The sequence below is a fragment of the Nocardioides sp. QY071 genome (assembly GCF_029961765.1).
Lineage (GTDB): Bacteria > Actinomycetota > Actinomycetes > Propionibacteriales > Nocardioidaceae > Nocardioides.
Genome location: NZ_CP124681.1, coordinates 1,587,063 through 1,809,506 on the forward strand (window position 1 = coordinate 1,587,063; position 222,444 = coordinate 1,809,506).

The window sequence follows — 222,444 nt, forward strand, 5'->3', positions numbered from 1 at the left end:
CGCCGCCGGTGCGCAGCGCCTGCACGGCGTTGGGGTACGTCGGCGACTCCATCAGCACCCGGTCCCGCGGGCCCGCCAGCGCGCTGCCGATCACCGCGGTCGCCGCAAGCGCACCCGGGGTGACGATGATCTGCTCGGGTGCGGTCGGCAGCCCGCGGGCGTCGTACGTCGCCGCGACGGCGGCCTGCAGGTCGGGCATCCCGGCGGGGAAGTAGCCGTGTCCGCCCAGGTGCGCGGGCAGGTCGGCCGCCGCGTCGGCGTACACCGCCGCGATGCCCGGGGGAGCGGTCGCCGCCGCGCAGACCAGGTCGATGACGCCGTTGCCGACGTCGCTGGGCCACAGCGCCCGGTCGAGTGCGCGGGTGCGGCCGCCGGGCAGCCGGGTGAAGGTGCCCGCACCCTGCCGCGCCTCGGCGTACTGCGAGTCGCGCAGCACCGCATAGGCCCGGGTCACCGTCGTCCGGGAGACCCCGAGCGCGTCGGTCAGGTCGCGCTCGCTCGGCAGCCGGGTGCCGTAGCCGATCCGGCCGTCGCCGATCAGCTCGCGCAGCGCGTCGGCCAGTCCGACGTACGCCGGCGACCGGTCGAAGCCCTCGACGAGCGAGGCCAGGCGCGTGGCTGACAGCGAAGTGGACTGCTCCATGCACTGCTCCGTGGTTCGTGTTGGTTCTGCACAGTACAGGCCATTCGTGCGTGATTGGCTATTTCAGAACAGTCCAATCCCCCTCACGCTGGTGTCATGTCGATCGCCGCCCCTGCCCCTCGGGCCGCCGTCCAGCTCGCCGACCTCGGCCCCGTCGCCCAGCTCCGCGCGGGACGGCTGCCGCGCCGCCTCGTCCAGCTGTACGTCGGGCTGTACCTCTACGGCGTCAGCCTGGCCCTCATGGTGCTCGGCGACATCGGCCTGGCGCCGTGGGACGTGCTGCACTCCGGATTCATCCGCCACGTCCCGATCACGCTGGGCCAGGCCGTCGTGCTGTTCAGCTTCGTGGTCCTCGTGCTGTGGATCCCGCTGCGCGAGAAGCCCGGCCTCGGCACCATCTCCAACGCGATCGTGGTCGGCCTGTCCGCCGACCTCACACTGGCGATGTTCGACGCCCCCGACAACCTCGCAGTCCGGATCGCCTTCATGGTCGGCGGCATCGTCCTGTGTGGCCTCGCCACCGCCCTCTACATCGGCGCCCAGCTGGGCCGCGGCCCCCGCGACGGCCTGATGACCGGCCTGCACCGCCGTACCGGACTCTCGATCCGGCTGGTCCGCACCTGCATCGAGGTCGCCGTGGTCCTGATCGGCCTGGTCCTCGGCGGCACCCTCGGTCTCGGCACGGTCGCGTACGCGCTCACCATCGGGCCGATCGCGCAGTGGATGATGCCGTGGTTCCTGGTGGAGCTGGACTCCTGACCCGCAGCCGCGGCGCCCGGGAAGTCGGTGGGATCCCTGAACCGGACCCTGATTTGCCCGCCTGACCCTGCATGAGGAGAGGGTTCGCTGGATAGGCTCGGGCCATGACCACCGACGGTTCCCAGGCCGCTGCCCCCGAGCCCGCCCCGCTCGCCCCTCCCGAGCCGGCCATCACGCTGACGGCACCGGAGGCGCCGGCTCCGGTCGTGGAGACCCAGGCGCCCAAGATGGCGCCGCAGGTCGAGGCGGCGATGGTGCCCGAGCTCGACGCGAAGGTCGACAACTTCCTGGCCTCGCTCGCGGCGGCCAAGGCGGGCAGCCCGGAGTTCGCGGCGCAGGCCGAGAACGTGCGCACGATGGGCGACGCCGACATCCGCAAGGCGGCCGAGACGTCCAACCGGATGCTCGACAAGCCGGTCACCGCGCTCAAGTCGGGCGGCATCGCGCAGGGCTCGACGGTCGGCAAGACGCTCCTCGAGTTGCGCCGCACGGTCGAGGACCTCGACCCCGGTCAGGCGACCGGCGTGAAGAAGTGGTGGGACAAGCTGCCCTTCAACGACAAGATCGAGGACTACTTCCGCAAGTACCAGTCCTCGCAGAGCCAGCTCAACGGCATCCTCCACTCGCTGCGCAGCGGGCAGGACGAGCTGACCCGCGACAACGTCGCGCTCAACCTGGAGAAGACCAACCTCTGGGGCGTGATGGGCCGGCTCAACCAGTACATCTACGTCGCCGAGAAGCTCGACGCGAAGCTGTCGGCCAAGATCGCCGAGCTCGAGCTGAGCGACCCCGAGACGGCCAAGACCCTGTCGCAGGACGTCCTGTTCTACGTCCGCCAGAAGCACCAGGACCTGCTGACCCAGCTGGCGGTGTCGATCCAGGCGTACCTCGCCATCGACATCATCATCAAGAACAACATCGAGCTGATCAAGGGCGTCGACCGGGCGACCACGACGACCATCTCCGCCCTGCGTACGGCGGTCATCGTCGCCCAGGCGCTGAGCAACCAGAAGCTGGTCCTCGACCAGATCACGGCGCTCAACACCACTACGTCCGCGATGATCCAGCGCACCTCGGAGATGCTCAAGGAGAACTCCGCCGCGATCCAGGAGCAGGCCGCGTCCTCGACCATCGGCATCGAGCAGCTGCAGGCCGCGTTCGCCAACATCTACGCGACGATGGACTCGATCGACGAGTTCAAGCTCAAGGCGCTCGACAATATGTCGACCACGATCGGCGTGCTCGAGAACGAGGTGCAGAAGTCGAAGGCCTACCTCGACCGCGTCCAGCAGCACGACGCCCGCAACGCGGCCGGCACGCTGGACATCGGCTGAGCTGACAGCACAGGGGACAGGACAGTTTTCGGGTGGGGCTGAAGTCGTGGTGGCGGCGGTCTCGGAGTGCTGCGCAGGAGCCGGCGTACGTCGTACCGCCGGCGCCGACCGAGCAGGACATCCGTGCCGCGCTCAACCAGGTGTACGCGATGCTCACCGACAACAACGCGCCGCCGGTGGTCATCTCGCGGGTGCAGCGGATCGCGCGCACGATCAACCAGACGCTGCCGCGGCTCAGCCAGCTCGGCCTGGGCAGCGAGGAGTCCTACTCGGTGGTGGCGACGGCGACCGACTACCTCCCTGAGGCGCTGCAGTCCTACCTCCGGCTGCCGCGTGATTGGGCCGACACCCGGCCGATCGACGGGCCGAAGACGGCGCTGCTGATCCTCATCGAGGCGCTCGAGCTGCTCGGGGTCACGATGGACCAGATCCTCGACGCCGCCAACCGCGCCGACGCGCAGGCGCTGATCGCCCACAGCCGCTTCCTCGACGCCAAGTTCGGCCACTCCTCCTCGGGCGGCCCCGACCTCACGCTGGGAACCCCATGACGACGCTCACCGAAGCCCTCGACGCCCTCGTCGCCGCGGCCCGCACCGCCGGGCTCGACGAGGCCGCCGCCCGTGCCGAGGGCGAGGCCGTCGCCGCCACCGTCTCCGAGCGCTCCCGTGGCGCCTTCGTCGACTGGTGCGCGCAGACCGGGCGTGAGCGCTCGGCCGAGGAGCACATGCTCGCGGCCAAGCGGGGCAACCGGTTCCGCGCCGGCCCGACGCCGCTGATGTCCCAGCTGCTGCTGGAGAAGTCCGCCGCGTCGGCCGACTACGCCGGCGCGCTCGCCGACGTCGCGCTGGCCGGCTCCGCGCTCGGCGAGCCCGGTCCCGATGCGGTCGGCGCCGCCACCACGGTCACCACCGCGCAGATGGGCGGCGGTTTCGAGGCTCGGTCGCTGGGCGACCTCGCACCTCAACCACCGCGGGGCGCCTTCGACCTTCCCACGCGCCAGCCGGTGCCCGGGCTCGGCGACCAGATGCTCGACCAGGTACGCCGCGTCGGCGAGCAGGTGCGCCGCCAGCTCGGCGCGCTCAACGAGGCGACCCCGACGGCGTCCACCGACGCGCCCGTGGTGCCGTCCGCGGACGGCGTACAGACCCAGACGGCGGAGCCGGAGCAGCCCGTCGAGAAGCCGGCCGAGGACCCCGAGCCCACCAAGAGCGTCGAGGAGCTGCTCACCGAGCTCGACGGGCTGATCGGCCTGGCCAACGTCAAGGGCGAGATCCACCGCCAGGCCGCCGTGCTCCGCGTCGAGGGCCTGCGCAAGAAGGCCGGGCTGGAGAGCCCGACGATCACCCGCCACCTCGTCTTCAACGGCAACCCCGGCACCGGCAAGACCACGGTCGCGCGCCTGGTCGCCGGCATCTACCGCGCACTCGGCCTGCTCACCAAGGGCCAGTTGGTCGAGGTGGACCGATCCGAGCTGGTGGCCGGCTATCTCGGCCAGACCGCCGCGAAGACCGCCGAGGTCGTGAAGTCGGCCGAGGGCGGCGTGCTGTTCATCGACGAGGCGTACTCCCTCTCCGGTGACCAGTACGGCAAGGAGGCGATCGACACCCTGGTCAAGGAGATGGAGGACAAGCGCGAGGACCTCGTGGTCATCGTCGCCGGGTACCCGCTCCCGATGGCGATCTTCATCTCCGAGAACCCGGGCCTGGAGAGCCGGTTCCGGACCACGATCGACTTCTCCGACTACACCGACGACGAGCTGGTCGCGATCTTCGCGTCGATGGTCGAAGGTGCCGACTACGACGCCGGCGAGCCGGTGCTGGCGCGGTTGCGCGAGATCCTCGGCGGCACCGAGCGCGGGCCGTCGTTCGGCAACGCGCGGTTCGTGCGCAACCTGATGGAGGCCGCGATCGGCCGCCACGCCTGGCGTCTGCGCGACATCGCGGCCCCCACCCTGGAGCAGCTGCGCGCCCTCGAGCCCGAGGACCTCGTAGTCGACCCCAACGACGAGAACGACGTCGCCGCGCCCACCGACGGTGCGGTGGCCGCGCCAGCGGACGCTCCGCCCGCCGAGCCGGTCGACCCGTTCGGTGACGACGCCACGGTCGCCCGGAAGCCGAAGGACCCCCAGGCCGAGACCCCCGAGGAGGAGTCGTGAGCCAGACCGCCACCCCCGCGGCCGCCCCGCCACCCCCCGCCGCCGCACCCGCGCCCGCCGCGGCGGCACCCGCACCCGCGGCCCAGCCCGCGTCGTCGTACGTCGACACGCCGGCGTTGCTCAACCGCTGGCAGCTGATCGGCATGAGCGTGGCCATCGTCTTCGGCATCGTCAGCGCGCTCGTGCAGTTCGTGGGCTGGCAGTCCGACGGTCGCGCGGCCGGCGACACCGAGCAGCTGCTGCGGGTCCAGGAGGTCAAGACCTCGCTGCTGCGCGCCGACGCGCTCGCGACCAACGCCTTCCTCAAGGGCGGCCTGGAGGACCCGGCCCAGCGCAAGGAGTACGACGCCGCGATCGACGGTGTCCTCAAGGACATCGCCGACGCGGCCGAGGCCCAGCCCGCCGACCGCAAGGCCCTCGCCGCGCTCAATGTCGAGGTGACCGAGTACGCCACGGGGGTCGCGCAGGGACGCGACAACAACCGGCAGAACTTCCCGATCGGCGCGGAGTACCTCAGCACGTCCAGCGTCGAGCTGCGCGCCAGCGCACTGCCGATCCTCGACGAGCTGATCAAGGCCAACCAGCAGCGCGCCGAGGACGCCATGAACGGGCAGCACCCGATCTGGCTGTTCCTCTTCGGCGTCGTGATCCTGGGGGCGCTGGTGTGGCTCAACCGGGAGCTGGCCAAGCACTTCCGGCGGCGGATCAACAAGGGGCTCGCGATCGCGGCCGTCATCGTGCTGGCGGTCACCTTGGTCACGGTGGCCGGTGCCTGGATCCGGGACAGCTCCAACGACAGCCTGCGCGACGGCGAGTTCGCGACGGCGGTCCACGAGGCCAACGCCCGCACCGCCGGCAACGACGCGAAGGCCAACGAGAGCCTGCGGCTGATCAAGCGCGGCTCCGGTGCGACCTACGAGGACAACTGGAAGACCTCGGCCGAGGCGGTCGACGCGTCGGACACCGGGGCGGCCGGTGACTGGGACGCCTACACGAAGGTGCACGACGAGATCGTGAAGCTCGACAACGACGGCGAGTGGGAGCAGGCGCGCACGAAGGCGATCGAGGAGAGCGGCAAGGCCTTCCAACCCTTCGACGACGCCACCCGCGCCGCGGTCGAGAAGAACGGCGCCGTGGCGACCGACGACCTGCGCAGCGGCCGCTGGTTCGCCCTGCTCATGAGCGGGCTGACGCTGCTCCTCGGTGTCGCGGCCGCGCTGTCGGTCGCGCGAGGTATCGGCGAGCGACGAAGGGAGTTCTCATGACCAGGGTCCGAGTCCTGGCGGTCGCGCTGACCGCGACGGCGGCACTGCTCGCGGGCTGCGGGTACGACGCCACGCCGCTGCCGAAGCCGAAGGGCGACGCGGGGTCCTCGCCGGCACCGGCCGCGACCCCGGTCGAGTGCACGAACCCCACCCAGTCCTACGACCCGAGCAACGACAAGGCGGCCGCGGTCAAGCAGCTGACCAACAAGGGGCGCCTGGTCGTCGGCGTGTCCGGTGACACCTACAAGATGGGCTTCACCGACCCGACCGACGGCCAGCTCAAGGGCTTCGACATCGCCTTCGCCCAGGCCATCGCCAAGGCGCTCGACGTCACCCTCGACCTCCGGGTGATCTCGGCGGCGCAGCGCATCGACATGCTGAAGAACGGCGAGATCGACATGGTCGCGCGCAACATGACGGTCAACTGCGACCGCTGGGCGCAGGTCGGCTTCTCGGCCGTCTACTACAACGCGACCCAGAAGGTGCTGGTCGGCAGCGACGAGGCCGAGAAGTACACCGGTCCGGCCAGCCTGGCCGGAAAGCGGGTGTGTGCTCCGACCGCGACGACCAGCGTCGCCAACATCAAGAAGATCGAGCCCGACGTGATCCCGGTCGAGGCGGCCAACCACACGGGCTGCCTGATCAAGTTCCAGAACAGCGAGGTCGACGCGATCACCGGCGACGACACCGTGCTCGCCGGGCTCGCTGCGCAGGATCCCTACACCGCGGTGCCGCAGCAGGAGAAGCTGACCGACGAGCCGTACGGCCTGGCGTTCAACAAGGACGACGTGGCGCTGGTCCGCTTCGTCAACTCGGTGCTCGACCAGATGCGCGCCGACGGTCGCTGGACCGGGATCTACGACGAGTGGCTCAAGCCGACCCTCAAGGTTGCCGCCACGCCGCCCGCCCCCGTCTACGGCCGGTGAGCGTGCAGACCACCATGACCACCACGGCACCCACCGCCCCCGGCAGGCTCGGGGACGCGCTGGACCCTGCCGCGATTCAGGCCTACCTGGGCGAGCTCGACACCTGGCTGCGCGTACGACGCTCCGAGCTCGGCGAGCTCGACCAGGCCGCCCTGGCGGTGGGACGCGGGGGAGAGCTGGCGGGCGACATGTCGCTGGCGCTGGCGCTGTGGAAGGCGATCTCCGACCGCTACCAGCTGGTCTTCGCGACCTGGGACGGCGGCCGGGTCCTGCAGCAGGAGCGGGAGCGGATCTCGGCCCTGATCTGGGGCCGGCTCGACGGTGCGACCGAGCTGCCAGGCGGGCTGGCGGTGTCGCTGCCCGAGGCCGGGCGGCTGTGTGACGCGCTGACCGGCCAGCTGCGCAGCAGGCTGGCGCTGGTGCCGGGCGCCGACGCGCAGGCCGCGCGGATCCGCGAGCTGCGAGCGCAGCTGGAGCGGATCCGCGACCAGGTCGGGCTGGAGCCTGCGCTGACCCGCGACGTCGCGGTCAACCGGCTGGCCGAGCTGATGTCGCGGCTCGAGGGCATCACCGCGAAGGCCGAGCGCGGCGGCGACGCCGGCGGCATGCTCGGTCCGCTCGAGGTCGAGGCGACCACCTTCGAGCGCGACCTGATCGTCGGCAACGCCCGGCGCCGCGACGCCCGCGACCAGGTGATCTCCGCGCGCGAGCTGCGCGCCGACCTGGAGGCGCGTGAGGCGGCGCTGCACAAGCTCGCCGAGACCTGTGTGGCGACCGTCGACCCCGCGCCGCGGTACGCCGTCCCCGACGTCGGCCTGCTCGGCCCGGTGCCGGTGACCCCCGACGCGATCGGCCCCTACCTCGAGCGCCTCGACCGGGTCTCGCAGGCGCTCGAGATCGCCCAGCACGCCTACGCCGCGGCGCTCGAGGAGCACACCCAGCTCGCCGCGCTGCTCGACGCGTACGTCGCCAAGGCGCGCGCGTCCGCGGTCGCCGAGCACCCCGACCTCGTCGCGAGCGAGAAGTCCGCCCGCGACCTCCTCGAGCGCCGGCCGACCCCGATGGCGGTCGCGAAGCAGCTCGTCACGACGTACCAGACCTGGCTGACCAAGGAGACGACGCCATGAGCGCAGGTGCCTGCACCCAACCCGGCTGCACGGGCAGCATCGTCGACGGCTACTGCGACGTGTGCGGCATGCCCGGCGACGGCGGCACGTCGACTCCCGCCGCGGCGCCCGCCGCCGCCTCGCCGATCGGCGACTCCGGCACGGTCAAGGCCCCCATCGCCGCGGCCGTCGCGGGCAACCCGGCCAGCGTGGCCGCCTCGACCTGCCAGCAGCCCGGCTGCACGGGCACGATCCTCGACGGCTACTGCGACGTCTGCGGCACCCCGGCCGTTCCCGGTGCGAAGGTCGCCGAGGCGACGGCGATGGCCGAGTCCCAGCCCCTCTCGGGACGCGAGGGCACCTCCGCCACCGCCGCCAGCCGGGTCCAGTCCGCGGCGATCGGCTCCAAGCGCGCCGGCGCGACGGGCAGCACGTCCACGCGGCGTACCCGCACCGGCTCGCAGCGGATGCGGGCGGCCCGGATCGGCGCCGGCCTCACCGTCGTGCCTCCCGCGCCGCCGGTCGACGCCGCCAAGGCGATCATGGCCAACCCGCAGGTGCCCGAGGACAAGCGCAGCTGCGCCAAGTGCGGCAACGCCGTCGGTCGCAGCATCGACGGCCAGCCCGGGCGCAGCGAGGGGTTCTGCCCCAACTGCGGCCAGCAGTTCTCGTTCACGCCGAAGCTGAAGCAGGGCGACCTCGTTGCCGGGCAGTACGAGGTCGCGGGCGCGCTCGCCCACGGCGGCCTCGGCTGGATCTACCTCGCCCGCGACCGCAACGTCTCCAACCGGTGGGTCGTGCTCAAGGGCCTGCTCAACTCCGGCGACCCCGACGCGCTCGCCGCGGCGATCGCCGAGCAGCAGTTCCTCGCGCAGGTCGAGCACCCGCTGATCGTCGAGATCTACAACTTCGTCACGCACGAGGGCGCCGGCTACATCGTGATGGAGTACGTCGGCGGCAAGTCGCTCAAGCAGATCCTCAAGCAGCGGATGGTCGCCAACAACGGCGCCTACGACCCGCTGCCGGTCGACCAGGCCCTGGCCTACATCCTCGAGCTGCTGCCGGCGTTCCAGTACCTCCACGACCTCGGCCTGGTCTACTGCGACTTCAAGCCCGACAACATGATCCAGGTCGGCGACGCGATGAAGCTGATCGACCTAGGCGGCGTGCGGCGCATCGACGACGAGGAGTCGGCGATCTACGGCACGGTCGGCTACCAGGCGCCCGAGGTGGCCGAGGTCGGCCCTTCGGTGGCCTCCGACATCTACACGATCGGCCGCACCCTGGTCGTGCTGTGCATGGAGTTCCGCGGCTACCAGGGCACCTACCTGCACAGCCTGCCGCCGGTCGACGCGACGCCGCTGTTCCAGGAGTACGACTCGCTCTACCAGCTGATCGCCAAGTGCTGCGCTCCCGACCCGGCCGACCGGTTCGCCTCCGTCGACGAGATGCGTACCCAGGTCCTCGGCGTGCTGCGCGAGGTCGTGGCCCGCAAGCGGCAGGGTACGGCGACCACGTCGGCCGCCTCCGTGCTCTTCGAGTCGCCCGCGACCGCTCGTCCGATCACCGAGTGGAGCCAGCTGCCCGACCTGCGCACCGACACCACCGACCCGCAGTACGGCTGGCTGAGCACGATCGGCGACGACGACCCCAAGCAGCGGCTCAAGGACCTCGAGTCCGCGCCCGAGGACACCGCCGAGGTGTGGCTGGCCAGGGCCCACGCGGCGCTCGCGCTCGGCGACCCGGTGCTGGCCAGGAACCACGCACAGAGGCTGCTCACCGACGACCCGTGGGAGTGGCGGGCGCTGTGGATCGAGGGCCTCGCCTCGGTCCAGGCCGGCGACTGGGAGACGGCGAAGGCGTCGTTCAACGCCGTCTACCAGCAGGTTCCCGGCGAGCTCGCCCCCAAGCTGGCGCTCGCGTTCGCCTGCGAGCGCGGCGGGCTGCCGGAGGTGGCCGAGGGCCTCTACCTGGTGTGCGCCTCGACCGACGCCGCCTACGTCCCGCCGGCCGCGTTCGGCATGGCCCGGGTCCGGGCCGGTCGCCACGACGTCGCCGGCGCCGTGGCCGCACTCGACCTGGTGCCGACGACCAGCCGGGGCTACACCGAGAGCCGGCAGCAGCGGGCCGAGGTGCTGCTGTCGGGCAGTGCGCAGGACATCACCGTGCTCGACCAGGCGATGCGCACCATCGACTCCTCGAGCGTCGACCAGGCGACCCGGCAGCGGTTCACGGTGCGGATCCTCAACGAGGCGCTGCCCGTGATCTCGGCCGGCAAGGTGCCGGCCGGTGCCCGGATCGGTGCCGTCGAGGCGACCGAGGCCGGTGTGCGTGACGGGATCGAGAACGCGCTGCGGCTGCTCGCGCGCGACGCCGTCGACCTCAAGGAGCGGGTCACCCTGGTCAACCAGGCCAACGCCGTCCGGAACTGGAGCCTCACGTGAACTGCCCCTCCTGCCAGGCCGCGATCGCGCCGGGCGCCCGCTTCTGCGAGAACTGCGGCGCCCAGGTCGGGGCGCCTGCCGCCGCTCCCGTGCCGGCCGCGGCGGCCGCCGCGGACCACCCGCTCGGCGACGCCCCGATCAGCGCGCCCACTCGCAAGCCCGCCTCGGCCCTGCCCGACCCGCCGGCCCCGGCCGGACGTCGGCCCTGCACCGAGTGCGGGGGAGAGGTCGGCCCCGACCTCTACTGCCTCGAGTGCGGCACCAAGGCACCCAGCGAGCGCGACCACTTCCAGGAGCAGCCCGCGCCCTGGGTCGCCGGCGTGTGCGACAAGGCGATCGGCAAGAACCGCAACGAGGACGCGATGGCGCTGCTCGCCGGCGCTCAGCCCGGTGGTCAGCCCGGCTCCCGCGCCGTGCTGATCGTGATGGACGGCGTCTCCAACTCGATCGACTCCGACGTCGCGTCCCTGGCCGGGGCGCGAGCGGCCCGCGAGGTGCTGCGGATGCCGCTGCCGGCGGGGATGGGGACCCCGGAGAGCCGCGACGCCGCCGTACGCAAGGTCTTCACCGACGCCGCGGCCGCCGCCAACACCGCGATCGTCGCCGTCACCGACCCCGACTCGCCCAACCCGGCGTCGGCGACCTTCACGACCGCGGTCCTCGAGGGCCGGCGGATCACCTGGGCCAACATCGGCGACTCGCGCTCCTACTGGCTGCCCGACGAGGGCACCCCCGTCCAACTCACCGTCGACGACTCCGTCGCCCAGGCCCAGATCGCGTCCGGCGTGGCCCGCGAGATCGCCGAGACCGGGCCGCAGGCGCACGCGATCACCAAGTGGCTGGGGCGCGACTCCGAGGACCAGAAGCCCACCATCGGCGCGCTCGACGTCGACCGGAGCGGCTGGCTGCTCACCTGCTCCGACGGGCTGTGGAACTACGCCTCCGAGCCGGAGGCGCTGGCCGCGCAGGTCCGCGCCGCCGCCACCAGCGACCCGCTCGCCCTCGCCCTCGCGCTGGTCGCGTTCGCGAACGGCGCCGGCGGGCACGACAACATCACCGCCGCCCTGGCCCGGGTCGAGATTCCGGGCCTCGGGCACAATGACCAGACGCCGACCCCAGGAGGAGAGCCGAGCGATGGCTGAGTTCAGCGCCGCCGTCTACCAGAACGAGTTCCTGCCCGACGGCGGGACCGACGTCAACGCGATCGTCACGATCACCTGCAAGGGCGCCGGCACCGCCGGCCAGTCCGGCGCGGGCAGCGCGGGCGAGATCATCATCGTCGACACGTCCGGCTCGATGGGCCCGGCGACAATGGCCGCCGCCAAGGAGGGCGCCCAGGCCGCGCTCGCCGAGATCGTCGACGGCACCTACTTCGCCGTGATCGCCGGCGCCGACCGCGCGATGCTCGCCTACCCCCAGGTCTCCAGCGGCCCCGGCATGGTGCAGATGGACGCCCGCACCCGCCAGGAGGCGTCCTCGGCCATCGACCGCTTCGTCGGCAGCGGCGGTACGGCGATCAGCACCTGGCTCGACCTCGCCGGCCAGCTCTTCTCCTCGGTCAGCGCGGTCACCCAGCGCCACGTCCTGCTGCTCACCGACGGCGAGAACCGCGAGCGCCCGGGCCGCCTCGACGAGGCGATCAACCGCGCGACCGGCTACTTCCAGGCCGACTGCCGCGGTGCCGGCACCGACTGGCAGGTCGCCGAGATCCGGCGGATCGCGCAGGCCCTGCTCGGCACCGTCGACATCATCCCGAGCCCGGCCCAGATGAAGGCGCAGTTCGAGGAGATCATGCGCAACGCCATGGCCCGCGGTGTCGCCGACGCGTCGCTGCGGGTGTGGACGCCGCAGGGTGCCGAGGTCCTCTTCGTGCGCCAGGTCTCGCCGACGGTCGAGGACCTGAGCAGCCGTCGTACGCCGGTCAACCCCCTCACCGGTGACTACCCGACCGGTGCGTGGGCCGACGAGTCGCGTGACTACCACGTCGCCGTCCGGGTGCCGGCCAAGGCGATCGGCCAGGAGCAGCTCGCCGCCCGGGTCCAGCTCGCGCTCGGCAGCGACGTCGTCGCGCAGGGCCTGGTGAAGGCGACCTGGTCCAACAACTCCGAGCTCACCACCCGGATCGACCAGCAGGTCGCCCACTACACCGGTCAGGCCGAGCTCGCGCAGGCGATCCAGGAGGGCCTCGCGGCCAAGGCCGCCGGCGACGAGGCGACCGCGACCACCAAGCTCGGCCGCGCCGTCCAGCTCGCTGCCGAGACCGGCAACGACGAGGCCACCTCCAAGCTGCGCAAGGTCGTCGACGTCGACAACGAGGAGACGGGCACGGTCCGGCTCAAGCGGGCGGTCGAGAAGGCCGACGAGATGGCCCTCGACACCGCCTCGACCAAGACCACGCGGATCCGCAAGGAGCCCACGGCATGAGCACCTGCCCGTCCGGGCACGAGTCGGCCTCGGACGACTACTGCGACGTCTGCGGCCTGCCGATCCCGGCGGGCGGCGGTACGCCGTCCCCGGACGGGTCAGGGGCGACGCCCGCTGTCGCAGAGCCGGCCGCCCCGGCCGCCCCGGCCGCACCGCCCGCTCCGGCCGCTCCCACGACGGCCGAGTGCCCGAACTGCCAGGCGGCCAACCCGCCGAACGCGCTGTTCTGCGAGGCCTGCGGCTACGACTTCACCACCGGCTCGATGCCGCGCCCGGTCACGCCGTCGGTGCTCGACCTCGGGGCTCCCGCCTCGGCCGCCTCACCCGCCGGTGCAGACGATGCCGGCACGGCCGAGGCCAAGAGGTCCGCCGCTGCCACCCCGCCGGACGCCTCGATCGCCCCGCCGCTCGCCGACGCATGGGTGGCCGAGGTCTGGATCGACCCGGACTGGTACGCCGACCAGGAGTCGAGCGACCCGCTGCCGTCCGCGGGCGTGCCGACCGTCGTACCGCTCCGGACGACGTCGATCCTCGTCGGCCGCACCTCCCGCAGCCGCGGAATCCACCCCGACATCGACCTCGCCGCCGACAACGGCATCAGCCGGCGCCACTGCCAGCTCACCACCGACGGAACCCGCTGGTGGGTCGAGGACCTCGGCTCGTCCAACGGCACCTATCTCGGCTCGGCCGTCGGCCCGTTGCCGAAGGATCCGGTGCCGGCGGGGGAGAAGCGTGAGATCGCGCCGGACGCGCGGGTCTACCTCGGCGCCTGGACCCGGATCGTCATCCGGCGGGCGCAGCCCGGCGAGGTGTGAGTCTCCGCGGCGTGGTGTCCTCGTCGTACCCGGCATCTGGGTCGCGGTCGAGTCCGAATCGCGACCCGAATGCCGGGTACGACGCGTCGTCATCGACGAGGGTGTCTGCGACACTGCGTCCATGGCGATCAGGGACCAGGTCATCCTCATCACCGGCGGCGCCCGCGGCATCGGGCTCGAGACCGCCAAGGCGCTGGCGGCCAAGGGGGCCCGGCTGGCCCTGACCGACCTCGACGCCCCGGCGCTGGCCGAGGCGGTCGCGGCGATCGGTGCGGACCGGTGCGAGGGGATCGTGGCCGACGTGTGCGACCTGCCGGCGATGGAGGCGGCGGTCGCGACCACGCTGGAGCGCTTCGGGCGGCTCGACACCGTGCTCGCCAACGCGGGCATCGCCAGCTACGGCTCGGTGATGGCGATCGACCCGGCTGCGTTCCAGCGCACCGTCGACATCAACATCGTCGGCGTCTTCAACACCGCCCGGGCCGCGGTGCCGGCGCTCGCGGAGAGCAAGGGCTACCTGCTGGTGGTCTCGTCGCTGGCCGCCTTCGCGGCGGCACCCGGCCTGGCGGCGTACAACGCCAGCAAGGCAGGCGTCGAGCACTTCGCCAACGCGCTGCGCCTCGAGGTGGCCCACCAGGGGATCGCGGTCGGCTCGGCGCACATGTCGTGGATCGACACCCCGCTGGTGCAGGACGCGAAGAGCGACCTGCCGACCTTCCAGGAGCTGCTGAGCAAGCTGCCTGTGCCGCTCAACCGGACCACCGGTGTCGAGGCCTGCGTGAAGGCGTTCGTGAAGGGCGTCGAGAAGCGGTCGCGCCACGTCTACTGCCCGGGCTGGGTCCGCGGTGCCGGCCTGAACCGCAACGTCATCAACTCCGCGGCCGGCAACCGTCCGATCCTCAAGCTGGTCCCGGACCTGCTGCCGCGCATGGACGCCGAGGTGCGCGCGCTCGGTCGCTCGACCAGCGCCCGCAACATCGCCAACGACGAGCGGAAGGCGAACGGCTGAAGGTCAGCGCCGCGTCGCGATGAGCGCGGACGCGTCCGGGGCGACCATCACCTCGACCGTGGTGAACCGCTCGTCGGTGAGCCACTCCTCGCGCAGCGTGTCGACCCGGCCGCCGGTGATCGGCGGCCACATCTCGCAGGGGAAGAAGTCGTCGAGCACGACGATGCCGCCGGGCTCGACCAGGTCGGCGATCTTGTCGACCCCGACGGCCGACCGGTCGCCCGAGTCGAGGAAGAGCAGCGAGAACGGGCCCTTGTCCATCAGCGTGGACCAGTCGGCCTCGAGGACGTCGACCAGCGGGTCCTCGTCGAAGATCTCGATGGCCGCGGCCGCGAGCTTCGGGTCGAGCTCGGCGGTGAGGATCCGCGCCTTGTCGTTGCGTACGCCGGAGCGCAGCCAGGCGGTGCCGACACCGCAGCCCGTGCCGAACTCGGCCATGGTGCCCTCGCGGGTCGCAGCCAGCGCGGCGAGCAGCCGGCCGGTCTCGTTGCGGCAGAACGACACGTAGCCCGCGCGCCGGGACACGTCGAACGCGCGGTGGACCACGTCAGGAAGCTCGGGGGGCGCGCTCATGCCTTGAGTCTCGCCCGTGCGATCAAGGGGCGGGACGCGGATCTCGGATCGTGGTCGCGCCGAAGACCCGTTCCGAGGTCGTCACACCCGCACCTTCCGTCACGCCGGTCAGGGAACTCATGCGCCGGTCAGGTGTTGCAACCCCTGACAAGCGCATGGATCCCGGACATCCGGGGATTCATGCAGCTCGCCGCCCGCATGCTGGACGAAACCGGGACAGCGGCCGCCCGGCTCCTCTACAGTCGTCCCATCATGCGGAGCGCTCTTCTCGTAATCGTGCGCCGCGGCGAGGCCTGAGAGAGGCCACCTCGCCGCGGTGACTGCGGCGTTCCCGATACCGCGTCGGGCTTCTCGATCCAACCGAAGAAGTCCTGGCGCATCTCCGATCCGCACCGCGGCGGGCCCACCGGCCGGCAACGCGCGATCCGCACCCCCGTCGTAGTCGAGCTCCCGTGAGACCCACGAGCTGACGCCCACCCGCCGCGGTGGGAGAGGCACAGGACTGCAGTCGTCCAGCACGTCCTCAGCACCTACCAGCTCTCACGGAGACCCAGCGATGTTCACCACCTCGACCCGCCCCGGCGCCCAGTACCGCGACTCCCGCGAGTGGGGACCGGCCAAGCACGACCCGGAGCACCCCTACCACCTGGCCCAGCTCGACACCCCGGCCGCGGGGACTGACCTGCGAGACGGTGACGCCGGGCTCCCCGACGACAACTAGGTTTTTCCCCATGACCGACTCCTCTGCTGCAGCCCCCGTCACCACCGGCCAGGTCGCCCTCGGCGTCATCCCCGGTGACGGGATCGGCCCCGAGGTGACCGCCGAGGCCCTCAAGGTCCTCGAGGTCGCGGCGCCGGCCGACCTGAAGTTCGCGCAGACGCAGTACGACCTCGGTGCCGAGCGCTACCTGCGCACCGGCGAGGTGCTGCCCGACAGCGTGCTCGAGGAGATCCGCAACCAGGACGCCCTGCTGCTGGGCGCGGTCGGCGGCAAGCCCAACGACCCGAACCTGCCCCCGGGCATCCTCGAGCGCGGCCTGCTGCTCAAGCTGCGCTTCGAGCTCGACCACTACGTCAACCTGCGCCCCTCGCGCATCTACCCGGGCTCGGTCTCGCCGCTGTCCGAGGAGGTGCTGGCCAAGGGCGAGGTCGACTTCGTGGTCGTCCGCGAGGGCACCGAGGGCCCCTACACCGGCAACGGCGGCGCCCTGCGTGTCGGCACCCCGGCCGAGGTCGCCACCGAGGTCTCGGTCAACACGGCGTACGGCGTCGAGCGGGTCGTCCGCGACGCCTTCGAGCGCGCCCGCAAGCGCCCCCGCAAGAAGCTCACCTTGGTCCACAAGACCAACGTGCTCGTCCACGCGGGCCAGGTGTGGTGGCGCCTGTTCCAGCAGGTGGCGCAGGAGTACCCCGACGTCACGACCGACTACAGCCACATCGACGCGGTGATGATCTACCTGACGACCGACCCGCAGCGCTTCGACGTCATCGTCACCGACAACCTGTTCGGCGACATCGTCACCGACCTCGCCGCTGCCATCAGCGGTGGCATCGGCCTCGCGGCCTCCGGCAACGTGAACCCGGACCGTACCGCGCCGTCCATGTTCGAGCCCGTGCACGGCTCGGCCCCCGACATCGCGGGTCAGCTCATCGCCGACCCGACGGCTGCGATCCTGTCCGGTGCGCTCCTGCTCGACCACCTCGGCCACCCCGCCGCCGCGGCGAAGGTCGAGGCCGCGGTGCTCGCCGACCTCGAGGCCCGGGTGCCGGGCCAGCAGCGTCGTACGCCCGAGGTGGGCGACGCGATCGCCGCGCGAGTAGCCGGCTGAGCCCGCGTCAGGGGAGTTCCCCTGGACGCGGGCAGACGGCCCACTCCCGACCCGCGTTAACGAGGACTAACCTGATGACCATGCAGATCACCACCACGCTCTCTGCGAACCCGACCGACGACGCCCGTCTGGCGGAGATCCTGGCCAACCCGGGCTTCGGGGTGCACTTCTCCGACCACATGTTCACCGTCGAGTGGACCCCGGAGCAGGGCTGGTACGACGCCCGCATCACGCCGTACGGCCCGATCACGCTCGACCCCGCGGCCGCGGTCCTGCACTACGCGCAGGAGACCTTCGAGGGGATGAAGGCCTACCGCCACGACGACGACTCGCTGTGGCTGTTCCGCCCCGAGGCCAACGCGGAGCGGATGAAGCGCTCCAGCCACCGCCTGGCGCTGCCGGTGCTCGAGGTGCCCGACTTCCTCCAGGCCGTGGAGGAGCTGGTGAAGGTCGACGAGCGGTTCGTCCCGGGCAACCCCGACGGTGGCGAGAAGAGCCTCTACCTGCGCCCGTTCATGTTCGCCTCGGAGCAGTTCCTCGGCGTCCGCCCGGCCCAGCACGTCACCTTCATGGTGATCGCGAGCCCGGCCGGCGCCTACTTCAAGGGCGGCATCAAGCCGGTCACGCTGTGGCTGACCGAGGAGTACACCCGAGCCGGCCGCGGCGGCATGGGCGCGGCCAAGACCGGCGGCAACTACGCCTCGTCGCTGGTCGCGCAGCAGGAGGCCTACGCCCAGGGCTGCGACCAGGTCGTCTTCCTCGACGCCCAGGAGGGCAAGTACGTCGAGGAGCTCGGCGGGATGAACATGTACTTCGTCTTCGACGACGGCTCGATCGTCACCCCGGAGACCGGCACCATCCTCGAGGGCATCACCCGCTCCTCGATCATCGAGCTCGCCGGCAAGATGGGCCACCAGGTCACCGAGCGGAAGTTCGGCATCGACGAGTGGCGCGAGGGCATCGCGAGCGGCCGGATCACCGAGGTCTTCGCCTGCGGCACCGCCGCCGTGGTCACCCCCGTCGGCTCGCTGAAGTACGCCGGTGGCGAGACCCCGGCGCCCGCCAGCCAGGACCTCACCATGCGGATCCGCGAGGCGCTCGTCGGCGTCCAGCTCGGGCGCGCCGAGGACACCTTCGGCTGGATGCGCCGCGTCGACTGACCCCGGTTGGGTGGGTGAGAGTGAGCCAGAGATCACTCCTACCCACCCGACTCGTCCGGTTTCGTCGAGGACGCGCGGTGGCACGGTCGGTCCGTGCGTGATCGACTCGGCTCCATCGCCCTGGTGGCCTTCGTCCTCTTGTTCATGATCGGTGGTCCCGCGCTGATCGTCTGGGGCGCGGTCGCCGTCGACCGGCATGACACCCTGGTGCGCGGGGGGCAGCGCGCGGAGGGCACCGTCGTCGAGTTCGTCGATGCGCACAAGGCCTCCAAGCGCAAGGTCGAGGTGGAGTTCGCGGCGCCCGACGGCAGCACCCACCGCGCCCGCGGCCTCGCCGGCCCCGACCAGTCACCGGAGGTCGGCTCGACCCTGCCCGTGGCCTACGACGAAGAGGACCCCGGCCGCAATGCCGTCGTCGGGTACGACGACACCGGCAGCTCGCTGCTCGGCATGGGCGTGATCCTCACCGGCGTCTTCTGGGGGCTGCCGCTGCTCGTCCTCCTGGTCCGGCTGCCCGCCCGGCGTCGGCGCCGCCGCGAGGAGGCTCGAGCGGCGGCTGGCTGATACTGGACCCATGGCGCACCCGATCATGTTCTCCGACGACGACCCGGGCCTCGCCGAGCTGCGGGCGATCTGCCGAGTGCTGCCGGACGCGGTCGAGTTCGTCAGCCACGGCCGGCCGAGCTTCAAGGCGGGGGAGAAGGGCAAGGTCTTCGCGACCTTCGGCGCCGGGCTGAGGACGGGGCCGGGCACGCACCGGCGCATCGACAGCGCGCTGAGCGTGAAGGTCCCGCTGGAGGAGCTGCCCGCCCTCGACGAGGACGACCGCTTCTTCGTGCCGATGTACGCCGGCTCGGCTCCCTGGCGGGCGATCGACCTCGCCCGCCCGGAGGTCGACTGGTCCGAGATCACCGAGCTCGTCGACGCGTCGTACCGTGCCGTCGCGCCCAAGCGCCTCGTGGACGAGCTGGACGCCCGTGACGAGGCGTAGCGACCGATCGCGCCCGCTGCTGGTGCGGCTGGTCCTCGCCGTCGGTCGGCTGGTCAAGCGCATCGTCGTGACCGTCGTCGAGATCCTCTCCTCCTGACGCAGCACGGGTCGGTGTGCCCGGGCCTGAACCGCGGCGCCGCTGGGTAGCCTCGGGGTGTGACCCTCCGCCCGGACAGCAGCGCGCCCACGCGCGTGGGCCGCTACGCGCTGCTCACCAAGCTCGGCGAGGGCGGGATGGGCATCGTCCACCTCGCCCAGGGCCCCGACGGGCAGCGGGTCGCGCTCAAGGTGCTGCGCCCGCAGGTCGTCGGCGACCAGGAGGCGCGCAACCGGCTGGCGCGGGAGGTCGGCTCGCTGACCCGGGTGCGCAGCCCGTGGGTCGCGGAGATGATCGACGCCGACCCCTGGGCCGAGGTGCCCTATGTCGTCACCCGCTACGTCCCCGGCTTCTCCTTGCACGAGCACGTCGCCACCGAGGGCCCGGTCACCGGCCGTGACCTGCTTTGGCTCGCCGGCTGCCTCGCCGAGGGACTCGCCGCGGTCCACGCCGCGGGCGTGCTGCACCGCGACGTGAAGCCGGGCAACGTGCTCATGGAGGGCCGCACCCCGATCCTCATCGACTTCGGCCTGGCCCGCGTCACTGACGACGTCCGGCTCACCCAGACCGGCTGGCTGCTCGGCACACCCGGCTACCTCGCGCCCGAGATCCTGTACGGCGACGAGGCGACCCCCGCCGCCGACGTGCACGCGTGGGCGGCGACCGTGGCGTACGCCGCGAGCGGGCGGGCGCCGTACGGGCGCGGTCCGGCGATGGCTGTCATGGACCGCACCCGCCGCGGCCAGCACGACCTGTCCGGCATCGAGAGCCCGCTGGCCGAGGTGCTGGCCGCCGCCCTCGACCCCGAGCCGCTCGAGCGTCCGCTGCTCGAGGAGCTGCTCGCCTGGCTGCGCCCGCTCAGCACCCGTCCCGAGCTGTCGCCCGCGCCGGTGCCGGGCGGCCTGTTCACGGCGTCGGGCCCCGTGCCCGACGACCTCACGCTGCCACTGGCCCTCGCCGCGCAGGCCGGTGCGCCGGTCGCGCCCGGTCCGGTCACGCCACCGACGGTGCCCGAGCCGGAGGCGCCCGGCACCCAGGTGCTGCCGACCGCCGTCGAGCCACCCGCCCCGCCGGTACCGCCCGCCCCGCCGACCACGGCCGGTCCGACCGCGCCGGCGCTCCCGCCGGCCCCGCCGCCGGCGGCGGCGATGGCGCTGGCGCGGATGGAGGAGCAGTTCGACCAGGCGTGGGATCTCGAGCAGGCGTTCGTCGCGCAGCCGAGGCCGCCGCTCGCCGTGCGACTGCGCCGCTGGGTGGCCGTGGGCCTGGGCGCGGTCGCGCTCGGAGCCGGGTTCGCCGCGGCGCCGTGGGTCGCCACCGGCGTCGTCGTGCTCGCCGTGTGGCTGCTGCGGGCCGGGTCGCTGGCGGCCTCGGCGGTCGCCAGCCGTCGTACCGTCCGCGGCGTGAAGTGGTACGACGGCCTGCGTTGGGTCACCACGAGCCCGTGGCACCTCGTCCGCGCCACGACCGGCACCGTGGTGCTGGTGGCGTGGAGCGCCGGGCTGGGGATCGCGGCCGGGCTACTGGGCTACGCGCTCGCGCTCGACGTCCCGACCACGCTGCTGGCGGGCGGCACGACCCTCGGTGTCGCGCTGTGGTCGGGGCCGGGCAGCAGCCGGTTCCGCTCGCCCGTCTCCCGGGTGCTCGACCCGCTCGCCCGCCGGCCGGTGCCGTGGCTGCTCGCCTGCGCGGTGCTGCTCGCGGTCGCCGCCGGGCTGGGCGTGCTCGTCGTCGGCAACGGCGTCGCGTGGTTCCCGTGGGCCACCGGTCCCTTCGGCCTCTGAGCCTTGGACTCCGAGCCGGCGGACCGGGCGTCCGTGGCACACTGACCTCGTGAGCACCATCACCGTGACGATCCTTGGATTGAGGAGGTCGCGCAGCGACCGTCTCGAAATCATTAGTTAGCGCGTCCGACGCCCCGTCGGACGCGCCAGCCTCTCGTTGTCGGGAGGCTTTTGTTTTGCCCAGGTGACACCCAGCGAGAGAACCCCGATGACCCAGCAGCTCGACCTCCACGGCTCGTTCCACGTCTACGACACCACCCTGCGCGACGGTATGCAGCAGGAGGGGCTCAACCCCACGGTGGCCGACAAGCTCGCCATCGCGCGGCACCTGGACGGGCTCGGCGTCGGGTACATCGAGGGTGGCTGGCCGGGCGCCAACCCGAAGGACACCGAGTTCTTCCGCCGGGCGGCGCTCGAGCTGGACCTCGAGCACGCCCGCCTCGCGGCCTTCGGCTCGACCCGCCGCGCCGGCCTGCTCGCGGCCGACGACCCGCAGGTCGCCGCGCTGCGTGACAGTGGTGCAGGCGTTGTCACACTGGTCGCCAAGTCGCACGTCGGCCACGTCGAGAAGGCGCTGCGGACCACGCTCGAGGAGAACCTCGCGATGATCCGCGACACCGTCTCCCACCTGCGGGCCGAGGGCCAGCAGGTGTTCCTCGACGCCGAGCACTTCTTCGACGGCTACCGGCTCGACCGGGCCTACGCGCTCGAGGTGCTGCGCACGGCGTACGACGCCGGTGCGGAGGTGGTCGCCCTATGCGACACCAACGGCGGCATGCTGCCGGGCTGGGTCTCCGACGTCGTGCACGACGTGCTCGAGACGACCCAGGTCCGGGTCGGCATCCACTGCCACAACGACACCGGCCTCGCCGTCGCCAACACGCTGGCGGCCGTCGAGGCGGGCGCCACCCACGTCCAGGGCTGCATCAACGGCTACGGCGAGCGCACCGGCAACGCCGACCTCGTCAACGTCGTCGCCAACCTCGAGCTCAAGCTCGACCAGCAGGTGCTGCCGCCGGGCCTGCTCACCGAGGCCACCCGGATCGCGCACGCCGTCGCCGAGGTGACCAACGTGCCGCCCGCCGCGCGCCAGCCGTACGTCGGTGCCTCGGCCTTCGCCCACAAGGCCGGCCTGCACGCCAGCGCGATCAAGGTCGACCCCGACCTCTACCAGCACATGGACCCGGCCGGCGTCGGCAACGACATGCGCCTGCTCGTCTCCGACATGGCCGGCCGCGCGACCATCGAGCTCAAGGGCAAGGAGCTCGGCTTCGACCTCTCCGACAACCCCGAGCTGGTCACCCGGGTGACCAACCGGGTCAAGGAGCTCGAGCTGAGCGGCTACACCTTCGAGGCCGCCGACGCGTCCTTCGAGCTGCTCCTCGCCGAGGAGGTGGACGGCCACCGGCCGTCGTACTTCGACGTCGAGAGCTGGCGCGTGATCACCGAGACGCTCACCCACGCCGCGCCGGGCGAGGAGGCCGTGTCCGAGGCGACCGTGAAGCTCACCGCGGCCGGCGTGCGCTACGTCGTGACGGGGGAGGGCAACGGCCCGGTCAACGCGCTCGACCAGGCGCTGCGCTCGGCGATCGAGCAGGCGTACCCGGAGATCGCGAAGTTCGAGCTGATCGACTTCAAGGTCCGCATCCTCGACCAGGGGCACGGCACCGACGCCATCACCCGCGTGCTCATCGAGACCACCGACGGGGCGTCCTCGTGGGTGACCGTCGGCGTCGGCGCGAACGTGATCGAGGCGTCGTGGGAGGCGCTCGCGGACAGCCTCACCTACGGGCTGCTGCGGCACCACCAGGACTGAGCACGACCGCGGGCGATGAGTCCCGCGCGCCCGGCCGGTCCCTCCTGCATGGACATCCTCGTGAGCGGACTGGGCCTGGTGGAGTCGCCGCGGTGGCACGACGGCCGGATCTGGTTCAGCGACTGGACCCACGGCCGGATCATCGCGGTCGACGAGCACGACTGCGTGGAGGTGGTCGTCGAGCACACGTCGCTCCCGCTGTGCTTCGACTTCCTGCCCGACGGGCGCCTGGTCCTGGTCTCCAACCAGGCGAACGCGCTGCTCGTGCGAGAGCCTGACGGCACCCTGGCGCCGTACGCCGACCTGGCCGGGCTGTCGGCGTACGGCCACAACGACATCGTGGTCGACCGGCTCGGCCGGGCCTACGTCAACAGCTGCGCCTTCGACTTCGCCGTCGGGCCGCCGGCTGGTGACCGTGCGCCCGGCTTCGTGGCGCTCGTGCTGCCCGACGGCACGGCCCGCGTGGTCGCCGACGACCTCGCCTTCCCGAACGGGATGGCCGTCACCGCCGACGGGAGCACCCTGGTCGTCGCGGACTCGTACCGCTCGCAGCTGGTGGCCTTCGACATCGCCGCCGACGGCGCACTGTCGGGCCGCCGGGTCTGGGCCGACCTCGGTACCGACAACCCCGACGGCATCTGCCTCGACGCCGAGGGCGCCGTCTGGTACGCCGACGTCCCGCACCAGCACTGCGTCCGCGTCGCCGAGGGCGGCGAGGTGCTGCGCACCGTCGAGCTGGACCGCGGCGGCTTCGCCTGCGCGATCGACGGCGACACCCTCTACGTCGTCGCCGCGCACTGGCCCGGTCCGGCGGAGCTCCCGACCTTCCGGGACTGGGACGGTCAGCTGCTGCGGGTGTCGCTGGGCTGAGCGACGACCCGCGCCACCAGGTCGTTCCAGCCGGCGACCACCTGCGCCTCGCTCATCCCGCCCGCGTCGATCTGCTGGCGCAGCACCGGCACGGCCAGTGGCGCGACGAGGGCGGTCGAGAGGTAGCCGAGGTCGCCTCGGACCCCGAGCTGGGAGAGCAGCATGCGCACGTGCAGCGACACGAACCCGAGCACGGCGTAGTTCTCGCCCCACGTGCTCCCCGCCGCCTCGATCAGGGCGGCCTGCTCGCGGTGGTGGCGCAGCCGGGACGCGCCGAACGCCAGCAGCCGCTCCATCGGCGGCGCCCCCGGACCCAACGGCGGCGGACCGCTGATCACGCTGGCCTGCCACTCCTCCTCGCGGTGGTTGAGCAGCGAGGCCATCAGCCCCTCGCGGCTCCCGAACCGCCGGAACACCGTGCCCTTGCCGACGCCCGCCCGCGCCGCGACCGCCTCGGTCGTGAGGTCGTCGACCCCGCAGGTCTCGATCAGCTCGGCTGCGGCCTGCAGCAGCGCCTCCCGGTTGCGGGCGGCGTCGCGGCGCACGACGGGCGCGCTGGTCAGCACGGGGAGGTCCTTGGGCATGGTGAGGCCACCCTAGATCGGGTCGCCGACAGCCGCTTACGATCCGGCCATGAGCGACCTCGCCGCCTGGGACCGGCTCGTGGACCTGCTGACCGACGACCCACGGGTCGCGCCGGAGGTGCGGCTCGCGCTGACCGACGCCGACGCCTATCTCGAGCGGCACGCCGAGCAGCTCGCGGACCGCGGCATCGACGAGGCGGGGGACGTGGAGGCGGTGCTGGCCCTGGTCGACGCGCTGGCCGCGGTCGGCGACCTGGCCCGTGTCGACTGGAAGGAGCCGTCGGAGTACCTGCTGGAGGTGGTGGGAGCGCTGCCGAGGGTGCGTGCCACCGGGATCGCGATCGACGGCGTGCTGCACCACGACGAAGTGTGCCCGGTGGTGGCGGCGGCGAACCGGCTGCTCGCACCGGCGGGTGTCGTCGTGGTCGTCGTCGAGGAGGGGACCGACGACTGCCCGCTGGTTGCGCTGCCGGTCGATCGCCACGCGGCAGTGGTGGCGGCAGGCGAGGCGGTCGACGTGTGGGTGAGGAAACCCGACTGAAGAAACTTCTCTCACCCCGGGAATGGAAGCGGACCACGGTCCGTTTAGACCTCCATGACTGACACCCAGAGCACCCGCGTCGCCGTCCTCGTCGGATCCCTGCGGGCCGACTCCCTCAACCGCAAGCTCGCCGAGATCCTGCGCGACGAGGCGCCCGCCGGCGTCACGCTGGACATCGTCGAGGGTCTCGACCAGGTCCCGTTCTACAACGAGGACCTCGACGGCGCGACCGCGCCGGCCGCCGCCGTCGCGCTGCGCGAGCGCGTCGCCTCCGCCGACCGCGTCCTGGCCGTCACCCCCGAGTACAACGGCACCATGCCGGCCGTCCTCAACAACGCCATCGACTGGATCTCGCGCCCCTACGGCGCCGGCGCCATGGTCGGCAAGCCGTTCGGCGTCATCGGCGCCACCCCCACGCCGTACGGCGGCAAGTGGGCCCACGGCGACACCGCCCGCTCCGCCGGCATCGCCGGTGCGATCGTGGTCGAGGACGTCACCGTCTCGCAGCCGGCCGTCGACGTCGACCCGACCACCGACCCCGAGGTCCGCGCCAAGCTGCTCGCCGCGCTCGGCACCCTGGTCGAGTTCGCCCCGGAGGTGAGCGCGGCCTGACCCCGCCCTCGCCCGACGCCGCTGCCGCACGCCCTCTGCGTGCGGCAGCGGCGTTTTGGCGAGCCGTCTTAGCAGTAACAGCGTGTGACAACAAGAGTTGATCTTCTGGTGACGCTTTGGCTGGATGGGACCGGCGGGAGGGCTCGGACCCCGTCGCATCCCCCCACCCCCTGCTCCCAGGAGAGAACATGACGCTGCTCCCGTGCCGTCGCTCCCGTGCCCGCCTCGCCGCCCTGGTCGCGGCGGTCGCCCTCCCCGCCGCCGCGCTGGTCCCGACCGCCCCGGTGGCCCACGCCGCCGACGAGCCGCACCCGTTCGAGGTCTTCCGCAACTGCCCCGCAGCGCAGATGCTGGCCGAGGCCGACGACGCCTCGACGTCCTGCGTGACCGCCGTGGTCACGGGTGGCACCTTCGTGATCGGCAACGGCACCGTCCCCGTGACCGCGCAGTCGGTGCTCTCGCTCGGCATCGCGAGCGTCGGCGCGGGGGAGAAGACCTTCGGCACGCCCGGCAAGGTCTTCACCTCCGGCCCGATGCAGGTCCCCGGAGGGCTGCTCGGCGTGCCCGGCCTCGAGCGGCTGCTGCCCGGTCTCACCGACGTGACCGCGACCGTCGAGCTCGCCACGACCGAGCTCCCGCAGATCGACATCCTGGCCTCGATCTACGGCGGCGAGGTGGTCGCCCTGCCCGTGAAGATCCGGCTCAAGAACGCCCTGCTCGGCACAAACTGCTACATCGGCTCCAATGCGAACCCGATCGTGCTGCACCTGGCCATGGAGAAGGCCGGGTCCTTCGAGTTCGTGCCGGTCGGCGAGGCCGGCAGCCTGATCCACGCCCGTGGGGGTGTCGTCGTCGACAGGTCCTTCGCCGTCCCGGCGGCCACCGGGTGCGGGGTGGGCGGGCTCCTCAACGGGGTCGTCAACTCCCGCCAGGGCCTGCCGTCGCCGGCCGGCAAGAACAGTGCGGTCCTCGACCAGGACGCCTACCTGGGCGGGCCGGCCTCCCAGGTCCTGGCCTTCCAGCAGGGCTGAGCACGATGGGTAGGGTCGGGTCGTGGCCGAACTCCACGACCTGACCGCCCTCGAGCAGGGGGCGCTGATCCGCTCCGGCGAGATCAGCCCCGTCGAGCTCACCGAGCACTACCTCGAACGCGCCGCGCGACTCCCGCAGGAGTACGTCGACGGCGCGTTCGTGCTCCGCGACCCGGATGCCGCGCGGCGCCGGGCCCGGGAGGTCGCCGCGGTCGGACCGGTCGGGGACGGCGCGTCCCCGCTGGCCGGCGTACCGACGGCGATCAAGGACCTCAACCTCACCCGCGGCGTACCGACCGCCTTCGGGTCGCCGGTGTTCGCGGGCTACGTCCCTGAGCTGTCCGACAGCGTGGCCCTGGCGATCGAGGACGCCGGGATGGTCAGCCTCGGGAAGACGAGCACGCCCGAGTTCGGATCGCCCTGCTACACCGAGCCAGAGGGCCGTCCGCCGGCCGTCACGCCGTGGGACACCACCCGGATGGCCGGCGGCTCCTCGGGTGGCGCGGCCTCGGCGGTGGCCGCCGGGCTGGTGCCCGTCGCCCAGGGCTCCGACGGCGGGGGCTCGATCCGCATCCCCGCCTCGTGCTGCGGCCTGGTCGGGCTCAAGCCCAGCCGTGGCCGGGTCAGCGGCTTCCCGATGTACGGCGACCCGATCGGGCTCGCCGTCTCCGGCCCGATCGCCCGCACGGTCGCGGATGCCGCCGCGCTGCTCGACGTGCTCGCGGGCCGTCGCGCGGGCGACCCCACGTGGGCGCCGGCTCCGGGCGGCACCTTCCTCGAGGCCGCCGGGCGCGAGCCCGGCCGGTTGCGGATCGCGCGCTTCGACCGGCCGGTCATCGCGGACGTCGAGGTGCACCCCGAGGTCCAGCAGGCGTACGACGACGCGTCGCGCCTGCTCGCCTCCCTCGGCCACGTGATCGAGGACGTGCAGGTGCCGCTGCCGCCTGAGGCCGTCGGCGTCTTCGAGACCTGCTGGGCGGTGCTCACCGCGCTGTCGACCGTCCCGCTCGAGCCGGCCCAGCGGGCGCAGGTCCGGCCGCTGACCCGGTGGCTGGGCGAGCGTGGCGAGGCGGTGTCGGGCCCGGAGTTCGGCCTGGCGATCGGGGCGATGCGCCGCCATGCCGCCGACGCGCTGGTCGCGCTGGCGCCGTACGACATCGTGCTCACGCCGACCCTCGCCAGCCCGCCGCTCCCGGTCGGCGCGATCCGCGACGACGCCGACCCGGCGGCCGACTTCGAGGCGCAGAAGCGCTTCACGCCGTGGACCTCCGCGTGGAACGTCACCGGCATGCCGGCCATCTCGCTGCCGCTGCACCAGACACCCGACGGACTCCCGGTCGGCGTCATGCTCGCCGCCCGGCCCGCCGAGGAGGAGCTGCTCCTCTCGCTGGCCGCACAGGTCGAGGCCGCGGCTCCGTGGAAGGACCGTCACCCACCCCTGTGGTGAGGCTGTGCTGAGGCTCAGCCGAACCAGGTCGACACCTGCTCCCGGAACCCGCCGGGAGCAAGGGATCCAGCGCCGTCGGGGATGACGGCGAGGACGGGTACGCCGGTCACCCGGGGCAGGTCCGTGCGGTTGCACGTCTCGGCGAGCCCGGGCTCGGACGGCCAGGCGCCGATCACCAGGCCCGCCGGCTCGACGCCGCGCGAGCGCAGCGCCGCGACGGTGAGCTCGGTGTGGTTGAGCGTGCCGAGCCCGGCCCGGGCGACGACGACCACCTCGGCGCCGAGCGCGACGGCGAGGTCGAGCAGGGTGCCCCCGTCGAGGTCGAGCCGGACCAGCAGCCCGCCGGCGCCCTCGACGATCACGACGTCGTACGACGCCGCGAGGTCGCGGATCCGCGCGGCGTGCTCGGCGACCGTCGGCAGGCTCTCGCCCTGGCGGCGCGCGGCGGTGTCGGGGGCCAGCGGCTCGTCGAGCGCGGCCAGCTGGACGGCCTCGCAGCCCGCGAGGGTGCGCACGGTGTCGACGTCGGGGACGTCCGGGTCGGCGCCGCCGACGCCGGTCTGCACCGGCTTGACGACGAGCACCCGCCCGGGCGTGGTCGCGGCGAGGGCCGCGGTGGCGACGGTCTTCCCGACCCCGGTGTCGGTGCCCGTCACCACGACGACCCGGGTCACTGGTGCTCCTTCACGAGCTCGACGAGGACCGCGACCGCGCGGTCCCATCGGTCCGCGGGAACCCCGGCCGTGACGGTGATCCGCAGCCGGGAGATGCCGTCGGGCACCGACGGCGGGCGGAAGCAGCCCACCCGCAACCCGGACTCGAGCGCGGCGGCCTGGGCGGCGACGGCGGCCTGTGGCGAGGACATCGGCACCGACAGGACGGCGCCGGCGGGGGCCACGACGCCGAGGGTGTCGGCGAGCGCAGAGACCCGCGTCCGCACGGTCGCGCCCAGCTCGGGGCGCGCCCGGATCGCCCGCAGTGCGGCCAACGCCCCCGCGGTCGGGGCCGGGGCGAGGCCGGTGTCGAAGATGAACGGCCGGGCCCGGTTGACCAGGTGCTCGCGCAGCGCGGGGGAGCCGAGGACCGCCCCGCCCTGGGCGCCGAGCGACTTCGACAAGGTGGCGGTGACGACGACGTGCGGGCGTCCGGCGAGGCCGAGCGTGGCCACGAGCCCCGGCCCGTGGACCCCGACGGCGTGCGCCTCGTCGACGACCAGGAGGGCGTCGTACTGCTCGCAGAGGGCGCTCAGCTCGACCAGCGGCGCCGCGTCGCCGAGCACGGAGTAGACCGACTCGACGAGCACCATCGCCCGCTCTCCGGCTTCCGCTGCAGCGGTGAGACCGGCCCGGACGGCGTCGACGTCGCTGTGCGGTACGACGCTCAGCCGGGACCGCGAGAGCCGGACCCCGTCGATGAGCGAGGCATGGACGTGGGCGTCCGAGAGCACCCGGGTCGTGCGGTCAGCGAGTGCCGCCACGACGGCCAGGTTGGCGTGGTAGCCGGTCGAGAACACCAGGGCCGCGGGCTGCCCGAGGTAGTCGGCGAGCTCCCGCTCCAGCTCCTCGTGCAGCGCGAAGGTGCCGGTGACCAGGCGCGAGGCGCTGGCGCTGGATCCCCACGTCCATGCGGCGTCCGCGGCCGCCCGCCGTACGTCGGGGTCCCGGGCCAGGCCGAGGTAGTCGTTGCCGGCCAGGTCGATCGTGCTGTCGTCGGCCGCCCGCGCCCGCAGGCGCCGGGTGAGGCCGGCGGCCTCGCGCTCCTCGGCCTGCGCCGCGAGCCAGCTCTCCCAGCTGCTCGGGTCCCGGGTCATCCTGCCTTCACCGCCTCCGCGATGCCGCTGACGATCCGGTCGATCGCGTCCGGTCCGGCGACGTACGGCGGCATCGCGTACACCAGGTCGCGGAACGGTCGCAGCCACACGCCCGCGGCGAGCGCCGCGTCGGTCGCGGCGACCACGTCGACGGGGTGGTCGAGCTGGACGACGCCGACGGCGCCGATCGTGCGGACGTCGACGACGCCCGGGAGCGAGCGCAGGGGAGCGAGCCCGGTCGTGAGCCGCTCGCCGATCGCGGTGACCGTCGCCGCCCAGTCCGAGGAGAGCAGCAGGTCGATCGACGCGCTCGCGACCGCGCAGGCCAGCGGGTTGCCCATGAACGTCGGGCCGTGCATGACGACGCCCGCCTCGCTGCCGGAGATCCCGCGGGCGACCGCGTCGGTGGTGAGGACGGCGGCGAGGGTGAGGTACCCGCCGGTCAGCGCTTTGCCCAAGCACAGCACGTCGGGGGTCACCAGCTCGCTGACGAACAGGTGGCCGGTGCGGCCGAAGCCGGTGGCGATCTCGTCGAACACCAGCAGCAGGCCGTGCTCGTCGGCGACCTCGCGCAGCACCCGCAGGCACTCCACCGGGTAGGGCCACATGCCACCCGCACCCTGCAGCAGCGGCTCCACGATGATGCCGGCGAGCTCGCGCGCGTGGCGGGCGGCGAGGTCGCGCACCGCGTCGGCCCAGTGGGCGATCGCGGCCGGAGCGGCGTCGTACGACGGCGGCCGGGGCGCGAAGACCTGCTCCGGCAGCAGCCCCGCCCACAGCGAGTGCATCCCGCCGACCGGGTCGGTGACGCTCATGCAGTCGAAGGTGTCACCGTGGTAGCCACCGAGGACGGTGAGCATCCGGGTGCGCCCAGAGGGGTGATCAGTGCGGCCGGCACCGCGCTGGTACTGCAGCACCATCTTCATCGCGACCTCGACGCTCACCGAGCCCGAGTCGGCCAGGAAGACCCGCTCCAGCGGCTCGGGGGTGATCTCGACGAGGCGCCGGCCCAGCTCCACCGCGGGCTCGTGGGTGAGGCCGCCGAACATGACGTGACTGAACCGACCGGCCTGCTCGGCGACGGCGGCGTCGAGCACGGGGTGCCGGTAGCCGTGGATCGCCGACCACCACGACGACATCGCGTCGACCACCCAGCGGCCGTCGACCTCGAGCTCGCAGCCGCGGGCGGCCGTGACCAGCCGGACCGGGGTCGGCTCGGTCATCGACGTGTAGGGGTGCCAGAGGTGCTCGCGGTCGAAGGCGAGCAGGTCGACGGCCTCGGAGACGGTCATCGCTCAGGCGTTGGCCGGGACCTCGGTGCCCGCACCACGGGTGCGGATCTGCGGCCCGCAGGCACCGCCGGACGCACACCCGCCGCACGCGTCGCCGCAGCCGTGCGCCGCGACCGGGCGGTCGTGGGCCGCGATCAGCTCGTCGAACGCGTCGGCGTCGAGGCCGAGGATCGTGAAGCCGTTGTCGCGCAGCATCTCCAGGTCGGCCTTGGCGTCCTGGCCCTCGGAGGTGAGGTAGTCGCCGAGGAAGATCGAGTTCGCGACCTGCAGCGCCGTGGCCTGCAGGGTGCGCAGGTGCATCTCGCGCCCGCCGGCGATGCGGATCTCCTTGTCGGGGCACACGAAGCGCGCCATGGCCAGGATCTTCACGCAGCGGAGGGGGGAGAGCTCCCAGGTGTTCTCGTACGGCGTTCCGTCGAACGGCATCAGGAAGTTCACCGGGATCGAGTCGGTGTCCAGTGCCTTCAACGCGAACAGCGCCTCGACCAGCTGCTCGTCGGTCTCGCCGAGACCCGCGATCAGGCCCGAGCACGGTGACAGGCCGGCGTCCTTGGCCTTGCCGATGGTGTCCACGCGGTCGTCGTACGTGTGCGTCTGGACGATGTTGTCGTGGTGCGACTCGGCGGTGTTGATGTTGTGGTTGTAGGCGTCGACGCCCGCCGCCTTCAGCCGCGCGGCCTGCCCGTCCTTGAGCAGGCCGAGGCAGGCGCAGACCTCGACGCCGTCGTACTCGTCCTTGAGGGCCTCGGTCATCTCGACGACCTTGTCGATGTCGCGCTCGGACGGACCGCGGCCCGAGGACACCATGCAGACCCGGGTCGCGCCGCCGCGCAGCCCGGCGCCGGCCTGCTTGAGGGTCTCCTCCTTGGAGAGCCAGGAGTACTTGAGGATCGGCGCCTCCGAGCCCATCGCCTGCGAGCAGTAGTTGCAGTTCTCGGGGCACAGGCCGGACTTGAGGTTGACCAGGTAGTTGACCTTGACCGTGTTGCCGAAGTGCGCGCGCCGCAGCCGCCCGCCGGCGGCCACGACGTCCATCAGGTTGCTGTCGGGCGCCTGGAGTACGGCGAGCGCGTCGGCCTCGGTGGCCGCGCCCCCGCCGAGGATGCGGGTGGCGAGCTCGTCGAAGTTGGTGGTCATGGTGCTCCTCGTGCGGTCCTGGGTGCCGAACTGAACGGTGTTCAGGTTGCTCAGGATAGCCGGGATCCGCGGCTTTGTGGAGAGGCGACCAAGCTGGCCGGTCGAGATCACTCGTCGCCGAGGCCGCGCGCGTGCAGCGCGTCCCCGGTGGCCCGGGCGTGCGCGACGACGCGGATCACGAGCGGCGTGAGATAGGCGCGAGGGTTCCGTTCGAGTCCCCGCGCCCGCGCGGCGTCGCGGGTCTCGCCGGCGATGGCGAGGGTGAGCGGGATGCCGCGGATCATCAGCGAGAACGCGAGCGCGACCAGCTCCGGGTTGACCCCGAAGCGGCGGAACGGCCCCAGCCAGCGGGTGATCGCATCGACCATCCGCTCGACGGAGGTGGTCGTGGTGAACACGGTCGCGAGCAGCAGGAGTGCCACCAGGGCGCCCACGACGACGAAGGCGTGCTCGGCACCCCTCTGCCAGGTCTGGTACGCCGCCAGCAGGGTCATCGCGACCACGACGCCACGCAGCGCGCGCACCGCCCGGCCCAGCCGGACGCCGGCGACCACGCAGCACAGCGCCGCCAGCACGAGCAGCCCGGCCGTCGTCGGGACACCCCGGAACGCCACCGCGACCACGCTGAGCACCAGCAGGCCGAGCAGCTTCGCGCCGACCGGCAGCCGGTGGAAGACGGACCTGCCCGGCTGGTAGTCGCCGAGCGGGCCGGCGGTCACCCGGCGCTCGCGCGGTAGTGGGCGACGACCTCGGCGGGCGCACCGTCCGCGACGACGGTGCCGTCCTCGACCAGCAGCGCCCGGTCGCAGTGCAGCGCCAGGTCGAGGTCGTGGGTCGCGAGCACCAGCTGCTGCGGGAGGCCGAACAGCAGGTCGCCGATCAGCCGGGCGTTGCGCAGGTCGAGCAGCGTGGTCGGCTCGTCGGCGACCAGGATCGCGGGGTCGGTGGCGAGCACGCCGGCCAGCGCGAGCAGCTGCCGCTGGCCGCCGGAGAGGGTGTGCACACTGCGGTCGGCCAGCTCCTCGAGCCCGTACGACGCCAGCACCGCCCGCGCGGCTACGGCCCGCTCCTCGCGCCCGCGCACCTGGTGGCGCAACGACAGCGCGACGTCCTCCACGACGGTCGGCATGACCAGCTGGGCGCTGGGGTCGGTGAACACGAACCCGACCCGGCGTCGCACCTCCCGGCCCTTCTTCGCGACATCGAGCCCGTCGACGGTGACGCGGCCGGAGGTGGGCTCGACCAGTCCGTTGACCAGCCGGGCGAGGGTCGACTTGCCCGAGCCGTTGGGGCCGATCAGCGCGATCCGCTGCTCGGTGAGGTCGAGCGAGGTCTCCCGCACGACGGTGACCTCGGGGACCGGTCCTCCGGGCGTCGCGGCCCGGACCACGACCCGGTCGAGCTCGACCCGGCTCACGCCGCGGAGGTCTCCTCGACCTCGGCGGGGCGCCTGCGGGCGGCGAGGTCGGGGAACGCCTTGTGCACGGCGGTCGCGACCAGCGCCATCACGACGTTCTTGGCGATGTCGCCGGGGAAGTAGGCGGCGTCGAAGCTGAACGCCTCCTTGAGGCTGAGGTCCGCACGCCAGGCGAGGTTGAGCGGCCCGAGGGTGTGCACGACGAGGAAGCTGCTGAGCAGGCCGCAGGTGAACACGAACGCGAACTGCGTGGCGTTGTTGCGGTTGCGGTAGACGAGGAAGCCGCACAGCGCGGCCGCGATCGGGAACGCGACGAGGTAGCCGGCGGTCACGCCGCTGTAGTGCGAGATGCCGGACGCGCCGCCGGAGTAGATCGGCAGCACCAGGCCGGCGACCAGGTAGAGCACCACGCACAGGAATCCGCGCACCGGCCCGAGGACGGCGCCCGCGAGCAGCACGCCGAAGGTCTGCAGCGAGTACGGCACGCCGATGCCGGTCTTGATGTCCGGCAGGATGGCACACACCGCGATGAGCGCGGCGAAGCCGGCGATCAGGGCGACGTCGGTGGTGGGGGTACGGCGATTCATCGGGTCACTCTCGGTTCCGGGGGAGCGCGGCAGCGCGCAGTTGAACGGTGTTCAGGTTAGGCTGGCGCTCGCACCCGGGTCAACGCGGCCCGGGGGACGAGACGAGGAGAGCCAGGGTGCGCTACCGGAGGGACGACGTGGTCGCGCGCGCGATCGAGGTGCTCGACGCCCACGGCCTCGACGCGCTCTCCATGCGGCGCCTCGCCGGCGACCTCGGCGTCCAGCCCGGCGCGCTCTACCACCACTTCACCAACAAGGACGCGCTGCTGGCGGCGATCGCCGACGAGATCCTGCGCCGCGGCCGCCGCCCCGCCGAGATCATGGCCTGGGACGCCGAGGTCCAGCTGCTCTGCCTCGGCCTGCGCGACGCGATGCGCCGCCACCGCGACGGCGCGGTCCTCATCGCCCGGGTCAACCGCGCCGACGCCGAGGGCCTGGAGCGGCCGCTGCGCGCGGCGCTGGAGCGCGCCGGGGCCGACACCGGCCTCGCCCGGATCGCAGCCCGCACCCTGCTCCGGTACGTCCTGTCCCACGAGGACGACTCCGACTCCGACTTCGCCCTCGGCCTGGAGCTCGTGCTCGACGGCCTGCGCCGGCGGCTCAGCCCGTCCGCGTGAAGGTGATGCTCGCGGGCGTCTGAGGGCCCCGGTCGAGGGCGTCCTTGCTGCAGCCCCAGCAGTTCTGCTGGACGACGACGCGTCGGCCGTCGACGTCGAGGATCCACCAGTGGCCGGTGTAGGGGGCGGGGCCGCTGACGGCGGTGTCGGGGTTGCCGGGGAGCTGGATGGCGCTGCCGTCGCACTTGGTGTCGTCGTAGCCGGCGGGGATGCGGGCTTCGAGGTAGGTGCCGTGTGCGCCGCCGAGGTCGACGGGTTGCGGGGGCGAGACCTGGTAGGCCGGCAGTGTGGTGAGGGCTTGGACGAGGTCGTCGACCGTGGGTCCGGTGGGGACGATGGTCTGGTCGGTGCAGGGGTCGCGGGGGACGCCGTACTGGTCGCCGGCGAGCTCGGTCTTGAGGATGAAGCTGTCGGTGGCGAGGAAGAGGCCGTCGTCGTGGGCGGAGGTGTCGGTGGGGAGGTCGACGTCGAAGGCGAGGGAGTCGTCGAGCGGGATGCGGTAGCGGCCTGCTGCGAGGCTAACGGGGTTCTCGTCCGGCCCGTGTGGCGGCAGCGGGAGCACGCCCGCCGGCAGGTCGGAGGGCGAGGTCGGCGGTGCCTTCGCCGGCTGGATGGCACCGCCGTGGTCATCGACGGTCGACACGACGATGCCTCCGCCGACGAGGAGGAGTGCGGTCACCGCGCCGACCGCGATCCCGGTGCGGCGCTGTCGTCGGCGCGCGGTGCTCACCAACGAGTCGAAGTCGGGCGGCACCACACGCTGCGCGAGGTCTCGGAGCGGTTCCCAGTCAGCCATGGCTCGGCTCCTCCTTGTCCGTCAACAGCACACCGAGCCGCTGTCGTCCTCTGCCCAGTCGTGACTTCACGGTGCCCTCCGGAACCTGCAGCTGCTCGGCGATCTCCGCCACCGAGAGGTCGGCGAGGTGGTGCAGCACCACCACCTCGCGCTGGGCCGGGTCCAGGAGCGCGAGCGCACTGACCAGTGCGACGTGCTCAGGACCGACCGCGACCGCCGGCTCGGGGCCGCGGTCCAGGGCCTGGTGTCGGCGTACCACCGCGAGGTGGCGCCAGCCGCGGTGCAGCCGGCGTAGTGCGACGGTACGGATCCATGCTTCGGGGTTGTCGACCGAGCGCAGCGTCCTGCGCTTGCGGATCGCGGTGATGAACGCGTCCTGCACGGCGTCCTCCGCGTCGGTGAGATCACCGCAGATCGCGTACATCTGGACGACGAGCCGGCGGTACGACGCGGCGTACAGCGCGTCGATGTCCTCCGCCTGCTCCGTACCGTCCATCAGCGCCTCCACCATCTCGCTCAACCGTCCCGCATCACGGGGCCGGTGTGAAGGTGATGCTCTGCGGCGCCTCGGGGGCGCGGGCGAACTCCTTCTTGCTGCAGCCCCAGCAGTTCTGCTGGACGACGACGCGTCGGCCGTCGACGTCGAGGATCCACCAGTGGCCGGTGTAGGGGGCGGGGCCGCTGACGGCGGTGTCGGGGTTGCCGGGGAGCTGGATGGCGCTGCCGTCGCACTTGGTGTCGTCGTAGCCGGCGGGGATGCGGGCTTCGAGGTAGGTGCCGTGCGCGCCGCCGAGGTCGACGGGTTGCGGGGGCGAGACCTGGTAGGCCGGCAGTGTGGTGAGGGCTTGGACGAGGTCGTCGACCGTGGGTCCGGTGGGGACGATGGTCTGGTCGGTGCAGGGGTCGCGGGGGACGCCGTACTGGTCGCCGGCGAGCTCGGTCTTGAGGATGAAGCTGTCGGTGGCGAGGAAGAGGCCGTCGTCGTGGGCGGAGGTGTCGGTGGGGAGGTCGACGTCGAAGGCGAGGGAGTCGTCGAGCGGGATGCGGTAGCGGCCTGCTGCGAGACTCACGGAGTCCTCGCCCGGCCCGCGCGCGGGGAGCGCGAGGATCCCCTCCGGAAGGTCGGCGGCAGGAGCCGAGGATCGATCGGCGGCCACGGACGGACCATCCTGCTGGGTCGCCTCCGCGGGCTCGTCGTCGGAGCAGCCGGCGGCCAGCGGCAGGAGAGCCGCGGCGAGGGCCACGCGGGCCGCGATCGTTCGTGATGACATCGAGGTCTCCTCGGTGGAAGGTGGCGGACGCCGAGTCGCCCCTGATGCACCCACGAGGTCCGAGTCCGCCACCGGGTTCCCGGCGCGCGCGGGTCTTTGCCCGGCCGTCGTCGTACGCCGCTCGTTATCGTGGCCGTAACGACGAGGAGGCAGAGTGGACGACATGGCACCGAAGACCCAGAAGCCCGTGACGGTCGTGCTCTTCGGCGCGACGGGAGACCTCGCCCGCCGCAAGCTGCTGCCGGGGATGCTGCACCTGTTCGAGACCGGGCTGCTGCCCCAGCTGCAGATCATCGGTACGTCGCTCGACGAGCACACCACCGAGTCCTTCGTGCAGTTCGTGCACGAGGCGGTCCAGGAGTTCTCCGGCGACGACGGCGACATGGCGGCCTGGCCGGAGTTCGCGAAGCTGCTGCACTGGGCCCCCGGCAGCGAGGGGCCGGCGGGCCTGCGTGCCGCGGTCGAGAAGGCCGAGTCCGAGTGGTCGGGGGACCGGGTCCGGCTGCACTACCTGAGCGTCCCGCCGAAGGCCGCGCTGTCGGTGGTGAAGACCCTCGACGACGCCGGCCTGGCCGAGGGCAGCCGGATCATCATGGAGAAGCCGTTCGGGGTCGACCTCGCCTCGGCGAAGGCGCTCAACGCCGAGCTGCACAAGACCTTCGACGAGTCGCAGATCTACCGGATCGACCACTTCCTCGGGAAGGAGGCCGCGCAGAACATCCTCGCCTTCCGCTTCGCCAACGGCCTGTTCGAGCCGATCTGGCACCGCAACAACATCGACCACGTGCAGATCGACGTGCCCGAGGAGCTCGGGCTCGAGCAGCGCGCCAACTTCTACGAGTCCACCGGCGCCTACAAGGACATGGTGGTCACCCACCTGTTCCAGGTCCTCGCGTTCACCGCGATGGAGCCGCCCACGTCGCTGCACCCCGACGCGATCCGCGAGGAGAAGAACAAGGTCTTCCGCTCGATGATGCCGATCGACCCGGCGAACGTCGTACGCGGTCAGTACCAGGGCTACCGTGACATCGAGGGCGTGGCGCCCGAGTCGGAGACCGAGACCTTCATCGCGCTCAAGTGCTTCGTCGACAACTGGCGCTGGGCCGGCGTCCCGTTCTACCTGCGCACCGGCAAGCGGATGGCCGAGGGTGCCCGGATCATCTCGATCGCGTTCAAGGAGCCGCCGCGCTCGATGTTCCCGAAGAACTCCGGCGTCGGCGACCACGGCCCCGACCACCTGACCTTCGACCTGGCCGACAAGGCCAAGATGTCGCTGTCCTTCTACGGAAAGCGGCCCGGTCCGGGCATGAAGCTCGACAAGCTCTCGATGCAGTTCGCGATGGGCGACACCACCTGGGCCGGCTCCGTGCTCGAGGCCTACGAGCGGCTGATCTACGACGCCGCGCGCGGCGACCAGACCCTGTTCACCTCCGCCGAGGGCATCGAGCGGCTGTGGGAGGTCTCCGAGCCGCTGCTCGAGAATCCGCCCGTCGTCCGGCCCTACCGGCAGGGCAGCTGGGGCCCGAACCAGATCCACCAGCTGGTGGCGCCGTACGCCTGGCGGCTGCCGTTCGAGCGGCAGTGGCGCAACCCCAACGCCATGGGCGGCTGACCCGGCTAGCGCACGACCACGTCGCTGTAGCCGACCGGCCCGCCGAGCAGGTCGCGCCGGGAGACCGGCGTGCGGCCGTCGACGTCGCTCACCCCGAGCTCGCTCGCCAGCTCGGCACCGATCAGCGCCCGCCCGGTCTTCTCCCGCTTGACTCCGGCCGGGCCGCCGGCGAGCGCCGCGATCACCCGCCCGGTCAGCTCAGGGTGCTCCATGATCGGCAGCGAGGCGGCGTACAGGTCCGGGTCGGCGTCGACGACCCGCATCGTCCGCTCGGTGCGCAGCAGCCCCGGCCACAGGGCCACGACGCTGACCCCGGTGTCGGCCAGGTCGACGGCCATGTCGTGGGTCATCTTGTCGACGCCCGCCTTCACCGCGCCGTACGCCGGACCGTGCAGGTAGCAGACCGCGCCGAAGCCGGAGATGTTGACGACCAGCGGTGCCCGCTGCGCCGACTCCAGCAGCAGGGGAGTGGCGTGCCAGGTCGTCGTGTACGTCGAGCGCAGCCCGACGTCGAACATCATCACCGCGTCGAGCGGCTTCTCCCAGAACCCGCCGCCCGCGGTGACCTCGTCGGGTACGGCGAACGCGTTGTTGACCAGCAGGTCCAGGTGTCCCTGCTCGCGCCGTACCTGCTCGACGAGGGCCGCGACCGCCCCGTCGTCGCGGTGGTCGCACGCCACCGCCACCCCGGTCCCACCGCGCTCGGTGACCTGCTCGGCGGTCTCGCCGATGGTGCCGCCGAGGTCGTGTGACCCGGGTGCGACGCTGCGGCCGGTGACGTAGACGGTGTAGCCGGCCTCGCCCAGGGCGAGGGCGATCCCCTTGCCCAGCCCACGGCTGGCTCCGGTGACGACGGCGACGCGGCGGTCCTGCTGCTGTGGCACTGCTGGGCTCCTAGATGACACCGGCACGGCGCAGCGAGGCTACCCGGTCCTCGGCGTACCCGAGCTCGGCGAGCACCGCTTCGGTGTCCGCGCCGACCTCGGGCGCGCGCCGGGGCGGGCGGCGCTGCTCGCCGACGACGTTGACCGGTGTCGGCAGCAGGTCGGCGCCGTGCTCGGCCGCGGGCCACCAGGGCATGCGGTGCGCGAACTGGGGGTCGCGGCCGATCCCGGCGGCGTCGTTGACCGGCGCGATGGGGCAGTCGATCGCCAGCCCGAGCTCGACCCAGTCCGCGGTGGTCCGGGTCGCGAAGAGTGCGCGCAGCTCGGCACGCAGGTCCCGGTCGCCGGTCGCGTGGTCGCCGTACTGCTGGCCCTCGCGTCCCTCGAAGAGATCGAGCCGGTCGCAGGCGACGCAGAAGTTGCGCCAGAACTCCTGCTCGGACGCCTGGAAGAGGACGTGCCCGTCGGCGGAGCGGTAGTACTGGTAGCGCACCGCCTCCTCCATGCCGCCCGGACCCGGCCGCCGCCGGGCCCCACCGTCGGCCGGGTTGCCGGTCACCTCGGGCTCCGGCCGCTCGTAGGCCCGGTGCCCCTCGATCGGCAGCCAGTTGCTGAAGGCGGCCGCGTCGCTCTGGGAGATGTCGAGGTGGCACCCGACGCCGGTACGACGGGCGCGGAGCACGGCGGACACCGCCGCGAGCGCTCCCCACAGCGGGCCGACCTTGGTCCCGGTGCCCGTGTGCTCGGGGATGTAGGTGAACCCCTGCTCGTCGACGGCCGGCGCGGCGAGGCCGGCCCACGCGTCGAAGCCGACGCCGTGCGACGGCAGGTCGCGGTAGGGCCCGTCGATGCCGAACCCGGACAGCGAGCAGAGCACGATCGCCGGGTTGACCCCGCGAAGCCGGTCGAAGCCGAGGCCGCGGCGCTCCAGGGCGCCGGGCCGCATGCCCTCGACCACGATGTCGGCCCCGGCGACGAGGTCGAGGAACACCTCGGGGCCGCCCGGCGAGCGCAGGTCGAGGCGGATCGACCGCTTGCCGCGGTTGACGTGCCAGTGCAGCAGCGAGCTCCCCTCGACGATCGGCCAGCCGAGCCGGCGGATGTAGTCGCCGCCCGGGGGTTCGACCTTGATGACCTCGGCGCCGAGGTCGCCGAGGGTCATGCCCAGGGCGCCGGGCTCCAGCAGCGTGCACTCGACGACGCGGATGCCGTCGAGCAGGGGTGGGTGGGTCACGGAGGATTCCTCTCGAGGGTCAGGGCTGGCGGCCGGTGCGCAGGGGCGACTTCGGAGCGGCGCACAGCAGGGTGCGTCGGTCGGACAGGACGAGGCCGGCGGTGCGCTCGCGCCACCGGTCGACGGCGGGATCGTGGTCGAGGAGCTCCTCGACCTGCGCCCAGTGGTCCCAGTCCGGGACCGACCACACGACGATCACCTCGCTGTCGGAGACCATCGCGGTCCGGTAGGCGCCGGTGAGCCGGAGTCCCGCGGCGAGCGCTGTGTCCAGCCATTGGTCGGCCAGGAGCGAGAGGTACTCGCGCGCTGATCCCCGTGCTACCGCCACCACCTCGTGGAGGTGGCAGGCGGCGGGCGGCAGGTCCGCGCACAGTGCCTCGATGCTCGGGCTGTAGTCGGCCGGCAGCAGGATGCGGTCGCGCCCGCCGGAGCGGAGCTCGGCGGCCGCGGACCACCACCTGGCCAGCGTGGGGTCCTGGAGCGAGTCGTGCGAGAGCTCGTGGGCGAAGTTGGCCGCGAGTCCCTTCCAGCCGTCCAGCTCCCACATGTTGACGACGCTCGGCCAGCGGCCGGTGCTGCCGACCGTCGCCCAGACCCCGAAGCAGCGCATCCCGCGCTCGGCGCGCGCGGCGGCGTCCCAGCCCGACGTCATGTGCTCCATGTAGTCGGCGCGGCGGGCCCCGATGATGTCGATCTCCTCGTGGATGTAGATCGCGCTCACCGGGCGGCTACTTGGCGAGGTTGGCGTCGATGACCTCGTCCTCGGTGAGCGGGTCGGAGTAGACCAGCACGCCGTCCTGCCGGGCGTAGGTCGCCTGGTAGCGGTCGGTGAGGCCGTCCGGGTAGGCCAGGTCGGGCGGGAAGACGAGCTCGGGCAGCTTGTCGAGCTGGTCGTCGGAGATCTCGAGCTGCTTCACCAGCGCGGCGCGGACCTCGGGGTCGTCGTGGTAGGCGCCCTGGAGGTGATCGGCGACGACGCTGCGCATGCCGGCCAGGAGGCGCTTGCCCTTGTCCCGGTCCTTCTCCAGCAGGTTGGGGCCGAAGAGCACCGCGCCCATGGTGATGTCCTCCGGCTGGCCGAACGCGAAGGCGAGGTCGGCGGACTTCTCCGCCTCGAGCCACACCGGGTCGGAGAGCCAGCCGGCCTTGACCGCGCCGCTCTCGAGGGCGACGAGGATGTCCGTGGCACCCATCGTCTGGAACTCCACGTCACTCGCGGAGATGCCGCTGCGCTCGAGCTCCTCCTCCAGCACCATCGAGACCGGCGCACCGGCGCCGACGGCGGTCGCGACGGTCTGGCCGCGCAGCTTCGCGGGGTCGAAGGTGCCGTTCGGTGCGAGGTCCTTGCTGACCCACAGGCCGGATCGGCTGTTCGGCGGCGGGAACATGCCGGGTGCCACGATCTTGATGGGCGAGCCGCCGGACACCGCGTTGAAGAAGGCCGCGCTCGGCGCGCTGAACACGGCGTCCACCTCGCCGGTGGCGAGCAGGACCATCGCGTCGCTGGGTGCGGCGGTGACGATCTCGACGTCGATGTCCTGGTCGGCATAGCTTCCGAGCTCCATGCCGACCAACAGCGGCGCGAAGGCCTCGAGCTTGGCGGAGATGGCGACCTTGACGGTCTTCTTGTCGGCGGCGTCGTCCGACGAGCCGCAGGCGGCGAGCAGGACGCTGCCGAGGAGCCCGGCGAGGAGCAGGGCGAGCTTTCGGGTCAACACGTGGGTTCCTTTGCTGGGGTCGTGGTGGGGTGGCGCGGTCACCGGCGGTTCGCCGGCTGCGCCCAGGGGAGGAGCCGCCGTCCTAGGGCGGTCACCAAGGTCGTGCAGAGCAACCCGAGAAGAGCGATGACGCAGATGCCGACGTACATCGGCCGGGCCTGGAAGAGCGACCAGCTGTGCCAGATCCGGAAGCCGACGCCGCTGTTGCCCTGGACGAACTCGGCGCCGACGATGACGAGGATGGCGACGCCCACCGAGAGCCGCAGGGCGACGAACAGCTGCGGGAGGAAGGCCGGCCACAGCACGTGGCGGAACATGTCCCAGCGGCTCGCGCCGAAGGCGCGGGCCGCCTCGCGGTAGCCCTCCGGGATGGCGGTCACGCCGGCCATGCAGGTGATCCACGTGGGGAAGAAGACGGACAGCGCGACCAGCAGGACGAGGGGCGTCTCGCCGAGCCCGAAGATCAGCAGGAGCAGTGGCAGGAGCGCGAGCTTCGGCACGGTGTAGAGCGCCGAGAGGAACGGGTCGAGCGCCGCGCGGACGAGTCCGGACAGCCCGAGCGCGAGGCCGGCCCCGGCACCGGCCGCAGAACCGGCGACGAACCCGACCACCACGCGGCGCAGGGTCGCGCCGAGGTCGTCGAGCAGCACGCCACTGCGGATCATCTCGCCGGCGGTCGACAGGATCATCGTCGGTGCGGGGAAGAAGCGCACCGGGATGGCGTCCGTGCGCGCCGCGACCTCCCAGGCGACGAGCACGACCATCGGCGTCAGTACGGCGAGCGACCGCTCCAGCCGCCGGCGCCGGCGGGCCGTCCGGACCGGGTCGATCTCCGCGGCCGTCGGCCGGACCGCCACCGTGGCGCTCACGAGGCCCTCCCGCCCTCGAAGGTGCGGGAGACCTCGTCGCGCAGGAGTGACCAGAGCTGCTGCTCCAGGGCCGCGAACGCGGGCTCGCCCCGGGTCTCGGCCGAGCGCGGCCGGTCGAGCGGCACGGGGAGATCGGCGAGGATCCGGCCCGGACGGGCGGACATGACGACGACACGGTCGCCGAGCAGGATGGCCTCCTCCAGGCTGTGGGTCACGAAGACGACCGTGCGCCGGTCGCTCTGCCACAGCGCGAGGAGCTCCTCCTGGAGCACGGTGCGCAGCTGGGCGTCGAGCGCCGCGAACGGCTCGTCGAGCAGGAGCACCTCGGGCTCGACGGCGAGCGCCCGGGCGATGGAGACGCGCTGGCGCATGCCGCCCGAGAGGGTCGCCGGGAAGGCGTCGGCGAAGTCGGCCAGGCCCAGGCGGGACAGCCACGTGTCGACGGTCCGGGTCGCCTGGGCACGCGGCACGCCCGCGACGTCGAGGCCGAACCGGACGTTGGCCCGCACCGACTTCCACGGGAAGATCCCGTAGTCCTGGAACACCATCGCCGTCGGCGTGCGGCCGGTGGCCTCGTGGTGGACCAGGACCTCGCCCTCACTGGGTCGGTGGAGCCCGGCCATCATCCGCAGCAGGGTCGACTTGCCGCAGCCGGACGGCCCGACCAGGCAGACGAACTCGCCCTGGCGCACCGTGAGGTCGACGCCGTCGAGGGCGACGACGGCGTCACGGGTGCCGTACCTCTTGCCGACGCCGCGCACCTCGATAGCGGCGGTGCCCGTCGTGGCGGGCTCGGTGGTGGGGGACAAGGTGGCTCCTGGGATGTTCATGCGACGGCTCCGGCGTTCTGGTGCTGGTCGGGGATCGAGGCGAGTGCGTCGACGGCGACGACGCGCTCGGGCAGGACGATGAGCGGATTGATGTCGAGCTCGGTGACGACCCCGTCGGCGGCCAGGCGCTGCACGGCCATGACGACGTCGACGAGCGGCTCCAGGTCGACCGGCGGTGAGCCGCGGAACCCGGTGAGCAGGGCCGATCCGGTGAGGTTCGCGATCATCCGGTGCACCTCGGACCGGTCGAAAGGCGGAACCCGGAAGGACACGTCGCGGTAGATCTCCACCGCCACCCCGCCGACGCCGAGCATCACGGTCGGACCGAACACCGGGTCGGGAGCGATGCCGACGACCATCTCGACGCCGCCGTCGACCTGCTCACTGACCAGGACGCCGGCGAGCTCGCTGTCAGGGAGATCCGCGACGATCCGCTCGAAGTCGGCGACGACGGCGCGTCCCGCCACGGCATCGGTGATCCCGAGCCGGACCAGCCCGAGGTCGGACTTGTGGGCGAGCCCGTCGACCACCGCCTTGAGCACGACGGCGCCGCCGTGGCGCTCGATCGCCCGGGCCACCTCGTCGGCGTCCGCGCACAGCACGTCGCGCGAGACCGGTACGCCGTGCTCGGCGAGCAGGCTCTTCGCGTCGAGCTCGGTGAGCTGGCGCCCGGCAGCGGCGTCGGTCCGCGGCGGGTCGGGGACCTCGGGCAGCTCGTGTGCCCGTTGCCGGAACTCGAGGTGGTCGGCGAGCGCGCGGATCGCGGCGACGCAGTTGCCGAACGTGCGGAAGACGGGGAGCCGGGAGCCGAGCAGCACCCGGCGGTAGGCGTCCTCGGTGCCGGAGGGGGATCCCCAGATGACGCAGATCGGCTTGTCGGTCGTCTCGGCGACGGCGACCAGGTCGGCGACGAGCGTGTCGCTCATCGGCGGGAAGGCGCCGGTGATGGGGACGACCAGGATGCCGACGGCGGGGTCGGCCAGGATCGTCTCGAGGATGCGCCGGCCGCGCCAGTCGCCCACCGGGTGGCCACCGTTGTCGACGGGGTTGCTCACCCGCAGGTAGTCGGGGATCCACTGGCGCAGCGTGGTGACGGTCTCCGGGCTGAGCTCGGGGAGCTCGAGCCCGGCCGCGCCGAGCAGGTCGGCCATGTGGGCACTCGTCCCGCCGCTGATCGCGTAGACGCAGACGCCCGCGTGCGGCGGGTCGCCGGCCCGGGCGAAGAGGGCCGCGGTGTCGAGGAGCTCGTCGAGCCCGTCGACCCTGGCGACGCCGTACTGGCGCAGCACGGCCGACGCAACGTCGTCCGCGCCGGCCAGGTGCCCGGTGTGCGACATCGCCCAGGAGCGACCGAGCTCGGTCCGGCCCACCTTGACCGCGACCAGCGGGACGCCGCGGCGGGCGGCGGCGCGGGCGGCCCGCCGGAACGCCGTCCCGTCGGCGAAGCCCTCGAGGTAGAGCGCGATCGCGCCGGTGTCCTCCTCGTGTGCGAAGTAGTCGACGAAGTGTGCGGCGTTCAGGTCGGCCTCGTTGCCGGTCGGCGCCCAGTGGCTGAACCGGATGCCCAGCTCCTGCCCCTGGAAGACGGGGCGGCCCTGGTGGCCGCTCTGGGTGATGAGCGCGATCGGCCGCCCGGGCAGGTCGGTGCGGAACTCCTCGAAGAGGTTCATGTTGGTGTTCGGCCCGAGCGCGCGGACGCCGGCCGCCCGCAGCGAGCGGACCAGCTCGGCCTGCCGCTGCTCGCCGGCCGGGCCGGTCTCGGCGTACCCGGCCGCGAAGAGGACCACGAAGCCCACCCCCTTCGCGGCGATGCCGGGCAGCACCGAGTCGACGTCGCCGATGAGCACGATCGCGACGTCGACCTTGCCGGGGACGTCCTCGACGCTGCGGTAGGCGGTCATGCCGTCGATGACCTCGCGGCGGGGGTGGACGGGCACCGCCTCGGCGCCGACGCGCGCGGCCCACGCGGCGACCCGGCGCCAGTTGAGGGTCGTCGGCCGCCCCTCGGCGTTCGAGGCCCCGATCACCGCCACCCGCTCGGGTCGGAACAGGGCGTCGAGGTCGACGCTCGCGCGGTCGATGTGGTCCATCCAACACTCCTTGGGCGAAGCAAATGCTTGGTTCGGGGGGAGTGTCAGGTTTTACTAACGATCGTTAGTCTGTCAAGGCCTAGGATGCGGAGTCCCATGAACGACGACACGACACGACGGCGCGGCCGGCCGCGCGGCAGGCCGGGGACGAACCCGGCCGAGCGGATCCTCGACGCCGCCGCGGAGTCCTTCGCGACCCACGGCCTGCGCGGCGCCTCGATGCGCACGATCGCCGATGCCGCCGGCATGCGGGCGCCGTCGATCTACAACCACTTCGCGAGCAAGGACGAGCTGCTGATCGCCGTCGGCAAGCGCTACTTCGCGGCGCTCGTCCCAGAGCTGCAGGCCGCCTCACACAAGCCCGGCACCGGCGTCGCCCGCCTCGAGAACCTGATCCGGGCCGCCACCGCGGTCGCCACGGAGCACCCCTTCGACCACCTCACGATGGTCCGCGAGCTCATGCAGGTGCGGCGCGAGCCCGGCGCGGAGTCCCTGGTCGCCGACGGCCAGCGCTGCATCGCGATCTGGCACATGGTCATCCGCCGCGGCCAGGGCGACGGGTCGCTGCGCGCCGACATCTCACCGGCCGGCATGACCTGGCTCATCTTCACCGCCATCACCGGTCTCGCGGACCCGGGCCGGCGGGCCGACATCCTGGGCGATCCCACGACGCGCAACGTCGACACACTGTGTGCGGTCCTGATCGACGGGGCGCGACCGGTCAGTCGATGACGCCGGCCTCCCGCGCCAGCCGTACGGCGTGGACGCGGTTGGTCGCGTGCAGCTTGCGCATCGCGTTCTTGAGGTACGACTTCACGGTGCTCTCGACGATCCCGAGTGAGTCCGCGACCTCGCGGTTGCTCTGGCCGAGCGCGACGTGGGCGAGCACGTCGACCTCACGGGCGGCCAGGCCCGTCGGCACCTCGTCGCCCGTACGACGAGCAGCAGGCCCCGCGGGGGATCGGCCGTGGTCCACGCGGCTGCGGACCTCCTCGAGGCGGGCGCGCAGGGCCTCGTCCTGGACCAGCGAGGCGAGGTCGGCGAGCTCGTCGGAGATGTCGCGCAGGTCGGCGCGGGTCAGCGCCACGTCGGGGGTGGTGCGCTGGGCGACGGGTTCGAGCCCGGCGAGCCGGCGCCGGACCTCGTCGTCGACCGCGAGCTCGCGCTCGACGCGGCGCACGAGTGGCAGGAAGGCGTCGTACCAGACGTCGCCGAGGTGGACCTGGGTCCGGTGGCCGATGTAGACGACCATCCGCGGCGCCCGGTCGACCATGATCGGCAGCGCCGTGACCGTCTCCAGCTCCTCGGCCCGCACCGGGACGTCGTACTGGTGGGTGATGCCGCGGGCGTCGTAGTAGTTGGTGACCGACGCGGGCCGGCCCAGCAGGAGTGCCTTGCCGCCCAGGCCGTAGCCGGAGCGGACCCGCAGGCCCCGCAGCGAGCCGGTCTTGGCGCCGTGGAGCGCGGTGACGTGGATCGCCGCGCCGCCGGTCGTGACCGGTCCGCCGAAGGCCATGTCGCCACGCCCGGCGGCGTGGAACTCCGCCACGGTGCGCGCGAGGTCGAGGGCCATGTCTCCACGGTAGGTGACTGCGGTCACAGGCGGCAACGACAGCACCCTCCTTGGGGGGTAGTACCTCCTTCGAGGGGTTCGGGGGCGGTGTGGCCCGGCTCACACTCCCGGCGATCGACCGAACCCGAGGAGTGGAATCCATGTCCGAACGACCGACCCCGATGCGACGGGTGGCCTTCGCGAGCTGCGCGGGCACGACCATCGAGTTCTACGACTTCTTCATCTACGGCACCGCCGCCGCGCTGGTGTTCCCGACGGTGTTCTTCCCGGCGCTGGGGGACTCCGCCGCGAGCGTGGCCTCCTTCGCCACCTTCGCCGTCGCGTTCATCGCCCGGCCGCTGGGCGCGATCGGCTTCGGGCACTTCGGTGACCGGCTCGGCCGCAAGAGGACGCTGATCAGCACGCTGCTGCTCATGGGCGCGGCCACCGTGGCGATCGGCCTGCTGCCGGGCGCCGCGAGCATCGGCGTCGCCGCGCCGATCCTGCTGGTCGCCCTGCGGTTCCTGCAGGGCCTGGCCGTCGGCGGCGAGTGGGCGGGCGCGACGCTGCTGGCGGCGGAGTACGCGCCGGCGCACAAGCGCGGCCTGTACGGCGCCTTCCCGCAGATGGGCCCCGCCCTCGCGTTCGCGCTGTCCAGCGGCACCTTCCTCCTCGTCAACCGCGTGGTCGGCGACGCCAGCCCGGCCTTCCTCGACTGGGGCTGGCGGCTGCCGTTCATCGCGAGCTCGCTGCTCGTGGCCGTCGGCCTCTACGTGCGGCTGAAGGTCGAGGAGACCCCGATGTTCCAGGAGAACGCCCGCACCCGCGCCTCGACCCAGGGCCCGCTCGCCTCGGCGCTGCGCCACCAGTGGAAGGAGATCCTCCTCGGTGGCGGCTCGCTCGCCATGCTGTTCGCGTTCTTCTACGTCGGCACGGCCTTCCTGACCTCGTACGGCGCTACGACGCTCGGCCTGTCCCGGCCGACCGTGCTCACCATCGGTGTCGCCGCCGCCTTCGTGTTCGGCTCGATCACGCTGCTCTCGGCCGTCTTCAGCGACCGGATCGGCCGCAAGAAGGTGGTCCTCGGCTCCTGCCTCGTCGCGATCCCGTGGGGCTTCGCGCTGTTCCCGATCCTCGACCACGGCACCACCGCGGCCTTCGCGATCGGCCTGTTCGGCACGCTCGCCATCTTCGCGATCTCCTACGGCCCGGCCGGCGCGATGCTGCCCGAGATGTTCCGCACCGAGTACCGCTACACGGGCGCCGGCATGGCCTACAACCTCGCCGGCGTGATCGGCGGCGGCACGGCGCCGTACCTCGCCTCCGACTTCGCGGAGGCGGGCAACACCTCGGCGATCGGCTGGATGCTCGCGGTCTTCGCCCTCGGCAGCGTGGTGTGCGTGCTGCTCATGCCGGAGACCCGGCACCGGGCGATGACCCGTCAGGACGCCGAGGCCGAGATCCTCGCGCCGGTGAACGTGTAGTCGTCCAGCGGGAAGCGGGTGGCCTCGCGTGCTGCGCTCAACGTCGACGTCGGGCGCAGCAGCACCGCCTCGCCATGCTGGTTGAAGTAGTAGCTGCGGGCGGTGGCGCAGCTGCCGGCGTTGAACACGGAGTTGTCGAGGAGGCCGGTCATCCGGTCCAGGAACCGGTCGTTGGCCTCCTCGGTGACCTCCACGACGTCGGCGCTGCGCTTCCGCATCGCCCGCAGCACCCGCCCCAGGTGGGCCATCTGCGTCTCGATCGTCGTGAAGTACGACAGCCCGGAGTAGGAGTAGGGGCTGTTGAGCGAGAAGAAGTTCGGGAACCTCGGGATCGTGATGCCCTCGTAGGCGCAGAACCGGTTGGCCCGCCACCAGGCGCCGAGGTCGCGGCCCTCGCGCCCGACGATCCGGATCGCCGGGAAGTTCACGTCCCACAGGTTGAATCCCGTGGCGAGCACGAGGACGTCGAGGTCGACCCGGTTGCCGTCGGCGGTGACGATGCCGCCCGCGTCGACGTGGTCGATGCTCGTCGTCTCGAGGTCGACGTGCGGCTTGGTGAACGTCGGGTAGTAGGTGTTGGAGAACGTCGGCCGCTTGCAGCCGAAGTCGTAGTCGGGAGTGAGCTTGGCCCGCAGCTCCGGGTCCTTCACCTGCCGCCTGAGATGGGCCTCGCAGACCCGCTTGCCGGCGGCGTTGGCCCAGGGCAGGTCGCGGAAGTGCAGCACGCCGGCGACCATCATCACCTCGAGGATCGACGTACCGACCAGGCGCGTGACCCTCTGCGTGAGCGGCACCTTCGCGAACGCGCCGCGCACGATGCCCGGCACCGGGCCGTCCATCTTCGGGCTGACGTAGATCGGCGTGCGCTGGTAGACGGTGAGGTGGTCGGCGACCTTCGCGAGCTCGGGGATCAGCTGGACGGCGGTCGCGCCGGTCCCGATGATGCCGACCCGCTTGCCGGTGAGCTCGACGTCGTCGTCCCACCGCGTCGTGTGCATGACGGTGCCCGCGAAGTCCGCCACGCCGGGGATGTCCGGCAGCCTGGGCTGGGAGAGGAAGCCGGTCGCGGTCAGCAGGAAGCGGCCGCGGACCACCTCGCCGCCGGCGATCGTCACCTCCCACGCGGAGGACTCCTCGTCCCAGCGGGCGTCCTCGACGACGGTGCCGAAGCGCATGTGGTGGCGCAGGTCGTACTTGTCGGCGACGTGCAGCGCGTACCTCTTGAGCTCCGGCCCGGGCGCGAACAGCCGCGACCAGTGCGGGTTCGGCTCGAAGGAGTAGGAGTACGTCGAGCTCGGGATGTCGACCGCGAGGCCGGGGTAGCGGTTGACGTGCCAGGTGCCGCCGAGGTCGTCCTCGCGCTCGAGGATCACCAGGTCGTCGTACCCCTGGCGCTTCAGCTCGATGGCGGCGCCCATGCCGCCGAAGCCCGCGCCGACGATGACCGCGTCGTGGAGGGTGCTCATCGGGTGGTCCTCTCGGTGGCGGCGTCGTTGAGACGCGCGGTGTAGCCGGCTCGCTCGGTGGTGTCGGTGTGCAGCGCCCGGTCGTCGCGGACGACCCTGCGGACGCGATCGAGCACGCCGGTGGGGATCAGGGTGGTCGTGGCGGCCAGCGCGCCGACGTACCGGGGCACGGCGATCTCGGCCTCGCGGCCGCGGACCGAGCCGACCACGGCATCGGCGATCCGCTGCGGGGTGACCTTGGGGATCGGCCTCATGTCGAGGCCGGAGGCGAGGTCGGTGTCGACCGCGGACGGCAGGACGGCGGTGAGGGTGACGCCGTGGGGCGCCATCTCCAGCCGGGTCGCGGCGGTCAGCCCGACGACCGCGAACTTGCTGGCGTTGTAGACCGCGAGCCCCGGGATCGGGAACTTGCCCGCGAGCGAGGCCACGTTGACGACGTGGCCGCGGCGGCGCTCGACCATGCCGGGCAGCACCCGGCGCATGCCGTGCAGCACGCCGTGGACGTTGACCTCCATCATCAGCCGGTCCAGCGCGGGATCCATGTCCAGGAACGCGCCGTTCGGCATCACGCCGGCGTTGTTGACCAGCACGTCGACCGGGCCGTGCTCGGCCTCGGCAGCCGTCACGAAGGCGTCGTACGACGACCGGTCGGCCACGTCGAGGTGGTGGGCGCTCGCGCCGACCTCGTCGGCGGTCGCCTTCGCGAGGTCGAGGTCGAGGTCGCCGAGGGAGACCTCGGACCCGCGGGCGAGGAAGGCCTCGACGGTGGCGCGGCCGATGCCGCGGGCGCCGCCGGTGACGACGACGTGCGCGCCGGCCAGGTCGATCGGGGTGGGGCGGGTCATCGGCGGACCTCCTGCTGGGAGACGAGGGTGCGGGCGGTGCGGGCGGCGGTCTCGCGGACCCGGGGGAGGCGGGAGCCGGCCATGAAGTTGGGGCCCATCGCCTCGAGGTCGGCGGCGGTGGGCTCGATGCGGAGGACCCGGGCGCCGGCGGCGCGCAGCAGTGCGACCTCGCGGTCGACGCGGCCGGTCATCGGCCGGCGCAGCAGCCGCTCGGCGCGGGTCAGGCCGCGGGCGGGAGCTCCGCCACGGCTGGACATCGGGGCCACGACGACCACCTCGTCGATGCTGCCGTCCTGCACGTGGGGGAGCAGCAGGTCGGCGGAGGTGGGGGAGACGGCGCCGCCGTCGAGGAAGGAGCGGTCGCCGACCCGGACCGGCGGGAACCAGCCCGGGATCGCCCACGAGGCCGCGATCGCCTGTCCCAGTGCGGCCTTCGGCGCATCCGGGTGTCCGAAGGCGACCCGCTCGCCGGTGCGTACGTCGGCCGCGACCAGCCAGGTGCGCGGGTGCTCGACCCACCGGGTGCCGGGCGCGGCCAGCCGCTCGCCCAGGTCGAGGAGCCACTGCGGGTCGCCGCCGCCGCGGGGCAGCAGCCCGGCCAGGCCGGCCAGCAGGTCCGCACGTCCGCTCAGCGCGGCCCGGGTCAGGCCGAGTCCCGGCAGTCCCGGCCGGGGGAGCAGCGGCAGCGCGGGCGGCGGGTCGCCGCCGTCGTCCTGCAGGGCGGCGGCGGACATCCCGGCGCCGAGGCGGGCGACGAGCTCGGCACCGGCCGACGTACCGACGAGGACGTCGGCGGCCCTCGGGTCCCAGCCCTGTCGTTCCAGCTCGGCGAGCACGGCGGCGGTCCAGGCATAGCCCAGCGTGCCGCCGCATCCGATGACCAGTGCGCGCCCCATGCGACCACCTCAGAACCACAAACGGAATGGAATGTCAGTTTCGGAACGTATCGTCAGATCTGGGCGATTGCAATAGGCTCAGCACCATGACGGCGACCACGGAGGGGCTCTCGCGGCTGGAGCGGCGCAAGGCCGAGACCCGGCGCGAGATCATCGAAGCCGCCTTCACCTGCTTCGCCGAGCAGGGCTACCACGCCACCGGGATCGCCGACATCGCCGCGCGACTGGGCATCGGGCACGGCACCTTCTACCGCTACTTCGAGAACAAGCGGGACATCGTCGAGCACGTCATCGACGACCTGATCGGCCGGATCGTGGAGGCGCTCGGCGCCGAGAACGCGCCGGACGCGGTGAGCACGCTGGAGGACTACCGCGCCCAGACCGCGCGGATCGGCACCGCGCTCGCGCAGATCTTCAGCGAGGACCCGCGGGTGGCCCAGCTGCTGCTGTCGGCGGCCGGCATCGACGACGCCATGCGGGAGCGGATGCTCGACCTGTTCGCGATGACCACGCCGCTCACCGCGGCCTACCTCGAGCACGGCGTCCGGCTCGGCTACCTGCGCGCGGACCTCGACGTCGAGCCGACCGCGCAGTCGATCAACGGCATGATCCTCGGCTCGGTGCTGGTCGGCATGCGCGACCCCGCGCCCGCGCAGCAGGAACGACTCAGCGCCGCGATCCGCGCCGTGATGTACGACGGGATCGCGGCGCGCTGAGTTGAGCGCACCCCCTACGAATTGGTCGTCATCTCGGCAGATCTGCGACCAATTCGTAGGGGGTGCGGGGCAGGGCCGGCGGCGAAGCCCGGCATGAGAGCGCGCTACTGAGCGACGGCGAGCAGTCGCTCGCACTCCTCGACCAGCCGCGCCCGCAACGGCGCACCCCGCTCGCTGAACCCGCGCTGCGCCTCGACGTACGCCGCCTTTCCCTCGGCCGTCTCGATCCGCACCGGCTCGAAGCCCAGGTCCGCGAGGTCGTACGGCGCCGCGCGCATGTCCAGCACCCGGATGTCCCAGGCGAGCTCGAAGCAGTCGGCCACCAGGTCGGAGCACACCAACGGGGAGAGCCGGAAGGCGTGCTTGTAGAGGTCCATCAACACTAGGATTGCAGGCATCTAGTGGAAGGTGCCGCGGTGAAGGTCTCGCTCTATGTCCGACTCTCGGAGGACGCGCATGGCAACGAGCTCGGTGTCGAGCGCCAGATCAATGAGTGCCGAGAGTACGCCGAGACTCGTGGATGGTCGGTGGGCGAGGTCTTCATCGACAACGACCTCTCGGCGACCACTGGCGTCGAGCGGCCGGAGTTCGAGAGGTTGCTGGCGAGCCAGCCGGAGTCGATCCTGTGCTGGCACCTCGACCGCCTGCTTCGTGTCTCGAGCGATCTGGAACGTGTCATCGCGCTGAACGTCAACGTCTTCTCGAAGGAGGCTGGCTGGTTCGACCTCAGCACACCGGCTGGCCGTGCCGTCGCCAGAACGGTCACCGCTTGGAGCACCTACGAGGGTGAGCAGAAGGCGGCTCGACAGAAGGCCGCTCACCGGCAGCGTGTCGACGCTGGCGGAATGACCGCGACCGGCAGGCCGTGGTGGCCGACCAGGCCGCTCGGCTTCAACCTCGATGGCACCCATCACGACGAGGAAGCACCGGCTCTTCGAGAGGTCTACGACCACATCCTCCGAGGGGGCACGCTCGCAGGATCGGTTCGCTACTTGGACGAACTCGGCATCGTCACTCAGCGAAGTCTTGACCTCGACGCCAAGGCAGCAGCGGAGGAAGGTCGAGAGCCGGTCGGGAGGCCCTGGCGGGCTTCCAGTCTTCGCCCGGTACTCCTCAACGCTCGCAATGCCGGCATCTACGTCTACAACGGCGAGGAGATTGGTGAAGCGGCTTGGGAGCCGATCGTCACGGAGGAGGTGTTCCGGGCCGTCGTACGGATCGTGACCAATCCGGCCAGGAGGCTCAATGGCGAGGCCTCGGGTGGCTTCGGGCACCGGACCAACCTGCTGACCGGACTTGCGTCCTGCTCGCTCTGCGGCCACACCGTGCGTGCAGCGTGGCGGCGAAATGCTGCGGGGGAGCGGGCGTACAAGGTCTACCAGTGCGGCGGATGCAAGAAGGTAACGCTGCGAGCGGAATGGGCCGACTCAGTCGTCACCCGCGAAGTGATCGAACGCGTGGAGCAATGGCAGGACGAACTCCCCAAGCCGGACCAGGCACCGATCGATGTAGCCAGCCTGCACACTCAGTTGAAGGCACTCGACGCGAGCAAGCAGGAACTCGCAGAGGACCGCGCTCTTGGGTTGATCGACCGCGAACAACTCCGACTTGGTACCGCTCGTGCAAACGAGGAGATCGCCAAGATCACGGACCAACTGGCCGAGCACGGCACGGGTGACGATGGGCCACTGTTCTGGGACCCGGACACCCTGTGGCAGTGGACGGGCGACGAGGCGGGGGAGGGGTACGACGTGGAGAGATTGACGCCGATCATCAAGCGCGTCTGCAGGTCGATCGTTCTCACCGGGCCCGGAAAGGGCCGAAAAGACTTGCTGTACGGCCAGCATCTGGTGATCGAGTTCCACGAACCGACCTAGGGTCGGTAGATGCGAGTGTCACCACGTTCGCACGCTTCACCGGACGTTGTGCGAGGTGCTCGGCAAGGATGACGGTGTGAGGGTTGATCTGTTCGACATCAGTTCTGGTGGGTATGGCGGAATCCGACCGCGGACGGACTGGCGGTCGTGACGACGACGCTGCGGCTGGGTTTGGGCTACCTGCGGTCAGACATGCAGCCGGGAGTGGACGTCTCGCTGATCTGGGTTCACGACTTCACCTTGGAGCAGCACCAAGAGTTCGAACAGCACCTCAAGACGATCAAAGAAGCGTCGCGGCGCCCGATGCTGGAGATCGTGGAGGTCGCATCAGCGACCCTCGCGGCAGCCCTTGATCGGTTCGCAGATGACCGGAAATCCGCGGTCGCTGCCAAGCGGTCGGTCGAGCTTGATCAGGAAGCGAGGATTGCCGCATTCGCAACCGTGAATGCCGCCTACGCGTTCCAGGAACATGCTAAGGCTACGGCCATCCGAGCGGGCGGAGAACGACTGTGGAACGAGGTAAACGCCGTCTTCGCCAACGTGTATCACGAGAACGTCTGCTACTTGGTCGCATACAAACTGAGGCAACTCTTCGTTCACGACGCGATCGGGGCTGTCCGGGTGAATAGTCAATCCAAGCGCGAAGCGGACGGCGTCGTGGATTCTGTCGACTGCTATGTCGATCGCTCATACCTCAAAGCGAGGCTGACCGGGCGTGCTGGGCAGTGGGTGATCGATCGTGAGGCCGATCTGAGCGTCGCTGATCTGATGGGAGGGACGCTTGCGGGGATGGAGGAAGTGTTTCGCCGTACGCGCGCGATGCTCTTTCCTGAACTGACCGAGTCGCTGGCGTTCTTCGACCCGTGGCGACCCGAGCTGCTCAACGCGGAGTATGCGCTGTGTCTCACTCGCGTCACGCTCACTGACAGCGGAGAGATCGGCCCAATGAAGTTCAAGCAGGTGCGTCCAGACGACCTGCTGAACGCCGGCATGGCGCCACTTACGGCACAGGAGTTGGCATCATCCTCTGAGTTGGCGCTGAACCGTATCTGCAGGGCAGCAGACGGAGCTCTTGACGAGGAATCCTAGATCCGGCGGCTGACCGCCAGCAGATGCCGACGTAACCGCCAAGACCAATGGGCGTGGAGAGATTCTGGCTACGTAGGTGATTCAGTTTGGTTGCGAATGGGCTCTGATCGTCCACCGTCGGGGCGAATGGCAACGTCCAGTTGCCTACAGACGTGCCTTTGGACGGTCTAGCCGTCCCGACGCTCAGCCGCTCGTTGACGAGCCTGCAGGCGCGAAAGACTCCCGCTCATGCGGTCCTGCTCAGAGCCAGCCAGGCCGGCCTCATCGGCATCCCATCCGACGTACTCGGCCAGGAGACGACGCACCACGTCGCTTCGGGTCTCCCCGTTGGCTTCAGCTACCTCGGCAACGCGATCCCAGAGCGCGTCTGAGACGCGGATGCCTTTGACCTTCGTGGAGCCTCGGTCGGTGTTCCTCGGTGCTGCCATAGGTGCATCTTCTCGCGTGGCGAGTGCCGAGCGCGTCACGCCAGCCCTTTCATGAGGTCGAGCAAGGCGAGCTTGTACCTGAACTCGTCCTCATGGCTGATCGGCTCGTTGTCCTCGTGCGCCGGATAGAGACCGTGCGCCACACTTCCGTTAGGCAGGTAGCCGATCTCGACAGGAAGATCCCATTCGTCGGCGTAGAACGTCCATCCGTCGGCGATTAGTCGCCGAGTGATGCTGTCCCAGTCGGCAGCGTGCAGACCATCACCACCACCGAGCGTGATGTCGGTGGACGGGTCAGGGGTGACCAACACTCCTGCACCGCGAAGCGCGTCGAGCACCGCCACGTGTGCTCCGCTCTCGATCCGCACCGGCTGAGTCATGTCTTCGTCCCTCTCATTCGCAATGAGAACAGCGTCTCTTGCCGTTCTTGTACCTGCCACGGGCTCGCACCGTGGCGCCTGCTTGTCAGGCTTCTCAGATTGGCCGCTGTGGTGGGTGTGACCGATCCCAGGTCTCAATGGTCCCCGGCCTGTCACACCCACCACAGAGCGTCATACGGCGCCTACGGCGCCTGTTTAGGCAGTCAGGAGCTCACAGAGCGAGTCGAGCCAGACGAGCAGCGCGCCACGGTCGTCAGGGTGCTTGATCTCCCTGCGGATCTCGTCGGCGAGCTCGTCTGTGTCGAACGGTCGGCCGCGGCTGAGCGCCGTGATGTTCGAGCACGAACCGTCGTACCAGTGCCACCAACTCGCAATGGTGCGAGCGCTCTGGTCAGAGATCGGGTCTCCCGTCTCTGCCGAGCTCCATACGTCGTCGCACGTTTCTTCGCTCGTGCCGAGCCTGTAGGTACTGACGTGCGCATACATGTCAGGCGACCTCTCGCTCAAAGTGATGCACGGCAGCGGCACGGAGTCGGCCCGAGGGCGAGAGCGGATCAGGTCCAAACCGCTCAATCTTGAAGAGTCCGAGCGTGCTCGTCTTCGTCGTCACCATCACGAAGTCGGCGGTTGCGGTCGGCGTGAAGCTCCCGCTACGAGCAGATCGGCCTGTGCTCCGTTTGCGCTGCCCAGGCGGCCTACGGCCACCAACACGGCTTCGCGGTCGTCCGCCGGCCTTGCTTCGACTGCGCTTCGATCCTCGCCCGCCTGCCGAAGGAAGAGCATGGTTGCTGGCGCTCAATGTCGGTCGGCAGCCGAGCCGCCGTAGAGCGCGTGAAGGCAGGCCTGACAGTGAGCCGGACCGAGACTCCCGCCAACGGTCACACCTACCTCAGCGGCCCGTCTAGGGGCATTCTGGAGGCCGCATGACCGGCGCGACTCTCGTTGGCATGCTCGTCCACCACGGCATAGAGCCGGCCAAGGCCATACGCCTAGTGAATCTCATTGCAGAAATGGAATCGAGCACCGACTCCCGGCTCGTTACCGACCATCTGCTGTCAACGGTCGATGCACTTGTTAAGAGCGGGGTGCCCCGGTACGACGTATTTGCCGCGCTTCTCTGTCATCCCAGCGCCCACGACACAGCACAACAGCGCTACCGCGCCATTGGCGCGAAGACCCTCAAAGAGATGGAGCGCACACCATGAGTGGCCCCATGCCCAACCGCTCCGGAGAACTCACCCCAGCCGCCGAGCGTCAGCGCAAGTCGCGAGGCACCACCGCCGTTCGCGGTAAGTCGAACCCGGCCACGATCCCCGACCCGGACCCCGACTGGTGCCACGCGGCAAGGCTCATGTGGGACTCTGCCTGCGAGAGCGGAGGAGCCGCCTTCTACGAGTCCAGCGACTACGCGACCCTCTGGCTTCTCTGCGACCAGATCGACTACCTCTATCGGACCAACAAGGACGGCGAGGCCAAGCCACGCTCACCAGAGATGTTCAAGGCCGTTCTCACCGGCCTCGGCAACCTGCTCGTCTCCGAAGGAGACCGACGCAAACTCCACATTGAGCTCGAGAAGGCCCCCGACGACAACCCGGACTTCCTCAACGACCTGAACGAACTGCTCGACAACTGAGCAGGCGGAAGCCAGCCCCTCCCCGCTTCCAGCACCTTGGAAGTCGGTGAGGGGCTCTTTTCTGCTTTTGCAGGCATTCCCCGGTTTGCGTCGGCAGTTGGTCGTAGCCTCCGGAACATGGCTGAGGAGACCTGGCACGCAGCACGCCTGATCCCCACCTCAGGGATCTCGGGAGCAGAAGAGCAGGAGCGACGAGCGACTTCCGCGTTCCTTGCTGTGCTCACAGCAGTGAAGGAGTTCGGCCGCGCCGTCCTCGGGCCGCTCGGAGCACCGGCAGGCAACGTGGAGACCTACATCGAGGTCCCTTTCAAACTGGGCGAGAAGGACTGGCGACCTGATGGGCTCATCCGGGTATCACGCGGATCGAAGAGTTGGGTCGCGCTCGTAGAGGTCAAGACCGGCAAGAACTCGCTGGCGACTGAGCAGTTGGAGGCCTATCTCGACATTGCTCGGGAGCAGGGCTTCGACGCGGTCGTCACGATCTCCAACGAGATCCCACCGAGCGCTGACCAACACCCGACCCACGTCGACAAGCGGAAGCTCCGCAAAATCGCCCTGTGCCACCTGTCGTGGGCCGACGTACTCAGCACAGCCGTGCTCCAGAAGGAGCACCGTGGAGTGTCCGACCCCGACCAGGCTTGGATTCTCGGCGAGCTGATCCGCTACCTGGAGCACCCGAAGTCGGGAGCGCTGGAGTTCGACGACATGGGATCCGATTGGGTCGGCGTACGCGAGGCCGTCAGCGCAGGCACTCTGCGCGCCACCGACAAGACGATCGCCGATGTGGTCGCCCGCTTCGACGCCCTTCTTCGTTACGCGTCACTGCACCTAGGCCGGCGACTCGGAACGGACGTGACCTTGCAGTTGAACCGCAAGGAGCGAGCGGAGCCAGCGCTCCGAGCGCAGGCACTACGAGCACTGCTCGTGGACACCGGCACGCTGAGCGGAAGCATCCGCATCCCCGACACTGTTGCCGACATCAAGATCACCGCCGACCTGCGGTCGAGCAAGGTCACCTGCGAGCTCGTCGTGGATGCTCCGAAGACTGGCCGCCCGACGACCCGGGTCAACTGGCTCGCACGGCAGTTGAAGGATGCCCCCGGCTCGCTCAGGATCGAAGCCTCGGCGCTCAACCAGCGCGGGCCAGGCGCCGCTGAACTGCTCAGCGTCGTCAGAGAGGACCCGGCCCTGCTCGTGTCCGACCCCACTAGGGAGTTGCGTTCCTTCACGGTCGCGCAGAGCGTTTCGATGGGCACCAAGCGCGGCCGCGGCCGCGGGGCATTCATCGACTCCGTCATCGACGCTGTGGACAACTTCTACGAGACAGTCGTTCAGAACATCAAGGCATGGTCTGCCGCTCCTCCCAAGTTCCGCGAAGAGGTCGAGCCTCCCAGGGAGGAGCGCTCGGCCTTGTCTTCGACGGCGCTCTCCTCACAGGACGGCGCTGAGCCTGTCGAGCGACCCGCCCCGACCGTTGTTGAGGAACGGAAGGTCGGAGATGGCGACGCGTCCGAGCGTCCGGACGATGAGGCCGACTCGTTCTCCGACGATGCTGTCGACCCGGCTCCGCCCCCCGAAGTTGCCGACACCACCGAATCGAGCGTTGCAGTCGATCGGGAGGACGAGCCGACGCCCTTCGCTCCAGTCAGGATCTACTCGATGCCTGTCTCCGAAGACTCCTGACGGACCGATTCACCGTGAATCGCCTGTGGTGGGCGACGAGCCATGAACCGTCACAAGTCCCCGTGCTGTGGTGGCCGGGGACACGCGAACCCCTCCTGGAACGTATGCCGGGAGGGGTTCGTGCTTCGCGGTTGCGATCCGGCTCAGTTCCTGACGCTGAGCAGGCGCTCGCACTCTTCGATGAGCCGCTGACGGATGGGCGCGCCTCGCTCTGCGAACATGCGTTGAGCCTCGGCGTACTCCCGCTTACCCTCCGGAGTTTCAATCCGGATGGGTGACCATTCCTCGCCGCCGAGGTCCAGGCCGGACAGGTCATACGGTGCTGCCTGCATGTCCATGACCCTGATGTCCCAAGCGAGTTCGAAGGCGTCGGCAACGAGGTCGGACGAGATCATCGGAGACAACCTGACTGCAACCTTGCCGTAGAGGTCCATGCCGGCGTGCAGACAGCCGGGCTGCTCGAAGTCGGGGCGGTCGTCGCGGCCCGGGACGAGCGTGTTCAGCGGGCGGGCCGGGGGAGTGAAGAAGCGGTAGGCGTCGAAGTGCGAGCACGCGATCCGGTGGCCCTCGACGACCTCGTCGGTGCCGGCGGGACCGAGGCGGAGCGGCCAGTCGGCGTGCCGGGTCTCGTCCTCGGTGAGGCGGTAGACCATGGCCCACTCGTGCAGGCCGAAGCAGCCGAAGTGCGGGGCGCGGCCGGCGGTGGCGGTGAGCAGCGCGTGAATCGAGGCGACGAGGGGCCGCTGCGCGATGACGTACGACGAAGCGACGCTCACGCCGCCCGCGACCGCGTCGTACCCCTTGAGTCCCTCCAGCCCGGACCCCGGCGGCGCGACCACCCCGAAGCCCGGGTGCCAGCGGCGCAGCTGGGCGGGCCGGTAGGAGTAGTAGGTGAAGAGGAAGTCGAAGACCGGGTGCTTCACCGCCGCCCCGCGGCGGGCGAGGTGCGGGGCGACGTAGCGATCGATGCGGGCGGCGTGGTCCGCAGCCCGCCGACGCCATTCCTCCGCATTCACGACGACCAAGCGTAGGTCGATAGGCTCACCGGGTGCGCATCGTCAGATTCACGACAGGCGAGGAGCCGTCGTACGGCGTCCTGACCGGCGACCTCGACGAGTACGGCCAGCCCGGGGACGACGCGGTGATCGTCGGTCTCGTCGGCGACCCGCTGTACCAGGGGATCAAGCTGCTCGAGAAGGAGTACCGGCTCGAGGACGTGCGCCTCCTGGCGCCGGTCCTGCCGCGCAGCAAGGTCGTCGGGATCGGCCGCAACTACGCGGCCCACGCGGCCGAGCTCGGCAACGACGTGCCTTCGGAGCCCTTGATGTTCCTCAAGCCGAACACCAGTGTGATCGGCCCGGGCGACGCGATCCTCTACCCGCGCCAGACCCAGGACCTGCACTACGAGGGCGAGCTCGCCGTGGTCATCGGCCGCATCTGCCGCGACGTGCCGGCCGACCAGGCCACGGACGTCATCCACGGCTACACGCTCGCCAACGACGTGACCGCCCGCGACCTGCAGCGCTCCGACGGGCAGTTCACCCGCGCCAAGGGCTTCGACACGTTCTGCCCGCTGGGGCCGTGGATCGAGACCGACCTCGACCCCCACGACTTCAGCGAGGGGCGGCGGGTCCAGACCTTCCTCAACGGCGACGTCGTCCAGGACGGTACGACGGCCGACATGGTCTTCGACGTGCCTGCGCTGATCGCCCACGTCTCCAGCGTGATGACCCTGCTGCCCGGCGACGTCATCCTCACCGGCACCCCCGAGGGTGTCGGGCCCATGCAGGTCGGCGACGAGGTGGAGATCTCGATCGACGGCCTCGGAACCCTCACGAACAAGGTGGAAGCACGATCATGAGCAACGTACGAGTCCGGATGGCGCCGTCCCCGACGGGCAGCCCCCACGTCGGCATGATCCGCACCGCCCTGTTCAACTGGGCGTTCGCGCGCCACCACGGCGGCACCTTCGTGTTCCGCATCGAGGACACCGACAAGGAGCGCAGCACCGACGAGTCGCTCGACTCGATCCTCGACCTGATGCGCTGGCTGGGCCTCGACTGGGACGAGGGCCCGGGCGTGGGCGGCCCGTTCGCGCCGTACAAGCAGAGCGAGCGCGGCGACCTGTACGCCGACGCGCTGGCCCGGCTCAAGGACAGCAGCTTCACCTACGACTGCTACTGCACCAACGAGGAGGCCGCCGCGCGCCGCAAGGCCGCCGGCTCCAAGGTGCAGGGGTACGACGGCTTCTGCCGCGAGCTGAGCGCCGAGCAGGTGGCGGCGTTCGAGGCCGAGGGCCGCAATCCGGTCGTGCGCTTCCGGATGCCCGACGGCTCGATCACGTGGAAGGACCTGGTCCGCGGCGAGGTCACCTTCGAGACGGAGTTCGTGCCGGACTTCGCGCTGTGTCGCGCCAACGGCGACCCGCTCTACACGCTGGTCAACCCGGTCGACGACGCGCTGATGGAGATCACCCACGTGCTCCGCGGCGAGGACCTCCTGTCGAGCACCCCGCGCCAGATCGCCCTCTACGAGGCGCTCAAGGAGGTCGGCATCGCCAAGGCGACGCCGGAGTTCGGCCACCTGCCCTATGTCATGGGCGAGGGCAACAAGAAGCTCTCCAAGCGCGACCCCGAGGCGCACGCGCTGGCCTATCGCGACCAGGGCTACCTGCCCGAGGGGCTGCTCAACTACCTCGCCCTGCTGGGCTGGGCGATCGCGGCCGACCGCGACATCTTCAGCCTCGAGGAGATGGTCGAGGCGTTCGACATCACTGACGTCGTCGCCAACCCGGCGCGCTTCGACCTGAAGAAGTGCGACGCCATCAACACCGCCCACATGCGGCTGCTGTCGACCGACGAGATCACCCACCGGGTGCTGCCGTTCCTCAAGCGCGACGGTGTCGTCAGCGACCCGGTCACCGACGCCGACGCCCAGCTGCTCGAGCTCGCGATGCCGTTGGTCGCCGAGCGGATCAACAAGCTCGCCGAGGCCAGCTCGATGCTGGGCTTCCTCTTCGTCTCCGAGGACGCCTTCGAGGTCGACCCCGACGACGCGGCCAAGCAGATCGGGGAGGCCGGCATCCCGGTCCTGCAGGCGTCGTACGACGCCCTCACGGCGCTCCCGACCTGGTCGACCGACGCGATCCAGACCGCCCTGCAGGGCGCCCTGGTCGACGGGCTCGGCCTCAAGCCGCGCAACGCGTTCGGCCCGGTCCGCGTCGCCGTCACCGGCCGCCGGATCTCGCCGCCGCTCTTCGAGTCGATGGAGCTCCTCGGCCGCGACCGCAGCCTCGGGCGGTTGCAGCGTGCCCTCGGCTGACCCAGCCGGACTGAGGTACGACGAGCTCCAGCGGCGCGGTCCGGCGGGCGCCTGGCGCCCGCTGGCGGGGATCCCGCTGCTGCTGGTGATCTTCTTCGCCGGCCAGCTCGTACTGAGCATCGTGGTCACGCTGGTGCTCGTCGCCGGTGGGGACAGCTCCAGCGAGGCCGTCGACAAGCTCTCGGGCGACGTGGTGACGCCGTCCTTCCTGGCGCTGGTCAACCTGGGCTGGGCCGCCGCGATCCCCGCGGTCTGGCTGGTCGCCCGGCTGCTGCACGGGCAGACCCCGGGCTGGGTCACCTCGGTGGCGGGCGCCCTGCGCTGGCGCTGGTTCGCGGTCTGCCTCGGCCTCGCCGTGCTCGCTCTCGGCCTCACCCTGGTCGCGTCCGGCGTACTGCCCGACCAGGGTGCCGGCTCGCTCGACACCAGCGGCGGTGCGAACCCGTGGACCTCGACCGTGCGCGACTTCCTGCTGGTGATCGTGCTGCTGACGCCCTTGCAGGCCGCGGGGGAGGAGTACGTGTTCCGCGGCTACCTCGCGCAGGCCTTCGGCGGGCTCGCCGCCCGCGCGGGGTCACGCGGCGGCGCGGCGGTCGCGGTCGTCGTACCCGCGCTCTTGTTCGCGCTCGCCCACGGCCTCGGCCAGGACGTGCCGATCTTCTTCGACCGGTTCGCGTTCGGCCTGGTCGCGGGGCTGCTCGTCATCCTCACCGGCGGTCTCGAGGCGGGCATCGCGATGCACGTGCTCAACAACTTCCTGGCCTTCGGGCTGGCGCTCGCGTTCAGCGACATGACCGAGGCGCTCAACCCCACCGGTGGCAGCTGGTGGTCGATCCCGGTGACCCTCGTCCAGTCCGTCGGCTACCTGCTGCTGGCCGTCTGGGCGGCCCGCCGGCTCGGGGTCCAGGCCCGCACCGGGACGTCGGGAGGCGGGGCCATTTTGGAGGCCGAGCCGGCCGACGGGTAAGGTAGGTCTCCGGTTCGCCGGCCTCGGCCGGGGATCGAAACCATGGGATATGGTGTAATTGGCAACACAGCTGATTCTGGTTCAGTCGTTCTAGGTTCGAGTCCTAGTATCCCAGCGAGGCTCTCGCGAGAGACAGGTCACGCAGTCACGATTTGGCTGGTCAGGCCAAGAATCGCTAGAGTTCACGCCGTTGTCACGGAGCGATCCGGACAGCAAATGCCCCCGTTGTGTAGCGGCCTAGCACGCCTGCCTCTCACGTAGGTAGCGCCGGTTCGAATCCGGTCGGGGGTACAGCTTCGGGCCCGGTCCACCAGGACCGGGCCCGACTGCATTTCTGCGAGGATGCCGCGGTGAGCTACGACATCACGCTGGCCGCCCGGGCGCCCGGCCAGGACTGGGACGACGTCCTCGACGCGCTCGAGCAGTCCGCGCTCGACGACGACGTGCTCCCGGCCGAGCGCCGGGCCGAGCTGGTCGCCGTACTGGACCGGATCGAGGGGCGCCTCGACGGCCTGCTCGGCGGTTGGAGCCGGTTCACGCCGACCGATGACGGCACCCTGGCCGGCGAGCTCAGCTCCGCCGAGGGTGGGGTCCAGGTCAGCCTGCACGACGACAGCGCGTTCGTGACCTACCCCTACTGGGAGCAGCAGGACCCCGCGGCCTTCCACGCCGCGGTCGCCGAGGTCGTGCGGGTCGTCGCCGACCAGACCGGGTACGACGCCTACGACCCCCAGCGGGGCGACAGCTTCGACGGCACCTTCGACGACGGCTCCGGGCTCGACGTCGTCCGGCGGATCAACGCCGGCGAGGACCTGGTGGCGGCGTCGCCGGCGAGCGAGGACCTGCCGCCCAGGACCGGTCGGGCGATCGCGATCGGCTTCGTCGTGGCCGTGGTGATCCTCGTGCTGGTCCTGCTCGTGAGCTGACTCAGTCGCCCTTGGCCGCGGCCTTCTTGGCCGCCCGCGTCTTCGGCGGCGTCGGCTCGGTGCCGACGATCGCGAAGACCGGCGCGGTCACCTTCTCCAGCGCCGCGACCGCCTCCGCATGCCGCTCGGCGAGCTTGGCCACGACGCCGGCGAGCTCGGCCTGTGCCTCGGCGAGCGTGTGGACCGTGTCGGCGAGCTCGCGCTGGCGGACGATGAAGTCCTGCAGCGGCTGCGCGGTCGAGCTCGCCAAGCTGGTGACGGCGCCGGCCATCCCGGCCACGGCGCCCGCGAGGTCGCCGACCTGACGGGCGAGCTCGTCGGGCTGCGTGACACCTGTGACCGCGGTGTCACGCACGCCCTTGAGGACGTCGGAGGTGAGCCTGAGGGCGATCTGCTGGGACTTGATCAGCAGGTCGAGGGGATTGATCGGAGCGTCCGCCATGGGAGCAGCGTGGCAGAACCGGCCCGCCCAGGGGCACCGTCATGTCCGATTTCCGCGAGAGACTGTCGGTGGCGGGCGGCAGGATGGACGACATGGAGAGCACAGTGACCACGCCGGAGCAGCTCGACTTCGAGCGCTGCTACACGGCCGTGCAGTCGCGCGACCGCCGGTTCGACGGTGTCTTCTACACCGCGGTCCGCTCGACCGGCATCTACTGCCGGCCGTCCTGCCCGGCCCGCACGCCCGCGTCCCGCAACGTCTCGTTCCACCGCACCGCCGCGGCCGCGCAGGCTGCGGGCTACCGCGCCTGCAAGCGCTGCCTGCCCGACGCGACACCCGGGAGCCCGGACTGGGACGTCGCGGCCACCGTCGCCGGCCGGGCGATGCGGCTGATCGCCGACGGCGTCGTCGACCGCGACGGCGTCGAGGGGCTGGCGGCGCGCCTCGGGTACACCTCGCGTCACCTCTCCCGACTGCTGACCAGCGAGCTCGGCGCCGGACCCCTCGCGCTCGCGCGCACCCAGCGCGCCCAGACCGCCCGCGCGCTGGTCGAGAGCACGACGCTGAGCCTCGCCGACGTCGCCTTCGCCGCGGGCTTCTCGAGCGTGCGTCAGTTCAACGAGACGATGCTCGAGGTGTACGACGCCACGCCGAGCCACTTGCGCGGCCGGCGATCGCCCGCCGGCGGCCAGGTCCCGGGCGCCATCGACCTGCGGATCGCCGTGCGTACACCGTTCCGCGGCTCCGCACTGCTCCGGTTCCTCGCCGACCGGTCAGTGCCCGGCGTCGAGGTCGCCGAGGTGCGCGAGGACGGCAGCGGCAGCTACGCCCGCACGCTCGACCTGCCCCACGGGCCCGGCGTGGCGCGGGTCGAGCTCGCCGACCTCGACGGTGCCGGGTCGTCGTACCTGCCGCTGCGGCTGGTCCTCGACGATCTGCGCGACACGACGGCCGCGCTGGCGAGGATGCGGGCGCTGCTGGACGCCGATGCCGACCCGGTGGCCGTCGATGCCCATCTGGCCGACGATCCCGTGCTGGCGCCGCTGGTCGCCGCCCGTCCCGGTCTGCGTGTGCCGGGCCATGTCGACGGAGCCGAGGTCGCGGTGCGCGCGGTCCTGGGCCAGCAGGTCACCGTCGTCGCCGCCCGCACCGCCGCCGCCCGCCTCGTCGCCGCCCACGGACGCCCGGTCGAGGCCGGGATCCCCGGACTGACGCACCTGTTCCCCGACGCGGCCACGGTGGCGGCGCTCCCACCCGAGGAGTTCCGGATGCCCCGTGCCCGCGGGCGTGCGCTCGTCGGGCTGTGCGGGGCGATCGCGTCGGGCGAGGTCGTGCTCGACCGCGGCCCGGACCGCGGCGACGTACGCCGCACGCTCCTCGCGCTTCCCGGCATCGGCCCCTGGACGGCTGACTACATCGCCCTGCGCGCACTCGGCCACCCCGACGTGTGGCTGCCGACCGACGTGGGCGTGCGCAACGCGCTCGCCCGCCAGCCCGCCGCCGACACCGACATCACCCCCGAGGGATGGGCGCCCTGGCGCTCCTACGCCCTCCTGCACCTGTGGACCTCGCTGGAAGGATGAGCACTGCCATGTGGACCGTCATCGAATCGCCCATCGGCCCCCTGCGCCTCGTCGAACAGGGTGGCGCGATCACCGCGATCGAGTTCTCGCCGTTCCGCGACGGCGTCCGCCCCCTCGGCGCCGAGGGTGCCGACCACCCGGTGCTGGTGGCCGCCGCGCGGCAGCTCGACGAGTACTTCGCCGGCGACCGCACCGAGTTCGACCTGCCACTCGCGCCCGCGGGCAGCGCGTGGCAGCGCTCCGTGTGGGCACAGCTGCTCGGCATCGGGTACGGCGAGACCGCGTCGTACGGTGAGATCGCGGCACGTCTCGGCAAGACCAATGCCGCCTCCCGTGCCGTCGGCACCGCCAACGGAGCGAACCCGATCCCGATCGTGATCCCGTGCCACCGGGTGATCGGCGCCAACGGGACCCTCACGGGTTACGCCGGGGGACTGGAGCGCAAGCAGCTCCTGCTCGACCTCGAGCGCGACGAGGATGCCGCCCTGTTCTAGCGGGAGCGGCGCGCCAGTTTCACCGGCCGGCCGGTGAAACTGGTGCTTGGACGAGGAAGCTTCCTCGTCCAGGCGCGAGTTTCGTCGTCCTGGCCGATGCTCCTGGGGCTGGAGTTACTCCGCCGCAGCGCGCCGCAGCGACTCGGACAGCCGCTCGGCGGCGGCGAGCACCGCAGGTGCGTGCATCCGGCCGGGCTGGCGGGACAGGCGCTCGAGCGGTCCGGAGACCGACACGGCCGCGATCACCTTGCCACCGGGGGAGCGGACGGGGGCGGACACCGAGGCCACGCCCTGCTCGCGCTCGCCGACCGACTGCGCCCAGCCACGGCGGCGGATCGCGGACAGCTCGGCCGCCGAGAACGCGGAGTTCTGCAGGCCGCGGTGGATGCGCTCCGGGTCGTCCCAAGCGAGCAGTACCTGCGCGGCGGAGCCGGCGCGCATGGTCAGCTGGGAGCCGATCGGAATGGTGTCGCGCAGGCCGGAGGGGCGCTCGGCGGCGGCGACGCACACACGGTGGTCGCCCTGGCGCCGCCACAGCTGGGCGGACTCGCCGGTGATGTCGCGCAGTCGCGCGAGGACGGGGCCGGCGGTGGCGAGCAGCCGGTCCTCACCGGCTGCCGCGGAGAGCTCCGCGAGGCGCGGGCCGAGCACGAAGCGGCCCTGCATGTCGCGAGCCACGAGGCGGTGGTGCTCGAGGGCGACCGCCAGTCGGTGAGCCGTCGGCCGGGCCAGGCCCGTGCCTGCCACCAGACCCGCCAGGGTGGCCGGGCCGGACTCCAGTGCGGTGAGCACCAGGGCCGCCTTGTCGAGAACGCCGACGCCGCTCGAGTTGTCCATATGGCAATACTGCCGTCTCGGATCCTGGGATGCAAGAGTAGGCTGGATCACGGTCGACAGCACAGGCGCGTCGACGACCCGAACGAGGAGGAGCGAGTCATGGGCAAGACCCTGGCGGAGAAGGTGTGGGACGAGCACGTCGTCCGATCGACCCCGGGGGAGCCGGACCTCCTCTACATCGATCTCCACCTCATCCACGAGGTCACCAGTCCGCAGGCCTTCGACGGCCTGCGCCTGGCCGGGCGCAAGGTGCGCCGCCCCGACCTGACCCTGGCGACCGAGGACCACAACGTCCCGACGCTCGACTGGGACAAGCCGATCGCCGACCCGGTGAGCAAGACCCAGGTCGACACCCTGCGCAAGAACGCCGAGGAGTTCGGCGTCCGGCTGCACCCGCTCGGCGACGTCGAGCAGGGCATCGTCCACGTCGTCGGCCCGCAGCTCGGCCTGACCCAGCCCGGAATGACGATCGTGTGCGGTGACTCGCACACCAGCACCCATGGGGCTTTCGGTGCCATCGCCTTCGGCATCGGTACGTCGGAGGTCGAGCACGTGCTCGCCACCCAGACCCTGCCGCAGGCCAAGCCGAGGACCATGGCCGTGACGGTCAACGGCAGCCTCGCCGAGGGCGTCACCGCCAAGGACCTGATCCTCTACCTGATCACGCAGACCGGCACCGGTGGCGGCCAGGGCTACATCGTCGAGTACCGCGGCGACGCCATCGAGGCGCTCTCGATGGAGGGCCGGATGACGGTCTGCAACATGTCCATCGAGTGGGGCGCCAAGGCCGGCATGATCGCGCCGGACGAGACGACCTTCGCCTACATCGAGGGCAAGGCCGAGGCGCCGAAGGGCGCGGAGTGGGACGCCGCCGTCGCGCACTGGAGGACGCTGGTCACCGACGCCGACGCGACCTTCGACAAGGAGATCGTGATCGACGCGGCCGACGTCACGCCGTTCGTCACCTGGGGCACGAACCCCGGCCAGGGCGCACCCCTGGGGGCGAACGTCCCGTCGCCGGAGGACTTCGAGGACCCTTCGGACAAGCTCGCCGCCGAGAAGGCGCTGGAGTACATGGGCCTCGAGGCCGGCCAGCCCCTGCGCTCGGTCAAGGTCGACACCGTCTTCGTCGGCTCCTGCACCAACGGCCGGATCGAGGACCTGCGCCTGGCCGCCGACATCATCAAGGGCCACAAGGTCGCCGAGGGCACCCGCCTGCTCGTCGTGCCGGGCTCGGTGCGCGTACGCAACCAGGCCATGGAGGAGGGCCTCGACAAGGTCTTCATCGAGGCCGGTGCCGAGTGGCGTGGTGCCGGATGCTCGATGTGCCTGGGCATGAACCCCGACACGCTGAAGCCCCAGGAGCGCTCCGCCTCCACGTCCAACCGCAACTTCGAGGGCCGGCAGGGCAAGGGCGGACGCACGCACCTGGTGTCCGTCCCCGTTGCTGCCGCCACCGCCGTCAAGGGCACGCTGGCCTCGCCGGCCGACCTGTCCGCCGAGCTGGTCTGAGAAGGAGACAGCGACATGGAGAAGTTCACCTCCCACACCGGTACGGCGCTCCCGCTGCGCCGCAGCAACGTCGACACCGACCAGATCATCCCGGCGGTCTACCTCAAGCGCGTGACCCGCACCGGCTTCGAGGACGGCCTGTTCGCCGCCTGGCGCAACGACCCGGAGTTCGTGGCCAACAAGCCCGAGTACCAGGGCGTCACGATCCTCGTCGCCGGTCCCGACTTCGGCACCGGGTCGTCGCGCGAGCACGCCGTCTGGGCGCTCATGGACTACGGCTTCAAGGTCGTCCTCTCGAGCCGCTTCGCCGACATCTTCCGCGGCAACTCGGGCAAGGCCGGACTGCTGTCCGTCCCCGTCGAGCAGGACGTCATCGAGCAGCTGTGGGCGGCGATCGAGGCCGACCCGACCACGCAGATCACCGTCGACCTCGAGTCCCGCACGGTCACCTGCGGCGACCTCGTCGCGCCGTTCGACATCGACGACTACACGCGCCACCGCCTGCTCAACGGACTCGACGACATCGGCATCACGCTGGGCAACGAGGCCGACATCGCGGCGTACGAGAGTGGCCGACCGAGCTGGAAGCCGGTCACCCAGCACGCCTGAGAACACGCTGAAAACCGCTCTACGACGGGCCGATCCGCGACTTTCGCGGGTCGGCCCGTCGGCTTTCCCGCATTCGTCGCGATGGCCGCCGAGGGGCGCTCAGGGGCGAAATAGGGCCCGAAACAGCCGAAATAGCGCTGAAATCGCGAAAAAAGACGTACCAACTTCGGCGTGGTGATTGTGAGTGTGCCTACTAGTGCCTAGCGTTCCCATGAAAGGACGGCTGGGCGAGGGCTCGGCCGCATCAGCTCAAGGGACGCCCAGCGCGGCGTTTCGGAAGGACAGGTAGTGAACAAGTCTCAGTTGATCGACGCGCTGGCCGACCGCTTCGAAGGAAGCCGCAAGGACGCGGCCCACGCCCTCGACGCGGTTCTCGACACGATCACCCGTCAGGTCGCCAAGGGCGAGAAGGTCGCCATCACCGGCTTCGGCTCGTTCGAGAAGGCCGTCCGCAACGCCCGTTGGGTCCGCAACCCGCAGACCGGCGAGCGCGTGAAGACCAAGAAGAAGGCCGTTCCGAAGTTCAGCGCCGGCGCTGACCTGAAGAACGTCGTCTCCGGTGCCAAGAAGCTGGCCCCGCTGCCGAAGCCGGCCAAGAAGGCCGCTGCTCCGGCCAAGAAGGCCGCGACCGCCGCGGTCAAGAAGGCCGCTGCGCCGGCCAAGAAGGCCGCCGCCACCGCGAAGAAGGCGGCTCCGGCCAAGAAGGCGGCTCCGGCGAAGAAGGCGCCTGCCAAGAAGGCTCCGGCCGCGAAGAAGGCGGCTCCGGCCAAGAAGGCCCCCGCCAAGAAGGCTCCCGCCGCGAAGAAGGCGGCTCCGGCCAAGAAGGCCCCGGCCAAGAAGGCCCCGGCCAAGAAGGCTCCCGCCAAGAAGACCGCGAAGAAGGCCTGACGCCTCCTTCCCGATCACCCCGAACGGGCCGTACTCCTCACGGAGTGCGGCCCGTTCGTCGTCTCAGGACCCCCGTGGGAGCAGGCCGATCGCGCGCAGCACCGCGGCCGAGGAGTCCCCGACCCCGAGCGCGATCGCGCCGGCCAGGCTGTCGACGTCGTCGACGTCGCGGCGCAGGGACGCCAGCTCGCCGGCCAGCGCCCGCGCTCCGGAAGCCGCATGGGCAGCGGCCGATCCCGCTCCGAAGCGCGGCTCGAAGTCGTCGTACGCCGCGCAGTAGAGCGTGGTTCCGGTCGCGTCGGCGTCGCGGACGAAGCACGGCCCGGGGTCGGACGCCGCATCGGCGAGCGCCGCCGCGAGATCGGCAGCGAGGAGTGATGGCAGGTCGCCGCACAGCGCGACCGGCCGCAGGTCGGGGCGCCGGTCGTGCAGGTGGGCAGCCGCGTGCCGCAACGCCGCATTGAGGCCGCCGCCCGGATCGGGGCAGGTGGCCGCGCCCCGTGCGGCGAGCGTGGCGGCGAAAGCGGCGTCGTCACTGACGACCAGCACTCCGGCCACGCCGTCGGTGCTCAGGCACGCGTCGACCACGTCGGTCGCGAAGGCCGCCGCCAGCCGCGCCCGGTCGGCGTCGCGCAGGGCCGAGAGCCGGGACTTCCCGGTGCCCGGGGACTTCACCGGAAGCAGCACGGCGAAGGAGCCCGGACGGGTGAACACCCCTGAATCCTGACAGGTGGGTCGTGCCCGGCCGTGGCCGGTGTCACTGACCGGTAACCTGCATTCTCGTGAGCGTGCGGAAGCTGCAGGAGAAGCGGGGCTGGGCCTTCAACATCGCCGTACCCATCATCAAGCCCACGCTCCTGGCCACCACGCGGCGCCGGTGGATCGGCGGCGAGAACATCCCCGAGAGCGGCGGATTCATCATCGCGCTCAACCACATCTCCCACGTCGACCCGCTCACTGCCGCGCACCTCGTCTACGACCACGGCTACAAGCCGCGCTACCTCGCCAAGTCCGGCCTGTTCGACAACAAGGCGCTCGGCTTCTTCCTGCGCAGCGCCGGCCAGATCCCCGTGCGGCGCGAGACGAAGGACGCCGTCGGTGCGTACGCCGCGGCGGTCGACGCCGTGCGCGACGGCCAGTGCGTCGTGATCTACCCCGAGGCCACGATCACGCGCGACCCCGACATGTGGCCGATGAAGGGGAAGTCCGGCGCCGCGCGGATCGCCCTCGAGACCGGCTGCCCGGTCATCCCGGTCGGGCAGTGGGGCGCCCACGAGATCCTGGCGCCGTACACCAAGCGTCCCCATCTCGTCCCTCGTCACGAGGTCGTGATGCGCGTCGGAGCGCCCGTCGTGCTCGACGACCTGCGCGCGAAGGAGCGCACCAGCGCGGTCGTCAACGAGGCGACAGCCCGCATCATGGCGGCGATCACCCACGAGCTGGAGCTGGTGCGCGGCGAGACCGCGCCGCCCGAGCGCTACGACATGGCCGTGCACGGCGACAGGTTCAAGAAGAACAAGAAGGCGGCGAGCTGATGGGCAACAAGATCGCGGTGCTCGGCGCCGGCTCCTGGGGGACGGCGTTCTCGATCGTGCTGGCCGACGCCGGCAACGACGTGTGCATCTGGGCCCGCCGCGAGGAGGTCGCGGCCTCCATCAACGAGCGCCACGAGAACGTCGACTACCTCTCCGGCATCGAGCTGCCGCGGCGGATCACCGCGACCCACGACCCCGAGCAGGCGCTCGCCGGTGCCGATGTCGTCGTGCTCGCCGTACCCTCGCAGTCGCTGCGCGACAACCTGCCGACCTTCCTCCCGTACGTCGAGGACGACGCCGTCCTCGTCTCCTTGATGAAGGGCGTCGAGCTCGGCACCCTCAAGCGGATGTCGGAGGTGATCGCGGAGGTCGGCGACATCGGCGCCAGCCGGATCGCCGTCGTCAGCGGACCCAACCTGGCCCGCGAGATCGCCCGCCGCGAGCCCGCCGCGTCCGTCGTCGCCTGCGCCGACGAGGACGTCGCGACCATGCTCCAGAACCGGCTCCACTCGCCGGCGTTCCGGCCCTACACCAGCGTCGACGTCCTCGGCTGCGAGTACGGCGGCGCCTACAAGAACGTCGTCGCCCTCTGCGTCGGCATGGCCGTCGGCCAGGGCTTCGGCGACAACACCACCGCCTCGCTCATCACCCGTGGCCTCGCCGAGACCGCCCGCCTCGCGATGAACCTCGGCGCCAACCCGCTCACCCTGATGGGCCTCGCCGGCCTCGGCGACCTCGTCGCCACCTGCTCCTCGCCGCTCTCGCGCAACCGCACCTTCGGCGAGAAGCTCGGCCAGGGCATGAGCGTCGAGGAGATCTACGCCTCGACCCGCCAGGTCGCCGAGGGCGCCAAGTCCTGCTCCTCGCTGCGCGCGCTCGCCGCGCGCTCAGGTGTCGACGCCCCGATCGTGGACGCGGTCGACGAGGTGGTGCAGGGGCGGCTCACCACGTCGCAGCTGATGGACGCGTTCATCTCTCGTGACACCAAGGCTGAGTTGTCCTGACTGGTCGGGTTGTCTCGGCCCGATGCGCTGCGTGATGGACTCACGGTGTTTGTTTGGCGCTCGCTTCGCTCGCGCATGTCGCGCCGCCTGCCAACGCCGTTTCTTCCTCCCCCGCTCGCTCGTTCCTCGCTCGCTCCTCCGTCCAGAAACGGCGGGCGGCGCGACGGGCTCGGCTGAACGTCGTGCACATGCGAGTCTCATTCAGCTGAATCCCGTCGGGCGCCCCGCGTGATCTGGACTGATATGTAGGTCTTTCCTGTCAAGTGGCAGGGTGAAGCGCCGCCACGGCTGGTTGTCGTGGCGGCGCTTCTGTTCTGGCCTGGGGGTGCCGGTTCGTTTTGAGCGGGTCTGTCGACGCACGTGGTCAGACTGATATGCGCGGGTTGGTTACCGCAGGGCCGCGATTCGGCGGGAGCGCTGCGCTGGTGTCTGAGGTCGAGCGTCACGAACACGGCACGAACAAGGTCGTTGGCCGGTGCGTGGCTCACAGTCCAGGCGCGGGTCGGCTCCAGCACGTTGCTGTCGACGAGTCGGCGGTCCGGGCCAGAAGCTTCAGGGGCCGGGCGTCAGTCGGGCAGTTCAATCGGGCAGGGTGGCCAGGGACCAGCACCAGCCGGCCAGCTCACGCGCGATCGCGGTGCTCGCCACGGTGTGCTTCTTCTTCCGGGCGCTCATCGTGACCCAGCGCTGGTGAAGCCGCTGGTTCCCGGCATGGGCACGCGCACGGGCCGCTGCGGGGGCTTGGTCCCAGCGGGCCTGGAGGGTCTTGCCCACCAGATAGCGACGCTGGTGATGCCAGGCCGCCTCGACCAGCAGCCGTCGGACGTGGGTGTTGCCGGCCTTGGTGATGCTCCCTTGGCGGCGCGACTGGCCGCTGGAGTGCTCGGACGGCACCAGTCCGAGGTAGGCGCCGATGCTGGCACCGGTGAACCGTTCCCAGTCACCGATCTCGACCGCGAGCGCGAACGCGGTCAACGTCGAGACACCGCGCAGGCACCACAGCTTGCGCACGATCGGTGTGAACTCGGACTCGGTAGCCATCGCGGTGATGGTCGCGTCGAGCCGGTCGCGGCGAGCCACCGCGAACGCGACCGCTTCCAGATCGGCCTCATAGGCCGCACGAGTGCCGGCCTGGTGGGGCAGGTCGAACCGGATCCGGCGCAGCCACGCCTCGTGAACGCCGGTCCACGCCCGCCCGCCGTAGTAGACGTGCCCGTGGCGCAGCAGCAGCTTGGACACCCGGTGCCTGGCCCGGAGCAGGTCGACACGAACGTCTTCGCGTGCCCGGACCAGGTCACGCGCGGCCTCTTGGGTCACCGTCGGCACCCGCACGCTGGTGATCTGTCCGACCCGCAACAACTGGGCCAGCAACAACGCGTCCTTGGCGTCGGTCTTGACCCGATCGCCCGAAGGGCGGGTCAGCTTCGAAGGAGCCGCGACCTCGCAGCGGATCCCGGCCGCGGTCAACGCCCGGTACAGCCCGAACCCGGTCGGGCCGGCCTCGTAGGTGGCTGCGACCGGACCAGGCAGGGTCCGCAACCACTTGATGACTTCCTCCTGGGCTGGCACGAGGGTCGTCTTGAACACCTCGCCCGTCACCGAGTCCAGACCGGTCGCCACGACCGACCGTGCGTGCACATCGAGCCCAACACTCGTACGCTCAACAATCACCGGGGCCTCCTTACGACTGTGGATAGGCCGAGCAGGCGGCCCCTGCTCGGTAACCCACGAACATGCGCAAGAGAGGCCCCGGCCCGCAACCACCTCAAACCGAGGCAGTCACCTCATACGGTCTGAGCGGAGCGAGCGACCGAGCGCCAGCGAGGAAGCGAGCGCAGCGAGGGAAGATCACGCGTCAAAAGGGCGCCCGACATGCGCGAGCGAAGCGAGCGCCAAACCAACACCGTGAGTCGCTCACGAAGCGCATCGGCCCGAGCCCCCGCGTGACCTCACGCGTTAATGCGGTCCAGCGCCTGCTTCAGGTCGGCCCACAGGTCCTCGACGTCCTCGATCCCGACGGACAGGCGCACCAGCCCCTCGGGGATCGTCGCCGGCTCGAGCTTCCACCGGCGCCGGCGCTCGAAGGTCGACTCGACGCCACCGAGGGAGGTGGTGTGCACCCACAGCGAGGTGGCGCGGACCAGGAAGTCTCCAGCGTCGGCGCCACCGGCCAGCACGGGTGCGACGATCGCGCCGAAGCCCGGGTAGCGGACCTCCTCGACGGACGGGTGGTCGGCGAGGCGGCGGGCCAGCTCTGCGGCGTTGGCGGCGGCCCGCTCCAGGCGGACGTGGAGGGTGCGCAGGCCGCGCAGGGCGAGCCAGGCCTCGAACGGACCCGGTACGGCGCCCGCCAGGTCCCGGCGGCCCTTGAGAGCGCCGTACACCTCGTCGTCGGTCCCTTCGGACGGCACGACGATCGCGCCCATGAGCACGTCGCTGTGCCCGGCGATGTACTTCGTCGCCGAGTGCACGACGATGTCCGCGCCGAGGGACAGCGGCTGCTGGAGCAGGGGAGTGGCGAAGGTGTTGTCGACGACGACGCGGATGCCGAGCTCGTGGGCGGCCGCGGACAGCGCGGGGATGTCGGCGATCTCCAGGGCGGGGTTGGTGGGGGACTCCAGCCAGAGCAGGCCACAGTCCTCGTCGGCCTCCATCGCGGCGATCACGGCGGCGGTGTCGGTGATGTCGACCAGGGTCGCCTTCAGTCGGCCCCGGGACTCGGCGTCGGCGAGCGCGGTCACCGAGCCGTTGTAGGCGTGCCGCGGCGCGATGACGCTGCTGCCGATGCCGACCAGGTCGAGGATCGTGGTCACCGCGGCCATGCCCGACGAGAACGCCAGTGCCCGGCCGCCCTCCAGCGCGCCGAGAGCGTCCTCGAACGCCGCCCAGGTGGGGTTGCCGTACCGGCCGTACTCCAGGTCGCCGGTCGCGCCGTACGTCGACGTCATCGTGATCGGCACGTTCATCGGCTCGTCAGGCTCGTGCGGTGGACGGCCCGCCGTGACGGCGACTGTCGCGGGGTGGAGCTGGCGGGGCGGGCGGGGTGCGGACTCGGGGCCGGACATGTCCCAAAGGTAGGGTCATCGCCGATGAGCTCTCCCACCGGCCGCCGTGTCCGCGTCGCTGTCGTCTTCGGCGGCCGCTCCAGTGAGCACGCCATCTCGTGCGTGACCGCCGGCAGCGTGCTGCAGGCCATCGACCGCGAGAAGTACGACGTCGTCCCCATCGGCATCGCGACCGACGGGCGCTGGGTGCTGGAGGCCGACGACCCGCAGCGGCACCGGATCACCGGCCCCGGCCAGCTGCCGTCGGTCGACGGCGACCGCGCGGCCGTCGCGCTCGCCCCCACCAGCGACGGCACCGGGCTCGTCGTCAGCGAGCCGGCCGAGACGCCGCGGGCCCTCGGCGACGTCGATGTCGTCTTCCCGCTGCTACACGGCCCGTGGGGCGAGGACGGCACCATCCAGGGCCTGTTCGAGATGTCCGACGTCCGCTACGTCGGCTCCGGCGTACTCGCGTCCGCGGTCAGCATGGACAAGGCGTTCATGAAGGTCGTGCTCAAGGACGCCGGCCTGCCGGTGATGCCCAGCGTGACGGTGACCGCCCGCGAGTGGAAGGCCGACCCGCAGGCGGTCCGCGACCGCGTCGAGGCGCTCGGGTACCCGCTGTTCGTGAAGCCCGCCCGCGGCGGCTCCAGCATCGGCATCGCCAAGGCGCACAAGCCGGACGAGATCGACGCGGCGCTCGACGGTGCCCTCGAGCACGACCCGAAGGTCCTCGTCGAGGTCTCCGCCGAGGGCGCCCGCGAGATCGAGTGCGGCGTCCTGGAGGCCCTCGACGGCGGCGTCGAGACCAGCCTGCCCGCGGAGATCCGGATCACCGGCGAGCACGAGTTCTACGACTTCGAGGCCAAGTACCTCCCCGAGGAGCACACCGAGCTCGACGTCCCCGCGATCCTGCCCGAGGGGGTCGAGGAGCGGATGCGGGCGATGGCCGCGGCCGCGTTCACCGCGGTCGGCTGCGAGGGCCTCGCGCGCGTCGACTTCTTCCTGATGCCCGACGGCTCGCTGGTCGTCAACGAGCTCAACACGATGCCCGGCTTCACGCCGCTGTCGATGTTCCCGCAGATGTGGGCCGCGACCGGGGTGTCGTACGGCGAGCTGGTCGACCGACTGCTCACGCTGGCCCTGCAGCGCGACACCGGCCTGCGCTAGACACCGCCCACGGGCTGCCCTAGTTGCAGTCGTCGACCAGCGTCAGGTGCTTCTTGATCAGCGGCGCCAGCACCGCCATCGCGGCCGGCCCGGCATTCGGCCGGTAGCGCGCGGGGATGCTCACCTCGACCCGTGGCCGGTAGCCGGCGGCGGTCAGGGTGAGGTCGAGGTCCTGGTCGTCGTACTGCTCGTCGGGGATGTAGTAGCCCACGCCGTCGGCCGACTCGCAGGACGCGGTCAGGTCGAAGCCCTTCGGCTTCCCGACACCGCAGCGGACCACGATCGCCGGATCGCCGTACGCCGCCGCGGGGGCGTCGGCCGGCTCGATGTCGACGCGCTCCTCGTCGTAGAGGGTCGCGGGCAGCTCAGCGGCGAACGCGTCGCAGGCGGCCCGGTCCGCATCGGACAGCGTGGGTACGTCGACCCGCACCGGCCCGCCGCACCCGGCCACCAGCACGGCGAGGGGCAGGGCGAGTCCCGCGAGCCTCAGATGTGGACGACGGGGCACGTGAGCGTGCGGGTGATGCCCTCGAGGTTCTGCACCTTGGACACCACGAGCTTGCCCAGCTCGTCGACGTTGCGGGCCTCGGCGCGCACGATCACGTCGTACGGACCGGTGACGTCCTCGGCCAGCGTGACGCCGGCGATCCCGCCGACCTCGCGGGCGACCTCGGCCGCCTTGCCGACGTCGGTCTGGATCAGGATGTAGGCCTGCACCGTCATGGGGTCACGCTCCCGCCGGATTGGTGTGGTGGAACGCCTCAACCTACCGCGCGCCCCCGGCGGAACAGAACTCGCGAGCCGAGGAACCTACCCGTGGGTACGTCTGGTGGGATGGGGGCATGGCTGACGCGCTCGACCCGGACACGACGCTGGCGGACCTCGGGGAGTTCGGGCTGATCGCCCGGATCGGCGAGCTGGTCGCCGCCACCGCGCCCGGTGAGGACGTGCTGCTGGGTCCGGGGGACGATGCAGCCGTGCTCCGGGTCCGCAAGGGCCACGTCGTCGTGTCGACCGACGTACTGGTCGAGGGGCGGCACTTCCGGCGCGACTGGGTCGACGCGTACGACGTCGGGCGCCGGGCCGCCGCGCAGAACCTCTCCGATATCAACGCCATGGGCGGCCGGGCCCAGTGGCTCACCGTCGGCCTGGCCGCACCCGCGGACCTGCCGGCCCAGTGGGCACTGGACTTCACCCGCGGCTTCGCCGAGGAGTGCGCCCTCGTGGGCGCCGGGCTCGTGGGCGGCGACGTCACCCGCGCCGACCAGGTCGTCGTCTCGGTCACCGCCCTCGGCGCCTGCACGGTCTCTCCGGTGCTGCGCTCCGGCGCGGCGCCCGGTGACGTGCTCGCGCTGTGCGGGCGCCAGGGCTGGTCGGCCGGCGGCCTCGCCGTCCTGGGGCGCGGGTTCCGCTCGCCGCGGGTGCTCGTCGAGGCCTACCGCCGCCCCGAGCCGCCGTACGACGCCGGGCCGGTCGCCGCGCAGGCCGGCGCGACCGCGATGATCGACGTGTCCGACGGCCTGCTCGCCGAGGCGCGCCACCTCGCCGACGACTCCGGCGTCAGCATCGATGTCGAGACCGCCGCCTTCGACGTACCTGAGCCGCTGCTCGCCGTCGGCCAGGCGACCGGCGCCGACCCGCTGCAGTTCATCCTCGGCGGGGGAGAGGACCACCCCCTGCTCGCGACCTTCCCGCCCGACGTCGCCCTGCCCGACGGCTGGACCCGGATCGGGTCGGTCAGCGCCCGCGGCGACCTCCCGGTCACCGTCGACGGTGGTGCCTACGACGGCCCGACCGGCTGGACCCACTTCTGAGCGACCCGGCGCGAAGTGGCTCCTGAATCACGCCGACCCGGCAGAAAGTAGCGTCCGCGTCACCCCGACCCGGCGCGAAGTGGCTCCCGGATCGCGTCGACCCGGCAGAAAGTGGCCGACAGCGCCGGTGCGCCCCGCCACTTTCTGCCGGGTCAGCGCAATCTGCGCACCACTTCGCGCCGGGTCAGCGCAATTCGGGTGGCACTTCGCGCCGGGTCGGCCAAAAACACATCGGCCCGCCGCAGATCGCGGCGGGCCGATGGGGAAAGAGCTCAGGTCAGCGGGAGACCTTGCCGGCCTTCAGGCAGCCGGTGCACACGTTCATGCGCTTGGGGGTGCCGTTGACGACCGCGCGGACGCGCTGGATGTTGGGGTTGAAGCGGCGCTTGGTGATCTTGCGCGACCACGGCCGGTTGTTGCCGAAGCTCGGCTTCTTGTCGCAGATGTCGCACACGGCGGCCATGGTTGTCACTCCTGGATCGCGGATCTAAGGTTCACGGGCAGCCCGCGCGCTCAGAAGGCGCTTCGGGCAACCGGAAGAGAATAGCCGACACGGTCGCACCGGCCGAAATCGGCGAGGTTCCTCCCCGCCCGGCTAGGGTGACCCCGATGGACGAGCGGACGGCGCCCGGGGAGGGGCGGAGCGGGATTGCGCTCTCGTCCGTGGTCCGGTTCGTCGACATCGCGGTGGACGCCCTGGCGGTTGCGCGCGAGGAGGTCGACGCCCTCAACGTCTACCCGGTGCCCGACGGCGACACCGGCACGAACATGTACCTCACCGTCGTCGCCGCCCGCGACGCGATCCGCACGGCCCTCGGCGAGCACGCCGACCACCCGGACGACGCGACCGACGCGGACGGGCCGCTCGCTGCTCTGGCCCGCGGCGCGCTCCTCGGCGCCCGCGGCAACTCGGGGGTGATCCTCAGCGAGATGCTCGGTGCGGCCGCCCGCCGGATCGCCGCGGCCGACCCCGGCGAGCGCAACGCCGTGGTGATGTCCGAGGCGCTGCAGGAGGCGTCGACCGCGAGCTATGCCGCGGTGGGGGAGCCGGTCGAGGGCACGATGCTGACCGTGATGCGCGCCGCCGCCGACGCAGGTACGACGGCCGCCACCGACCCCGGCGCCCGCAGCAGCGACGTGCTCACCGCCGCGGCGGCCGCCGCCCGTGAGGCGCTCGGCCACACGCCGGAGCAGCTCGACGTCCTCGCGCAGGCCGGCGTGGTCGACGCGGGCGGGCGCGGGGTGTCGGTGATCCTCGACGCCGCCGAGACCGTGCTGACCGGGCGCCGCCCGATCGCCGTGACCGCGCCCCTCGGCAGCCACGTCATCCCGGTGCCCCACGTCGAGCACGCGGGCGACGAGCTGAGCGCGGACGGCCCGGCGTACGAGGTGATGTACCTCCTCGACACCGGCGACGACCTGGCCCCGCGGCTGCGCGAGCGCCTCGGCGAGCTCGGCGACTCGGTCGTCGTGGTCGGGCGCGACGGGCTGTGGAACGTGCACGTCCACACCGACGACGTCGGCGCCACGATCGAGGCCGGGATGGAGATCGGGCGTCCGCACCGGATCCGGGTCACCCACTTCGCCGAGCAGATCGCCGCCCAGACCGAGCCCCACCAGGAGCACCCGGCCCCGCTCGTCGGTCGGCGGGTGGTCGCGGTCGCGGCGGGCCCGGGCCTGGCGAAGCTCTTCGAGGAGGCGGGCGCGGAGGTGGTCCGCGGTGGACCCGGACGGCGTCCCTCGACCGGCGAGCTGCTCGAGGCGATCACGGCCTGCGGCGCCCGTGAGGTCGTCGTCCTGCCCAACGACGAGCCGACCATCCGCGCGGCCCTGGCCGCCGCGAGCACCGCCGAGGCCGACCACGGCGCCCACGGCCTGCGGGTCGCGGTGATCCCGACCCACACGCAGGTGCAGGGTCTCGCCGCGGTGGCGGTGCACGAGCCGGGCCGCGCCTTCGACCAGGACGTCACCGAGATGACCGCGACCGCCCGTCACGTGCGCCACGGCGCGGTGACCATCGCCGCCCGCCAGGCGATGACGATGGCCGGACCCTGCGAGCCCGGCGACGCGCTCGGCGTCATCGCCGGCGACTTCGCCGTGGTCGGCGACGAGCTCGGCGCGGTCGCGCTCATCGTCCTGGCCCACCTGCTGGCCGCCGGCGGCGAGCTGGTCACGATCGTCAGCGGCGTCGACGGCGAGGGCCTGGCCGAGCGCGCGACCGCCTGGGTCGAGGAGTTCCACCCCCATGTCGACGTCGTGGTGTACGACGGTGGCCAGGAGCGCTACCCGCTCCTGATGTCCGTCGAATGAGAGAGCAGCATCCGTGGCGATCACCCTCGACTCCCCGCTGACCGCCGTCCTCGGCGCGGCGACACCGGCCAAGCGCAAGCGGTTCGCCGAAGGACTCGGCCTGCAGACGGTCGGCGACCTGATGCGCCACTTCCCGCGGCGCTACCTCGAGACCGGGTCGCTGACCCGGATCGACAACCTGCGGATCGGCCAGCTGCTCTGCGTCGTCGGCGAGATCGCCGAGTGCGAGATCAAGAACTACCGCGACCGCCGCACCGGCCGCACGGCGTACCGCGTCGAGGCGGTGCTGCGCACCGGCGGCCCGCCCCTGAAGATGACCTTCTTCGCCAAGAACCAGGGCACCGCCGGCTGGCAGGCGCGCCGCGTCGCCGTCGGCAACCGCGGCGTCTTCCTCGGCAAGGCCGACCGGTTCCGCGACCAGTGGCAGCTGGTCAACCCGGCGATGACGATCTTCGGGATGGGCGACGAGGCCGAGGGGGAGGGCGACGGCGTCGAGGACGTGCTCGACTTCGGTCCGCTGTTCCCGATCTACCCGCTCACCAAGGGCGTCGAGACCTGGGACATCGCCCGCGCCGTCACCTTCGCCCGCCAGGTGCTCGAACCCGTGGCCGAGCTGCTGCCCGACGCCCTGCGCGAGGAGTACGACGTCCTCGGGATCCAGCAGGCCTACGACTGGGTGCACCAGCCCGACGACAGGGACCAGGTCGCGCAGGCACACCACCGGTTCCGGTTCGAGGAGGCGCTGGTCACCCAGCTGGTCCTCGGACGACGTCGGCGGGCTCGTCGGGCCGAGGGCGCGACCGCGCGGACCGGGGGAGTGAGCGAGGTCCTCGCGGCCTTCGACGCCCGGCTGCCGTTCGAGCTCACCGCCGGCCAGGCGTCGGTGGGCAAGGAGATCGAGCACGACCTGGCCCAGCCGCACCCGATGAACCGGCTGCTCCAAGGTGAGGTCGGCTCCGGCAAGACCCTGGTCGCGCTGCGGGCGATGCTCCGCGTCGTCGACTCCGGCGGCCAGGCCGCACTGCTCGCGCCGACCGAGGTGCTCGCCCAGCAGCACTACCGCTCCATCGCCGCGATGCTCGGCGACCTCGGGGAGGGCGGCACCATCTTCGGCTCGGGGGAGGGCACTCGCGTCGAGCTGCTCACCGGCTCGATGACCAAGACCCAGCGCACCGGCCCGCTGTCCCGGATCGCCAGTGGCGAGGCGGGCATCGTGATCGGCACCCATGCCCTGCTCCAGGACCAGGTGATGTTCGCCGACCTCGGTCTGGTCGTGGTCGACGAGCAGCACCGCTTCGGCGTCGAGCAGCGCGCCGCGCTCACCGACAAGGCCGCTGCGCCGCCGCACCTGCTCGTGATGACCGCGACGCCCATCCCGCGCACCGTCGCGATGACGGTCTTCGGCGACCTCGAGACCTCGACGTTGACCGAGCTGCCCGCCGGCCGGGCCCCGATCCAGACCAATGTCGTCCCGCTCGCCGAGCAGCCGGGCTGGATCGGCCGGGTGTGGGAGCGGGTGCGCGAGGAGGTGGGCAAGGGGCACCAGGTCTACGTCGTGTGCCCCCGCATCGCCGGCGACGAGCACGAGGCCGGCCAGGTCGACGCGGTCGACGTCCGTGATGAGGACGCGCCGGTCGAGGAGGCCCCGCGCCCTCCCGCCGCGGCCGTCGAGGAGGTGGTGGGCCGGCTCGCCCAGGGGCCACTGTCCGGCATCCGGGTGACCGGGCTGCACGGCCGGCTCCCCGCCGACGAGAAGGACGCCACCATGCGCGCCTTCGCCGCCGGTGAGGTCGACGTCCTGGTCTCCACGACCGTGATCGAGGTCGGCGTCGACGTCGCCAACGCGACCACGATGGTGATCCTCGACGCCGACCGGTTCGGCATCTCCCAGCTCCACCAGCTGCGCGGCCGGGTCGGCCGTGGCGGCCTGCCGGGACTGTGCCTCCTGGTCAGCCACACCGAGGCCGGCTCGCCGTCGCGCGAGCGGCTGGAGGCGGTCGCGTCCACCACCGACGGCTTCGTGCTCAGCCGCATCGACCTCGAGATGCGGCGCGAGGGCGACGTCCTCGGCGCCTCCCAGGCCGGTGGTCGCTCCAGCCTGGAGAACCTGCGCGTGCTGCGCGACGAGGACACCATCGTCACGGCCCGCCAGGCCGCCGAGGGGCTGCTCGACACCGACGTGGAGCTGGGCCAGGCGCCGGACCTCGCGGCCGCCGTCCGTGACCTCGAGCAGTCCCAGCTCGCCGAGTTCGTCGACAAGTCCTGAGGAAGGCCGATGACCCGCATCATCGCCGGCCGCGCCGGCGGCCGCCGGCTGCAGACCCCCAAGGGCGACCAGACCCGCCCCACCAGCGACCGGGTGCGCGAGGCGCTGTTCTCCGCGATCGAGGCCTGGGCCGGCTCGCTCCACGACCTGCGCTTCCTGGACCTGTACGCCGGCTCCGGCGCGATCGGCCTCGAGGCCTGGTCCCGCGGCGCCGCGGCCGTGACCCTCGTCGAGGCCGATCGCCGCACGGCTGACCTGATCCGCGCCAACGCCCGCAGCATCGGGTGCGACGTCGCCGAGGTGGTGGCCCGCTCGGTGGCCACCGTGCTCGCCGAGCCGGCCCGGGCGTCGTACGACCTGGTGTTCAGCGACCCGCCCTACCCGCTGTCCGACGAGGCGGTCGCCACCGACCTCGCGCTCCTCGCCGAGCACGGCTGGCTCGCCGAGGGCGCCTTGGTGGTCGCCGAGCGCTCGCGCCGCAGCCCGGAGCCGGTGTGGCCCACCGGACTGCAGCCGCTGCCCGGCAAGCGCCGCCTCAAGAAGTACGGCGAGACGAACCTCTGGCTCGCCGAGGCCGGCCCGGCCGATAGCCTCGCCCCATGACCCGCGCGGTGTGCCCCGGCTCCTTCGACCCGGTCACGTACGGCCATCTCGACATCTTCCGTCGTACCGCCGGACTCTTCGACGAGCTCGTCGTCGCGACCGGCACCAACATCTCCAAGTCGCGACTCTTCGACCCCGACGAGCGCCTGGAGATGCTGCGCGAGGCGTGTGCGGACCTGCCGAACGTGACGGTGATGGGCTTCACCGGCCTGATCGTCGACTTCTGCCGCGAGATCGACGCCCACGCCATCGTCAAGGGCCTGCGCGGCGGCAACGACTACGAGTACGAACTGCCGATGGCGCAGATGAACGCTCACCTCACCGGCATCGAGACCATCTTCGTGCCGACGACCGCGAGCCTGGGCTACGTGTCGTCCAGCCTGGTCAAGGAGGTCGCCTCCCTGGGTGGCGACGTGTCCGAGTTCGTGACCCCCGCGGTGCACGAGCGACTGACCGCGAAGCTCGCCGCACGTCAGGCCTGATTTGGCCGCCTTCGGCCTGCACCACTAACATCGACCTGATCTGTTGTGCCCGGACCTGGAAGTGAACCCCTGAACACCCTGGACCCGAGAGCGCCGCTCGTGCTCGACACTCGCGAGCTCGGCCGCCGCCCGGGGTCCCAGCGTCAGGTGTCGCGGACAGTTCCGGCACCAGCAGATCTGGGCATCGAAGTCCTCTCCGTCCCCGAGGGCGCGCCGGTCGAGCTCGACCTGCGCCTGGAGGCGGTCATGGAAGGCGTGCTCGTCACCGGGACGGCCTCGGCCGTGCTGGAGGGTGAGTGCGTGCGGTGCCTGGAGCCGATCCACGACGAGTTCGAGGTGCGGTTCCAGGAGCTGTTCGTCTACGACGACATCCGTGACTCCGAGGGAGCAGAAGAGGACGACGAGGTCAGCATGCTCCAGGACGACCTGCTCGACCTGGAGACCGTGCTGCGGGACGCGGTGGTGCTCGCACTGCCGTTCCAGCCCTTGTGCCAGGACGACTGTCCCGGGTTGTGCCCCGAGTGCGGGGTGCGACTCATCGACGAGCCGGACCACACGCACGAGGCTGCGATCGACCCGCGGTGGGCGGCGCTGACCGAGCTCAAGCAAGACCCAACGGACTGAAGAGGCGCTCGCCCCGAGCGCACCCGAACCAAGGAGAAGACAGTGGCTGTTCCGAAGCGGAAGATGTCGCGCAGCAACACGCGGCACCGTCGCTCGCAGTGGAAGGCTGTCGCCCCGTCGCTGGTGACCTGCGCCAACCCGGCCTGCGGCGCCAAGCACCTCCCGCACCGTGCCTGCGGCACCTGCGGCCAGTACGGCGCGCGCGCCGACCGTCGCCAGGTCCTCTGACCCGCCCGGTCGATCCAGGCCAGTCGAGTCAGGCCAGCGGCATCACCAACTACGTCGAGCTGCGTCGAGCGCTCGGGGATCCGACTCTGGACCCCGAGCTGCTCGAGCGCGCGATGACGCATCGCTCCTTCGCCTACGAGAACGGTGGTCTTCCGACCAACGAGAGGCTGGAGTTCCTCGGCGACTCGGTGCTCGGCGTCGTGGTGACCGAGACTCTCTACCTGGCGCACCCGGACCTCTCCGAGGGCCGGCTCGCCAAGCTGCGCGCGGCCGTCGTCAACGCCCGCGCGCTCGCCGGCGTCGCCCGTGACATCGGGCTCGGCGCCCACATCAAGCTGGGACGCGGCGAGGAGGCGACCGGCGGTCGCGACAAGGCCTCGATCCTGTCCGACACGGTCGAGGCCGTCATCGGCGCGATCCACCTCAGCGGCGGCATCGACGTGTCCGCGACCGTCGTCCACCTGCTGTTCGACCCGCTCATCGAGGCTGCGTCCGCGCTCGGGGCCGGTCTCGACTGGAAGACCTCGCTGCAGGAGCTGGCGGCCGACCAGTCGCTCGGCGTGCCCGAGTACGTCATCGAGGACGACGGCCCCGACCACATGAAGACCTTCACCGCGCAGGTCCGGGTCGGCGACAAGCTCTACGGCAACGGCACCGGCCGCTCCAAGAAGGAGGCCGAGCAGGGCGCCGCCGAGACGGCGTACGGCGAGATCTCCGCCTCCCTCGGTCTCGACGCCGACGGCCGTCCGATCACCTCCGGCAGCTGACCGCGGCGGATCCAGCCCGATGCCCGAGCTCCCCGAGGTCGAGGTCGTCCGCGCCGGCCTCGAGCGTCACGTCACCGGCGCCACCATCGCCGCGGTCGACGTCCTCCACGACCGCCCGGTACGCCGCCACCCGACCGGCGCGTCCGGCTTCGCCGCCGCGCTGACCGGCCGCCGGATCGAGGGCGCTCGCCGCCGCGGCAAGTACCTCTGGCTCCCGCTCGACGACGGCAACGCGATCCTCGGCCACCTCGGCATGAGCGGCCAGATGCTGGTCCAGCCCGTCGACGCCCCCGCCGAGCGGCACCTCCGGGTGCGCTTCGCCCTCACCGGCACCGACCACGGCCGCGAGCTGCGCTTCGTCGACCAGCGCATGTTCGGCGGCCTGTCGGTCTCGCTCGACGGCGCCGACCTGCCGCCCGAGATCGCCCACATCGCCCGCGACCCCCTCGACCCGGAGTTCGACGACGACCTGTTCGTCGCCCGGCTGCGCAAGCGCACCTCCGGCGTCAAGCGGCTGCTGCTCGACCAGGGCCTGATCTCCGGCGTCGGCAACATCTATGCCGACGAGTCCCTGTGGCGCGCCCGCCTGCACGGCGAGCGTCCCGGTGACCGGCTCAGCCGCGCGAAGGCCGTCGAGCTGCTCGGCCACGCCCGCGACGTGATGAACGCGGCGCTGGCCCAGGGCGGCACGTCCTTCGACGCGCTCTACGTCAACGTCAACGGCGAGTCGGGCTACTTCGACCGCTCGCTGCACGCCTACGGCCGCGAGGGCGAGCCCTGCGACCGGTGCGGTACGGCGATCCGCCGGGTCGCGTTCATGAACCGGTCGTCGTACTACTGCCCGCGCTGCCAGTCGGCTCCCCGCTCGGCGAGGTCGAGGGCGTAGGCGTAGGCGTCGACGGCGGCGGGGTCTTCGGGATCCGCGGCACCCGCACCGTGATCCACCGCTGGACGGCGGTGTGGCTGGAGGTGCGCAGCACCCTGACCTGGACGCGCACCCGGCCGGTGAGCTCCGACAGGTCGTAGCTGGCATTGCCCTGGTCGTCGAGGCGCCGGATCCCGATCCGCACCAGGCGGCCGTCGGCTGTGCGCCGGCTGATCGTGATCGCGTCGCCGGTCCCGGCGCCGACGGCGTGGGCGTCGACGACCGAGCCGGTCGAGGTGAGGGTGAGGATCGGCTGCACCCCGATCCGGCGCTTGCGGGAGAGCAGCACGCGGTCCGGCTCGCCGTCGTCGTCGGAGTCGACCTCGACCCGGAACCGGAAGGTGGTGGTCTCGACGAGGGGACCGGTCGCGAAGATCGCGGTGCCCTCCTGGCCGGTCACGGCGGAGCCGGCGCGGGTCCAGCCGCCGCCGGCGTGGCGCTCGAGCAGGGTGACCTCGGCGCCCTCGACCAGGTCGCCGTCGTCGCGCACCAGACCGGTCACGGTGGCGCGCCCGCCGGTGACGACCCGGCGCACCGACGTCGTCGCGCCCACGCTGGTGGCGGTGACCGGGGGAGTGGGGGTGCCGGTGGTGGGGTCGTCGGTGCCGGGGCTGGTCGGACCGGTCGAGCCGGTCGCCGAGGGGGAGCCGGACCCCGAGGGGGACCCGGTCGCCGTCGTACCGGTGGCGTCGGTGGTGGCGCTGCCGGTCGTGCCGACGGAGGCGTCGCCGCCGGCCGAGGAGCGCTCGCCCGGGCGAGCGGACCGCGAGGCGTCGGGGGTACGGCGATCCTCGGGCCGCTCGCTCTCCGATGCGCTCGGCGTGGGCGTGGGAGTGGCCCGGGGAGCGCGGGTCGTCGGCGTCAGCGGTCGCGCCGGCGGGACGCCGACCCCGCCGAAGGCGTCATGGGCGATGGCCTGCACCGAGTGGGGCAGGTGCTGGGTGTAGGCGGCCGCGGCCATCCCACCGGTGAGGGTGACGGTCGCGAGCAGGGCGGCGCCGCCGACGCCGATCCGCCCGACGATCCGTCCGCCGCGGCCGAGTCCGCCGAGTCCACCGGGCCCACCGTGGCCGCTGGTCGCGACCGGCGGACGTGCCGCACTGAAGGCGGCGACGAAGCGGGCCTCGTCGGCCAGCTCCTCCGGCGTGCCGGGGGCGCGCAGCGCCCGCACCAGGGCGGAGTCCTCGAACTCCTCCAGGCCGTCGTGCTCCGTGCTCATCTGCTCACCCCCCTCGTGGTTCGGCCTTCGTGTGTGCGGGCCAGCTTCTTCAGTGCGCGGTGGACGTTGACCGCCACCGTGCCGGGCTTCTTGTCGACGATCGCCGCGACCTCGGCCACCGAGAGCCCGGCCACCACCCGGAGCATCACCATCTCGGCCTGGTGAGGCGGCAGGGTGGCCACCAGGCGGACGGCCGCCTCGGTGTCGACCCGCTCGAGGGCGGCCGCCTCGGCGCTGGGCGCCGTACCGATGTCGATCACGTCGGCAGTCGGCGTGCTCGGTCGCGCGGCGCGGGCCCTCCCGGCGTCGATCGCCCGGTGTCGTCCCAGGGTGAAGATCCAGGCGCGGAACTCGGCGGGACCGCCGGTGAACCGGTGCAGGTCGCGCACGACGTGGAGCCAGGTCTCGGCCGCGATGTCCTCGGCGCTGTCCCGCTCCCGCACCCGCAGGTAGCGCAGCAGCGCCGGGTGCACGAGACGCCAGACCTCGCCGAACGCGTCCTGGTCGCCGTCGAGGGCCCGGGCCAGCGGCTCCCCGAGGGGGTCGGGGGCTCGGGAGGCGGGCGGGATCAGGACGCCTCCTCGCTCGATGGTCAGGGCACGGACGGCAGCAGGCGCCGGGAAGTCCCCGAGCTCACCCACCGCCATCGATCCTGACACACCACGGTGAGCGGGCCGGGCGACCGATCCATTACACCCGCGAACCGCTGCTTCCCTGCCTTCCCCGTCGCGGGCTGTGTAATCCCTCACAGCCGCGGCCCGCTCCGGTGGGTGTCAGGTCATCTCTCGAAGGAGCACACACTATGAACCGTCGATCTCGGGCCACGACGGGCGCGGCCGTCATCGTCGCCGGCACGGCCCTGTGGGCATCCCTCGGCGTCCCGCTCGCCGCGCAGGCGGCACCCACGCCGGAGTGTGGTGGGCAGACCGCGACCATCGTCGGCAAGGACGGTGACGATGTCCTGGTCGGCACTGCGGGCGACGACGTCGTCTTCCTCGACAAGGGCAGCGACCGCTTCGACGGCCTCGGCGGCAACGACATCATCTGCGGTGGCCCGGGCAACGACGTGATCACCGGTGGGGACGGCAACGATGTCATCAACGGCGGCGAGGGCAACGACTGGGTCGACGCGGGCGCGGGCGACGACAAGGTCAGCGTGCTCGCCGACAGTGACGGCGTGCTCGGCGGCGACGGCGCCGACACGATCACGGTGCGGGTCCCGGTGGCCGACGTCCACGCGGGGGCCGGGAACGACATCGTCTACGCCACCTGGCTGACCACGCCGCTGCGGATGAACGCCGGTGACGACACGATCGTCTTCCACAACACCTCCGGTGAGCTGCGCGGCGGCCGGGGCGAGGACGTCTTCGTCGACGCTGCCTCGGACCCGGGCTTCGTGGACCAGCCGAACCTCAACGAGACGACGACCTCGCTGATGCGGGGCGGGTCGGGTGACGACACCTTCACGCTCGTCTCGCAGGCGGCACCCGTGCGGCTCGACGCGGAGCTGGGCGTCGCGACCTGGCAGGACAACGCCGCCCGTCTCAAGGGGATCCAGGCCTACGTCGGCGGCATCGGCAACGACATCCTCCTCGGCAGCCACCGGGACGAGACCCTCCGCGGCAAGTCCGGCGACGACGTGGTCCGCGGCCGCGCGGGCAACGACCGCCTCCGCGGCGGCCCGGGCGTCGACGTCGTCTACGGCGGCGCCGGGCGCGACGACTGCACCGGTGAGGCCCGCCACTCCTGCTGATCCCACCAGGACACGGCCTAGTCCCACCTGTAATGCCCCACCGCCGCGATCCGCTGTGGTGGGTGTCATGTTCGACGACATCCAAGGAGTACGAACCATGCACACCAATCTTCGGCGTACGGCCGGTGCCCTCGCCCTCGTGACGGGCGGCACCCTGTGGGCCACCACCGTCGTCTCCGGGACGGCGTACGCCGTCGACCCGCCGCTGTGCAACGGCAAGGCCGCGACCATCGTCGGCACCGACGCCGACGACACCCTCACCGGCACCGCGGGCGACGACGTCGTCTACCTCGGCAAGGGCAACGACAAGTTCGACGGCCTCGAGGGCAACGACACCATCTGTGGTGGCGAGGGCAACGACACCATCGACGGCGGCGCCGGCGACGACTGGATCGACGCTGGCCTGGGCGACGACAAGGTCAACGTCCTGTCCGGCAACGACTTCGTGTACGGCAACGACGGCGACGACACCCTCGTCGTGAGCGTGCCCGTCTCCGACATCAACGGCGGCGCGGGCGACGACATCGCCTACGTCACCTACCTGACGAGCACCCTGAAGATGAACGCCGGCGACGACACCGTCGTCTTCGACCGCACCTCGGGCGAGCTGCGCGGCGGCAAGGGCGAGGACGCCTTCCTCGTCGCCACTCCGAAGCCCGCCGAGGGCACGCCCACCCCGGGCCTGAACACCGCCGCCACCTCGCTGCTCAAGGGCGGCTCCGGGGTCGACACCTTCACCCTCGCCCCGCTGACCGTCCCGGTCCGGGTCGACGTGGCGGCCGGCGGCGCCACCTGGGAGGGCGGCAACTCCGTCAAGCTGAAGGGCTTCCAGGCCTACACGGGCGGTGCCGGCAACGACACCCTGCTCGGCAGCGACCGTCCCGAGACCATCCGCGGCAAGGGCGGCGACGACCTGGTCCGTGGCCGTGGCGGCAACGACACCCTGCGCGGCGGTCCCGGCACCGACGTCGTCTACGGCGGCGTCGGGCGCGACAACTGCACCGGCGAGGTCCAGCACGGCTGCTGACCCGGGCACTCGATCCCGGATCCGGCGGTGACACACCACCGCCGGATCCGAACGAGACGTGCCGGGAAGGCCCGGTCTCCGGGCCTTCCCCGTTGCGGTGACCGCGGCCTTCCCGGCACTTCCTGGACGTCCCCGGCGCCGGTCGGCGCAGGTTTGACCCCGCCGTCTCGAAGTGGGACTCTTGGAGACGGCCCCCCACGGGCCGACACCCGTCGAACCGGAAGGCTCAACTTCATGGCCAAGGCGCTGATCGGCCACCTGAACAGCGACCTCCGCGACCCCCGTATCGCCCTCGAGAACGCTCGACTGCGCAACCGGGTCGCTGAGCTGGAGTCCCTCGTCCTCCGTCTCTCCGAGGAGAACGACAAGCTGATGTCGGCCCGCGCGGCCGAGATCCTGACCGGCGACGCGGAGATGCAGCCGGCCTGACCAGGACTCCGACGACGGGCTCCCGTCGTCGCCCCAGGTGCACCCAACAACGGACCACCCCCGCCGTACGCCGGCGCCGGGTGGTCCGAGTGTCTTTTCGGCCTCGCTCGCGGGGTGCAGCGATCCGTCGAGGCCGCGGGGTAACGTGAGGCCTGCCGAGCTTCCCCCGCGTCGGAACGTCCTTGCCCGACCCCGAAGGGAGACCGCGTGTACCTGAAGAGCCTGACCCTCAAGGGGTTCAAGTCCTTCGCCTCCGCGACGACCCTGCAGCTCGAGCCCGGCATCACCTGCATCGTCGGCCCCAACGGGTCCGGCAAGTCCAATGTCGTCGACGCCCTCGCCTGGGTGATGGGCGAGGCCAGCGCCAAGAGCCTGCGCGGCGGCAAGATGGACGACGTCATCTTCGCCGGTACGTCGGGCCGCCCGCCCCTGGGCCGCGCCGAGGTCGTGCTGACCATCGACAACTCCGACGGCGCGCTGCCGATCGACTACTCCGAGGTCACCATCAGCCGGACCATGTTCCGCACCGGTGGCTCCGAGTACGCCATCAACGGCACCACCTGTCGCCTGCTCGACGTCCAGGAGCTGCTCAGCGACTCAGGCATCGGCCGCGAGATGCACGTCATCGTCGGCCAGGGCCAGCTCGACCAGATCCTGCACGCCACCCCCGAGGACCGGCGTGGGTTCATCGAGGAGGCCGCCGGCGTCCTCAAGCACCGCAAGCGCAAGGAGAAGGCGCTGCGGAAGCTCGACTCCACCGAGGGCAACCTCAACCGGCTCAACGACCTGCTCAGCGAGATCCGGCGCCAGCTCAAGCCGCTGGGCCGGCAGGCCGAGGTCGCCCGGCGGGCGGCGACGGTGCAGGCCGACGTCCGCGACGCCCGGGCGCGGCTGCTCGCCGACGACCTGGTGACCGCCCGGACGTCCCTGGAGCAGGAGCTCGCCGACGAGAGCGTGCTGCTCGCCCGCCGCGAGGAGGTCGAGGCCGGGATCGCTACCGCGCGGGAGCAGGAGGCGACCCTCGAGGCCGCGCTGCGCGAGGACCTGCCCGCGTTGTCGGCCGCGCAGGAGACGCTGTCGTCGCTGACCGCGCTGCGCGAGCGGTTCCGCGGCACCCAGAGCCTGGCCGCCGAGCGGGTCCGCAACGCCGCAGGCGTCGCCGAGACCGAGGTCGAGCAGGGCCGGGACCCCGACGAGATCGAGGCCGAGGCCGCCCGGCTCGCCGCCCAGGAGGCGGAGATCGCCGCCCAGGTCACCGAGCAGCAGGCCGCGCTCGAGCAGGCCGTCGCCACCCGGCGGGGTGCCGAGGAGGCCGCGGCCAACGAGGAGCGCCGGGTCGCCGGTCTGCTCCGGGCCGCCGCCGACCGCCGCGAGGGCCTGGCCCGGCTGCACGGCCAGGTCAACACGCTGCGCTCGCGAGCCCACGCGGCCGAGGAGGAGATCGGCCGCCTCGAGGCCGCCCGCGCCGACGCGCTGACCCGCGCGGAGCGCTCCCAGCGCGACTTCACCGCGCTCGAGACCAAGGTCGCCGGCCTCGACGCCGGCGAGGAGGGCCTCGACGCCGAGCACGAGGCCGCCGTCGCCTCGCTCGACGACCTCGAGGAGCGGCTGGTCAAGGTCCGCGAGGAGGCCCAGCAGGCCGACCGCGAGAAGGCCGGGCTCAGCGCTCGCAAGGAGGCCCTCGAGATCGGGCTGGCCCGCAAGGACGGCGCCGGCGCGCTGCTCGCCGCCTCCGACACGATCTCGGGCCTGCTCGGCTCGGTCGCCGCGCTGGTCACGGTGCGCGGCGGCTACGAGGGCGCGGTCGCCGCCGCCCTGGGGGCCGCGGCCGACGCCGTCGCGGTCAGCGACGCCGACACGGCGCTCGCCGCGATCGACCACCTCAAGAACGACGACCTCGGCCGCGCCGGGCTGCTGCTCGCCGGGGGAGAGGCCGAGACCACGAGCGGGTGGCCGGCGCTCCCGCCCGGGACGTCGTACGCCGTCGACGTGGTGGAGTGCCCCGCCCAGGTCCGGCCCGCGCTCAACCGGCTGCTGCGCAAGGTCGCGGTCGTCGACGACCTGGGTGCCGCCCGCCTGCTGGTCGACGGCCTGGCCGACGTCGTCGCGGTCACCCGCGACGGCGACCTGCTCGGCGCCCACTTCGCCTCCGGCGGCTCCCATGCCACGCAGAGCCTGATCGAGATCCAGGCCGCGGTCGACGAGGCCACCGAGTCGCTCACCGAGGCCGTTGCCGCCGCGGAGCGGCTCGGCTTCGACCTCGCCCGCCTGGAGAACGAGCGGCTCGAGGCCCGCCAGCGCGTCGACGTCGCCCTGGCCCGCCTCCACGAGTCCGACGCGACCCTGGCCGCCGTGGCCGAGGAGCTCGGCCAGCACGGCTCGCTGGCCCGCGCGGCCCGCGCCGAGGCCGAGCGGATGACCGAGGCCATCGCCCAGGCCGAGACGTCCCGCGAGCAGGCCCTAGTCGGCCTCGCCGAGCTCGAGCAGCGCCTGGCCGCGGCCGAGCAGGACACCGACGAGGAGCCCGACACCACCGAGCAGGAGCGCCTCGTCGAGGCCACCCGCGCCGCCCGGCAGAGCGAGATGGAGGCCCGCTTGTCCCTGCGCACCTCCGAGGAGCGGGCACGCGCGCTGCACGGCCGGGTCGACCAGATGCGCAAGGCCGCCGAGACCGAGCGCCAGGCGCGCGCCCGCGCGGCGGAGCGTCGCACCCGACTCCTCGCCGAGGGCCGCGCCGGCCAGGCCGTCGCCAGCGCGGTGACCTTCGTGCTCGCCCGCCTCGAGCGCTCGATCGAGGAGGCCACCGCCCGGCGCCAGTCCGTCGAGGACTCCCGCCGGGGCCGCGAGCAGGAGCTGATGGGCGTGCGGCAGGCACTGCGCGACCTCGGCAAGGAGCACCAGGACCTGGTCAGCTCCGTGCACCGCGACGAGATGGCCCGTGCCCAGCAGCGGATGCGGATCGAGCAGATCGAGACCAAGGCGCTCGAGGAGCTCGGCCTCGAGCCCGACGGCCTGGTCGCCGACTACGGCCCCGACCAGCCGGTTCCCGTCCTCGAGCCGCCGGCCGAGGGGGAGTCCGGTGAGGCCGACGCCGAGCCCCGCACCGTGCCCTACGTCCGCGAGGAGCAGGCGAAGCGTCTCAAGACCGCCCAGAAGGCGCTCGGCATGCTCGGCCGGGTCAACCCCCTCGCGCTCGAGGAGTTCAGCGCGATGGAGGAGCGCCACCAGTTCCTCTCCGAGCAGCTCGAGGACCTGCGCGCGACCCGCAAGGACCTGCTCGAGATCGTCAAGGACGTCGACGCCAAGGTCGAGCAGGTCTTCACCGAGGCCTATGCCGACGTCACCAAGGCCTTCGACCAGACCTTCGCCCGGCTGTTCCCCGGCGGCGAGGGCCGCCTGGTCCTCACCGACCCCAACGACATGCTCGCCACCGGTGTCGAGGTCGAGGCCCGGCCCCCGGGCAAGAAGGTCAAGCGCCTCTCGCTGCTCTCCGGCGGCGAGCGCTCGCTGGTCGCCGTCGCCTTCCTGGTCGCGCTGTTCAAGGCCCGGCCCTCGCCGTTCTACATCCTCGACGAGGTCGAGGCGGCGCTCGACGACACCAATCTCGGCCGGCTGCTGGAGATCTACGAGGAGCTGCGCGAGAACTCCCAGCTGCTCGTGATCACCCACCAGAAGCGGACCATGGAGGTCGGCGACGCCCTCTACGGTGTCACCATGCGCGGGGACGGTGTGTCGGCGGTGATCAGCCAGCGGCTGCGGGACGAGTCGGCATGAGCGGTCCCGACCGCACCCGGCCCGACCGGGCGTCGTACCGCGCCTGGCGCACGGCGACCACCCGCTGGTCCGACGACGACGTCTACGGGCACCTCAACAACGCCCGCTACTTCGACCTCATCGACACCGCCGTCAACGCCCACCTGCACGAGGCGACCGGCACCGACATCCGCAAGCTGTCCGCGATCGGAGTTGTGGCCGAGGTGTCGTGCCGCTACTTCGCCGAGATGGGCTACCCGCGCCCGATCGAGCTCGGGTTGGCGGTCGAGCGCCTGGGCACCTCGTCGGTGATCTACCGCGTCGGGCTGTTCCAGGGCGACCCCGAGGGCGAGGGTGCGCTGGCGTGCGCGGAGGGCCGGTTCGTCCACGTGTACGTCGACAACACCGACCCCGCGCGGCCCGCCACACCGATCCCCGACCTGGTCCGCGCGGCCGTCGCACCGCTCGTCGTGTGATCTGCGCCGCTCCCCGGCGACAGCGGGTGCCGGCGATGCCGGACCGGTTGGTGCCGGGGTGCAGGATGGACAGCAGAGCGATCCCTACTCGGAGGAGTCGAAATGCTGTTCGTCGCGCTTGCCATCGTGCTCAGCCTCGCTGTGTCAGCGGTCGTCGCCCTCTACGTCGCCTACCCGCACCGCGGTGAGCAGATGCCCGTCGTGCCGTGGCTCGGCGACGCGCTCGGCCGCGCCGTCGACTCCGCGCCGGTGCTGGCCGACGACGAGCGGGACCTGCAGCGCCTCGGCTGAACCCCGTCTCGCCCACCGCAGCGGCGCCACCCGATTCTGACTCGGGCGGGCGGCGTGATGGGATGACCGCATGCAGGAGTGGCTCTACCTCGTCATCGGGATCGCCGTCGTCGGCGTCCTCGCGATCGCCGGCTTCGTCGGGACCCGGGTCCGCCGTACGCCGAAGGCGCCGGAGGCGAGGACCGATGTCATCGCACCGCCGGCCACGCCGAGCGGGACCGAGGCTCCGCCTGCCGACGCTGCGGTCGAGGCACCGCAGGTCGAGGCACCCGAGGAGCCGGCCGCTCCTGCCCTCGAGACCCCGGAGAAGCCGGCCTCGCGCCTGGTCCGGCTGCGCCAGCGGCTGGCCGGGTCCAACGCCCTGGGCCGGGGGCTGCTCGGCCTGCTCAGCCGCGAGAAGCTGGACGAGGACACCTGGGAGGCGATCGAGGACCTGCTCCTCGCCGCCGACATCGGCGTCGCGCCCACCCAGGAGCTCGTCGAGAGACTCCGCACCCGGCTGCGCGTCGAGGGCGGCCAGGCACCCGACGCCCGCACCGTGCTCCGCGAGGAGCTGATCAACCTCGTCGACCCGACCATGGACCGCTCGCTCAAGGTGAGCGGCGAGGGCGAGGCCCCCGGCGTGGTGCTGGTGGTCGGCGTCAACGGCACCGGCAAGACCACCACGGTCGGCAAGCTGGCCCGGATCCTGGTCGCCGACGACCGTACCGCCCTGCTCGCGGCCGCCGACACGTTCCGCGCCGCCGCGACCGAGCAGCTCGCCACGTGGGGCGAGCGGGTCGGCGTCGAGGTGGTCCGCGGCCCCGAGGCCGGCGACCCGGCGAGCGTCGCGTTCGACGCCGTCAAGCAGGGCGTGGACCGCGGCGTGGACACCGTCGTGGTCGACACCGCGGGCCGGCTGCAGAACAAGCAGGGCCTGATGGACGAGCTCGGCAAGGTCAAGCGGGTGATCGAGAAGCAGGCGCCGGTCACCGAGGTCCTGCTCGTCCTCGACGCCACCACCGGCCAGAACGGGCTGATCCAGGCGAAGGTGTTCTCCGAGGTCGTCGACGTGACCGGCATCGTGCTCACCAAGCTCGACGGCTCCGCGAAGGGCGGCATCGTCGTCGCGGTGCAGCGCCAGCTCGGCGTACCGGTCAAGCTGGTCGGCCTGGGCGAGGGCCCCGACGACCTCGCGCCGTTCGACGCGGCCGCGTTCGTCGACGCGCTGCTCGGCTGACGACCGGAGGTCGGCCCGCCGCGGCCGTCACCGGACCGTAACCGCTGTGCGGCACCCGTTACCGGCGTGAAACATGCGGTCGCCCGGGCCGAAACCTCAGCCACCGAGTCTTCGGGGCATGGAAAACGGCTACTACACCTGGATGTTGGTGTCGGCCTCGCTCGTCCTCTTGATGACCGCCCCTGGCCTGGCGCTCTTCTACGGCGGCATGAGCCGGACCAAGTCAGTGCTCAACATGATGATGATGTCCTTCAGCGCCCTCGGCGTGGTGGGCATCGTGTACGCCCTGTGGGGCTGGTCGATGTCGTACAGCACGACGTTCGCCACCTCCGGCGGTGCGACGGGCAAGGAGATCGGCAAGCTCTTCTCCAACCCGTTCACGCAGTTCGGGCTCGAGAGCACGGATCCCGCGAACTATGTCTTCGTCGCCTTCCAGCTGACCTTCGCGGTGATCACCGCGGCGCTGATCAGCGGTGCGGTGGCCGACCGGATGAAGTTCTCCGCGTGGCTGGTGTTCCTGCCGATCTGGGTGACCCTGTCCTACTTCCCGCTCGCGCACATGGTGTGGGGCGGCGGCTTCCTCAGCGGCGTGGAGAACGGCCTGGCCGACCTGCTCTTCCCGGGTGACGGCGGCGCCGAGGTGGCGCCGATCGACTACGCCGGCGGCACGGTGGTGCACATCAACGCCGGTGTCGCGGGCCTGGTCCTCGCGCTCCTCCTCGGCCGGCGGCTCGGGTTCGGCAAGGAGCCGATGAAGCCGCACAACCTGACCCTGACCATGATCGGCGCCGGCCTGCTCTGGTTCGGCTGGTTCGGCTTCAACGTCGGCTCGATCGTGAACCTCGACGACTACACGACCGAGACCGGCCTGGTCTGGCTCAACACGACGCTGGCGACCTGCGCCGCGATGATGGGCTGGCTGCTCGTGGAGAAGCTCCGCGATGGCCACGCGACCTCCCTCGGTGCCGCCTCCGGCGTCGTCGCCGGCCTGGTCGCGATCACCCCGGCGTGCGGCAACCTGGTGCCCTGGAGCTCGATCGTGCTCGGCCTGGTCGCCGGTGGCGTCTGCGCCCTGGCGGTCGGCCTGAAGTACCGGTTCGGGTACGACGACTCGCTCGACGTCGTCGGCGTCCACCTGGTCGGTGGCCTGATCGGCACCATCGGTGTCGGCTTCCTCGCCTCCCACGACGGCGGCCTGCTCACCGGCGGCGGCGCGAAGCAGCTCGTCGTGCAGGTCCTGGTCGCGGCGTTCGCGATGGTCTGGTCGGCGATCGCGACCCTGGTGGTGGGTCTCGGCATCAAGGCCGTGATGGGCCTGCGGCTCCCGGAGGAGGACGAGGTGGACGGGATCGACTTCGCCGAGCACGGCGAGGCGGCCTACGATCTCACCACCGGCGGCGGTGCCGCTCGTCGTACCTCGCTCCTGAGCACCACGTCGTCCACCCCTTCGGAGGTAAGCGCATGAAGCTGGTCACCGCGGTCATCAAGCCGCACAAGTGGGAGGACGTCCGGGAGGCGCTCGAGGCCTTCGGCGTCACCGGGATGACGGTCAGCGAGGCCAGCGGCTACGGCCGGCAGAAGGGCCACACCGAGGTCTACCGGGGCGCGGAGTACGACATCGCGCTGGTCCCCAAGATCCGCATCGAGATCGTCGTCGACGACGCCGACGCGGCCGACATCGTCGGGATCATCACCAAGACCGCCCACACCGGCCGGATCGGTGACGGCAAGGTCTGGGTCAGCCCGGTCGAGTCCGTGGTGCGGGTCCGCACGGGAGACACCGACACCGCGGCGCTCTGACCCGAGAGTCCCGGCCGGGGCCTGCCCACGCGGCAGGCCCCGGCTTCACTCGCGCGTAACCGGTGCCGGGAGACGCGTTACACGTGCGAAACAAACTCCCCGCACAGTGTCCGAATGCCCGATCTGCTCCTCGCCACCGCAACCGCTGCCGCGCCCGCCTCGGCGGCCGGTGACACCGCCTGGCTCCTCGCCGCGGCCGCCCTGGTCCTGCTGATGGCGCCGGGCCTGGCGTTCTTCTACGGCGGCATGGTGCGCTCCAAGAGCGTGCTCAACATGATGATGATGGTCTTCGGGGCCCTCGCCGTCGTCATGGTGGTCTGGGTCGTGGTCGGCTACTCGCTGGCCTTCGGCGACGACCTCGGCGGTGGCCTGGTCGGCGACCCGACCCAGTACTTCGGCTTCAAGGGGATGCTCGAGGCCGACCCCGACGCGTCGTACCCGATCACGCTGTTCGCCGCCTTCCAGGGCCTGTTCGCGGTGATCACCGTCGGCCTGATCGCCGGCGCGATCGCCGACCGCACCCGGTTCGGGACCTGGCTGCTGTTCGCGGCGCTGTGGACCGTGCTGGTCTACGCCCCGGTCGCGCACTGGATCTTCGACTTCAGCTCCGGTGACCACGTCGGCGGCTGGATGGCCAATCAGCTGGGTGCCCTCGACTTCGCCGGCGGTACGGCGGTCGAGATCAACTCCGGCGCCGCAGGCCTGGCCGCGGCGCTCGTGCTCGGTCGCCGGGTCGGCTTCGGGCGCGACCCGATGAAGCCGCACAACCTGACCCTGGTCATGGTCGGCGCGGGGCTGCTGTGGTTCGGCTGGTTCGGGTTCAACGCCGGGTCCGCGCTGGCGGCGAACAACACCGCGGCGATCGTCTTCGTCAACACGCTCCTCGCCGGCTGCACGGGGCTGCTCGCCTGGCTCGGCGTGGAGCGCTTCCGCGACGGCCACGCGACGTCCTTCGGCGCGGCCTCGGGCGTGGTCGCCGGCCTGGTCGCGATCACGCCGTCCTGCGGGTCGGTCACGCCGATCGGCGCGATGCTCGTCGGGCTCGCCGCCGGCTCGATCTGCGCGCTGGCCGTCGGCCTCAAGTACACCTTCAGGTACGACGACTCGCTCGACGTCGTCGGCGTCCACCTCGTCGGCGGGCTGGTCGGCACCATCATCATCGGACTGCTGGCGTCCTCCTCGGTGAGCGGCGTCGACGGCCTGTTCTACGGCGGGGGTGCCCACCAGCTCGGCAAGCAGCTGGTGGCGGCGGGCGTGACGCTCGTGTTCTCCTTCACCATGACCGCGCTGCTGGTGTGGGTGCTGGAGAAGACCGTCGGGTTCCGCGTCGACCCGGAGCACGAGGTCGCCGGCGTCGACCTCGTCATCCACGCCGAGACCGCCTACGACCTGCACACCGCCACCGGAGGCGCCCGCCCGCACTTCGGTCACGGCCAGGGATGACCGCAGCCGAGCGGGCCGCCCGGACCGAGGCGGCCGACGCCCTCTGCCTCGGCGCCTACGACGCCGCGGGCGGCCCCGACACGGGCGTGGCCATGGTGGCGGTCGGTGGCTACGGGCGGGGCGAGCTGGCGCCGTACTCCGACCTCGACGTGGTCCTGGTGGCCGACGAGGGCGTCGACGAGGAGCTCTGGCGCGAGCTGGCGGGCCGGGTCTGGTACCCGCTGTGGGACTCGGGCGAGAAGCTCGACCACGCGGTCCGCTCCCTGCCCGAGATGCTGTCGGCGGCGGAGGGCGACGTCCGGGTGGCGTCCGGGCTGCTCGACGTACGCCACGTCGCCGGCGACCACAGCCTGGCGCTGCGACTGCGCACGACCACGCTGACCCACTGGCGCCGGCAGGCCCGCGAGCGGCTGCCCGAGCTGCGCGAGCTGGTCCGCAGCCGGCACCGGCTGGTCGGTGAGCTCGCGCACCTGTCGCTGCCCGACCTCAAGGAGGCGGAGGGCGGGCTGCGCGACGCGACGGTGCTCAAGAGCCTCACCGCGACCTGGCTGGTCGACGTACCGGCCGCGGACCTCGAGCGCTGCCGCCAGCAGCTCCTCGACGTGCGCGACCTGCTCCACGACGCCGCGGGCCGCGCCTCGGACCGGATCGCCCCGGAGCACTGGGCGCCGCTCGCCGAGGGCCTGGAGCTGCCCGACGAGGCGGCGGCCCAGCGCTACGTGCGCGAGCTCGGCCGTCGGGTGACCCACCTGTCACGGCTGGCGTGGCGGCGTACCGACGACGCCCTGCGCCGTACGCCGGCCGCCCGGCCCCGGCGCCCCGAGCTGGAGCGGGTGGCTCCGGGCATCGCGCTGTCGCGCGGTGAGATCGTGCTCGAGGCGGGCACGAAGCCGGCTGCCGACCCGGTCCTGCTGCTGCGCGCGGCGGCCGAGGCGGCGGTGCGCGACGTCGTCCTCGCCCCGCCGACCGCGGCCCGGCTGGTCCGCGAGTGCCCGCCGCTGCCGGAGCCGTGGCCCGACGAGGCCCGCCAGCAGCTGGTGCGGCTGCTCGCCGCCGGGCCCGGCCTGCTGCCGGTGTGGGAGACGCTCGACGAGACCGGCGCGCTGGACCGGATCCTGCCCGAGTGGGAGCGGATCCGACTGCTGCCGCACGCCTCGGCCATCCACCGCTTCACCGTCGACCGGCACGTCGTCGAGACCTGTGTCGAGGCGGCCGCGCTGATCCGCGACGTCTCGCGACCCGATGTGCTCGTCGTGGCTGCGCTGCTGCACGACATCGGCAAGGGCGAGCTCACCGAGCACAGCATCGCCGGCGCTCCCATCGCCCGGGCGATCGCGACCCGGATGGGCTTCGGCCCGCACGAGGTCGACCTGATCGCCCAGCTGGTCCGCTGGCACCTGCTGCTCGCCGACATCGCCACCACCCGCGACCCCGACGACCCGGCGACCATCGACGCGCTGCTCGAGCACGTCGACAGCCTCGACGCGCTGGCGCTGCTGACCGCGCTGAGTGAGGCCGACGCCAAGGCCGCCTCACCGAAGGCCTGGTCGTCGTGGCGGGCCGGGCTGGTGCTCGACCTGTCCCGGCGGGCCCGCACGGCGCTGGAGCGGGGGAGTGCGCCGCCGGCGTTCACCGTCGAGGAGATCCCGGTCCCGGCCGGGGTGGTCGACGGCGACGTGTCGATCGTGGTGGAGCCGGTCGTCGACGGGTCGCGGATCACCGTGGTGGCCCTCGACCGGGTCGGCCTGCTCGCCGACGTGGCCGCGGTGTTCGCTCTGCGGCGGGTCACGGTGCGGGCGGCGCGACTGTGGGCGCAGGGCGAGTACGCCGTGTCGGTCTGGGACGTCGCCGAGGCGGGCCTCGACCCACGGGCGCTGGGCGACCAGCTGGACGCGATCACCTCGCGCCGGGTGGACGCCGTCGCCCGGCTCGCGGCACGACACGTCACGGGGGACCTCGACCCGGCGGTCGTCGTACGACCGGAGGCGAGCGACCACGCGACCGTCATCGAGGTCCGCGCCGCCGACCGCCTCGGGGTCGTGCACGTCGTCAGCGCGGCGCTGGCCGCGCTCGACATGACGGTCCGCTCGGCCCACATCTCCACGCTGGGCCCGCAGGCGGTGGACGTGTTCTACGTCCAGGAGGTCGCGGCGGGAGCGCTCTCCGAGACGCGGGCGGCCGAGGCCGCCCGCGCCGTTCGGAAGGCGATCAGCTCGAGCTGATCAGCGGTCGGCTCAGGAGAGGGGCGAGGTCACCTGGGTGGCGACGCCGGTCACCGGGTCGACCTCGTAGTAGTAGTGCGGGGAGCCGTCGCGGTTGGGCATGCTCGCCGGGTCGGGGCTGACGCCGAAGGCGGTGCAGACGAGGGTGCCGTTGGGGTTGAGGTGGGCCTTGATCATCTCCGTGTTGCCCGGGAACCGCTCCGAGAACGGCAGCTGCGGCTTGTTGGCGCAGGTCTCGGGCAGCATCAGGCCGTAGATGCCGCCGTGGGCGACGACCACCCCGGTGCCGCGGTCGTTGCGGTGCTCCCGGGCGTACTGGGTCCACCAGCGGTCCCAGCGCTCCTTGACGTCGTAGTAGTTCTCGGCGCCGCCGAAGTCGTCGCCGCGGGTCGAGGGGTCCATCACCCAGCTGGCCATGATCCCGCCCGCGACGCGCTCGTCCTTGGACACGAGCTCGACCTCGCGCAGGTCCTCGTCGGCCAGGACCGGGACGTCGTGGTCCGCGGCGACGCCGTCGGCGGTCTGGAAGGTCCGGACCATGATCGAGGAGTCGACCGACTCGACGGGTGCGTCGTGCAGGAAGTCGACCAGCTTCGCCGCCTGCTGGATGCCCAGGGGTGACAGCTCCTCCTCCGGGACCGGGTAGGTGCTGTTGGCGTGCCGGACGAAGAGGATGTCGTAGCCGGGGAACGCCTGCTTGGGCTTCGGGTCGGCCTCGGCCCCCTGCAGGCCCACCACGGCAGGCGTCGTGGCGAGGACGGCGATCGTCGCGGCGAGGGCGGAGAGTCGGGTACGGCGCTTCATGGTGCCTCCGGTCGGGAGTGGGACGGAGCGCCGAGCATCGGGAGGCCGCAGCGCGCCGGGGCGCAGGGTCCCGGTCAGTGAGACGTGCGTCACGCCGAGCGCGTGCGGGTCAGCAACATCGCGACTGTGGCCGGTCCTCCTTCGCGTCGGCGCGGTCGCGCTCCCAGGCACGGCGGGACACCGGCTCGGTGCCCTCGCGAGCACAGCGCTCGACGTACTCGTCCCAGCGGCCTCCCCGGTGGCCTCGCGGACGTACCAGCGCACGCCGCGCCACGCGCGGACCGCCGGGCCCAGGACGCTCACGAGTGGCTCCCGGTCCGGGTCAGGCGCGACTCCTCCCACTCGCGGACGGCGGCCCTCTCCTCCGCGGTCGCGAAGAAGTCGGCCGGGGCCACGATCCGGGACGGTACGGCGGGCACCTCGGTGGTCGGCAGGCCGCCGGCCCGCAGGGCACGGACCCAGACCACGACGGCGTTGGCCACGACCACCACCACGAGGACCGCGAAGGTCAGCTGCAAGATGCCGTTGGTCATCGAGTTGGTGATGACCTGGTCCATCTGCCCGGCGTCCTTCGCGGGGGCCAGGACCTGGCCGGCGTCGCGAGCGTCGCGGTAGCGGTCGGCCTGGGCGAAGTAGCCGATCGCCGGGTTGTCGGAGAAGACCTTCTGCCAGCTGGCGGTCATCGTCGTCACCAGGTCCCAGACGAGCGGCACGAGCGGCACCCACACCCAGCGTGCCTTGCCGTGCTTGAGCATCAGGGTCACGCACACGCACAGCGCGATCGCGGCGAGCAGCTGGTTGGAGATGCCGAACAGCGGGAACAGCTGGTTGATCCCGCCGAGGGGGTCGGTGACGCCGACGTAGAGCATGTATCCCCAGGCAGCGACGACGAGCGCACTCGCCGACCACGCCGCGGGACGCCAGGAGGTGTCGGCGTACCGCGGCCACAGGTTGCCGATGGTGTCCTGCAGCATGAACCGGCCCACGCGGGTGCCGGCGTCGACCGCGGTGAGGATGAACAGGGCCTCGAACATGATCGCGAAGTGGTACCAGAAGGCCGCGAGCCCACCGCCGAACGCGTCGGTGAAGATCTGCGAGATGCCCACGGCCAGCGTCGGTGCGCCTCCGGTCCGCGAGACCAGGGTCGGCTCCTGCACGGCCGCCGCGGCCTGGGTGAGCGTGTCGGGGGAGAGGGTGAAGCCGAGCGAGCCCACGAACTGCGCGGCGCTGGAGGCGGTGCCGCCCGTGGCGCCCGCGGGGCTGTTGATCGCGAAGTAGAGCCCCTGGTCGATCACGCACGCCGCGATCAGCGCGCTGATCGCGACGAAGGACTCCATCAGCATGCCGCCGTACCCGATCATCCGGACGTGGCTCTCCTTGGCGATCATCTTCGGGGTCGTTCCCGACGAGATGAGCGCGTGGAAGCCCGACAGTGCGCCGCAGGCGATGGTGATGAACACGAACGGGAACAGCTTGCCGGCGAACACCGGCCCGTCACCGTGCAGTGCGAAGCTCGTGACGTCGTCGTTGGCGAGCACCGGACGGGCCAGGACCAGCCCGACCGCGAGCAGGGCGATGACGCCGACCTTCATGAACGTCGACAGGTAGTCGCGCGGCGTCAGCAGCATCCACACGGGGAGGACGGAGGCCACGAAGCCGTAGACGATCAGGCAGATGGTCAGCGTCTCGTGGGAGAGGGTCAGGCTGTCGCCGAGGCCCGTGTCGTCGATCCAGCCGCCGACGATGATGGCGAGCAGCAGCAGCGCGACGCCGATCGCGGTGGTCTCCGAGACCCGGCCGGGCCGCAGGTAGCGCAGGTAGAAGCCCATGAAGAGGGCGATCGGGATGGTGAGGCCGATCGAGAACACGCCCCAGGGCGACTCGGCGAGGGCGTTGACCACCACCAGCGCAAGCACGGCCAGGATGATGATCATGATCGCGAAAACGGCCACGAGGGCGGCGATGCCGCCGATCGTGCCGATCTCCTCGCGCACCATCTGGCCCAGGCTCTTGCCGTCGCGGCGCATGGAGAAGAACAGCACCATCATGTCCTGGACGGCGCCCGCCAGGATGACGCCCACGATGATCCAGATGGTGCCGGGCAGGTAGCCCATCTGCGCGGCCAGCACCGGCCCCACGAGCGGCCCCGCCCCGGCGATCGCGGCGAAGTGGTGGCCGAACAGCACGCGCCGGTCGGTGACGTCGAAGTCCTGGCCGTTCTCCAGCCGCTCGGCCGGGGTGGCGCGCGTGTCGTCGACCTCGAGCACCCGGTCGGCGATGAACCGGGCGTAGAACCGGTACGCGATCGCGTACGACGCCAGCGCGGCGAACAGGATCCACAGCGCCGACACCTCCTCGCCGCGGGACAGGGCCAGCACCGTCCAGCAGACCGCGCCCACGACGGCGATGCCGCCCCAGATCGCGATGCCAGCAGGTGTCATCCGGCGGCCTGGGCCACCGGGACGTCGTACAGGTGTCGTGGTTGCCATCGTCGATCCTCCTCGACCCGGTGGGGTGCCCCCGATGGCACTCCCGACCACCGCGGCGGGTGGCCAGCACCCGCCGCAGTACCCTCGGACCGCTACCGCAGACGACGGGACCCACGGCCCCGGCGGTTACGATCGTGTTCGAAGACTCCACTTCTACCGACGACTCCGACGAGGACGCAACGCTCTTGTTCGCCACACTGTCCGACCGCCTCAACGCGACCTTCAAGAACCTCCGCGGCAAGGGGCGGCTCTCCGAGGCCGACATCGACGCCACCGCCCGGGAGATCCGGATCGCGCTGCTCGAGGCCGACGTCGCGCTGCCGGTCGTCAAGGAGTTCGTCGCTGCGATCAAGGAGCGTGCCCGCGGCGAGGAGGTCAGCGGTGCGCTGAACCCCGCCCAGCAGGTCGTCAAGATCGTCAACGACGAGCTGATCGAGATCCTCGGTGGCGAGACCCGCCGGCTGCGCTACGCCAAGACCGGTCCGACGGTCATCATGCTCGCGGGTCTGCAGGGTGCCGGAAAGACCACTCTCGCGGCCAAGCTCGCGCTGTGGCTCAAGGAGCAGGGCAAGACCCCGATGCTCGTGGCCTGCGACCTGCAGCGCCCGAACGCCGTCCAGCAGCTCCAGGTCAACGGTGAGAAGGTCGGCGTCCCGGTCTACGCCCCGGAGCCGGGCAACGGCGTCGGCGACCCGGTCTCGGTCGCGAAGGCCTCCATCGAGGAGGCCAAGCGCAAGCTCCACGACGTGGTCATCGTCGACACCGCGGGCCGCCTCGGCGTCGACGCGGAGATGATGGGCCAGGCCGCCGCCATCCGCGACGCCGTCCAGCCCGACGAGGTCCTCTTCGTCGTCGACGCGATGATCGGCCAGGACGCGCTGGTCACCGCCCAGGCCTTCCTCGACGGGGTCGGGTACGACGGCGTCGTGCTCACCAAGCTCGACGGCGACGCCCGCGGTGGTGCCGCCCTGTCCATCCGGCAGGTCACCGGCAAGCCGGTCATGTTCGCCTCCTCCGGCGAGAAGATGACCGACTTCGACGTCTTCCACCCCGACCGGATGGCCTCGCGCATCCTGGACATGGGCGACGTCCTCACCCTGATCGAGCAGGCCGAGAAGGCCTTCGACCAGGAGGAGGCCCTCAAGGCCGCCGAGAAGCTCACCCAGGGCGACTTCACCCTCGACGACTTCCTCGCGCAGATGCAGCAGCTGAAGAAGCTCGGCTCGATGCAGAAGATCCTCGGGATGCTGCCCGGCATGGGCCAGGTCCGTGAGCAGCTCGAGAACTTCGACGACCGCGAGATCGACCGGATCGAGGCCGTCATCCGCTCGATGACGCCGGCCGAGCGCGCCAACCCCAAGCTCATCGACGGCTCGCGCCGGGCCCGCATCGCCAAGGGCTCGGGCCGCAGCGTCTCCGACGTCAACCAGCTCGTCGACCGCTTCTTCGAGGCGCGCAAGATGATGATGCAGATGGCCCGTGGCGGCGGGATGCCCGGAATGCCGGGGATGCCCGGCATGGGCGGTCCCGGCGGCGGCAAGCGGGTCAGCGCGAAGCAGAAGGCCAAGCAGGCCAAGGGCAAGGGCGCGCGCCGCTCGGGCAACCCGGCCAAGGCCGCCCAGGACGCCGCCGCCGCGAAGGCGAAGGCCGCCGAGTCGAAGCCGAACCCGTTCGGCATCGGACAGGACATCGACTACGAGGCCGCTGCCGAGAACCTGCAGCTGCCGAAGGACTTCTCCAAGTTCCTGAAGTAGGGCAAACGGGCAATGGCGGCTCTGACCTGCGGAAACGTCCCTCACTGGCTCCCGCGACGGAGCGTACAGCGCTCCTACTGAAGATATCAAGTAGTCTCGGGCCATGCGCCCGAGCGAGCTTGAAGCCTTCGTACCGTCCTGGACTATCCACCTACGCGCCGAGCGCAAGACCGCCGGCACTATCAAGACCTACCTCGACGGCGTCCGTCCGTACCTGGCCTGGTGTGTCGAGCAGGAGGCGGAGCCGCTGGCTCGCGGGTCGCTCCAGGCATGGACTGCAGAGCTGCTCGACGCCGGCCGGTCGCCGAGCACCGCCAAGACGCGGATGCAGGCGGTCCGGCACTTCACCCGCTGGCTCGCCGAGGAGGGCGAGATCGACGGGAACCCGTTCGATCGGATGCGGCCGCCCAAGGTCGACATGCCCGTCGTGCCGGTGCTCTCCGACGACCAGGTCAGCGCGATGCTCAAGGCCTGCCAGCCGGTCAGGGCGGAGGACCGGACCGGGCTGCCGTCGCTACGCCACCGGCGCGACGAGGCGATCATCCGGCTGATGCACGAGACCGGGCTGCGGGCCAGCGAGTGCCTCAACCTCGAGCTGCCCGACGTCGATCTGGTCAAGGGCCTGGCCATCGTACGCCGGGGCAAGGGCGGCAAGGGGCGCACCGTGCCGTTCGGCGCCCAGACGGCCAAGGCGCTCGACCGATACCTGCGTGTGCGGCGCCTCCACCGGCTCGCTGACGGCCCGCGGCTGTGGCTCGGCGACCGCGGCAAGGAGCTGGCCTACGGCGGCCTGTACTGGGCGCTGGGGGAGCGCGCCAAGCAGGCCGGCATCGACGGCTTTCACCCGCACCAGCTGCGCCACACGTCGGTCGACCGGTGGCTGGCCAAGGGCGGCTCGGAGACGGGCGCCATGGCGATGCACGGCTGGTCGTCGCCCGAGATGCTGCAGCGTTACGGCAAGGCCAACCGCGAGCAGCGGGCGATCGACGAGGCTCGAAAGCTCAACCTCGGCGACCTCTAGACACGCCGCGCACGACGTTGCCTACGGCGTGCGCTGTTCGCTACCGTGTCCGGCAAGAACACGCCCACCAGGGTTTGACCCGGACCCGTTCGGAGTGGGGGAGTCGCCGACAGGCGGCAGCTGACAGGTCTCTGAAGGCAACAAGAAGGTGCATCACGTAACGGCCGGCCGGGTTGGCTGAGTTGCGGAGCCGCGCCACAGGATCAACCTGTGGAGGCTCTCATGCCCGCATCATCAATCCGCCGTCTGGCGGCGCAGTCTGCAGCCCACGAATCCTGGGCTAGGACCGAGAACTGGCCCGCGCGCACGGCGCCAGCTCGCGCTGCTTTCGAGGCGAAGTTCCTCGAGCAGGCCGACGGCGACCCCGTCCGCGCAGCCAGCTTGCGCAAGGCCTACTACATGCGCCTCGCCTTGAAGTCAGCGAAGGCCCGCGCGCAGCGGCGTCTCGCCGACGTTGAGCAGCGTCTCCAGTCGCACGAGGGCGGGGATGCTGCGTGACGGCGCGAGAAGGCCGCCCCGCAACCAACGAGGCGGCCGAGATCCCGACGGCGATCAAGATCGAGGCCAGCGTACGCCGTGAAGCGGCGGCTTCCCCGGAACTGCACTCCGGGCGACCAGTGTCGGCGGGGCCTGCGACGTGCTCAGGCCTGCAGGGCCCTGGCGCCGTCAGGTTCGTCGTCGTCGCGAGCCGGCGAAACGGGAGTTGCTGCCCGCAGTTCGTAGGCGAGCACGAGCAACTGTTCTGTGAAAGTCGCGACCTGCTCCGCCTCAGCCTGCGTGATCGCCTTGATCTTGTGCGTGGCGGTGTTGCCGATGTCCTTGATCGGCTCCACCCAGTCGAGCATCTGCTTCGTGATGACGCCCGCCGTCTCGAGGTGCTGGACGCACTGCTTGAAACCGGGGCCGAAGCCCTTGACGTTCTCCTCCGGGAGCCCGTTCTCGACTGCGATATGGAGCAGCAACTTCCGACAGAGCATGACGGCAGCCATGTAGGCGCCAGCGCCCAGGCAGGTTCGAACTTCCTCCCACACCAGCGCGTCATCCGCAGGGAGGTTGGACGGCGTGCGCTTCGGCCGAGTGGCCGGGCTGATCGTCGAACCGTTGCGGACGAATCCTCGAAGACAGGTGACGCAGCGCATCCACGAGATGTCGCGCTGTTCGGTCTCGACGAAACCCACCTCCAGGGCTTGGTTGCCACCACAGTGTGGGCACGTCGACGGAATCCAGCTGCTCGCAAGATCCCGAAGCGCGGATGTGTTGTGTCCGAGGGTCACAAGACCAAGAGTCGGGGCGGCGACCATCGCTCAGCCGTTCACCACAGAGCCGCCAGGCTGAGGGCCACCGGCGGTCAGGCGGTAAGCGACCGCGAGATCCTTCAGCGCGCTGGCTTGGCTGCTCGCGTTCAAGGAGGTCTTGCCGCTCAGTGCCTTCGCCTGGCGCTCGATCTCGGCATAGATGGCCTCGATGACTTCGTTGTTGGTGGCCACTGTGACTCCGTTCCTCGGAGCGGCCCGATGCCGCTCGCTGGGCAGACCGTAACGAGCACCTCCGACACGTCGCAGGTGAACGCGGTCCGCTGGGCCGGCGGGAAGGCAATCGAATGAGCGCCCAGCCGGGCCTTCCGGCGAACTCGACGCCACGACCGAGCGTGACCCACCGGGGGTCGTGCTCGCGGCCGTCGCATGGTGTCGTACACGAGCTCTGTCCGATGCACGGTTGCGCGTTCTGCTGCGTCGAGGAGTTCCCCGAGGCCGCCAGTTGGTTCGGCACCGAGGAGCCGCCGCTGGGGCCGCCAGCCGTGTGGAGCTACGACGACCTGCCGCCAGAGTGGTACAGGGAAGGCACCGAGACCTGGGACGCGCTGATGCTGTGGGAGAAGCACGTCACCGACGACGAGTGCGAGGTCTGCACCGAGATCGTCTGGCGCACGCTGTCGTACGACGACCAGCACCACCAGCTGCAGTGCCTCGACGACCTTCACTGTCTCGACTGTGGGATCTGCGCCTTCGAGGCCGGAAAGTGGTGCCGCGAGTGCCGCCGTTGCTGGGCCTGCGCTGAGGGCTCCGACGACCTCGAGGTCGTCTCGTCCTGCCAGAGCTCCTTCGACCGTTACAGCAAGGCGCTACGGCGCTACGTCGACGTCTCCTTCGAGACGCACGACTGGTGGGAGCCGACCCTGTGAGCGCCCTGCAGCGACCTCTGCTCGACCTCTCGGGCATGAACTACGACCAGGCGGACTTCGAGGCCCGCGTCGAGGATGAGTACCTGCTCCTCAAGGCCAGGGAGGAGGCTCGTCGTCGCGTCGAAGTCGAGCGATCGGCCGAGGTCGACCTCGACGCGCTCTTCCTCGACCGCGACCAGCTCGACGAGCTCAGCGTCCCGACGTACCTGATCCCTGGGGTGATCCCGCGGCACGCGTACGGCGTCCTGCGCGGCCGCGACCAGAGCTTCAAGAGCTTCGTCGCGCTCGACTGGTCCTTGACGATCGCCAGCGGGGGCTTCTGGGACATGGCGCCCGTTGAGCAGGCCCGCGTGCTCTACATCGCCGGGGAAGGCGCCTGGGGCCTGCGCCAGCGCCTCGCGGCTTGGGAGGAGCGCCGCGGCGCCCGGATCGACCCGAAGCGCTTCACGGTGCGACAGGTCGCGCTCAATCTCCACCGGCCAGGACCCGCCTTCGAGCACCTGCTGGCCCACGTCGAAGAGCGTCGCTACGACCTGGTCGTCGTCGACACCCTGCGGCGCGTGTCCGGCGCCGCGGACGGCAACAGCTCGGAGATGGGCGCCGTCGTCGACAACCTCGACCAGATCAAGCACGCCACCGCGGATGGAAGCGTGCTGGTCGTAGCCCACACCGACAAGGGCGACAGCGACAGCCGTGGCTACTCGGGCATCGAGGACGACGCGGATTTCGTCTGGCACGCGCGCCGCGAAGGGCTAGACCTGGACCTCGAGCTGACCAAGATGAAGGACGGCCCCGACGGCCGGCACGTCTACCTGCGCGCGTGGCCGGTGCTCGATTCGCTTGTCCTCGCTCCAGCCACACGCACCGCCGAGCCAGACCGTGACAGCGCCTCCGAGATCGCCCTGCTTGGGCTGCTCCACCAGTCGTTCCCCGACGGCACCCACGGCGGCATCCTGCGCGACGCGAGCGGCATGCCCAAGGCCACGTTCTACCGCGTCCTGGCGAACCTGGTGCAGCGCGGGAGGGTGCTCAAGACCGGGTCTCAGCAGCGCCCGTTCTACACACCAGCGGATCTCGCTGGTCCCACCGAAGTCTCATCGCCAATCGACGCTCGGTCTCACGGTGTCTCGCCAGAGTCCCAACGAGTCCCACGGGTCTCACGACCTTTAGGGAGTGAGACCAGTGAGACACACACAGGAAGCGAGACAGCAGCGACAGCGGGTGCTGCTGGGGAATCTCCGCGCCCGGTGCCTCCACTGGCTGCCCTGGCTGGCGAACTCAGCGACGAGCAGCGTGCGCTGCTCGGCCGTCTCGCCCCGACGAACGAGGAAGCCTGACGATGCGCTGCGAGCACTGCAATGCCCAACTCCTGGTCCGCGCGGACCGCACGGTCTACCGCCCGCATCTGTCGTGGTGCCCCTGGGCGCCCCGGCCCGCACGCGTGGTGATCCTCCCTGCTGTGCAGGATGAGCCGGAAGGTCTGGACGGATGACGCCCGACGACGCCCGGTGCTCCGTCCCGGGGTGCGGTGACTCGGCAGGGGCCGGCCTGTTGTGCCGGACTCACTACGCCGATGCGCTCGCCGGCCGGCCGTTCGCGGATCCAGGCATGTGCCGGGTGTGCGGCGCCCGGACCGCGGCCGCCACGGACACCTACTGCCCGGCCCATCGCGAGGTGCTCCGCAGTCGCGAACACGCCGCGATGGTGCCGCTCGAGCTGGTCGAGTGGTTCACCCACTACCCCGGGTGCTCAGCCGCCGACGGCTCGCTCCTGAAGCTCTTCGCCCAGCCCGACGGTGCGACTGCAGGCCTGGCATGCCGCGTCTGCCAACGGCTCGTGGCGCTGCGAGGTGGCCGCGTTGCCGAGCTCGCGCGCCAAGAACTGCTGGCGGTGGGCGCTCTCGTTGATGCGCCGCCGAAGCGTCGCAGGTCTGCTCCCACCTCTGCACCAGACGCTCCGGCCACGGTGCCGACAGGTCGCTGGTCGACCGCGTGCGCGCTGTGCCGGCGCACCGTGCACCTCGATCGACCGCCGGTCGGACCGATCCGCTGCGAATCGTGCGGCTGATCGGCATGCGTACAACGATCCCTCGCCAACCAAGGAGGCAAGCATGATCACTATCGACCGAGCAGCCCTGGCCGGACTCCGTGATCTCGACCTGCATGCGATGGTGGCTGACCTCGCTGCCAAGGCTGAGCTCTGGGACACCAACCAGAGCGCACATGCTTGGGAGATCTTGGCCGCGGCCCTGACCGACGAGCTGGTCATGCGCCGCAGCGCGATGGCTGTGACCGAACGAGGCCACGAGCTCGACGACACTGAGCAGGCTGAGATGGCGGCCCTGGTCGAGGCCGAGCAGACCGCCTTCCGCCGACAGGTGCGCGCACGTCAAGCCCTCGACGCCTTGAGGCGCCGGCCGCCGCCAGCTACGCAGCGTCCTCACCGGCGGAAGGGCCGAAAGTGACCCGGGGGTGGGTCCGAGGCGGGCCCGACGCGGCCTCGGCGGACCGCCGCAGTCTTGGAAGTCCCCCACGGCTCGATCGTGGTCACAGTGACGTGGTCACAGTCACAGCGGGCGTCACGCCAGAGGCTCCGGCATGCCGCGGCTGAGGGCGGTGGAGTGTGCCGAGTGCGGGCGGGCCTTCGAGACCACGTCGCCCCGGGCGAAGTTCTGCCCCGACAACGATCGCTGCAGGAAGGCGGCGAGCCGGAGGCCGTCGAAGAGGGGACGACGCGAGATGCGCGCCGGGACCGCCGTACGACCGGCCGCCGCGGAGCCGTCGCGGGAGGACGTCGTCGCCGACCTTGAGGCCATGATCGAGCTGCTGCCCAGCGACATCGACGTGCTCGAGGACCGGCACCCGTTCGGCGCCGACCCTGAGGTCGATGAGGTCATCGGCGGCCTGGACACGCACCTAGCGAGCCTGAAGCTGCTGCTGGCCTGGATCGCGGCCGAGAGCGAGCCGTCATGAAGGCCGGCAACGGCTGGATCCGCGCCGTCGACAGGCCGGTGCTGCGCATCTACTGCTGCCAGGCCAACCCACGGCGCCCGCGCCTGGTCGGGGTCGTCTCAGCGTTCCAGGGCAAAGGCCTCGTGCTGCACCGGTGCTCTGGCTCTGGCTTGCTGCTCGCCGGGCGAGCGACGACGTTCGCGCTGCCCTGCACGTGTGGCCGGCGAGCGCGCCACGTCGTACGGCTTGCCGGTGTGCTTGCCTTGGTGCAGAGCGGGCATCGCGCGGCGCGTGTCGGCTCCGATGGGCATCTACACCTGCTAGGTTTAGGTCACAGTTCGATCCGAGACGCACCGGCCTCCTGGCCCGCAGTACCGCGCTAGTGCGAGGCGCAGACTCCCCTCAGGAGCGTCTCGCCATGGCTTCCGCCGACCAGCTGCCTCCCGCCCTTCGACGGGCCCGCGCCAACCTGGCGTCCGCCGCCGCTGCGCTCAAGTCGCGTCCGACGCCGGCCGCTGCGGCACGCGTGGACAAGCTTCGCGCCGAGTACAACGTGCTCGCGCTGGAGGACCGCATCCATCGCGTGCTCGACGACGGGCCTCCGCTCTCCGACGCTCAGCGAACCCGCCTGGTTGCAGCGGTGCAACGCAAGCCGAAGCCGGCGGCGACTGCCGAGCCGAAGGACTGGCTCACGCTCGCCGAGGCCGCGGCGGTGCTCGGTACGACCTCGGTTCAGGTCCGCCAGCTCGCCGATGTTGGCACTCTTCGCAGCCGGATCCTTCCTGGCTCTGCGGTCCTCCTGGTCCGTCGCTCCGATGCCGTCGACGCTATGGGGACGCTCCGATGAGCGGCGGTCGAAGCGCACCCTCCAGGGTCGCGGTCCACGAGTCCGGCCACGCTGTCATGGCATGGTCCCTCGGCTTCACCGAGCCGGGCCCGATCACCGTCGTGCCGGCCGACGGCGTGTTCAACGGCCTCTGCTTCCCGGGGGCACCGCCGGTGGCATACAGCGCGGGGGACGGCGACTACGGCGCGGCGACGCCCCTCCCGTCGATGCCGGCCGAGGTGCGCCGTTGGGTCGAGAGCGTGACCATGATGACGCTCGCCGGCGATCTCGCTGAGGAGATGTTCGAGTGGGCGGGCACTTCTCGCCACGAGGCGACTGGCGACCTGGTGCCTGCACCGGACCGCGACGCGGCTCTTCCACCGCTCGCCCGCCGACTGCTGGTTCGCGCACGCGCTGAGGTCGACCCCAGCACCTCCGACGAGGACCACGGCCTCGAGCTTCTGCTGGCAGTCCATCTACAAGACCTCGACCTCGCCCTGGCCCACCGACGGCTACTTCTCCTCGACAGCCGCCGCATCTTGCAACTCCACGGCCGCCGGGTCATCGCCCTTGCGCACGATCTCGACGACCATGGCACCCTGTCTGGCGCGCACTGGCACGGCCTCCTGAACGACTCTCTCGGGCTGCGGGCGGTGAGCTGACATGGCAGGACCCGTGCGCATCGCGATCTTGGCCAACGGCTCCCAGGCGCGCCGTGAGCTCGCCCAGGTGCAGGGCTCCCTCGGCCGGCTCCAGGCGTCCGCCGTCGGCGCCGCCAAGCTCGGAGTCGGCGCGCTCGCGCTCGGTGCGGGAGCTCTCGCCAAGAGCGCGATCGACGCCGAGCGGCAGTTCTCCACCTCGATGCGCCTCATCCAGGCCAACACCAGCGCGACGTCGGCGGAGATGGACAAGCTCAACAAGCTGGCCATCCAGCTCGGCGCCGACACCTCATTCTCGGCCAGCGAGGCCGCCGACGCCATGCTCGAGCTGGCCAAGGCCGGCATCGACACCAAGACGATCATGGGCGGCGGCCTGGCCGGCACCCTGCAGCTCGCGGCGGCCGGCGGCACCGACCTGGCGACCGCCTCGACGATCGCCAGCAACGCCCTGAACACCTTCCACCTCGCCGGCAAGGACATGGCCTCGATCGCCGCGGCCCTCGCCGGCGGCGCGAACGCCTCCACCGCGTCGGTCGAGTCCCTCGGCCTCGCGCTGCAGCAGGTCGGCCCGGGCGCGACCAACGCCGGGCTGTCCCTGCAGGAGACCGTCGCCGCGCTGGCCGCCTTCGACGCCGCCGGCATCAAGGGCTCCGACGCCGGCACCTCGCTCAAGACGATGCTCGCCCGGCTGGTGCCGACCTCGAAGCAGGCCGCCACCGCGATGGACCAGCTCGGCCTCGACTTCGTCAAGGGCAACGGCCAGTTCGAGTCCCTGGCCAACATCGCCGGCCAGCTCCAGGCCAAGCTCGGCGGACTGAGCCAGGCGCAGCGCACCCAGGCACTCACCACGATCTTCGGCTCCGACGCCTCACGAGCCGCCACCGTGCTCATGAACGAGGGCACCGTCGGCCTGCGCAAGTTCATCAAGGCCACCAAGGACCAGGACGCCGCGCAGGAGGCGGCTGCCGCCCGCATGAGCGGCACCGAGGGCGCGCTCGAGCGGCTGTCGGGCGCCGCGGAGACCGCCAAGCTGCGGCTCGGCCAGGAGCTCGCGCCGGCCGTGACCAAGGGCGCCGACCTCCTCGGCGACAAGCTCGTGCCTGCGATGGACCGCACCATCGACGTGGCGAAGGACATCGGCCGGGCACTCGGCCCTGCAGCCCGCGAGCTCGGCGAGGCGCTCGGCCACCTCGGCAGCCAGGGCGACGAGGCCGGGGCGATCTTCGAGGATGTGCTGCTCCCCGCGCTGGAGACCACCTCCGAGGTCGTCGGTGGGCTGGTCGACTTCATCGACGACCTGCCCGGCCCGATCAAGTCCGTCGGTCTCCAGGCCGGCATCGCCGCACTGGTCTTCCCCCGCTTCGCTGCCGGCGTCTCGACCGCCACCACCGCGATGTCCCTCAACATCGCGAAGCTGCAGCAGCTGCGCGCTGAGATGACCTACACCGCCACCCGGGCACAGGTCACCAGCGCGGCCATGACCCGCCTGTCCGGGGCAGCCAAGACCGCGGCCGGCGTCGGCGGCATGGTCGCGCTCACCCAAGGCGCGCAGGAGTCGAACCAGGCACTCAAGGACCTCTACTCGGTAGCCGGCGGCGCCCTCGCCGGATCTGCCTTCGGTCCGTGGGGCGCCGTGATCGGCGGTGTGGGCGGGGCCCTCGCCGCAGTGGCGGGCAGCAGCGACACCGCCAAGGACGCGGTCCGCGCCTCCTCGGAGGCCGCCCGGACGGCGATCGGCAACTGGGAGGACTACGCCTCCACCCTCGACCAGGTCACCGGCTCGATCACGCGACAGACGCGCGTCGAGGCAGCGCAGCGACTGCAGAAGACCGAGGCGTTCGACCTTGCCCGCAAGCTGGGCATCTCGACTCGCGACCTCGTCAACGCATCGCTCGGCCAGGAGAAGGCCTCAGCCCGCGTGCAGGCCGCGCTCGAGGCCGAGATGTACACCACCTCGACCTACGTCGACCAGCTCGGGAACTGGCACACGACCTCCGCAGCGCTGAACACCGACGCCGCCAAGCTCTCCAGCCTCCTCGGCATCCAGTCCGCGGAAGTCGCTACGGCAACGGCCAAGACGCAGGAGCAGGCGATCGCGACGGGTGAGCTGCGCGCTCAGCTCGAAGGTGTCAGCAGCCGCAGCCAGATCGTCACCCGGATCGAGTCACGAGGCTGGCCCAAGGCTGAGGCGGACGTCTACAGCCTGCTCCGCGGTATCGACCTCACGCCCGAGCAGATCAAGACCACGATCAAGGCGCTGGGGGTCGGCGGCGCGATCGGGGACGTCGACCGTTTCGCGGCTCGTCTGCGCAAGGTCGACAACGTCAAGGTCAACCTCAAGGGCTGGGTGTCGGGGATCCAGACCGCGATCAACGAGGGCGCCAGCATCAGCGACCGCGAGAAGAAGCTGATCGTCAAGAAGCTCAACGCGATCGCCGAGGCGCGGCCCGACCTGGCGCCCTACGTGCGGTCCGTGAAGAAGTCGGTGAACAACGCCAAGACCGAGGCCAGCGCGTCGACCAGGGTCGGCGAGCAGCTGAAGCAGGGGCTGCTCAATGGCATGGCCGGCACGGGCCCAGCGCTCTCCGCGATCATGTCCTCCGCAGTGCGGCATGCGATCGACGCCGCCAAGGCCGAAGCGAAGACCCACTCGCCCTCGCGGGAGACGATGTGGGTCGGCCGGATGCTCGGCGAGGGTCTCGCGGTCGGCATGGACTCCACTGCTGCCGTCGTAGCGCGTGGCGGCGTGAAGATCAGCAAGAGCGCCATCGCGGGCCTGCTCGTCGGCGTCACGGAGGGCTCAGCGGGCGTCGACGAGGCCTTGGAGAAGATCACCAAGCTGATCGAGAGGCGCGTCAAGGGCAAGGGACAGGAGAAGCGCGAGAAGAAGATCCTCAAGGGACTCAAGGACCAGTTCGACCAGCTGAAGGCCAACGGCAAGGCCCAGGACGACCTGATCTCGGGGGACTACCTGAAGTACCTCAACCAGGCCAGCGCGCTCTACCAGGGCATGACGGCGGCTGGCGTAAGGAACCTCGAGGAGGCGCAGGATCACCTCGCGGACCTGAAGCGGCAGGCCAAGGACTACGCCGACACGATCAGCAACACGATCAAGGCGACTGGAGACATCACCCAGCTGGGGCGGGTTGAGGCGCTCACCGAGAAGCAGCTGGACGAGCTCAAGAAGACGTTCGCCAACCAGCCTGAGACGCTCGCTCGCATCCTGGCCAGCGAGGGCTCGGGGGTCTCGCTGGACCTGCTGCTCAACCAGCTCGGGAACGCGGCCAACGACGCCGACCAGTTCGCGTACCTCACCGAGAAGCTCGCGAAGATGGGGCTCAAGCAGACGGCGATCGACCAGATCCTCGCCGCCGGCCCTGCAGCCGCGTTGGCTACCGCCGAGGCCATCGACGTCGGCGGTGAGAGTGCCGTCAAGCAGATCAACGAGCTCCAGGACCGACTCGACGCGACCGGTACGCGTCTGGGAAAGCAGATGTCCGACCGGTACTACCAGACCGGTGTCGATGCGGCGCAAGGCCTTGTGCGGGGCATGGAGTCCGAGATGGCGCACTTGGAGGCCGTGGCTATGCAGATGGCCGATGCCCTCGCGATCGCGGCACGCGCGGCGCTCCAGATCAAGTCCCCCAGCCGGGTCTTCATGGGGATCGGCGATGACGTCATGCAGGGCCTGAACATCGGCATCGACGACACCGTGGCGTCTCGTGCCGGCGCGCGTGCCGCGCTCAGCCTGACCGAGGGCTTCGGCAACCCCGCGCTCGACGCCACGGCGACGTGGACTGCGATGTCCAAGGCTGAGCGGTCGAGGGAGATCAAGGTGCGGTTCACTGCGGATCAGGTGTCGATTCTGCAGCAAGGGCGCGAGATCCAGATGAAGCTGGACTACGCCCGGTCCAACGGCGTCACCGGGACGACGTTCTGATGCAGATCCCCGTCACCGTGATGAGCCTCGGAGAGCTGCGCGACACGTGCCGGCGCGTCGCTCCCGACACATGCGGCTGCGGCGTGCCGCGAACCCTGCCGAACGTAGCGAACTGGCCGCAGCAGACTGCGCTCGTCGGGATCGCCCATGAAGCCTCGTGCGTGTCGGCCGGGGCGTTCGACGCGCAGATCCTCGTGCTGCTGGCGCCTTCAGGAGAGCCAAGCAATGGACCGTCCACCTGGCTCTCCTGAAGGCCGCGCTGCGGTCAGCTTCCGTCGCGGTGCAGCACAAGCATGGCGCCGGTCTTCCCGTCAGGCTCACCGTTCGCGTCCCACCGTCGGATGTCGGGTACGACGCTCAGCAGGCGCCATCCCTGCTGTTCCATCGAGTTGAGATAGTCCTCGACGATCGCCGGGGCCGGCGTGTCGCCAGGCACGTCGGCACTGTTCAGGAAGCTGTCGAGCTCGAGCACTCGGTAAGGCATCGGTGTAGGTCCCTTCGGTCAGAGGCGGTGCGGGTCGCGCCGAACGTACGCCGCGGCTCCGACGGAATCGCCAGGTCAGCGCCCCAGGGGCGCCATCCCGCGGTCCTCGCGGATCTGGTCCTCGAGCTCGTCGACGGTGTACGGACCCGTCGGGGTCCAGGCGGCCTCGGCCTGCTCCCGCGCGGTCATCTGGGCACAGGTGGCGAGGGTGTTGGCGAAGGCCTTGGCGGCCCGCGTGATCGCCTGGGCGTGGGTACGTTGCTGGCCCTCGTCGAACAAGACCTCGATCTCGGTCGGCTCGATGCCCAGTCGAGCAGCTACAGCCTCGGCGACCGCCGGCTCCACTTCGACGGCGCGTCCGACGGCGAGCTGCAGTACCGGTTCCAGCACAGTGACCTCGTATCTAGCGGCCGTCGGACGGACTCGAGCACGGACCTTCACGCACCGATCTCCTCGTCGTCGAGCTCGGATTCCGCGGCGGTGCTACGGACCCATTCGACGAAGGTGTCGCAGGTCCAGACGGCGATCCCGAGCCCTTCACATGCAGATCGGAGCGAGATCTTGAGCGGCAGCCGGTCGACCACGTCGTCGGTTGCGACGGCCACGTCGTAGCCCCGCCCGATCAGTTCCCAGGCCATCGCCGCGACGTACGGGTCTGCAGGCTCACGGTCGGGGTCGGCGTTGGCATCGACGACCTGTTCGATGAAGGGCAGGATCTCGGCTAGCGTTTCGTCGATCGGGTCCGCGTGCTGTCGCTCCCGATAGGCGCGGGCGCACCACGGCCCTGGCATGTCGGGATGACGCTCGGCGGCGAGCTCCCGCTTCACCTGGCTCGGAAACGCCAACCTGCCTTGGCGGACCAGCGTGAGCATCTGGTCGTAGACGTCCCACTGCTGATCCGCTGGAACCCGCTTCTTGATCTCGATGATCGTGCTCGAGTCGACGACGATCACTAGCTCGATGACACCGTCAGCGTCACTGATGTCGGCGAGCTCGAGGTCGTTCGTGCGGTCGTCCTCCGCCGATTCGCCCTCAGAGGGCGGGTACACCTGGGACCTCGTCAGCCATGGCCCTGGCGTCATCGACGGTGAGTCGCAGCACCGACAGGGCATCGTCGGGTGGCAGTGAGTTGAAGACCCGCGTGACGGTGTTCTCGCCATACTGCCGCAGTCGCATGCGGTGTCTTGGGGGGTTTCTGGGCGTGCGGGTGCTGGCGCCGCTCTTGACCTGGAACACCTTCAGCACCGCGGGGTACAGGCCTGCGTCGGCGAATCCCAGGTCGGCGAGGCGCGCGGCCGCGGCCCGGGCGCTGACCCGGAACGTCGTCATCATTGTCTTGACCGTGGCGAGCGTGGCGCCACCACGGTCGACGCGCAGGTCGCGCATCAGCGAGCGGACGGACGGGGCAGGCATCAGGAAGGCGGCTGCGAACCGCTCGCACCACGTCTCGGTGCGCGTGTCCACGCTGAGCGCCGTGCCCGGCGGCTCGATGCACGCCGTCGCTTCACGGAGGAGCAGATGCGCGAGTTCGTGGCCGATCGTGTAGATCCGCGCCGCTGGGGTGACGCCGGAGCTGTTGATTACGATCATGGGAGCGCGCTCGTCCCAGCCTGCGAAGCCCCTCACCGAGTCCTTTCCCAACTGGAGCTCGAAGACAAGCACGCCTACCGCCTCAAGCGCTGCCTTCCACCAGCGCAAGGCCTCGTAGTCGTCCCTCCACGTCGCCGAGGTTGGGATTCCGACCCACTCGCGCGCTCGGGCTGCGGCCACGGATGGCCGTTCGTCGACGGCGGCGCGCGGCACGTTCGGTGAGGAGTCGACCGTGGCTGCGATGGCCAGCTGCACACGCTTGGCGCGGCGTGCTTCTTTCAGCACCTCCGGCGCCACCGTCAGGTGCCCTGACCCAGGTGGGTGCCTGAAGGCATCGGGGACCGCTCCGTTAGAAGGCGGCGCCGGCAGGAAGAAGAAGGCGCGCGGTCGCGACAGCAGGCGGGCCAGATCCGAGACCTGGCCCGTGGTGGGACGGGCATCGCCGCTCAGCCACCGATCGAACTCTGCTCGGTCAACCCCCATCGCCGATGCGACAGCGCTCGACGACCGGCCGTCCTGGTGGAGGCCCCATTCGAGCACAGAGGGGGTGATCGGCGAGGTCTTGGCGACCATCCGTTCTCACCTCCGAGTGGGGGTCAGGCCGTCGCTGCGGCGTCGTACGAAGCCGAGCGTAGCCCTCGACTGCTGCCTGCCGTGGAGACTTCGGCTCAGATGAGGCCCCGTCCTACTCGGTCTTGTGCCGTGGGCCGGTCTTGGACGCTACAACGGCTTGGGGTCGGGGCTCGACGGTCGCGAGGATCCGAGCCGCCCGCTCGATCTGCTTCCTCGCTGAGCGGGGGAGCGAAGGGCCGGCGTCATCGCGCCAGATCCTCGATCGGACCACCGAGGATCTGACGCAGCTGCTCGAGCTGCTCCGGCGCGAAGGCGACGCCGGCCAGGACGAGACCCGTCGCGGTGCTCACGACGCGCGCCGCGTCTTCCGCGCGATGTACTCCTCGAGCTCGCTCGTCAGCACCCGGGTCTTCGGCCGACCCGCGATGCCGATGTCGACGGCGCTCAGCTCGCCGGCGGCGATGAGGTTGTAGACGTGGCCCCGCGAGCAGTCGAGAACCTTGGCGGCCTCGGTGACGCTCAGCAGCTGGCTCACTCCGACGCCTCGAAGTGTGCGTCGATCCAGGCGGCAACGTCGGCCTCGCGGTACGCCACTCGTCGGCCGACCCGAGCGGCCGGCGGCCCGTCACCGTTCTTCCGCCAGTAGCGGAGAGTGCCAACCGGGACGCCGGTCCGCTCGGCGATCTCGTCCATGCGCAGCAGGCGGCTGATCGTCATGGACGCAGGGTGCTACTGACCCCCGACGGAATCCTCGGAGCTTTCGTCGATCGGGCCGCCGAGGATCCGACGCAGCTGCTCGAGTTGCTCGGGGGAGAAGTCGGGCGCGGGTTCGACCAGGCGCGCGAAGTAGTCGGCGTCGAGGATCATGCCAACGCCTCCATCCACGAGCTGAGCTCGAGCAAGTCGGCCACCTCCTCGGCCTGGTTCGCCGCTGCGAGCAGGTCGTCGGCGTCGAGCTGGTAGGCGAGGCCCTTCCAAGCGATGCGCTTCCCCGTGCGCTGGCTCACCTGGTGTGTGAACTCCCGACCGCGCGTCCAGTGCCCCGGGGCACGCCCGAACCGCCGGACGACCCGCAGGCTGTAGGTGATCGCGGTCGCGAGGTCGACTGGCCCTGCGTCGCAGCAGACGCGGACCTCCCAGCGGCGCTCGTCCTTGTAGAAGATCAGCGAGCCGACGTTCCGGAACACGCCGAGCGCTGAGCCGGGCTCAGGCAGCGCGTCGAAGACGTGACAGGTCTTCCTGTCGTAGTGCGAGACCGTGAGGCCAGCCACGCGAGCCTCGACGTAGAGCCGCGGGACGTCGCCCTCATACCGCGGGATGATGGAATCCCAGGCCACGCCGGACGATCGGCGCTTCGACGGGCCCTGGGCAGGGGATGATGCAGTCATGGTTCTGGTGCTCCTTCACAGCACTGGTTCCTAGCCCCCGGGCTGGTGCTCCAACACCGCCCCGGGGGCGCCTGTTTCACTTATGGATATTCGGGCGCACAGCGGTAACGTCCGCAGACGTGAACAGGCATGATCGAACAGCGCTTGTCCGGTGCCTACTCTCCAAGTTCCTGAAGTAGGTCACTCATATTGCGGTTTGGGACCAAACCGCGTCATTTCGGGGCCAGGACGTGCGGCTTGTGACCAATCGATGGGGTGTGAGATGAGCTCGACCCTCATCGTCGACGGCGCGAACGTCGTCGGCGCGCGCCCGGACGGCTGGTGGAAGGACCGCGCGGGAGCGGCGGCGCGGCTGCACGAGCAGCTCCTCGTCGCCGACATCGAGTACGACGTCGTCGTGCTCGTGCTCGAGGGGCAGGCCAAGGGCGGCGTGCGCGCCGGCAGGGACGCCCACGTGCGGACGGTCCACGCGCCGAAGGACGGCGACGCGACGATCGTCGCCGAGGCCCGCAAGGCCGCCGAGAAGGGCGGCCGGGTCGTGGTGGTCACCGCTGACCGGGCTCTGGACGCCCGCGTCCACGGTGCCGGCGCGACCACGCTGTCACCGACCTGGCTGCTCTCCGCACTGGGGCGATAACGTCGGCCGCGTGAGTGCGCTGCGGTTCTCCGGCCCTGTCCTTCCCGACGGCGAGACGCGGGAGGTCTACGTCGTCGACGGCCGGATCACCTACGAGCGCCCGGCCGGGCTGGCGGGGGCCGAGACCGCCGCCGAGGGCTGGATCGTCCCCGGCCTGGTCGACGCCCACAACCACCTCGGCCTCGAGGACGGGGGAGCGGTCGACGACGCGGAGATCGAGCGGACCGCCATCGCGGACCGCGACAACGGCGTGCTGCTCACCCGCGACTGCGGCTCCCCGGCCGACACCCGCTGGGTCCACGAGCGCGAGGACCTGCCCCGCCTGATCCGCTGCGGGCGCCACGTCGCCCGCACCCGCCGCTACCTGCGCGGCTACGGGGTCGAGGTCGAGCCCGACAGCCTGGTCGACACCGTCGCCGAGCAGGCCCTCGACGGCGACGGCTGGGTCAAGCTCGTCGGTGACTGGATCTCCCGCGAGGAGGGCGACCTGACGCCGTCCTTCCCGGCCGACGCGGTGACCGCCGCGATCGAGGTCGCCCACGCCCAGGGGGCCAAGGTGACCGCACACTGCTTCGGCGAGGACTCGATCAGCCCGCTCCTCGACGCCGGCATCGACTGCATCGAGCACGGCACCGGCCTCACCGCTGCCCACCTCGAGCAGATGGTCGCCGGTGGCGTCGCCCTGGTCCCGACCGTGCTGCAGACCGCCAAGTTCCCGGAGTTCATCTCGGCCGCACGCGACAAGTTCCCGACGTACAGCGCCACGATGGAGACCCTCCTCGCCCGCCGCCGGGCGGTCCTGATGGATGCGTACGACGCCGGCGTGGCCCTCTACGTCGGTAGTGACGGCGGCGGCTCGGCGCGCCACGGCGTCCTGCACGAGGAGATCCTCGCCATGGCGGCGATGGGCCTGCCCAACGACTACGTCCTGGGCGCCGCCTCGTGGCGCGGCCGGGCCTGGCTCGGCTGGAACCCGGGCCTCGACGAGGGCGACCCGGCCGACTTCGCGGTCTACCCGCGCAACCCGGTCGAGGACCTGTCAGTGCTCACCGAGCCGTCGCGCGTGGTGCTGCGCGGCAAGGTCGTCGCCTGACGCCAGCCCGTTCTGGCCACCAGAAAGGCATGGGCGCGGCACCGGGCCGCTCGCGAGACTCCGTCGCATGTGTGATGTCGTCTCCGCCGCGCTCCGCTCCGGCGTCTCCCGTCGTTCCGCCCTCACCGCAGCCCTCGGTGGCGCCGCGGTCGTCGCCGCCCCCGGCCGTGCCCAGGCCGCGCCGCGGGGCGGGTCACGGACGAAGGGCGCCGACGCCCGGACCCGGCTGGTGCTGCTCGGCACCGCCGGCGGCCCGCCCTGGTACGACGGCTCGTCCAGGGCCGGCATCGCCTCCGCCCTGGTCGTCGGCGACCGCTACTACCTCGTCGACGCCGGCCACGGTGTCGGTCCGCAGATCCAGGCGGCGGGAACCGCGGGGCTGTTCCGCCGCTGTTCGGCCCGCCGCCGGTGCCGGCGGTGAGCGTCCCCGACAACCCGACGCCGGGAACCGCGGAGATGGTCGACCTGCTCGTGCGGGCCTTCGCCACGGACGTGAACGACCGTGTCTTCGACAACCGGCGCCCCACCCCCGACCAGCTCTACTCCGGTCACGACGTCCCGATCCCGGCCCAGTACCTCGGTGATCCCAACGGCGACCCGCACCCTCGGATGAGCCCGGTCCCCTTCTACGAGGACGACCGGGTCCGGGTCTCGGCGACCCTGGTCCAGCACGCGCCGGTCTTCCCAGCCCTGGCCTTCCGGTTCGACACCGAGGACGGCTCGGTCGTCTTCTCCGGCGACACCGGGCCGAGCGAGAACCTGGTCGAGCTCGCCACGGGCGCCGACATCCTCGTGCACGAGGTGATCGACCGCGAGTGGGCCGAGCAGGTCCTGTTCCCGGAGCTGAGGACCCCGCAGCAGCAGGCCGTCGTCCAGCACCTGCTCGGCGCGCACACGCTCGTCGACCAGGTGGGACCGATCGCGGACGCGGCCGGCGTGCCCACGCTCGTGCTCTCGCATCTCGTGCCCGGCAACTGGCCCGAGCGCAAGTGGCGCCGCGCGCAGCGCTGGTACTCCGGCGAGCTGGTCGTCGGGCAGGATCTCGACGTGCTGCCGGTGGGTGCCCGCCAGAAGGGCTGACCCGAGGTCGTCGTATCAGGCGGGCCACCTGCCGGCTCCTAGGGAGGAGCGACCACCCGGTCGCGCCCCCTCTCGAAGGAGCCCACCATGCACCGCTACCCCGAGCACCTCACGCACCCCTCCGGTGTGGAGCTCACCCCCCTGCCCGACCGCGTGCTGCTCTCACCCCGCGCCGGTGGTCCCGCCGCCGCGGGCCGGACCGACGTCCTCGACGCCCTCGGCCTGGTCCGCGACGGCGCCGCAGGTCCGGCGGCCGCCGACGACGCGACCAAGCAGCCCGCCAACGAGGGCCCGGACTTCGTCTTCGCCCGCACTGCCGACGGGTCCGAGGTCGACGGCGACGCGGTCGCCGCGGCCACCGCAAGTGGCAGCGTCGCCTGGTCGTCGCCGGTCTACACGGCCGACTTCGGTGCCGGCGCCGAGGAGCTCGCGCCCGCCGCCGACGCGGTGGTGCTGCTGCACGCCGACGTCGCCGACCCGGAGGACCTCGCGAGGGTCACCGCGCTCGGGCTGCAGCGCGACGAGGTGCGCTCGGCGCTGCTCGGCGACCACGACTACTTCGCCGTGACCGACCCGGCCGCCAGCCCGGCGTACGACCTCCCTGAGCGGATCGCCGAGGCGCTGGGGCGCGCGGTCGAGGTCCGCCTGGAGTGGGTGCCCGCGCGGGTGCCGGTCGCGCACAACCCCAACGACCCGATGTACCCCAGCCAGTGGAACCTGCGCCAGATCCGCGCCGGCGGGCCCGGCACCACCGGGTGGGACCTCACCACGGGCTCGTCGGCGGTGACCGTGGCGATCCTCGACGAGGGCGTCGAGCTCGGCCACCCGGACCTCGTCGGCGGGTTCCTGCACAACGGCATCAACCTCGGCACCATGTCCGGCACCGGCGCCCCGACCGGCAACCACGGCACGGCCTGCGCCGGGATCGTCGGCGCCCGGATCGGCAACGGGGTCGGCGTCGCCGGACTCGCGGGCGGCTGCCGCCTGCTGCCGATCGCGTTCTCGCGGTGGACCGACACCGAGGTCGCGGCCGGCCTGCGCTACGCCCGGATGCAGGGCGCGCAGGTGGTGTCGATGAGCTTCGGCTGGAACGCGTGGAGCCACGCGATCATCGACCCGGCGATCCAGGAGGCGTTCAACGCCGACATGGTGCTCTGCGTCGCCACCCACAACCAGAACACAGCCAACGGCATCACCTACCCCGCGACCAACCCCCTCGTGATCGCGGTCGGTGCCAGTGACCAGGTCGACGGCCGCAAGTCGCCGGCCAGCCCCGACGGCGAGCCGTGGGGCTCCAACTACGGACCGCAGATGTCCGTCGTCGCCCCCGGAGTCCGGATCCCGACGACCGACCGGCTCGGTGCCAACGGCTACACAGCCACCGACTACACGGGCACCTTCAACGGCACCTCCGCCGCCACGCCGCACGTGGCCGCGCTCGCCGCCCTGATCCGGTCGCGGAACTCCACGCTCAGCAACGTGCGGGTCCGCCGGATCATCGAGACCACGGCCGACAAGACCGGCACCGTGCCCTACGCCAATGTCTCGGGCCACCCGAACGGCACCTGGAACGACCAGATGGGCTACGGACGGATCAACGTGTACGACGCCCTGGTGGCGGCCGGCCGGATCGTGAAGAGGTTCCACTTCGAGGACGACCTCGTCAAGCACCTGCGCGACGACGTGCTCGAGAAGAGGTTCAAGGAGATCCGCGAGATCGACATCTACAAGCGCGCGGGCCGCGAGGTCGACCACCTCGACCCCGGGGACCTGGTCGTCAACCCGCTCATCGACGAGCGGGAGGGCCTCGAGGAGGTCATCCGGCGCCTCGACCGGATCGAGCGCGTGGTCGGCAGCCTCGGCGCGCCGTTCGTCCGGTCCGAGGACCGGCCCGACGTGAACGGCGAGGTCGTCGAGGCCGCACTCAACGGCGCCCACGCCGACGGGGCGTCGTGATCCTGGTCCTCGCCTCCGAGCGGGACCCCGGGGCCGCGGCCCTGGTCGCGGGGTGGGCCGGCGCACGCCTGCTCACCCCGGCGGACCTGTCGCTGCCCGGCTGGTCACTCGCGGCCGGCCCGTCCTGCGGGACCGGGCCGGCCGTGGGCCGGGGGATCGCGGACGGCGAGCCGTTCACCGACGACCGGGTGCGCTGCGTGGTCTCCCTGCTCGCCGGGGTCGAGGCCGGAGACCTGACCTGGATCGCCGAGGAGCACCGGACCTACGTCGCCGGCGAGATGACCGCCTTCCTCGGGCACTGGCTGGACACGCTCGGTGCGCGCTGCCTGGTCGCGCCCTCGCACGCCGGCCTCGCCGGACCGTGCCTGCCGACGTCCGAGTGGGGAAGGTCGGCGGGCCTGCCGGTGACCCGAGGCGACGAGCCGGTCGCGCCCGTCGTCGTCACCGTCGTGGCCGGCGAGGTGTTCCGGGTCGCGGGCGACGGCCCCGCCCCCAGCGGTGAGGTACGACGCCGCCTGGCCCGGATGGCGACGACCCGCGCGGTCCCGCTGCTGAGCGCGGTCCTCGACCTCGGTGGCGGCGCGGCGCTCCCGTGGCTGCACGCGGTGCTGCCGGCACCGCTGGCGCGCACCGTGCCGGTCCGCGCGGCGATCCGCGCCGAGGTCGGTCGGGTGCTCGGGGCGGAGGCGGTGTCGTGATCGTGCTGCACGGGTTGCGCACCGACAGCCCGCTGGACGACGTCCGCCGGATGCTGGCGGACCGCGGGACGCCGTACGTGTTCGTCGACCAGGCAGCCTGCGCCGACGTCGCGGTCGAGCGCACCGAGGACGGGCTGGTGCTGGTGGTGGCCGGGCGCGAGGTCCGGGTCGAGGAGGTGCGGGGGATCTACCTGCGGCCCTACGACCTCGGCGACGCCGTCGACCCGGCCGAGCGCGCCCGGCTCACCCGGCTCGCGGTCCACCTGCGCGAGTGGGCCGAGTGCGCACCGGCGTCCGTGCGGGTGGTCAACCGGCCCTCCGCGGGACTCAGCAACCACTCGAAGCCACGGCAGTCGCGGGTCATCGCCGCGGCGGGCTTCGCCGTACCCGAGACGTTGCTGACCACCGACCCGGCGGACGCCGCCGCCTTCGTCGCCGACCACGGCCGGGCGATCGTGAAGTCGGTCAGCGGCACCCGCAGCATCGTGCGCACCCTCGGACCCGGCGACGACCTCTCGGCGGTGCGCTGGTGCCCGACCCAGCTGCAGCGGTTCGTGCCCGGCGCGGAGCACCGCGTGCACGCCGTGGGGCAGCGGCTGTTCGCCAGCCGGGTCCGCACCGAGGCCGTGGACTACCGGTACGGCGGCTTCGGCCTCGAGCCCGCCGACCTGCCGGACGCCGTCGCCGAGCGCTGCCGCGCCCTGACCGCCGCGCTGGGGCTCGAGCTCGCCGGGATCGACCTGCGCTTCGGCGAGGACGGGCGTTGGTACTGCTGGGAGGTGAACACCTCGCCGGCCTACAGCTGCTTCGACACCGCCGACCGGGCCATCGCGACCGCCCTTGCCGAGCACCTTGCGGGCGACCCCACCCTGGGGTGAGGCTGGATTCGTCCGGCAGGTCGGGCGTCTGGCAGACTGTCCGACTGAGTTCTGCGACGTCCGGTCCCTCTCAACCGGAGGTGGCAGAACCCGTCCGAGCCCGGGCACCGGTGTCCCCACCTGGTCGTCCCTGGCTCACCCACCACCAGTTCTCAAGGAGACACCACAAACGTGGCCGTCAAGATTCGTCTGAAGCGCCTGGGCAAGGTCCGGGTCCCGCAGTACCGCATCGTCATCGTCGACTCGCGCAAGAAGCGCGACGGCGCGGTGATCGAGGAGATCGGCAAGTACCACCCCAAGGAGGACCCGTCGTACATCGACGTCGTCTCCGAGCGGGCGCAGTACTGGCTCGGCGTCGGCGCGCAGCCGTCCGAGGCCGTCGCCCGGATCCTCGAGATCACCGGTGACTGGCAGAAGTTCAAGGGCATCGACGGCGCCGAGGGCACCCTCAAGGTCAAGGAGCCCAAGCGCGACAAGCTCGAGATCTTCAACGAGGCCCTCAAGGAGGCCGCCAGCGAGCCCAAGGCTTCGGCGACCACCGCCAAGAAGAAGGCCGAGAAGAAGGCTGACAAGGTCGAGGACAAGGTCGAGGACAAGGTCGAGGACAAGGTCGAGGAGGCGCCCGCCGAGGCGGCTGCCGAGGAGACCACCGACGCCCCGGCCGAGACCCCCGAGGCCTGAGCCGATGCTGGCTGACGCGCTGGAGCACCTCGTCCGCGGAGTGGTCGACCACCCCGACGACGTGGTCGTGCGCGACAAGCAGCTGCGCCGTGGCGCCGTGCTCGAGGTCCGGGTCCACCCCGACGACCTCGGCAAGGTGATCGGTCGCAGCGGTCGCACCGCGACCGCGTTCCGCACGGTGATCTCCGCGATCGCCGGCAACAGCAGCACCCGGATCGACTTCGTCGACACCGACCGCCGCTGACCGTCTCATCCGAGCAGCCCCGCACCGATGTGCGGGGCTGCTCGCATTTCCGGGACAATGGGCGCGTGGAGAGCATCGAGGTCGTCGTCGGCCGCATCGGCAAGCCGCACGGCATCCGGGGTGAGGTGACCGTCGACGTCCGCACCGACGAGCCGGAGCGCCGGTACGCCGACGGTGCGGTGCTCCAGGTCGAGGCGCCGCGCGGCTCGGCGTTCGCCGCCCGCACCCTCACCGTGAGCCGCACCCGCTGGCACCAGGGCGTGCTGCTCGCGAGCTTCGCCGAGCTGCCCGACCGCACCGCCGCGGAGGCGGCGCGCGGCGTGGTGCTGCGGGCCGTCGTACCCGTCGACGAGCGGCCGGAGGATCCCGAGGAGTTCTACGACCACCAGCTCGTGGGCCTGGCCGCGGTCGACCTCGAGGGCACCCCGCTCGGCGAGGTGGTCGGCCTGACCCATGGCGCCCAGGACCTGCTCCGGATCAGGACCGCCGACCGCCGCGAGGCGCTGGTGCCCTTCGTCAGCGCACTGGTGCCCGAGGTCGACCTCGCCGGTGGCCGCGTGGTCATCGCCGACCGGCCCGGTCTGGTCACGCCGTTCCCGGAGGACGACGAGTGAGGCTCGACTACCTCACCATCTTCCCCGACTTCTTCGCTCCCCTGGAGCTCTCGCTGCCGGGCAAGGCGTCCGCGAGCGGGCTGCTGGACGTCGGCGTCCACGACCTGCGGCAGTGGACCCACGACCGGCACCGCAAGGTCGACGACACCCCCTACGGCGGCGGTGCCGGCATGGTCATGAAGCCCGAGCCCTGGGGCGAGGCGTTCGACCAGCTGCTCACCCCGGGCACGACCGTCGTCTTCACGACACCCTCCGGCGAGCCGTTCGACCAGCGCCTGGCCGAGCAGCTCGCCACCCGCGAGCGCCTGGTCTTCGCGTGCGGGCGCTACGAGGGCATCGACCAGCGGGTCATCGACCACGCGCGCGAGGTGGCCGAGGTCCGCGAGATCAGCCTCGGCGACTACGTCCTCAACGGCGGCGAGGTCGCGGCGCTGGCGATCACCGAGGCCGTCGTCCGCCTGCTGCCGGGCTTCATGGGCAACGCGGCGTCGCTGGTCGAGGAGTCCCACGCCGAGGGCGGGCTGCTGGAGTACCCCGCCTACACCAAGCCGCCACAGTGGCGCGGCCACGAGGTCCCCGCCGTCCTGCTCTCCGGCGACCACGGCAAGGTCGCGGCCTGGCGCCACGAGCAGGCCGTACGACGCACCGCCGAGCGCCGTCCCGACCTGCTGGCGCCCTCCGTGCTCGACGACGGGACGCCGATCGTGCGGGCCACCCCCGGCGACGCGGGCGAGATCCTCACCCTGCAGCGCGCCTGCTGGCTGCAGGAGGCCCAGGCCAACGACACCCTCGACATCCCGGCCCTGCAGGAGTCGCTCGACGACGTGCGCGCCTGGCTGGGGGAGTGGGACACCTGGGTCGTACGACGCGCCGGCCGGCTGGTCGGCGCCGTGCGCGGCCGGCTGGAGGACGACCACACCTGGGACATCGGCCGGGTCATGGTGGCGCCCGACCTGCAGGGCAGCGGGCTCGGGCGGATCCTGCTCGAGCACATCCAGGCGGTGGCGCCGGCCGGCGTGACGTCGTACGTCCTGTTCACCGGGGCGGCGAGCGCCCGCAACCAGCGGCTGTACAAGAAGGCGGGGTTCCGGCTGCGCGGCGACCTGCCCGGCCCGCCGCACACGGTCACGCTCACCAAGCGCCGCTGAGCACCGCTGAGCACCGCTGAGCGCCATTTTGGGCGGCCGCCGCCTGCTGTGGGAGGATTGCTGGTCGGTGTCACGGACGCTTCTGCCACAGGGGAATCGCCGATCGTGACGCTCCGATCCGCATCCCACCACCACCGCGGCTGACCTGTGTGCATTCGCGAGGAGAATCATGAGCAACCCCACCCCCGCCGTGGTCACCGACCTCGGCAACGCCGCCAAGCGTGCCGACGTCCCGGCGTTCCGCGCCGGTGACACCGTCAAGGTCCACGTCAAGGTCATCGAGGGCAACCGCTCCCGTGTCCAGGTGTTCCAGGGCGTCGTGATCCGCGTCCACGGCTCCGGCATCGGCCGTACCTTCACCGTCCGCAAGGTCTCCTTCGGCGTCGGTGTCGAGCGGACCTTCCCGCTCCACTCGCCGATCTTCGAGACCATCGAGGTCGTCACCCGCGGTGACGTCCGTCGCGCGAAGCTCTACTACCTGCGCAACCTCACCGGCAAGAAGGCCAAGATCAAGGAGCGCCGCGAGGTCTGACGAGACCCCGATCAGCGCTACCACGAAGGCCCGACCGGACACGGTCGGGCCTTCGTGCGTCCTGCGTGGGGCGTGCTCCTAGACTCGACTCTCGTGACGACCGATGACTCCGCCGCGGACTCCGCCGCCCAGGTCCCCGACCCGAAGGCGACCGACCAGGCGGGCTCCCGGTCCTCCTCCGGCCAGCGCAAGCACCTGCCGGTGTGGCAGGAGAGCATCCTGCTGCTCGCGGTCGCGCTGGGCCTGGCGATCGTGATCAAGGCACTGTTCGTCCAGGCCTTCTACATCCCCTCGGAGTCGATGGAGCCCGGCCTGGTCAAGAACGACCGGATCCTGGTCCAGAAGGTCTCCTACTGGTTCGGCCGTACGCCGAAGCGCGGCGACGTCGTCGTCTTCCAGGATCCCGGCGAGTGGCTCGGGCCCGCCGACAGCCAGGGCCCGACCGGGGTCGCGAACCTGCTGTCCAAGGTCGGCCTCTACCCGACCGGCGGCCACCTCGTGAAGCGGGTCATCGGCACCGAGGGCGACGTCGTCGAGTGCTGTGACGAGAAGGGCCGGATCAAGGTCAACGGCAAGGCCATCGACGAGTCCGCCTACCTCGGACCCGACCCGGGACAGTGCAACGCCGAGATCGACGACTTCGTCAGCGAGCGCGAGACCGGCCTGTCCCGGCCCTGCGACTGGATCATCGGCCCGATCCCGAAGGGCAAGCTGCTCGTCCTCGGTGACAACCGCGGCCACTCCGCCGACTCCCGTGCGCACCTGTGCAGCCCCAGCGAGGACCCCTGCACCCAGAGCCCGTGGGTCGACACCGACCTCGTCGTGGGCAAGGTCTTCACGCTGATCTGGCCTCGTGACCGCTGGCGCTGGATCAGTCGCCCGGAGGTCTTCGACGGCATCCCCGACAATCCACCGGCCGACCTGCTGGACAAGGCGGAGAAGGCCGACACCGTCCCCGGTACCTGATCGGAGGGAGCACCCGGCATGTCCTCGCTGCCCAGGGGCGCGACGGTACGACGCGACGCCGGCATCTACGGCTACGAGCGGGCCCTGCGCCGGCACGGCTTCGAGCCGGTCGCCGGCGTCGACGAGGCCGGCCGCGGGGCCTGCGCCGGCCCGCTCGTCGCGGGTGCGGCGATCCTGCCCGCCGGCAAGGCCGGGATCGTCCCCGGCCTCGCGGACTCCAAGCTGCTCACGGCCGCCGCCCGGGAGCGCTGCTACGACCAGATCGTGCGCCGGGCACTGTCCTGGTCGGTCGTGGTGATCCCGCACGACGAGTGCGACCGCCTCGGGATGCACGTCGCCAACGTCCAGGCACTGCGGCAGGCCGTCGCCAAGCTGGACCTGCCGGCGTCGTACGTGCTGACCGACGGCTTCCCGGTCGACGGCCTCGGCGTACCCGGCCTCGCCGTCTGGAAGGGCGACCGGGTGGCCGCGTGCGTCGCGGCGGCGTCGGTGCTCGCGAAGGTCACCCGGGACCGGATCATGCTCGACCTCGACCGGGACTGGCCGGCGTACGACTTCAAGACGCACAAGGGCTACATCACCGCCACCCACACGGCCGCCCTCGAGGAGCACGGGCCCTCGCCGATCCACCGGATGCGGTTCGTCAACGTGCGACGCGCGGCAGGACTCGAGCCGCTGCCTGGGGGAGAGGGCTAGAGTCGCCCTCGTGAGTGCCGAGGAGCTCGAGAAGTACGAGACCGAGCAGGAGCTGAACCTCTACCGGGAGTACCGCGACGTCGTCGGCATCTTCAAGTACGTCGTCGAGACCGACCGCCGGTTCTACCTGTGCAACTCGGTCGACGTGAAGGCCCGCTCCGAGGGCGGCGACGTGTTCTTCGAGGTCACCATCGCCGACGCCTGGGTCTGGGACATGTACCGCCCGGCGCGCTTCGCCAAGAACGTCAAGGTGCTCACCTTCAAGGACGTCAACGTCGAGGAGCTGGCGACCTCCGACCTGGAGCTGCCGAAGCCGTAGCCGGCGCTCGACCCGTCCGGCCGTTCAGTCGCTCAGGTGCAGGCCGCTCGGCGGGACGCGCCACTCGCGGTCGATGCCGTTGGTGACGACCAGGTGCGAGTTCTGGCCGTTCATGTAGAGGTCATTGACGACGATCGAGCCGCTGTTGACCTGGTTGCCCGAGTTGCCGTTCGCGTACAGCAGCGAGCTCAGTGCGTAGATCGTGCCGGTGATAGTGGTCTCGCCGTTGCCCTGGATGTTGAGGACCCGGGTGTTGTTGCGGTCGTAGACGATCGCCAGGTCCCCGAAGCCGGGCGCGCCCGCGGTCAGGTTCACGCCGTTGCTGTTGGTCGCGTCGAAGGCCCCGCCCGCCTGGCCCTGGGCGCAGCGCGTCGGTGCCGTGGGGGTCCCGCACACGGCGTAGAGGGTGACGCCGACGCCCTTGAGCACGGTCTTGTTGCCCATGCTCCAGGTGCCGGTGAGGACGTAGAGGCCCGGTGCGAGGGTGCAGTCGTCCTTGTTGCCCAGGGTCGCGTCGCCGTAGACGCCGGGGCCGTCGGTACAGGGGTCGGTCCTCGCCGTGCCGTACGGCGCCGGCATGGCCCAGCCCCCGAGCGGGTCGCCCATCTTCGTGTCCACGGTTTCGGCCGCGGGGGAGTAGTTTCCGGTGGCGCTGGTCTCCACGGTGATCTCGTTGCCGTCGCCGATCGCCTCGACGTGGCCGTTCGGCCCGGTCGACACGCTGCCGTTGAAGTGCACGCTGCTCGCGGTGACGGTCGCATCGCCGTTGCCCAGGGTGTGGGGGCCCTCCCCGAGCACGCACAACGAGCACTTGAACACCACGCCCGGGTCGATGTTCGAGGTCGCTACGGCGCCGATGTGGAGCTCGCTGACCCCCATCAGCCCGGCGAGCGCCGTCTTCACGCTGCGCTGCGGCACCCGCACCCGGACCCGGCTCGGCCGGTCCGCGTCGTCGAAGGAGATGCACTGCGAGGTGGGGGCGTACGCCAGGTGGCCCGGATCCTTGCACCCGGCCCAGGCCGCGGCCGCGACCCTGAAGTTGGCGGCCGCATAGTCCTGGGCCGCGGCTGTCGCCAGCGCCGGCTGGGCCACGCCCTTCGCGTCGTAGAGCACGTTGCCGGCCGCCAGGGCCGAGGCGTCCGCCGCGTTCTGGGCCTGACCGCGCACGTCCCGGGCCAGGCCCAGGTCGATCACGAGGGAGGCTGCCATCAGCAGCACGACGGCGATCAGGGCGACGAGCACCGCGACGGCGCCCCGCTCGTCGTCCGAGCGTCGCCGCAGGGCGCGCCGAGGGCCGGTCACGAGCACCACGACCAGCTCTGACCCGTCGGCACCGACTCGGCCGATCCGGTGCCCGTGGGCTTGGTCGTGTCCTCCTCGATCGACATCCGCAGGCTCGCGCGCACGTAGCCGCCGTTGGGCATCGGCAGCATCCCGAAGTCACCGCGCGAGCGCACCAGGACGCAGACCTGCAGGAGGTTCCCCCGTGCCCAGCCGTCGGGCGCGGAGATCTTCACGTAGGTGTCCGCCGGCGCCCGGTCGACCATCTTCTCGACGGTGCACGCGATGCCGGGCCAACCGGTCGTCGTACCGCAGCCGGGGGAGTTCTTGCCCACCACCGACATCCGGGCGGTCTCCCGGACCCCCTGGTTGGCGTTCAGGGAGTCGTCGAAGTACAGGCCGTACTGGAGGATCCCGAAGACGATCATCACCAGCAGGCCGCCGACGAGCGCGAACTCGAGCGCCGCCGCACCGCGCGCCTCACCGGTCGCACCGGTGCGACGCACACGTCGTCGTCCCAGAGCCATTCCTGCCTCCCCCTCGACGGCCCGAGCCGACCGAACTCCCGGTTAGATTGTCGGCACCGGCCGCGCGTGAGCGAAGCCCGAACGGACGCCTTTTGCCCTCGGCGCCGAAGTCGGGCCGACCGACAGGGACCCGCGTGACGCCGGCGCACCATGGGCGGCTCCTGAACGGGTGGTGTCCGTGGGGACCATCGTCCCGGGCGGCAGGGACCACGGGGTCCTAGTCCCAACGGGCTATCCCGCCCTCGTCGTCCGAGTGGAATGCCCCGGGATCCGTTCCCCGGTCGTTCGTCGCGCCACTACTGTGTGCGCAACGCCGCTCGGGGGCGTCATGGGAGCGATCCGGGGAGGCCGGCCGATGAGGCGCTGTGTGGGAGGGACGGGTGCTCTGCCGCGCCGTCGACGTACGGGCGACAGGGGCGCGGCCTCGGTCGAGTTCGCGCTGATCCTGTTCCCGCTGATGCTCATCGTGTTCGGCATCATCAACTACGGCGACATGTTGAGCGTGCGGCAGTCGGTGAGCCAGGCCGCCTCCGAGGGGGCGCGCGCGGCCGCGGTCAGGATCGGCAGCGAGGACAGCAAGCGTGACGCGGGACTCGCCGCGGTCAAGGACGCGCTCGCCGCGCAGCGACAGAAGTGCAAGACGGGCGTGGACGGGTGCTCGGTGACCTTCGAGAACTGCCCCGGCGAGACGTCGAAGCGGTGCGCGCGGGTGAAGGTGGTCATCGCGTACGACACGCTGATCCCGGGCTTCGGGCTGGTCCTGCCCGACACCCTGCACTACACCGCCGTGGCGAGGGTGAGCTGACGTGGCCCGCGGGAGTCGCGCTCGGGCGTGCCCCGACGAGCGTGGAGTGACGGCGGTCCTGGTCGCGGTACTGATGTCCGTCGTCCTGCTGGTGTCGGCCGCGTTCGCCGTCGACCTGGGCCAGCAGCGGGTGGTGCGTCGCGACATGCAGGCGGTGGCCGACGTCGTCGCGATGGACGTCGCGTGGCAGCTCGACGGCAGGACGCTGAAGACACTGATGACCAACGGCGTGATCTCGGACGCCGTCAATGCCTCGCTCGCGCGCAACAGGGACAGCTTCGGTGCGGATGCCGACGTGACCTGGAAGGTCGGCAAGGTCGACGCCGCTGGTGACTTCGTCGCCTTCAGCCAGCCCGCTGACGACGCCGAGTCGCCGAGCGCGGTCCGGGTGCTGGCGCACTCGTCGACGAAGTTCAGCTTCGGTGGGATGACCGGGCGGTCCAAGGGCGACGCGACCCGGTCGGCGGTCACCTCGGTCGAGAAGGGCGCCTGCTTCACGGTCGGCACCTACGCCGCCCGGATCAGGCTCGGCGACGGCACCATCCTCGGCCCGCTGGTCAAGGCGTTGGGCACCGACGTCGGGCTGAACGTGCTCGACGCCCAGGGCCTCGCCGCGGCGGACATCAAGCTGCTCGATCTGGTGAACACGGGCCTCATCGCCGGTGGCTTCGACGACTTCGTCGATGCGAGCGTCTCCCTCGGCACCTTCTACCTGGCCATGGCGCAGGTGCTCCAGAACCAGGGCGGTCATGCGGCGCAGGTCGCGCTCCTGCAGAAGCTGGCCACCGTCGCCGCGAAGGACATCATCGTCAACGTGGCCGACATCGTCGGCCTCGACACCACCAGTTCGGCCGCCCTCGACGCGACGGTGAACGTCTTCGACCTGGTCTCGACGGCCGCCTTCGTCGCCAACGGCTCCAACGCGATCCTGGTGCCCAACCTCAACGTCAACGTGGTGGGGCTGTCGACGCTCACCGGCAGCGTGAAGATCGGGCAGAAGCCCATCCAGTACTGCGGTCGTGCCAAGTCCGTGGAGACCAAGGGCCATTCCAACCAGGTGGAGGTCAACCTGCGCGGCAACCTGGCCAACCTCGACCTCGGGCTGGTGTCGATCTCCGCGCCGATCACGCTGACGCTCAAGCTGACCCCGGCGGACGTGAGCCTCGACGACGTGCGGTGCCTCACCGACAAGAAGATCCTCGACTTCGTGACGACCAGTGGCCTGGTCAGCCTGGAGGTCACCGTCGGCGACCCGGCCAACAGGAACAACCTCTCGGTCAAGGCGCTGCTGGGCCTGGTCAAGCTCGTGGACGGCTACATCCGGCTCTACAGCACGCCGGCGCCCGCCGCGACCGAGACCAAGTCGGCCACCGTCGACCTCGAGAACTACGACGGCTCGGCCCCGGTCGAGTTCGGCACGGACTCGCTCGGCGTCCCCTATCTCAACCAGGACACGCACCTGAACGTGCTCGGGATCCTGCCCGTCGGCGGGCTCCTGGGAGCGGTCGTGACGCCCCTGCTCTCCCTGGTCGTCAACCCGCTGGTGGCGGCCCTCGACAACGTCCTGCTGACCCCGCTGCTCAAGGCGCTGGGCATCAACGTCGCGGGCGCCGAGGTCTACGCGAAGAAGAAGGCGGACTGCGGTATCCCGCAGCTGGTGGGATGACGTCCCTCCTGCCCCATCCATCCGTCCTCGGGCCGCTCGGCGTCCACAGGCCACCTCACCATGGGAGTTGTGCACAGGCCGGCTCCTCCTGAGCGCCCTGCGTCCGCCCTGCTGACGACCATCGGTGCATGACGACAGCACAGGCCCGCCGGGCGATCGGCGCGTACGGCGAGGACGTGGCCGTGCGCCACCTGACCGGGCTCGGGATGGTCCTGCTCGAGCGCAACTGGCGCTGCGCCGACGGCGAGGTCGACGTACTGCTGCGCGACGGTGCCACCCTCGTGGTGTGCGAGGTCAAGACCCGCACCTCCCTCGCGGCCGGCACCCCGCACGAGGCGATCACCGACGCCAAGCTCGACCGGCTGCGGCGGATGGGGGAGCGGTGGGTGCTCGAGCGCGGCGTCCGCCCCGACGGGATCCGGGTCGACCTGGTCGCGATCCTGCGCCCGCGCCGCGGTCCCGCGGTCGTCGACCACGTTCGGGGGCTGTGCTGATGCCCGCCGTGCTGGAGGTAGCGTAGAGATCCTGCTCAAGGTAGCGTCAATGTCCTGCTAACGGTAGCGTATGGCGCATGCCCTATCTTCCGCGCACTGTGGACGAGGAACTCGATGAGCTCCTCGCTGCCGCACCCGCGGTGGCGATCGACGGGCCGAAGGGTGTCGGGAAGACGGAGACGGCCGCGCGCCGTGCGACGATGTCGTGGATGCTGGACGATCCCGCTCAGTTGGCGCTGGTCGAGGCTGACCCTGCCTTCGCCAACGCGGCGTCGGGCACTCTGCTGATCGATGAGTGGCAACGACTGCCCGCCGTCTGGGACGTCATCCGCCGACAGGTGGATGCTGGAGCACCTCCCGGTCGCTTTCTGCTGACCGGCAGCGCGACACCTCCGTCGGAGGCCGTCACGCACTCAGGCGCAGGGCGGATCCTCTCGCTGCGGATGAGGCCGATGGCACTCCATGAGCGTCACCACGCGGTCACCACCTCGAGCGACGCGCCGGCGCTGATCAGTCTGGGCGACCTGCTCGCGGGAGCGTCTCCTGCCATCGCCGGCGCAACCCATCAGACACTGGCGGACTATCTCGATGCCATCGAGTCGAGTGGATTCCCGGGAATCGCCGGACAACCTTTGAGGTTGCGGCGAGCGCTCCTGGACTCCTACCTCCAGCGGGTCATTGATCGGGATCTTCCTGACCTCGGATTTGGTGTACGCCGGCCCGAGACGCTGCGCCGGTGGCTGGCTGCCTACGCTGCCGCGTCCTCGTCGGCGGCGTCCTACTCCACGATCCTCGACGCCACGACGGCCGGTGACGGCTCGCAGCCTGCGAAGACCACGACCATCGCCTACCGCGACCACCTGACCCGCCTGTGGCTTCTCGACCCCGTCCCGGGCTGGAGTCCGAGCCGCGGGGCCTTCGCGCGACTCCAGCAGGCTCCCAAGCATCAGCTCGCCGACCCGGCTCTGGCTGCCCGGCTGCTCAACCTGTCCGCCGCCGCGCTCGCGACGGCCCGGGGCAGCCACATGGCCGGGCCGCTCTTCGAGTCGCTGGCGACGTTGACGGTCAGGGTGGCCGCGCAGGCCGCCCAGGCACGAGTGGGGCATCTGCGTACCCGCAATGGCGACCATGAGGTGGATCTGATCGTCGAGGGACCAGAGGGCCAGGTGCTCGGGATCGAGGTCAAGCTCGCCGCGAGTGTCACCGACGCCGATGTCCGGCACCTGCACTGGCTCCGCGATCGGATCCCAACCGACATCGTGGACCTGATGGTCATCACGACCGGTCGCCAGGCCTACCGCCGTCGCGACGGGATCGCCGTGGTCCCCCTGGCGTTGCTGAGCGCCTGACGGGTCTCGCGGACCACACTGGCCCCGGGGCGTGACATCGGCTATCAACAGGGCCGGCGAGCAGGCCGCTTCTCCACAGCAGTGCTCGGGCTCGAGCCCAGGTGTGAGCATGAAGGAGCACCGTGTCGTCCATGGTCAACCCCCATCGACACGCAATGATCGACGACGACCCGCGTCACCTCGGGCGGCGGAACTGATGCCCTTCGCGACAGCGCGGTGCGTTGCACTGGCAGGTGCCGTTGGCCATCTCATCGACGTCCAGACCGATGTCTCCGTCGGACAGCCCACGACAGTGGTCGTCGGGCGAGCTGACGCATCGCTGCGCGAGGGCGTCGACCGGGTGCGGATGGCGTTGATCAACAACGACCTGCACTGGCCGGCGACCAAGCGCTGCACGTTCCTGTTCTCGCCCGCGGACCTGCGAAAGTCCGGGACGCATTTCGACCTGGCGATGGCGGTGAGCCTGCTGGCAGCGGACGGGCAGCTCGAGCCGCCTTGGCTGGACAGCATGGCCTTCGTCGGTGAGCTGACGCTCGCAGGCGGTCTGCGCCCGACATTGGGAGTGCTGCCGATGACGCTCGCTGCAGCTGCCGCCGGCATCCGCCGGATCTTCGTGCCCGAGCCCCAGGTCGCCGAGGCGATGATGGTGCCGGACATGGAGGCGATCGGGGTTCGGTCGCTGAGCCAGGTCATCGCCACCCTCCGCGGCGAGGAACCGCCGGACGCGCCTCCGGTGACCGCATCGACAGGTCTCCAACTGATCACCTGGCGGGGTGAGGAGCGGCTCGACGAGCTCGACCTCGCCGACCTGTACGGCATGGATGAGGAGAAGTACGCCGTCGAGGTGGCCGCGGCCGGCGGACACCCGATCCAGCTGTCGGGCCCGAAGGGGTGCGGCAAGACCAGCCTGGCCGAGCGGATCCCGACGATCCTGCCCGACCTCACGCCTGAGGAGTCCCTCGAGCTCACTGCCCTTCAGTCCCTGGCTGGAGTGCTCGATCCCGGCGACGGCATGGTGGTCCGGCCACCCTTCGCTGCGCCGCACCACGACGCCAGCAAGGTCAGCGTGATCGGCGGCGGGTCCGGGCGGGTCCAGCCCGGGGAGATCAGCCGAGCCCACTGCGGCGTGCTCTTCATGGACGAGTTCCCGCTGTTCCGCTCCGATGTCATCGAGGCACTCCGTCAGCCGCTAGAGAACGGCGACATCACCATCGCGCGTCGTGACGAGTCGATCACGTTGCCTGCCGGTGGAATGCTGGTTCTCGCCAGCAACCCGTGTCCCTGCGGCAACTGGTCAGCGGTCGCCCGCTCCAACCGGTGCACCTGCGCCGAGACCGTGCGCCGGGCCTACCGGGCCAGGATGTCGGGCCCGATCGTCGATCGGATCGACATCGTGCGTCATGTCCTGCCCCCGTCTCCGGCCAGTCGTGACCCCTTCCGGTCCGTCGAGACGTCCGCCGAGGTGCGTGTGCGGATTGCCGCCGCGCGCGAGCGCCAGCAGGAGCGCTTCGCCGGTCGAAGCTGGCGACTCAACGCGCACATCCCGAGTCCCCGCCTCAAGGACGTCTGGCCCTTGGCCGACCAGGCACAGCGAGTGATCGACGCAGAGATGCTCGCGGGGCGGCTCAGCGCCCGCGGCGCCGTGCGCGTCCACCGCCTTGCCTGGACCGTTGCAGACCTGCGCTCGGTGCGCACCGGGCGTGACGTCGAACCGGGCGTCGACGAGGCTCGCACGGCGCTCCGCCTGCGCTCGGCACGATCGCTGGACCTCGCGATGTTCCGCTCTGACGCTTCCGAAGAGGGCATCGCGTGACCACCGCAGACGACGAGCGCCTCGCTCGCGTCACCATCAACCTCGCGACCGAGCCCGGGGACGTGCGGTGTCTCGGCCTCACCCGCGAACTGGGAGGGACGACCTTCCTCGAGGTGCTGCGGGAGCGTCCCGATCTGCGGCCGGAGTTCCGGGCTGCCGCCGGCCGGTTGGAGCAAGCGGATCCCGAGCGGGTCTTGGACAGCGCCTTGCGGCGCGGCATCCGGTTCGTAGTTCCGGGCGACGATGAGTGGCCGTCGTCCCTCGATGCCCTGGCCAGCGCGGGCGTGTTGCATGCACGCGGGGAGGTTCCGGTCGGGCTGTGGGTGCGCGGGCCACTCCGCCTCGACCGCTTCGGTGCAGCGGTCGCGGTAGTGGGCTCGCGATCCTCGACCGACTATGGCGACCGTGTCGCCGGCGACATGGCGGCCGTCCTGGGCGCGGCCGGTCGGACGGTTGTCTCCGGGGCGGCCTACGGTGTCGACTATGCCGCCCATCGCGGAGCGGTCGCTGCCGACGGCCACACCGTTGCCGTGCTCGCTTGCGGAGTGGACATCGCCTACCCGGCCGCCCATCGACAGATGCTCGAACACCTCGGTGCCCAGCACGCGGTCGTCTCCGAGGCACCGCCAGGATCCGCGCCCCTCCGGATCAGGTTCCTGGCCCGCAACCGCCTCATCGCGGCACTGACGAGCGGCACAGTGGTCGTCGAGGCGGCCATCCGCAGCGGCGCCCTCAATACCGCGTCGTGGGCAGATCTGCTCCACCGCACTGTGATGGGTGTGCCGGGCCCCGTCTTCAGTGCAGCCTCCGAGGGTGTGCACGAACTGCTCCGTTCGGGCAGGGGGTCGCTGGTCACCAGTGGCGCCGACGTCCTGGAACTCCTCGGCGCCTCGGGTGAGCACCTCCGCGAGATCCCCCGCGCACCCGCAACACCACGGGACCAGTTGACCATCCGTGCGCGGCAGGTCCTCGACGCCGTGCCGAAGGTGTCGCCGGCCCCTGCGACGTCGGTCGCGCGAGTCGCGGGGCTCGAGGCCGCCGAGGTGGAGCAGTTGTTGCAGGGGCTGGCGCTCGACGGACACGTCGAGCGGCTGCCGTCGGGTTGGCGGCTGGGGGAGGTCGTGCGTCCTACGATCGATCAGTGAGCGCCGCCGACGAAGACAAGCTGCCCGAGGCGTTCGCCCGTGTGTTGGGCGACTACGAGCGCCACCTCGTCGCCGAGCGCGACCTGACCGAGCACACCGTCCGGGCCTACGTGGGCGACATCGCCGGCCTGCTCGAGCACGCCGGCCGGCTCGGCCTCGCCGGCGTCGACGAGCTCGACCTGCGGACCCTGCGCAGCTGGCTCGCCAAGCAGCAGACCATGGGCCTGTCCCGTACGACGCTGGCCCGCCGAGCCACCGCGGCGCGGGTCTTCACCGGGTGGCTGGCCCGCACCGGCCGCACGCACAGCGACGTCGGCTCGGCGCTCGGGTCACCGCGCCCGCACCGCACCCTGCCCGACGTGCTGCGGGTCGACGAGGCCACCCGGCTGATCGGAGCCGCCGCCGAGCTCGCCGACGACGGCAGCCCGGTGGGCCTGCGGGACGTGGCGATGCTCGAGCTGCTGTACGCGACCGGCATGCGCGTCGGCGAGCTCTGCGGGCTCGCCGTCGACGACGTTGACCGCGACCGCAATGTCGTGCGGGTCTTCGGCAAGGGTCGCAAGGAGCGTGCGGTGCCGTTCGGCCAGCCGGCCGCCGCGGCACTCGACCGCTGGCTCGCGCAGGGCCGCCCAGCGTTGGCGCGCCCCGGATCCGGTCCGGCCCTGTTCCTCGGCGCCCGGGGCGGCCCGATCGGGCAGCGGGCCGTCCGCAGCCTGGTCCACCGCCGGCTCGCCGACGTCCCCGGAGCCCCCGACCTGGGACCCCACGGCCTGCGGCACACCGCTGCCACCCACCTCCTCGAGGGTGGGGCCGACCTGCGCTCCGTCCAGGAACTGCTCGGGCACGCCTCGCTGGCCACCACCCAGCGCTACACCCACGTCACCACCGACCGGTTGCGGCGCGCCTACCAGCAGGCGCACCCGAGGGCCTGAGCGCGGGTCACGCCGGCGCGGTGGTGACGAGGCCCTATCGTTCGGCAGCCGTGCGCAGTCGGCTGTCGTAGCAGACCAGAACCTCCGCGCCGTGCCGCAGTGCCGTCGCCAGGTGGATCGCGTCGAGACCGCGAAGCGTGGGGTCCGGCAGAAGGCCGGCGTGCTGCAGCAGGGGAGAGCTCATCTCGAACAGGCTGATCGATTCGAGCACCTCGGTCGCCAGGCTCTGCTCGATCTCGTTGCGCATCGCAGCTCTGCGGACCTCGGTCACCAGCAGCTCGGAGGAGAAGATGCGCCCGGGGTCGAACCCGTTCAAGTAGTCCCTGAGCGCTTCGCTCTCGGCCTCGTCGGCGATGAGCTTCACCACGGCTGAGGTGTCCACGTAGAGCTTCACAGCCGGTCCTCGCGAAGCTCGTCGAGAACGTCCTGCATCGGACGCTTCGCCTTGACGGGCCTGATGGTGTTCCAACCCCGGCTCCTCGTTGCCGGCCGCGCCATCTCGGCGTGCCAGAGGTCGTCGGCGGAGGGCTGGCGCAGGATCGCGACCACCTCGCCGTGGTTGGTGATCTCGAACGACTCACCCGCCGCCACCCGCCGCAGGATCTCGGCGCTGTTGTTGCGCAGCTCGCGATGGGGGATCCGCTCCACGGCACTGCTCCTGACGATCGCCGCGTTCATCGGGTTGCCCCGACGTCCGTAGCAATCGTAGCAACTCCACGTCGCTCGATCGCCCGAGCGACGGGTTGGTCCCGCCACAGCGGCAGCAGCCGGACCGGGCCGGCGCCGACGAGGCGCAGCGGGTCGAGGTAGGTGTCGCCGGCGACCCAGCCCCAGTGCAGGCAGGCTCGGGGGAAGCAGTGCGATCCCGGCAGCTGGAGTGTGCCGATCACCTGGCCGGCGGCGAGCGTCGTGCCGACCGTGGCCGTGGCGGCGACGGGTTCGTAGGTCGTGCGGGTGGCGCCGTGCCCGACGACGACCACGCCGCGACCGGCGATCGGGCCGGCGAACACCACGGTCCCCGGCAGGGCGGTGCGGACCGGCTGGCCGGCGTGCCCGGCGAGGTCGACGCCGCGGTGGCCGGCGCCGTAGGGGGAGTCGGGCGGGTCGAAGTGGCGCACGACCTCGGGCACCGGGAGGAGCGGCCAGACTCCGACCGGATCCTGGGTGCCGCCGGGTTCGGCCCGCGCGGGGGCCGCCTGGACCAGCAGCCCGGCGAGGAGTCCGGTGAGCAGTCCGGCGAACACGGCCAGCAGGGCGGGGAGGGGGTGCGGGCGGGTCATGGGACGAGGATGCGGGGCAGGTCCGGCAGGGGCGGCGGGAGCGCGTCGGGCTGTGGAGGAGGGGCGGGGTGGACGGGGGCTGTGGAGAGCCCAGGTCACGGATTGGTACGACGGGCGCCCGACGCCGTACGCTGGTGGGTACCGGTCCGCCCTGGGCCGGAATTCGCTCGTCCGCAGACCACGACGGCTCCGCTCCGGAGCCGATCGCCCGTGGGCGTCGATCCTCAGTCCTCCCGGACCAGTCCGGGAGGTCGGGTCGCGTGCAGACGACAGGACCAACTGAAACAAGGCAATAGGAGACATCATGGCTGTCGTGACCATGCGCCAGCTCCTCGAGAGCGGCGTCCACTTCGGACACCAGACCCGTCGTTGGAACCCGAAGATGAAGCGATTCATCCTCACGGACCGCAACGGCATCTACATCATCGACCTGCAGCAGTCGCTGGCCTACATCGACCGCAGCTACGCCTTCGTCAAGGAGACCGTGGCCAAGGGCGGCACGATCATGTTCATCGGCACGAAGAAGCAGGCCCAGGAGGCGATCGCCGAGCAGGCGACCCGCGTCGGCATGCCCTACGTCAACCAGCGCTGGCTCGGTGGCATGCTCACCAACTTCGCGACGATGAACCAGCGGATCAACCGGCTCAAGGAGCTCGACGACGTCGACTTCGACGACGTGGCCGGCTCGAACCGGACCAAGAAGGAGCTCCTGCAGATGAAGCGGGAGCACGCCAAGCTCGAGAAGACCCTCGGCGGCATCCGCGAGATGTCCCGGGTCCCGTCGGCCGTGTGGATCGTCGACACCAACAAGGAGCACCTCGCCGTCGAGGAGGCGCGCAAGCTGCGCATCCCGATCATCGCGATCCTCGACTCCAACTGCGACCCCGACGACGTCGACTTCCCGATCCCGGGCAACGACGACGCCATCCGCGCCGTGGGCCTGCTGACCCGAGTCATCGCGGACGCCGCGGCCGACGGCCTCATGTCCCGCTCCGGTGCCGGCTCGGCCTCGAGCCCCGCCGCCGAGGAGCCCCTCGCCGCGTGGGAGCGCGAGCTCCTCGAGGGTGACGCCGCTGCTCCGGCCGCCGAGGCGACGGAGACCGCCGAGGCGCCCGCCGAGGAGGCCCCGGCCGCCGAGGCTGCTCCCGAGGCTGCTGCCGAGGAGACCCCCGCGGCCGACGCTCCGGCCGAGGCCTGAGCGTTCCCCTCCGTCCACCCCTTCGAGAAACAACGAGGATCCATGGCATTCACTGCTGCTGACGTCAAGAAGCTCCGCGAGCTGACCAGCGCCGGCATGATGGACTGCAAGAAGGCGCTCGACGAGACCGACGGCGACTTCGACAAGGCCGTCGAGCTGCTCCGTGTCAAGGGTGCCGCCAAGGCGGCCGCCCGCGGCGCCGAGCGCGAGACCTCGGCCGGCCTGGTGGCCAACGCCGGTGGCGCGCTCATCGAGCTGAAGTCGGAGACCGACTTCGTCGCGAAGAACGAGGAGTTCATCAAGGCCGCCCAGCAGATCGCCGAGGCGATCGACGCGGGCAAGGCCACCGACACCGAGTCGGCCAAGGCGCTGCCGCTGGGCGACAGCACCGTCGGCCAGGTCGTCGAGGGCCTCGCCATCACCATCGGCGAGAAGATCGAGCTCGGCAACGTCGCGTACTTCGACGGCCCCGTCGCGGTCTACCTGCACAAGCGTGCGGCCGACCTCCCGCCGGCCGTCGGCGTCATCGTCGAGTACGACGGCGACGAGGCTGCCGCCCGCGGCGCCGCCATGCAGGTGGCGGCCCTCAAGGCGCAGTACCTCACCCGCGACGAGGTCCCCGCGGACATCGTCGCCGCCGAGAAGGACGTCCTGACCAAGAAGACGATCGAGGAGGGCAAGCCCGAGGCTGCCGTCGCGAAGATCGTCGAGGGTCGCCTGGGCGGCTTCTTCAAGGAGCTCGTGCTCCTCGAGCAGGAGTCGGTCTCGGAGTCGAAGAAGACGGTCAAGGCCGTCCTCGACGCCGCCGGCACGACTGTCAAGCGGTTCGCCCGCTTCGAGGTCGGCGCCTGACCTGACGGTCCGGTGCACTGATCGCACCGACGGCCGGTGGTCACCTTCGGGTGGCCGCCGGCCGTCTGGTTTTTCACCTGTGCCGCCACCTGCCAGGGGGTAGGTTTGTGCCGCCCGGCCATCGGACATGTGTCGGACCTGCGCACCCGCACTCGCGGGTGCACATCGGTGTCAGAAGGAGAGCGTCACGTGGGACTCATCCAGGCTGCAATCGGTGCCATCGGCGGCACCCTCGCCGACCAGTGGGTCGACTTCTACGGAGTCCCCGACGGCGTGGGCTCGACGGTGGCGGTCTTCCCGGCGGTCGCCAAGGGTCAGAACGCCGGCCGGGGCAGCAACACCCAGGGCTCCGAGGGCGTCATCACCAACGGGTCGAAGATCATCGTGCCCGAGGGCTACGGCCTGGTCCTGATGGAGGACGGCGCCTTCACCGGCTTCGCCGCCGAGCCGGGCGCCTACATCTGGAACTCCGACGACCCGGCCTCGCAGTCGATCTTCACCGGCGGTGGCCTGGTCGACTCGCTGATCAAGCAGAGCTGGGAGCGCTTCAAGTTCGGCGGGCGTCCCTCCGCTCAGCAGTCCGCGATCTTCGTGACGCTCAAGGAGCTGCCCAACAACAAGTTCGGCACCCAGTCGGAGATCTACTGGGACGACGCGTTCCTCAACACCCAGGTCGGCGCGATCACCCGCGGCACCTACACGCTGAAGATCACCGACCCGCTGACCTTCATCCGCAACTTCGTGCCCGCCGACGTCATCGGCGGCCGCAAGGCGTTCGACTTCACCGACATCGACAACCCGGCCGGGGAGCAGCTGTTCAACGAGGTCGTCGGCTCGCTCGCGCCGGCGTTCTCGATGTACACCAACGACCCCGCCAAGGGGAACCGCATCGCCAAGCTCCAGCAGGACTCGATCGGCTTCGCCCAGTCGCTGTCCGCCGCGGTGGAGCAGAACTACCAGTGGCGCACCGACCGCGGCCTGGAGATCGTCAAGACCGCCATCATCTCGATCGAGTACGACGCCAACACCCGTGAGCTCCTCAAGAACGTCCAGCGTGCCGATGCGCTGTCCGGGTCGCGCGGCAACTCCAACCTCCAGGCCTCGGTCGCGGCCGGCATCGAGGCGGCCGGCGAGAACGCCGGTCCGGGTGGCCTGATCGGCATGGGCATGGCGACCGGCGGCATGGGTCTCGGCGGCCTGCAGCAGCCGGTGCCGCCCGCTCAGGCGCCCGCCGCCCCGGCGGCGACCGCCCCGCCCGCGGCTCCGGCCGCCCCCGCAGCCCCCGCCGCCGAGGACCCGATGGCGGTCCTCAAGCGCGCCAAGGAGATGCTCGACGCCGGGTTGATCACCCAGGAGGACTACGACGCTGCGAAGGCGAAGGCGCTCGGTCTGTGAGTCAGGAGTCCGCCGAGCCGAAGCAGCCCACCTTCGACGGGCCACCCCTGTCGCTGGAGGAGGAGCTCGCCGCGGCCAAGGCCGAGCCCGAGCCGGGCCCGAGCATCGAGACCGTCAACGAGTCGCTCAAGGACGGCCTCAACCGCTGCCCGAAGTGCGGGTCGACCGACGTCCGGCTGCGCGGCTCGACCGGCATGCTCGTGTGCCTGTTCTGCCGCAACGAGTGGCAGGAGGCCCGCGTCGAGGAGGAGTTCGGCCTCGGCGAGGGCATCGACCAGCTCGAAGGCACGGTCATCGCGAGCGGTGCGGGGGACATCGCGGCCGACGCGGCGGACCAGCTCACCTTCAAGTGCGAGGCGTGTGGTGCCGAGGTCGTCGTCGACACGGCCCACGCGCTCAACGCCCGCTGCCACTGGTGCCGCCACACCCTCAACGTCAACCAGCAGATCCCCAACGGCGCCGTACCCGACGCGGTGCTGCCGTTCCGGTTGACCAAGGACGAGGCGGTCGAGAAGATCCGCGAGTTCGCCTCGAAGCGACGGCTCTTCGCGCACAAGCGGTTCAAGAAGGAGTTCGTCCCGGAGAACGTCCTGGGCGTCTACCTGCCGTACCTCGTCATCGACGCCCGCGCGGAGTCGCAGTACTGGGGCAAGGGTGAGGTCCAGACCCGGCGCTGGACGGAGAAGCAGGGTGACAACAACGTCACCTACTACGCCGCCGACGTCTACCAGGTCTCGCGACAGGTCTCGTTCACGGTCGACGACCTGACCGTCGAGGGATCCTCGGAGCGCGCCCAGATCGGGCCGGCCAACACCAACAACATCATCAACACGATCCTGCCGTTCGACACGAAGAACGCGGTGAAGTGGAACGCCAGCTACCTCGTGGGCTTCACCAGCGAGAAGCGCGACCTCAACGTCGAGGCGGTCCGCCCGCACCTCGAGGACCAGCTGCTCTCCATCGGCCGATCGGAGGTCCGGGGCTCGCTGGGCCGGTTCGACCGCGGGGTGCGGTGGGAGCAGGAGAAGCTCGACGTGGGCGGCTCACGCTGGGTGTCGATGTACCTGCCGGTGTGGCTCTACTCCTACCGCCAGGAGAGCAACGGCATGCTCCACTACATCGCGGTCAACGCCCGCACGGGGGAGACCATGGGCAGCATCCCGGTCTCCCAGCCCAAGCTGCTCCTCGCGGCATTCACGGTCGGCACCTTCCTCGAAGGCATCGCCGGCGCGATCTTGGTGGCCTCGGCATGACACTCGACCTGATCACGACCCTGATCCCCGCGCTGGTCCCGATGGCGTCCGACGACGGGCCGGTCTGGCTGCTCGCCGCCGGACCCGCCGGCGGCGCGGCGACGTACTGGGCCTTCTACCGCTACTACCGCAACACCGACAAGTCCCACCAGTTCGAGCGGGACACCCTCATCGAGGCGCAGCCCGTCCAGGGCGGCGAGGAGAAGGTCGGTCACATCTCGAAGACTCGGGACTCCGACATCGACGGTGACAACAGCGACAACTACCGCCAACGGGTGCAGCGGGTGCAATGAGGCGCAATGCGGACGTGCCGCGTCCGCCCGGTAAGGTCACCTCGTGCCCGGTTACAAGCGCGTCCTCCTGAAGCTCTCCGGTGAGGTGTTCGGCGGTGGCAAGGTCGGGGTCGATCCCGACGTCGTGCAGGCCATCGCCAAGGAGGTGAAGGCCGTGGCCGACGCCGGCGTGCAGATCGCCGTCGTCACCGGCGGCGGCAACTTCTTCCGCGGCGCCGAGCTGCAGACCCGCGGCATGGACCGGGTCCGGGCCGACTACATGGGCATGCTCGGCATCGTCATGAACTGCCTCGCCCTCCAGGACTTCCTGGAGAAGCAGGGCGTCGAGACCCGCGTGCAGACCGCGATCACGATGGGCCAGGTCGCCGAGCCCTACATCCCGCGGCGCGCGATCCGGCACATGGAGAAGGGCCGCGTGGTCATCTTCGGCGCCGGGATGGGCCTGCCGTACTTCTCGACCGACACCGTCGCCGTCCAGCGCGCGCTGGAGAGCCGGTGCGACGTCGTGCTGGTCGCCAAGAACGGCGTCGACGGTGTCTACAGCGCCGACCCGAACGTCGACCCGACCGCGACGAAGTACGACGAGCTGACCTACGACGACGCGATCGCCCAGGGCCTGCGGATCATGGACCAGACCGCGTTCGCGCTGTGCGGAGAGAACAAGCTGCCGATGATCGTGTTCGGCATGGAGCCCGAGGGCAACATCCTGCGGGTCGTGCAGGGTGAGAGGATCGGCACGCGGGTCAGCGCAGGCTGAGACACGCTGGACCGGCTGAACAGGCGAGCAGAAGGCAACGAAGGAGAACCGGTGATCAACGACACCCTCAACGAGGCCGACCAGAAGATGGGCAAGTCGGTCGACGCGACCCGTGAGGAGTTCGCGGCGATCCGCGCCGGGCGTGCGCACCCCAGCATGTTCAGCAAGATCATGGTCGACTACTACGGCACCCCGACGCCGCTGCAGCAGCTGGCGTCCTTCGCCTCGCCCGAGGCGCGGATCATCATCGTGTCGCCGTACGACGTCGGCGCGCTCAACAACGTGGAGAAGGCGATCCGCGACTCCGACCTGGGAGTCAACCCGTCCAGCGACGGCAAGCAGCTGCGCTGCGTCTTCCCCGAGCTGACCGAGGAGCGCCGCAAGGAGTTCATCAAGCTCGCCAAGGAGAAGGCCGAGGGCGGCAAGGTCGCCGTACGCCAGGTGCGCCAGAAGGCCAAGCAGGGCCTGGAGAAGCTCGAGAAGGACGGCGAGGTCGGCAAGGACGACGTCACCGGCGCCGAGAAGCGTCTCGACGGCCTCACCAAGAAGCACACCGACGCGATCGACGAGCTGCTCAAGAACAAGGAAGCCGAGCTGCTCGAGGTCTGACGACCTCGCCACGCTCCCGCCCTCGATGTCCTCGACGACTCCGTCCGCGAACGGCGCTGCCCCGAAGAAGGACCACGGCCGCGCCGGCCGGGACCTGAAGGCGGCGGTCGGCTCCGCGGTCGTGCTGCTCAGCGCGATCGCGGCCTCACTGCTGTTCTGGAAGCCGGCGTTCATGGTGATCGTCGCGATCGCCGTGGTCGTCGCGGTGTGGGAGCTGCGCAAGGGGCTGCTCGCCAAGGACATCGACCTGCCCGAGCAGCCGCTGATGATCGGCGGCGTCGTGATGGTCGTCGTCGCCTACCTGTGGGGCTCCGCGGCCCTGGTGACGGCGACCGCCGTGAGCGCCCTGGTGATCATGCTGTGGCTGCTGCGCCGCGGCATCGACGGCTACGTCAAGAACGCCACCGCCTCGGTGTTCGCCTTGGTCTACGTGCCCTTCCTGGGCTCGTTCGTCGCGCTCATGCTCGCCGAGGGCGGCCGTGACGGCGGTGGCCTGGACGACCCGGGCGTGAAGGGGATCATCACGTTCATCCTGGTGACGATCGCCTCCGACATCGGCGGGTACGTCGCCGGCGTGCTCTTCGGCAAGCACCCGATGGCGCCGGTCATCTCGCCCAAGAAGTCCTGGGAGGGCTTCGCCGGCTCGGCCGTGGCCACCGTCGCCGCCGGTGTGGCGCTCGTGGTCTACCTCCTCGACGGCGACTGGTGGATCGGTGTCGCGCTCGGCCTGATCGCGGTCGTCATGGCCACGCTCGGCGACCTGTGCGAGTCGGTCATCAAGCGCGACCTCGGCATCAAGGACATGAGCCAGGTCATCCCCGGCCACGGCGGCCTGATGGACCGCCTCGACTCGCTGCTCGCCACGATCGCGCCGATCTGGTTGCTGCTGCACTACGGCATCTTCACCTGACCTGCCCCGGAGGCTTCGAGGCTGGGCGCTGGGGCGCCTCGCACCTCAACCACCGGGCATGAGGTCGGCCGCCACCTCGCCGAGCACGGCCATCGCGGTGGTGAGCTGATCGTCGGTGAGGTACGGCGCCGGCCCGAACCGCAGGTGCGGTCCCCGGCTGTCGGTCAGCACCCCGCGCTCGGCCAGGGCGGCCTGCAGGCGCGCCGCCTCGGGCGTGAACAGCGTGAGGAAGCCCCCGAAGCCGTCGGCGGGGGTGTCCCGGTCGCGGGTGACGAGGCTGTCGGGCAGGCCGAGCGCGTCGAAGGCGCTCGCGAGCAGGCCGCGCTGGTGCAGCGAGATCTCGCGCAGCCGTGGGGGAGTCAGGCCCTGCTCCGCGAAGAAGTCGAGAACCCGGGCCGCGCGGTAGTGGCTGGTCGGATCGTAGGTCGACCCGGCGAACCGGTCGCTGCCGCGGGCGTAGGCGACGGTGCCGGCCGGGGCCTCGGACAGGTCGCCGAACTCGGCGTACCAGCCGGTGACGACCGGCCGCAGGTCCTCGGCGTGGCCGGGCAGGCGCAGGAAGCAGTTGCCCTCGCCGAGCTGGAGGTACTTGTAGCCGCCGCCGACGACCCACGCGTCGGTGAGGCCCGCGTCCGAGAGGGAGAGCGGGACGACGCCGAGCTGGTGGTAGGCGTCGACGAGCAGCTCGGTGCCGGTGCTGGCGCAGGCGGCGGCGACGGCGTCGAGGCCCGGGACCCGCCGCGAGGTCTCGAAGAGCACCGAGGAGACCACCACGGCCGCCGTGCGGTCGTCGACGGCCGCCGCGATCCGCTCGGCCAGGGTGGCGACCGGTTCGGTCGCCACCTTCACGACCTCGACGCCCGCCTCGGCGAGCCGGTCGAGCTGGCGGCGGGCGGAGTGGAACTCGCCGTCAGTGCTCACCAACCGGGGCCGGGAGCGCAGGTCGAGCGCGGAGAGGAACCGGACGACCAGCTCGTGGGTGTTGGTGCCCAGCGCGACCGCCGCTGCGGGGTCGCCGAGCAGAGCCCGGACGCCGTCGCGGAGCCGCTCGGCCCGCTCGAGCGCTCGGCCCCACTTCTCGTCGACGGCGAGCGCCGCGTCGTCGTACGCCTCCAGCGCGGCCTCCCGCGCGACATCGGGCCAGGCCTGGTGGGAGTGGCCGGTGAGCAGCAGACGGTCGGCCACCCGGAAGCGGGTGTAGTGCTCGGCGAGGCTCACATCTCGCTCCGGATCGCCCACAGGTCGGGGAACAGGGCGCGGGTGACGGTGCTCCACAGGTACGTCGCGCCGGAGGAGCCGCCGGTGCCGGGCTTGGCGCCGATGGTGCGCTCGACCATCTTCACGTGCCGGTAGCGCCACTCCTGCAGGCCCTCGTCGAGGTCGACGAGCCGCTCGGCGACCTGGGCGGCACCGCCGTCGTCGGCGTAGGCCGCCAGCAGCAGCCGCTGGACGTCGGGCGAGGGCTCCCACGGGGTGGTGAGGTCGCGCTCGAGAGCGGCCGCGGGCACGTCGTACCCCTGGGTCACGAGGTAGCGCAGGAACGAGTCGAACACCGACGGGCGTGCCATGGCCCCCGAGATCCGGGTGCGGCCGGTGCTGCCCTCGGGGTAGTGCTCGAACACGCGGGGGTCGCGGCGCCCGAGGGTGGCCTCGAGCTCGCGGAACTGGGCGGACTGGAACCCGCTGGACGCGTCGAGGCGGCCCCGGAAGCTGGTGAACTGGCGCGGCGTCATCGTCTCCAGCACGTCGACCTGCGCGACGTTGACCTTGAGGATCGTCAGCACCCGGCCGAGGGTGTGCAGCGCGCGCGGGGTGTCGCCGGCCTCGAGCCGCTGCTGGAGGCCGGTCAGCTCGTGCAGCATCTGCTTGAACCAGAGCTCGTAGACCTGGTGGATGACGATGAACAGGAGCTCGTCGTGCTCGTCCGAGCGAGGGTGCTGCGCGGAGAGGACGTCGTCGAGGGAGAGGTAGTCGCTGTAGGTGAGCGACGGGTGTGGTTCGGTCACCGGCCCACTCTCACAGAGCGGCCAGCTTCGCTGCCAGTACGACGCGCTCGGACTGGTTCCCGCACAGCCCCAGGGCCAGCTCGAGCTCGGCCCGCGCGTCCTCGGTGCGGCCCATCCGGCGCAGCAGCTCGCCACGCACACCGGGAAGCTGGTGGGAGCCGGCGAAGGCGCCCCGGGCCCTGAGCTCGTCGACGAGCGGCAGCGCTGCCGCCGGGCCGGACGCCATCGACACGGCGACCGCGCGGTTGAGCTCGACGACGGGGGAGGGCGCGATCCTGCCGAGTGCCTCGTAGAGCAGCACGATCCGGACCCAGTCGGTGGCGGCCACCGACCGGGCGCGTGCGTGGCAGGCGGCGATGGCGGCCTGCAGCCCGTAGGCGCCCAGGCCACGGCCGACCGTCTCGGCCCGGCCCAGTGCGGCCAGGCCGCGCTGGATGGAGCGGTGGTCCCATCGGCGGCGGTCCTGGTCCTCGAGCAGGATCGGGGCGCCGGCGGGCGTCGTACGGGCGGGGAAGCGGGCGGCGGTCAGCTCCAGCAGCGCGAGCAGGCCGTGGACCTCCGGCTCGTCGGGGACCAGCCGGGCCAGCACCCGGGCCATGCGGATCGCCTCGCGGGCCAGGTCCGCCCGGATCCAGGCGTCGCCGGACGTGGCCGAGGAGCCCTCGGTGAAGATGACGTAGACGACGCCGAGAACGGCGCGGAGCCGCTCGCGCCGCTCCTCGGGAGGCGGTACGTCGAAGGCGACCCGCGCGGCCGCCAGGGTCTTCTTCGCCCGGGTGATCCGGGCCTGGACGGTCGCGGTCGGCACCAGGAACGCGCGGGCGATCTCGTCGCTGGTGAGGCCGCCGACGGTGCGCAGCGTGAGCGAGACCTGTGACTCGGGGGACAGGATCGGGTGGCAGGCGATGAAGACGAGGGCGAGCAGGTCGTCATCGATCCGGCCGGGGTCCGCGAGCAGGTCGAGGTCGCCGTCTTCGGAGGCGGAGGTGCGGCTCGCGAGGTCGCGCCCGAGGGCGGCGTACCGCTCGTCGCGCGCGGCCCGCCGCCGGAACCCGTCGATCGCCCGGCGCCGGGCCACCGTCAGCAGCCAGCCTGCCGGGTTCGCCGGCACGCCGTCGCGCGGCCACGCGACGAGTGCCTCGGCGAACGCCTCCTGGGCGAGGTCCTCGGCGAGGGCGAAGTCGCCGGCGTAGCGGGCCAGCGCGCCGACGATCCGGGCGGACTCGATGCGCCATACCGCCTCGACGGCCCGCCGGCCCTCGGCGCCGCCCCGGCGGGAGGGACCGGTCACAGCTGGCCGGTCGCCTCGCGCCAGGCGCGCTCCTTCTGGATCCACGGGTTGTCCTGCGGGAACTCGTCGATCGAGGTGATCCGGCGGATCTCGGCCTTCGTGCCGGGCCCGGCGAGCGGTGCCCTCTTGGCCCACTCGGCTGCCTCCTCGAGCGAGGCGACGTCGACGATCCAGTACCCGCCGAACAGCTCCTTGGTCTCGCCGTAGGGGCCGTCGGTGACGACCGGCGGCTTGCTCGAGTAGTCGACGACCAGGCCGGTGGCCGGGTCGGGGTCGAGGCCCTCGGCGGCGATAAGGACCCCGGCCTGGAGCATCTCGTCGGTGTACCGGCCCATCGCCTCCATCACCTCGTCGAAGGGGAGGTCGCTCTCGGCGAAGGCGGCGTCGGCCTCGTCGGTCGCGCGCATGATGAGCATGTACTTCACGGTCGGTCTCCTCGGTCTCGGGGTCGCGTGTCGACCCTTCCACCCCGCAGTCGAACGGGGAACCTCCGGATCGACACTCACCGGATATCCGCTCCTTGGTGTCCGGCCGCTACGATCGCCCGGACATGACTGAGGCAGGCGAGGACCGCGTGGGCGGCGAGGCGGAGACGCTGGACGAGAGGTCCCGGCGCCCCGACTGGTTCCACCGCGGGCACCCCGTCTTCTTCCCGCTCGCCGGCTTCTTCACCGGCATGGTCGCGGTCATCGTCGTGCCCGGCCTGTACGCCGCCATCATCAAGTGGGTCGCCGGCTACAAGCGGGTCGAGGAGCTCTTCCCGTTCGTGCTGCTGATGTTCGTGGTGCCGATCGGGATGCTGGTGCCGCAGCACACCCGCCGGTTCGGCCGCTACATGCTGCTCGGGATGGTCGCCACGCTGGTCGTCGTGGTCGGGGTCGGGGCCGCCGTCGTGTGGTTCCTGCTCAACAAGGACGCCTGAGTCGAGACTGGGCCCGCCGCGGGGGATTGGGCGGGCGCGCTCCCGGGTGGGAGAATCGTCGGGCCATGTCCGAGCAGCCCGACGCGCAGCCGCGCCCGCTTCCCCTCGTCTTCACCGAGCCGCGGGGGCGCAAGAAGCCACCCCGGCACCTCGCCGACCTGAGCGAGGCGGAGCGCAAGGACCTGCTGGTCGAGATGGGCCTCCCGGGCTTCCGGGCCAAGCAGCTCGGCATGCACTACTTCGGCCGGCTGGTCCACGACCCCGCCGAGATGACCGACCTGCCCGCCGGCCAGCGTGCCGAGCTGGTCGGTGCGCTCCTGCCGGACCTGATGGACCCGATCCGGCAGCAGAGCGCCGACAAGGGCAAGACGGTCAAGACGCTGTGGAAGCTCTTCGACGGCTCCCTGGTCGAGTCGGTGCTGATGCGCTACAAGGACCGCGCCACGATCTGCATCTCCAGCCAGGCCGGCTGCGGCATGGCCTGCCCGTTCTGCGCGACCGGCCAGGGTGGCCTGCAGCGCAACATGTCCACCGCCGAGATCGTGCACCAGGTCGTCGTCGGCGCCCGCGCCATGGCCAACGGCGACGTCGCCGGCGGGCCGGGCCGCCTCTCGAACGTCGTCTTCATGGGCATGGGCGAGCCGCTGGCCAACTACAAGGCCACCCTGGGCGCCGTACGCCGCCTCACCGAGCCGGCCCCGTCCGGGCTCGGCCTGTCCGCCCGCCACGTCACGGTCTCGACCGTCGGCCTCGTGCCCCGGATCAGGCAGCTCGCGGGCGAGGGCATCCCGGTGACCCTGGCGCTGTCGCTGCACGCGCCCGACGACGAGCTGCGCAACGACCTGGTGCCGATCAACACCCGGTTCTCCGTCGCCGAGACCGTCGACGCGGCCTACGAGTACTTCGCGAAGACCGGGCGGCGGGTGTCGATCGAGTACGCCCTGATGCGTGACATCAACGACCAGGGCTGGCGCGCGGACCTGCTGGCTGACGTACTCTCCGGCGACGGTCGCGGCACCGGCTGGGTCCACATCAACCCGATCCCGCTCAACGAGGTGCCGGGCTCGCAGTTCACCCGCTCGCGCGAGGAGGACATGGCCGAGTTCGTGCGCCGCCTCGAGGCCAAGGGCATCGCGACGACGATGCGCGACACGCGGGGCAGCGAGATCGACGCGGCCTGCGGGCAGCTCGCCGCGGCGGAGTAGTCGCCCGCGTGCCGGCTCGGGAGCGGGTGCAGGCCGCGAGCGCGGCGTGGGTCTTCGTCCCGGCAGGGGCGCCGCGGGTCGAGGCGGAGGAGTACCTGCTGGTGCGCCACCCGGACTGGAACGAGCGGCCCGTCCAGGTCGCGTGGACCCGCAGCGGCGACCCTGGCCGCCCGGTCGGCGCCGTCGTCGACGAGGTGCTCGCACGGGCCCGGGACCTGGTGGATCCGGCGGTGCCGGCCACGGCCGAGGTGGCGTGGTGGGTGCGGCTCGATGCCCCGGAGGGGCTGGAGCGGGAGCTGGTCGGGCGGGGCGCGGTGCTCGACGAGACGGTCGACGTACTGGCGCTGGACCTCACCGAGGCCGACGCGGGAGCGGCGGCACCCGCGGCCGACGTCGAGCTGCGCTGGAGCAATGACCTCGACGTGTTCGTCGACGCCGTCCGCCTGACCACCGAGGTGCTCGGAGGCACCCCGACCGACCGGGCCACGCTGGAGGCGGTCTTCCCGGGGGAGGCGGCCAAGGTCGCCAGCGGGGGCGGCGGAGCCGTGGTGGCGTACGCCGGGGGCCGGCCGGTGGGGTCCGGCGGCCTCACCGTCGTCGGGGCGGACGGGCGCCTGTGGGGTGGGGCGGTGCTGCCCGAGGCGCGGGGGCGAGGTGTCTACCGGGCAGTGCTCGCGGCGCGGCTGCGGTACGCCGCGGACCACCGCGCCGACCTGGCCATCGTGAAGGGGCGGGTGCAGACGTCCGGACCGATCCTGCGCCGTGCGGGATTCACCGCGCACGGGCAGGAGCGGTCCTGGCTGCTCCCGGTCCGCTGAGGGCGCTTGTAACTAAGTGTTACAGCGCGATTCTTGCTGCCACAACGCCCGGGTAGCGGCCACAGCACCCGGGTAGTCGCCGACGAGCGCGTCTCTGTGACAGCCGGCCACGCTCAGAGGCAGGTCTTGCCGCCAAACCCATCTACCTGGGTGGTGTGGTACCTACCTGGGTGTTGTTGCACCCGTTTTCGTGACGTAACACTTAGTTACAAGGGGCTCAGGCCAGCGGGTTGCCGACCAGCAGCTCGACGTTCCGGTCGTCCGGGCTGCCGAGCCCGGCACCGTGGTCGTGCCAGTCGTTGGCGGCGAGCTCGCGGGCGAGGCCGGCGAGCTGCTCGGCGTTCGCCGTGCCGGCGCCCGCGGAGGCAGGGCCGGCGTGGTCGACCATGGTCGTGAAGATCGACAGGGTGCCGTCGCGGTTGTCGGCGACCTCGATGATCCGGGCCTGCTGTGGCCAGTCGATGTGCGAGGCCGTGGTGATCTCCCACAGTCCGCCACCGCCGGTGCGTGGGCGCGGGGTGATCTTGTTGCGGTGGGTGTGCCCGTTGACCCAGGCGACGACCGACGGCGTCGCGAGCAGCGCGTCGAGCACCTTCGCACCCGTCACCCGGGTCTCCAACGAGCCGCCGGTGGCGATCAGCGGGTTGCCCATGGTGTCGGAGGTGTGGTGGCTGAAGACCAGCACCACCTTGTCCGAGGACTGCGCGAGGAGGGCGCTCAGCCAGGCGAACTGGGTCTTGTCGAGCGAGCCGTCGGCGTACCCGTTGGGGTTGACCGTGTCGAGCACGATGAACCGGAACTGCCCCTGGTCGAAGGAGTAGTACGCCGTGCCCTGCTGGCGGTTGGTGCTCGTGAAGCCGTGGCCGAAGGGTGCGCCGCCGAGCAGGAAGTGCTGCTCGACGATCTGCTTGCGGGTGAGCAGGCGGCGGTTCAGGTCGGGGGTCACGGCCCGGACGCCGGCGTTGGTGACCCCGCTGAGCAGGCCGGTGAGGACGGCGCCGGGGTCAGCGGTGAGGTCCTGGAGGAGCTGGCCCGGGTCGAGGCCGAGCGGCGGCGAGACGATCTTGAGGGCACCGAGCGCGATCAGGTTGAGCTGCAGCGTGGAGGCGGGGAAGTTGCCCTGGGCGAGGCCGTCGTGGTTGCCGAAGACGGAGTACCACGGGATGGTCAGGCCCTCGGCGGTGAACGGGCGGCGGGCGGCGTCGAGCAGGCCGGGCACGACCGGGAAGCCGTACTCCGCGCGCGGGTGGTCGACCGGCTTGCCGGCAGGGTTGCCCTCGGGGTGCCAGTACGCCGGGTCGTAGGTCAGTGGGGCGTTGTCGGCCACGCCCTCCCAGCGGCTCTGGTTGCCGGAGTCGAAGCGCACCGGTCCGCCGTTGAGGAGGTTGATGTTCCAGCGGACCTCGTTGAGCTGGGAGTTGTCCGAGTTGTCACCGGTCTGGATGGCAAGGGCGAGCGGCTTGCCGGTGACCGGGCCGCTGCCGATCCGGTTGATCGCCTTGACCATCGAGTCGGCGACGTGACCGGTGAGCATCTCCTGCGGTCGGTACGACGACGTGAACAGCCCGGTCGAGGGGAGCGGGCTCGGGTCGTCGAGCCGGTCGGTCCACTCCAGGCGCAGCGGCGACTGGGCGTCGACGACGTGGACGTCGCTGAGCTGGACGAAGGAGATCAGGCCCTGGCGGCGGCCGGCGCGACCGGCGTCGCTGAGCACACCCAGCGCCGTGCGCGCGAGGTGCGGCTCGCCGGAGGCGGCGATCACCGAGCGGTAGCCGCCGGTGCCGGCTGGGCCGTAGGCGAAGGTCCGGCCGAGGGTCGCGGGAGCCGGGGCCGGGTCGGCGGAGGCGGCGGAGCGGAGCACGCCCGGGAGCGTGGTGGCGGCGGCAGCGAGACCGCCGGCGGCGATGGCGTTGCGGATCAGGTTTCGGCGAGAGATCTCCACGAAGCAGGCAACGACGCGGGGGTGAGCCGGGTCACGTCGTACCCCTGGCGTTCACGAAAGGGTCGCCGGACACTCGCGCAGGTCCGACCTCCTGTTGACGGGCGCTGCCTAGCGTCGGTGGCATGAGTGAGGCCATGAGTGAGGCCCGGCAGTTGGGGAGCAAGCTCCGCGTCCTGGTGGTCGCCGAGTCCTTCCTCCCGCAGGTCAACGGGGTGACCAACTCGGTCCGTCGGGTGCTCGAGCACCTCGCGGCGGAAGGTCACCACGCCGAGCTCGTGGCGCCGACCGGCCCCGACACCTACGCCGGCTTCCGGGTCCGTCGCGCCCGTGGCGCCAACCTGCCGTTCTACCCGGACTTCCGGCTCGGCCTGGAGACCCGCCGGCGGCTGCGCCAGCGGATGCTGCGGTTCCGCCCGGACGTCGTCCACATCGCCTCGCCCGCGACGCTCGGCTTCCAGGCCGCCCGCGCCGCCGGCGAGCTGGGCATCCCGACCGTCGCGATCTACCAGACCGACCTGGTCGGCTTCGCGGAGCGGTACGACGTCCCCGGCGGTGTGCGTGCGGCGGCCGGCCTGACCCGGCGCATCCACCAGCACGTCGACCGCACGCTCGCGCCGTCGACCGCCAGCATCGACCAGCTCGAGGCGCTGGGCGTTCCCGAGGTGCACCGGTGGGGCCGCGGCGTCGACCTGGTCGCCTTCCACCCGCGGCACCGCGACCGGGCGCTGCGCCGGCGGCTCGCCCCGGACGGCCGCCTGCTGGTCGGGTACGTCGGCCGGCTGGCCGCCGAGAAGGAGCTGGACCTGCTGACCCACCTCGCCGACGACCCGCGCTATGCGCTCGTGGTCGTGGGCGGCGGGCCCGAGGAGCAGCGGCTGCGCGGCCTGCTCGGCGACCGGGCGCGCTTCCTGGGCCTGCTGCACGGCGACGAGCTGAGCCGGGTCTATGCCTCGCTCGACGTGTTCGTGCACACCGGCCGCTACGAGACCTACTGCCAGTCCGCGCAGGAGGCGCTCGCCTCGGGCGTCCCGGTGGTCGCCCCGGCCGCCGGTGGCCCGGTCGACGTCGTCGCGCACGGCGCCTCCGGCCTGCTCTACCGTCCCGGCGACGGCGCGGACCTGGCGGCGTGCGTCGACCGGCTGGCGGGTGACGTCGAGCTGCGCGGCCGGATGGCCGCGACCGCCGTCCGGGCCGTGCAGGAGCGGTCCTGGTACGCGATCAACGAGCAGCTGGTCGCCCACTACCGCGCGGTGCTCGGCTGCGCGGTCAGCGCACGGGCTGCCTGACGAAGAGGTCCGCTGCCTCCTCGACCGTGTCGACGAGATGGACGTGTTGCTCCATCGCACGACCACGGGACAGGGCCCGCAGCAGCGGCCAGGCCGGGAGCTCCTCGGTCCAGTAGCGGTGGCCGACGAGCACCATCGGCGCGACGGCGTCGTCGCTCGCGTAGTAGTTCTCGCACGCGTCCTGGAAGATCTCCTGGACCGTGCCGCCGGCGCCGGGCAGGAACACGATCCCGGCGTCGCACACCATCAGCAGGATCGCCTCGCGCAGGGCGTTGCGGAAGTACTTCGCGATCGCGGTCGCGAACAGGTTCGGCGGCTCGTGGCCGTAGTGCCAGGTCGGGACGCCGAGCGACGGCGTCGGGTCGGCGACCAGCGCGAGCGCCCCACGGGCGGCGGCCACCCACTCGTCGACGGATGGCTTGAAGGACGGTACGGCGGCCACCCGCCGCAGCGCCTCGGCGAGCGCCTCCGGGGGAGCGGCGGCCAGCCGGCCGCCGAGGTTGGCCGCCTCCATCGCGCCCGGCCCGCCGCCGGTGGCGACCACGTGGTCGCGGCCGAGCAGGGCGCCGAGGCGGGCCGCCTCGGCGTACCCGGGGGTGCCGCGGTCCGCCGCGTGCCCACCCATGACGCCCACCAGGCCGCGCCCCACACCGGCGACCCACGCGCCGAGTGCGTTGTCGATCGCCTGGTCGTGGAGCACCTCGGCCAGGGCCTCCGCGGGGCCTGAGGTGGCCAGCGCCCACTGGTAGGCGCGGCCGTCGAAGGTGTCGGCGTAGCGCGGCGCGTCGTACAGCTCGTCGGCGGTGTAGAGCCGGGTCCGCGTGATGTCGAGGCCGGCGACGTGGGTGCCGGCGACGGCCCCCGCCCCGGCCTCGAGGGCGTGGTCGTCGTCCGTGCGGCACTCGACGACGACGCTGCGGGTGCGGGGTCTCCTCACCCTCCGGAACCTATCGGAGTCCATCCTGCGGACAGCCCCTCCGGACAAAATGGAGTAATTAACTACAGTTAAGTCAGAAAGCAGCCACCGACAAGGAGCCCGCGATGACCCACCGCCCCGAGACCCTCGCCGTGCACGCCGGCCAGGAGCAGCCCGACCCCGCTACCAATGCGCGGGCGGTGCCGATCTACCAGACGACGTCGTACGTCTTCAACGACACCGAGCACGCCGCCAACCTGTTCGCGCTGGCCGAGCCGGGCAACATCTACACACGGATCATGAACCCGACCCAGTCGGCGTTCGAGGAGCGCGTGGCGCAGCTCGAGGGCGGCGTGGGGGCCCTCGCGGTCGCGTCCGGCTCGGCGGCGATCACCTACGCGGTGCTCAACCTGACCTACGCCGGCGACAACATCGTGGCCATCTCCACGCTGTACGGCGGCACCTACGCCCTGTTCGCGCACACGTTGCCGCAGTACGGCATCGAGGTCCGCTTCGTCGACCCGAACCGGCCCGAGGACCTGGCCCAGCACGTCGACGGGAGGACGAAGCTGGTCTTCGCCGAGACCGTCGGCAACCCGAGGATCAATGTCGTCGACATCCGCGCCTGGGCCGACGCGGCCCACGCCGAGGGCCTTCCGCTCGTCGTCGACAACACGGTCACGACGCCGTACCTCGAGCGGGTCTTCGACCACGGCGCCGACGTGTCGGTGCATTCGGCGACCAAGTACATCGGCGGCCACGGCACCTCGATCGGCGGCGTCATCGTCGACTCCGGCAACTTCGACTGGGCCGCGCATTCCGACCGGTTCCCGGGCCTGACGACCCCGGACGCGGCGTACCACGGCGTGGTCTGGACCGAGGCGGTCGGCAACCTCGCCTACATCATCCGCGCCCGCACCGTGCTGCTGCGCAACACCGGCGCCGCGATCGCGCCACTCAACTCGTTCCTGTTCCTCCAGGGGCTGGAGACCCTGCACCTGCGCCTGGAGCGGCACAGCGAGAACGCGCTCGCCGTCGCGAAGTACCTCCAGGGACACGAGGCGGTGGCGTGGGTGAGCTATCCGGGCCTGGAGACCGACCCGTCGCACGCGCTCGCCAACCGGCTCTTCACCGGCAAGGGGTACGGCGGCCTGGTCTCCTTCGGGTTGACGTCCGGGCGCGACGGCGGCAAGCGGTTCATCGAGTCGCTCGAGCTGTTCAGCCACCTGGTCAACATCGGCGACGCCAAGTCCCTGGCGGTGCACAACGCGACCACCACCCACTCGCAGCTCACGCCCGAGGAGCTCGAGGCGGCCGGGGTGCCCGAGGACCTGGTGCGGCTCTCGGTCGGCATCGAGAACGTCGACGACATCATCGCCGACCTCGAGCAGGCGCTGATCGCGGCCAAGTGAGCACTGCCGCCGCGACCGGCTCGGTCGGGCTCGTCACCACCCGGCGGGCCGTGCTCACGCAGCACGGCCCGCTGGTGCTGGCCTCCGGCGCCGAGCTCGCGCAGGTCGAGGTCGCCTACGAGACGTACGGCGAGCTGTCGCCCGCCCGCGACAACGCGGTGTTCGTCTGCCACGCCCTCACCGGTGACGCGCACGCCGCGGGGTGGCACGAGGGTGCCCGCCGCCCCGGCTGGTGGGACAACCTGATCGGGCCCGGCAAGGCGCTCGACACCGACCGCCTCTTCGTGGTCAGCGCCAACCTGCTCGGCGGCTGCTCGGGCACGACCGGCCCGTCGTCGCCCGATCCGGCGACCGGCCGCGCGTACGGCCCCGACTTCCCGGCGCTCGACCTGGCCGACCTGGTGGCGGCCCACCGCGGCCTGCTCGACCAGCTCGGCATCGAACGCCTGCACGCTGCCGTCGGCGGATCGCTCGGCGGGATGCAGGTCCTGGAGTGGGCGTTGCAGGAGCCGGACCGGATCGACCGGGCGGTCGTCGTCGCCGCCAGCTCCCGGCTGACCACGGAGAACATCGCGTTCTCCGCGGTCGCCCGGGCCGCGATCCTGGAGGACCCCGACTTCCACGGCGGCCGGTACGCCGAGCACGGCGTCACGCCGCGCCACGGTCTCAAGGTGGCCCGGATGATGGCCCACATCACCTACGTCTCGGGACAGTCGCTGGCCGCGAAGTTCGGTCACGCCCGCGACACCTCCGGCACCGAGAAGCGGCTGGCCGCCGACTTCGAGGTCGAGCACTACCTGCAGCACCAGGGGGAGAGCTTCCTGGCGCGCTTCGACGCCCTGTCGTACCTCCACCTGACCCGGCCGATGGACTACTTCGACCCGTTCGCCGCCCACCCGGACGTCGTGCCGTCGACCCGGTTCCGGCTGGTCTCCTTCGACTCCGACTGGCGCTTCCCGACCGCCCACTCGCTGCGCATCCGTGACCAGCTGGCCGCCCGCGGCGTCACCGTCGACCACACCGAGGTCGCCTCGCCGTGGGGCCACGACTCGTTCCTGCTGGAGCCGCGCGGCTACCACGACCTGGTGCGATCCTTCCTCGGCTGACGGAGCCCGCCCTACCATGGCGAGATGACGACCCGCCCGGTGCTCGAGCGGTTCTCGGTGGTCGACGCCGACGACCTCGACGAGTTCCGCGCCTCGGTGTCGCGGGCGCTCACGCCCCACCGGCTCGCACCGCTCGACCACGCCGGACGCGTCGAGCGCGCCTCGGTCGCGGTGGCGCCGCTCGGCTCGCTGTCCCTCGTGTACGGCGAGCACCGCGGCGCCGAGCTCGGCGCGACCCTGACCGAGCAGGTCGACTACTACGACGTGAACCTGTCGTGGGGCGGACGCAACCTGATCTCGTGCGGCGACGACGAGGTCGTCGTCGACGACGTCACGGCCGGGATCATCTCGCCGCGGATGCAGGCCCGGATGAGGCTGAGCGACGACTACCGACAGCTGCACGTGCGGTTCGAGCGGTACGCGCTGGAGAGGCACCTCGAGCAGCTGCTCGGCCGGACCGTGGTCGCGCCGATCCGGTTCGGGATGGCGATGGACCTGCGCGCGCCGGCCGCGGCGTCGTGGGCGCGAGCCGTGCGACTGTTGGTCGAGGACCTCGACGAACCGCTGGGGCTGGCCGGGACCGTCGACGAGGCCAACCCGTTCGCCGGGTTCCTGATGACCGGGCTGCTGCTCGCCCAACCCCACAACTACAGCGACCAGCTCGCCGAGCGGCGCCACGGCGCGCACCGGCCGACCCCGGTCAAGCGCGTGGTCGACCTGATCGAGGCGCACCCCGAGGAGGAGCTCTCGGTCGAGCGGCTGGCCGAGGAGGCGGGCGTCAGCGCGCGCTCGCTGCAGCGCCACTTCCGCGACCACGTGGGCGTCACGCCGCGCCAGTACCTCCAGCAGGTGCGGCTCGCCCGGGTCCACGCGGACCTGCGGGCCGCCGTACCGAGAAGCGGGCTGACGGTCGCGGACGTGGCGCTGCGGTGGGGCTTCACGCACGTCCCGCGGTTCGCGGGCGCCTACCTCGAGCGTTACGGCGAGAGCCCCTCGACGACCCTGCGCGCCGCCCCACAGTGACCGTCCGCACACTCCTGTCGCTCACCGGATCACCCTGACGCGAAGCGGATCGTCGCGACGGCGTCGCGAACCTAGCGTCGCCGTCATGAGCAACGAGTACGACGTCGCGATCGTCGGATACGGACCGGCCGGCCTGGTGCTGGCCTCTGCCCTCGGGAAGGCCGGCCACCGCGTGGTCGTCTTCGAGCGCTGGCCCGGCCTCTACGGCCTGCCGCGCCTGACCCACATCGACGGCGAGACGGCGCGGGTGATCGCGTCGGTCGGCGACCTCGACCACGCGCTGCGCGACGCGCGGCCGCTCGACTACTACCGCTACTTCAGCGGTGCGGGCGAGCTGCTGGTCGAGCTCGACTGGAGAGGTACGTCGGCCGGACACCCCGCGCACATCTCGATGTACCAGCCCGACATCGAGGATGCCGTCGATGCCGGCGCCCGCGCGGCCGGCGTCGAGGTCAACCAGGGCTGGTCGGTCGTCAACCTGCGCCAGCACGACGGTGGCGTCGAGGTGACCGCGCGGCCGTGGAGCCAGTCGCGCACCGGCCAGTGGTCGCACGCCGACGAGGAGCGGACCGTCACGGCGTCGTACGTCGTCGGGGCGGACGGCGCCAACAGCTTCGTTCGCGCCACACTCGGGATCGAGCGCAGTGACAACGGCGTCGACGACCGCTGGCTCAACGTCGATACCGAGCAGCTGCGCGTGCTGCCCGAGCGGTTCACGCGCACGACGCAGTTCTGCGACCCCGAGCGCGGGCACATGTTCATGCCGATCGGCCGCAGCCGGCAGCGCTTCGAGCTCGCGGTGCTGCCCGGGGAGGACCAGGCGGCCTATGAGGACCCGGCCTTCGCCTGGCAGTGGCTCGCCGAGACACACGGCCTCGGCCCCGAGGACGTGAAGATCCTGCGGCAGGTCGTCTACACCTTCCAGGGCCGGATCGCCGAGCGCTGGCGCGAGGGCCGGGTGCTGCTCGCCGGCGACGCGGCGCACACGACGCCGCCGTACATGGGCCAGGGCGCCTGCTCGGGCATGCGCGACGGCATCACCCTGGCCTGGAAGCTGGACCTGGTCCTGCGCGGCTTTGCGGACGAGTCGCTGCTCGACACCTACGAGGCCGAGCGCCGGCCGCACGCCACCGCGATCACCGAGATCTCGACCGCGCTCGGCAAGGTCGCCAACACCCACGACCCGGCCGAGGCGGCTGCCCGCGACGAGGCGTTCCGCACGGGCAACGTGCCGCCTCCGCCGCCGTTCCCGACCCTGGTGGCCGGTGTCGTCCACCACGACGGGGCAGGTGCGGTCAGCCCGCTCGCCGGAACCTTGACGCCCCAGGGCGTCGTGCGCCGTGGCGACGTCGCGGGGCTGTTCGACGACGTCCTCGGCCGGGGCTTCAACCTGGTCACGACGACCGCTGTGTCGCTCGACGCGACGGACCTCGCGTTCCTCGACAAGCTCGGCGTCGTGACCGCCTCGCTCGACACGGTCACCGACGTAGACGGCACCTACGCCACATGGTTCGCCGAGCACGGCGTCGAGGCGTTCCTCGGCCGCCCCGACCACCACCTGTTCTGGGCCGGTGCCCGGGCCGACCTGCCGGCCGCCTTCGCCCAGCTCCGCGAGCGGCTCGACTGGACCGTCGCGTGACCCCCGTGACACCGCCGGCCGACGTGCTGTGGCGGTCCATGTCGCCGGAGCGCATGATCGACGGCGGCCTGGCCGCCGCGGACGTACGACGGCTGCGGGACGCGACCGATGCGGGCACGCCGTGGGACGAGGCACTCGTCGCGATCGCCGGCGACCGCGCGGCCCAGGCCGAGAAGGCGCTGGCCGCCGGGCAGGTCGTGACCGCCCGCGAGGCCTTCCGCTGGTCGGCCGCGGCGTTGCTGTTCGCGCAGATGGCGTGGAACGACGACAGCCCGCACCGCGTCGCGCTCTACGCACGGTTCACCGCGACCGTCGCCAGGGCCGGCGCGCTCGCCGACCCGGCCTGGGAGCAGGTGACCCTGCCCTTCGGCGACGGCCGGCTCTTCGGCTGGCTGGTCCGCCCGGTCGGGCCGGTGCGGGGAACGGTCATCGTGCTCGGCGGGCAGAGCGGCTGGGGGGCGACCTACCTGCGCGCCGCCGACGCCCTGCTGGCCCGGGGCGTGGCCGCCTTCCTGGTCGAGGGGCCGGGGCAGGGGGAGACCCGGATGCGTGGCGGCGTGCTGCTCGACGTGGACGTGCGCGCGGCGTACTCCACCTTCGTGGACCACGTCCTCGCCGACCCCTCGCTCGGTGGCAGCGTCGGGATCTGGGGCAACAGCATGGGCGGCCTGTTCGCCGGTACGGCGGCCGCGAGCGACCCACGGATCTCCGCGGTCTGCGTCAACGGCGCGCCCGCCCGCCCGCGGCTGCTGGGCTTCCGGACCTTCGACGAGCAGGCCGCGGCGATGCTCGGCGGCGCCGGGGAGGCCGAGGTCCGGGCCAACTTCGACCGGATCGCGCTACAGGCCAGGGACCGGATCACGGGTGCGGTGCTCGTCGTGCACGGCGGCCAGGACCCGATCGTCTCGCGCGAGGAGCAGCAGCCCTTCCTGGACGCGGCGCTCGGCGAGGCGACGCTGCGAGAGTGGGAGGACGGCGACCACACGGTCTACCGGCACGGCGAGGAGCGCAACGCGGTCGTCGCGGACTGGTTCGCCGACCATCTCGCCCCGCCGCGCGCCACTCTGCTGGACGAGGTCCGGGCGAGCTTCGCCGCGACGCCGGACCCGCGGACCCGCGCCGTGCTCGACGCGGTCACCCGGCACGTCCACGCGCTGGTGGGCGAGGTGCGGCCGACCCACCCCGAGTGGGAGCAGGCGATCGACTTCCTCACCGCGGTCGGGCAAACGTGCGACGACACCCGGCAGGAGTTCGTCCTCCTGTCCGACGTGCTCGGGGTCTCGATGCTCGTCGAGACGCTCAACGGTGGCGACCACGGCACGGAGAGCACCGTGCTCGGCCCGTTCCACATGACCGCGTCACCGCGTCGTGCGCTCGGTGACTCGATCAGCGAGGTCGGTCTCGAGCGGCCCGCCGTGGTGACGGGGATGGTCGTCGACATCGACGGCCGGCCGGTCCCCGGGGCGAGCGTGGACGTGTGGCAGTGCGACGAGGACGGCTTCTACGACGTCCAGCGGCCCGACGTACAGCCGGCGGGCAACGGGCGCGGGATGTTCACGGCCGACGCCGACGGTGCGTTCTGGTTCCGCACGGTGGTGCCCTCGCACTACCCGATCCCGACCGACGGCCCGGTCGGCCGGCTGCTGGAGGCCAGCGAACGGCACCCGTACCGGCCGGCGCACGTGCACCTGATCGTCGACGCCGCCGGCTTCGAACCTCTGACCACGCACCTGTTCGTCGCCGACAGCCCGTACCTCGACAGCGACGCGGTCTTCGCGGTCAAGCAGAGCCTGGTCCGCGAGTTCGCGGTGGTCGATGACCCCGACGAGGCGGAGAGGTACGGCGTGCGCGCGCCCTTCCGTCGGGCACACTTCGAGGTGCAGCTGGCTGGCGAGCGACGTGAGGAGACAGCGTGACCGGGTTCGTCCACGAGTCCCTGCCGATGCGGGTGGTCTTCGGCTCCGGAGCCGTCGACCAGGTCGCCGAGGAGGTCGACCGGCTCGGCCTGCGCCGGGTGCTCGTGCTCTCCACGCCCCGGCAGGGCGCGCTCGCGGCGCGGGTCACCGACCTGCTGGGGGAGCGGGCCGCGGGGACCTTCGACGGTGCCCGGATGCACGTGCCGGTGGCGACGGTCGCTGCTGCGGAGTCGGTGGTCGCCGAGGTCGGCGCCGACGGCTGCCTCGCGATCGGCGGCGGCTCGACGATCGGCCTGGCCAAGGCGCTGTCGCTGCGGCTGGGCCTGCCGTCGCTGGCCGTGCCGACGACGTACGCCGGCTCGGAGATGACGCCGGTCTGGGGCCTGACCGAGGACGGCCGGAAGACGACCGGCCGCGACCCCGTCGTGCTGCCGAGCGCGGTGCTCTACGACCCCGACCTCACCCACGCGCTGCCGGCCGCCGTGTCCGGGCCGAGCGGGCTGAACGCGATCGCGCACGCCGTCGAGGCGCTCTACGCTCCCAACGGCACGCCGGTGGTCAGCGCGATGGCCGAGCGCGGGGTGCGCGACCTGGCGGCTGCGCTCCCCATGGTGGTCGCCGACGGCGCGGATGCTGCCGCACGGAGCCTGGCCCTCGAGGGTGCCTGGCTGTGCGGCGCCTGCCTCGGCGCGACCACGATGGGCCTGCACCACAAGCTGTGCCACGTCCTCGGCGGCATGCTGGACCTCCCGCACGCCGAGACGCACGCGATCGTCCTGCCGCACGTCGCGGCGTACAACCTGCCCGCCGCTCCGGAGGCCGATGCCGTGCTGCGTCGCGCGCTCGACACCGAGGACGTCCCCGGCGCGCTGCGCGCGCTGGCCGGCGCGGTGGGGGTGCCCGAGGGACTGCGGGCGCTGGGTGTCGCGCAGGAGGACCTCGCCCGGGTCGCGGACGAGGTCCTCGCGGCGCCGTACAGCAACCCGGTCGCGCCGACCCGGGCCGACCTCGAGGCGATCCTCGACGCCGCCTGGCGCGGCTAGGCCGTGTCTCCCAAGTCCCCGCCTGCTACGCGGCGTTTCCGACTCGATCTGGCTGCGTTGGCGTCGCTCGACGTGCCATCCGGCACGCCGTCGCTCCGCCGCCTTGCCAGATCGGCCGGAAACGCCGCTCGCGACGGCGCTGACTTGGGAGACACGACCTAGAACGCCTGCGCCATCAGCTCACCGAACAGGTCCTGCGGGTCGACGTCGAGCCCACGGCGCTGGAACCACGTGCACACGTTGGTGCAGTCGCGCAGCAGGAAGTCGAAGCCCTGGACGTTGCCGACCAGGTCGACCAGCTGGGGCAGGTCGATGATCACGAGCCGCTCACCGGCCGCCAGGATGTTGTACGGCGACAGGTCGCCGTGCACCAGGCCCGACTGCACGAGCGTCGTCATGGCCCCGCGCAGCTGGTCGAAGTACGACGCCAGCAGCGCCGGCTCCGGCCGGGTCTGCGCCAGCCGCGGAGCGCTGTCGGTGCCGTCGGGTCCCTCCACCCGGATCCACTCCATCAGGATCTCGGTGCCGTCGATCTGCACCGGGTAGGGGACCGGCAGCCCGAGCGACCAGCAGCGGTTGAGTGCCGACCACTCCGAGATCGCCCACTCGCCTGCGGCGACCTCGCGGCCGAACGTGCTCTTGCGCTTGATCGCCCGCTCGTCGCGCGAACGCTTCATGCTGCGGCCCTCGGTGTAGGCCGCCGAGCGGTGGAAGGTGCGGTGGTCGGTCGAGCGATACCGCTTGGCCGCCATCACGACGCTCTGCGCCGGGTCGTGCGGGTCGGAGCGCTCGAGCAGGAAGACGTCGGCCTCCTTGCCGGTCTTCAGGATGCCGAGGTCGGTGTCGACCGCGCCCTGGGACGTGACGATCCAGTCGGGACGCGGCTCGGGACCGCGGGACAGCGGCTCGACGTCGAGCCAGGTGGACCAGCGCTGGCCGGGGCCCAGGTCGTCGTACGCCTCGAAGTCGAAGACGAAGCGCGGGTCGATGTCGGTGACATCAGGGGTGGAGGGGTTCTCCTGGAACAAGGTGATTCCTCGGGGTCGAGAGGGTGCGGACTGAGGGCAGGCCGACGACAACGATCGACATGTCACGCTCCTCTCGACAGGGTCCGCGGGCAGCGCGGACGAACGGCCCCACCCTGCCGGTCCCTCGGGCCGGTGCGCAACCGATTTACCGCTGCCGCACTCCCGGTGACAGGGAACGACCGGGGTGGCGCGGGCCGATCGCGCCTACGGTGCGGCCATGGCCACGACGGGACGCGGGACGGGACGCGGGACGGGACGCGAGACGGGACGCGAGACGGCGCTGGTCACCGGTGCCAGCCGGGGCATCGGACGGGCCACGGCCCTGGCCCTGGCCGAGGTCGGGTACGACGTCGCCTTCACCGCCCGCACCGCACACGAGGGCGAGGGCACGGTCGCGGCCCGGACGTCTCGTGAGGTCGGCGTGAGCCATCAGGTCGCCGGGAGCCTCGCCACGACCGCGGCGCAGATCGAGGCCAGGGGAGTGCGGGCATTGCCGCTGCGGATGGACCTCACCGACGCCGCGGCGCCGGCGAGGGTCGCCGGCCAGCTCCTCGAGACCTGGGGTGCGCCGCACGTGCTGGTCAGCAACGCCGTGCACCACGTGCCGCACGCCCGCTTCCTGGAGCTGGACCTCGGCGCCCTCCGCGAGAGCCTGGACGCGAACCTCGTGCACCAGGTGGCGCTCGTCCAGGCCCTGCTGCCGGCGATGGTCGACGCGGGCGGCGGCGTCATCGCCAACATGTGCTCGGGATCGGCCACCCTCGACCCGCCGGCCCCGCCGGGGGAAGGCGGGTGGGGTCTGGCCTACGCCGCCGCGAAGGCGGCGTTCGGCCGGATCGCCGGTGCGGTGAACGCGGAGTTCCGCGAGGCCGGGATCCGCGCCTTCAACCTGGAGCCGGGCTTCGTCGTCACCGCGTCCGGGCGCGCCCGCGGCGGCACCGAGGAGATCGAGGCCAGGGCCGTCGCCGGCTCCAGCATCGACGCGTCCGGCCGGGTGATCGCCTGGCTCGCGGCCTCCGACCCCGACGACGCCGAGGTGAACGCCCTGCTCGGCACCGTGATCTCGGCACCCCGGCTGGCGGGCCGACTGGCGGGCCGGCTGGCGTAGATTGACCGCGTGCGCCGACTCGCTGCCCCGCTGGGACTCCTGCTCGCCCTCGTCCTCTGCCTGCCAGGCCTGGCCGGCTCGGCGCCTGCCTCCGCCCTCCCCGGCGTCGAGGCGAGCGACTACGGCAACGGATCCGCGCAGGGCACCGACCCGTACTGGCCGCTCGACGGCAACGGCGGCACCGACGCCCAGCACTACGACGTCCGGGTGCGCTACGACTTCGGGACGGGCCGGCTGCGCGGTCGCACCGCGATCACGATGACCGCGACCGCCGACCTGCGCAGCTTCTCCCTCGACCTGCTGCTGCCGACCACGGCGGTGAAGGTCGACGGACGCAAGGCCCGCTTCCGCAAGGTGGGCAAGCACGAGCTGCGGGTCAAGCCGTCGGCGCCGATCGCCGCGGGAGCGACCTTCCGCGTCGTCGTGCGGTACGCCGGCAAGCCCGGTTCCTACCGCTACGCCGGCGAACGCAACTGGCTCGCCAGCCGCAACGAGGTGGTCGCGATGAACCAGCCGCACATGGCGCCGTGGTGGTTCCCGTCCAACGACCACCCCAGCGACAAGGCGACCTTCGACGTCCGGGTCACCGTGCCCAAGGGCAAGAAGGTCGTCGGCAACGGCGTGCGGGTCGGCCGCACGGTCAAGCACGGCAAGGCCACCACGCACTGGCGGATGAGCGACCCGATGGCGACCTACCTCGCCTTCTTCGCCGCCGGTCGCTATGTCGTCGACCAGGGCACGACCGCCGCCGGCATCCCCTACTACAACGCGGTCTCGCGCGGCCTCGAGCCGAAGCTGCGCTCCTACGTCCGGGGCGTCCTGGGCCGCACCGGCGCGATCACCGACTGGCTGCAGACCCAGCTCGGCCCCTACCCGTTCGCCACCACCGGCGGCCTGGTCACCGGCCTCGACGTCGGCTTCGCGCTGGAGAACCAGTCGCGGCCGACGTACGGCAGCTGGATCTACCCGGGCGTCATCGTCCACGAGCTGGCCCACCAGTGGTTCGGCGACAGCGTCGCCGTGCAGCGCTGGCGCGACATCTGGCTCAACGAGGGCTTCGCGACCTACATGGAGGCCGCGTACGCCGCCGCGACCGGCGGGCCGTCGGTGCCGGCGTACCTCGACAAGATGTACGACCGCAACTGCACCAGCCCGAACTCCGACTTCTGGCGCCTCGACATCGCCAACCCCGGTGCGGACCACATCTTCGACGAGGCTGTCTACGACCGCGGTGCGATGGTGCTGGCGGCGCTCCGCAACCGGATCACGGCGCCGAAGTTCGATGCCCTGCTCAAGGAGTGGGTCGCCGCCCACCACGACGGGAACGCCACGGTCGAGCAGTTCCAGGCGCTCGCCGAGAGCGTCTCGGGCGACACCGACCTGGACGGCTTCTTCCACAACTGGCTGCGCAGCGGCACGGTGCCGCAGGCGAGCGAGGAGAACGGGCTGGCCGGGGTCTCCTGCGGCTGACCTCCGCGCGCCTCCCGTGGGACCCGTGGTGCTTTTGGTACCAATGTGGGGATCTGTGCCCTCGGGGGCGCACCTGCACACGGATGGAGAAGCCCGCACATGGACACCAAGAAGCTGATCGCGCTCGTGGTGATCGTGTTCCTCGGGTTCTGGATGTTCACCGACCCCTCCGGCCTCGCGGACACCTCGAAGTCCGCGGCCAGCGGCGGGTGGGACCTGACGACCCAGGCGTTCAACGGGGTCATCGACTTCGTCGGCGCGATGGACTGACCCGCGGCACGACCGATGGCCCTGACCTTCGTCTCCGGCGTCGTCCGCCGGTTGGGTGACCCGAGGATCGGCAAGCACCTGCTGCGTGAGGAGGGCGAGGTCGTCGTCGACGAGGTGACCCACCACTGGTTCGCCTACGTCCGCCCCGCCCTGGAGACCGGGGTGGCGCTGGTGCTGCTGGTCGGCAGCTGGTTCGTGAACGTCCACGTCGCCTGGGTCCTCATCGTGGTCGCGGCGGTACTGCTGGTCCGCGCCGGCTGGGTGGCGCTCGGCGTGGTCCGCGACCGGTTCGTGATCACCAACATGCGCGTCTTCCGGGTCCACGGCGTGCTCTCGCAGAGCCTGGCCACCATGCCGCTGAGCCGGATCCTCGACATCTCGGTGCAGAAGCCGCTGCACGGACGGCTGCTCGGCTTCGGCCACTTCTGCTTCGAGTCGGCGGCCCAGGAGCAGGGCCTGCGCGACATCCGGTACGTCGGCCGCCCCGACGACCGCGACCTCGCCATCCAGCGCGTGGTCCAGCGGGCGGGACTGCGGGGACCCCGCGTCCCGAACTGACCCAACCGGCTGAGCGCGGGCACCCCCTACGGTTTGGTCGCGGATCGGCCCGGAAGGCGACCAATTCGTAGGGGGTGCGGCACACACGGACCACGCTCACTCGCCCCGCAACGCCGTCCGTAGGATTGCGTCCATGACGCAGCAGCCGTTCTCCCGTCCCGGTGCGATCGACCTGTCCGCGCTGAAGCGCACCCCGCCGGCCGGTGCCGGTGCCGGCGGTGCCGCAGGCGCGCCCACGGGTGGAGGCGGCGCCGGAGGCTCGACGTCGGCGTACTCCGTCGCCGTGGACGAGACCAACTTCCAGGCGGTGCTCGAGGCGTCGATGACCGCGCCGGTGGTGCTGGTCTTCTCCTCGCCGTCGCAGTCTCCGGAGAGCGCGCAGCTCGCGCTCGACGTGGCGACCGTGGCCGACGAGTACGACGGCCGGTTCCTCGCGGCGACGATCGACGTGGACGTGGTGCCGCAGATCGCGCAGGCGATGCAGGTCCCGCAGGTCCCGCTGATGCTGGTGCTGCTCGACGGGCGCCCGGCGACGCAGCCGATCCCCGGGGCCGCGCCGATCGACGACATCCGCGCCCTGTTCAACCAGCTCGCCCAGCAGCTCACCGCGCAGGGCATCTCCGGGCGCCACCAGCCCAATGCCTTCGGCGCGGCCGGTGGCGAGGTCGCCGAGGGTGAGGAGCCCGCGATCGACCCGCGCTACGTGCCGGCGCAGGACGCGCTCGAGGCGGGCGACATCGACGCCGCCGTGGCGGAGTACCAGAAGCTCGTCGACGCCAACCCGGCCGACCACGAGGCCGCGGCCGGACTGGCGATGGCCAAGGTGCTGCAGCGCACCCAGGGCGTCGACCTCAACGCGGCTCGCGCCGCGGCCGCCGCCAACCCCGACGACGTCGACGCGCAGACCATGGTCGCGGACATGGACATGCTCGGTGGCCATGTCGAGGACGCCTTCGCGCGGCTCGTCGAGCTGGTTCGTCGTACGTCGGGCAAGGAGCGCGACCTGGCCCGCGAGCACCTCGTCGGGCTCTTCGGGGCGGTCGGCAACGACGACCCGCGGGTGCTCAAGGGCCGCCAGGCGCTGGCCTCCGCCCTGTTCTGACCGGGTTCCTGGCATGGGCTTCGGGCGCGGCGCCGGGTACCTCCTGCGTGGGCTCCGGCTGTGGCGGGAGCGCCCCTCGCTGATGCTGCTCGGCATCGTGCCGGCGCTGATCGTGGCGGCGCTGGTGTTCACGCTGCTCGTCGTGCTCGTGTTGTACGCCGACGACGTGGTCGCCTGGGCGACGCCGTTCGCCGACGACTGGGGCGACGCGGTGCGCGGAGTGTTCCGCGGTGCGCTCTACCTGGTGGTGCTGGTCGGCGCCGTGATGCTGGCGATCGTCACCTTCACCGGGCTCACGCTCGCGGTCGGTGACCCCTTCTACGAGAAGATCTGGAAGGAGGTCGAGCTCTCGCTCGGCGGCGACGTGCCGGACCGGGGGGTCGGCTGGATCCGCGGTGCGATCGACGGACTCGTCCTCGTGGCGCTCGGCATCGGCACCGCGATCGTGGTCTTCCTGATCGGGCTGCTGCCCGTCATCGGCACCGTCGTCGGCGCCGTGCTCGGCCTGGTCGTCGCCGGCCGGCTGCTCGCCGGCGAGCTCGTCTCGCGCCCGCTCGAGGCGCGCGGCATGGACCGCGCCGCCCGCGCGGCGCTGATGCGCGACCATCGCGGGGCGATGCTCGGCTTCGGGGTCTGCGTGCAGGCCTGCTTCCTGGTGCCGTTCGGCGGCATCCTGGTGATGCCCGCGGCGGTGGCCGGCGCGACGTACCTCGCCCGCGAGGCGCTGGCGGGTCAGCCGGTCGGCGGCAGCTGACCCAGGGCGCCCGTGCGCAGCAGGCCGTGCGCCAGCTCGGCTCCGTCCAGGAGTCGGCCGGTGCGCACGGTCGCGCGCCAGCCCTCGTCGGTGCGCCGCAGCTGCCAGTGGTTGGCGGTCGCGCGGTTGACCCGGAACGCGCCGTCTTCGTGCAGCACCATCAGCGAGTGCGTGACCGCGATCGCCGTGTCGCCGTCGACCTGCACCGAGACCGGTCCGTTGAAGTGTGCGCAGCCGCCGGCGATGAAGCCCTGGTGGGACGCCGAGCGCACCATCGCGCGGATCTCGTCGCGGCCGGTCATCACGATGACGTCGTTGTCGTAGACGCCGTCCTCGGTCCAGATCGCGGCGACCTCGTCCGCGCAGCCGGAGTCGACCAGCGGTCCGTAGGTCGTGAGGAGCTGCACGATCTCGCGCTCGTCCTCCAGGCGCTGGAGCCGGCGCTCGAGCGCTGCCAGGCGGTCGTCGGTCATGAGATCTCCTTCGCGAGGACGGCCAGCGCCTCGAGCTGGTCGCAGTAGTGGTCGGCGGACGTGGCCTCGACCGCCGTGGTGACCAGGGTGGCGCCGGCGGCGCGGACGCGGGCCAGGCGGGTCGTCGTACCGCTGGGGTCGCCGATCGGGTCGACCATCCGGCCGGGGGACAGGATCACCTCGAAGCCGGCGGGGAGGTCGCGTGCGGCCAGCAGGGTGCGCAGCTCGTCGAGGCCGAGGCCGAAGGGCACCCAGCCGTCGCCGAGCTCGACCGCGCGGCGCAGGCTGCGCGCCGTGCGCCCGCCGATGAGGAGCGGGACCCGATCCTGGACGGCATGCGGCTCGACGACGAGACCGTCGAAGTCGTAGTGACTGCCGTGGTACGACGGCTCGCGCCGCCCCAGGCTCGCGCGCAGTGCGCGCAGTGCGTCGTCGGCGCGCTCCCCGCGGCCCGCGAACGGGGCGCCGAGGAGGGCGAACTCCTCCTCGAGCGAGCCGACACCGATGCCGAGCATCAGCCGGCCGCCGCTGACCAGGTCGAGGGTGCCGTACCGCTTCGCGATCGCCAGCGGGTGGTGGTAGCCGATGACCAGCACCTGGGTCATCAGCCGCACCCGCTCGGTGACGGCGGCGAGGTGGCCGAAGGTCGCCAGCGGGTCCCAGTAGGTGCCGCCGCGCTGGTCGGCGGCCTCGGTGGGTACGGCGACGTGCTCGCTGCAGGTCAGGTGGTGGAAGCCGAGCCGGTCGGCGGCCTGCGCGACCCGCACCAGCTCGGCGATGCCGGCCTTCTCCTCCCAAGGCGCGTGGGCGCCGGGATTGGCGGTCACGATCGGGCTGACGATGCCGAGCTGCACGGTGCTTCCTTCCGGTGGGGACGGCCGGAGTCAAGCAGTTGCTCCCGCGGCACCGGGTCGCCCACTCCCGGTGAGTGGGGCGCGGCGTGGACGACGCGCCGGCCGGGAGGGTCTTGTGGTGTCCGTCTCCTCTTGCTACCTTCGGACCAGCAGAAACTAGAATGTATTTCAGTTTTGATCGAGGGGAGCAGTCATGAGCGCTCAGGTCGTCGAGTCGGTCACCGAGGGTGCCACCACTGCTGCGGGTCGCGACCTGCCGCCGTCCATGGTCGAGCGGATGTCGCTGATCCTGGACGCGTTCGAGTCGCCGGCCGCGCGGCTCACCCTCGAGCAGGTCTCGCGGGCCACGCACCTCCCGCGCTCGACCGCCCACCGGATCCTCGACCAGCTGGTCCGCCTGGAGTGGCTGGCCCACACCTCGTTCGGCTTCTCCCTCGGGCCGCGCTCACTCGGCCTGGGCGGTGGCGGCCGGGCCGACACCGAGCTGCGCGAGGCGGCGGCGCCGTACCTCCACGAGCTGCAGGTCCGCACCGGCCTGGTCGCCCACCTCGCCGTGCTCGACGGGCCCGACGTGCGCTACCTCGACAAGATCGGCGGCCGGTTCGCCGTACGCGTGCCGTCGCGGGTCGGCGGCCACGCCGCGGCCCACGCGACCGCGCTCGGCAAGGCGATCCTCGCCTGGCTGCCGGCCGAGCGCGTCGACGAGATCGTCGAGGCCCGCCCGGCCCGGCTGACCCGGTCCACCATCACCGACCTCGTCCTGCTCCACCAGGAGCTGCACCGGATCCGCGGTCGCCACGGCGTCGCGTACGAGCGCGGCGAGGCACACCCCGACATCGCCTGCGTCGCCGCCGCCATCCGCAGCCCCGAGGGCGCGGTCGGCGCGGTCTCCCTCGTCGGCGACCTGCGCGCGCCTGTCGAGCGGGTCGCACCCCTCGTGCTGCGCGCCGCCCGGCAGACCGCCGCCGACCTGTTCCCGCAGCCCGAGCCCGCTCCGGCGCCCGTCCGCCCCTCGCGCGCCGCCACGCCCGCGCCCGCCCAGCCCACGTGGTCGGCCGCGACCATGGAGCGGCTCGTCGCCGACGCAGCCTCCGGCGCCTGGTCCTAGCCGACCCGGCTCGAAAGGGCTCCCAAATCCCGCCGACCCGGCAGAAAGTGTCTCGTGCGGCGAGACACTTTCTGCCGGGTCGGCGGGCTTGAGGAGCTACTTCGAGCCGGGTCAGCCCCAGTGGTCGCCCCAGCCCCACAGGTCCGGAGCGATCTGCTCGTGCTGGTCCTCGACGCCGAACCTGCCGCGGAAGAACAGCATCGGGGTGGCGCGGTGCGGCGTCTCGAGCCGGGTGACCCGGCCGATGACGACGTCGTGGTCACCGGCGACGTGCACGTCCTCGACCTTCGCGTGCACCCGCATCAGGGTGCCGGACAGGCTCGGGGTGCCCTCGGGGGATTGCTCCCAGGCGAGGTCCTCGAACTTGCGCCCGCGGCTCGAGCCGAACCGCTGGCACAGGTCGGCCTGGTCCTCGCCGAGGACGTTCACGGTGAACTGCCCCGAGCGCCGGATCCGCGGCCAGGCGCGGCCGCTGTGGTCGGCGCAGAACAGGACGAGCGGCGGGTCGAGCGACACCGAGGCGAAGGACTGGCAGGCGAAGCCGACCGGCTCGCCGTCGTCCAGGCCGGTCACGATCGTGACGCCGGTCGCGAAGTTGCCCATCGCAGCCCGCATCTCCAGCGGGGACGGCTCGATAGCGGTGCTCATGCCGACGACGCTAACGACGGCCCCGCGACGTGTTCGGAGACATCCCGCTGAGTGACGCACGACAGCGCGGAATCGCCCGTCGGGACTGGGTTTTCCAGTCACCGGAAAGCACGCGAGCCCGTTCGCGCACGGCCACCTAGCGTGCGGAGCGTGACCGACCTGACCCACGATTCCACGCGACGCGAGCTGGCCACGGACGCCGGCGTGCTGCGCTACCACGAGGCCGGCGACGGCCCGCCGCTGCTCATGCTGCACGGGTCGGGCCCGGGCGTCACCGGGTGGCGCAACTTCGGCGACAACCTCCCGGCCTTCGCGCCGCACTTCCGGTGCCTGGTGCTGGAGCTGCCGGGCTTCGGCGTCAGCGACACCACCGACCAGCACCCGATGATGGCCGCGCTGCCCGCCGTGCAGCGCTTCCTCGACGGCCTCGGCCTCGACCGGGTCGACGTCATCGGCAACTCGATGGGCGGCGGGGTCGCGACCAGGCTCGCGATCAGCCAGCCCGACCGGGTACGACGACTGGTCACCGTCGGCGGCGTCGGTCGCAACATCTTCAGCCCCGCCCCGGGCGAGGGGATCAACCTGCTCGTCGAGTTCGTCGAGAACCCGACCCGCGAGAACCTGGTGTCCTGGCTGCGCTCGATGGTCTTCGACCAGTCCATGGTCACCGAGGAGCTGATCGAGCAGCGCTGGGCGCTGGCCACCGAGCCGGACACCCTCGAGGTCGCGCGCCGGATGTACGGCCGGGCCGCGATCACCGCCGCCTTCGCCGGCGCCGGCAGCTCGGCACAGGCGACGCCCGGCTGGGCGCAGTTCGACCAGATCAGGGCCCGCACCCTGCTCACCTGGGGCCGCGACGACCGGGTCAGCCCGCTCGACATGATGCTCATCCCGATGCGGACCATCCCCGACGTCGAGGTGCACGTGTTCGCCAACTGCGGCCACTGGGCGATGATCGAGCAGAAGCGCGCCTGGGAGCGGACCGTGCTCGCCTTCCTCACCGAGCCGGACGAGGAGCACGCCGCATGAGCGCGACCTGGACCGACGAGTTCGACCTCGTCGTCGTCGGCAGCGGCGGTGGCGGCATGACCGCCGCGCTGGCAGCCGTCGACGCCGGCCTGTCCGTCGTCGTGATCGAGAAGGGCGCGAAGTTCGGCGGCAGCACCGGCATCTCCGGCGGCGGCATCTGGGTGCCCAACAACCCGACCCTGCGCAGGGCCGGCCACGACGACTCCCGCACGTCGGTGCTGGAGTACCTCACCACCATCACCGGTGGCACCGTCCCCGCGACCCGGCTGGCGGCGTACGTCGACCATGGCCCGGCCGCGATGGCCCTCCTCGAGCGGTCGAAGTGGGTGAGGTTCGCCTGGACCAAGGGGTACGCCGACTACCACCCCGAGCTGTCCGGCGGCCGGCCCGCGGGCCGTTCGATCGAGGCCAAGCCGTTCGACACCCGCAAGCTGGGGGAGGACGAGGCCTACCAGCGCCCCAACAACATGACGGGGCCGCTCGGGCTCTGGGTGACCGCGAAGGACTACCACGACCTGGCCATGGTCAAGCGGACCTGGCAGGGCCGCCGCGCCTCGCTGCGCGCGGCCTGGCGGGTCGGTTCGAACGCCGTACGCCGCCGCCACATGGCGACCGGGGGCCGCGCGCTGGTCGCGCGGATGCGGATGGCGCTCAAGGACGCCGGCATCCCGCTGTGGCTGGAGACCTCGATGACCTCGCTGGTCGTCGAGCCGGGACCGACGGGGGACCGCGTCACGGGCATCGTCGCGACCCGCGGCGGCGCGGAGGTCCGGATCCACGGCAGGAAGGGCGTCCTGCTCGCGGCCGGCGGCTTCGACCACAACCCGGCGATGCGCGAGCGCTACCTCCCCGCCGGTGCCCGCCCCGACCACAGCCTCGGTGCCGTCGAGAACACCGGCGACGCCATCACCGCCGGGCAGGCGGTCGGCGGCGCGGTCGACCTGATGGACGACGCCTGGTGGATGCCCTCGGTCACGCACCCTGCCGGCGCGACCATCCCGCTCGTCTCCGAGCGAGCGATTCCGGGCCAGGTGATCGTCGGCGTCGACGGCAGGAGGTTCACGAACGAGGCCTCGCCGTACGTCAACTTCGTCCACGACCAGCTCGCCAGCGGCAACGAGAGGGCCTGGCTGGTGATGGACTCGCGGGCCCGCTCGCGCTACCCGTTCGCGCAGATCCTGCCGGGAGCTCCCTTCCCGCAAGGGTTCTACGACCAGGGGATCGTGCACCGCGCCGACACCGTGGCCGAGCTGGCGGCCGCGATCGGCGTGCCGACGGACACGCTCTCGGCCACAGTCGAGCGGTTCAACGGCTTCGTCCGCGCCGGGAAGGACGAGGAGTTCGGCCGCGGCGAGAGCGCCCACGACCGCTACTACGGCGACCCGACGCTGGCCAACCCCAACCTGGACGTCATCGACCGGGCGCCGTACTACGCCGTACGCATCGAGCTCGGCGACCTCGGCACCAAGGGCGGCCTGGTCACCAACGACCGCGCGCAGGTGCTGCGCGAGGACGGCTCGGTCGTGGCCGGGCTCTACGCGACCGGCAACTGCGCCGCGTCGGTGATGGGCAACGACTACGCCGGCCCGGGCGCCACCATCGGCCCTTCGATCGTCTTCGGCTACCTGGCCGCGCGCCACGCCGCCGGTCTTTCCGATGACCGGAAGACCCCGCCCGCCGCAGCCGCGCCGGGTGCCACCGTGCAGACCCACGCTGAGGAAGTGAGTTCGTGATGAGTGAGGTGCTCGAGAGGATCGAGGCCCGCGCCGAGGAGATCGCCGCGCTGGGCCCCAGCAACGAGAAGCTGGGCCGGCTCGACGACCGCGCGGCCGAGCTGCTGCGCGAGACCGGAGTGATCCGGATGCTGCAGCCGGCGAAGTACGGCGGCGCCGAGGCGCATCCTGCCGACTTCGCCGAGGCCGTGATGCGGCTGGCGAGCCTGGACGGCTCCACCGGCTGGGTCGCCGGCATCGTCGGCGTGCACCCGTGGGAGATGGCGATGTGCGACCCGCGCGTGCAGGAGGAGGTGTGGGGCGAGGACCACGACACCTGGATCGCGTCGCCATACGCACCGATGGGTGTCATCCGCCCCGTCGACGGCGGCTACGTCTTCAACGGCCGCTGGCAGTTCTCGTCGGGCACCGACCACTGCGACTGGATCTTCCTCGGCGCCTACCTCGGCGACGAGAACGGCGAGGCGATCATGCCGCCGCGGGTGCACCACGTGATCCTGCCGCGCTCGGACTACACGATCGTCGAGGACTCCTGGGACGTCGTCGGCCTGCGCGGCACCGGCTCCAAGGACATCATCGTCAAGGACGCCTTCATCCCCGACTACCGCGTCGTCGAGTTCTCCCGGTTCACCGACGGCAGCCAGCCGCGTGAGGCCGGACTGACCAACCCGACGTACCACATCCCGTTCACCACGGCCTTCCCGCTCGGCATCACCTCCGCCGTCATCGGCATCGCCGAGGGCGCGCTCGCGGCGCACCTGGCCTACCAGCGCACGCGCGTCCAGATCACCGGTACCAAGGTGAAGGACGATCCCTACGTCCTCTTCGCGATCAGCCAGGCCGCGGCGGAGATCCAGGCCTCTCGGGTGAGCATGCTCGACAACGCCCGCCGCTTCCACGACAAGGCGGTGCGGGGCGAGGAGGTGTCCTTCGCCGAGCGCGCCGAGTCGCGTCGTACCCAGGTGTCCGCGGCGTGGCGCGCGGTCCGGGCCATGGACGAGGTCGTCGCCCGCTCGGGTGGCAACGGGATGCGGATGGACAACCCGATCCAGCGGTTCTGGCGCGACGGGCACATGGGCCTCGCGCACGCCATCCACGTGCCCGGCTCGGTGTTCCACGTGCAGTCGCTGACCGCGATGGACGTGACGCCGCCGCCCGGACCGATGCTCTCGATGATCTGATCCCCGCCCCGACCCCCGACCGACTGAGGAGAACAACATGACCGCGATCCGTGGCCTCGGCTACCTGATCGTGCAGAGCCAGGACCTGCCCCGCTGGCGCGAGCTGACGGTGGACTGCCTGGCGATGCAGGAGACCACCGGGCCGGTCGCCGACGGCCTCTACCTGCGCATGGACGAGCGGTACGCGCGGCTGGTCGTGCTGCCCGGCGACGTCGACCGCGTGGTCGCCGTCGGCTGGGAGGTGCGCGACCAGTTCGGCCTCGCCGAGGTCGCCGCCGCGGTCGAGGCCGCGGGCGTGCCGTTCAAGGAGCTCAGCCAGGAGGAGTGCGACGAGCGGCGGGTCGAGGCGGCGATCCGCTTCGACGACCCCGCCGGCACGCCGGTCGAGGTGTTCTTCGGCCCGGTGCTCGACCATGCCCCGGTCCTGACCGGCCACGGCCAGTCGTTCGTCACCGGCGACCAGGGGATGGGCCACGTCGTCCTGCCGACGACGGCCGCCGAGGAGACGGTCGCGTTCTACACCGAGGTGCTGGGCTTCCTGCCGCGCGGCGCGATCCGGATGGGTACGGCGCTGCCGCCGCGCCGGGTGCGGTTCATGGGCGTCAACCCGCGTCACCACAGCCTCGCCGTGTGCCCCGCGCCGCACGGCGAGGCGCCCGGTCTGGTGCACCTCATGATGGAGGTCGACAGTCTCGACGCCGTCGGCCGCGCGCTCGACAAGGTCAACCGGGCCGGCTTCTCGCTGTCCTCGACGCTGGGCCGGCACACCAACGACAAGATGGTGTCGTTCTACGTGCGCGCGCCCGGCGGCTGGGACCTGGAGTACGGCTGCGAGGGCATGCTCGTCGACGAGGCGTTCTACACCGCCGAGGAGATCACCGCCGACAGCTACTGGGGCCACGACTGGTCCGGCTCCGAGCCGCTCGCCGCCTTCCTCCCGCCGGCGTGAGCGAGTCTGTTCCGGGCTGCACCGAGGTCGACGTCCTCACCGATGTGGTAGTCGTCGGCTTCGGGTGCGCCGGTGGCGCCGCGGCCCTCGAGGCCCGGGCCGCCGGCGCGTCCGTCGTGGTCCTCGAGCGTGCCAGCGGTGCGGGCGGGTCGTCGGCGCAGTCCGGCGGCGAGCTGTACCTCGGCGGCGGGACCGCCGTACAGGAGGCGTTGGGGTTCGAGGACGACGCCGCCAACATGCTCGCCTTCCTGCGGGCCGCGCTCGGTCCGCACGCCGACGAGGAGAAGCTGCGGCTCTACTGTGACGGCAGCGTCGAGCACTTCGACTGGTTCCGCGGGCTGGGGATCGAGTTCGAGAAGTCGCTCTACGACGCGCCGTCGTGGATGCCGCCCACCACCGACGGGCTGATGTGGCTGGGCGAGAACGCCTGGCCGTACGACGAGCTGGCCCGCCCTGTCCCGCGCGGGCACCGCCCCGCCACCGGCGGCTTCGGCGGCTGGCTGGTGATGGACCGCTTGGTCGCCGCTTGCGCGTCGGCCGGCGTGGTGACCGCGACGGACACCCGGGCGGTGTCACTGGTGGTGGAGTCCGGGCGCGTGGTCGGCGTACGGGCCCGGCGGTTCGGTGAGGACGTCACCCACCGCGCCCGCCGCGGCGTCGTCGTCACCACCGGCGGCTTCGCCGACAACCCGGAGATGCTCGCCGCGCACGCACCCGACCTGCTCGGCCACGGTGTGGTCAGCGACGGGGGAGACGACGGCAGCGGCATCGTGATGGCGCAGGCCGTCGGGGCCGCCGTACGCCGCATGTCGGTGGTCGAGGTCGCCTACACCGCCCTGCCGGCGCTGGCCTGCCGCGGGATGCTGGTCAACGCCCGCGGTGAGCGGTTCATCAACGAGGACGTCTACCCGGGGCTGTACAGCCACGCCGCGCTGCACGAGCCGGGACCCTGCTGGGTGGTCGTCGACGCGCAGGCGCTCGAGGAGGTCGGCGAGGCCGACCTGTGGGGGACGGTGCCGTCGTACGCCGCCGAGACGATCGAGGAGCTGGAGTCCGACCTCGGCATGCCGCGGGGAGCGCTCGCGCACACCCTCGCGGGCTACAACGCCGGCGCTGCCGGTGGCGGGGATCCGTGTTCCACAAGAGCCCGCGCTGGACGCGGGTCCTGACGGCGCCGTTCGCCGCGATCGACCCGCGGATCGGCTTCCACAACCCCACCCACCGCGCCGCCCCCGGCGCCACCGGGTTCGCCGGCTTCACCCTCGGCGGGCTGCACACGACGGTGGACGGGTCGGTCCTGTCGCTCGGGGGTGCCCCGATCCCCGGGCTGTACGCCGCCGGCCGGGCCAGCTCCGGCATGCACGGGCAGGGATACATCTCCGGCACCTCGCTCGGGGACGGCACGTTCTTCGGCCGGCGCGCCGGGCGGGCGGCTGCTCAGTCCCGCTGACCCGGCGCGAAGTGGCTCCTGCAATCCGCCGACCCGGCAGAAAGTGGTGCGCAGATCGCGCTGACCCGGCAGAAGGTGGTGCGCAGATCGCGTCGACCCGGCAGAAGGTGGTGCGCAGATCGCGTCGACCCGGCAGAAGGTGGCTTCTCGTCAGAGCGGGCCACGACCGCGCCGGGCCTCCGCGACTCCGCGACGAAGAACGGCCTCGACATCCGCACGCGGCCCGAAGAGGTTCTCCTTGCGCACGGCGGCGATCCGGAACGGGGTCTCGGCCTCCACCAGCGCGCGACGCTCCCGGTCGTGCCGCAGCTGGTCGGGGCTCGAGTGCCACTCGTCGCCGTCGTACTCGGCAGCGAACGCCAGCGCCTCGTTCCGAGATCCAGCCTGGCGAGGAAGGTTCCCACGGCGTCGAACACCTCGAGCTGGGGGACGGGCGTCGGCAGGTGCGCCTGGATCCAGCGGAGCCGGAGGATCGACTCCGGCGGCGACTCGGCGCGGCCGTCGACGTAGGCGACCATCGTGCGCAGGACGGTCACCCAGCGCATCCCCTTGAAGCGCGGTACGCCGGCCGCGAGCTCGGCCGCGGAGAACAAGCCCAGCCGGAGCATCTGGTCCATCGCGGCCAGCGACGGTTCGGCGTACCGCTGGCGGCCGAGGTCCCACGTCGTACGCAACGGCGAGGTGACACGAAGTCCGTTCAGCTCCACGACGTCGTCACGGGCGAAGGTCCGCTCACCGCTGTCAGCCAGGACGTTGCGCAGGCGGCGGCCCGGTGCGGGCAGGAAGACGCGGATCGGTGCGAGGTTGAGGTGCTCGTTGGGAGCGAGCACCATCTCTGCGCCATGCAACCAGCCGGCATGACGGTCGCACACGACCGCATCCTGCGGTACGACGAGGCGCAGGGCCGCGCAGCGCAGGTCGAGGCTGTCGGCGACCGGGGTGGCGACGTACACATTGCGGAGGAGGCGGCGCAGGAACCCTTGCTCCACCAACCAGGCCAGCTGGTGGGGAGTGAGGCCGCCCTCACGGTGCGCGGTGGACCTGGTGAATGGCGCGTCGAGGGGGAGCGGGAAGCCGGTGGGGAGGAAGGGCAGGCCTTCGAGGTCGGTTCGTCTCATGCCCGACCGCGTGCCCCACCGTGAACAGCGGCCAATCACGGGGCCTCGCGACCTGTGGACAGGAGCGTGGATCGCGTGTTGATTGCGACATCGAGGAGCCGGGTCGGCCGACAACCCGACCCACTTTGTGCCGGGTCGGCCGACAACCCGACCCACTTTCTGCCGGGTCGGCGCGAATCAGGAGCAAGTTCGAGCCGGGTCGCGCTAGTCAGAGGCGGCAGGCAGCAGCTTCCTGGACTTCGCGAGGGCGTCGCGGACGAGGGCGGAGCGGTCGTGGCCGCTGCGGATCTCGGCGACCCTCTCGTTGCCCTCGGCGACCTGGACCGGGCCGTCCTGGAGCAGGGAGAGGGCCTGGCGGGCGACGTCGTCGGGCTCGGAGACGTGCATGCCGGGGATGTCGAAGTTCAGGCCGGCGCGCTCCATGGCGGGGGTGCGGGTGACGCCGAGGACGAACTCGAGCACGTCGACGTCGTACTCCTGCATCTCCAGCCACAGGCCCTCGGCGAAGACCCGGCAGAAGGACTTCACCGCGGCGTAGATGCTGATCTGGGCCGAGCCCATGTAGCCGGCCAGGGAGCCGATCAGCAGGATGCCGCCGCGGCGCCGCTCGCGCATCGGGGCGCCGAAGTGCTGGACGAGGGCGAGCTGGGCGGTGACGTTGAGGTCGATCACGCCCTGGAAGCGGTCGAGGTCGCCGGTGACGAACTCGTGGCCGTAGGTGTTGGCGCCGGCGTTGAAGACCAGCAGCCCGACCTCGAGGTCGTCGGTCACCTCGGCGACCTGCTTGATCGCGTCGGGGTCGGTGAGGTCCACCGCGAGGGTCCGTACGTCGACGCCGAGCTCACGGCACGCGGTCGCGGTCTCCTCCAGCGGGCCGGGCTTGCGGGCCAGCAGGACGAGGTTGAGGCCCGTCTCGGCGAGCTGGCGGGCGAAGGACGCGCCGACGCCCTCCGAGCCGCCGGCGATGACGGCCCAGGGGCCGTGGCGTTCCAGGTCGACGCCCATCAGGCGTGCACCTCCGTGTCGTGGTGGTCGTGGTGGTCGTGCTGGTCGTGGTGGGAAGGATTGGTCCTGAGCGGTGCGGCGTCCACGACGTCCAGGTCGCCGCGTACGGCGGCCTCCCGGATCGCGTCACGCAGCGCGGCGCAGCCGGTGAAGGTGGCGCCGTTGGGACCGGGGCGCGGGGACGAGGCCCGGCGCTCCATGCACGCGGCGAGCGCCGCGTCGTTCCACTGGATGCTGGTCTGGTCCCACGAGCTCTTCCGGGCCGCGACGAGCGCCCCGCAGGTCCCGCAGGTGACGGGCTGCATGGGGGCGTCGTCGAGCCGGACGTCGGGCCGGACCGCCATCAGACCGGCTGGCCGGAGGCGGCCGCGCGCTTGGCGAGGTTCTCCTCGACCTCGGCCCGCCAGGCCTCGTTGGGCTTGGTGGTGTCGATCTCGAACTCGAAGCGCTCGACCATCTCCGGGGTGACCTGGTCGGCGTCGACGTAGAACTGCTCGTACCACCGTCGCAGCTGGTAGACCGGCCCGTCCTCCTCGCACAGCAGCGGGTTCTCGATGCGTGCCTTGTTGCGCCAGATCTGGACGTCCTGCTCGAAGCCGATCCGGATGAAGTCGCCCAGCCTGCGGGCGGTGGCGGTGGCCGCCTCGTCCTCGACGCCGGCCGGCTTCTTCGTCATGATCCCGTACTGCAGCACGAACGAGTTCGCGTCGATCGGGTAGTGGCAGTTGATCAGCGTCGTGGGCATGTCGTTGCCGTCGCTGTAGTGGTAGGTGACGTCGTCGATCATGAACGACGGCCCGTAGTACGCCGCGGTCGACGTCGTCCCCGTGCTCTTCGGGCCGTCGCCGCTGTTCTGCGGGCGGGCGACGTCCTCGCGGCCGGTGCCCGTCATCAGCTGGGTGGCGACCGAGCCCTCGAAGATGTTCTTGAAGTACGTCGGGAAGGTGAAGTGCACGTAGAAGAAGTGCGCCATGTCCACGACGTTGTCGACGATCTCGCGGCAGTTCGAGCCCTCGATCCTCGTCGTGTACCAGACCCAGTCGGTCCATTCGGGGCTGTCGTAGCCCTCGATGCGCGGGATGACCGCGTCCTCGGTCGGCGGGTTGCCCTCCGGGTCGTTCCAGACGAAGAGCATGCCGTCCTGGGTCATCGTCGGCCACGCGGCGGTGCGCGCGCGCAGCGGGACGCGGCGGGCGTAGGGGATCTGCTTGCAGCGGCCGTCGCCACCCCAGCGCCAGTCGTGGAACGGGCAGGCGATCTCGTTGCCCTTGACCTCGCCCTGCGACAGGTCGCCGCCCATGTGCCGGCAGTAGGCGTCGAGCACGTTGATCGCGCCGTCCTCGCCGGCGAACACCACGAGCTTCTGGCCGAAGGCGTTGATCTGGTGCGGCTTCCCGTCGTCGAAGTCGCGGACCAGTCCCAGGCAGTGCCAGCCGCGGGCGAAGCGGGTGGGCGGCGGACCCGACTCGATGTGGCGGACCTCGTCTCCGACTGCGGTCATGTGCGGATCTCCCCTCGAGGATTCGTCGCGCCGGTGCGTGCCGGTGGAGGACGCCGGGCGCGGATGTCTGGTCTGGCGAGTCTGACCGGCGCCGTACGACGGCCGGCGCCGTCGGTCCCACTCACCGGAAGGAGCGCGCCCGGTCGACAGGTCCGATCAACCGGTCCACGGTCCCACTGACCGGTAGCATGCGAACCGATCGCCCCCGTCTGGTCCGACCATCGGGACGCAGCCACCGGAGGGAGTCAGCAGTGCCACGGATCGCCGAAGGCCGGCCCGCGGCCAAGCCCAGCTCGAACGTCCAGAAGGACCGCTACCAGCGGATCCTGCGGGCCGCGGCCAAGCTCGGCGCCGAGCACGGCCTCGACCACGTCCAGATGAACGACGTCGCCAGGCAGGCGAACGTCGCGATCGCCACGCTCTACCGCTACTTCCCGTCGAAGGTCGACCTGTTCAGCTCGGTGATGCGCTGGCGGGTGGGGGAGTACGACCAGGAGCCCGACGGAGCCGCGGTGGCCGATCCGGTCGCCGGGGTGGCCGACCTGCTGATCCGGATCAGCCGCGAGATGGTCCGGATGCCGAAGCTCTCGCTGGCGATGATCCAGGCCAACAGCCAGGCCTACGCGATGGGCTCGCAGGAGTCGGCCTTCGACGACGTGCGCTTCGCGCGGATCGTCCAGCGGGCAGCGGGGATGAGCGAGGTGAGCGAGGAGGGCGAACGCCAGGTCCGGCTGATCATCTCCTGCTGGTTCGGAACCCTGGTCTCCCTGCTCAACGGCCGGTTCTCGGTCGAGGACGCCGAGGACGACATCCGGGCCGCCTGCGCACTGCTGCTGCGCCCCCTCGACGACTGAGCGCCGCGCACTCCCACTGACCGGTGATCGCGGGGGCCCCGGGACGCGATCGTCCCTAGGGTCCGGGCCATGCAGAGGTTCAGCGGCAGCAACGTCATCGTCACCGGTGCGGCGTCGGGCATCGGCCAGGCGACGGTCGTGCGCCTGGTGGCCGAGGGGGCGGCGGTGTTCGCCGTCGACCGCGACGCGGCCGGTCTCGCCGACACGGTCGCGACGTCGGTCGGGACCGGCCGGGTCGTGACCGCCGTCGTCGACGTGACCGACGAGGCAGCGGTGGTCGCCACGGTCCGGGCGGCGCACGCCGAGCTCGGCAGCGTCGAGGTCCTCGTCAACGTCGCCGGCGCCCACCGCACCACGCCGATCACGTCCCTGTCGGTCGCCGACCTGCGCGACCTGTTCGAGATCAACCTGGTCGGTACGGCGGTCTTCTGCCGCGAGGTCGTGCCGCTGCTGCCCGACGGCGCCGGAGTGATCGTCAACGTCGCCTCGACGTCCGCGGCCCACGGCAACCCCTACATGTCGGCGTACTCCGCGTCGAAGGGCGCCGTGCTCGGCTTCTCGCTGAGCCTGGCTGCCGAGCTGGTCGGCCGCGGGATCCGGGTCGTCCCGGTCTCCCCGGGCACGGTCGACACCCCGCTCACCCGCTCGGTCGCCGTGGAGCCGGGCCTCGACCTGAGCGCGTTCGACCGGATCCGCTCGCCCCTCGGCCCGGCGCGCCCCGAGCAGATCGCGTCCGCGATCGCGTTCGCGGCCTCGCCCGACGCGTCGTACCTCACCGGCCTCGACCTGCGGGTCGACGGCGGCTCCCACATCTGATCACCCCGACAGACCCAGACCCAGACCCAGAACCAGACCCAGCACGGAGGAATCCATGTCCCGCACCATCGCCGTCACCGGTTCCGCCTCCGGGATCGGCGCCGCGCTCACGAGGATCCTCGCGTCCCGCGGCGACCGCGTCATCACCGTCGACCGGGTCGACGCGGACCTCGTCGTCGACCTCGCGACCGCCGAGGGCCGCGCCGCCGCCGTCGCCGGCATCACCGAGCGCTGCGACGGCGTCCTCGACGCACTGGTGACCTGCGCCGGCACCTCGGCTCCGAGCCCGCTGATGGTCGAGGTCAACTACTTCGGCACCGTCGAGCTCGTGACCGGGCTGCAGCCGGCGCTGGCTGCCTCCAAGGCCGGCCGGGTGGCCGTGGTCGGCTCGATCTCAGGCACCCAGCCCAACGACCCCGAGCTGGTCGACCACCTCCTCGCCGGCCGTACGACGGCCGCCACCGACCGCGCAGCGGCCCTGGTCGACGAGGGCGCGCCGACCCGGATCTACCCGTCCACGAAGGCGGCCCTCGCGCGCTGGGCCCGCACCACCTGCGTCGCGCCCGGGTGGGCCGACGCGGGCGTACCGCTCAACGTGATCGCACCCGGCGTCATCCTCACGCCGATGAGCGCCGGGCTCATGGACGACCCGAAGATGCGCGCGGTGATGGACGCGGCGGTGCCGATGCCGCTCAACGGCTACGCCGAGCCGCAGGCCCCGGCGGAGCTGCTCGCGTGGCTGGTGAGCGAGGCCAACAGCCACGTCACCGGACAGGTGATCTACGTCGACGGTGGCGCCGAGGCGACGCTTCGCCCGGCCGAGCACTACTGAGCGGGGACCCGATGCCGATCGACGTCGCCACCGCACTCGCAGCACCGCCGGCGGTCCGCACCATCTCCTGGACCCGGCGCGACGTGCTGCTCTACCACCTCTCGCTCGGTGCCGGCCAGCACGCGGACGTCGACCCCGAGCTGGCCTGGACCTTCGAGGGCGGGGCGGACCAGCGAGGTCTCCAGGTGCTGCCGACCTTCGCGGTCGTGGCGGGCAGGACGATCTCGGCCGGCGACGAGCCGGGTGCCCCGGCGATGCGGATGCCGGGCATCGACGTGGACCTGCGCCGGATCCTGCACGGCGGCCAGGCGCTCACCGTGCACCGGCCGATCCCGGCCGCCGGCACCGCCGAGCTGAGCACCCGCGTCGCGGACGTCCGGGACAAGGGCAAGGCCGCCGTTGTCGTGCTCGAGCACCGGGTCAGCGACGCCGACGGCCCGCTGTGGACCGCGCAGATGCAGGTCTGGGCACGCGGCGAGGGCGGCTTCGGCGGCGAGCCGGGGGCGGACACGACCTGGAGCGCACCCGACCGGGCGCCGGACCACGTGCTCGACAGCCCCACGACGCCGGGACAGGCGCTGCTCTACCGCCTCAACGGCGACCTCAACCCGCTGCACGCCGACCCGGCCTTCGCCGCGTCCGCCGGCTTCGACCGGCCGATCCTGCACGGCCTCGCGTCGTACGGAATCGTCGCGAAGACGCTCGTCGACGGGCTCCTCGACGGCGATGCCACCCGGCTGCGCGGCATCGCGGTCCGCTTCGCCGGGACCCTGGTGCCCGGCGAGACCATCCGCACCTCGGTGTGGCGCGACGGCGACCGGCTCACCCTGGCGTCGTACTGCCCCGAGCGCGGCGACCGGCCGGTGCTCAGCCACGGCGTCGCGGAGGTCGCCCCATGACCACGACCGGGCTCACCGAGCTGACCGCCCGCCCGGACGACTCGGGCATCGACACCGCGGTGGCCGCCGTACGACGTCTCGCCGCCGCGCTCCTCGCCGCCGGCGGCCGGGTCGACCTCGACCTCGACGACCTGGCCCGGCGGCTGACCGCGATGGCCGGTGAGGTCGAGGACCTCGCGCCCGAGCTCGCCGACCGCATGGTCGACATGTGGTCGGGGGAGGGCGTGACCCGGCACGACCCGGTGACCGGACCCGAGAACGCCATCGCGCCACCCCTCGTGCTGTCCGCCGAGCTTGGCGGCTCGGTCGCCGGCCCGGTCAACCTCGGCATCGCCTACCAGGGACCGCCGGGATGCGTGCACGGCGGGATCAGCGCCCTGCTACTCGACCACACCCTCGGCGTGGCCAACGCGCATGCCGGCACCTCGGGCATGACCGGCACCCTGACCCTGCGCTACGAGCGGCCGGTCCCGCTGCACACCGACCTCGTCGTACGCGGCCGGCAGGAGCGCGTGGAAGGCCGCAAGATCTGGACCCACGGCACCATCACGGCCGGCGACGAGGTGCTCGTGCGGGCCGAGGGACTGTTCATCGACAAGCACCTGGCGCGGCCCGGCCAGTGGGCCTCCCGGTGAGCGGGAGGATCTGTGTCGCCCGCCACAGCCGGCGACCTACGCTGCCCGACGTCCTGGGGGAGAACGCTCCCCGACACCGTCTGAAGGGATGCGAGCGGATGTCCTTCGATCCGATGCCGGCCGGGGCGGCCGGCCCGGGGGTGACCCGGTGAGCCGCCGCCTGGTGCTGCGGCTCGGCGAGCTGGTCGCCGTCCTGCTGCTGGTCAGCTTCGGCGTGTTCATGATGGTGTCGCTGATGCCGGGCGACCCGGCGGTCGCCGTGCTCGGCGAGGGCCACACGCCCGCGGAGTACGCGGCCAAGCGCACCGAGCTCGGCCTGGACGGCAATGTGTTCGCCCGGTACGTCGACTGGCTCGGCAACGCCCTGACCGGCGACCTCGGCCGCTCCCTGGTGCCGCCCAACAGCGACGTCGTCCACCGCGTCCTCTCGGCGCTGCCGGTCAGTGTCGAGCTCGCCGGCCTGGGCCTGCTGATGGCGCTGGTGCTGGCGATCCCGCTCGCGATGTGGAGCGCCTCGCACGAGGGCGGCCTGGTCGACCGGGCCATCGGCGCCTCGATGTTCGCGATCCTCTCCGTGCCGTCGTTCCTGGGCGGTCTGCTGCTGATCGCCATCTTCGCCAACGGCCTGGGCTGGTTCCCTCGCGCCCAGTGGGTGCGGTTCGGGGACAGCCCGCTCGACAACCTCTACCACGCGTTCCTGCCGGCGCTGACGATCGCGCTGATGGAGCTGGCGCTGTTCACCCGGGTGCTGCGCAACGACCTGCTGGTGACCCTGCACGAGGACTACATCCTCGCGGCGCGCGCCAAGGGCATGCCGCCGTTGCGGATCCTGCTGCGCGACGCGCTGCGGCCCTCGTCGTTCTCGCTGGTCACCCTGCTCGGCATCAGCATGGGCCGGCTGATCGGCAGCACGGTGATCGTGGAGTACCTCTTCGCACTGCCCGGGATGGGCAGCCTGGTCATCAAGTCCGCCAACAACGGCGACTTCCCGATGGTGCAGGGCGCGGTGCTCCTCATCGCCGCGATCTACGTCGTCATCAACGCCGGGATCGACCTCTCCTATGGCTACCTCGACCCAAGGACCCGCCGTGCTCATGCCTAGGAAGAACCCCGTCGGGTCGAAGCTCTCGGCCCGCAGCCTCGGTGGCCTCGGCGCCGGGATGGTGCTCGCCGGCCTCGCGCTGCTGGTCGTCGGGTGGAGCGCTCCGCTGCTGCTGTTCGTGAAGGCCGTGCTCTTCCTGGCCGGCGTGATCGTCCTCGCCCAGGGCCTGTCCCGGGTGGTGTGGGCGGTGCGGGGTGGCCGACCGGACATCCTGCTGTGGCTGTGCTGCGGCTGGCTGGTGCTGCTGGCGCTGGTCGCCCTGCTCGCCCCGGTGCTGCCGCTCGGCGAGCACGTCGACGTCGTCAAGGCGCTCGACGCGCCGATCTACCAGTCGCCGGAGCTGCTCTCGGAGTACCCGCTCGGCACCAACAACTACGGGCTGGACATGCTGTCCCGCTCGATCTACGGCGCCCGGACCTCGCTCGTCATCGCCCTGTCCGCGGTCGCGATCGGCACCGTCGTCGGTGGCAGCATCGGTGTCGTCGCGGGCTTCCTGCGCTCGGGCGTCGACAGCGTGATCGGCATCTTCACCAACGCCCTGCTGGCGGTCCCGCCGCTGGTGCTGCTGATCGCGCTGGCCACGGTGCTCGAGCCCAAGCTGCGCAACGTCGCCCTGGCCCTGGCCCTGCTCACCATCCCGAGCATGATCCGCCTGGCCCGGGCCAACACGATCGCCTTCGCGCAGCGCGAGTTCGTCCTCGCCGCTCGGGCGATGGGTGCGACCAAGCTGCGGATCATGTGGCGCGAGCTGGTGCCCAACGTCGTGCTGCCGATCTTCTCGATGATGGTCGTGATGATCTCGGTGCTGATCGTGGCCGAGGCATCGCTCAGCTTCCTCGGCTTCGGTGTCCAGGCGCCCGAGCCGACGTGGGGAAACATGATCTCGGAGGCGGAGGGCAGCACCATGCAGGAGCACCCGCACATCGTGCTGGTGCCCGGCGTCTTCCTGTTCCTGACCGTGTTCTCGTTCAACCTGCTGGGCGAGAAGGCCCAGAAGCGCTGGGACCCGAGGAGTGCGAAGCTGTGAGCGACCAGACCGTTCTCGAGGTCGAGGACGTCCGAACCGAGTTCCAGACCGCCCGCGGCGTGGTCCGCGCCGTCGACGGCGTCTCGCTCAGCCTGCGCGCCGGCGAGACGCTGGGCATCGTCGGGGAGTCCGGCTCGGGCAAGTCCGTCCTCGGCCGCACCATCATGGGCCTGATCACGACCGGACACACCACGCAGGTCCACGGCACCGTGCGCATCGCCGGCCAGGACGTCCATGCGATCAGTGCCAAGGAGCGCCGCAGGCTGTGGGGCTCCGAGGTCGCGATGGTGTTCCAGGACCCGATGACATCGCTCAACCCGGTCAAGCGGGTCGGCACCCACATCACCGAGGCGCTGCGCCTGCACCTCGGGCTGGGGAAGTCGGCCGCCGCCGAGCGGGCGATCGACCTGCTGCGTCAGGTCGGGATCCCCGAGCCGGCGCGGCGGATGAGCCAGTTCCCCCACGAGCTCTCGGGCGGCATGCGACAGCGCGTCGTCATCGCGATGGCGCTGTGCTGCGACCCGAAGCTGCTCATCGCCGACGAGCCCACCACGGCCCTCGACGTCACCGTGCAGAAGCAGATCCTCGACCTCCTCACCTCGCTGGCCGAGAGCCGGCAGATGGCGACCATCCTGATCAGCCACGACCTCGGTGCCGTCGCCGGCCGCACCGACCGGGTCCAGGTGATGTACGCCGGGCGCGTGGTCGAGCGCTCCAGCACCGCCGAGGTCTTCGAGGGACCGCGCCACCCCTACACCGAGGGCCTGCTGGCCTCGATCCCGCGCCTGTCCGACCCGCCGCACACCACGCTGCGCGCGATCGTCGGCTCGCCGCCCAACATGGCGAACCCGCCGGAGGGCTGCCGGTTCGCGCCGCGCTGCCCCTACGTGCAGGACCGTTGCACCGCCGAGCAGCCGGAGCTGCTGGAGATCGGCGTGCGTCGTACCTCCCACGTCGCGGCCTGCCACTTCCCGCTGCCCGACGTCGACACCGGGACCGCCGGAGACGCGCCCCGGGCCGCCCTCGCAGAGGAGATCAGCTGATGGCCGGAAGCGGAACCGCCCACCTGCGCCCGGAGCAGGAGCCGGTGCTCACCGTCGACGACATGGTCGTCGAGTTCCCGGTCGGCCGCGGGCAGAAGGTGCACGCCGTCTCGGGCCTGAGCCTCGACCTGCTGCCGGGGGAGACCCTCGGCATCCTCGGCGAGTCCGGCTGCGGCAAGTCGACGGCCGGCCGCGCGGTCATGCAGCTGCCGTCGCCGACGTCCGGCACCGTCCGGCTCGGCGAGCGGGAGCTGACCGGCCTCACCTCGCGGCCGTTGCGCAAGGCGCGCTCACGGATGCAGATGATCATGCAGGACCCCACGTCGTCGCTGAACCCGCGCCGCAAGGTCAAGGACCTGGTCACCGAGGGCCTGGCGATCTGGGGCTTCGAGGGCACCAAGCAGGAGAAGGAGGACCTCGTCCGCGAGACCCTCTCCGCCGTCGGCCTCGACCCCGACGTGGTCTGGGACCGCCGCCCGCACGAGCTGTCCGGCGGCCAGTGCCAGCGGGTCTGCATCGCCCGGGCGCTGATGATGAAGCCCGAGGTCCTCATCTGCGACGAGCCGGTCTCCGCACTCGACGTGTCGGTCCAGGCCCAGATCCTCAACCTGCTCGAGCGCACCAAGGAGCGCTACGACCTGAGCATGGTCTTCATCGCCCACGACGTGTCGGTGGTCAAGAACATCAGCGACCGGGTGATGGTGCTCTACCTCGGCAAGACCTGCGAGGTCATCCCGTCGGGCCGGATCGAGCAGGACGCGGCCCACCCCTACACACAGATGCTGCTCGCCTCGATCCCCGGCGCCGGCGACCGCGAGCTGAGCGCGTCGGCCGCCGCCACCGAGCTGCCCTCGCCGTTGAGCCCGCCCTCGGGCTGCCGGTTCCGCACCCGCTGCCCGCTCGCCACCGAGCGCTGTGCCGCGGAGGAGCCGGAGCTGCGCGAGGTCCGTCCCGGGCAGTACGTCGCCTGCCACCACCCGATCGTCGAGGAGTGACCCCGTGAGCAGCGCCCTTCCCGACGCCATCGCCACCGCCGCTGCGATCCGCAGCGGCGAGACCAGCCCCCGCGAGGTGGTCGAGGAGAGCATCCGTCGCATCGAGAAGCTCGACCCGCAGCTCAACGCGATGATCGGCACCCGCTTCGACGAGGCCCTCACCGAGGTGGACGCCGGCCTGCCCGACGGGCCGCTGACCGGCGTGCCGGTGGTCATCAAGTCGCTCGCCGCCGATGTCGCCGGATTGCCGACGACCGGCGGCAGCCGGCTCTTCGCCGACGACGTGAAGACCGAGGACAGTGAGCTGGTGCGCCGCTGGAAGGCTGCCGGCATGGTCGTACTCGGCACCACGAACACCCCCGAGCTCGGCAAGAACGGCAGCACCGAGCCGCTGCTGCACGGTCCCTGCCACAACCCGTGGTCACTCGGGCACTCCACCGGCGGATCCAGCGGCGGGTCCGCTGCCGCCGTGGCCGCAGGCCTGGTGCCGGTGGCGCACGGCAACGACGGCGGCGGATCGATCCGGATCCCCGCCGCGGCGTGCGGCCTGTTCGGGCTCAAGCCGAGCCGCGGGCTGATCCCCGGGGCGCCGTACCCGTCCACGCTCGCCGGCCCCACCAGCGTCCACGGTGCGTTGACGACGACCGTCCGCGACAGCGCGCTGCTCCTCGACGTGTCCGCGGGCCGCGTGCCGGGGCAGGCGTCGTACGGGCCCACGCCGCCGACCGGTGGCTACCTCGCCTGCGTCGACCGCGCGCCCGGAAGACTCAGGATCGGACTGGCGACGGCGGTCCCCGACGGTCCCGACGTCGACCCGGCCGGGGTGACCGCGGTGCGTCGTACCGCTGACCTGCTGACCGACCTCGGCCACGACGTCGTCGAGGTGTCCCTGCCTGTCGGCTACCCGGACTTCGCCCGCTGGTCGGGGATGATGATGGGTGCCAACCTGGTCGCCCACGTCGACGACCGGCTCGCCGCCCTCGGCCGCGAGCTGCGCGAGGACGACATCGAGCCCTTCACCCGGATGATGTACGACCGCTACTCGGCGATGCCGCTCGCCGACCTGCTGCGCGCCCTCGAGGGCTTCGAGCAGGTCGGCTTCGCGACCGCGCGGCTCTTCGCGGACGTCGACGCCGTGCTCACCCCGACGCTGTGCATGCGCACGCCCGAGCTCGGTGTCCTCGACACCACCAAGCCCGAGGTCATGTACACCGTCGCCCCCGCCATGGCCGGCTTCACCAGCCTCGTCAACGTCACCGGTGGCTCGGCGATGTCGGTTCCCGCCGGACTCGACCCCGACGGCCTCCCGCTCGGCGCGCACTTCTTCACCGACCTCGGCGGTGAGCCGCTGCTGCTGTCGCTCGCCGGCCAGCTCGAGCGCGCTGCCCCCTGGGTGCGGCACGCGCCCCTCGCCGGCTGAGCCCGCGTCGATAGCCTGCGTCGGTGGAGCTGGTCGTCCTCGCCGCCGTGGCGGTCGCGGTGTTCGTGGTGGCCGCGCTGGTCCAGGCAGTGACCGGCTTCGGGTCCGCGCTGGCCGCCGTACCCGGCCTGCTGCTGGTCACCGACCCCGCTCGGGCGGTGGTCGCCGCGACCGTGGTCAGCCTGGTGTTGACGGCAGGCGTCGCGGTGCGGGAGCGGGAGTACGTCGACCGGCGTGATGCCGCCGTGCTGACGATCGCCGGCCTCGCCGGCATGCCCGTCGGGCTGGTGCTGCTCGCCGTCGCGGACGAGGGACCGCTGTCGGCCGGCATCGCCGTGGCGATGCTGGTGATGGTCGCGCTGCTGGCCGCCGGGCTCCGGGTCGGCCGCCGCGGCCTGCCGGTCGTCGGTGTCATCAGCGGGGGACTGCTCACCTCGACCGGGATGAACGGGCCGCCCCTGGTGATGGCGCTCGTCGACCGGGAGCCGCGGCGCTACCGGGCCACCTTGCAGGCCGTCTTCGCCGGGCAGGACGTCGTCGCCGTGGCGGCCTTCGTGGTCCTCGGCCACGTCGACCTCGACGTGCTGGCACTCGCGCTCGGTGGCGTCGCCGGACTGCCACTCGGGTGGCGCCTCGGCGACGGCATCTTCCACCGGGTCCCGCCCGCCCGGCTGCGTCCGCTGGTCATCGGCACGCTCGTCGCCTCGGCCGTCGCAGTGCTGGTCACCGCGGTCGCCTGAGGCCCCTGTGCCGATCCCACATCAGCCGTTGAGGGTCTCGACCCCGGTGGTGTCCAGGTTCGCAACCCCGAACGCGGCGTAGGTGCGCGAGCGCGAACGTCCCTCGAAGTACGGCGTCAGCCGGGCATCGAGCTCGTCGACGCTGAACGTGCCGTCGGCGGCGACGAACTTGTTCTCGACGGTGGGCGCTGCCATCAGCGCGACCATGTCGCCGTACACGACGAAGACCTGGCCGCTGATCGCAGCAGCAGCGGGGGAGGCGAGGTAGCCGACGAAGGACGCGACGCGCTCCGGCGCGAGGATGTCGAGCCGCCGGGCGTCGGGATCCTCGGCGAAGACCTGGGCGGTCATCTCGGTGCGGGCCCGGGGGCAGATCGCGTTGGCGGTGACGCCGTACCGCTCCAGGCCGCGCGAGGTCGAGAGGGTGAGGGCGACGATGCCGGCCTTGGCGGCGGCGTAGTTGGACTGCCCGGGGGCCCCGAAGAGGAACGCCTCGGACGCGGTGTTCACGACCCGGCCGAACACCGGCCCGCCGGCGCTCTTCGACGCCGAGCGGAAGTAGCCGGCGGCCGCGCGGGAGACGGCGGCGTGGCCCTTGAGATGGACCCGGATCACGTCGTCCCACTGCTGCTCGGTCATGTTGAAGAGCATGGTGTCGCGAGTGATGCCGGCGTTGTTGACGACGACGTCGAGGCTGCCGAAGGTGTCGACCGCGGCGCCGACGAGCTGCTCGCCCATGGCCCACGTGCCCACGTCGCCCTTGACGGCGATCGCCTTCCTGCCGAGCGCCTCGATCTCCGCGACGACCTGGTCGGCGGCGTCGCCCATGTCGTTGACGACGACGTTCGCGCCCTGGGCGGCGAGTGCCAGTGCCTCGGCACGGCCCAGCCCGGCCCCGGCGCCGGTCACGATGGCGGTACGACCGGTGAGGTCGGTGTTGCCCACGATTGCTCCTTCGGTTGGTCCTGCCCTGTCGGCCGCCGTGACGATAGGGAGCGGGACCGCCCGCCCGCGAGCGGCACTCCCGCTCATCGGTCGCGGCGGGAGCCGGCCGCGACGGCACTGCGTAGGTTCCGGCCATGAGCACCCTTCCCGCCGACGGCGCACCCGCCGGCGACTGGCTCGGCCTGGCCGTCGGCGAGCGCACCGTGGCCTGGACCGACCGCGACCCGATCCTGTTCGCGCTCGCGGTCGGCGCCCGGGCCGACGACCTCGACCTGGTCTTCGAGGACCGGCTGCGAGTGCTGCCCGGCTTCGCGCTCACCCTCGCGCAGTGGGCGCCGGACGTGCTGGGCGCGGCCGGCGCCTGGGAGGTCGGTACGGCGCTGCACGGCGCCCAGTCGCTCACCGTCCTCGAGCCGCTGCCGGCGAGCGGCGAGCTGACCATGTCTGCGCGGGTCACCGGGGTGTGGGACAAGGGCACGGCGGCGGTCTACGACCTCGCGGTCGAGAGCGACTTCTTCATCGCCACCTGGTCGCTGTTCGCGCCGGGGCGTGGCGGCTTCGGCGGCGAGCGTGGCGCGGGCCGTCCGGCCGCACCCGAGGGCGACCCGGCCTGGACCGCGGGGGCCACGACGGCGGACAACGCCGCGCTGCTCTACCGGCTGCTCGGCGACCGGCACCACATCCATGTCGACCCCGTCGCCGCGGCCCGGATCGACCAGCCCCGGCCGATCCTGCACGGACTGGCGACCCTCGCGGCCGCGACTCTCGCCGCCGCGCGGGAGACCGGCGTACAACCCGCCGACCTGACGAAGCTGGAGGGCCGCTTCGCATCTCCGGTGTTCCCGGGGGAGCCGCTCGTCGTACGCGGCTGGTCCGACGGCGCGCTCGAGGTCGCCACGGAGCGTGGCCCGGCGATCACCGCCGGCCGCGCGGTCTTCGGCTGATTCCGCTCAGCAGGAACGTGCGCCGGGGGATCGGTCCCAACCCACCACTATGACCGCGGGACCGCGCCGTGCGGTCCGCGATCGAGGAGGCTGGAATGGGTTCGCTGACCGGACAGGTCGCACTGGTGACGGGAGCCGGCCAGGGCGTCGGACAGGGCATCGCGCTGGCGCTCGCCACCGAGGGCGCTGACATCGCGGTGGTCGGCCGGACCGCCGCCAAGCTCGAGACGACCTGCGCGCTGCTGCGCGAGCGTGGGGTGAAGGCGGAGCCGTTCGTCTGCGACATCATCGAGACCGCCACCATCCCGGCGACGGTGGCCGAGGTCGTCGCGACCATGGGCGGCGTCGACATCCTCGTCAACAACGCCTACTCCGGCGCCTACGGCCCGCTGCTCACCATCGACGACGACGCCGTCGAGCGCAGCTTCGCCTCCGGCCCGTTCGCCACCCTGGCCTTCATGAAGGCCTGCCACCCGCACTTCGTGGCCCGCGGCGGCGGTCACATCGTCAACCTGGTCACCTCCGCGATGGTGCGCTGGGACCCGACGACGTACGGCGTCTACGCCGCCGCCAAACAGGCCGTGCGCTCCCTGACCCGTACGGCGGCGGTCGAGTGGGCGCGTGACGGCATCCGTGCCAACAGCATCGCCCCGCACGCCCTCTCGCCCGGCCTGAAGCGCTGGACCGAGAACAACCCCGAGGAGGCGGCCGAGTTCGTCGCCGCCATCCCGGCGGGCCGGATCGGCGACTGCGAGGACGACATCGGCCGCGCCGTCGTCGCCCTCGTGAGCAGCGACCTGCGCTACCTCACCGGCGCCACCATCCCGCTCGACGGCGGGCAGGCCTTCTTCGGCTGACCCGGCTCGAAATGGCTCCGAAATCGCGCCGACCCGGCAGAAAGTAGCGCTCAGAGCGTCACCTTCGGCCGGGTCGGCGGGTTCGGCGAGACAGTTCGAGCCGGGTCGGCGTCCTTTCCGGGCTACTTTCTGCCGGGTCGCTAGAGGGACCGGGCCGCGCGCCAGGCCGAGTAGATGGCGCCCTGGATGTAGCCGACCTCGCCGGCGTCGCCGACGACGTGCACGTCCAGGCCGCGGGCGCGCAGGTCGTCGGCGAGCGGGGCGCCGGCCTCGACGAACGACGCGACCACGACCAGGTCCGCGGGGACGCGGGCCAGCTCGTCGCCGACCCGGTAGTGCACCTCGGACGGGGTGATCTCAACGACCTCGGCGTCGCGGTGGACGGTGACCCCGTGCTCGGTGGCCCTGCGTACGGCGGTCCAGCGTCGCGGGATCGCCATCGGCAGGCCGGCCTGGGCACCGTGCTCGAGGACGGTGACGCTCTTGCGGCGCTCGGCGAGGAACTCGGCGAGCTCGAGGCCGACCAGCGAGCCGCCGATCACGACGACGTCCCTGCCGATCGGGAGCACCTTGCGGGTGAGGTCGCGGATCCGCTCGGGGTCGCGGGTCAGGCCGCTCATCCGCCCGGCGGCACCGAGCAGGCGCAGGGTGCGGCTCCCGGATCCGCCCTCGCCGGTGATCAGCCCGCGCAGCGTGTCGCCGGTGTGGACGTGGGGGAGCTCGGCGCCTGACACGGGTGGCAGGCCGCGGTGCGCGCCGGTGGCCAGCACCACCGCGTCGGGGGAGAGGGCGACGACCGCGTCGGCGTCGACGCAGTCGCCGAGGCGCACGTCGACCCCGAGCCGCTCGACCTCGTGCTGCAGCCACTCCAGCAGAGGACCGTTGGCGGGCGTGGTGAGCTGGGAGAACCAGGCCGAGCCGCCCAGCCGGTCGCCCTTCTCGACGAGGGTGACCCGGTGCCCGCGCTCGGCGGCGACCCGCGCCGCCTCCAGGCCGCCGGGGCCACCGCCGACGACCACGACGTGGCGCCGCGTGGTGACGGTGGGGAAGGGGAGCAGCGTCTCGTTGCCGAGCGCGGGGTTCACCGCGCACACGGGTACGCCGTCCCAGAAGTTCTGCTCGACGCACACGTAGCAGTTGATGCAGGGACGCACCGACGCCGGGCGCCCGTCGCGGAGCTTGCCGACCAGGTCGGGATCGGCCAGCAGCTGGCGCCCCATCGCCACGAAGTCCGCGCCACCGCTGGCGATCAGCTCCTCACCGAGCGCCGGCAGCACGCGGCCGACGGCGATCACCGGGATCGACACGGCTTCCTTCACGGCGCGCGCCAGGTCGGCGTACGCGCCCACCTGGTTCGGCAGCGGGCCGTCGGTGAAGTCGCGGAAGGGGTTGCGGGCCCACCCGGTCACGTGGATGGCGTCGGCGCCGGCGGCCTCGAACAGCCGCGACGCCGCGACGGCCTCCTCGGTCGTGAGGGCGCCCTCCCCGCCGTACTCCTTGCCGGCGACGCGCACCAGGATCGCCAGCCCGTCGCCGACCTCGGCGCGCACGGCCCGGATGACGTCGCAGGCGAGGCGGGCCCGGTTCTCGAGGGAGCCGCCCCAGTCGTCGGTACGTCGGTTGTCGGCCCGGCTGAGGAAGCTGCCGAGCACGTACCCGTGGGCGCAGTGGATCTCGATCGCGTCGGCGCCGGCCTGCTGCACGCGCCGGGCCGCGGCAGCGAACTGCCCCACCAGCCAGGCGAAGTCCTCCGCGGTCGCCTCGTGGAAGCTCGGCGTCTTGCCCTCGGAGACGGCGGTGGCCATGGCGCCGAGCTCGGTCGGGGTGTTGTCGCGCAACGCGGACAGGTCCCGCTCGCCGACGGGCATCGAGGGCACGAAGAGGGGCCGTCCGTCTGCGGTGTCGACCTTGGCGATCTTGCCGTGGTGCGTGGCCTGGACGCAGAGCTTCGCGCCGGCGGCGTGGACCGCGTCGGCGAGCGCGGCCAGCCCGGGGACGAACCGGTCGTCGGAGAGGCCGGGCTCCTTGCGGCTGGTGGCGCCGACGGGGTAGGCGACGGCGGCGGCGGAGGTGATGATCAGGCCGGTGCCGCCCGTGGCGCGGGCGACGTAGTGGGCGATGTCGCCCTCGTCGATGACGCCGTCGTGGCACAGGTTCATGTCCATCGCGGGCATGACGACACGGTTGGCGAGGCGCATCGGTCCGATCGTCCCGGGGGCCAGCAGGTGCTCGTAGGTGGCTGTTCGCGAGGTGTGCACGCGCGCAGCCTGCCGTTCCGGGGCGTTCCGGGCCCGTCGTGCTCCCGCACACCGGAAAGGTCGACGGGGCTGCCCACCGAGACGGATTCGCAAAGCCCTTCATTAACCAAGCAAGTGCTTGCTAAAGTGCCCGAACTCGAGCAGGAGGTGGCGATGAGCACGTCGGGCGGAGTCCTCGAGAGGGCCGACCGGGACCGGGCCGAGGAGCGCCCGCCGTCGATGGTCGAACGGATGACCACGATCATGGTCGCCTTCGGGTCGCCGTCGTCGCGGCTCTCGCTCGAGGACGTGCAGGACGCGACCGGGCTGCCCCGGTCGACCGCGCACCGGATCCTCAACCAGCTGATCGCGCTCGACTGGGTTCGCCACACGCCGGCCGGCTACGCGCTCGGCAGTCGGGCGCTCGGCCTCGGTGGCGGCGATGCCCCCGAGATGGACCTGCGTGCCGCGGCGGCCGAGACCCTGCGCAGCCTGCACCTGGAGACCGGGCTGGTCGTCCACCTCGGCGTGCTGGAGGGCGCGGACGTGCGGATCCTGGACAAGGTCGGCGGTGCCCTCGCCGCACGTGTCCCGAGCCGGGTCGGCGGACGGCTGCCGGCGTCGTGGGCGCTGATCGGCAAGGCCCAGCTGGCGTTCCTGCCTCCCGAGGAGGTCGACGCGCTGGTCGCCGTCCAGCTCGCACAGACCTCGGACAAGAGGCGGGTCGACCTGGTCGCCCTGCACCGCGAGCTGGTCCGGGTCCGGGCCCGGGCGGGCGTCGTACTCGACCGGGGGCGCAACCACCTGCGACTCGGCTGCGTCGCGGCGCCGATCATCGGCCGCGACGGGCCGTGTGGCGGGATCTCGCTGGTCGGCGGGCCGCAGATCGACTTCGAGCAGCTCGCCCCGATGGTGGTGCGCGCGACGCGGGCGGTCGCCCACCGGCTGGCGTCCTTCCGCTGATCGGGAGCCGGACCGGCGCCGTCGCGACGACGCCGCCAAGGTGGGCCGGAACGTCCGCGACGCAGGAGGCCCGATGACCACGCAGTACGACGAGACCTACGACGTGGTCGTGGTCGGCTCCGGAGCCGGCGCGATGGCGGCCGCGGTCACCGCCGCCCGCAACGGACTGAGCACCGTCGTGCTGGAGAAGTCCGCGCTGCTGGGCGGGACCTCGGCGTACTCCGGCGCCGCCGCCTGGCTGCCGGGCAGCGAGGTCACCCGTCGTGCGGGATCGGCGGACTCGACCGAGTCCGGCCGGACCTACCTCCGCGCGCTGCTCGGCGAGGCCGAGGCGGCGCGTCAGGAGGCCTTCCTCGAGGGCGCGCCGGCGGTGGTCGCCGAACTCGAGGCCGAGCCGGCGGTCGAGCTGGTGGCGCAGGCGTTCCCCGACTACTTCGACGCGCCCGGCCGGGTGCCGGGCGGCCGCTCGATCGTCCCGGTCCCGCTGCCGGCCGACGCGCTGCCCGCCGGGCTGGCCGACCTCGTGCGGCCCGCCGTCGACCGCGACCGCGCGGGCCTGGGGCACCACCCGGACCAGCCGCTCGTCGGTGGCCGGGCCTTGATCGGGCGCCTGCTCCATGCCTTCCACGACCACGGCGGCACCGTCCGCACCGGCACCGAGATGACCGAGCTCATCGTGGTCGAGGGCCGCGTCGTCGGCGTCATCGCCGCCACTGCTGGCGGTGCGCGCCGGATCGCCGCGCGCCGCGGCGTGCTGCTCGGCAGCGGCGGCTTCGAGCGCAACCAGGACCTCCGGACCAAGTACGGCGTCCCCGGTGCCGCCGCATGGGCGATGGCGCCGGCGGCGACCAACACCGGGGAGCCGATCGCGGCCGCCGTGGCGATCGGCGCGACCACCGAGCTGATGGACGAGGGCTGGTGGTGCCCGGGCCTGCTCACCCCGGACGGCCAGGCGGCCTTCACGCTCGGGTTCCGCGGCGGCGTCGTGGTCGACCAGCAGGGCCGTCGGTTCGCGAACGAGTCGCTGCCCTACGACCAGATGGGCCGCCGGCTCTCGGCCGAGCCGGGCCGGATCCCCGCCTGGTTCGTGTTCGACTCCCGCTCCGGCGGGGTGGCGCCGGCGATCACGATGCCGGCCGCGCCCGCCGAGGAGCACCTCGCCGCCGGCACCTGGGTGCGCGCGGACACCGTTGCGGAGCTGGCCATCGACACCGGCCTTCCGGCCGAGGACCTGCAGGCGACGCTCGACCGGTTCAACGCCTTCGCCGCCGCGGGCACCGACGGGGACTTCGGTCGCGGCACTGACGAGTACGACCAGTTCTTCGCGGTCGGCGACGGCCCCAACCCGGCGCTGGTCCCGCTCGACCAGCCGCCGTACTACGCCGCCAGGCTGGTGCTCGCCGACCTCGGCACCAAGGGCGGGCTGCGTACCGACGTCGACGCGCGTGTGCTCGGCGTCGACGACCGGCCGCTGCCCGGGCTCTACGCCACCGGCAACGCCAGCGCGTCGCTGTCGGGCGCCTGCTACCCGGGGCCGGGCGTGCCGATCGGCACGGCCATGGTCTTCGGGTGGCGGGCGGTGCAGGACATGATGCGCTGACCCGGCCGGGTCAGACGAGCGTGTCCTCCACGTCGAGCCCGAAGGCGTGGCGTCCGTACATCGTGAGCGCGCGCTCCACGTCGTTCGCGACGTGGACCCCGCCGGCGTGGGTGTCGCGCCAGGCCCGCTCGATCGGGTTGCCGCGGCGCAGTGAGGAGCCGCCCGCGGTCTTGAAGAGTGCGTCGACCGCAGCAAGCGCGCGCTCGGTCGAGGTGACCTGGTCGCGGCGGGCCCGGAACCGCCAGTCCATCGGGATCTCCTCGCCCCGCACCGCGCACGCGTAGATGTCGCGGACGCTGCGCTCGGTCTGCAGGATCGCGGCGTCGATGTCCGAGGCGGCGCGCGCGACGGTGACGTGCGCGTGCGGGTCCTCGGCGAACCGGCCGCCGCCCAGGCTCAGCCGCACCCGGTCGCGCATCGTGCCCAGGTAGCGCTCGTGGGCGCCGGCGGCGATGCCGATCACCGGCGCGGTGATCGCCATCGGGAAGACGGTGCCGAACGGCATCGCGTAGAGCGGGCCGGTGTTGACGGCGCGCCCGGGTGCCTGCAGCTGGTGCTGCTCGTAGTTGCGCAACGCCCGGTGCTCGGGCACGAACGTGTCGTCCACGACGATGTCGTTGCTGCCCGAGCCGCGCAGGCCCATCGCGTCCCACACGTCGATGATCGTGTAGTCCGCGCGCGGCAGAAGCATGGTCATGAAGTCCTGGGGCCGGCCCTCCGCGTCGACCAGCAGGCCGCCGAGCGTGGCCCACGCCGCGTGGTCACAGCCCGACGAGAAGCTCCACCGTCCGCTCAGCCGGAACCCGCCCTTGACCCGGGTGATCGTCCCGACGGGGGCGTACGACGACGCGACCAGCGTGTCGGGATCGGCGCCCCACACCTCCTGCTGGGCCGCGTCCGGGTACTGCGCGACCTGCCACGGGTGGCAGCCGACGACCCCGGCGACCCAGCCGGTCGAGCCGCACGCCCCGGCGATCGCCCGCACGACCTCGTAGAACTCGAGCGGGTCGCCCTCGCGGCCGCCGTACCGGCTCGGCTGGAGCATGCGGAACACGCCCGCTCCGACGAGCTCGGCCATGGTCTCGTCCGGGATCCGGCGCGCGTCCTCAGCGGCGGGCGCCCGCTCGGCGATCCCGGGGAGGAGCTCTTCGACGGCGATGAGGACCTCGTTGCTCACGTCCGGATGCTACTGCCGGCCGGGGCCGCCGCGACCCGGTCGCTCCCGGCCAGCAGGAGGCTGCTTCCCGTGACCGGTGCGACTCCGTCAGAGTGCTGGCATGACCGCCCCAGGAACGCTCGCCGACCGCGTCGCCCGGCTCGAGGCCGTCGCGGAGATCAAGGCCCTCAAGCACCGCTACCTGCGCGCCTGCGACGCCAAGGATCCCGCCGGGTTCCGCGCCGCGTTCGTCGCCGAGGGCGCCGTGCTCGACTATGGCGAGCGGATCGGCCGGTTCGAGGGCGCCGACGCCCTGGTCGGGGTGTTCGAGGGCATCGCGCTGCGCAAGGTCGAGGGCCGCTACGTCGTCCTCGACATGCACCACGCCCTGCACGCCGACATCGACGTGCTCGGCGCCACCGAGGCGACGGGCCGCTGGACGCTGCGCTTCCGGCAGGTCGACCTGGTCGCGCAGGTGGAGCGGGTCAGCGCCATCGAGTACGACGACGGCTATGCCCTCGAGGAGGGCGAGTGGCGCATCGCCCGCTCCGCCGTCACCACTCTGTGGACCCTCGAGCAGCCGCTCGCCGACGGCTTCACGGTGAGCGGGTCGCTGCGGTGAGCGGCGAGCGGGTCGCCCTCGTCACCGGTGGCAGCAAGGGGGTCGGGCAGGGCATCGCGGTCGGCCTCGCCGAGGCCGGCTGGACGGTCGTGGTGTCCGGGCGCGACGAGTCCCGGCTGGCCGCGACCGTGGCCCGGGTCGACGCTGCCGGCGGACACGGCAGCGCCCGCACGTGCCACCACGAGGACGACGCCGAGGTCGCCGCGCTGGTCCGCGGCGTCGCCGAGGAGCACGGCCGGCTGGACCTGCTCGTCAACAACGTCTGGGCCGGGCCGCGGATGAACCACCTGCGCCCCGAGCGGTTCTGGGAGCGGCCGTTGTCGGACTGGGACAGCCTGGTCGGGATCGGCCTGCGCGCCCATTTCGTCGCGACCCACGCCGCCGCGCCGATCCTCGTCGCGCAGGGGAGCGGCCTGGTCGTCAACGTCTCCTCTGTCGGCGCCCGCGCCTACCTCCACTCCACGCTGTACGGCGTCGGGAAGGCCGGCCTCGACAAGATGACCCAGGACCTCGCGCTCGAGCTCGGCGCCGACGGCGTCACGGTGCTCTCGCTGTGGCCCGGCCTGGTCCGCACCGAGCAGCTGCTCGCCAGCGGCCTGGAGTCCATCGCCGGCGTACCCGTCTCCGACGCCGAGACGCCTGAGCTGCAGGGCCGCGTGGTCGCCGCACTGGCCGCCGATCCCGCCGTCCACGGGCGGACCGGAACGGTGGTCGTCACCGCCGAGGCCGCCGCGGAGTACGGCATCGCCGAGCCGGACGGGGGAGTGCCGGTCTCGCCGCGGGTGATGTTCGGGCTCGCCTAGGAGCCGGCCCGGAAGCCGCCGAGGAACATCGACGCCATCAGGTCGGCGAACTCCTCGGTCGACCACGACGCCCGGTTCGGCCAGTGCATGGTGGCCCACAGGGTGTCGCGCAGGGAGCGGTAGAACACGTCGCCCGGTACCTCGGCACGGAAGTCGCCGGCGGCGATCCCGGCGTCGATCGCCGTGCGCCAGTGGCGGCGTACGGCGCGGGACTTGGTGTCGATCGCGTCCAGCAGGCCGTGCTGGCGCAGGTAGGCGCGGTCGCGCTGGTAGATCCGGGTCGCGTGCGGGTGGCTGTCGATGCACTCCAGCGTCGCGCGGACCAACCCGCGCACGGTCTCCTCCGGGGAGGTGGACGCGGCCGCGACGGCCGAGAAGGCGCGTTCGATCTGGTCCATGAAGTCGGCGAGCACCTCGCGCACGATCTCGTCCTTCGACGAGAAGTGGTGGTACAGGCTGCCGGAGAGCACGCCGGCCGACTCGCCGATCTCGCGGACCGTCGTCGCGCCGATGCCGCGCTCGGCGAACATCGCCGCCGCGACCTCCATGATCTCGGTACGCCGGCCGGTGATCGTGCGCATGGGGCTCCTCCTGGTCGGTCGTCCCGGATTCTCTCCGGTCGGCCGGAGCGCGGGGGAGACGTGCCCGCTCAGCGGGAGTGCCGTTCGCGCGAGAGGGCCCGGGACGGACATGGTGACCGAGCGAAGGGGCCGGTGCCACGGCCAATAACCAAGCGCTTGCTCAAGAAGGCGCGATCTGGCGAAGGACGGTCGATGGAGGAGCTCGAGTCCCGGTTCGGGGAGTTCGTCGGCGAGGTGGCCGAGCCGCCCCGCGTGGCGCGGTACGCCGTCAACGAGGCGATGATCCGCAACTGGGTCGAGGCCCACGACGACCACAACCCGGTGTACGTCGACCCCGAGGCGGCACGCGCCACCGGCCGTGACGACGTGATCTGCCCGCCGGCCATGGTCACCACCTGGGTGATGCAGGGCTACCGCCGCTGGCGGCAGGTCCAGGCACTGCGCGCCGAGGGCGTCCAGGAGGACCACGCCTACTCGCGGCTGCTGGCACTGCTCGACGAGCACGGCTTCACCTCGGTGGTCGCGACCGCGCAGGAGCAGGAGTACGTCCGCGAGCTCACGCCCGGCACCCGGGTCACCTGCCACTTCACGATCGAGGACATCTCCCCGATCAAGCGGACCGGCCTCGGCAACGGCTGCTTCATCACGCTGCGCAAGCGGTACGTCGACCAGGCGGGCGAGCTGCTCGTCGACGAGAGGTTCGTGATCCTCCGCTTCGACCCCACCACCAAGGACGCACCCAAGGAGCCCGCGGCATGAGCGACGCCACCCCGGAGCGACGGACCGCCGTCCCCGGCCTGACGGTCACCCAGGACAACGAGTTCTTCTTCACCGCCGCCCGCGAGGGCCGGCTGGAGATCCAGCGCTGCACCGACTGCAAGACGCTGCGTCACCCTCCCGGCCCGGCCTGCCCCTCGTGCCGCTCGTTCGAGTGGGACACGGTCGAGTCGACCCGGCGAGCCACGCTGCACAGCTGGACGGTCGTCCACCACCCGCAGGACCCCGCGTTCACCTACCCGCTCGCGGTCGGCCTGGTCGACCTCGAGGAGGGCACCCGGCTGGTTGCCGACATCAGCGGCGTGGACCACGCCGACCTGCGCCGCGGCCTCGAGCTCGAGGTCGGCTTCGCCGAGCACGCGCACGGCGAGGTGCTGCCGCAGCTGCGTCCGGCCGCCACGACGGGAGGTGCCGAGTGACCGCGCCGAAGCCCGGCGACGTCCTGCCCGAGCTCGCGCTCCCGCTCGACCGGACGACCATCGTCGCGACCGCGATCGCCAGCCAGGACTTCGAGGACGTGCACCACGACCCCGCCAAGGCCAACGACCGCGGCACCCCCGACATCTTCATGTCGATCAACTCCACCAACGGCTTCCTCGACCGCTACGTGACCGACCTGTTCGGCCCGGCGACCCGGATCCGCAAGGTGGCGCTGCGCCTCGGCGTACCGAACTTCCCCGGCGACACCATGACGTTCTCCGGAGAGGTCGCCGAGGTCACCGAGGCCGCCGTGACGCTGAAGGTCGCCGGCCGCAACGCCCGCGGCGCGCACGTCACCGCCACCGTCACCCTCGACCAGCCCATCGGAGGCATCCAGTGAGCACGACCTTCTCCGGCGGCGCCGCGATCGCCGGCATCGGTGCGACCGAGTTCTCCAAGAACTCCGGGCGCAGCGAGTGGCAGCTGGCCTGCGAGGCCGTGCTCGCCGCCCTCGACGACGCGCAGGTCGGCGTCGAGGAGGTCGACGGGTTCGCGCTCTTCACCATGGAGACCAACCCGGAGATCGCGGTCGCCCGCGCGCTCGGCATCCCGGAGCTGACGTTCTTCAGCCGGATCCCGCACGGCGGCGGCGGTGCCTGCGCGCCGGTGCAGCAGGCCGCGCTGGCGGTGACGTCCGGCGTCGCCGACGTGGTCGTCGTCTACCGCGCGTTCAACGAGCGCTCCGGGCACCGCTTCGGCCAGGGCCCGCCGCCGTTCGCCTACAACCAGAACACCGACCAGGAGTACCGCAACTGGATCAACCCCTACGGCCTGCTCACGCCGGCCCAGCAGGAGGCGTTCCTGGCTCGGCTCTACATGGAGAGGTACGGCGCCACCAGCGCCGACTTCGGCCAGATCTCGGTGCTCTCGCGCAAGCACGCGGCCACCAACCCGAAGGCCTGGTTCTTCGAGCGCCCGATCACGATCGAGGAGCACCAGGCCTCGCGGATGATCGCCGACCCGCTGCGCCTGCTCGACTGCTGCCAGGAGAGCGACGGGGGTCAGGCCCTGGTGATCGTCAGCACCGAGCGGGCGCGCGACCTGCCGCACCCACCGGCCGTGATCACCGGCGCCGCGCAGGGCGTGGGCCCGCAGCAGATCTCGATGAGCAGCTACTACCGCGACGACATCGAGGCGATGCCCGAGGTCGAGCTGGTCGCCCAGCAGCTGTGGCGCCAGGCCGGGATCGGTCCCGACGACATCGACGCCGCGATCCTGTACGACGCCTTCACGCCGATGGTGCTGCTGCAGCTCGAGGAGTACGGCTTCTGCGGCCGCGGCGAGGCCCGGCACTTCATCGCCGACGGCAACCTCGAGCTCGACGGCCGCCTGCCGATCAACACCAACGGCGGCCAGCTCGGCGAGGGCTACATCCACGGCGTCAACGGCATCGCCGAGGGCGTGCGCCTGGTCCGTGGCACGTCGGTCAACCAGCCCGGCAAGACGCTCGACAACGTGCTGGTCACCGGCGGATCGCCCGTCCCGCACTCGGCGCTCGTCCTCGCCGCGGACCGATGAGCAGGCGGTTCGCGGGCCGCCGCGCCCTGGTGACCGGCGCCAGCCGGGGCATCGGCGCCGGCGTCGCCGAGCGGCTGGCCGCCGAGGGCGCCGACGTCGTCCTCGTCGCCCGCACCGCCGAGCCCGGCGGCAGCCGCCTCGCCGGCAGCCTGGCAGAGACGGTGGCACGACTGGCGGCGTACGGCACCCGGGTGGCGTCGTACGTCGCCGACCTGGCCGACGAGGACAGCCGGGCCGGGATCGTGCCGGCCGCCGAGGAGCTGCTCGGCGGCACCGTCGAGATCCTGGTCAACAACGCCGCGGCGGCGATCTACCAGCCGCTGGCGGACTTCCCGCTGCGCCGTCGCCGGCTGAGCTTCGAGGTCAACGTGCACGCGCCGCTCGACCTGGTCCAGGCCGTCCTCCCGGGCATGCGGGCCGCGGGGGAGGGCTGGATCGTCAACCTCTCCAGCGCCTCGGCCCGTCACTTCGACGGCCCGCCGTTCGAGCTGGTGGAGCCCGGCGCGGACCTCGCGGTGTACGCCGCCTCGAAGGCCGCACTCAACCGGATCACCAACGGGCTCGGCGCCGAGCTCCACGGCACCGGCATCCGGGTCAACACCGTGCAGCCGCGGGCCGCCGTCCTCAGCGAGGGCGCGTCGCTGCTCGTCGGCGACACCATCCGCCCCGACCAGGTCGAGTCGCTGGCGGAGATGGCCGAGGCCGTCCTCGCCCTGTGCGACTGCCCGGCCGACGTCACCGGCCGCACCACCGTGAGCCTGGATCTGATCCGGAACTGGGGCCTCACCGTCCACCCCCTCGAAGGAGCATCCGCATGAGCCCCGTCATCGTCGACGCCGCGCGCACGCCGTTCGGCAAGAGCGACGGCTGGCTCTCCGGCGTGCACGCCGCGGAGCTGCTCGGTCACGCCCAGCGCGGCGTCCTCGACCGCGCCGGCATCGACCCCGCGCTCGTCGAGCAGGCCATCGGCGGCTGCGTGACGCCGATCGGGGAGCAGTTCGGCAACATCACCCGCACCTCCTGGGTGCACGCGGGGCTGCCCACCGCGACGGGTACGACGACCATCGACGCCCAGTGCGGGACGGCCGCACAGGCGGTCAACCTGCTCGCCGGCCAGATCGCGATCGGCTCGCTCGAGGTCGGCATGGCGTGCGGCGTCGAGCTGATGTCGCGGGTCCCGCTGACCTACAAGGTCGGCACCGGTCTCGGGACGCCGCGCCCGGAGAGCTGGTCGGTCGACAACCCGGACCAGTACACGGCGGCCGACCGGATCGCCGCACGCCGCGGCTTCGGCCGCGCGGACCTGGACGCCTTCGGCCTGCGCTCCCAGCAGCGCGCCGCGGCGGCGTGGGACGCCGGTGTCTTCGACGGCCAGGTGATCCCGGTCGCCACGCCCGACCACGGCACGGTGACCCGTGACCAGGGACTGCGCGAGTCCTCGATGGACGCACTGGCGAGGCTGAAGCCGGTCAAGGACGGCGGCCTGCACACCGCCGGCTCGTCCTCGCAGGTCTCCGACGGCGCCAGCGCGGCACTCCTCATGTCGGCCGGCAGGGCCGCGGAGCTCGGCCTGAGGCCGCGGGCGCGGCTGCTCAACCAGTGCGTGATGGGCGGCGACCTGGAGTACATGCTCGACGCCCCGGTCGAGGCCGCCACGAAGGTGCTCGCCCGCGCGGGCATGAGCATCGGCGACGTCGACGTGTTCGAGGTCAACGAGGCGTTCGCGTCGGTGCCGATGTCCTTCGCGCGGGTCCACGGCGTCGACGAGGACCGCCTCAACCCCAACGGCGGGGCCATCGCCCTCGGCCACCCCGCGGGCGCCACCGGCATCCGGCTGATCGCGACCGCCCTCGCCGAGCTCGAGCGCCGCGACGGCCAGGTCGCCATGGTCGCGATCTGCGCGTCCGCCGCCACCACCTGCCTCCTGATCGAACGGCTCTGACATGGCACTCGCCCTCACCGACGACCACCGCGACCTGGCCGACTCCGTCGCCGCCTGGACCCGCCGGGCCGCCCCGGTCGAGGCGACCCGCGCCCAGCTCGACGACCTCGCCGCCGGCAAGCGGCCCGAGGCCTGGGACGCCCTCGTCCAGCAGGGCCTGCACGCCATCCACCTGCCCGAGGAGGACGGCGGCGCGGGCGCCGGTCTGGTCGAGCTCGCCGTCGTCACCGAGCAGCTCGGCCGCGCCCTGCACCCCGGCCCGTTCCTGAGCACCGTCCTCGCCAGCGCCGTCGTCTCGGCAGCACCGGAGAGCCCGGTGCGCAGCGCAGCGCTGGAGGGCTTCGCCGAGGGCGCCACCGGTGCCCTGTCCGACGGGCCCGGCCTCACCGCGACGCCGTACGACGGCGGCTGGCTCCTGCAGGGCGAGACCCGACCCGTCCTGGGCCTGCCGGGCGCCGACCTGGTCGTGGTCCGCGCGACCAGTGCCACGGGCCAGCCGGTGTGGTGCGTGCTGACGCCCGCCGCCGGCGAGGTGATCGGCGAGCCGGCCACCGACCTCTCCCGATCGGTCGGCCGGCTCGTCCTCGACGGCAGGCTCGTGGGCGCGGCCGAGGTGCTGCCCGCACCCGCCGCCGAGCGGGCCGAGCTGGCCGCCGCTGCCCTGCTCGCCGCCGACGCCGCGGGCGTCGCCCGGTGGTGCGTCGACGCGGCCGTCGCCCACGTCTCCACCCGCGAGCAGTTCGGCGTCCCGGTCGGCAGCTTCCAGGCGGTGCAGCACAAGGCGGCCCTCCTGCTGGTGAAGGCCGAGATGATCGGAGCCGCCGCGTGGGACGCGGCCCGCGCCGGCGACGACGAGCACGACAACCCGGCCCAGCAGCGCCTCGCCGCCGCCCAGGTCGGCCTCACCGCGCTGCCCGCGGCCGTCGACGTCGCGGCCGAGGCGGTGCTGCTCTTCGGCGGCATCGGCTTCACCTGGGAGCACGACGCCCACCTCTACTGGCGCCGCGCGATCAGCCTGTCCGCCGCCAACGGCCCGGAGGCGACGTGGGCCGCCCGCCTGGGCGCTGCCGCCCTCGAGGGAGAGCGGGACTTCGGCTTCGTCGCCGACGACGCCCTGCCCGAGCTGCGTGCCGAGCTGGCCGCGGTCCTCGACGCCGCGCTCGCGCTCCCCGAGGACGGCGTTCCCGCCACGGGCTGGGCGCCCTCGCGCGGCGGCCGTCGCCAGGAGCACCTCGCCGACGCGCGCCTCGTCGCACCGCATTATCCCGAGCCCTGGGGCCGAGCGGCCGGCCCGGAGGAGCAGGCCGTCATCGCCCAGGAGTTCGCCCGCCGCGCGCTCGCCCAGCCCTCGACCGTGATCGGCGAGTGGGTGTTGCCGACCTTGCTGCTGCACGGGACGCCCGCCCAGCAGCAGCGGTTCGTCGACCCGACCCTGCGCGGCGAGATCTTCTGGTGCCAGCTGTTCTCCGAACCCGGCGCCGGCTCCGACCTCGCCGGCCTGTCCACCCGCGCCCGCAAGGTCGACGGCGGCTGGGTCCTCACCGGCCAGAAGGTGTGGAACTCCATGGCCGCCGAGGCCGACTGGGGCGTGTGCCTGGCCCGCACCGATCCCGACGCCCCCAAGCACGCAGGGATCTCCTACTTCCTCGTCGACATGCGCAGCGAGGGCGTCGATGTCCGTCCGTTGCGCCAGGCGACCGGGCTCTCGGAGTTCAACGAGGTCTTCCTCGACGACGTCTTCGTGCCCGACGAGTGCCTCGTCGCCGAGCCCGGCGCGGGCTGGCGGCTCGCCGTCACCACCCTCGCCAACGAGCGCCTCAGCATGGGCGCCCGGCTCAGCCACGGCTCCAGCGACCTGGTCCGGGCGGTGCTCGCCTCCGGCGCCCACGAGGCCTCGCGCGATGCCGTCGTCGAGGTCCTCGGGCGCTGCGTGGGCCGCGAGATGGCCCTCTCCGCGCTGAACCTGCGCTCCGTCCTGGCCCGGATCGACGGGCTCGGCGGCGTCGGCGGGGGCGCCGAGGTCAGCGTGCAGAAGGTCTGCAACGCGATCGCACAGCGCGACAACTCCCGCGACCTGCTCCGCGTCCTGGGACGCGACGCGCTGGTCGCCGTACCCCCGACCGGCAAGCACACCACCGACCCCGTCATCGACCACCTCGGCCTGCCCGCCGTGCTCGTCGGCGGCGGAACCATCGAGATCCAGCTCAACGTGATCGCGCGCCGGGTGCTCCGGCTCCCGCGCTGACACCCCACCCACCAAGGAAGCACGCCATGTACCCAGAGCTCTCCGACAGCTCCAAGGCACTGCGCACCGAGCTGCGCGCCTACTTCGCCGCCACCATCGACGACGAGGACCGCGCCGCGCTGGCCGACCAGACCGAGGGCGGGCCGGTGTTCGACCGGATCCTGCGCCAGATGGGCAAGGACGGCTGGCTCGGCCTCGGCTTCCCGATCGAGTACGGCGGCCGCGGCGAGGACCCCGAGGCGCTCTACGTCTTCTACGACGAGGCGCTGCGCGCCGGCGCCCCGCTGTCGCTGGTCACCCTCAACACCGTCGCACCGACGCTGATGAAGCACGGCAGCAAGGAGCAGAAGGACTTCTTCCTCCCGAAGATCCTGCGCGGCGAGCTGATGTTCGCGATCGGCTACACCGAGCCCGGCGCCGGCACCGATCTCGCCAGCCTGCAGACCCGGGCCCGGATCGACGGTGACGAGCTGGTCATCAACGGCAACAAGATCTTCACCAGCGCCGGCGTCTTCGCCGACTGGGTCTGGCTCGCGGTCCGCACCGACCCCGACGCTCCTCGCCACCAGGGCATCTCGGTCGTGCTCGTCCCGACCAGCAGCGCCGGGTTCTCGGTCACCGAGATCCACACCGTCGGCGGGATCAGCACCTCGGCCACCTACTACGAGGACGTCCGCGTCCCGCTCAGCAACGTCGTCGGCGAGCTCAACCAGGGCTGGAAGCTGATGACCAGCCAGCTCAACCACGAGCGGGTCGCCCTGGCCGCCCGCGGCGGCATCGCCAACCAGATGTACGACGAGGTGCTCGCCTGGGCGCAGGCCGAGAAGCTCGGCCCGGACAGTGCGACGACGCTGTACGACGTCCCGTGGGTGCGCAGCGCCCTCGCCGAGACCTACGCCCTGCTCAGCGCCGCCGACCTGATGAACCTGCGCCTGGTCTCCGACGTCGCCGCCAACACCCTCGGTGGCGGCGACTCCGCGGCCGCCAAGATCTTCGGCACCGAGGCCGTCGTGACCGCCTACGGCCGGCTCCAGCAGGTGCTCGGCGCCGCCGGCCTGCTCCGCCCCGGCTCGCCCGGCGCGGCCATCGAGGGCCGGGTCGAGTCACTCGGGCGGCGCGCCCAGAACAACACCTTCGGCGGCGGCACCAACGAGGTGATGCGCGAGATCGTCGCGGCCAAGACGCTCGGCATGACGCTCGGGGCCCGCCGCAAGGAGAACCAGACCGAGAAGAAGGACGGGAACTGAGATGGACTTCGCCCTGACCGAGGACCACGCCGAGGTCCGCGACCTCGCCGCGCAGATCCTGGGCGACCTCGCCCAGGTCGAGCGCGTCGTCGACGTCGAGCGCAACCACGGCGGCTTCGACGCGAGG

General features: G+C 71.8%; 232 protein-coding genes and 2 tRNA genes (2 of these 234 running past the window's edge). 159 read left to right on the forward strand and 75 right to left on the reverse strand.

Going from position 1 to position 222,444, the window contains the following annotated elements:
• A protein-coding gene (locus QI633_RS07560; protein WP_282428579.1) for a PLP-dependent aminotransferase family protein crosses the window boundary here: on the reverse strand, window positions 1-643 show its 5' portion. The gene continues 812 nt to the left of window position 1, outside the view; 643 of the gene's 1,455 nt are visible here — the first part of the coding sequence; the start codon lies at window positions 641-643; its stop codon lies off the left edge, out of view.
• 96 nt (window positions 644-739) lie between these two features.
• Between QI633_RS07560 and QI633_RS07565 the strand changes: the two genes are divergently transcribed.
• The 12 genes from QI633_RS07565 to QI633_RS07620 all read left to right on the forward strand — a co-directional run bounded on the left by QI633_RS07565 (window position 740) and on the right by QI633_RS07620 (window position 14,880).
• A complete protein-coding gene (locus QI633_RS07565) occupies window positions 740-1,402 on the forward strand; it encodes a hypothetical protein (protein WP_141799696.1) in 663 nt (220 codons plus the stop codon).
• Window positions 1,403-1,506: 104 nt separating this feature from the next.
• Entirely contained in the window at window positions 1,507-2,736 is a 1,230-nt protein-coding gene (locus QI633_RS07570; RefSeq protein ID WP_141799695.1) for a toxic anion resistance protein, read from the forward strand.
• Between the two features lie 32 nt (window positions 2,737-2,768).
• Window positions 2,769-3,284, forward strand: coding sequence for a hypothetical protein (locus tag QI633_RS07575; protein WP_141799694.1), 516 nt, complete (start codon window positions 2,769-2,771; stop codon window positions 3,282-3,284).
• Window positions 3,281-4,891 carry an AAA family ATPase gene (locus QI633_RS07580; RefSeq protein WP_282428580.1) on the forward strand — a complete coding sequence of 537 codons (1,611 nt, stop codon included), beginning with the start codon at window positions 3,281-3,283 and terminating at the stop codon, window positions 4,889-4,891. Before QI633_RS07575 ends, QI633_RS07580 begins: the two co-directional genes overlap by 4 nt.
• Window positions 4,888-6,156 carry a hypothetical protein gene (locus QI633_RS07585; protein WP_282428581.1) on the forward strand — a complete coding sequence of 423 codons (1,269 nt, stop codon included), beginning with the start codon at window positions 4,888-4,890 and terminating at the stop codon, window positions 6,154-6,156. The genes QI633_RS07580 and QI633_RS07585 overlap by 4 nt, the downstream gene beginning before the upstream one ends.
• On the forward strand, window positions 6,153-7,082 hold the full coding sequence (locus tag QI633_RS07590; RefSeq protein ID WP_282428582.1) for a glutamate ABC transporter substrate-binding protein: 930 nt from the start codon (window positions 6,153-6,155) through the stop codon (window positions 7,080-7,082). The genes QI633_RS07585 and QI633_RS07590 overlap by 4 nt, the downstream gene beginning before the upstream one ends.
• Window positions 7,083-7,096: 14 nt before the next feature.
• On the forward strand, window positions 7,097-8,209 hold the full coding sequence (locus tag QI633_RS07595) for a hypothetical protein (RefSeq protein ID WP_141801164.1): 1,113 nt from the start codon (window positions 7,097-7,099) through the stop codon (window positions 8,207-8,209).
• Window positions 8,206-10,632, forward strand: coding sequence for a serine/threonine-protein kinase (locus tag QI633_RS07600; protein ID WP_141799692.1), 2,427 nt, complete (start codon window positions 8,206-8,208; stop codon window positions 10,630-10,632). The genes QI633_RS07595 and QI633_RS07600 overlap by 4 nt, the downstream gene beginning before the upstream one ends.
• The gene (locus QI633_RS07605; protein ID WP_141799691.1) at window positions 10,629-11,774 is read left to right on the forward strand and encodes a zinc-ribbon domain-containing protein; all 1,146 of its coding nucleotides are present in this window, start codon (window positions 10,629-10,631) and stop codon (window positions 11,772-11,774) included. The genes QI633_RS07600 and QI633_RS07605 overlap by 4 nt, the downstream gene beginning before the upstream one ends.
• Entirely contained in the window at window positions 11,767-13,056 is a 1,290-nt protein-coding gene (locus QI633_RS07610; RefSeq protein WP_141799690.1) for a VWA domain-containing protein, read from the forward strand. Before QI633_RS07605 ends, QI633_RS07610 begins: the two co-directional genes overlap by 8 nt.
• On the forward strand, window positions 13,053-13,871 hold the full coding sequence (locus QI633_RS07615) for an FHA domain-containing protein (RefSeq protein ID WP_141799689.1): 819 nt from the start codon (window positions 13,053-13,055) through the stop codon (window positions 13,869-13,871). Before QI633_RS07610 ends, QI633_RS07615 begins: the two co-directional genes overlap by 4 nt.
• A gap of 121 nt (window positions 13,872-13,992) precedes the next feature.
• Window positions 13,993-14,880 carry an SDR family oxidoreductase gene (locus tag QI633_RS07620; protein ID WP_141799688.1) on the forward strand — a complete coding sequence of 296 codons (888 nt, stop codon included), beginning with the start codon at window positions 13,993-13,995 and terminating at the stop codon, window positions 14,878-14,880.
• Between the two features lie 3 nt (window positions 14,881-14,883).
• Here the strand turns inward: QI633_RS07620 and QI633_RS07625 are convergent, their stop codons facing one another.
• A complete protein-coding gene (locus QI633_RS07625) occupies window positions 14,884-15,453 on the reverse strand; it encodes a class I SAM-dependent methyltransferase (protein ID WP_141799687.1) in 570 nt (189 codons plus the stop codon).
• Between the two features lie 556 nt (window positions 15,454-16,009).
• On the opposite strand from QI633_RS07625, the gene QI633_RS07630 reads away from it, so the two are divergent.
• The 8 genes from QI633_RS07630 to QI633_RS07665 all read left to right on the forward strand — a co-directional run bounded on the left by QI633_RS07630 (window position 16,010) and on the right by QI633_RS07665 (window position 24,000).
• Window positions 16,010-16,174, forward strand: coding sequence for a hypothetical protein (locus tag QI633_RS07630; RefSeq protein WP_160158296.1), 165 nt, complete (start codon window positions 16,010-16,012; stop codon window positions 16,172-16,174).
• A 10-nt stretch (window positions 16,175-16,184) separates the two neighbouring features.
• A complete protein-coding gene (locus QI633_RS07635) occupies window positions 16,185-17,282 on the forward strand; it encodes a 3-isopropylmalate dehydrogenase (RefSeq protein ID WP_141799686.1) in 1,098 nt (365 codons plus the stop codon).
• Window positions 17,283-17,362: 80 nt separating this feature from the next.
• Window positions 17,363-18,442, forward strand: coding sequence for a branched-chain amino acid aminotransferase (locus QI633_RS07640; RefSeq protein WP_260806594.1), 1,080 nt, complete (start codon window positions 17,363-17,365; stop codon window positions 18,440-18,442).
• A gap of 93 nt (window positions 18,443-18,535) precedes the next feature.
• Window positions 18,536-19,006 carry a DUF3592 domain-containing protein gene (locus QI633_RS07645; RefSeq protein ID WP_141799684.1) on the forward strand — a complete coding sequence of 157 codons (471 nt, stop codon included), beginning with the start codon at window positions 18,536-18,538 and terminating at the stop codon, window positions 19,004-19,006.
• A 10-nt stretch (window positions 19,007-19,016) separates the two neighbouring features.
• Entirely contained in the window at window positions 19,017-19,433 is a 417-nt protein-coding gene (locus QI633_RS07650) for an MmcQ/YjbR family DNA-binding protein (RefSeq protein WP_141799683.1), read from the forward strand.
• 156 nt (window positions 19,434-19,589) lie between these two features.
• Complete coding sequence (locus tag QI633_RS07655; protein WP_282428583.1) at window positions 19,590-21,314, forward strand: serine/threonine-protein kinase; 1,725 nt, start codon at window positions 19,590-19,592, stop codon at window positions 21,312-21,314.
• Window positions 21,315-21,522: 208 nt separating this feature from the next.
• Window positions 21,523-23,130, forward strand: a complete 1,608-nt coding sequence (cimA, locus tag QI633_RS07660) for a citramalate synthase (protein WP_141799681.1) — start codon at window positions 21,523-21,525, stop codon at window positions 23,128-23,130.
• A 60-nt stretch (window positions 23,131-23,190) separates the two neighbouring features.
• Window positions 23,191-24,000, forward strand: coding sequence for an SMP-30/gluconolactonase/LRE family protein (locus tag QI633_RS07665; RefSeq protein WP_282428584.1), 810 nt, complete (start codon window positions 23,191-23,193; stop codon window positions 23,998-24,000).
• Here the strand turns inward: QI633_RS07665 and QI633_RS07670 are convergent.
• A complete protein-coding gene (locus tag QI633_RS07670) occupies window positions 23,973-24,584 on the reverse strand; it encodes a TetR/AcrR family transcriptional regulator (RefSeq protein ID WP_141799679.1) in 612 nt (203 codons plus the stop codon). The genes QI633_RS07665 and QI633_RS07670 overlap by 28 nt on opposite strands.
• A gap of 49 nt (window positions 24,585-24,633) precedes the next feature.
• On the opposite strand from QI633_RS07670, the gene QI633_RS07675 reads away from it, so the two are divergent.
• The 4 genes from QI633_RS07675 (at window position 24,634) to QI633_RS07690 (ending at window position 28,215) form a co-directional block, all read left to right on the forward strand.
• Window positions 24,634-25,125, forward strand: a complete 492-nt coding sequence (locus QI633_RS07675) for a hypothetical protein (RefSeq protein WP_282428585.1) — start codon at window positions 24,634-24,636, stop codon at window positions 25,123-25,125.
• Window positions 25,126-25,179: 54 nt separating this feature from the next.
• Window positions 25,180-25,737, forward strand: coding sequence for an NAD(P)H-dependent oxidoreductase (locus QI633_RS07680; RefSeq protein WP_141799676.1), 558 nt, complete (start codon window positions 25,180-25,182; stop codon window positions 25,735-25,737).
• Between the two features lie 188 nt (window positions 25,738-25,925).
• Complete coding sequence (locus QI633_RS07685) at window positions 25,926-26,768, forward strand: hypothetical protein (protein WP_282428586.1); 843 nt, start codon at window positions 25,926-25,928, stop codon at window positions 26,766-26,768.
• A gap of 22 nt (window positions 26,769-26,790) precedes the next feature.
• Window positions 26,791-28,215, forward strand: coding sequence for an amidase (locus QI633_RS07690; RefSeq protein WP_282428587.1), 1,425 nt, complete (start codon window positions 26,791-26,793; stop codon window positions 28,213-28,215).
• A gap of 14 nt (window positions 28,216-28,229) precedes the next feature.
• Here QI633_RS07690 and bioD read toward each other — a convergent pair whose 3' ends face one another.
• From bioD to QI633_RS07725, 7 genes are all read right to left on the reverse strand, one after another.
• A complete protein-coding gene (gene bioD / locus QI633_RS07695) occupies window positions 28,230-28,889 on the reverse strand; it encodes a dethiobiotin synthase (RefSeq protein WP_260806093.1) in 660 nt (219 codons plus the stop codon).
• A complete protein-coding gene (locus QI633_RS07700) occupies window positions 28,886-30,025 on the reverse strand; it encodes an 8-amino-7-oxononanoate synthase (RefSeq protein WP_282428588.1) in 1,140 nt (379 codons plus the stop codon). Before QI633_RS07700 ends, bioD begins: the two co-directional genes overlap by 4 nt.
• Window positions 30,022-31,317 (reverse strand): adenosylmethionine--8-amino-7-oxononanoate transaminase, encoded by a 1,296-nt coding sequence (locus QI633_RS07705; protein WP_141799671.1) that lies wholly within the window; start codon window positions 31,315-31,317, stop codon window positions 30,022-30,024. Before QI633_RS07705 ends, QI633_RS07700 begins: the two co-directional genes overlap by 4 nt.
• A gap of 3 nt (window positions 31,318-31,320) precedes the next feature.
• Complete coding sequence (gene bioB, locus QI633_RS07710) at window positions 31,321-32,454, reverse strand: biotin synthase BioB (RefSeq protein ID WP_141799670.1); 1,134 nt, start codon at window positions 32,452-32,454, stop codon at window positions 31,321-31,323.
• A gap of 107 nt (window positions 32,455-32,561) precedes the next feature.
• A complete protein-coding gene (locus QI633_RS07715; protein ID WP_141799669.1) occupies window positions 32,562-33,173 on the reverse strand; it encodes an energy-coupling factor transporter transmembrane component T in 612 nt (203 codons plus the stop codon).
• The gene (locus tag QI633_RS07720) at window positions 33,170-33,871 is read right to left on the reverse strand and encodes an ABC transporter ATP-binding protein (RefSeq protein WP_282428589.1); all 702 of its coding nucleotides are present in this window, start codon (window positions 33,869-33,871) and stop codon (window positions 33,170-33,172) included. Before QI633_RS07720 ends, QI633_RS07715 begins: the two co-directional genes overlap by 4 nt.
• Complete coding sequence (locus tag QI633_RS07725) at window positions 33,868-34,458, reverse strand: biotin transporter BioY (RefSeq protein ID WP_282428590.1); 591 nt, start codon at window positions 34,456-34,458, stop codon at window positions 33,868-33,870. The genes QI633_RS07720 and QI633_RS07725 overlap by 4 nt, the downstream gene beginning before the upstream one ends.
• Before the next feature lie 116 nt (window positions 34,459-34,574).
• On the opposite strand from QI633_RS07725, the gene QI633_RS07730 reads away from it, so the two are divergent.
• Complete coding sequence (locus QI633_RS07730) at window positions 34,575-35,075, forward strand: TetR family transcriptional regulator (RefSeq protein WP_141799666.1); 501 nt, start codon at window positions 34,575-34,577, stop codon at window positions 35,073-35,075.
• On the opposite strand, the gene QI633_RS07735 is transcribed toward QI633_RS07730, so the two are convergent.
• Genes QI633_RS07735 through QI633_RS07745 form a run of 3 tightly spaced genes read right to left on the reverse strand, consistent with a single transcriptional unit; the run spans window position 35,059 to window position 37,142 of the window.
• On the reverse strand, window positions 35,059-35,871 hold the full coding sequence (locus QI633_RS07735) for a hypothetical protein (RefSeq protein ID WP_282428591.1): 813 nt from the start codon (window positions 35,869-35,871) through the stop codon (window positions 35,059-35,061). The two genes, QI633_RS07730 and QI633_RS07735, sit on opposite strands and share 17 nt — an antisense overlap.
• Window positions 35,864-36,382, reverse strand: coding sequence for a sigma-70 family RNA polymerase sigma factor (locus tag QI633_RS07740; protein ID WP_260806593.1), 519 nt, complete (start codon window positions 36,380-36,382; stop codon window positions 35,864-35,866). Before QI633_RS07740 ends, QI633_RS07735 begins: the two co-directional genes overlap by 8 nt.
• A gap of 19 nt (window positions 36,383-36,401) precedes the next feature.
• Window positions 36,402-37,142: a hypothetical protein gene (locus QI633_RS07745; RefSeq protein WP_141799664.1), complete on the reverse strand. Its 741-nt coding sequence runs from the start codon at window positions 37,140-37,142 to the stop codon at window positions 36,402-36,404.
• A gap of 163 nt (window positions 37,143-37,305) precedes the next feature.
• On the opposite strand from QI633_RS07745, the gene zwf reads away from it, so the two are divergent.
• Window positions 37,306-38,754, forward strand: a complete 1,449-nt coding sequence (gene zwf, locus QI633_RS07750; RefSeq protein ID WP_141799663.1) for a glucose-6-phosphate dehydrogenase — start codon at window positions 37,306-37,308, stop codon at window positions 38,752-38,754.
• Between the two features lie 5 nt (window positions 38,755-38,759).
• On the opposite strand, the gene QI633_RS07755 is transcribed toward zwf, so the two are convergent.
• From QI633_RS07755 to QI633_RS07785, 7 genes are read right to left on the reverse strand one after another with little or no spacing between them, the layout of a single operon-like run.
• Window positions 38,760-39,638: an SDR family NAD(P)-dependent oxidoreductase gene (locus QI633_RS07755; RefSeq protein ID WP_141799662.1), complete on the reverse strand. Its 879-nt coding sequence runs from the start codon at window positions 39,636-39,638 to the stop codon at window positions 38,760-38,762.
• A gap of 10 nt (window positions 39,639-39,648) precedes the next feature.
• Entirely contained in the window at window positions 39,649-40,872 is a 1,224-nt protein-coding gene (locus tag QI633_RS07760) for a CoA transferase (RefSeq protein WP_141799661.1), read from the reverse strand.
• Window positions 40,873-40,891: 19 nt separating this feature from the next.
• Window positions 40,892-41,593 carry an NIPSNAP family containing protein gene (locus QI633_RS07765; RefSeq protein ID WP_141799660.1) on the reverse strand — a complete coding sequence of 234 codons (702 nt, stop codon included), beginning with the start codon at window positions 41,591-41,593 and terminating at the stop codon, window positions 40,892-40,894.
• Between the two features lie 7 nt (window positions 41,594-41,600).
• Window positions 41,601-42,590, reverse strand: coding sequence for an ABC transporter substrate-binding protein (locus tag QI633_RS07770; protein ID WP_141799659.1), 990 nt, complete (start codon window positions 42,588-42,590; stop codon window positions 41,601-41,603).
• Window positions 42,591-42,628: 38 nt separating this feature from the next.
• Window positions 42,629-43,459 carry an ABC transporter permease gene (locus QI633_RS07775; RefSeq protein WP_222117886.1) on the reverse strand — a complete coding sequence of 277 codons (831 nt, stop codon included), beginning with the start codon at window positions 43,457-43,459 and terminating at the stop codon, window positions 42,629-42,631.
• Complete coding sequence (locus tag QI633_RS07780) at window positions 43,456-44,268, reverse strand: ABC transporter ATP-binding protein (protein ID WP_260806092.1); 813 nt, start codon at window positions 44,266-44,268, stop codon at window positions 43,456-43,458. Before QI633_RS07780 ends, QI633_RS07775 begins: the two co-directional genes overlap by 4 nt.
• A gap of 17 nt (window positions 44,269-44,285) precedes the next feature.
• Window positions 44,286-46,379, reverse strand: a complete 2,094-nt coding sequence (locus QI633_RS07785) for an acetate--CoA ligase family protein (RefSeq protein WP_282428592.1) — start codon at window positions 46,377-46,379, stop codon at window positions 44,286-44,288.
• A gap of 96 nt (window positions 46,380-46,475) precedes the next feature.
• Between QI633_RS07785 and QI633_RS07790 the strand changes: the two genes are divergently transcribed.
• A complete protein-coding gene (locus QI633_RS07790; RefSeq protein ID WP_160158295.1) occupies window positions 46,476-47,111 on the forward strand; it encodes a TetR/AcrR family transcriptional regulator in 636 nt (211 codons plus the stop codon).
• On the opposite strand, the gene QI633_RS07795 is transcribed toward QI633_RS07790, so the two are convergent.
• Entirely contained in the window at window positions 47,101-47,952 is an 852-nt protein-coding gene (locus QI633_RS07795) for a helix-turn-helix transcriptional regulator (RefSeq protein ID WP_141799655.1), read from the reverse strand. The genes QI633_RS07790 and QI633_RS07795 overlap by 11 nt on opposite strands.
• A 140-nt stretch (window positions 47,953-48,092) precedes the next feature.
• Between QI633_RS07795 and QI633_RS07800 the strand changes: the two genes are divergently transcribed.
• Entirely contained in the window at window positions 48,093-49,415 is a 1,323-nt protein-coding gene (locus QI633_RS07800; RefSeq protein WP_282428593.1) for an MFS transporter, read from the forward strand.
• Here the strand turns inward: QI633_RS07800 and QI633_RS07805 are convergent.
• The 3 genes from QI633_RS07805 to QI633_RS07815 are packed head-to-tail and all read right to left on the reverse strand — an operon-like array spanning window position 49,373 to window position 52,622.
• Window positions 49,373-50,881 (reverse strand): NAD(P)/FAD-dependent oxidoreductase, encoded by a 1,509-nt coding sequence (locus QI633_RS07805; RefSeq protein WP_282428594.1) that lies wholly within the window; start codon window positions 50,879-50,881, stop codon window positions 49,373-49,375. The two genes, QI633_RS07800 and QI633_RS07805, sit on opposite strands and share 43 nt — an antisense overlap.
• Complete coding sequence (locus QI633_RS07810) at window positions 50,878-51,726, reverse strand: SDR family oxidoreductase (RefSeq protein ID WP_282428595.1); 849 nt, start codon at window positions 51,724-51,726, stop codon at window positions 50,878-50,880. The genes QI633_RS07805 and QI633_RS07810 overlap by 4 nt, the downstream gene beginning before the upstream one ends.
• Window positions 51,723-52,622 (reverse strand): patatin-like phospholipase family protein, encoded by a 900-nt coding sequence (locus tag QI633_RS07815; protein WP_282428596.1) that lies wholly within the window; start codon window positions 52,620-52,622, stop codon window positions 51,723-51,725. Before QI633_RS07815 ends, QI633_RS07810 begins: the two co-directional genes overlap by 4 nt.
• Window positions 52,623-52,708: 86 nt before the next feature.
• Between QI633_RS07815 and QI633_RS07820 the strand changes: the two genes are divergently transcribed.
• The gene (locus QI633_RS07820; protein WP_141799650.1) at window positions 52,709-53,338 is read left to right on the forward strand and encodes a TetR/AcrR family transcriptional regulator; all 630 of its coding nucleotides are present in this window, start codon (window positions 52,709-52,711) and stop codon (window positions 53,336-53,338) included.
• A gap of 104 nt (window positions 53,339-53,442) precedes the next feature.
• Here QI633_RS07820 and QI633_RS07825 read toward each other — a convergent pair whose 3' ends face one another.
• Window positions 53,443-53,715, reverse strand: a complete 273-nt coding sequence (locus QI633_RS07825; RefSeq protein WP_282428597.1) for a hypothetical protein — start codon at window positions 53,713-53,715, stop codon at window positions 53,443-53,445.
• 39 nt (window positions 53,716-53,754) lie between these two features.
• On the opposite strand from QI633_RS07825, the gene QI633_RS07830 reads away from it, so the two are divergent.
• Complete coding sequence (locus QI633_RS07830) at window positions 53,755-55,215, forward strand: recombinase family protein (protein ID WP_282428598.1); 1,461 nt, start codon at window positions 53,755-53,757, stop codon at window positions 55,213-55,215.
• A gap of 147 nt (window positions 55,216-55,362) precedes the next feature.
• Entirely contained in the window at window positions 55,363-56,304 is a 942-nt protein-coding gene (locus QI633_RS07835; RefSeq protein WP_282428599.1) for a hypothetical protein, read from the forward strand.
• A 463-nt stretch (window positions 56,305-56,767) separates the two neighbouring features.
• Here the strand turns inward: QI633_RS07835 and QI633_RS07840 are convergent, their stop codons facing one another.
• Together QI633_RS07840 and QI633_RS07845 are read right to left on the reverse strand one after the other, a co-directional pair.
• Window positions 56,768-57,112, reverse strand: a complete 345-nt coding sequence (locus QI633_RS07840) for a hypothetical protein (RefSeq protein WP_282428600.1) — start codon at window positions 57,110-57,112, stop codon at window positions 56,768-56,770.
• 195 nt (window positions 57,113-57,307) lie between these two features.
• Complete coding sequence (locus QI633_RS07845; RefSeq protein WP_282428601.1) at window positions 57,308-57,598, reverse strand: hypothetical protein; 291 nt, start codon at window positions 57,596-57,598, stop codon at window positions 57,308-57,310.
• Between the two features lie 461 nt (window positions 57,599-58,059).
• Between QI633_RS07845 and QI633_RS07850 the strand changes: the two genes are divergently transcribed.
• The 3 genes from QI633_RS07850 to QI633_RS07860 all read left to right on the forward strand — a co-directional run bounded on the left by QI633_RS07850 (window position 58,060) and on the right by QI633_RS07860 (window position 60,428).
• A complete protein-coding gene (locus QI633_RS07850) occupies window positions 58,060-58,317 on the forward strand; it encodes a hypothetical protein (protein ID WP_282428602.1) in 258 nt (85 codons plus the stop codon).
• A gap of 8 nt (window positions 58,318-58,325) precedes the next feature.
• Entirely contained in the window at window positions 58,326-58,745 is a 420-nt protein-coding gene (locus tag QI633_RS07855; RefSeq protein WP_282428603.1) for a hypothetical protein, read from the forward strand.
• A 117-nt stretch (window positions 58,746-58,862) separates the two neighbouring features.
• Window positions 58,863-60,428 (forward strand): hypothetical protein, encoded by a 1,566-nt coding sequence (locus QI633_RS07860; protein WP_282428604.1) that lies wholly within the window; start codon window positions 58,863-58,865, stop codon window positions 60,426-60,428.
• Between the two features lie 143 nt (window positions 60,429-60,571).
• Here the strand turns inward: QI633_RS07860 and QI633_RS07865 are convergent, their stop codons facing one another.
• The gene (locus tag QI633_RS07865) at window positions 60,572-61,444 is read right to left on the reverse strand and encodes a 3-methyladenine DNA glycosylase (RefSeq protein WP_282428605.1); all 873 of its coding nucleotides are present in this window, start codon (window positions 61,442-61,444) and stop codon (window positions 60,572-60,574) included.
• Window positions 61,445-61,476: 32 nt separating this feature from the next.
• Between QI633_RS07865 and QI633_RS07870 the strand changes: the two genes are divergently transcribed.
• From QI633_RS07870 to QI633_RS07895, 6 genes are all read left to right on the forward strand, one after another.
• A complete protein-coding gene (locus QI633_RS07870; RefSeq protein ID WP_141799648.1) occupies window positions 61,477-62,289 on the forward strand; it encodes a fumarylacetoacetate hydrolase family protein in 813 nt (270 codons plus the stop codon).
• Window positions 62,286-63,749 carry a glutamate--tRNA ligase gene (gene gltX, locus QI633_RS07875; RefSeq protein WP_282428606.1) on the forward strand — a complete coding sequence of 488 codons (1,464 nt, stop codon included), beginning with the start codon at window positions 62,286-62,288 and terminating at the stop codon, window positions 63,747-63,749. Before QI633_RS07870 ends, gltX begins: the two co-directional genes overlap by 4 nt.
• Window positions 63,736-64,716 carry a CPBP family intramembrane glutamic endopeptidase gene (locus QI633_RS07880; protein ID WP_282428607.1) on the forward strand — a complete coding sequence of 327 codons (981 nt, stop codon included), beginning with the start codon at window positions 63,736-63,738 and terminating at the stop codon, window positions 64,714-64,716. Before gltX ends, QI633_RS07880 begins: the two co-directional genes overlap by 14 nt.
• Before the next feature lie 43 nt (window positions 64,717-64,759).
• A tRNA-Gln gene (locus QI633_RS07885) sits at window positions 64,760-64,831 on the forward strand.
• Between the two features lie 103 nt (window positions 64,832-64,934).
• Window positions 64,935-65,007 (forward strand) — tRNA-Glu (locus tag QI633_RS07890).
• Window positions 65,008-65,066: 59 nt separating this feature from the next.
• The gene (locus QI633_RS07895; protein WP_141799645.1) at window positions 65,067-65,642 is read left to right on the forward strand and encodes a hypothetical protein; all 576 of its coding nucleotides are present in this window, start codon (window positions 65,067-65,069) and stop codon (window positions 65,640-65,642) included.
• A gap of 1 nt (window position 65,643) precedes the next feature.
• Here the strand turns inward: QI633_RS07895 and QI633_RS07900 are convergent, their stop codons facing one another.
• Complete coding sequence (locus QI633_RS07900) at window positions 65,644-66,084, reverse strand: hypothetical protein (protein WP_141799644.1); 441 nt, start codon at window positions 66,082-66,084, stop codon at window positions 65,644-65,646.
• A gap of 92 nt (window positions 66,085-66,176) precedes the next feature.
• Here QI633_RS07900 and QI633_RS07905 point away from each other — a divergent pair, with 92 nt between their 5' ends.
• Both QI633_RS07905 and QI633_RS07910 read left to right on the forward strand, forming a co-directional pair.
• The gene (locus QI633_RS07905) at window positions 66,177-67,667 is read left to right on the forward strand and encodes an AlkA N-terminal domain-containing protein (protein ID WP_186348237.1); all 1,491 of its coding nucleotides are present in this window, start codon (window positions 66,177-66,179) and stop codon (window positions 67,665-67,667) included.
• Window positions 67,664-68,161 carry a methylated-DNA--[protein]-cysteine S-methyltransferase gene (locus QI633_RS07910; protein WP_349016717.1) on the forward strand — a complete coding sequence of 166 codons (498 nt, stop codon included), beginning with the start codon at window positions 67,664-67,666 and terminating at the stop codon, window positions 68,159-68,161. Before QI633_RS07905 ends, QI633_RS07910 begins: the two co-directional genes overlap by 4 nt.
• A gap of 114 nt (window positions 68,162-68,275) precedes the next feature.
• On the opposite strand, the gene QI633_RS07915 is transcribed toward QI633_RS07910, so the two are convergent.
• Window positions 68,276-68,998: an IclR family transcriptional regulator gene (locus QI633_RS07915; RefSeq protein WP_139622247.1), complete on the reverse strand. Its 723-nt coding sequence runs from the start codon at window positions 68,996-68,998 to the stop codon at window positions 68,276-68,278.
• A 99-nt stretch (window positions 68,999-69,097) separates the two neighbouring features.
• On the opposite strand from QI633_RS07915, the gene leuC reads away from it, so the two are divergent.
• The 3 genes from leuC to QI633_RS07930 all read left to right on the forward strand — a co-directional run bounded on the left by leuC (window position 69,098) and on the right by QI633_RS07930 (window position 72,007).
• On the forward strand, window positions 69,098-70,510 hold the full coding sequence (leuC, locus tag QI633_RS07920; protein ID WP_141799642.1) for a 3-isopropylmalate dehydratase large subunit: 1,413 nt from the start codon (window positions 69,098-69,100) through the stop codon (window positions 70,508-70,510).
• Between the two features lie 15 nt (window positions 70,511-70,525).
• Window positions 70,526-71,119, forward strand: coding sequence for a 3-isopropylmalate dehydratase small subunit (gene leuD / locus QI633_RS07925; protein WP_282428608.1), 594 nt, complete (start codon window positions 70,526-70,528; stop codon window positions 71,117-71,119).
• Window positions 71,120-71,407: 288 nt separating this feature from the next.
• Entirely contained in the window at window positions 71,408-72,007 is a 600-nt protein-coding gene (locus QI633_RS07930) for an HU family DNA-binding protein (RefSeq protein ID WP_141799640.1), read from the forward strand.
• A gap of 63 nt (window positions 72,008-72,070) precedes the next feature.
• On the opposite strand, the gene cofC is transcribed toward QI633_RS07930, so the two are convergent.
• A complete protein-coding gene (gene cofC / locus QI633_RS07935; protein WP_141799639.1) occupies window positions 72,071-72,721 on the reverse strand; it encodes a 2-phospho-L-lactate guanylyltransferase in 651 nt (216 codons plus the stop codon).
• A 68-nt stretch (window positions 72,722-72,789) separates the two neighbouring features.
• Here cofC and QI633_RS07940 point away from each other — a divergent pair, with 68 nt between their 5' ends.
• A complete protein-coding gene (locus tag QI633_RS07940; RefSeq protein WP_141799638.1) occupies window positions 72,790-73,542 on the forward strand; it encodes a lysophospholipid acyltransferase family protein in 753 nt (250 codons plus the stop codon).
• Window positions 73,542-74,546, forward strand: a complete 1,005-nt coding sequence (locus QI633_RS07945; RefSeq protein WP_141799637.1) for an NAD(P)H-dependent glycerol-3-phosphate dehydrogenase — start codon at window positions 73,542-73,544, stop codon at window positions 74,544-74,546. Before QI633_RS07940 ends, QI633_RS07945 begins: the two co-directional genes overlap by 1 nt.
• 579 nt (window positions 74,547-75,125) lie before the next feature.
• On the opposite strand, the gene QI633_RS07950 is transcribed toward QI633_RS07945, so the two are convergent.
• Window positions 75,126-76,217 (reverse strand): IS110 family transposase, encoded by a 1,092-nt coding sequence (locus tag QI633_RS07950; protein ID WP_349016699.1) that lies wholly within the window; start codon window positions 76,215-76,217, stop codon window positions 75,126-75,128.
• A 278-nt stretch (window positions 76,218-76,495) separates the two neighbouring features.
• Complete coding sequence (locus QI633_RS07955) at window positions 76,496-77,611, reverse strand: PLP-dependent aspartate aminotransferase family protein (RefSeq protein ID WP_141799636.1); 1,116 nt, start codon at window positions 77,609-77,611, stop codon at window positions 76,496-76,498.
• Window positions 77,612-77,635: 24 nt separating this feature from the next.
• On the opposite strand from QI633_RS07955, the gene QI633_RS07960 reads away from it, so the two are divergent.
• The gene (locus QI633_RS07960; RefSeq protein ID WP_141799635.1) at window positions 77,636-78,760 is read left to right on the forward strand and encodes a D-alanine--D-alanine ligase family protein; all 1,125 of its coding nucleotides are present in this window, start codon (window positions 77,636-77,638) and stop codon (window positions 78,758-78,760) included.
• A gap of 19 nt (window positions 78,761-78,779) precedes the next feature.
• On the opposite strand, the gene QI633_RS07965 is transcribed toward QI633_RS07960, so the two are convergent.
• Complete coding sequence (locus QI633_RS07965; protein WP_141799634.1) at window positions 78,780-79,268, reverse strand: DUF3515 domain-containing protein; 489 nt, start codon at window positions 79,266-79,268, stop codon at window positions 78,780-78,782.
• A complete protein-coding gene (locus QI633_RS07970) occupies window positions 79,247-79,483 on the reverse strand; it encodes an Lrp/AsnC ligand binding domain-containing protein (RefSeq protein WP_141799633.1) in 237 nt (78 codons plus the stop codon). Before QI633_RS07970 ends, QI633_RS07965 begins: the two co-directional genes overlap by 22 nt.
• Window positions 79,484-79,602: 119 nt before the next feature.
• Between QI633_RS07970 and QI633_RS07975 the strand changes: the two genes are divergently transcribed.
• Entirely contained in the window at window positions 79,603-80,574 is a 972-nt protein-coding gene (locus QI633_RS07975) for a thiamine-phosphate kinase (protein WP_282428609.1), read from the forward strand.
• Window positions 80,575-80,851: 277 nt separating this feature from the next.
• Here the strand turns inward: QI633_RS07975 and rpmB are convergent, their stop codons facing one another.
• Entirely contained in the window at window positions 80,852-81,037 is a 186-nt protein-coding gene (rpmB, locus tag QI633_RS07980) for a 50S ribosomal protein L28 (protein ID WP_141799631.1), read from the reverse strand.
• Between the two features lie 146 nt (window positions 81,038-81,183).
• Between rpmB and QI633_RS07985 the strand changes: the two genes are divergently transcribed.
• The 8 genes from QI633_RS07985 (at window position 81,184) to mutM (ending at window position 88,740) form a co-directional block, all read left to right on the forward strand.
• On the forward strand, window positions 81,184-82,884 hold the full coding sequence (locus QI633_RS07985) for a DAK2 domain-containing protein (RefSeq protein WP_282428610.1): 1,701 nt from the start codon (window positions 81,184-81,186) through the stop codon (window positions 82,882-82,884).
• Window positions 82,885-82,897: 13 nt separating this feature from the next.
• Window positions 82,898-85,150, forward strand: a complete 2,253-nt coding sequence (locus tag QI633_RS07990) for an ATP-dependent DNA helicase RecG (protein WP_282428611.1) — start codon at window positions 82,898-82,900, stop codon at window positions 85,148-85,150.
• Window positions 85,151-85,159: 9 nt separating this feature from the next.
• On the forward strand, window positions 85,160-85,753 hold the full coding sequence (rsmD, locus tag QI633_RS07995) for a 16S rRNA (guanine(966)-N(2))-methyltransferase RsmD (protein WP_282428612.1): 594 nt from the start codon (window positions 85,160-85,162) through the stop codon (window positions 85,751-85,753).
• Entirely contained in the window at window positions 85,750-86,235 is a 486-nt protein-coding gene (gene coaD / locus QI633_RS08000) for a pantetheine-phosphate adenylyltransferase (protein WP_141799627.1), read from the forward strand. The genes rsmD and coaD overlap by 4 nt, the downstream gene beginning before the upstream one ends.
• A 99-nt stretch (window positions 86,236-86,334) precedes the next feature.
• Entirely contained in the window at window positions 86,335-86,859 is a 525-nt protein-coding gene (locus QI633_RS08005; protein ID WP_260806090.1) for a DUF177 domain-containing protein, read from the forward strand.
• 42 nt (window positions 86,860-86,901) lie between these two features.
• Complete coding sequence (gene rpmF, locus QI633_RS08010; RefSeq protein ID WP_028655951.1) at window positions 86,902-87,087, forward strand: 50S ribosomal protein L32; 186 nt, start codon at window positions 86,902-86,904, stop codon at window positions 87,085-87,087.
• Window positions 87,088-87,128: 41 nt separating this feature from the next.
• The gene (gene rnc, locus QI633_RS08015; RefSeq protein ID WP_141801160.1) at window positions 87,129-87,854 is read left to right on the forward strand and encodes a ribonuclease III; all 726 of its coding nucleotides are present in this window, start codon (window positions 87,129-87,131) and stop codon (window positions 87,852-87,854) included.
• A 19-nt stretch (window positions 87,855-87,873) separates the two neighbouring features.
• Entirely contained in the window at window positions 87,874-88,740 is an 867-nt protein-coding gene (mutM, locus tag QI633_RS08020; protein WP_141799625.1) for a bifunctional DNA-formamidopyrimidine glycosylase/DNA-(apurinic or apyrimidinic site) lyase, read from the forward strand.
• Here the strand turns inward: mutM and QI633_RS08025 are convergent.
• Window positions 88,670-89,998 carry a hypothetical protein gene (locus tag QI633_RS08025; RefSeq protein ID WP_282428614.1) on the reverse strand — a complete coding sequence of 443 codons (1,329 nt, stop codon included), beginning with the start codon at window positions 89,996-89,998 and terminating at the stop codon, window positions 88,670-88,672. The genes mutM and QI633_RS08025 overlap by 71 nt on opposite strands.
• On the reverse strand, window positions 89,995-90,639 hold the full coding sequence (locus tag QI633_RS08030) for a sigma-70 family RNA polymerase sigma factor (RefSeq protein ID WP_282428615.1): 645 nt from the start codon (window positions 90,637-90,639) through the stop codon (window positions 89,995-89,997). The genes QI633_RS08025 and QI633_RS08030 overlap by 4 nt, the downstream gene beginning before the upstream one ends.
• Before the next feature lie 161 nt (window positions 90,640-90,800).
• Between QI633_RS08030 and QI633_RS08035 the strand changes: the two genes are divergently transcribed.
• From QI633_RS08035 to QI633_RS08085, 11 genes are all read left to right on the forward strand, one after another.
• On the forward strand, window positions 90,801-91,751 hold the full coding sequence (locus tag QI633_RS08035; RefSeq protein WP_282428616.1) for a calcium-binding protein: 951 nt from the start codon (window positions 90,801-90,803) through the stop codon (window positions 91,749-91,751).
• A 97-nt stretch (window positions 91,752-91,848) separates the two neighbouring features.
• Window positions 91,849-92,778: a calcium-binding protein gene (locus QI633_RS08040; protein WP_282428617.1), complete on the forward strand. Its 930-nt coding sequence runs from the start codon at window positions 91,849-91,851 to the stop codon at window positions 92,776-92,778.
• Between the two features lie 234 nt (window positions 92,779-93,012).
• Window positions 93,013-93,207 (forward strand): hypothetical protein, encoded by a 195-nt coding sequence (locus QI633_RS08045; RefSeq protein WP_141799620.1) that lies wholly within the window; start codon window positions 93,013-93,015, stop codon window positions 93,205-93,207.
• A gap of 207 nt (window positions 93,208-93,414) precedes the next feature.
• The gene (smc, locus tag QI633_RS08050; RefSeq protein WP_282428618.1) at window positions 93,415-96,981 is read left to right on the forward strand and encodes a chromosome segregation protein SMC; all 3,567 of its coding nucleotides are present in this window, start codon (window positions 93,415-93,417) and stop codon (window positions 96,979-96,981) included.
• Window positions 96,978-97,436: an acyl-CoA thioesterase gene (locus tag QI633_RS08055; protein WP_141799618.1), complete on the forward strand. Its 459-nt coding sequence runs from the start codon at window positions 96,978-96,980 to the stop codon at window positions 97,434-97,436. The genes smc and QI633_RS08055 overlap by 4 nt, the downstream gene beginning before the upstream one ends.
• A gap of 102 nt (window positions 97,437-97,538) precedes the next feature.
• On the forward strand, window positions 97,539-97,727 hold the full coding sequence (locus tag QI633_RS08060) for a hypothetical protein (RefSeq protein ID WP_141799617.1): 189 nt from the start codon (window positions 97,539-97,541) through the stop codon (window positions 97,725-97,727).
• A gap of 70 nt (window positions 97,728-97,797) precedes the next feature.
• Window positions 97,798-98,946: a signal recognition particle-docking protein FtsY gene (gene ftsY, locus QI633_RS08065; protein ID WP_282428619.1), complete on the forward strand. Its 1,149-nt coding sequence runs from the start codon at window positions 97,798-97,800 to the stop codon at window positions 98,944-98,946.
• Between the two features lie 118 nt (window positions 98,947-99,064).
• The gene (locus tag QI633_RS08070) at window positions 99,065-100,411 is read left to right on the forward strand and encodes an ammonium transporter (RefSeq protein WP_222117884.1); all 1,347 of its coding nucleotides are present in this window, start codon (window positions 99,065-99,067) and stop codon (window positions 100,409-100,411) included.
• Window positions 100,408-100,746: a P-II family nitrogen regulator gene (locus QI633_RS08075; protein WP_282428620.1), complete on the forward strand. Its 339-nt coding sequence runs from the start codon at window positions 100,408-100,410 to the stop codon at window positions 100,744-100,746. Before QI633_RS08070 ends, QI633_RS08075 begins: the two co-directional genes overlap by 4 nt.
• Before the next feature lie 114 nt (window positions 100,747-100,860).
• Window positions 100,861-102,189 (forward strand): ammonium transporter, encoded by a 1,329-nt coding sequence (locus tag QI633_RS08080; protein WP_141799614.1) that lies wholly within the window; start codon window positions 100,861-100,863, stop codon window positions 102,187-102,189.
• The gene (locus tag QI633_RS08085) at window positions 102,186-104,411 is read left to right on the forward strand and encodes a [protein-PII] uridylyltransferase (protein WP_282428621.1); all 2,226 of its coding nucleotides are present in this window, start codon (window positions 102,186-102,188) and stop codon (window positions 104,409-104,411) included. Before QI633_RS08080 ends, QI633_RS08085 begins: the two co-directional genes overlap by 4 nt.
• 12 nt (window positions 104,412-104,423) lie before the next feature.
• Here QI633_RS08085 and QI633_RS08090 read toward each other — a convergent pair whose 3' ends face one another.
• Together QI633_RS08090 and QI633_RS08095 are read right to left on the reverse strand one after the other, a co-directional pair.
• Window positions 104,424-105,215 carry a histidine phosphatase family protein gene (locus QI633_RS08090; RefSeq protein WP_141799612.1) on the reverse strand — a complete coding sequence of 264 codons (792 nt, stop codon included), beginning with the start codon at window positions 105,213-105,215 and terminating at the stop codon, window positions 104,424-104,426.
• A gap of 299 nt (window positions 105,216-105,514) precedes the next feature.
• Window positions 105,515-107,704, reverse strand: coding sequence for a carbon starvation CstA family protein (locus tag QI633_RS08095; RefSeq protein WP_282428622.1), 2,190 nt, complete (start codon window positions 107,702-107,704; stop codon window positions 105,515-105,517).
• 185 nt (window positions 107,705-107,889) lie between these two features.
• On the opposite strand from QI633_RS08095, the gene ffh reads away from it, so the two are divergent.
• The 3 genes from ffh (at window position 107,890) to QI633_RS08110 (ending at window position 110,977) form a co-directional block, all read left to right on the forward strand.
• On the forward strand, window positions 107,890-109,458 hold the full coding sequence (gene ffh / locus QI633_RS08100) for a signal recognition particle protein (RefSeq protein ID WP_282429293.1): 1,569 nt from the start codon (window positions 107,890-107,892) through the stop codon (window positions 109,456-109,458).
• A 103-nt stretch (window positions 109,459-109,561) separates the two neighbouring features.
• Complete coding sequence (locus QI633_RS08105) at window positions 109,562-110,479, forward strand: tyrosine-type recombinase/integrase (protein WP_282428623.1); 918 nt, start codon at window positions 109,562-109,564, stop codon at window positions 110,477-110,479.
• Between the two features lie 210 nt (window positions 110,480-110,689).
• A complete protein-coding gene (locus QI633_RS08110; RefSeq protein WP_282428624.1) occupies window positions 110,690-110,977 on the forward strand; it encodes a hypothetical protein in 288 nt (95 codons plus the stop codon).
• A 143-nt stretch (window positions 110,978-111,120) separates the two neighbouring features.
• Here QI633_RS08110 and QI633_RS08115 read toward each other — a convergent pair whose 3' ends face one another.
• Window positions 111,121-111,657, reverse strand: a complete 537-nt coding sequence (locus QI633_RS08115; RefSeq protein ID WP_282428625.1) for a DUF4145 domain-containing protein — start codon at window positions 111,655-111,657, stop codon at window positions 111,121-111,123.
• Window positions 111,658-111,783: 126 nt separating this feature from the next.
• Window positions 111,784-111,966 (reverse strand): hypothetical protein, encoded by a 183-nt coding sequence (locus QI633_RS08120; protein WP_282428626.1) that lies wholly within the window; start codon window positions 111,964-111,966, stop codon window positions 111,784-111,786.
• Window positions 111,967-112,187: 221 nt separating this feature from the next.
• Between QI633_RS08120 and QI633_RS08125 the strand changes: the two genes are divergently transcribed.
• From QI633_RS08125 to QI633_RS08140, 4 genes are all read left to right on the forward strand, one after another.
• Window positions 112,188-112,661, forward strand: coding sequence for a hypothetical protein (locus QI633_RS08125; RefSeq protein WP_282428627.1), 474 nt, complete (start codon window positions 112,188-112,190; stop codon window positions 112,659-112,661).
• Window positions 112,658-113,998, forward strand: coding sequence for an AAA family ATPase (locus tag QI633_RS08130; RefSeq protein WP_282428628.1), 1,341 nt, complete (start codon window positions 112,658-112,660; stop codon window positions 113,996-113,998). The genes QI633_RS08125 and QI633_RS08130 overlap by 4 nt, the downstream gene beginning before the upstream one ends.
• A gap of 151 nt (window positions 113,999-114,149) precedes the next feature.
• Window positions 114,150-114,728 (forward strand): hypothetical protein, encoded by a 579-nt coding sequence (locus QI633_RS08135; RefSeq protein WP_282428629.1) that lies wholly within the window; start codon window positions 114,150-114,152, stop codon window positions 114,726-114,728.
• Window positions 114,729-114,771: 43 nt separating this feature from the next.
• Window positions 114,772-115,125, forward strand: coding sequence for a hypothetical protein (locus QI633_RS08140; RefSeq protein ID WP_282428630.1), 354 nt, complete (start codon window positions 114,772-114,774; stop codon window positions 115,123-115,125).
• A 114-nt stretch (window positions 115,126-115,239) separates the two neighbouring features.
• Here the strand turns inward: QI633_RS08140 and QI633_RS08145 are convergent, their stop codons facing one another.
• Entirely contained in the window at window positions 115,240-115,476 is a 237-nt protein-coding gene (locus QI633_RS08145) for a hypothetical protein (RefSeq protein WP_282428631.1), read from the reverse strand.
• Between QI633_RS08145 and QI633_RS08150 the strand changes: the two genes are divergently transcribed.
• Complete coding sequence (locus QI633_RS08150; RefSeq protein ID WP_282428632.1) at window positions 115,475-115,633, forward strand: hypothetical protein; 159 nt, start codon at window positions 115,475-115,477, stop codon at window positions 115,631-115,633. The genes QI633_RS08145 and QI633_RS08150 overlap by 2 nt on opposite strands.
• Window positions 115,634-115,731: 98 nt before the next feature.
• Here the strand turns inward: QI633_RS08150 and QI633_RS08155 are convergent, their stop codons facing one another.
• Window positions 115,732-115,923 carry a hypothetical protein gene (locus tag QI633_RS08155; protein WP_282428633.1) on the reverse strand — a complete coding sequence of 64 codons (192 nt, stop codon included), beginning with the start codon at window positions 115,921-115,923 and terminating at the stop codon, window positions 115,732-115,734.
• A gap of 107 nt (window positions 115,924-116,030) precedes the next feature.
• Between QI633_RS08155 and QI633_RS08160 the strand changes: the two genes are divergently transcribed.
• Genes QI633_RS08160 through QI633_RS08175 form a run of 4 tightly spaced genes read left to right on the forward strand, consistent with a single transcriptional unit; the run spans window position 116,031 to window position 121,288 of the window.
• Window positions 116,031-116,459 (forward strand): hypothetical protein, encoded by a 429-nt coding sequence (locus tag QI633_RS08160; protein ID WP_282428634.1) that lies wholly within the window; start codon window positions 116,031-116,033, stop codon window positions 116,457-116,459.
• 56 nt (window positions 116,460-116,515) lie between these two features.
• Complete coding sequence (locus QI633_RS08165; protein WP_282428635.1) at window positions 116,516-117,100, forward strand: hypothetical protein; 585 nt, start codon at window positions 116,516-116,518, stop codon at window positions 117,098-117,100.
• 1 nt (window position 117,101) lies between these two features.
• Window positions 117,102-121,037 (forward strand): phage tail tape measure protein, encoded by a 3,936-nt coding sequence (locus QI633_RS08170; RefSeq protein ID WP_282428636.1) that lies wholly within the window; start codon window positions 117,102-117,104, stop codon window positions 121,035-121,037.
• Complete coding sequence (locus tag QI633_RS08175; RefSeq protein WP_282428637.1) at window positions 121,037-121,288, forward strand: hypothetical protein; 252 nt, start codon at window positions 121,037-121,039, stop codon at window positions 121,286-121,288. Before QI633_RS08170 ends, QI633_RS08175 begins: the two co-directional genes overlap by 1 nt.
• A 14-nt stretch (window positions 121,289-121,302) precedes the next feature.
• Here QI633_RS08175 and QI633_RS08180 read toward each other — a convergent pair whose 3' ends face one another.
• The 8 genes from QI633_RS08180 to QI633_RS08215 form a co-directional block, all read right to left on the reverse strand.
• Entirely contained in the window at window positions 121,303-121,509 is a 207-nt protein-coding gene (locus QI633_RS08180) for a hypothetical protein (RefSeq protein WP_282428638.1), read from the reverse strand.
• Window positions 121,510-121,596: 87 nt separating this feature from the next.
• On the reverse strand, window positions 121,597-121,911 hold the full coding sequence (locus tag QI633_RS08185) for a hypothetical protein (RefSeq protein WP_282428639.1): 315 nt from the start codon (window positions 121,909-121,911) through the stop codon (window positions 121,597-121,599).
• 47 nt (window positions 121,912-121,958) lie between these two features.
• Window positions 121,959-122,570 carry a hypothetical protein gene (locus QI633_RS08190; protein ID WP_282428640.1) on the reverse strand — a complete coding sequence of 204 codons (612 nt, stop codon included), beginning with the start codon at window positions 122,568-122,570 and terminating at the stop codon, window positions 121,959-121,961.
• Complete coding sequence (locus QI633_RS08195; RefSeq protein ID WP_282428641.1) at window positions 122,554-123,684, reverse strand: ImmA/IrrE family metallo-endopeptidase; 1,131 nt, start codon at window positions 123,682-123,684, stop codon at window positions 122,554-122,556. Before QI633_RS08195 ends, QI633_RS08190 begins: the two co-directional genes overlap by 17 nt.
• A gap of 346 nt (window positions 123,685-124,030) precedes the next feature.
• On the reverse strand, window positions 124,031-124,219 hold the full coding sequence (locus QI633_RS08200; protein ID WP_282428642.1) for a helix-turn-helix domain-containing protein: 189 nt from the start codon (window positions 124,217-124,219) through the stop codon (window positions 124,031-124,033).
• The gene (locus tag QI633_RS08205; RefSeq protein ID WP_282428643.1) at window positions 124,216-124,401 is read right to left on the reverse strand and encodes a helix-turn-helix domain-containing protein; all 186 of its coding nucleotides are present in this window, start codon (window positions 124,399-124,401) and stop codon (window positions 124,216-124,218) included. The genes QI633_RS08200 and QI633_RS08205 overlap by 4 nt, the downstream gene beginning before the upstream one ends.
• A gap of 12 nt (window positions 124,402-124,413) precedes the next feature.
• Window positions 124,414-124,551: a hypothetical protein gene (locus QI633_RS08210; protein WP_282428644.1), complete on the reverse strand. Its 138-nt coding sequence runs from the start codon at window positions 124,549-124,551 to the stop codon at window positions 124,414-124,416.
• Entirely contained in the window at window positions 124,548-125,072 is a 525-nt protein-coding gene (locus QI633_RS08215; RefSeq protein WP_282428645.1) for a hypothetical protein, read from the reverse strand. Before QI633_RS08215 ends, QI633_RS08210 begins: the two co-directional genes overlap by 4 nt.
• A gap of 262 nt (window positions 125,073-125,334) precedes the next feature.
• Here QI633_RS08215 and QI633_RS08220 point away from each other — a divergent pair, with 262 nt between their 5' ends.
• The 15 genes from QI633_RS08220 (at window position 125,335) to QI633_RS08290 (ending at window position 136,614) form a co-directional block, all read left to right on the forward strand.
• Window positions 125,335-125,709, forward strand: a complete 375-nt coding sequence (locus tag QI633_RS08220) for an NYN domain-containing protein (protein WP_141799609.1) — start codon at window positions 125,335-125,337, stop codon at window positions 125,707-125,709.
• Between the two features lie 10 nt (window positions 125,710-125,719).
• A complete protein-coding gene (locus tag QI633_RS08225) occupies window positions 125,720-126,802 on the forward strand; it encodes an amidohydrolase family protein (RefSeq protein ID WP_282428646.1) in 1,083 nt (360 codons plus the stop codon).
• Window positions 126,803-126,869: 67 nt separating this feature from the next.
• The gene (locus QI633_RS08230; protein WP_282428647.1) at window positions 126,870-127,223 is read left to right on the forward strand and encodes a hypothetical protein; all 354 of its coding nucleotides are present in this window, start codon (window positions 126,870-126,872) and stop codon (window positions 127,221-127,223) included.
• Window positions 127,220-127,882 carry a hypothetical protein gene (locus tag QI633_RS08235; RefSeq protein ID WP_282428648.1) on the forward strand — a complete coding sequence of 221 codons (663 nt, stop codon included), beginning with the start codon at window positions 127,220-127,222 and terminating at the stop codon, window positions 127,880-127,882. The genes QI633_RS08230 and QI633_RS08235 overlap by 4 nt, the downstream gene beginning before the upstream one ends.
• Before the next feature lie 87 nt (window positions 127,883-127,969).
• Window positions 127,970-129,838 carry a S8 family serine peptidase gene (locus tag QI633_RS08240; RefSeq protein ID WP_141799607.1) on the forward strand — a complete coding sequence of 623 codons (1,869 nt, stop codon included), beginning with the start codon at window positions 127,970-127,972 and terminating at the stop codon, window positions 129,836-129,838.
• Window positions 129,835-130,536 carry a hypothetical protein gene (locus QI633_RS08245; protein WP_282428649.1) on the forward strand — a complete coding sequence of 234 codons (702 nt, stop codon included), beginning with the start codon at window positions 129,835-129,837 and terminating at the stop codon, window positions 130,534-130,536. Before QI633_RS08240 ends, QI633_RS08245 begins: the two co-directional genes overlap by 4 nt.
• The gene (locus tag QI633_RS08250; protein ID WP_282428650.1) at window positions 130,533-131,414 is read left to right on the forward strand and encodes a hypothetical protein; all 882 of its coding nucleotides are present in this window, start codon (window positions 130,533-130,535) and stop codon (window positions 131,412-131,414) included. Before QI633_RS08245 ends, QI633_RS08250 begins: the two co-directional genes overlap by 4 nt.
• Window positions 131,415-131,585: 171 nt before the next feature.
• The gene (rpsP, locus tag QI633_RS08255; protein ID WP_282428651.1) at window positions 131,586-132,095 is read left to right on the forward strand and encodes a 30S ribosomal protein S16; all 510 of its coding nucleotides are present in this window, start codon (window positions 131,586-131,588) and stop codon (window positions 132,093-132,095) included.
• A 4-nt stretch (window positions 132,096-132,099) separates the two neighbouring features.
• Window positions 132,100-132,339, forward strand: coding sequence for an RNA-binding protein (locus QI633_RS08260; RefSeq protein ID WP_141799604.1), 240 nt, complete (start codon window positions 132,100-132,102; stop codon window positions 132,337-132,339).
• Between the two features lie 65 nt (window positions 132,340-132,404).
• Window positions 132,405-132,953 (forward strand): ribosome maturation factor RimM, encoded by a 549-nt coding sequence (gene rimM, locus QI633_RS08265; RefSeq protein WP_282428652.1) that lies wholly within the window; start codon window positions 132,405-132,407, stop codon window positions 132,951-132,953.
• The gene (gene trmD, locus QI633_RS08270) at window positions 132,950-134,101 is read left to right on the forward strand and encodes a tRNA (guanosine(37)-N1)-methyltransferase TrmD (RefSeq protein WP_282428653.1); all 1,152 of its coding nucleotides are present in this window, start codon (window positions 132,950-132,952) and stop codon (window positions 134,099-134,101) included. Before rimM ends, trmD begins: the two co-directional genes overlap by 4 nt.
• Before the next feature lie 169 nt (window positions 134,102-134,270).
• Complete coding sequence (gene rplS, locus QI633_RS08275) at window positions 134,271-134,633, forward strand: 50S ribosomal protein L19 (protein ID WP_141799602.1); 363 nt, start codon at window positions 134,271-134,273, stop codon at window positions 134,631-134,633.
• A gap of 93 nt (window positions 134,634-134,726) precedes the next feature.
• Entirely contained in the window at window positions 134,727-135,599 is an 873-nt protein-coding gene (gene lepB / locus QI633_RS08280; protein ID WP_260806088.1) for a signal peptidase I, read from the forward strand.
• 18 nt (window positions 135,600-135,617) lie between these two features.
• Complete coding sequence (locus QI633_RS08285; protein ID WP_141799601.1) at window positions 135,618-136,295, forward strand: ribonuclease HII; 678 nt, start codon at window positions 135,618-135,620, stop codon at window positions 136,293-136,295.
• A 10-nt stretch (window positions 136,296-136,305) separates the two neighbouring features.
• The gene (locus tag QI633_RS08290; protein ID WP_141799600.1) at window positions 136,306-136,614 is read left to right on the forward strand and encodes a DUF2469 domain-containing protein; all 309 of its coding nucleotides are present in this window, start codon (window positions 136,306-136,308) and stop codon (window positions 136,612-136,614) included.
• A gap of 24 nt (window positions 136,615-136,638) precedes the next feature.
• Here QI633_RS08290 and QI633_RS08295 read toward each other — a convergent pair whose 3' ends face one another.
• A complete protein-coding gene (locus QI633_RS08295) occupies window positions 136,639-137,916 on the reverse strand; it encodes a pilus assembly protein TadG-related protein (RefSeq protein WP_282428654.1) in 1,278 nt (425 codons plus the stop codon).
• Window positions 137,913-138,422 carry a TadE family protein gene (locus QI633_RS08300; RefSeq protein ID WP_141799598.1) on the reverse strand — a complete coding sequence of 170 codons (510 nt, stop codon included), beginning with the start codon at window positions 138,420-138,422 and terminating at the stop codon, window positions 137,913-137,915. The genes QI633_RS08295 and QI633_RS08300 overlap by 4 nt, the downstream gene beginning before the upstream one ends.
• Window positions 138,423-138,777: 355 nt before the next feature.
• On the opposite strand from QI633_RS08300, the gene QI633_RS08305 reads away from it, so the two are divergent.
• The 7 genes from QI633_RS08305 (at window position 138,778) to QI633_RS08335 (ending at window position 146,626) form a co-directional block, all read left to right on the forward strand.
• Window positions 138,778-139,227, forward strand: coding sequence for a TadE/TadG family type IV pilus assembly protein (locus tag QI633_RS08305; protein WP_141799597.1), 450 nt, complete (start codon window positions 138,778-138,780; stop codon window positions 139,225-139,227).
• A gap of 46 nt (window positions 139,228-139,273) precedes the next feature.
• On the forward strand, window positions 139,274-140,893 hold the full coding sequence (locus QI633_RS08310; protein WP_282428655.1) for a hypothetical protein: 1,620 nt from the start codon (window positions 139,274-139,276) through the stop codon (window positions 140,891-140,893).
• Between the two features lie 128 nt (window positions 140,894-141,021).
• Window positions 141,022-141,387, forward strand: a complete 366-nt coding sequence (locus QI633_RS08315; protein WP_141799595.1) for a YraN family protein — start codon at window positions 141,022-141,024, stop codon at window positions 141,385-141,387.
• 77 nt (window positions 141,388-141,464) lie between these two features.
• A complete protein-coding gene (locus QI633_RS08320) occupies window positions 141,465-142,736 on the forward strand; it encodes a DUF4143 domain-containing protein (RefSeq protein ID WP_282428656.1) in 1,272 nt (423 codons plus the stop codon).
• 196 nt (window positions 142,737-142,932) lie between these two features.
• Entirely contained in the window at window positions 142,933-144,549 is a 1,617-nt protein-coding gene (locus QI633_RS08325) for a YifB family Mg chelatase-like AAA ATPase (RefSeq protein WP_141799593.1), read from the forward strand.
• On the forward strand, window positions 144,546-145,694 hold the full coding sequence (gene dprA / locus QI633_RS08330; RefSeq protein WP_282428657.1) for a DNA-processing protein DprA: 1,149 nt from the start codon (window positions 144,546-144,548) through the stop codon (window positions 145,692-145,694). Before QI633_RS08325 ends, dprA begins: the two co-directional genes overlap by 4 nt.
• The gene (locus QI633_RS08335; protein ID WP_141799591.1) at window positions 145,691-146,626 is read left to right on the forward strand and encodes a tyrosine recombinase XerC; all 936 of its coding nucleotides are present in this window, start codon (window positions 145,691-145,693) and stop codon (window positions 146,624-146,626) included. Before dprA ends, QI633_RS08335 begins: the two co-directional genes overlap by 4 nt.
• Before the next feature lie 34 nt (window positions 146,627-146,660).
• Here QI633_RS08335 and QI633_RS08340 read toward each other — a convergent pair whose 3' ends face one another.
• Genes QI633_RS08340 through QI633_RS08350 form a run of 3 tightly spaced genes read right to left on the reverse strand, consistent with a single transcriptional unit; the run spans window position 146,661 to window position 147,906 of the window.
• The gene (locus QI633_RS08340) at window positions 146,661-147,020 is read right to left on the reverse strand and encodes a type II toxin-antitoxin system VapC family toxin (RefSeq protein ID WP_282428658.1); all 360 of its coding nucleotides are present in this window, start codon (window positions 147,018-147,020) and stop codon (window positions 146,661-146,663) included.
• Window positions 147,017-147,304 (reverse strand): type II toxin-antitoxin system prevent-host-death family antitoxin, encoded by a 288-nt coding sequence (locus tag QI633_RS08345; protein WP_282428659.1) that lies wholly within the window; start codon window positions 147,302-147,304, stop codon window positions 147,017-147,019. Before QI633_RS08345 ends, QI633_RS08340 begins: the two co-directional genes overlap by 4 nt.
• Window positions 147,301-147,906, reverse strand: a complete 606-nt coding sequence (locus QI633_RS08350) for a peptidoglycan DD-metalloendopeptidase family protein (protein WP_282428660.1) — start codon at window positions 147,904-147,906, stop codon at window positions 147,301-147,303. Before QI633_RS08350 ends, QI633_RS08345 begins: the two co-directional genes overlap by 4 nt.
• 304 nt (window positions 147,907-148,210) lie before the next feature.
• Here QI633_RS08350 and rpsB point away from each other — a divergent pair, with 304 nt between their 5' ends.
• The 8 genes from rpsB (at window position 148,211) to QI633_RS08390 (ending at window position 155,173) form a co-directional block, all read left to right on the forward strand.
• Window positions 148,211-149,104: a 30S ribosomal protein S2 gene (gene rpsB / locus QI633_RS08355; RefSeq protein WP_141799587.1), complete on the forward strand. Its 894-nt coding sequence runs from the start codon at window positions 148,211-148,213 to the stop codon at window positions 149,102-149,104.
• Window positions 149,105-149,146: 42 nt separating this feature from the next.
• A complete protein-coding gene (gene tsf, locus QI633_RS08360) occupies window positions 149,147-149,956 on the forward strand; it encodes a translation elongation factor Ts (RefSeq protein WP_141799586.1) in 810 nt (269 codons plus the stop codon).
• 189 nt (window positions 149,957-150,145) lie between these two features.
• On the forward strand, window positions 150,146-151,351 hold the full coding sequence (locus QI633_RS08365; RefSeq protein ID WP_141799585.1) for an SPFH domain-containing protein: 1,206 nt from the start codon (window positions 150,146-150,148) through the stop codon (window positions 151,349-151,351).
• Window positions 151,348-152,604 (forward strand): TFIIB-type zinc ribbon-containing protein, encoded by a 1,257-nt coding sequence (locus QI633_RS08370; protein ID WP_141799584.1) that lies wholly within the window; start codon window positions 151,348-151,350, stop codon window positions 152,602-152,604. The genes QI633_RS08365 and QI633_RS08370 overlap by 4 nt, the downstream gene beginning before the upstream one ends.
• Window positions 152,601-152,897 (forward strand): hypothetical protein, encoded by a 297-nt coding sequence (locus tag QI633_RS08375; protein ID WP_222117881.1) that lies wholly within the window; start codon window positions 152,601-152,603, stop codon window positions 152,895-152,897. Before QI633_RS08370 ends, QI633_RS08375 begins: the two co-directional genes overlap by 4 nt.
• Before the next feature lie 43 nt (window positions 152,898-152,940).
• Complete coding sequence (pyrH, locus tag QI633_RS08380; protein WP_141799583.1) at window positions 152,941-153,654, forward strand: UMP kinase; 714 nt, start codon at window positions 152,941-152,943, stop codon at window positions 153,652-153,654.
• A 54-nt stretch (window positions 153,655-153,708) separates the two neighbouring features.
• Window positions 153,709-154,263: a ribosome recycling factor gene (gene frr, locus QI633_RS08385; protein WP_222118016.1), complete on the forward strand. Its 555-nt coding sequence runs from the start codon at window positions 153,709-153,711 to the stop codon at window positions 154,261-154,263.
• A 25-nt stretch (window positions 154,264-154,288) separates the two neighbouring features.
• Entirely contained in the window at window positions 154,289-155,173 is an 885-nt protein-coding gene (locus QI633_RS08390) for a phosphatidate cytidylyltransferase (RefSeq protein WP_141799581.1), read from the forward strand.
• A gap of 45 nt (window positions 155,174-155,218) precedes the next feature.
• Here QI633_RS08390 and QI633_RS08395 read toward each other — a convergent pair whose 3' ends face one another.
• The 4 genes from QI633_RS08395 to QI633_RS08410 are packed head-to-tail and all read right to left on the reverse strand — an operon-like array spanning window position 155,219 to window position 158,886.
• Entirely contained in the window at window positions 155,219-156,391 is a 1,173-nt protein-coding gene (locus tag QI633_RS08395) for a hypothetical protein (RefSeq protein WP_282428661.1), read from the reverse strand.
• Window positions 156,388-157,179: a tryptophan 2,3-dioxygenase family protein gene (locus QI633_RS08400; protein ID WP_282428662.1), complete on the reverse strand. Its 792-nt coding sequence runs from the start codon at window positions 157,177-157,179 to the stop codon at window positions 156,388-156,390. Before QI633_RS08400 ends, QI633_RS08395 begins: the two co-directional genes overlap by 4 nt.
• Window positions 157,180-157,189: 10 nt before the next feature.
• Window positions 157,190-158,470, reverse strand: coding sequence for a sigma-70 family RNA polymerase sigma factor (locus tag QI633_RS08405; protein WP_282428663.1), 1,281 nt, complete (start codon window positions 158,468-158,470; stop codon window positions 157,190-157,192).
• Window positions 158,467-158,886, reverse strand: a complete 420-nt coding sequence (locus QI633_RS08410) for a YciI family protein (protein WP_222118015.1) — start codon at window positions 158,884-158,886, stop codon at window positions 158,467-158,469. The genes QI633_RS08405 and QI633_RS08410 overlap by 4 nt, the downstream gene beginning before the upstream one ends.
• A gap of 134 nt (window positions 158,887-159,020) precedes the next feature.
• Between QI633_RS08410 and QI633_RS08415 the strand changes: the two genes are divergently transcribed.
• The 3 genes from QI633_RS08415 (at window position 159,021) to QI633_RS08425 (ending at window position 161,415) form a co-directional block, all read left to right on the forward strand.
• Window positions 159,021-159,392 (forward strand): hypothetical protein, encoded by a 372-nt coding sequence (locus tag QI633_RS08415; protein WP_141799578.1) that lies wholly within the window; start codon window positions 159,021-159,023, stop codon window positions 159,390-159,392.
• Between the two features lie 65 nt (window positions 159,393-159,457).
• Window positions 159,458-160,597 (forward strand): 23S rRNA (adenine(2503)-C(2))-methyltransferase RlmN, encoded by a 1,140-nt coding sequence (gene rlmN / locus QI633_RS08420; RefSeq protein ID WP_282428664.1) that lies wholly within the window; start codon window positions 159,458-159,460, stop codon window positions 160,595-160,597.
• Between the two features lie 8 nt (window positions 160,598-160,605).
• The gene (locus QI633_RS08425) at window positions 160,606-161,415 is read left to right on the forward strand and encodes a GNAT family N-acetyltransferase (protein ID WP_160158291.1); all 810 of its coding nucleotides are present in this window, start codon (window positions 160,606-160,608) and stop codon (window positions 161,413-161,415) included.
• 217 nt (window positions 161,416-161,632) lie between these two features.
• On the opposite strand, the gene QI633_RS08430 is transcribed toward QI633_RS08425, so the two are convergent.
• Window positions 161,633-163,357: a TIGR03767 family metallophosphoesterase gene (locus QI633_RS08430; RefSeq protein ID WP_282428665.1), complete on the reverse strand. Its 1,725-nt coding sequence runs from the start codon at window positions 163,355-163,357 to the stop codon at window positions 161,633-161,635.
• A gap of 122 nt (window positions 163,358-163,479) precedes the next feature.
• On the opposite strand from QI633_RS08430, the gene QI633_RS08435 reads away from it, so the two are divergent.
• Window positions 163,480-164,643: a glycosyltransferase family 1 protein gene (locus QI633_RS08435; RefSeq protein WP_141799575.1), complete on the forward strand. Its 1,164-nt coding sequence runs from the start codon at window positions 163,480-163,482 to the stop codon at window positions 164,641-164,643.
• Here QI633_RS08435 and QI633_RS08440 read toward each other — a convergent pair.
• Window positions 164,624-165,580 carry a Rossmann fold nucleotide-binding protein gene (locus tag QI633_RS08440; RefSeq protein WP_282428666.1) on the reverse strand — a complete coding sequence of 319 codons (957 nt, stop codon included), beginning with the start codon at window positions 165,578-165,580 and terminating at the stop codon, window positions 164,624-164,626. The two genes, QI633_RS08435 and QI633_RS08440, sit on opposite strands and share 20 nt — an antisense overlap.
• A 104-nt stretch (window positions 165,581-165,684) precedes the next feature.
• On the opposite strand from QI633_RS08440, the gene QI633_RS08445 reads away from it, so the two are divergent.
• The 6 genes from QI633_RS08445 (at window position 165,685) to QI633_RS08470 (ending at window position 173,698) form a co-directional block, all read left to right on the forward strand.
• On the forward strand, window positions 165,685-166,971 hold the full coding sequence (locus QI633_RS08445) for an O-acetylhomoserine aminocarboxypropyltransferase/cysteine synthase family protein (protein ID WP_282428667.1): 1,287 nt from the start codon (window positions 165,685-165,687) through the stop codon (window positions 166,969-166,971).
• Window positions 166,968-168,077 (forward strand): homoserine O-acetyltransferase, encoded by a 1,110-nt coding sequence (locus QI633_RS08450; RefSeq protein WP_282428668.1) that lies wholly within the window; start codon window positions 166,968-166,970, stop codon window positions 168,075-168,077. The genes QI633_RS08445 and QI633_RS08450 overlap by 4 nt, the downstream gene beginning before the upstream one ends.
• A 24-nt stretch (window positions 168,078-168,101) precedes the next feature.
• Entirely contained in the window at window positions 168,102-169,100 is a 999-nt protein-coding gene (locus QI633_RS08455; protein WP_282428669.1) for an AraC family transcriptional regulator, read from the forward strand.
• Window positions 169,101-169,185: 85 nt separating this feature from the next.
• Window positions 169,186-170,739, forward strand: coding sequence for a bifunctional 3-(3-hydroxy-phenyl)propionate/3-hydroxycinnamic acid hydroxylase (locus QI633_RS08460; RefSeq protein WP_282428670.1), 1,554 nt, complete (start codon window positions 169,186-169,188; stop codon window positions 170,737-170,739).
• The gene (locus QI633_RS08465; RefSeq protein ID WP_282428671.1) at window positions 170,736-172,655 is read left to right on the forward strand and encodes a dioxygenase; all 1,920 of its coding nucleotides are present in this window, start codon (window positions 170,736-170,738) and stop codon (window positions 172,653-172,655) included. Before QI633_RS08460 ends, QI633_RS08465 begins: the two co-directional genes overlap by 4 nt.
• Window positions 172,652-173,698, forward strand: coding sequence for a maleylacetate reductase (locus tag QI633_RS08470; protein ID WP_282428672.1), 1,047 nt, complete (start codon window positions 172,652-172,654; stop codon window positions 173,696-173,698). Before QI633_RS08465 ends, QI633_RS08470 begins: the two co-directional genes overlap by 4 nt.
• Before the next feature lie 158 nt (window positions 173,699-173,856).
• On the opposite strand, the gene QI633_RS08475 is transcribed toward QI633_RS08470, so the two are convergent.
• Complete coding sequence (locus QI633_RS08475) at window positions 173,857-174,726, reverse strand: RIO1 family regulatory kinase/ATPase (protein WP_282428673.1); 870 nt, start codon at window positions 174,724-174,726, stop codon at window positions 173,857-173,859.
• Window positions 174,727-174,943: 217 nt separating this feature from the next.
• Here QI633_RS08475 and QI633_RS08480 point away from each other — a divergent pair, with 217 nt between their 5' ends.
• The 6 genes from QI633_RS08480 (at window position 174,944) to QI633_RS08505 (ending at window position 179,988) form a co-directional block, all read left to right on the forward strand.
• Window positions 174,944-175,834, forward strand: coding sequence for an SDR family NAD(P)-dependent oxidoreductase (locus QI633_RS08480; protein ID WP_282428674.1), 891 nt, complete (start codon window positions 174,944-174,946; stop codon window positions 175,832-175,834).
• Between the two features lie 9 nt (window positions 175,835-175,843).
• Window positions 175,844-177,304, forward strand: coding sequence for a M1 family metallopeptidase (locus QI633_RS08485; protein ID WP_282428675.1), 1,461 nt, complete (start codon window positions 175,844-175,846; stop codon window positions 177,302-177,304).
• A 99-nt stretch (window positions 177,305-177,403) separates the two neighbouring features.
• Window positions 177,404-177,574 (forward strand): hypothetical protein, encoded by a 171-nt coding sequence (locus QI633_RS08490; protein WP_160158290.1) that lies wholly within the window; start codon window positions 177,404-177,406, stop codon window positions 177,572-177,574.
• A 15-nt stretch (window positions 177,575-177,589) separates the two neighbouring features.
• On the forward strand, window positions 177,590-178,132 hold the full coding sequence (locus QI633_RS08495) for a PH domain-containing protein (RefSeq protein ID WP_282428676.1): 543 nt from the start codon (window positions 177,590-177,592) through the stop codon (window positions 178,130-178,132).
• Between the two features lie 133 nt (window positions 178,133-178,265).
• The gene (locus tag QI633_RS08500; RefSeq protein ID WP_141799566.1) at window positions 178,266-179,234 is read left to right on the forward strand and encodes a tetratricopeptide repeat protein; all 969 of its coding nucleotides are present in this window, start codon (window positions 178,266-178,268) and stop codon (window positions 179,232-179,234) included.
• A gap of 13 nt (window positions 179,235-179,247) precedes the next feature.
• Complete coding sequence (locus QI633_RS08505; RefSeq protein ID WP_282428677.1) at window positions 179,248-179,988, forward strand: EI24 domain-containing protein; 741 nt, start codon at window positions 179,248-179,250, stop codon at window positions 179,986-179,988.
• Here QI633_RS08505 and QI633_RS08510 read toward each other — a convergent pair.
• A complete protein-coding gene (locus QI633_RS08510) occupies window positions 179,967-180,461 on the reverse strand; it encodes a nuclear transport factor 2 family protein (RefSeq protein ID WP_141799564.1) in 495 nt (164 codons plus the stop codon). The genes QI633_RS08505 and QI633_RS08510 overlap by 22 nt on opposite strands.
• Window positions 180,458-181,315 (reverse strand): LLM class F420-dependent oxidoreductase, encoded by an 858-nt coding sequence (locus QI633_RS08515; RefSeq protein ID WP_282428678.1) that lies wholly within the window; start codon window positions 181,313-181,315, stop codon window positions 180,458-180,460. Before QI633_RS08515 ends, QI633_RS08510 begins: the two co-directional genes overlap by 4 nt.
• Before the next feature lie 193 nt (window positions 181,316-181,508).
• Between QI633_RS08515 and QI633_RS08520 the strand changes: the two genes are divergently transcribed.
• On the forward strand, window positions 181,509-182,423 hold the full coding sequence (locus QI633_RS08520) for an IclR family transcriptional regulator (RefSeq protein WP_282428679.1): 915 nt from the start codon (window positions 181,509-181,511) through the stop codon (window positions 182,421-182,423).
• A 111-nt stretch (window positions 182,424-182,534) separates the two neighbouring features.
• Here QI633_RS08520 and QI633_RS08525 read toward each other — a convergent pair whose 3' ends face one another.
• Complete coding sequence (locus QI633_RS08525; RefSeq protein WP_222117875.1) at window positions 182,535-183,071, reverse strand: flavin reductase family protein; 537 nt, start codon at window positions 183,069-183,071, stop codon at window positions 182,535-182,537.
• Window positions 183,072-183,221: 150 nt separating this feature from the next.
• Between QI633_RS08525 and QI633_RS08530 the strand changes: the two genes are divergently transcribed.
• From QI633_RS08530 to QI633_RS08555, 6 genes are read left to right on the forward strand one after another with little or no spacing between them, the layout of a single operon-like run.
• Window positions 183,222-184,100: an alpha/beta fold hydrolase gene (locus QI633_RS08530; RefSeq protein WP_141799562.1), complete on the forward strand. Its 879-nt coding sequence runs from the start codon at window positions 183,222-183,224 to the stop codon at window positions 184,098-184,100.
• Window positions 184,097-185,833, forward strand: coding sequence for an FAD-binding protein (locus tag QI633_RS08535; RefSeq protein ID WP_282428680.1), 1,737 nt, complete (start codon window positions 184,097-184,099; stop codon window positions 185,831-185,833). The genes QI633_RS08530 and QI633_RS08535 overlap by 4 nt, the downstream gene beginning before the upstream one ends.
• Window positions 185,833-187,014, forward strand: a complete 1,182-nt coding sequence (locus QI633_RS08540) for an acyl-CoA dehydrogenase family protein (protein ID WP_141799560.1) — start codon at window positions 185,833-185,835, stop codon at window positions 187,012-187,014. The genes QI633_RS08535 and QI633_RS08540 overlap by 1 nt, the downstream gene beginning before the upstream one ends.
• Window positions 187,015-187,051: 37 nt before the next feature.
• Window positions 187,052-187,963 carry a VOC family protein gene (locus tag QI633_RS08545; RefSeq protein WP_282428681.1) on the forward strand — a complete coding sequence of 304 codons (912 nt, stop codon included), beginning with the start codon at window positions 187,052-187,054 and terminating at the stop codon, window positions 187,961-187,963.
• Window positions 187,960-189,132 carry an FAD-dependent oxidoreductase gene (locus QI633_RS08550; protein WP_282428682.1) on the forward strand — a complete coding sequence of 391 codons (1,173 nt, stop codon included), beginning with the start codon at window positions 187,960-187,962 and terminating at the stop codon, window positions 189,130-189,132. The genes QI633_RS08545 and QI633_RS08550 overlap by 4 nt, the downstream gene beginning before the upstream one ends.
• Window positions 189,096-189,413 carry an FAD-binding protein gene (locus QI633_RS08555; RefSeq protein WP_282428683.1) on the forward strand — a complete coding sequence of 106 codons (318 nt, stop codon included), beginning with the start codon at window positions 189,096-189,098 and terminating at the stop codon, window positions 189,411-189,413. The genes QI633_RS08550 and QI633_RS08555 overlap by 37 nt, the downstream gene beginning before the upstream one ends.
• On the opposite strand, the gene QI633_RS08560 is transcribed toward QI633_RS08555, so the two are convergent.
• From QI633_RS08560 to QI633_RS08575, 4 genes are all read right to left on the reverse strand, one after another.
• Window positions 189,401-190,531, reverse strand: a complete 1,131-nt coding sequence (locus QI633_RS08560; RefSeq protein WP_282428684.1) for a hypothetical protein — start codon at window positions 190,529-190,531, stop codon at window positions 189,401-189,403. The genes QI633_RS08555 and QI633_RS08560 overlap by 13 nt on opposite strands.
• Window positions 190,532-190,735: 204 nt before the next feature.
• Complete coding sequence (locus QI633_RS08565) at window positions 190,736-191,536, reverse strand: SDR family NAD(P)-dependent oxidoreductase (RefSeq protein ID WP_141799556.1); 801 nt, start codon at window positions 191,534-191,536, stop codon at window positions 190,736-190,738.
• Window positions 191,536-191,880, reverse strand: coding sequence for a hypothetical protein (locus QI633_RS08570; RefSeq protein ID WP_222117874.1), 345 nt, complete (start codon window positions 191,878-191,880; stop codon window positions 191,536-191,538). Before QI633_RS08570 ends, QI633_RS08565 begins: the two co-directional genes overlap by 1 nt.
• Window positions 191,880-193,037, reverse strand: a complete 1,158-nt coding sequence (locus QI633_RS08575) for a Rieske 2Fe-2S domain-containing protein (RefSeq protein ID WP_282428685.1) — start codon at window positions 193,035-193,037, stop codon at window positions 191,880-191,882. Before QI633_RS08575 ends, QI633_RS08570 begins: the two co-directional genes overlap by 1 nt.
• Window positions 193,038-193,288: 251 nt before the next feature.
• Here QI633_RS08575 and QI633_RS08580 point away from each other — a divergent pair, with 251 nt between their 5' ends.
• From QI633_RS08580 to QI633_RS08630, 11 genes are all read left to right on the forward strand, one after another.
• On the forward strand, window positions 193,289-193,891 hold the full coding sequence (locus QI633_RS08580; protein ID WP_282428686.1) for a TetR family transcriptional regulator: 603 nt from the start codon (window positions 193,289-193,291) through the stop codon (window positions 193,889-193,891).
• A gap of 69 nt (window positions 193,892-193,960) precedes the next feature.
• Window positions 193,961-194,707 (forward strand): SDR family oxidoreductase, encoded by a 747-nt coding sequence (locus QI633_RS08585; RefSeq protein ID WP_282428687.1) that lies wholly within the window; start codon window positions 193,961-193,963, stop codon window positions 194,705-194,707.
• 55 nt (window positions 194,708-194,762) lie between these two features.
• Window positions 194,763-195,539, forward strand: coding sequence for an SDR family oxidoreductase (locus tag QI633_RS08590; protein ID WP_282428688.1), 777 nt, complete (start codon window positions 194,763-194,765; stop codon window positions 195,537-195,539).
• An 11-nt stretch (window positions 195,540-195,550) separates the two neighbouring features.
• The gene (locus tag QI633_RS08595) at window positions 195,551-196,438 is read left to right on the forward strand and encodes a MaoC/PaaZ C-terminal domain-containing protein (RefSeq protein ID WP_282428689.1); all 888 of its coding nucleotides are present in this window, start codon (window positions 195,551-195,553) and stop codon (window positions 196,436-196,438) included.
• Window positions 196,435-197,073: a PaaI family thioesterase gene (locus tag QI633_RS08600; RefSeq protein WP_282428690.1), complete on the forward strand. Its 639-nt coding sequence runs from the start codon at window positions 196,435-196,437 to the stop codon at window positions 197,071-197,073. The genes QI633_RS08595 and QI633_RS08600 overlap by 4 nt, the downstream gene beginning before the upstream one ends.
• 148 nt (window positions 197,074-197,221) lie before the next feature.
• Window positions 197,222-198,175, forward strand: coding sequence for an ABC transporter permease (locus tag QI633_RS08605; protein WP_222117872.1), 954 nt, complete (start codon window positions 197,222-197,224; stop codon window positions 198,173-198,175).
• Window positions 198,168-199,202 (forward strand): ABC transporter permease, encoded by a 1,035-nt coding sequence (locus QI633_RS08610; protein ID WP_260806592.1) that lies wholly within the window; start codon window positions 198,168-198,170, stop codon window positions 199,200-199,202. The genes QI633_RS08605 and QI633_RS08610 overlap by 8 nt, the downstream gene beginning before the upstream one ends.
• On the forward strand, window positions 199,199-200,245 hold the full coding sequence (locus QI633_RS08615) for an ABC transporter ATP-binding protein (protein ID WP_282428691.1): 1,047 nt from the start codon (window positions 199,199-199,201) through the stop codon (window positions 200,243-200,245). Before QI633_RS08610 ends, QI633_RS08615 begins: the two co-directional genes overlap by 4 nt.
• Window positions 200,245-201,240: an ABC transporter ATP-binding protein gene (locus QI633_RS08620; RefSeq protein WP_282428692.1), complete on the forward strand. Its 996-nt coding sequence runs from the start codon at window positions 200,245-200,247 to the stop codon at window positions 201,238-201,240. The genes QI633_RS08615 and QI633_RS08620 overlap by 1 nt, the downstream gene beginning before the upstream one ends.
• Before the next feature lie 4 nt (window positions 201,241-201,244).
• Entirely contained in the window at window positions 201,245-202,660 is a 1,416-nt protein-coding gene (locus QI633_RS08625) for an amidase (protein ID WP_282428693.1), read from the forward strand.
• Window positions 202,661-202,683: 23 nt separating this feature from the next.
• Window positions 202,684-203,400, forward strand: a complete 717-nt coding sequence (locus tag QI633_RS08630; RefSeq protein WP_141799545.1) for a sulfite exporter TauE/SafE family protein — start codon at window positions 202,684-202,686, stop codon at window positions 203,398-203,400.
• A gap of 21 nt (window positions 203,401-203,421) precedes the next feature.
• Here the strand turns inward: QI633_RS08630 and QI633_RS08635 are convergent, their stop codons facing one another.
• Window positions 203,422-204,345, reverse strand: a complete 924-nt coding sequence (locus QI633_RS08635; protein WP_282428694.1) for a 3-oxoacyl-ACP reductase — start codon at window positions 204,343-204,345, stop codon at window positions 203,422-203,424.
• Window positions 204,346-204,479: 134 nt separating this feature from the next.
• On the opposite strand from QI633_RS08635, the gene QI633_RS08640 reads away from it, so the two are divergent.
• Window positions 204,480-205,289, forward strand: coding sequence for a MaoC/PaaZ C-terminal domain-containing protein (locus QI633_RS08640; protein WP_282428695.1), 810 nt, complete (start codon window positions 204,480-204,482; stop codon window positions 205,287-205,289).
• 95 nt (window positions 205,290-205,384) lie between these two features.
• Window positions 205,385-206,146, forward strand: coding sequence for an SDR family oxidoreductase (locus tag QI633_RS08645; protein WP_141799542.1), 762 nt, complete (start codon window positions 205,385-205,387; stop codon window positions 206,144-206,146).
• Between the two features lie 140 nt (window positions 206,147-206,286).
• Here the strand turns inward: QI633_RS08645 and QI633_RS08650 are convergent, their stop codons facing one another.
• A complete protein-coding gene (locus QI633_RS08650) occupies window positions 206,287-208,404 on the reverse strand; it encodes an FAD-dependent oxidoreductase (protein WP_282428696.1) in 2,118 nt (705 codons plus the stop codon).
• A 153-nt stretch (window positions 208,405-208,557) separates the two neighbouring features.
• Between QI633_RS08650 and QI633_RS08655 the strand changes: the two genes are divergently transcribed.
• Window positions 208,558-209,346, forward strand: a complete 789-nt coding sequence (locus tag QI633_RS08655) for an IclR family transcriptional regulator (RefSeq protein WP_282428697.1) — start codon at window positions 208,558-208,560, stop codon at window positions 209,344-209,346.
• A gap of 73 nt (window positions 209,347-209,419) precedes the next feature.
• Window positions 209,420-210,946 (forward strand): FAD-dependent oxidoreductase, encoded by a 1,527-nt coding sequence (locus tag QI633_RS08660; protein WP_282428698.1) that lies wholly within the window; start codon window positions 209,420-209,422, stop codon window positions 210,944-210,946.
• 10 nt (window positions 210,947-210,956) lie between these two features.
• Here the strand turns inward: QI633_RS08660 and hsaA are convergent, their stop codons facing one another.
• On the reverse strand, window positions 210,957-212,123 hold the full coding sequence (gene hsaA / locus QI633_RS08665) for a 3-hydroxy-9,10-secoandrosta-1,3,5(10)-triene-9,17-dione monooxygenase oxygenase subunit (RefSeq protein ID WP_282428699.1): 1,167 nt from the start codon (window positions 212,121-212,123) through the stop codon (window positions 210,957-210,959).
• Between the two features lie 100 nt (window positions 212,124-212,223).
• Here hsaA and QI633_RS08670 point away from each other — a divergent pair, with 100 nt between their 5' ends.
• A complete protein-coding gene (locus QI633_RS08670) occupies window positions 212,224-212,724 on the forward strand; it encodes a nuclear transport factor 2 family protein (protein ID WP_282428700.1) in 501 nt (166 codons plus the stop codon).
• Entirely contained in the window at window positions 212,721-213,527 is an 807-nt protein-coding gene (locus tag QI633_RS08675) for an SDR family NAD(P)-dependent oxidoreductase (RefSeq protein ID WP_282428701.1), read from the forward strand. The genes QI633_RS08670 and QI633_RS08675 overlap by 4 nt, the downstream gene beginning before the upstream one ends.
• Here the strand turns inward: QI633_RS08675 and QI633_RS08680 are convergent.
• Window positions 213,524-214,108: a TetR/AcrR family transcriptional regulator gene (locus QI633_RS08680; protein ID WP_282428702.1), complete on the reverse strand. Its 585-nt coding sequence runs from the start codon at window positions 214,106-214,108 to the stop codon at window positions 213,524-213,526. The two genes, QI633_RS08675 and QI633_RS08680, sit on opposite strands and share 4 nt — an antisense overlap.
• Before the next feature lie 192 nt (window positions 214,109-214,300).
• On the opposite strand from QI633_RS08680, the gene QI633_RS08685 reads away from it, so the two are divergent.
• The 9 genes in view from QI633_RS08685 to QI633_RS08725 are tightly spaced (at most 26 nt apart) and all read left to right on the forward strand, a layout consistent with a single transcriptional unit that may run on beyond the window.
• Window positions 214,301-214,867, forward strand: a complete 567-nt coding sequence (locus tag QI633_RS08685; protein ID WP_141799534.1) for a MaoC family dehydratase N-terminal domain-containing protein — start codon at window positions 214,301-214,303, stop codon at window positions 214,865-214,867.
• Window positions 214,864-215,304: an OB-fold domain-containing protein gene (locus tag QI633_RS08690; RefSeq protein WP_282428703.1), complete on the forward strand. Its 441-nt coding sequence runs from the start codon at window positions 214,864-214,866 to the stop codon at window positions 215,302-215,304. Before QI633_RS08685 ends, QI633_RS08690 begins: the two co-directional genes overlap by 4 nt.
• Window positions 215,301-215,705 carry a MaoC/PaaZ C-terminal domain-containing protein gene (locus QI633_RS08695; protein ID WP_141799532.1) on the forward strand — a complete coding sequence of 135 codons (405 nt, stop codon included), beginning with the start codon at window positions 215,301-215,303 and terminating at the stop codon, window positions 215,703-215,705. Before QI633_RS08690 ends, QI633_RS08695 begins: the two co-directional genes overlap by 4 nt.
• Complete coding sequence (locus tag QI633_RS08700) at window positions 215,702-216,883, forward strand: lipid-transfer protein (RefSeq protein WP_141799531.1); 1,182 nt, start codon at window positions 215,702-215,704, stop codon at window positions 216,881-216,883. The genes QI633_RS08695 and QI633_RS08700 overlap by 4 nt, the downstream gene beginning before the upstream one ends.
• Window positions 216,880-217,701, forward strand: coding sequence for an SDR family NAD(P)-dependent oxidoreductase (locus QI633_RS08705; RefSeq protein ID WP_282428704.1), 822 nt, complete (start codon window positions 216,880-216,882; stop codon window positions 217,699-217,701). The genes QI633_RS08700 and QI633_RS08705 overlap by 4 nt, the downstream gene beginning before the upstream one ends.
• The gene (locus tag QI633_RS08710; protein ID WP_282428705.1) at window positions 217,698-218,825 is read left to right on the forward strand and encodes a steroid 3-ketoacyl-CoA thiolase; all 1,128 of its coding nucleotides are present in this window, start codon (window positions 217,698-217,700) and stop codon (window positions 218,823-218,825) included. The genes QI633_RS08705 and QI633_RS08710 overlap by 4 nt, the downstream gene beginning before the upstream one ends.
• Before the next feature lies 1 nt (window position 218,826).
• Window positions 218,827-221,070, forward strand: coding sequence for an acyl-CoA dehydrogenase (locus tag QI633_RS08715; protein ID WP_282428706.1), 2,244 nt, complete (start codon window positions 218,827-218,829; stop codon window positions 221,068-221,070).
• 26 nt (window positions 221,071-221,096) lie between these two features.
• Window positions 221,097-222,317: an acyl-CoA dehydrogenase family protein gene (locus tag QI633_RS08720; protein ID WP_141799527.1), complete on the forward strand. Its 1,221-nt coding sequence runs from the start codon at window positions 221,097-221,099 to the stop codon at window positions 222,315-222,317.
• Between the two features lies 1 nt (window position 222,318).
• Window positions 222,319-222,444 carry the 5' end (the start) of an acyl-CoA dehydrogenase family protein gene (locus tag QI633_RS08725; protein WP_282428707.1) on the forward strand. Its footprint extends 1,005 nt past the window's final position, so only the first 126 of its 1,131 coding nucleotides appear in the window; it begins with the start codon at window positions 222,319-222,321; its stop codon lies beyond the right edge, outside the window.

What these genes read in the sequence shown, in the direction of transcription:
- QI633_RS07565 (WP_141799696.1), top strand. Translation starts at nt 740, where the DNA reads ATGTCGATCGCCGCCCCTGCCCCTCGGGCCGCCGTCCAGCTCGCCGAC.
- QI633_RS07570 (WP_141799695.1), top strand. Translation starts at nt 1,507, where the DNA reads ATGACCACCGACGGTTCCCAGGCCGCTGCCCCCGAGCCCGCCCCGCTC.
- QI633_RS07580 (WP_282428580.1), top strand. Translation starts at nt 3,281, where the DNA reads ATGACGACGCTCACCGAAGCCCTCGACGCCCTCGTCGCCGCGGCCCGC.
- QI633_RS07590 (WP_282428582.1), top strand. Translation starts at nt 6,153, where the DNA reads ATGACCAGGGTCCGAGTCCTGGCGGTCGCGCTGACCGCGACGGCGGCA.
- QI633_RS07595 (WP_141801164.1), top strand. Translation starts at nt 7,097, where the DNA reads ATGACCACCACGGCACCCACCGCCCCCGGCAGGCTCGGGGACGCGCTG.
- QI633_RS07600 (WP_141799692.1), top strand. Translation starts at nt 8,206, where the DNA reads ATGAGCGCAGGTGCCTGCACCCAACCCGGCTGCACGGGCAGCATCGTC.
- QI633_RS07610 (WP_141799690.1), top strand. Translation starts at nt 11,767, where the DNA reads ATGGCTGAGTTCAGCGCCGCCGTCTACCAGAACGAGTTCCTGCCCGAC.
- QI633_RS07615 (WP_141799689.1), top strand. Translation starts at nt 13,053, where the DNA reads ATGAGCACCTGCCCGTCCGGGCACGAGTCGGCCTCGGACGACTACTGC.
- QI633_RS07620 (WP_141799688.1), top strand. Translation starts at nt 13,993, where the DNA reads ATGGCGATCAGGGACCAGGTCATCCTCATCACCGGCGGCGCCCGCGGC.
- QI633_RS07625 (WP_141799687.1), bottom strand. Translation starts at nt 15,453, where the DNA reads ATGAGCGCGCCCCCCGAGCTTCCTGACGTGGTCCACCGCGCGTTCGAC.
- QI633_RS07630 (WP_160158296.1), top strand. Translation starts at nt 16,010, where the DNA reads ATGTTCACCACCTCGACCCGCCCCGGCGCCCAGTACCGCGACTCCCGC.
- QI633_RS07635 (WP_141799686.1), top strand. Translation starts at nt 16,185, where the DNA reads ATGACCGACTCCTCTGCTGCAGCCCCCGTCACCACCGGCCAGGTCGCC.
- QI633_RS07640 (WP_260806594.1), top strand. Translation starts at nt 17,363, where the DNA reads ATGCAGATCACCACCACGCTCTCTGCGAACCCGACCGACGACGCCCGT.
- QI633_RS07650 (WP_141799683.1), top strand. Translation starts at nt 19,017, where the DNA reads ATGGCGCACCCGATCATGTTCTCCGACGACGACCCGGGCCTCGCCGAG.
- cimA (WP_141799681.1), top strand. Translation starts at nt 21,523, where the DNA reads ATGACCCAGCAGCTCGACCTCCACGGCTCGTTCCACGTCTACGACACC.
- QI633_RS07670 (WP_141799679.1), bottom strand. Translation starts at nt 24,584, where the DNA reads ATGCCCAAGGACCTCCCCGTGCTGACCAGCGCGCCCGTCGTGCGCCGC.
- QI633_RS07675 (WP_282428585.1), top strand. Translation starts at nt 24,634, where the DNA reads ATGAGCGACCTCGCCGCCTGGGACCGGCTCGTGGACCTGCTGACCGAC.
- QI633_RS07680 (WP_141799676.1), top strand. Translation starts at nt 25,180, where the DNA reads ATGACTGACACCCAGAGCACCCGCGTCGCCGTCCTCGTCGGATCCCTG.
- QI633_RS07685 (WP_282428586.1), top strand. Translation starts at nt 25,926, where the DNA reads ATGACGCTGCTCCCGTGCCGTCGCTCCCGTGCCCGCCTCGCCGCCCTG.
- QI633_RS07700 (WP_282428588.1), bottom strand. Translation starts at nt 30,025, where the DNA reads ATGACCCGGGACCCGAGCAGCTGGGAGAGCTGGCTCGCGGCGCAGGCC.
- QI633_RS07705 (WP_141799671.1), bottom strand. Translation starts at nt 31,317, where the DNA reads ATGACCGTCTCCGAGGCCGTCGACCTGCTCGCCTTCGACCGCGAGCAC.
- bioB (WP_141799670.1), bottom strand. Translation starts at nt 32,454, where the DNA reads ATGACCACCAACTTCGACGAGCTCGCCACCCGCATCCTCGGCGGGGGC.
- QI633_RS07725 (WP_282428590.1), bottom strand. Translation starts at nt 34,458, where the DNA reads ATGAATCGCCGTACCCCCACCACCGACGTCGCCCTGATCGCCGGCTTC.
- QI633_RS07735 (WP_282428591.1), bottom strand. Translation starts at nt 35,871, where the DNA reads ATGGCTGACTGGGAACCGCTCCGAGACCTCGCGCAGCGTGTGGTGCCG.
- QI633_RS07740 (WP_260806593.1), bottom strand. Translation starts at nt 36,382, where the DNA reads ATGGTGGAGGCGCTGATGGACGGTACGGAGCAGGCGGAGGACATCGAC.
- QI633_RS07745 (WP_141799664.1), bottom strand. Translation starts at nt 37,142, where the DNA reads ATGTCATCACGAACGATCGCGGCCCGCGTGGCCCTCGCCGCGGCTCTC.
- zwf (WP_141799663.1), top strand. Translation starts at nt 37,306, where the DNA reads ATGGCACCGAAGACCCAGAAGCCCGTGACGGTCGTGCTCTTCGGCGCG.
- QI633_RS07785 (WP_282428592.1), bottom strand. Translation starts at nt 46,379, where the DNA reads ATGGACCACATCGACCGCGCGAGCGTCGACCTCGACGCCCTGTTCCGA.
- QI633_RS07790 (WP_160158295.1), top strand. Translation starts at nt 46,476, where the DNA reads ATGAACGACGACACGACACGACGGCGCGGCCGGCCGCGCGGCAGGCCG.
- QI633_RS07795 (WP_141799655.1), bottom strand. Translation starts at nt 47,952, where the DNA reads ATGGCCCTCGACCTCGCGCGCACCGTGGCGGAGTTCCACGCCGCCGGG.
- QI633_RS07800 (WP_282428593.1), top strand. Translation starts at nt 48,093, where the DNA reads ATGTCCGAACGACCGACCCCGATGCGACGGGTGGCCTTCGCGAGCTGC.
- QI633_RS07805 (WP_282428594.1), bottom strand. Translation starts at nt 50,881, where the DNA reads ATGAGCACCCTCCACGACGCGGTCATCGTCGGCGCGGGCTTCGGCGGC.
- QI633_RS07810 (WP_282428595.1), bottom strand. Translation starts at nt 51,726, where the DNA reads ATGACCCGCCCCACCCCGATCGACCTGGCCGGCGCGCACGTCGTCGTC.
- QI633_RS07815 (WP_282428596.1), bottom strand. Translation starts at nt 52,622, where the DNA reads ATGGGGCGCGCACTGGTCATCGGATGCGGCGGCACGCTGGGCTATGCC.
- QI633_RS07820 (WP_141799650.1), top strand. Translation starts at nt 52,709, where the DNA reads ATGACGGCGACCACGGAGGGGCTCTCGCGGCTGGAGCGGCGCAAGGCC.
- QI633_RS07825 (WP_282428597.1), bottom strand. Translation starts at nt 53,715, where the DNA reads ATGGACCTCTACAAGCACGCCTTCCGGCTCTCCCCGTTGGTGTGCTCC.
- QI633_RS07840 (WP_282428600.1), bottom strand. Translation starts at nt 57,112, where the DNA reads ATGACTCAGCCGGTGCGGATCGAGAGCGGAGCACACGTGGCGGTGCTC.
- QI633_RS07845 (WP_282428601.1), bottom strand. Translation starts at nt 57,598, where the DNA reads ATGTATGCGCACGTCAGTACCTACAGGCTCGGCACGAGCGAAGAAACG.
- QI633_RS07850 (WP_282428602.1), top strand. Translation starts at nt 58,060, where the DNA reads ATGCTCGTCCACCACGGCATAGAGCCGGCCAAGGCCATACGCCTAGTG.
- QI633_RS07855 (WP_282428603.1), top strand. Translation starts at nt 58,326, where the DNA reads ATGCCCAACCGCTCCGGAGAACTCACCCCAGCCGCCGAGCGTCAGCGC.
- QI633_RS07860 (WP_282428604.1), top strand. Translation starts at nt 58,863, where the DNA reads ATGGCTGAGGAGACCTGGCACGCAGCACGCCTGATCCCCACCTCAGGG.
- gltX (WP_282428606.1), top strand. Translation starts at nt 62,286, where the DNA reads ATGAGCAACGTACGAGTCCGGATGGCGCCGTCCCCGACGGGCAGCCCC.
- QI633_RS07900 (WP_141799644.1), bottom strand. Translation starts at nt 66,084, where the DNA reads ATGGCGGACGCTCCGATCAATCCCCTCGACCTGCTGATCAAGTCCCAG.
- QI633_RS07905 (WP_186348237.1), top strand. Translation starts at nt 66,177, where the DNA reads ATGGAGAGCACAGTGACCACGCCGGAGCAGCTCGACTTCGAGCGCTGC.
- QI633_RS07910 (WP_349016717.1), top strand. Translation starts at nt 67,664, where the DNA reads ATGAGCACTGCCATGTGGACCGTCATCGAATCGCCCATCGGCCCCCTG.
- QI633_RS07915 (WP_139622247.1), bottom strand. Translation starts at nt 68,998, where the DNA reads ATGGACAACTCGAGCGGCGTCGGCGTTCTCGACAAGGCGGCCCTGGTG.
- leuC (WP_141799642.1), top strand. Translation starts at nt 69,098, where the DNA reads ATGGGCAAGACCCTGGCGGAGAAGGTGTGGGACGAGCACGTCGTCCGA.
- leuD (WP_282428608.1), top strand. Translation starts at nt 70,526, where the DNA reads ATGGAGAAGTTCACCTCCCACACCGGTACGGCGCTCCCGCTGCGCCGC.
- QI633_RS07945 (WP_141799637.1), top strand. Translation starts at nt 73,542, where the DNA reads ATGGGCAACAAGATCGCGGTGCTCGGCGCCGGCTCCTGGGGGACGGCG.
- QI633_RS07955 (WP_141799636.1), bottom strand. Translation starts at nt 77,611, where the DNA reads ATGTCCGGCCCCGAGTCCGCACCCCGCCCGCCCCGCCAGCTCCACCCC.
- QI633_RS07960 (WP_141799635.1), top strand. Translation starts at nt 77,636, where the DNA reads ATGAGCTCTCCCACCGGCCGCCGTGTCCGCGTCGCTGTCGTCTTCGGC.
- QI633_RS07970 (WP_141799633.1), bottom strand. Translation starts at nt 79,483, where the DNA reads ATGACGGTGCAGGCCTACATCCTGATCCAGACCGACGTCGGCAAGGCG.
- QI633_RS07975 (WP_282428609.1), top strand. Translation starts at nt 79,603, where the DNA reads ATGGCTGACGCGCTCGACCCGGACACGACGCTGGCGGACCTCGGGGAG.
- rpmB (WP_141799631.1), bottom strand. Translation starts at nt 81,037, where the DNA reads ATGGCCGCCGTGTGCGACATCTGCGACAAGAAGCCGAGCTTCGGCAAC.
- QI633_RS07985 (WP_282428610.1), top strand. Translation starts at nt 81,184, where the DNA reads ATGGACGAGCGGACGGCGCCCGGGGAGGGGCGGAGCGGGATTGCGCTC.
- rsmD (WP_282428612.1), top strand. Translation starts at nt 85,160, where the DNA reads ATGACCCGCATCATCGCCGGCCGCGCCGGCGGCCGCCGGCTGCAGACC.
- coaD (WP_141799627.1), top strand. Translation starts at nt 85,750, where the DNA reads ATGACCCGCGCGGTGTGCCCCGGCTCCTTCGACCCGGTCACGTACGGC.
- mutM (WP_141799625.1), top strand. Translation starts at nt 87,874, where the DNA reads ATGCCCGAGCTCCCCGAGGTCGAGGTCGTCCGCGCCGGCCTCGAGCGT.
- QI633_RS08025 (WP_282428614.1), bottom strand. Translation starts at nt 89,998, where the DNA reads ATGAGCACGGAGCACGACGGCCTGGAGGAGTTCGAGGACTCCGCCCTG.
- QI633_RS08035 (WP_282428616.1), top strand. Translation starts at nt 90,801, where the DNA reads ATGAACCGTCGATCTCGGGCCACGACGGGCGCGGCCGTCATCGTCGCC.
- QI633_RS08040 (WP_282428617.1), top strand. Translation starts at nt 91,849, where the DNA reads ATGCACACCAATCTTCGGCGTACGGCCGGTGCCCTCGCCCTCGTGACG.
- QI633_RS08045 (WP_141799620.1), top strand. Translation starts at nt 93,013, where the DNA reads ATGGCCAAGGCGCTGATCGGCCACCTGAACAGCGACCTCCGCGACCCC.
- QI633_RS08055 (WP_141799618.1), top strand. Translation starts at nt 96,978, where the DNA reads ATGAGCGGTCCCGACCGCACCCGGCCCGACCGGGCGTCGTACCGCGCC.
- QI633_RS08060 (WP_141799617.1), top strand. Translation starts at nt 97,539, where the DNA reads ATGCTGTTCGTCGCGCTTGCCATCGTGCTCAGCCTCGCTGTGTCAGCG.
- ftsY (WP_282428619.1), top strand. Translation starts at nt 97,798, where the DNA reads ATGCAGGAGTGGCTCTACCTCGTCATCGGGATCGCCGTCGTCGGCGTC.
- QI633_RS08070 (WP_222117884.1), top strand. Translation starts at nt 99,065, where the DNA reads ATGGAAAACGGCTACTACACCTGGATGTTGGTGTCGGCCTCGCTCGTC.
- QI633_RS08075 (WP_282428620.1), top strand. Translation starts at nt 100,408, where the DNA reads ATGAAGCTGGTCACCGCGGTCATCAAGCCGCACAAGTGGGAGGACGTC.
- QI633_RS08080 (WP_141799614.1), top strand. Translation starts at nt 100,861, where the DNA reads ATGCCCGATCTGCTCCTCGCCACCGCAACCGCTGCCGCGCCCGCCTCG.
- QI633_RS08085 (WP_282428621.1), top strand. Translation starts at nt 102,186, where the DNA reads ATGACCGCAGCCGAGCGGGCCGCCCGGACCGAGGCGGCCGACGCCCTC.
- QI633_RS08090 (WP_141799612.1), bottom strand. Translation starts at nt 105,215, where the DNA reads ATGAAGCGCCGTACCCGACTCTCCGCCCTCGCCGCGACGATCGCCGTC.
- QI633_RS08095 (WP_282428622.1), bottom strand. Translation starts at nt 107,704, where the DNA reads ATGGCAACCACGACACCTGTACGACGTCCCGGTGGCCCAGGCCGCCGG.
- QI633_RS08105 (WP_282428623.1), top strand. Translation starts at nt 109,562, where the DNA reads ATGCGCCCGAGCGAGCTTGAAGCCTTCGTACCGTCCTGGACTATCCAC.
- QI633_RS08125 (WP_282428627.1), top strand. Translation starts at nt 112,188, where the DNA reads ATGCACGGTTGCGCGTTCTGCTGCGTCGAGGAGTTCCCCGAGGCCGCC.
- QI633_RS08135 (WP_282428629.1), top strand. Translation starts at nt 114,150, where the DNA reads ATGACGCCCGACGACGCCCGGTGCTCCGTCCCGGGGTGCGGTGACTCG.
- QI633_RS08140 (WP_282428630.1), top strand. Translation starts at nt 114,772, where the DNA reads ATGATCACTATCGACCGAGCAGCCCTGGCCGGACTCCGTGATCTCGAC.
- QI633_RS08150 (WP_282428632.1), top strand. Translation starts at nt 115,475, where the DNA reads ATGATCGAGCTGCTGCCCAGCGACATCGACGTGCTCGAGGACCGGCAC.
- QI633_RS08145 (WP_282428631.1), bottom strand. Translation starts at nt 115,476, where the DNA reads ATGGCCTCAAGGTCGGCGACGACGTCCTCCCGCGACGGCTCCGCGGCG.
- QI633_RS08155 (WP_282428633.1), bottom strand. Translation starts at nt 115,923, where the DNA reads ATGCCCATCGGAGCCGACACGCGCCGCGCGATGCCCGCTCTGCACCAA.
- QI633_RS08160 (WP_282428634.1), top strand. Translation starts at nt 116,031, where the DNA reads ATGGCTTCCGCCGACCAGCTGCCTCCCGCCCTTCGACGGGCCCGCGCC.
- QI633_RS08165 (WP_282428635.1), top strand. Translation starts at nt 116,516, where the DNA reads ATGGCATGGTCCCTCGGCTTCACCGAGCCGGGCCCGATCACCGTCGTG.
- QI633_RS08170 (WP_282428636.1), top strand. Translation starts at nt 117,102, where the DNA reads ATGGCAGGACCCGTGCGCATCGCGATCTTGGCCAACGGCTCCCAGGCG.
- QI633_RS08175 (WP_282428637.1), top strand. Translation starts at nt 121,037, where the DNA reads ATGCAGATCCCCGTCACCGTGATGAGCCTCGGAGAGCTGCGCGACACG.
- QI633_RS08195 (WP_282428641.1), bottom strand. Translation starts at nt 123,684, where the DNA reads ATGGTCGCCAAGACCTCGCCGATCACCCCCTCTGTGCTCGAATGGGGC.
- QI633_RS08205 (WP_282428643.1), bottom strand. Translation starts at nt 124,401, where the DNA reads ATGACGATCAGCCGCCTGCTGCGCATGGACGAGATCGCCGAGCGGACC.
- QI633_RS08210 (WP_282428644.1), bottom strand. Translation starts at nt 124,551, where the DNA reads ATGATCCTCGACGCCGACTACTTCGCGCGCCTGGTCGAACCCGCGCCC.
- QI633_RS08215 (WP_282428645.1), bottom strand. Translation starts at nt 125,072, where the DNA reads ATGACTGCATCATCCCCTGCCCAGGGCCCGTCGAAGCGCCGATCGTCC.
- QI633_RS08220 (WP_141799609.1), top strand. Translation starts at nt 125,335, where the DNA reads ATGAGCTCGACCCTCATCGTCGACGGCGCGAACGTCGTCGGCGCGCGC.
- QI633_RS08230 (WP_282428647.1), top strand. Translation starts at nt 126,870, where the DNA reads ATGTGTGATGTCGTCTCCGCCGCGCTCCGCTCCGGCGTCTCCCGTCGT.
- QI633_RS08240 (WP_141799607.1), top strand. Translation starts at nt 127,970, where the DNA reads ATGCACCGCTACCCCGAGCACCTCACGCACCCCTCCGGTGTGGAGCTC.
- QI633_RS08260 (WP_141799604.1), top strand. Translation starts at nt 132,100, where the DNA reads ATGCTGGCTGACGCGCTGGAGCACCTCGTCCGCGGAGTGGTCGACCAC.
- rplS (WP_141799602.1), top strand. Translation starts at nt 134,271, where the DNA reads ATGAGCAACCCCACCCCCGCCGTGGTCACCGACCTCGGCAACGCCGCC.
- QI633_RS08285 (WP_141799601.1), top strand. Translation starts at nt 135,618, where the DNA reads ATGTCCTCGCTGCCCAGGGGCGCGACGGTACGACGCGACGCCGGCATC.
- QI633_RS08300 (WP_141799598.1), bottom strand. Translation starts at nt 138,422, where the DNA reads ATGGCTCTGGGACGACGACGTGTGCGTCGCACCGGTGCGACCGGTGAG.
- QI633_RS08305 (WP_141799597.1), top strand. Translation starts at nt 138,778, where the DNA reads ATGAGGCGCTGTGTGGGAGGGACGGGTGCTCTGCCGCGCCGTCGACGT.
- QI633_RS08315 (WP_141799595.1), top strand. Translation starts at nt 141,022, where the DNA reads ATGACGACAGCACAGGCCCGCCGGGCGATCGGCGCGTACGGCGAGGAC.
- QI633_RS08320 (WP_282428656.1), top strand. Translation starts at nt 141,465, where the DNA reads ATGCCCTATCTTCCGCGCACTGTGGACGAGGAACTCGATGAGCTCCTC.
- QI633_RS08325 (WP_141799593.1), top strand. Translation starts at nt 142,933, where the DNA reads ATGCCCTTCGCGACAGCGCGGTGCGTTGCACTGGCAGGTGCCGTTGGC.
- QI633_RS08345 (WP_282428659.1), bottom strand. Translation starts at nt 147,304, where the DNA reads ATGAACGCGGCGATCGTCAGGAGCAGTGCCGTGGAGCGGATCCCCCAT.
- QI633_RS08350 (WP_282428660.1), bottom strand. Translation starts at nt 147,906, where the DNA reads ATGACCCGCCCGCACCCCCTCCCCGCCCTGCTGGCCGTGTTCGCCGGA.
- rpsB (WP_141799587.1), top strand. Translation starts at nt 148,211, where the DNA reads ATGGCTGTCGTGACCATGCGCCAGCTCCTCGAGAGCGGCGTCCACTTC.
- tsf (WP_141799586.1), top strand. Translation starts at nt 149,147, where the DNA reads ATGGCATTCACTGCTGCTGACGTCAAGAAGCTCCGCGAGCTGACCAGC.
- QI633_RS08375 (WP_222117881.1), top strand. Translation starts at nt 152,601, where the DNA reads ATGACACTCGACCTGATCACGACCCTGATCCCCGCGCTGGTCCCGATG.
- QI633_RS08390 (WP_141799581.1), top strand. Translation starts at nt 154,289, where the DNA reads ATGTCCTCGACGACTCCGTCCGCGAACGGCGCTGCCCCGAAGAAGGAC.
- QI633_RS08410 (WP_222118015.1), bottom strand. Translation starts at nt 158,886, where the DNA reads ATGCTCATCATGCGCGCGACCGACGAGGCCGACGCCGCCTTCGCCGAG.
- QI633_RS08415 (WP_141799578.1), top strand. Translation starts at nt 159,021, where the DNA reads ATGACTGAGGCAGGCGAGGACCGCGTGGGCGGCGAGGCGGAGACGCTG.
- rlmN (WP_282428664.1), top strand. Translation starts at nt 159,458, where the DNA reads ATGTCCGAGCAGCCCGACGCGCAGCCGCGCCCGCTTCCCCTCGTCTTC.
- QI633_RS08435 (WP_141799575.1), top strand. Translation starts at nt 163,480, where the DNA reads ATGAGTGAGGCCATGAGTGAGGCCCGGCAGTTGGGGAGCAAGCTCCGC.
- QI633_RS08445 (WP_282428667.1), top strand. Translation starts at nt 165,685, where the DNA reads ATGACCCACCGCCCCGAGACCCTCGCCGTGCACGCCGGCCAGGAGCAG.
- QI633_RS08455 (WP_282428669.1), top strand. Translation starts at nt 168,102, where the DNA reads ATGACGACCCGCCCGGTGCTCGAGCGGTTCTCGGTGGTCGACGCCGAC.
- QI633_RS08460 (WP_282428670.1), top strand. Translation starts at nt 169,186, where the DNA reads ATGAGCAACGAGTACGACGTCGCGATCGTCGGATACGGACCGGCCGGC.
- QI633_RS08480 (WP_282428674.1), top strand. Translation starts at nt 174,944, where the DNA reads ATGGCCACGACGGGACGCGGGACGGGACGCGGGACGGGACGCGAGACG.
- QI633_RS08490 (WP_160158290.1), top strand. Translation starts at nt 177,404, where the DNA reads ATGGACACCAAGAAGCTGATCGCGCTCGTGGTGATCGTGTTCCTCGGG.
- QI633_RS08495 (WP_282428676.1), top strand. Translation starts at nt 177,590, where the DNA reads ATGGCCCTGACCTTCGTCTCCGGCGTCGTCCGCCGGTTGGGTGACCCG.
- QI633_RS08500 (WP_141799566.1), top strand. Translation starts at nt 178,266, where the DNA reads ATGACGCAGCAGCCGTTCTCCCGTCCCGGTGCGATCGACCTGTCCGCG.
- QI633_RS08505 (WP_282428677.1), top strand. Translation starts at nt 179,248, where the DNA reads ATGGGCTTCGGGCGCGGCGCCGGGTACCTCCTGCGTGGGCTCCGGCTG.
- QI633_RS08510 (WP_141799564.1), bottom strand. Translation starts at nt 180,461, where the DNA reads ATGACCGACGACCGCCTGGCAGCGCTCGAGCGCCGGCTCCAGCGCCTG.
- QI633_RS08520 (WP_282428679.1), top strand. Translation starts at nt 181,509, where the DNA reads ATGAGCGCTCAGGTCGTCGAGTCGGTCACCGAGGGTGCCACCACTGCT.
- QI633_RS08525 (WP_222117875.1), bottom strand. Translation starts at nt 183,071, where the DNA reads ATGAGCACCGCTATCGAGCCGTCCCCGCTGGAGATGCGGGCTGCGATG.
- QI633_RS08535 (WP_282428680.1), top strand. Translation starts at nt 184,097, where the DNA reads ATGAGCGCGACCTGGACCGACGAGTTCGACCTCGTCGTCGTCGGCAGC.
- QI633_RS08540 (WP_141799560.1), top strand. Translation starts at nt 185,833, where the DNA reads ATGAGTGAGGTGCTCGAGAGGATCGAGGCCCGCGCCGAGGAGATCGCC.
- QI633_RS08545 (WP_282428681.1), top strand. Translation starts at nt 187,052, where the DNA reads ATGACCGCGATCCGTGGCCTCGGCTACCTGATCGTGCAGAGCCAGGAC.
- QI633_RS08560 (WP_282428684.1), bottom strand. Translation starts at nt 190,531, where the DNA reads ATGAGACGAACCGACCTCGAAGGCCTGCCCTTCCTCCCCACCGGCTTC.
- QI633_RS08565 (WP_141799556.1), bottom strand. Translation starts at nt 191,536, where the DNA reads ATGGGCGTCGACCTGGAACGCCACGGCCCCTGGGCCGTCATCGCCGGC.
- QI633_RS08570 (WP_222117874.1), bottom strand. Translation starts at nt 191,880, where the DNA reads ATGGCGGTCCGGCCCGACGTCCGGCTCGACGACGCCCCCATGCAGCCC.
- QI633_RS08575 (WP_282428685.1), bottom strand. Translation starts at nt 193,037, where the DNA reads ATGACCGCAGTCGGAGACGAGGTCCGCCACATCGAGTCGGGTCCGCCG.
- QI633_RS08585 (WP_282428687.1), top strand. Translation starts at nt 193,961, where the DNA reads ATGCAGAGGTTCAGCGGCAGCAACGTCATCGTCACCGGTGCGGCGTCG.
- QI633_RS08590 (WP_282428688.1), top strand. Translation starts at nt 194,763, where the DNA reads ATGTCCCGCACCATCGCCGTCACCGGTTCCGCCTCCGGGATCGGCGCC.
- QI633_RS08595 (WP_282428689.1), top strand. Translation starts at nt 195,551, where the DNA reads ATGCCGATCGACGTCGCCACCGCACTCGCAGCACCGCCGGCGGTCCGC.
- QI633_RS08600 (WP_282428690.1), top strand. Translation starts at nt 196,435, where the DNA reads ATGACCACGACCGGGCTCACCGAGCTGACCGCCCGCCCGGACGACTCG.
- QI633_RS08610 (WP_260806592.1), top strand. Translation starts at nt 198,168, where the DNA reads ATGCCTAGGAAGAACCCCGTCGGGTCGAAGCTCTCGGCCCGCAGCCTC.
- QI633_RS08620 (WP_282428692.1), top strand. Translation starts at nt 200,245, where the DNA reads ATGGCCGGAAGCGGAACCGCCCACCTGCGCCCGGAGCAGGAGCCGGTG.
- QI633_RS08640 (WP_282428695.1), top strand. Translation starts at nt 204,480, where the DNA reads ATGAGCACCCTTCCCGCCGACGGCGCACCCGCCGGCGACTGGCTCGGC.
- QI633_RS08645 (WP_141799542.1), top strand. Translation starts at nt 205,385, where the DNA reads ATGGGTTCGCTGACCGGACAGGTCGCACTGGTGACGGGAGCCGGCCAG.
- QI633_RS08655 (WP_282428697.1), top strand. Translation starts at nt 208,558, where the DNA reads ATGAGCACGTCGGGCGGAGTCCTCGAGAGGGCCGACCGGGACCGGGCC.
- QI633_RS08660 (WP_282428698.1), top strand. Translation starts at nt 209,420, where the DNA reads ATGACCACGCAGTACGACGAGACCTACGACGTGGTCGTGGTCGGCTCC.
- QI633_RS08670 (WP_282428700.1), top strand. Translation starts at nt 212,224, where the DNA reads ATGACCGCCCCAGGAACGCTCGCCGACCGCGTCGCCCGGCTCGAGGCC.
- QI633_RS08680 (WP_282428702.1), bottom strand. Translation starts at nt 214,108, where the DNA reads ATGCGCACGATCACCGGCCGGCGTACCGAGATCATGGAGGTCGCGGCG.
- QI633_RS08685 (WP_141799534.1), top strand. Translation starts at nt 214,301, where the DNA reads ATGGAGGAGCTCGAGTCCCGGTTCGGGGAGTTCGTCGGCGAGGTGGCC.
- QI633_RS08690 (WP_282428703.1), top strand. Translation starts at nt 214,864, where the DNA reads ATGAGCGACGCCACCCCGGAGCGACGGACCGCCGTCCCCGGCCTGACG.
- QI633_RS08705 (WP_282428704.1), top strand. Translation starts at nt 216,880, where the DNA reads ATGAGCAGGCGGTTCGCGGGCCGCCGCGCCCTGGTGACCGGCGCCAGC.
- QI633_RS08710 (WP_282428705.1), top strand. Translation starts at nt 217,698, where the DNA reads ATGAGCCCCGTCATCGTCGACGCCGCGCGCACGCCGTTCGGCAAGAGC.
- QI633_RS08715 (WP_282428706.1), top strand. Translation starts at nt 218,827, where the DNA reads ATGGCACTCGCCCTCACCGACGACCACCGCGACCTGGCCGACTCCGTC.
- QI633_RS08720 (WP_141799527.1), top strand. Translation starts at nt 221,097, where the DNA reads ATGTACCCAGAGCTCTCCGACAGCTCCAAGGCACTGCGCACCGAGCTG.